This is a genomic window from Siphonobacter sp. SORGH_AS_0500, from assembly GCF_002838835.1.
Taxonomy (GTDB): domain Bacteria; phylum Bacteroidota; class Bacteroidia; order Cytophagales; family Spirosomataceae; genus Siphonobacter.
Map to the genome: position 1 here is coordinate 173,015 of NZ_NHPP01000003.1, position 212,361 is coordinate 385,375.

The window sequence follows — 212,361 nt, forward strand, 5'->3', positions numbered from 1 at the left end:
AAAAATGCTTTGATTGATGGCTGTACGTTTGATGTCGGAGATGACGGCATTTGCATCAAATCTGGTCGTGATGCCGAAGGTCGCAAGCGGGGAGTACCCACGGAACATGTGATTGTAAAAAATAGTACGGTTTTTCATGCTCATGGGGGCTTTGTGGTAGGTAGCGAAATGTCGGGAGGGGCCCGGAATCTGTACGTGTCTAACTGTAACTTCTTAGGAACGGACGTGGGGCTACGTTTAAACGGCCCGCGGTCGGGGAGGTATCGTGGAAGACGTCTATGTAGCGGGTATTCAGATGACGAACATTCCCGGTGAAGCTATTCTTTTTGACACGTATTACCTGGCGAAAGATCCGGTATTATTAACGGGTGAAAAGGCTGATCCACTGGCTATTCAACCTGAACCTTTGAACGAAGGAACGCCCCAATTTCGCAGATTTTATGTTCGAGATGTAGTCTGTAAAGGAGCCGAAACGGGCATTTTAATTCGCGGATTACCCGAAATGAATATTCAGGATATTTACATTGAAAACTCCGTAATTGAAAGTAATAGAGGGTTAGTCTGTATTGAAGGACAACGCATTACCCTGAAAAACGTGCAGCTATTAACGAAACAAACGCCCGTTTTGTACGTGCAAAATAGTCAGCATATTACCTTCGATAAAATGGGTTATAAACCTTCATCGGATCTGTTGTTAAAAGTTTCCGGGGAGCGTTCAAAAGACGTTGAGTTATTACATACCGATACTTCAAAAGCCAAAAAAGTAAGAGAAGGCAAGTAATACCCTTGGATAAGAAAATTCTGAATAAGAGACGCGATCAATCGCTTCTCCTTTTGTATGGAACGGTTTATTACGCATTAAATCAGCCACTATAATTACAGCAACTAACCTCTATCTAAGAAAATTATGGCACTCAATCCGAAAGAATTACGCTTTGTAAAAGCGAATGGGATTCCCTGGGAAACCGTAGGCGATGGACTCAGACGCAAGGTATTCACCTACGATGCAAACCTGATGATGACCATGGTAGCCTTTGAAATGGGAGCTGTGGGAAGCATGCACCAGCATCCCCATACGCAGGTGAGCTATGTAGAAAGCGGGGTGTTTGAAATTACCATTGGTGAAGAAGTAAAGGTCTTGCATAAGGGTGACGCCTATTACATTCCACCGAATATTCTGCACGGAGCAGTCTGTCGGGAACCGGGTGTTCTAGTGGATGTTTTTACGCCCATGCGGGAAGATTTTATTGAATGAAAAGGTAACCTAACCAGTTACCTTTTTTATTATGCAGCCATAAGTTCATACGTTAGAATAATCATCTATTTTCGATAAAAATCGCTTCTAAACCATTTGCAATGAGATCTATTTTAATTCATTACGGCGTCTACTCGCTGGCTTTGAATATGATGGCTTGTCAAACCCACCCCAAAGCCAGTGAGGCAAGTCAGGATTCAACGAAAGCTTTACCCAAACCTCTGATCACTGAGCTTTATACGGCTGATCCTTCGGCTCATGTTTTTGAGGGAAAAATTTACATTTATCCTTCGCATGACATTGAAACCGGAGCAAAACAGGATGAAGACGGAGGGCATTTTGGAATGAAAGATTACCACGTGTTTTCGCTGGATAGTGTAGGAGGAAAAGTAACCGATCACGGCGTGGCTCTGGATATTAAAGACATTCCCTGGGCGGGGCGGCAACTTTGGGCTCCCGACGCGGCTTTTGTCAACGGAACGTATTACCTCTATTTCCCGGTAAAAGACAAGCAGGATGTATTTCGAATGGGCGTAGCTACAAGTCCTTCGCCCAGTGGTCCCTTCAAGCCCGAGGCTAAGCCGATGGAGGGAACGTATAGTATTGATCCTGCTGTTTTTACGGATGATGACGGCCAGGCTTACCTGTATTGGGGCGGCATCTCGGGAGGGCAGTTGCAACGCTGGCGAACGGGAACATATGATGCAAAAGGCACCGAACCTGGAAAGGATGAAGCGGCGTTGAGTCCGAAAGTGGGTCGGTTAACGAAAGACTTTTTGAAGCTGGACGAGAAAGGGCGGGACGCTCAGATTGTGGATGATGCGGGTAACCCTTTGAAAGCAGGAGACCACGACCGTCGTTTCTTCGAAGGGGTCTGGATGCACAAATACAAGGGGCAGTATTACCTGAGTTATTCCACGGGCGATACGCACTTTCTGGCCTATGCCGTAGGTTCTTCGCCCTATGGTCCGTTTACGTATAAAGGCACGTTTATGAACCCCGTAAAAGGCTGGACTACGCATCATTCCATTGTTGAATTTAAAGGCAAGTGGTACCTTTTTTACCACGACTCAGAGTTATCGGGTAAAACGCATCTGCGAAACATTAAAGTCCGGGAAATCAAACACACCGCTGATGGAGGGCTCGAAATGATTGAGCCTTATCAGTAAACAGAAAAGGGTTACGAATCTGTTTTCGTAACCCTTTTCGTAAAGATCCTGTATTTCGATTATTTAGGTAATAAAGCCGTTACCTGCTCTACGAATTCGTCGCTGTTATAATTAGCCATCCCTTCGTTTCTGTAAACGATTTTACCTTCGGAGTCAATCAGAAAAGTAACCGGAATAGCCTGCGTTTCAAACTGCTTGGGTAAGTTACCCGTTGGAGCATAAACCGGGAAGGTAAAGCCTTCTTTTTCATGAAATCGCGGGCAGCCTGGATGTCTTCGTCTACGGTTAGCATCACGAATTCAACGGGTTTCCCCTGCATTTTCTTATAGAGCTTTTCAATGTCTGGTAACTCCGCCCGGCAGGGAGGACACCACGTAGCCCATACGTTCATGAAAACTACTTTCCCTTTCAGATTACTCAGGTTAGTGGTTTTACCGTCCAGCGTTTGCAGGGGGAAATCGCCCGCTTCGGCGGTAGTTTTTACGGAATCAGCAGAAGCAGTTGTTTCGGCAGTATCGGTTTTTGACTTACTCTGGCAACTGGTTTGAACATACGAAAGTCCCGTGAGGCACAGGATGGTAAGGATTACGGATGCCGTACGTTTCCCGAATTTCATGAAGTGTTGTTTTATTTATACCAGGTTTTTAGCGAAACATCTTTTGAATGTTCCTGAGCATAGCTCAATAATGCTGCAATATAAGGGATGTTTTTAACTCCTTATTCATGATCAGACACGGAGTTTACCAGCTCACTTTTAGGTTTTTGGGTTAACTTACCCACCGTAAGCCCCTGAACAATAAGCGAGAATACGACAACGAAGTAGGTAATGGCCTGAAATAAATCGCTATTGAGGTGTTCGTCAATGGAAAGGGCCAGAGCCACGGATACCCCGCCTCGAAGTCCTCCCCAGAGCAGAATAATCATAGACTGACGATCCAGTTTTTCACGGAAAGGAATAATCGCCGAAGGCACCGCGATGGAAATCAGTCGGCCCAGTAATACAACAACAATACTAATCAGCCCAATTTCCCAGTATTTACCCAGATCGGGGATCAACAAGAGTTCAAAACCAATGAGCAGGAACAGACAAGCGTTCATGATTTCATCAATCAGCTCCCAGAATTTTTCCAGATAATCCTGGGTAACTTCCGACATGGCCTGCGTTTTTCCGTAGTTACCTACCACCAGGCCAGCGGCTACCATCACTAGCGGACCCGAGATGTGCATGGCTTGAGCCAGGAGGTAACCTCCCATCACAATAGCCAGCGTAATCATGACGGAAACTTTGTAGTCGTCGATTCTTTTGATGGCTTTAGAACCGATAAAGCCCAGCACCAGGCCTACGGCCAAACCACCTATCGCTTCTTTCACTAATAATAAGGAAATCGTACTTAAAGAAAAGTTGGTTTCGCCTTCCCGGGCCATTTCCAGCAGCGTCAGGAAAACGACTACAGCTACGCCATCATTAAATAAAGATTCGCCCGCAATTTTGGTTTCCAGTGATTTAGGAACGTCGGCTGCTTTCAGGATACCCAGCACGGCAATGGGATCAGTGGGAGAAATCAAAGCTCCAAACACCAGGCATTGTACAAAGGGAATGCCCATATTCAACCAATTGAGGGCCAGGTACATAAGTCCGCCCACCAGTAAGGTAGAGAGGACAACGCTAATCGTGGAGAAGACAATGACGTATCGTTTTTCTTCCCGTAAATCATTAATGTGAATATGGATGGCTCCGGCGAAGAGCAGGAAGTTTAGCATTGCTCCCATGAGGATTTCCTCAAGGTTGGCACCTTTAATAAAGCGGGCAGCATTATCGAATAAATGCGGCCAAAAACGGCCCACGCTTACCAGAAACAGCGATGAAACCAGAGCCATAACCATGATCCCAATCGTAGCGGGGAGTTTGAGATACCTTAAGTTGAGATAGGCAAATATGGCAGAGACAACGATAAGTACAGAGAAGGTGTAATAGAGTTCCATAGGGTGATGAGTTGATACACAGCTTACTAAAAAACAACGCCTGGGTAGTAGAGTTGTTTTAAAGTCGGTTTAAGTTTTGCGGAATTTCCTATTAGAAAATTTTAATGTGCTGCTTTGTTCTTTCGGATTTGCAATTCCAAATCGTCAATCAGTTCCCCGGGTTGTCACCCGGGGCCACTCGTAATCAAATCCCGCTGGGGTTATGAGGTAAGTTGAATAGGGTCTGCTCTCTGCTCATCCGCCCTGGTTGGTGTCCTCACCAACCAGTATGCTTTTAGTAATAGCTGGAGATGACATCAGCTAAGGCGGGAGGATTTGTAATTTCAAATCATCAACCAGTTCCCCGGGTTGTCCCCGGGGCTATTCATAATTAAACCCCGCTGGAGTTACGAGGTAGGTTGAACAGAGGCTGCTCTTTCGGATTTGTAATCCGAAAGCCATCTGTCAGGGATTTGTAATCCCAAATTTTAATGGAACAGCTATGCCTTCGTTAACCCAAGGCTATCTACATTAAATCTCGCTAGATTACTAAGCCAGAATCACTTCTTATGGCCGATTAATAAAAAATTCGTATTCAAACGAAGATATTCCTGCTTAGTCTGTAATAGAATGGGCTTTTTACTGTCGCGTTTTTAACGGTTTCCTGTATCTTTGCCCCCCGAATTACGTTTTCTAAACATTCGATTTTTCGAAAGACCTTTTATGGCCGAACAACAAGAACCCGCTGGCTCGCTCAAGGACATCATCGCCCATGCCAAGGAGTACGGCTTTGTTTTCCCTTCTTCAGAAATTTACGACGGATTACAAGCTGTGTATGACTACGGTCAATACGGCGTTGAACTAAAAAATAACCTGAAATCGCTGTGGTGGAAAGCCATGACGATGCTGAATGATAATGTGGTAGGGATTGATGCCGCCATTTTTATGCATCCCCTTACCTGGAAAGCTTCTGGTCACGTTGATTCCTTTAACGATCCGATGATCGACAATAAGGATTCAAAAAAACGCTATCGGGCCGACCAGTTACTCGAAGCAAAAGCCGAAGAGTATGCCAACAACGGTCATACCGAACGTGGAGATGCTTTATTACACCAAATGGGCCGTCTGCTCGACGCAGGTGATCTGGAAGGTGTACGGGAGCTGATTATTTCAGAAGGAATCAAGTGCCCCATTTCTGGAACGGACAACTGGACGGAAGTACGTCAGTTTAACCTGATGTTCTCGACTCAGGTAGGTGCCGTGTCGGACGATGCCAGCCTGATTTACCTGCGTCCCGAAACGGCTCAGGGGATCTTTGTTAACTTCCTGAATGTTCAGAAAACGGGCCGGATGAAAGTTCCTTTCGGTATCGCCCAAATTGGTAAGGCGTTCCGAAACGAAATCGTAGCCCGTCAGTTCATTTTCCGGATGCGTGAATTTGAACAGATGGAAATGCAATTCTTCTGCCGCCCTGGTACCGAGATGGAATGGTACGACAAGTGGAAAGAAACCCGCATGAAGTTCCACCAGGCTATCGGAATTCCAGCGGATAAACTGCGTTACAAACCCCACGATAAGCTGGCTCACTACGCCAACGCTGCCGTGGATATTGAATACAAGTTTCCCTTCGGTTTCCGCGAAATGGAAGGAATTCACTCGCGTACCGATTTCGACTTAAGCAGTCACCAGGAGCTTTCCCGCAAGAAGCAGCAGTACTTCGATAACGACCTGAACGAAGAAGGTAAGCCTTATGGCAATTACATTCCTTACGTGGTTGAAACATCCGTAGGAGCGGACCGTCTGTTCCTAGCGGTGTTGAGTAATGCTTATACGGAAGAAACGTCGGAAGACGGAAAGTCTCGCACGTATCTGAAATTCCACCCTGCTATCGCTCCGATCAAGGCTGCCATTCTGCCCATCGTGAAGAAAGATGGGTTGCCTGACAAAGCTCGTGAAATCCAGAATGCCTTAAAATACGATTTCAACGTATTCTACGAAGAACGTGACAGTATCGGAAAACGCTATACCCGTCAGGATTTGATCGGAACGCCTTTCTGTATTGCCGTTGACTACCAGACGCTGGAAGACAACACGGTAACCATTCGTCACCGGGACACGACAGAACAGCAACGCGTAGCTATTTCTGAATTGAAGAGCATCATCGGCCATGCCGTTTCACCTGAACGCGTGTTCGAAAAATTATAATCGTACCATTTGAATAAGGGGTATTGGCTGGTAACGGTCAATACCCTTTCTGTTGTTTATGATCAAAACTCAGCGAGAATCTGCCCATTCAGCCGATGCTACTTTATTAATCGGGGAAGCCGTGCAGGAGTTAAGGCGGCGTTACCCCGGCTTTGAAGCCAATGAATATACAGCCAGCGAAGCCGATCAGATGGGAGCCGCTTTTGCTATTGCCCGTCTGGATGGAGTACCCGTAGGCTGTGGAGCTTTACGTCCCTTTGAAACGGCGAACTCGGTCGAGATCAAGCGAATGTTTGTTCGGGATGCCTACCGTCGGCAAGGGATCTCCAGGCAAATTCTGGCTTTTCTGGAGCAAACGGCCCGGGAGTTAGGGTATCAAAAGATCGTGCTGGAAACGGGTACCAAGCAGCCTGAAGCCATCCAACTGTACCACGTATCGGGTTATCATCGGATTCCCAATTTTGGCGAGATTACGGACGAAACCATCTGTGTATGCTTCGCCAAGGAGCTGTAGCAAATGCTTAACTGTGGTATAACTTTTTCTGGGCAAGCCAAATAGAAAAAGCCGCCTCATTTTGAGGAAATCTCAGGTTAAAATGAGAAAAATTATACAAAAATAAAAAAAGTTATATCTCAATCGACGCTTTAGAAGTGGCTTGTTAACTAGCTGGTTTCTAGTAAATAAAATATTTTACAAAAAATCTTTCGGTGAATTTGAGGCTTAAAATAGCCTTAAAGCCGCCGAAAGATTTTTTTTATTCTAGCCTTTGTGGGCTATCTTTATGAACCTCGTTGTGACAACTAACCGAATTTTATGCTAAGAAAAGTTCTTCTGGCAGGTATTTTTACTTGCTTCCTGAATGTATCTTTTGCTCAACAAGCGGCCAGTAATCAGGTTCAAGCTACCCGAGTCGAAGGTTTTACCAACAAAGTACTTGATTTCGCCGAACAGCATCTTCACATTCGCTATCGGTCCGGCGGAACTACCAAAGGTGGTTTTGATTGTAGCGGTTTCGTTCGCTTTTGCTTCAAAAACTTTGGTATGTTATTACCCCACTCCAGTGCCTCCATGGGTTCCATGGGCCACGCCGTAGGAGTGGACGAGTGCCGTCCCGGAGATCTGATCTTCTTTAAAGGAAGTAATTCACGAAGCCGTAACATCGGTCATGTAGGTATTATTTCTGAAGTGAAGGATGGTAAAATCAAATTCATTCATTCTGCTTACAATGGTGGTGTACGTTTTGACTGGCTCGATCAGGAAAGATATTACCAAAACCGTTTTGCGGGCATTCGCCGGGTGGTAGGTGTGTTAGATTTATTACCCGATCAGTCCTAGTATTCATTTGATTTCAAATGCAAAAAGAAGAGGCCCCGATGAGTCGGAGCCTCTTCTTTTTTACACGAGGGGTATTCATCAGGTCAAACTTTCAAACCTAATCCAACCCCTTATTAACTAGGCATTTTCAAACTGACGCAGGAAACGAACGTCGTTTTCTGAATAAAGGCGTAAATCACGAACCCGGTATTTCAGGTTAGCAATTCGTTCGATACCCATGCCAAAAGCAAAGCCTGTGTATTTATTCGAGTCAATACCGCAGTTATCCAGCACGTTAGGATCAATCATTCCGCAACCCAGAATTTCTACCCAGCCGGTGTGCTTACACATGGAGCAGCCTTCGCCCTTACAGATCGTACAGGAAATATCCATTTCTGCACTAGGCTCGGTGAAGGGGAAGTAAGAGGGACGGAAACGTACCTTGAACTCCTGACCAAATAGCTCCCGTGTGAACTGGTACAGGGTATCTTTCAAATCTTTGAAACTTACGTTTTCGTCAATATAAAGTCCTTCCACCTGATGGAAAAAGCAGTGAGCACGGGCTGAAATCGCTTCATTACGGTACACTCGACCGGGCATGATGCTTCGCAGCGGAGGTTTCTGGTTCTGCATCAGACGAATTTGTACGTTAGACGTGTGCGTACGCAACAAAATATCCTTACCGTGGCCTTTCTTCTCAATGAAAAACGTATCCTGCATTTCGCGGGCTGGGTGGTTTTCGGGGAAATTCAGAGCGGTGAAGTTGTACCAGTCTTCTTCAATTTCGGGTCCATCCGAAACATTAAAGCCCAGGCGAGCAAAAATTTCGACGATACGCTGACGAATTAAACTCAGCGGATGCTGACTGCCGGTTTCGTTCGGAATCGTAGGTAAGGTTAAATCAACATCAGGAGCAACCTGCTGGCTTTGCGAATTTTCGAGCTGATCCTGAGCAGTTTGAAATTTATCCTGAGCTAGATTTTTCAATCCATTCAATTCCTGTCCCATGGCTTTACGCTCTTCCACCGGAACATTTTTCAGTAACTCGAACAGGCCGGCCACGGCACCTTTACGGCCTACATAGGCAATCCGGAATTCTTCTAGCTGTTCTTTCGTGGTAATGGTATAGTCAGCAATCTGCTGACGAACTTCATTGACTTGCTCTATCATGACACAAAAATAATGCAATTGCTCGGGCGAACGGATGTGATCTTTTGTTTTTCGCCGTGATTACGTAAAAATACGTGTTTGAACAAATTTGAAGGAGAATTGTTTGGATCGAATTGCTCATTTTTTCATATTTGTCTTAAGTAATTTTATACTTCAACCTTCAATCGATTATGTACAGTAACCCTGCATTAGGTGCAGCCTCACAAAAATGGGCTGTTCCCGACGGTACTATTCCCGTCTTTGATCGTCGTATTCAGTATGTACCTGTTGATGAAATCATCATGATTGAGGGCGACGGTAACTACACCAACTTTTCCTGCACCAACGGTCGGCGTATTATGGTTTCCAAAACCCTCCGCGACTATGAAAAACTATTAGGTGAGAATTCCCCATTTTTCCGAATACATAAATCCTATCTAATTAATAGGCGGTTTGTGCAGCGATATGATGTACGCGGAGAAGATTGCGTATGGCTCAAAACAGGACATATTCTGTCTATTGCCCGTCGCCGCAAACATGAATTCGATCAGTTCATGCGTCAGCATGCACGTAGAAATTAAGTCTTACTTTTTTATTGATTAGGTGCATTCCCATAGCGGCGAACGCCTGATTTGCCGTTATCCTAACCCAAGAAAAACGTCCGTCCGATTCCCGAGCTTTTCTTTGGGTAGGCAATGACTTGGTTGGCTCTAAAAGACCTTGATTCCCAGCGTTACCTGCCAGTTTTTAGATTTTTGCTTGAATGGGTCGCTACCATTTGGCGTTTCAATGTTCACAAAGCGTACGTTTGAAATGCTGTCTTCATAACGAACATCCAGCGAGAAATTACCAATGTCAACTCCACCGCCCAGCTGATAACCCCAGGCTGCCTGTTTGAAGGTGTCGTTAATACTGCCGCTGGTATATTTGGTAATGGCATCCTTGATGCTTTCGTTGGATCCAATCATGAATGAGGCTACCGGACCCGCATTTACCCGCAATGGTCCTAGGCGTAGCCCTACCAGTAAGGGAACGTCGATGTTCTCCGTTTTTACCTTCACCTCCATTGGTGTACCCGTGGGGTTACCATTCGCATCGATTACCTGAACCATGTACGAACCACCTTTGCCCGAGTAAAGAGCTTCCGGCTGAATGTACAGGGTACGTCCAAAACGCATCCACACGCCACCTACGAACCCGGTACGGGTATTCAGGCTTTCTTTCAGATTTTCACGAAGCGTAGAACCCTGGTATCGTCCATTTGCTATAAAGTTACCCGTTTTGAGTTGGGAAAGGTTAGCTCCAGCCTTGATTCCTAGCTGAAACCAGGGCCTGTCGTTTTGAGCAAAGGTTGAAGCTGCCGACAGGACTAGGAAGCAGCAGAGTAAAAAGTACTTTTTCATGGTTATAATAAGGAATAAGTTGAAGAACTTTTATAAAACGCTATTCCAGTGGTATTTTGTTATGCATGAACTCTTGAAACGAAAAGTATTTTTTTGATATATACGTATTGTTGAGTAAATTACTTGGTAGCAGCCTCTGAAACGGCTGTTTGTATTGTTTTATGGCAAAAGTTAAAACTTCATATTTCTGTCAGAATTGTGGGTATCAGGCGGCTAAATGGCTGGGACGTTGCCCGGCCTGTGGCGAGTGGAATACCATGGTGGAGGAGATCGTTCAGAAAGCTGAACCCGAGAAAGGCCGCTGGCGACCCGCTTCTTCAGGACCCGTTATTGCGTCTAAACCGAAGGCAATTTCCGAAATTAATTACAGCGAACAACCCCGTTTACTAACGCCCGATGCGGAATTAAATCGCGTACTCGGGGGTGGAATTGTGCCGGGGTCATTGGTATTAATTGGCGGAGAGCCGGGTATTGGTAAATCCACGTTGATGTTACAGATTGCCCTGAACCTGCCCGGTATCCGCGTATTGTATGTGTCGGGTGAAGAGTCGGATCAGCAGATCAAGATGCGAGCCGAACGGCTGGGGAATAATTCTAACGATTGCTTCATTTTAACGGAGACGTCAACGCAGAATATCTTCAAACAGATTGAAAACTTCGAGCCGGATATTCTAGTGATAGATTCCATCCAGACCTTACAATCCAATCTGGTCGAATCGGGAGCGGGAAGTGTTTCGCAAGTGCGGGAATGTACGGCTGAGTTAATGAAATTCGCGAAAGAATCGGGCACGCCGGTATTCATGATTGGTCATATTACCAAGGACGGAAATCTGGCCGGACCGAAAGTGCTGGAACACATGGTAGATACCGTCCTCCAGTTTGAAGGCGACCGCCACCTGGCCTATCGAATTTTACGAACAACGAAAAACCGTTTTGGAAGTACCTCAGAATTAGGAATCTACGAAATGCAGGGGACCGGTTTGCGAGAAGTAAGCAATCCATCCGAAATTCTGATTTCACAGCGGGAAGATGCCTTAAGCGGTATTACCATTGGTACGATGCTGGAAGGTAATCGCACCTTACTTATTGAGATTCAGTCCCTCGTATCCATTGCTACCTACGGAACGCCGCAACGGAGCAGCACGGGTTTTGATGCCAAACGGCTTAATATGTTACTGGCCGTGCTGGAGAAAAGGGGTGGGTTCCGCCTCGGTGCCCAGGATGTGTTCCTGAACATTGCGGGTGGTCTGAAAGTAGAAGATCCGGCGATTGACCTGGCCGTATGTGCCTCGCTGGTTTCATCTTACGAAGATATATCCATTCCACCTTCGGTTTGTTTTGCGGCGGAAGTCGGCCTGGGAGGAGAAGTTAGGGCGGTTAATCGCATTGAAAACCGTATTGCGGAAGCTCAAAAATTAGGCTTCAAAGAAATCTGGATTTCCCGATATAATGCGAAAGGATTGGATCTGGATCAATACAAAATCAAGGTTCGGACAGCCTCCAAGCTCGATGAAGTTTTCATTTCATTATTGCGTTGAGTAAAACATTGCCCGTTTTCGGAATAGCACGTTTTTTGAAGCTAACCTATGTAGCGTAATAAAGCGAATAGACAAAGGCTTCATCTAAATCTGCACACGTATGAAAACGATAATATGCCTGTTTCTCAATACAATAGCCTGGTCTGGTTTTGCTCAGGACCTGGTGGCTGACACGGTTAGGCAAACCCTGAAAGCCAGAGTGGTAGAAGAATACGTAAGCGTAGATAACGCGGCAACAGCAACCGTCACTGAACGGCGGGTACGCCTGGTTAATAAAACGAGTCCGAAGGTAGAAACCAGAGGAAATGTAATTAATAAAAACGAACGAATCCCTGATTCACTTCGCATCCTGAAGCCTAATCCCAAAGCCCAGTCCAGGCCTGTAGATACTTTCATGCGATACAAACAGGATTGGACGGATCAGATTACGATGCAGGTTGACGAATTAAATCAGGAAATTCAGATGTTGCAGAATGCGGGAAGTAATCGTTCAGGAAGACTCCAGCAATTAACCCAGCTTCGAACGAAATCACTAGAAGTGCAGGCTGTTCTGGAAAAAGCCAATACTGAATTACAGTTGCAGAAGGCTATCGAAAAAGCAAAACCCGTCATCAGCCAAGGTAGACGATTTTTATCGGCAGGCTAGGTATAATGAATGGGAGAGTTTTTCGTTCTTTACTGGCTCAAAGCACAAGGAGTCCGCTTAACTATTGTAAACTCCTTTAAACCCAAAAAGAGCGATAAATTCGCGAACGTCGTTATTTTTGAACAAGCATAACGCACGTTTAACTAATTCTTGACCATGTCTAAATTTCGCATGTTCGCTGCTGCGGCAGCCGTTGTTTTTACCATCAACGCTCAAGCTCAGAGTATTGATGAGATCGTAAACAAGCACATTGAAGCCCGGGGTGGAGCTGAAAAACTGAAAGGCATCAAGACGCTGGTCATTGAAAACTCAATGACGATGCAGGGAATGGAAATTCCAATGAAGCAGATGATCGCAACGGGTCGTGGCTTGCGGATGGAAATTTCTGTGATGGGTAACGAAATGATTACGGCCATCGACGGTACTAAAGGCTGGGCTATTCGTCCGGCTATGATGGGTGGAACGGGAGAGCCCGAAGACCTGCCAGCCGATCAGATCAAAAGCTCAACCAGCCAGCTTGATCCCGCCGGACCGCTGTTTAATTACAAAGAAAAAGGCACCAAAGTAGAACTGGTAGGCAAAGAACCCGTTGATAAGAAGGAAAACTACCACCTGAAAGTGACAACTAAAGAAGGAACGCTGGTAGATTACTTCCTCGACGCAAATACTTTCCTGTTGACCAAGCAAGTGGCCAGCCTCAATATGCAGGGTCAGGACGTACGTCAGGAAATGAATTTTTCTGATTACAAGGAAGTATCGGGAATCAAATTCCCTCATACGATGGAAACAGCTTCGCCCATGGGTGGAGATATGACAGTTACCACTAACAAGATTACTGTCAATGGCCCAATCGATGAGAAAATCTTCGTGAAGCCTACTAAATAAAAAATTCAGTATAAGAAAAACTCCCACAGCCCTGTGGGAGTTTTTTTTTGCCCATCCGTGAGCAATAGGCTGGCATTCTTTTCTAGAGATATATCAAGGATCTTTGCTTTTGCGTTACTTACGTTCAAAACCTTCCCTGTTTATGAAAAAATATTGGTGGTCAATCTTCCTGGCAGGCCTGCCGTTGGCCAGCTTTGCTCAAAATTTCAATGGCTTTGCCCACAGTACTTCTGCTGGTATTCATAATGTTTACACGAATCCGGCCTTAATTGCCGGGTCTAAGTATAAGCTTCATATCAATTTGTTTGCAGGAAATGCAAACGTCTATAATAACTACGCCGAGTGGGTAGGTCCTTATAAACTTAATCGCCTCATTTTTGGAGGAATTCCTCAGCAATACCTTCGCTCGGATGGCCGTCCAGCTTTGCAACCTGAATATTTTCGGGAAAACCTGGACGGAAAACCTAAAAACGGAACGGGTACCGCCGAAATTCGCGGGCCGGGCTTATTAGTTGCTCTCGGGCCTAAACACAGCATTGCCCTCACCACTCGGGCCCGAGCTTCTGCCCAGGCGTTTGGGGTATCCGAAAACTTGCTTTCCCTCGTTCGGCAGGGCTTCGATTTTGCTACACTCTGGAATATCGCCAATGTCGATAACAAATTTTCCATCAATGGAAATATCTATGGCGAAGTAGCCTTGACTTACGGGGCAACCATGATCGAAGCGGGACCTCATACCCTGAAGGGGGGGATCACCGCCAAAAAATTGTAGGGTTTTATTCCGCTCACGTTCGAAACCGGGATTTGAAGTACCGAGTCATAGAAGATCCCGAACGGCCCGGAAAAGGACTCTTCGTCATGGATAACTTCGACGCTGATTTTGGATATACTTTACAGGAACCGATTAATGACGGCGTAGGCTTACGGAAGTTTCTAGGTCAGAAAATGCCTGGTTCGGGCTGGGGTTTCGATCTGGGTTTTGCTTATGAGTATAATGCAGAGGAAGACGAGTCGGGCCGGTATAACTTACGACTTTCGGCTTCTGTCATGGATGTTGGGACCGTTCGTTACGAAGACCCTTCCCAGATCAGGGGATATACTATTCTAAGATCTAATAAGACGATACGTCAGGAGGATTTTGATAATGTCAAAGGAAGCGATGAGCTGGTTCGGTTGATTGAGTCGAAAATGGAATTGCAACCCAGTGAAGCTAAAACCAGTTTTGTGACGGGATTACCCATGGCTCTGAATACCAATGCTGATTTGCGACTGAGCGAAGAGATTTTCGTGAATGTTTCTTATATTAAAGACCTGCGTTCAGTGAATGCATTATCCGCCCGTCAGCCTACTGTTTTTTCGGTAACGCCACGCTGGGAATCAGCTTCGGGCCTGGAAATTGCCGTACCTTTGAACTGGATGTTTAATACGTTCTCTCCGGGCATAGCCATGCGATTAGGGCCTATTTTTGCCGGAACAGATAACATGGTTGGCTTATTCAGCAATAGCCGCAGAATTGCCCCCCGGGGAATGGATGTCTACGCCGGATTAAGTGTGCCCTTATTTAAAAGAAAACCCAGATATTAAGCTATTTACTGATGAAAGTTGGAATCGTATTTTCGGGGGGAGCAGTGAGGGGATTTGCTCATTTGGGCATTATGAAAGCGTTACATGAAATGGGGATTTTCCCCGAACATATTTCTGGCGTTAGTGCTGGTTCGATTGTGGGAGCCTTTGCTGCCTGTAAAGTAGATGCTGAAGAGGCCTATGACCTGATTGAGCGAAGCAATTATAAAAGTTACCTGAAGCTGGCCTTTAGCCGCATGGGATTTCTGAAACTGGATAAAGTCGAGGATTTACTTCAGCAACATTTGCCCAAAACCTTCGAAGAGTTAGCCTTGCCTTTGACGGTGAATGCCACAGATCTGACGACAGGAGAGGAGGTTTTCTTTGGTTCAGGTCCGCTGATTCGACCGATTACGGCCTCCTGCTGCTTGCCGGGTTTATTCGAACCAGTAACGATTAATCAGCGACAGTTGATTGATGGCGGTGTGTTGAACCACATGCCCTACGAGCCTCTGGAAAGTCATTGCGATGTACTGATCGGATGCCATTGCAATCCTGTTGGGTATCTGGATACGCCGATTACTTCCATGAAATCCGTATTAATGCGGAGCTTGTATCTGGCAACGGCGAAAGCCAGCCATCTGAAAGCTCAGCGATTTGATGTCTTCATCGAGCCCCCACAATTACAGAATTTCAATGTATTCGACACCAAAAAATCCCGCGATATTTTCAGGATTGGCTATGAATACACGCTACAAATGGCCCCACAACTAGAGAAGCTGCGAGAGCAGATTAGCTGTTGATTCAATTATAATATACCCTTTCGTGTTTAAACTATAAAGACCTTTTCAGCTACACTGAATCATCTTTAATAGTTTTTATTAAATAGAAAAAGGCCCCTAAGCTTTAAAACTTAGGGGCCTTTTCGATGAATTAAATTAATACCCTGGATTTTGAACCAATGATGTATTGGTATCTATCTCTCTCTGAGGAATAGGTAGTACAAGCCGGGCGTCATTGTAAAGGATCGAAGAACTAATGTTACGGCGAGTTCTGCGAAGGTCGTGTAGGTATTCTCCTTCAAAAATAAGCTCCAGCTTACGTTCTTTCAGGATATCACTGCGAGTAATACTGGTTAACGCTGCTAAACCTGCTCTGCTACGAATTCGGTTGATATCCTCAAGTGGAGTAGCACCTACCTGCGTATTGAGCATGAAGTTTGCCTCTGCTCTGGTCAGATACATTTCAGCTAATCTAACCTGCGTAACGTTGGCGTATTGATCCTGATATTTTGCTGTGAAAATCCGACCAATGCCATCCTGAATAAAGAAATTGCCTCGCACTTTATCACCATAAGCGGCATACTCATTCAGTAATTTAGCCTGAATACGTACATCATTACGTCCTCCGTTAGCACTGGAGCCATAATAAGTTAACAGGCTGTTAGTTCCGTCCTGAATGGTAATGAGCGTTGAAAAGATAGACTCAGAACTGGGAACTCCTCTACGATTTTTGTAATCATTGAAGACTTTCGAATAATCAGCTTCTAAAGAATACAGGCCCGAAGCAATAACACGGTTAGCTGCATCACGAGCGGCTGCATAGTTACCTTGCATCAGATAAACTCTCGAAAGAATAGCAGCGGCAGCAGCGGCATTGGCACCGTTGGCAGTAACGGGGCCATTTTTTAAATCAGCTTCTGCTTTAGTTAAGTCAGCAATGATCTGCGTATATACGGCAGAAACAGAATTCCGAGGCACAGAGTTAGCTTCTGTAATGGGAGCTTTCGTTGCCGTTAATACTAAGGGTACACCAGGGTTAACCGTATTATCGCCATCACCCCAAGCCTTAGCAAACAACCGTACAAGGTTGAAGTAAGAAAGCCCACGAATGAAGAGAACTTCTCCTTCGGCTGCGGCACGTTGAGCGTCTGTATCCAGTTTGCCCAGATTTTCCAGAACGTTGTTCGTTCGGTTAATGGTGCTATAACCGTTTCTCCAGGTTAGACTGATTTGCGAGTTAGTAGCAATCATTGTCTTCCGCCAGAATTGCTGATGAGTGGCAAAGGTTCCGGCAAAACGAACGTCGCCGTCATCGGCTAATAAATCAGCGATATACTGAACGGCTCCAGAGCCAAATTCAGTACTTCCATATCCATCATAGCATCCTACCACAGCACCAAGGACGTCGCTGGAGGTTTGTAGTGCTTTATCTTCATCTACCGACTGAACAGGATCAACATTGAGTCGGTCACCGCATCCCCAGACCATAAATCCGGTGAGCATAGCCGCTGTTAATTGTAAAAAACTATGTCTTTTCATAAGAATGTCTTAGAATAAAAAGTTGGATGTACGGTTGTGGATCAGAACTTGATGTTAATACCGCCTAAGAAAGTTTTTGCTTGAGGAGGGGTGTAGAAGTCATAACCCTGAGCAACACTGCTAACGATATCATCGGCATTAACTTCTGGATCCCATCCGGTGTATTTGGTCCAGGTAAGTAAGTTTTGACCTGTCAGGTATACGCGAATGCCTTTTAATTTAAGACGATTAACTACCGTCTGAGGTAAGTTATAACCTAAAGTGACGGTCCGTAACCGTAAGTAAGAACCATCCTGAATGTAACGACTAGAAGGGTTATTGCCATTGGAATAGAACAGACGGGCTTCAGGAACTTTGGTGTTCGTATTGGTTGAAGTCCAGGCATTCATCTGGTCGGCAGTCTGGTTATCTTCATAAATACCGTTTGCGGATGAATACTGACCTACACCATAGAAGTTGATTTTGTTACCGGCAACGCCGTTTAAGAACACGCTTAGGTCAATTCCTTTGTAGGAGAACGTATTATTTAAACCACCCGTTAGTTTAGGAATAGCATTACCAACCACCACGCGTTGAGCCTGCGAATAAACATTTGTCGTCGAGCGATCAATAGTACCGTCAGCGTTTGCCGCATTTTTGTAATACAGGGCATCGCCATTGGTAGGGTCAACTCCGGCGTATTCAACCGTAAAGAAGGTACCAATAGGCTGTCCTTCTACGGCACGGCTCATAGAAGATATACCTGCTTCTACAATCTGCTTCTGAATGTTGGTGATTTTGTTTCGGTTGGTTGCAAGATTCAGACTGGTAGACCATTGGAAGGCACCTACAAAGTTTTGCGAGTTAATAACCAGCTCAAAACCTTTATTTTCCAGACTACCTACGTTGCGAGTTTGAGTATAAAATCCAGTAGTGCCCGGAACGTTTACGTTTAATAAAAGATCGGAAGTCTTTTTGACGTAATAGTCAAATTCTCCATTGATACGGTTATTGAGGAAACCAAAATCCAACCCAAAATCAGCCTGCGTAGTTGTTTCCCATTTCAAATTAGGGTTAGCTAACTGAATAGGAGCCTGCCCTCCTGTTCCTGCATAGTTTGCGGAGCTGTAAAGACCCAAAGAAGGGAAGTTTCCAATCTCGGCATTCCCCGTCAAGCCGTAACTACCACGGAGTTTCAGGAAGCTGATAGCTGTATTCGTATTTGACTTGAGGAATGATTCTTCAGAAATTACCCAACCCGCAGAGACCGCTGGGAAAAATCCATACTTCGAATTTTTACCGAAACGAGAAGAACCATCAATCCGGCCACTGGCAGAAAGTAAATAGCGATCATTGAACTTATAGTTCGCCCGTAAGAAATAAGACAAGAATCGGAAATTGGTAGTAGAAGAGCTACCGCCTGAGATCGTACCCGCATTTTCAATGGAACGGTAGGCATCACTAGGGAAGTTAATCGCAGAAACCGAATTCGCTTTTGTTGCTGAGTTTTGATACGACATACCTACTGTTGCACTAAGCGTATGCAGATCAAAAGACTTATCAAAATTGAAATAGTTGTTTGTGTTGTAATTGATAACCCCGGTGTAAAGGTTATCACCAGTACCATTCTGCTGTCCTGTCAAACGGATGGTTTTGGAATTAAAATAACGTTCTTCTTGCTGAGATAAGACGTCAATACCTAGCTCAGACCGGAATTTTAAAGATGGTAAGATATTAATCTGACCATAGACGTTCGAAAGGTTTCTGATAACCTCCTGGTTCTGGATGATGTTTCCTAAGTTAATTAAGGGGTTATAATAGTTAGGCACATCTGTATTACCCGGAGGAGTACCCGTGGGTAACCCTGTGGTGGGATCATAAGCGGGAGACAAGGGCGTAAGAGCTGCCGCCTGGATGGGGTTATTGAATTGACGGTCACCAGACAAACGCTTGTTTAAGGTATGAGCCAAACTCATGTTCATCCCGATACTAAGAATATTTGATACCTTATGATCCAGATTAATGCGACCAGTAATACGCTCAAAATTGTTTCCAATGATAATACCCGTTTGATTCAGATATTGACCAGAAATATAGAACGAAGTCTTTTCATTACCACCACTAAAGGTCAGGTCAGCTTGCTGAGAACCAGCATTTTTCCGGAAGGCTTCATCCTGCCAGTTAGTGCCCGTGGCTAAGTCGCTTGATTGGACAAAACGAGTGTAGTCTGCTCCTGAATTAAGAGCCTCATTAACCCCGTTGTTATAACGCCCTAATGAATAGGATTCAAAAAATGATTCCATGTAGGCAGTAGAAGAACCAGGGTCCGAGGGATCTATGTCATCTAAACGATCCGCATTCCCCGCCGCCATTCGATAAAAATCTACATACTGCTTGGGACTCAAGAAGGGTACTTTACGCGTTGGATTACTAACGCCAAACTGATAGTTGAAAGAAATGTTGGTTTTGCCCACATTCCCTCTTTTGGTTGTGATCAAAACTACGCCGTTTGCCGCACGCGAACCGTAAATAGCCGCCGCCGATGCATCTTTTAATACTTCTACTGATTCTACGTCGTTGAAGTTAATATCAGCTAAAGGGTTTGTTGCTCCACCAAAGCTGCTTTGGTCAGTAGAGGTAACCGGAATTCCATCAATTACGTATAAAGGTTGACTGCTGGCACTAAGCGAAGAAGCCCCACGTACTCTTACCTGAATTCCCTGACCTAACTTGCCACTGCCCTGGTTGATAACAACCCCAGCAGCCCGGCCCTGTAAGGCAGATTCGATACTTACAGCAGGAATGTTAGTAATATCACTGCCTTTGATTTTGGCAATATTACCCGTTACCTCTCTCTTAATCTGCGAACCAAAACCCGTTACCACGACTTCAGAAAGTTGCTGATTGTCGGTACCTAACTCTACGTTGATAACGGTCTGGTTACCCACCACTACTTCTTTGCGGCTCATGCCCACAAAACTGAAGACCAGGGTAGCATTGGGAGATACTGAAATACGGTATTCACCGTCGGCATTAGAGTTTACTCCTTGGCTGGATCCTTTGACCTGAACGCTTACGCCAACTAATGCTGTACCGTCTTCGGAAGAAGTTACTTTTCCGGTCACAACATGATCCTGAGCAATTGTACTATAACCGCTCAGTAATATGCCTAAAAAGGCACATAGAAGTAACAGTTTTCTCATGTGATATAAATTGATTTTAGTAAGGGCACATAAAAGTACTAATAAAATCGGAAATGGAATAGAGTGGACTTTTGTCTAGGTAGGGAATATAAATATATAACTCATGAAGAAGTTATTTATAATATTTTAAGAAAATAAGATATTATGCTAAATAATTTGGTGGGGGTACTCTAAGAAAAAGTGTCTTTTATATTTGAAAATTAATATTTTAATAAAAACAAGAGCAGATATGGTCTAGCTTCACGGACATCCTGCCGCTCGTTGAATTATTTCAAGAAATACGGTGTTATTGAAAATGTTATATTTATCCAATAAAATGTGATTGAAAAGTAAAACTCTCCAAGTCTTTTTCTGAGCAAACTTTTTAATGATTCTACGTAAACTCCTGTACATTATATCAAACTTCTGACGGCAGATTTGTACTTTTGATATTCATTCGGGGCGGTGCGAAGGGCCGTCCGTTTCTTTCTTATGCTTTCCATCACGAATCTAAGTTTCTATTTTGGCAGTCGGGCATTATACGACGAGGCCTCTCTTCATATTAAACCCAAAGATCGGATCGGCCTGATTGGGGCGAACGGAACGGGAAAATCCACGCTTCTGCGACTAATCGTAGGAGAGTATACGCCCGACGGAGGAACTATCTCCAAGTCTGGGGATTGTACGATTGGTTTCTTAAATCAGGATTTGTTGAGTTATGAATCCAAGGAATCCATCCTGATCGTAGCCATGCAGGCGTTTGAGCGGGAAATGGTTCTGCAAAAGAAAATCGACGAGGTTCTTCACGAAATGGAAACGAACTATCGCGATGAGCTGATTGACAAACTAGCCAACTACCAGGAAGAATTCGAAGCGTTGGATGGCTACACCATTCAGTCGAAAGCCGAAGAAATTCTTGAAGGGCTAGGCTTTAAAACTGAAGACCTCAATACTCCTCTGGAACGCTTCTCCGGGGGTTGGCGAATGCGGGTGATGCTGGCGAAATTGCTCCTGCAAAAACCAAGCTTGTTGCTTTTAGATGAGCCTACCAACCACTTGGACTTACCGAGTATTGAGTGGGTAGAAAACTACGTTCGTAACTACGAAGGAGCGGTAATGATCGTTTCCCACGACCGGTTCTTTCTGGATAACTGCGTAAACGCTATCGTGGAAGTAACGGGCGGTAAATTGAATTTTTACCCCGGCAATTATTCGTTCTTCATTGAAGAAAAGGCTTTACGAAACGAAATCCAGAAGGGAGCTTACGAAAACCAGCAGGCGAAAATTCGCCAGACCGAGCGTTTTATTGAACGTTTCAAAGCCAAAGCCAGTAAGGCTCGTCAGGTGCAAAGCCGCGTGAAGTCCCTTGAGAAAATGGATTTCGTGGATGACGTAATTGACGAAACGGCTCGGGTAAACTTCAAGTTTACGCTGGCGACTCAGCCCGGGAAGAATATTTTCGAGTTACAGGATGTATCAAAAGCGTATGGCGAAAAACGAATTCTGACGGATACGAATAGTTTCATTTCGCGTGGAGATAAAATCGCTCTGATTGGAGCCAACGGAAAGGGTAAGTCTACTTTACTGCGAATCATTGCCGGAACGGAACCCATCGAGGGGAAACGGCAATTGGGGCACAACGTGGCCTTTGCGTTTTACGCTCAGCACCAGTTGGAGTCGCTGAACATTGATAATACGCTGATTGAAGAACTTCGGGAAATGGGGACGGATAAGACGGAAGCTCAGTTACGAAGCATTCTGGGCTGTTTCCTGTTTTCGAACGACGATGTGTTCAAGAAGATTAAAGTACTTTCCGGGGGCGAAAAATCGCGGGTAGCTCTGGCGAAAATGTTACTTTCGGAAGCCAACTTCCTGTTATTAGATGAGCCCACTAACCACCTGGACATGATCTCGGTGAACATTCTGATTCAGGCTCTGCAACAATACGAAGGAACGTATGTCATTGTTTCTCACGACCGTTTCTTCGTTTCGGAAGTAGCGACTAAAATCTGGTACATCGAAGATGAACAGATCAAGGAATACCCCGGTACGTATGATGAGTATGTAAACTGGCAGGAAGAACGCGAAGCAAATCGTAAGGAATCAGCTCCGGTGAAAACGGAGAAACCAGCGGAAGTGAAGCCTGCCAAGCCTCAAACCTCTGCTTCGGATGCCGAGCGAAAGCAGTGGCAGCAGAAACTGAAAAAGGTGCAGCAGCAGGTAGAAGAACTGGAAAAGAAAGTAAGTACGCTGGAAGCTAAAAAGGCCGATGCGGAAGCTCAACTGGCCGATCCTAAGATTTACAGCGACACTCAACAGTTTACAAAAATTCAGCAGTCTTACGAAGACATCAAGAAGCAACTGTCTCAGGCGAACGATGCCTGGGAAGAGGCGATGATGGAAGTAGAAAGTCTGGAAAAAATGATTTAGAGTCGAATCATTAGTTATAGAATGCCTGGTTAGGTTGTAAAATATTGACTATCAATTGATCAACTACTTATCCTTGAAAACGCTGATGAAACTTTTGCCTGACATTGGTTTCGTCAGCGTTTTTTATTCACCCTATAAAGCCTGTTATGAAAGTGCTAACCCCGTTCATACTTGCCATTGGCCTTATTTTTCTGGTTAATCAGCTCATTGCTCAGGTAATCGAAACGCGTCGCCAGAGCGGTACGATTTCGTATGAAGATTTTATCTACGATGAATCCATTAAAACGCCGCTGGTGTACCCTACGGGTGGCGTAAGTAGTAATGATATTTTACAACCGCCCGTGCTGGACCTGAATCAGGGTGGAACGATGCGGCTGGAATTCGACTGGCTCGGCAAGGAGCAGCCTCAATTCCGGGCTAAAATTCTGCATTGTAATGCCGACTGGAAGCCGTCCGCTCTGAACGACGTAGAGTTTTTGCCGGATTTCAATGAATTCCCGATTTATGACGTCAAAATTGCTCAGGGAACCAAGGTGGGCTATGCTCATTACTGGCTGGAGTTACCGAGGGTGAAAGTCAGTGGTAACTTCGTAGTAGTGGTTTACAAAGGCCATCGGGAGTCGGATGTTGTATTTACGCGTCGGTTTATGGCCTTTAACCAGCAAATCATAGCGGCTGGGAGAATTAGTTTTGCTCAGGATATTCCCCTCCGCAATAGTCATCAGCAACTCGATTTTTCCGTGAAATATGGGAATTACCCGGTCCTCAACCCCAAGCAGGATTTATACGTAGTGTTGCGGCAGAATTATCGCTGGGACCGCACCATCGCTGGTTTGAAGCCTTATATGGTGCAGGAATTTGACCGGATGCTGGAATATCGGTTTTTTAACAATGAAAATGTCTTTCCGGGAAGTAACGAGTTTCGGGTTTTTGATATTCGCAGCCGCCAGATCAAAGGCATCGGCGTAGCCAAGCTGGATTTTACGCCTAATTACAATGCTGTTTATTTGTTCCCGGACGATTTGCAGGCGGGTAAAAGTTACCTGCAACAAAACGACCTGGACGGGCAATTCGCCATTTCCACCCGTGATGATTTCGGCGATCCGGATTATTTCCCGGTAACCTTTACGCTGCGTTCCGAACCCTGGGAGGGTGGGAAAACACCTTATGTGGTGGGTGGTTTTAATTTCTTTGAGTTAAGGAAAGAAAATCAGATGCACTATGAGCAGGCCGCCGCAGGGTATCAGGCCACCATTCTGTGCAAACAGGGCGTGTATAACTACATGTACGCTTTGCCCAGTGCAGATGGTAAAAAGGCGGATGAACAGCCCATTGAAGGCTCGTATTCCGTAACTCAAAATACGTACGAAATCTTTATCTATCATCGGGCTCCCGGTAGTCGGGCCGATCAACTGGTAGGCTATCAGGTGATTCATAATTAAATGGAGTGATCTCTTCCGACACTACGAAAAAGAGCGACCTGATCGGGTCGCTCTTTTTCGTTATGAACTTAACTTAGAGAGGCTGCTTATACGTTGAAACGGAAGTGCATGATGTCACCATCCTGAACCACGTATTCTTTGCCTTCAACCGCCATTTTGCCCGCTTCTTTGATGGCAGGCTCCGTTTTATACTGATTGTAATCGCTCAGTTTGATTACCTCAGCCCGGATGAAACCACGCTCGAAGTCCGAGTGAATAACCCCGGCAGCCTGAGGAGCTTTCCAGCCCCGTTGGATGGTCCAGGCCCGTACTTCTTTTACGCCAGCGGTGAAGTAAGTAATCAGGTTCAATAAGCTGTAAGAAGCCTTGATTAACTGACTCAGACCAGACTCCTGCAAACCGTATTCTTCCAGAAACATCTGGCGTTCTTCCAGATCTTCAATTTCGGCAATTTGGGCTTCAATGGCCGCACAGATCACGATAACCTCTGCTTTTTCTTCGGCAACGGCGGCTTTCAGTTGTTCCACAAATTCGTTGGAACCTTCCGTCAGGCTCGTTTCATCGACGTTGGCAACGTAGATAACGGGCTTAATCGTTAATAAGTGCAGATCTGCAACGGCACCTTTCTCTTCTTCTGAAACTTCAACCGTACGAGCTGATTTACCCTGCTCCAGCGTTTTCTTGAAACGGTATAATACCTCAACTTCCGCTTTGGCTTTGGCATCACCACCCGTGCGAGCGGCTTTCTCAATGCGTTGCAGCTTCCGATCTACGGCTTCCAAATCTTTCAGTTGAAGCTCATAATCGATGATTTCTTTATCAGAAATGGGGTTAACCCGGCCTTCTACGTGAACGATGTTATCATCTTCAAAGCAACGAACCACGTGAATGATGGCATCAACTTCCCGAATGTTCGCTAGGAATTTATTACCCAGACCTGCACCCTGACTAGCTCCTTTAACCAGCCCGGCAATGTCCACAAACTCAATGATCGTTGGGATTACTTTCTGGGGATTAACCAGTTTTTCCAGATCTTTCAAACGTTCGTCGGGCACTTCTACCACCCCAACGTTAGGTTCAATCGTACAGAAAGGATAATTAGCCGCTTCGGCTTTGGCACTTGATATAGCACTAAATAACGTTGACTTTCCGACGTTCGGCAAGCCCACGATTCCACATTGCAAACCCATGGTTGGCGAAAGATATTGATTTAAAAATCAGTGATAATCAGTTCGACTGACTCGATTGAAAACAAAACTAGTTTGAATAGCGTACGAATCAGAACCGCAAAGGTACAACTATAAACCAACAAAAAAGCCTTCGCCACGGCAAAGGCTTTCTCAAGATCTTCACAATCAGATAAAACTGTTAGGGGTATCAGTTAATCATAAGGGAACGATTGTGGTTAATCCCATTTCAGATCGCTACGATATTCATCATCTTCTTCACGAGCAGCGAATTGAGAGAAATCGAATTCAGGCATCAGTTCCGTCTTCACATGGTCCACGGCATTTTTGAGAGCATCAACAAACTTGTCAAAATCTTCCTTGTACAGGAACATCTTGTGTTTCTCGTAAGCAAAACCATCTCCCTGAGGGTAACGACGACTTTCAGTAATAGTAATGTAGTAATCGTTGGCACGGGTGGATTTCACGTCGAAGAAGTAAGTCCGCTTGCCAGCCTTTACACGTTTCGAGTAGAGTTCTTCTCGTTCTTTTTCAGCCACAATTTTGGAAGTTTATGGTTTGATCGCTCGTAAAAATAGAAAGAAAGCCTTTGGACGCAAAAAAAACGTAGAAAATAAGGGACTGTTTTCTAAAAACGATAGAATATGTAAGTATGAGTATTAAAATGAAAAGGACAGCTTGAGTAAAATATGTATCTAACGAATAAATTTAAAACCTTTTTCTTATTCAAAAGTTAATTTTAGTGCACAGGCATTGAACAGAAGAATTATTGGCTAAATCCTTCACGCCCAATATACTATTAAAGCAAGCAAATGTCAATCGTCAACCTCTTAGAAACGTATAACTTTTTGAACAATCTTTTGTGTAAAAATGAGAAAATTATTTCCGTTTTAAAAATAGGTGTTACCTTTGTGCATGAACTCTACTCAGTTCATGGCAATTCGCCCAAAGTGCTCCCGCCGCTGCTGAAGCATAACGTTAGTTCTTTGAACCACAAAACGAACTGCCTATGAATAGCTGGACACGTAGAGCAGTAACAGCATTGTTACTGAACCTAAGTATTTTACCCTGTATTGCTCAGGCTCATTATTCGGTATATTACACTAAATATCCCCCAGTAAAAAAACCGCTGGGAAAAGAATATAAAGGGCGAGCTACTTACTACGGCAAACAATACTTTGGTAGAGTCACTGCCAGTGGAGAACGATTAAAAAATGGTACCTGTGCTCATAAGACACTACCATACGGCTCCATGATCGAAGTGACAAATCTCAAAAATGGCCGCAAAACCATTGTCAGAGTAATTGACCGTGGGCCATTTGGAAAGAATCGCGATATTGATCTTTCCTATGATGCCGCCCGAAAATTGGGCATGACCCAAGATGGCATCGTTAAAGTAAACCTTAGGGTCGTTGGTACAAACGGAGTAGTTTTATTACGACCCAAACACTATCTTCTCGAAGATAACTCCACGATTACCGCCAGAGCGGACATGGCAGCACGAGAGTAGATTAATTACAAGGGAGGTACAGAAAGTGTACCAATTTAATGTTTCAGCGGCAGCTTTTTTTAACCGCAATTTTCGTTAGTGAATAGAGATAAAAGGTTCAGTCTCTTGAAACTTCCCGAAAATTGCGGTTTCTTTTTGACCTTTCCGAAAGAATTTTCCTGCCTTGTCTCAAAACTTTCCCGCGTTTTTCCGTTATTAAATATTGGAAATGCATTCGTTTTCACTCTAAACCCACCGCATGGCTCTGGACCTGACAAAAGCTCGCGAATACGGTAATATCGAATTTCTGGCCCGACAAATGGTTGAAGGGTTTATCACTGGTTTGCATAAATCTCCTTTCCACGGTTTTTCAGTGGAGTTCGCCGAGCACCGCCTGTACAATACCGGCGAGAGCACGCGTCACGTGGACTGGAAAGTGTTTGGGAAGACGGATCGACTCTATACGAAACGCTACGAAGAAGAGACGAACCTGCGTTGTCATTTACTGATTGATACGTCGTCTTCAATGTATTACCCAGAGCCTTCGCATGGGAAAATTACCTTCAGTATTCTGGCAGCGGCGGCTTTATCTTACTTACTACAAAAGCAACGCGACGCGGTATCACTGACGACTTTCTCAGATGCCGTAGAATTACAGTTGCCCACCCGATCTACCGCTTCGCACATTCATAAGATTTTTGTGAGTCTGCAACAGCTACTACAGCAGCCGAAACCGAACCGAAAATCGGCTGTTGCGGAAGTGATTCACCAGATTGCCGAACAGGTACATCGTCGTTCGCTGGTTATTATTTTCAGCGATATGTTCGATGATATTGAAAACGCAGATAAAATCTTCGCGGCGTTACAACACCTCAAGCATAACCGCCACGAGGTGCTTCTCTTCCACGTAACCGATCGGAAAACGGAGGAGGAATTTGATTTTGAGGAGCGTCCGTATGAGTTTATTGATTTGGAAAGTGGCGAGAAAGTTCGGGTGCAGCCCGGACAGGTGAAAGACTATTACCGGACGGCCATTCAGAAATTTTATTACGAACTGCGGATGAAATGTAACCAGTATAAAATCGACTTCATCGAAGCAGATATTTCGCAGGGTTTTGACCCCATTCTTTCGTCTTATTTAGTAAAGCGGTCAAAAATGCGTTAACCGCGTGTGTGATACACCGCTCCTGATTCGTAATTCGTCTGAACCATGATTAAAAAATTAGTACCCCTTTTCCTGCTGGCGTCCCTGTCGAGTTACGCTCAAAAGCCTTCTTCTCCGCAGAAACCAGGCATGGTATCGTATACCTATCGGCACAGTTTTGCAAAAGACGTTGCCGCTACGCTGGATACGATCAAGGCTTTTGGCATTACAGACATGGAATTCTCGAACCTCTTTGGTCGTAAGGCTCAAGATATCCGCCAGTTACTGGATGAACGAAAAATGCAATGCTCTTCCTTTGGGGTGAGCTACGACGATTTTCTGAACAAAACCGATGAAGTAGCCCAGAATGCGAAAGCTCTGGGAGCTAAATACGTGCGGGTAGCCTGGATTCCTCATAATGGTCCCTTTACGCTGGCAATGGCGGAAGAAACCGTTGCGAATTTTAATCGGGTAGGGAAGTTGTTGAAAGAAAACCACGGCCTGACCTTCTGTTACCACAATCACGGCTTTGAATTTGAACCTTACGAAAACGGTACACTCTTCGATTACATCGTTCAGAAAACGGACCCCAAGTACGTAAGTTTCGAGATGGATATTCTCTGGACGTTTTTTCCCGGACATGATCCTGTGGCTATTCTGGAAAAATACGGCAAACGTTTCAAGCTTATGCACCTGAAAGATTTGAAAAAGGGAGTAAAGGGTAACTTATCCGGTGGAACGCCCGTGGAAAATGATGTGGCCTTAGGAACGGGCCAATTGAATTTACCCGCCATTATGAAAGCAGCCAAGAAATCATCGGCCATTGAACATTATTACATCGAAGACGAAAGTCCGAATGTAAATAAGCAGGTGCCTCAGACTATCGCTTACTTAAAGAAACTATAAGCGGAGCACGAAAATGAGAAAAGGCTGGCCGATTTTTCGGCCAGCCTTTTCTTGTCTGTCTAAAAATGACATTTAAAATCATAACTAATCTCCGATGCAAGAATCCATCTCGTTCCTGCGATAAGGAAGGTAGGATGCAAAAGCTTTTCAAGTTAGTCAAGCTCTTTGTTTCGTACTATATTTCTTTGCTTCAGACGGCCAGAGGCCTACTACTAATGGGTCACTCGGCAGAGCCGAGCGACTGCGGTGAGTATAAATCTTAAACAACCTTTATAATACGAAAGAAAAAATATAAACAACTAACAACCGCAGCGGCGGCCGCTAATAACGAACAACCTACTTCTTACCCGGCTGGCTAAGCAAAAACTCAAAGTATTTATCCAGTTCATCGACGGGGAAACGACGGGCTAAGATCTTCTTGTCTTTATCCAGCACGTAAATGGTTGGCGTAGCCTGGGCGTCGAATGTATTAAGATAATCTGTGTAATGAACGGTTTTGCCCTGAGCGTCTTTATGAACGTCGATTACGTTAATAAAATCCTGAGTTTTAAACTCGTGAATGAACTTCTTCCATTCATTCACATCGCGACGTAAATCTGTAGCGTAAATTTTTACACCTTTGCTTTTATACTTCTCATAAAACTTTTTCAGATTCGGCGTTGATTCCCGGCAGTGACTACAATCGTCTGCGTAAATCACCAGAACCGTATAATTTGCTTTTACGTCATACAGATTCAGGGGCTTACCCAGGGTGTCGGTTTGATACATGTTCGGGATTTTGTTACCAGTCAGCAAAGGTTTAAGAATCTTGATTCGATTTTTAAAATTACTTACCGTGCTGGAGTCCCAAAGTACTGGTTCACCGACGTAATACTTCTCGCCCATGTGCACGAAAAGAGCTTCGGTGCCTAACACCCGTGATTGCTCGTACTTGCTGGTAATGCGATACGCCACATAACGACGCATTTCGTTCCCCTTCGCCCGTGACATTAAGAAATCGGCCTCTTTAATGAGTGAATCGGGAAGCTGATGCACGAGGTTATCAAAGTAATAATCTAGTTTTTGCTGGAGGAATGGTGTGCGTAACAAACGTTCATCGGTTAAATCAACCCCGTCGAAGTAATGTTTTTTATAATAACGATAGGCAAAAGTAGAGTCAGTTTTCCCGTTAGGTAACTTGGGAGCGGTAGGGACTTCAGGTTCTCCGGCGGCTTTGAATAACTGAGCAGTAAACGAACCCGCATGTTCACGGATGAATTTTTTACGATAATCCAGTAATTCTTTTTGAATAGCCTTTACCTGCTCGGCCGCCTTCGGGTCGGTCTGAGCCTGGGGGCGTAACTGTTGCAGGGCTGCCATTCGGGCTTTCATCTGGTTATTCATCTCGTAGAAAAGCGTGTTTTCCATCGAGCCCGTTACCTTCATGTTCTTGGGCGGATTTCCTTCGGCCACACTTTCCTTATCGGTGAACAACTCAAATTGCTGATCGGCGTCAACAATGACATCAAACAGCCGCCACTGACTGATGGAAATCACGTAGAGGCCTTCGGGTAATTTTTTGGTTCCGGTGAATGTAATAGTTCCCTCAGCATCGGCTTTGGCCGTATCCTGAACGAAAAACTGCCCGTTCCCCAGGCCTGTGTAATAGGCCAGATAACAGGTGCTGTCCTGTAACCCTTTGATGTGTGCGGTAATCTTGTAGCCTGACTGGGCCGAGAGCGTATAACTGAAGAAAGTCAGCAGGATGAGGGAGAAAACGTAACGCATAGAGTAAAAGAAATGGATAGCCAAAGGTAAGGGTTAATCGAATAAAGTTGCGGACCTTTGCTAAGGAAGCCCTTTTTCCTACAACGAAAACCTTCATAATCTATGTTCTTTATACTCTCTAAAATTTTCTTTTACTTATTAATGCCCATCAGCTTTCTGTTCTACGGACTGGTGATGGCTGTGTCAACTCAATCACCCCGACGCAGAAAACGGGCGGTGATTGCTACCCTGATTGGCTTGTATGTGATGAGTAATGGCTTTTTTGTAAATCAGGTTTTACGTATGTGGGAGTATGCTCCAAGAACGATGGGGCCTCAGGAAAAATACGATTTGGCGGTGGTACTAACGGGAGGCATTGCCGACAAGAAAGGTGACCAGATGTTTTTTGGAAATTCCGCCGATCGGATTCTTCAGCCTCTGTTTTTATACAAAGAAGGGAAGGTCAAAAAAATTCTCATTTCTGGTGGTTCGGGCTCAGTCTCCGCTCAGGCGGATTCGGCTTCGGAAGGTAGGGCTGCCGCGTACTTACTGGAAGTGGCAGGTGTGCCGAAAGCAGATATTATGCTAGAAGGAACCTCACGTAACACGCGAGAAAACGCCGTTAATACTGCGAAGTTATTACGGGGGACGAAGCAGAAAATCGTTTTAGTCACCTCTGCCTATCACATGCGGAGGGCCGTAGGCTGCTTCGAAAAAGTTAATCTCAAGATAAGCCCTTACCCAACGGATTTTTACGCAAGTGACAAGTTATATACGCTGGATCAATTACTGATTCCGAAAGAGTATAACCTGTATTGCCTCTATCGGGTTGTGCACGAAATGCTGGGCTATGTCGTGTATTCGGTGTTGGGTTATGCGTAATGCAGCTCCAAGAAAGATCAAAAAGAGCTGGTAGGAAACCCTGCCAGCTCTTTTTGATCTTAAGAAAGAATGTGAACCATTCGGAGCAGATCGTCAGAGATGGGCTTATCCTTGGTAATACATTCAATGAAAGGCGTATAAACCAGACGGTTATTGACTACGCCTGTCATTACGTTTTTCTGTCCACGTAGTAAGCCTTCAATGGCTCCCAGACCTAAACGGCTGGCCAGGATACGATCCTGAGCCGAAGGAACACCACCCCGCTGAATGTGACCCAGCGTAGTCACGCGAATGTCTACTTCAACGTCGATGCTTTTCTTGATTTTTTCGGCGATTTCGGTCGCACGACCTTCCTTTTCACCTTCAGCTACCACAACGATAGAAGAAGATTTTTTCTTTACAAAACCTTGTTTCAGCGTTTTAATAACCGCAGAAACGGGTTCAGAATGATCTTCGGGAACCACTACAAACTCGGCTCCGCCGCCAATACCTGACTGAATCGCGATATAACCCGAGTCACGACCCATTACTTCGATGAAGAAAACGCGATCATGAGAATCAGCCGTATCACGAATTTTATCGATGGCATCGAGGGAGGTATTTACCGCTGTATCGTAACCAATGGTATAATCCGTTCCGTATAAATCATTATCGATAGTACCGGGAGCACCTACCGTAGGGATTTTGAATTCGTTAAAGAAAATCTCTGCTCCGGTGAAGGTTCCATTGCCACCAATGGCTACTAAACCTTCAATACCCAGTGCTTTAAGATTATTATAAGCCTCCTGACGGCCTTCTGGCGTCATAAAGCGACGAGAGCGTGCCGATTTCAGAATAGTACCGCCTCGTTGAATTATATTAGAGACATCGCGGGATGTCATAGGGTAGATATCGCCTTCGATCATGCCGCTGTACCCCCGACGAATACCAAAAACTTCTACTTTATGGTACATTGCTCCCCGGACTACCGCCCGGATACAGGCGTTCATGCCTGGAGCATCTCCTCCGGAGGTAAACACTGCAATACGCTTCATATTTGTGGTCAAGCCCGTGTTTAATTATTGGTTGTAAATGGGATTTTGGAAAATTTTCACTAGGTTCCCTCTAAACTTTCTGCAAATTTACAGCTTCTTTCAGTCTATTGGTTTAGTGAAGTTTAAAAAACCGGGAGTTCATGGTAATTTAATAAGAAACAAACTTTTTTTGCTGAATTCTAAGTACCTATAAACAAGTTTATCAGGTCTTTTCAACAAATCCACCTAAATGATCGTTCTTAAATAAATCCAATAAAATCTTTTGCCTTTTACCCGAAGCTCAAGCCAAAGTGATAGGGTCTGTGCGTATGAAACGAGTCCTTCCCATTATTTTAATACTTTTCAGTATCACCTCAGGTGAACGGGTGCAAGCCCAGTTTTTACTCGGTCAGAGTAGCAGTAATTACGCCGGCGTGCATGGTGTTTACCTTAATCCGGCTACGGCTGCTGACTCTCGTTATAAGGTTCAGATTCACCTAGCGGGTTTTGAAACGTACTTCTACAATAATTATCTGGTATGGCAGGCTCCTTATTCGCCCTTTCAGATGATGACCAATACCGTACCTTCTAAATACCGGGGACCAAATAACGGCATTATTTTCAGGGATCAGGAATATTTGCGGGAGAAGTTAAACGGAAGAGACAAGCACGTTCGGGCTGGGGCCGAAATTCGGGGCTCTGGTGTGCTATTTACGATTAACAACAAAAATGCAATCTCCATCAACTCTCGCCTGAGGGTAGGAGCTGCCGCCACGAACGTTTCTGAATCCGTAGCAAGGCTTTTGAAAAACGGAACGGTCGTCAGTGGTCGAATTGAACCTGAGGATTTTGGAGCTCATTTACATGCAAATACCAATGCTCTGGTTGAACTTTCGGGAACCTATGCCCGGGTGCTGCTGGATGATGAGGAAGAGTTTATCAAAGTAGGCATTACCGCCAAACGTCTGATCAGTTTACAGCAATCCCACATTCATGGTCAGAATATTAACTATCAGTACATCACCGATCCCAGCGTACCTAATGGAGCCTACGTTCGGCTGAACAATCTCTCGGCTCAGTATGGAATGACGAACGAAGGAGCCTATAGTAATGCCAGTTTTAGTCCCGCCTGGTTATTAGGAAATGCCTCGGCGGGCAGTGGCTGGGGAGCAGATCTGGGTTTCGTATATGAATACCGTCCGGATGTTCGAAAGTATTCCTACCGTGAAAAAGGGCAAATGCTGAAGGATAATAGCAAGAATAAATACCTGTATCGGGTGAGTGTTTCCCTGCTGGACATTGGCCGGGTTTCGTATAAAAACCCCAACTATGTAGAAGCTTATGATTTACAAAGGTCAGGGCTGATTCTGAATGAAAGCAACTTTCGCCAATCGCCGGGCTTACCAGGAGTCATGGATGGGTTAAATCAAACTTTGAGGTCATCGCCTGAGGATCAGGTTTCTGTTTACCGAACGCTGCTACCAACCCGTTTGCAGGCCAGCGTGGACTATCTGGTAAAGGACAAGGTTTATGTAAATGCAATGGTTATACAAGGATTTGTTTCGAACAGGAATGTAAACTTTACGATGCCGTCTCTACTGGCGGTTACGCCTCGATATGAAGCCAAATGGTTTGAAGTAGCCGTACCGTTTTCATTAACCGACAACTACAGCCGAGTAGCAATGGGGATTGGGGCGAGAGCCGGAATTTTGTATGTGGGTTCTGATAACATCCTCCCTACGTTCAATATTGGTAACCCCAAAGGCATGGAATTTCACTTCGGCCTACAGATTCCGATTTACCGGAAACCGCCAGAATCACAATTGAAGTGTTACCCTGAGACCGAGAAGAGAGGAATTTTTGGTTTCTGAAGAAGAAAAGGAGATAAACGAAAGAGCCGACTGATTTCTCAGCCGGCTCTTTTGTTGGGTGATGCATGTGATTAACCCTTCACCATGCCAATGCCCGTCAGGAGTAAGCCTGAGCCGAGTAACATAAAAAAGGCCGGAGCCAGCCAGGTTGCCAAAGGAGCATCCACTCGAGCCTGACCCGGATTTTGAAGCGAATACCGAATGGGTAAACTGCGGCCTTTGATATTGGTGCTGGTTACCCGAAGAGCATAGCTTTTTCCATCCACTTCATAGACAATCCGGTCTTCTTCAACCAGCCCTAATACGCGGGCGGTGTTTTTCATCCAGTCCCGACGTTTATTCAAAATCGTCCAGCCAATCATGAAGGCCATGCCTCCGAGAATAATAATGATAACTCCAAAAACAACCATGGTCGGGTAAAAAAGGAGAGGGGTGCTCTCCTTTTGATTTAAAGAATATATTGACTCAAATCGCGGTTTTGCACCAGTCCGGCCAGCCGTTGATCGACCAGTTCTTTCGTAACTACTACCTGAGCATTGGGACCAATCTGGTCGGGAATGTCAAATAATACATCATTTAACAACTGACTTACTACGGTCTGTAATCGGCGGGCACCGATGTTTTCTACTTCGGTATTAAGCTGAAAGGCGACTTCCGCCAGAGCCTGAAGCGATTCGTCATTGAAGGTTAATCCTACGCCTTCGGCCCGAAGCATAGCTTCATACTGACGGGTTAAGGCATTGCGGGGTTCCTGTAAAATCCGAACAAAATCGGCCTGCGTTAGGGGCTGTAATTCTACGCGGATCGGGAAACGACCCTGAAGCTCAGGGATAAGATCGCTGGGCTTTGAAACGTGGAAGGCACCGGCGGCAATAAACAGGATGTGATCCGTGTGAATAACCCCGTACTTCGTATTGACGGTGGAACCTTCTACGATGGGTAATAAATCCCGTTGCACCCCTTCGCGGGAAACGTCCGGCCCGGAGCCGCCACTTTTGGCCGCTACTTTATCAATTTCATCAATGAAAATAATTCCCAGATTTTCTGCTTTGCGAATGGCTTCGTCCTTCACTTCATCCATGTCGATGAGTTTGGCGGCTTCTTCGTCCAGCAGAATTCGCTTGGCTTCGCCAATGGTTACCTTGCGTTTCTTCCGCTGCTTGGGCATCATGCCGGAAATCATCTCCTGAATGTTCATCATGGAGTTATCGTCAATCGGGCCGCCCATGACGCCAATGTTCGGTGAAGCACTTTGCTGTACGTCAATGTCGATCTTGCGTTCATCAATCTCGCCGGATCTGATTTTTTCCCGAAAACGTTCCCGCGTCCGTTCGTTCAGTTCGGCGTCTGACGCATTTTCAATGTTTTCGGAAGTAATAGAAGCCGAATGTGGATGAAAACCCGCGGGTTGTTTCACCGAAGGAATGAGGGCATCCAGAATGACTTCTTCCACAGCCTGAGCCGCCCGCTCTTTCACGGATTCTTTCTTGGCGGCCCGAACCATATGAATGGCTTGCTCTACGAGGTCGCGAACCATGCTTTCAACATCGCGGCCTACATACCCTACTTCGGTAAATTTGGACGCTTCCACTTTCGTGAAAGGAGCATCAGCCAGTTGAGCCAGACGACGAGCAATTTCGGTCTTACCGCAACCCGTGGGTCCAATCATCAGAATATTGTTCGGCATGATCTCCCGTTGCATTTCTGCCGGAGCGTTCATGCGTCTCCAGCGATTTCGCAGGGCAATGGCTACGTTCTTTTTCGCTTCGTGTTGTCCAATAATGTATTTATCCAATTCCGCTACAATCTGGCGGGGCGTAAGAGCTTCGAGATTTTTTGACATTCCAATGCTGTTTTCTTTCCATGAGTCCAGGGCAAAGCCTGACTCTTTCACATACTCACTTTTACTTACAAATATTATTCTAGCAACCTGGATACCTCACTATTTTTGTTTAAATGGTCAAAATTTTGAGGATTTACTTGATGAAGATTTATTGGTAAACAACTGAATAATAGTTTGTTATGTTTGTTTGATGGCCTCTTTCAATAACTTTTTTAAAGTAAGTAAATTCAAACTGTAAATCGGAAAATTTGTCAGGAAAAGCCTGGAGAACCGTTACTCTCAAGTAGAAAAGCACGGGCGAGCGAAACGCGTATGAGGAATAACTCTGAAATAACGGAAGTACCTTCTTCGTTAGAGCTTAGATCGGCTTTTGGGTGTTCAAATTAAATTTTATAAAGTTTGAACTTTCCACTTGCCAAATCCTTTAAAAACTACAAATTTTGTAAAGGAAATTGACTGATTCCGAGAATTTTTCGGGGAAATATGCAAGAAGTTAAAAGAGGAATCATACAAGGGGTAGTAGTGCTGGTGGCCCTTGTATATCTGGCGAAGTTATTTTACTTACAAGTGGTGGACGAGGGGTACTCGGAAGCTGCCGTGAATAATGCAATTGAGAAGGTAGTACAGATCCCGTATCGTGGTCAAATCTATGATCGTAAGGGTAATCTGATTGTGTATAACACCCCTACCTATGATTTATACATCACACCTAAGAAAGCCCGTATACCAGATACGCTTCGGTTATGTAATCTGCTGGGTGTTACGAAAATGCAGTTTGATAGCATGTATTCGGTGGCTCGGACGTATTCCAAGTTCAAGCCGTCTTTATTCATGCGTCAATTATCGGTAGAAGACTTTGCCCGCATTCAGGATGCGATGGTAGACTACCCCGGCTTTACCTTTGAAACCAGTGCTTTCCGAACGTATAATACTTCCACTATGGCTAATGCCCTGGGGTATGTAGCGGAGGTAAGTCCTAAATTACTGGAAGACCAGGAAGAAAAAGGTGAGAGTTACTACCGTCAGGGGGATTACATCGGTCAGAGTGGACTGGAGCGTTATTACGAAGAAACCCTGCGGGGGCAACGCGGCATGAAGTACATCATGAAGGATGTACACGGTGTTGTGAAAGGGCCCTGGAAGGGGGGAAGTGCGGATATTTCGCCCATCGCCGGAAAAAACCTCTATACTTCCATCGATCTGGATTTACAGCAATACGCGGATAGTTTATTTCAGAATAAATCAGGAAGTCTGGTTGCGATTGAGCCCAATACGGGAGAGATTCTGGCTATGGTTTCCTCGCCTTCGTACGACCCTAAATTGTTGTCAGGACGTAACTATTCGAAGAATTACGCCAAGCTGGCTTTGAATCCCTTTAATCCCTTGTTAAACCGGGCTTTACAGGGAACGTATCGTCCGGGGTCAACTTTTAAGACCATTGAGACACTGGTCGGATTACAGGATGGGGCCATTAGCCCCAGTACGGTATTAGGTCACTCCGGCATTCGGATGAACTGCCACTGTGGAGCAAGTTCGAGTAACTTGCACCGGGCCATTCAGCTTTCCTGTAACCCGTATTTTTATCACGTATTTCGTCGGATTATCTACAACAACGACGAAAAAGACGTTTACAAAAAATCGAAAGTGGGCTTAACCCGCTGGCATGATCGGGTTGCAAAATTTGGAATCGGTCAGAAGCTGGGGGTAGATTTACCTTACGAAAAAACGGGCTTATTACCCGACGTTGATTATTACAACAAGCGAAACAAAGGGGAGAATAACTGGAAATTTTCCAATATTTATTCCGTAGGGATTGGGGAAGGTGAGTTGCTGGTTACCCCCACTAAACTGGCCAATGTAGCGGCTATTATTGCCAATCGGGGCTGGTATATTACCCCTCACCTGGTGCGGGCCGTTGGTTCTCCGAAAAACGATCCACTCCCGCAATACCGGGAAAAACATTCAGTGGACATCGACACCCGGCACTTCGAGACGCTGATTGCAGGCATGTCAGACGCGGTGCGGAACGGTACGGTGATGCGGGCGGCAGTGATTCCTGATCTTGAAATCTGTGGAAAGACGGGTACTTCTCAAAACCGCCCCGGTCAGGATGATAACTCGGTTTTTATTTGTTTTGCCCCTCGGAATAACCCCAAGATTGCTATCGCGGCTATCGTCGATTATGGCCGGTGGGGAGGGACAACTTCTGCTCCCATTGCCATGATGGTAGCCGAGAAGTATATCAAAGGCACGGTAACGCATAAAGGCCTGGAACGGGAAATGATGAATAAGTATTTGTTACGTTTACCCGAACCGTCAAAAAAGAAAAAGTTGCTGGCAAAGCCTGAAGCAGGGAAGCAAACGCTCATCGTGCAAAACGGTAAAGTAATTGCCATTCCGGCAACCCCCAAGGCACTACCGAATTTCTCAGTTAACGATTTCCTGTCCGATTTATATTGATCGCCGCAGGTACTTCACTGATTCTAATACCCTACGAAATTGGCTTCTCGCGAGAATAGCATTTTAAATCGAATTGACTGGGTTACAATAGCCCTGTACCTGGCTTGCGTGGTAATCGGCTGGCTGAATATCTATGCCGCTGTATATAACCCCGAGCAACCCATAAGTATCTTTAATTTTGAGACAAACTCAGGTAAGCAATTGGTCTTTGCGGGTTTTTCGGTATTACTTATTATCGCCATTCTGGTGATTGACTACCGATTCTGGGAGACGTTTGCTTTTTATATCTACGGCTTTATTCTCTTATTACTCGTTGGCGTTCTGGTTCTGGGGGCTGATATTAAAGGTTCGCACTCGTGGTTTAGAATTGGGCCGGTTGGCTTTCAGCCGGCGGAGGTTGCCAAGATGCTACTGCCCTGGCCATTGCCAAGTATCTGAGCACGCCGGGAACGAATTTAGCCAAGTTTAAGGATCAGTTTACGGTGGCGATTTTCATGTTAATTCCCATTCTGCTGATTCTGTTATCGAGAGAAACGGGACAAACGCTGGTGATTGTTGGGCTGGTATTGATGCTGTATCGGGAAGGGTTACCGGGCATTTACCCCTCCATTATTATCGTTTCAGCGACCTTACTGATTCTGGCTCTTACAGTCGATACCCTGACTATCGCCATTGTTCTTGCAGTCATTGCTGGTATGGTCTTATTCTTTATGCCCCGGTATGAGCGAACTCGGAAGACGTATGTTACCATAGGACTTATTTATGTGGGTTGTCTGGTTGTGGTCTGGGCTACCGACTTCTTCATCCATAATGTTCTCGCTCCGCACCAGCGTTCACGGATAGAGGTATTAATTGATCCCAACAGCCATAAACGGGGGGCGGGCTGGAACGTCATTCAGTCAAAAATTGCGATTGGTTCGGGGGGCGTTTTTGGCAAAGGCTTCCTGCAAGGCACACAAACGAAGTTTGATTTCGTGCCCGAACAAAGTACGGACTTTATTTTCTGTACGGTAGGGGAAGAACACGGATTTTTCGGGAGTCTCGTGGTCATTGGCTTGTTAATAGCTTTAATTCTTCGTTTAATATTTCTCGCTGAACGACAGCGAATTAAGTTCGCCCGAGTGTATGGATATGGGGTAGTATCCATCTTCTTTTTTCACTTTCTGGTTAACATAGGCATGACGATTGGACTCATGCCTGTGATCGGTATTCCGCTGCCCTTTTTTAGTTATGGAGGTTCGGGGTTATGGTCGTTTACCATCCTGCTTTTCATCTTTTTAAAACTCGACTCCCAGCGTTCACTGATTATGTCTCGGGTTTAGAGGCTTGCCGTCAGAACTTTTATGGAGCCTTTCAGCCCAAAGGAATATTCAGCTATAGAGGATCTTTGTATAATGGCATGTACAATCCGTTATACCTATGGTAATCCTTCAAACTCAACAACTTGAATTTTATTTTCGAAAAGATCAGCCCATCGTCCGGAGTATTGATCTCCAGGTGCCGCAAGGATCCATATTTGGATTTTTAGGACCCAATGGAGCTGGTAAAACCACCTCTATCCGGCTGATACTAGGACTATTGCAGGCAAAATCTGGTACGGTTGAAATCTTCGGACAGGAGTTGGGATCCAACCGAAGTGCCTTATTTCAGAAAATAGGTTCCCTCATCGAATCGCCCTCCCTTTACCTGCACCTGACGGGTAAACAAAATCTTGAAATTGCCCGACACTATACGCAGAAGCCCGCATCCAGAATTAACGAAGTACTGGCAATGGTGGGGCTGGAGCACGCGGCTACTAAAAAAGCCGGGGCCTATTCGCTCGGAATGAAACAGCGGCTGGGGCTGGCCATGGCCTTACTTCATCAGCCTGAGTTAGTGATTCTGGATGAACCTACCAATGGCCTCGACCCGGGCGGAATCATTGAAATGCGGGAGCTGATTAAACAGTTGAATCGGGATTTAGGAATTACATTCTTCGTGTCAAGTCACCTGCTGGCGGAGGTCGAGCGGATGTGTACGCACGTAGGAATTATTCATCAGGGTAATCTGCTTTTTCAGGGAAGTATTCAGGAGCTTCAAAGGGCTCAGGCACAGCAGCGAATGATTTATATTGATACCAATAATCACGAACAGGCTCAGTCAATTTTGTCGGAACTGAAACCTCAGCTAGTGGCAGGTAAGTTAACCGTTCCTTTTGAAAGTAAAGCTCAGGTCGCGGCTCTTAATCATTCACTAGTAACGGCTGGAATCGATGTGTACGAACTAAACATTCAGGGAGCTGACCTAGAAGAAATGTTCCTGAATATTATCCGCTGATTATCAATCTTTCACCTTCACAAAACGATGTTATTAAGTTATATACCTGCTTCCTTTCGGATTGAAATCCTGAAAACGCGAAATACTTCGGCCCTATGGCTAACCTTTATTGGATCACTTTTTGCTCCAGCAATTCTCTTTATCGGATACTTGTCCAAACCTGAAATTGGTTACGCTGGGGCGAAAATAAACGCCTGGGATTTATTCATCGGGCGTTGCTGGCAGGCTGAAATTGCGGTGTTTATCCCTTTTTACGCGGTACTTATGAACAGCTTGATTGTCAATATCGAGCATCGTTCCAACACCTGGAAGTATGTATTCACGCAACCATTCCCAAAAAGTTCCGTCTGGGTTGGGAAGATACTCCTCATCCAAAGCTTGATTCTCCTGCATTTTCTGGTTTTTAATAGCTTAACGCTGGTAGCCGGAGGGATTTTAGCTCTCATAGATTCTAACTATGGTTTTGCGAATCATATACCCAGCTTTGATATCATTTTGAAATTTATTGTTAAAACCTTTATTGCCACCCTGGGTGTTTCAGGCATTCATTACTGGCTGGCTACCCGTATCAAAAATATCATTGTGCCTATTGGTATTGCCCTGATGGGTATCGTATTATCCAGTGTGTTAATAATGCAGCAATGGAAATACGTGGACTGGTTCCCGTATGCATTTCCCTTGTTATCCTCTATGAGAAAGTCCAACGATTTTCTGGTTCTTCACGAATGGGTTAGTCTGGGATATTTCATCGTTTTAAATGTATTGGGCTACCTAGATATTTCCCGACGTAATATGGGGTAATACTCAGGTTTGATAAAGCTCGCCGTGATTAGTGATCAAACTAGTCACGGCGATTTTTATTTACTACCCAAATGGATTAGAGACGGAAGGAAGTGTATCCGGGAATCAGTATTGACCAAATAAAAAGTAGGACTTAAGAGTGAATAAAAAAGAATATCGGCTTGGATAATACTTTACAGATCATGTAATTTTAGCGGCTATTTTAACATCCCCCTTCTTAAAGTATGTCTAGTTCCAGCTCTCTGACGACGAGCACCACCCGTTCCGCATATACCATCATTCTGGTGGCGGCCCTGGGGTATTTTGTCGATGTATATGACCTGATTCTGTTTGGAGTCATCCGTAACCCCAGTTTATTAGATTTAGGAGTTCCTGAAAATCAGTTACTTGCTCAGGGCACTACGCTCTTTAACTGGCAGATGGCTGGTATGCTGCTGGGCGGAATTTTTTGGGGTGTTATTGGAGACAAGAAAGGCCGAAAGTCGGTTCTGTTTGGCTCTATTTTAATGTATTCGCTGGCCAATGCGATCAATGGATTAATCAGCGATCTTACCATTTATGCCGTCTTACGCTTTATTGCCGGGGTTGGGCTAGCCGGTGAACTGGGAGCAGGAATCACCCTGATTAATGAAACCATGCCGAAAGAAAAACGGGGGTATGGTACGCTGATTGTGGCGGGTTTTGGAGCTTCAGGAGCCGTTTTTGCCGCTCTATTACCCGAATTTATTCCGAACTGGCGAATCCTCTATTTCATTGGCGGTGGCTTGGGACTGGCTCTATTAACCCTGCGAATTGGAACCTACGAATCCGGTTTATTCGAAAAAGCGGAGCATAGTAACGTCAAGAAAGGCGATTTTCTGAGTTTGTTTACCGATCAGAAACGCTTTAAAAAGTACCTGGCCTGTATCTTCATCGGTATTCCAATCTGGTATGTTATTTCAGTATTAGTCCTTTCTGCACCAGAATTGGTAAAAGCGTTAGGCATTCAGCACATTCGTCCCAACCTGACCATTGCGTATCTCTACGCCGGACTTTCCATCGGTGATCTGGTTGTAGGGTTAATCAGTCAGCAGATTCGGAGCCGTAAAAAAGCCATTTACCTTTACCTGTCTTCGCTGACGGTGTTGGTGGTGTATTATATGTATTCGCAAGGACTTTCCTCGCAGGAGTTTTACTGGCTCTGCTTCGTGTTGGGCTTTTTTGCCGGGTACTGGGCCATGTTCGTGACGATGTCTTCGGAGCAATTTGGCACTAACCTTCGGGCAACGGTAACCACTACTATCCCCAACTTCGTTCGCGGAGCCGTTATTCCTATTAGTTTGTTATTCAAGAGCTTTATTCCTTCGTTGGGCCTGATTGGTTCGGCTTTGACGGTTGGTCTGGTTTGCCTGGGACTGGCCTTCCTTTCCAACTGGAGCGTTGAAGAGACGTTTGGCAAAGAGCTGGATTACCTGGAATAAATGAGTTGCGAAACGAACTCAACCGACCGACGATCTGCCCAACACAGGCCGTCGGTCGTTTTTTCATAAAAGCCACAGTGACCGCCCATCTGAGGCGTTTCCAGCCAGAGGTAATCCGATTTTCGGGCTAAGGCTTCCGGCGAACAACTCGGCGAAAGAATGGGGTCATTCTGAGCATTTAATAACAACGTTGGAACCTGAATGTGTTCGACAAAAGGCAGGGCAGAGGTGGCTTCCGCGTAATTTTTCCAGCCTAACAAAGGGGAAACGTATTCGTTCGTGAAGTCGTCGAGCGTACGGTACCGGGCAAATTCGGCGTATTGCGTTGGGGGTATTAAATGCTGACGGGTAGCCATGAATTTCCGAAGCTTCCGCATAAAATACCATTCATAAAACGTCCCCCGACACACCGCCATGCTACCCGCCATATCGGTTGGGGTAGAAATGGCCACCATTGCCTCAATAGCCTTGGGGAGAGCAGCCCCCAGTTCGCCAGCGTATTTCAGGATCTGATTACCCCCTTTACTATAGCCTACCAGAATCAGGAAGGTGTAACCTCGCGTTAAAGCATAGCTTATGATTTCTTTTAATTCATCCGTGCTGCCGTGAGTAGTTATCTTTTCCAGTCGGTTGCAGGTGCCACCCAAGCCCCGATGATTCCAGGCCAAAGTGTCATAACCTGCCAGATTAAAGGACTTAACACCGCCCAGCACATAGTGACGGGTAGTATTTCCGAGGTAACCGTGTGAAATAATTGCTAATGGCCTTTTGGTGCTGGAAATCAGTGTGTTATCTAGGTGATCTCCGGTAGCATAACTCCAGTCTAAATCAAGAAAATCACCATCCGTTAATTCTAAACGTTCACGTACATACGTTACCCCCTGCACCCGTCTGAACGTGCTGGGATAAATCGTCGACAAATGTGGATTTCTGAATCCCTTGGGGGCTTTATAGGAAGAATGAGTAATTAAAGGCATCGAGTAAAGATACGGCGACCGAAAAGCTTACCTGTGCATTGTTTTCAAAAAAAGTAAGATAAAATTTTTCTCTTGTCAGAATGAAGTATAGGTTTAAAGTGTAGTTTAGATGAACCAAATAATAATTAAGTGTTGGCATAGTCCTTTCACCTATTACCTATCAGAAACTTTTGTAGTAGTTTCGTTTCACTATTGAATATTTGCCTGCCAACATGACAGGTCTTTGCTATATGAATAAAAAGAAGCCCAGTTCACTCACCAACCTACAACTAGTCGAAATGTCTGAATTTGACAGCATGGAGATGATTCCTCTGTCAGCTGGCGATTTTGATGAAAATGATGATCCTGCGGATTATGCCGAACAGTTACCCATATTGCCCATTCGCAATATTGTGCTGTTTCCAGGGATGGTGATTCCGGTAACGGTCGGGCGTCAGAAGTCTATCCGTCTGGTAAAGAAGCAATACAAAGCTAAAAATAAGGTAGTGGGCGTGGTTGCTATGGCTAACCCGCAAAAGGAAGAACCTACACCGGAAGATCTTTACCGCGTAGGAACGCTCGCCCAGATTCTGAAAATGATTGTGTTGCCCGATGGGAACGTTACGATCATTGTGCAGGGGAAAAAACGCTTCCAGATTCAGGAATTCCTGAAAGAAGAGCCTCATTTTCTGGCTCAGGTAAATTACATCGACGACAATTTTCCAGCAAAACCGAATCGAGAAGCCAAAGCTCTCATTCAGTCGTTGCGGGATGCCGCTCATAAGTCGTTAAATCTGAATCCTGAAATTCCAAGAGAAGCTCAGATCGCTCTGGACAACATTGAGTCGAATAACTTCCTCATTCATTTCCTTTCTGCCAATACCAACGCCGATCAGCCTGAAAAACAGGGGCTGCTGGAAACGTTTGATTCCGTAGAGCAGGCCACAAAATTGCTGGCCGTAATGCTGAAGGATATTCAGTTACTGGAAATGAAGCGGGAAATTCAGACCAAAGCCAGCAGCGAAATTGATCAGCAACAGCGGGATTATTACATCCGTCAGCAAATCAAGGTGCTTCAGGAAGAGTTGGGGATTGATTCGCCCGAGCAGGAAATTGATGCTCTTCAGGCCAAAGCGGCTCAGAAAAAATGGAGTAAAGAGGTAAATGACCAATTCCAGAAAGAAATCAGTAAGCTACGCCGGACGAACCCCATGTCGCCGGAGTATCCGATTGGGATGAACTATCTGGAATTGATGGTTGATTTACCCTGGAATGATTATACCAAAGATTTCTTTGATCTGAAAAAAGCCCAGAAAATCCTCGATCAGGATCACTTCGGGCTGGAGAAAATTAAGGAACGGATTATTGAATACCTGGCTGTACTGAAAATGAAGGGGAATATGAAAGCCCCGATTTTGTGTCTCTACGGTCCTCCGGGGGTAGGTAAAACATCCCTGGGCCGTTCCATTGCGAAAGCTCTGGGACGCAAGTACGTTCGAATGGCTCTGGGTGGCGTGCATGACGAATCGGAAATTCGGGGTCACCGGAAAACCTACATTGGTGCGATGCCCGGTAAGGTGATTCAGAACATTCGTAAATCAAAATCTTCCAATCCCGTATTTATTCTGGATGAGATAGATAAGGTATCGAGCGATTTCCGGGGTGATCCTTCTTCGGCATTGCTGGAAGTACTTGATCCTGAACAGAACGGTAGCTTTCAGGATAATTACCTAGAAGTAGAGTACGATCTATCGAAAGTACTTTTCATTGCTACTGCTAACTCGCTGGAACCCATTCAGCCCGCCCTTCGGGATCGGATGGAGATCATTGAGTTGACGGGCTATACGATGGAAGAGAAAGTACAGATTGCTAAAAAATACCTGGTTCCTAAACAGAAACAGGAGCACGGTCTGGAAGGAAAAATGCTGAATTTCACGGATGCGGCCATTCAGAAAGTAATCGAAGGCTACACGCGTGAATCGGGCGTTCGTTCGCTGGAACAGAAGATTGGTTCCATCGTTCGGAAGATTACCAAAGCCATTGCTCTGGAAGAGGAGTATCCCAAGACACTGCGTACGGAAGACGTGGTAAAGTTATTGGGAGCCGAATTTTTCGATAAAGACGAATACGATAATAACGATACCGCCGGAGTGGTAACGGGTCTGGCCTGGACTAGCGTAGGAGGTGAAATCCTCTTCGTGGAATCTAGCCTGAACCGGGGTCGTGGTACGCTTACCCTGTCAGGACAATTGGGTGATGTAATGAAAGAGTCTGCTATTACTGCTCTGAGTTACATCAAGGCCCACGCCGACGAGTTGAATATTGACCACCGTTTATTCGAACACTACAACCTGCACGTACACGTACCTGCCGGGGCGGTGCCGAAAGATGGACCTTCTGCCGGGGTTACGATGATTACGTCGATGGTTTCAGTCTTTACGCAACGGAAAGTCAAATCTAACCTGGCCATGACGGGAGAGGTTACACTTCGGGGTAAAGTATTGCCCGTAGGCGGTATCAAGGAGAAAATTCTGGCGGCGAAGCGAGCAGGTATTAAGGAGATTATTCTTTGCAAGAAAAACCGCAAAGACATCGAAGAGATTAACCCTTCGTACGTTCAGGATCTGGTTTTCCATTATGTAGACCGCGTAGAAGAAGTACTGGAGGCGGCCTTACTGGAAGAAAAAGTGGATCGTCCGATCAAGTTCGTTTTCCCTGATGAGAAAGAAAAACCAGCTGATACGGCCACTCCTGAAGTTGTCGTGTTGAATTAATAAAAGCTGAGTAAAACAAAAGCGATGGATTCCGAAGAGTCCATCGCTTTTGTTTTACTAAATACGTGTGGTATGGGTTATAAAACAGAAGTTTGTTTCTTCATAAAACTCTTTACCGCAGTGTCTTTGTCGCGGATGAGTAGCTTTCCAAAAGTCGCTTTCTTCGTAATCGACGAAGAAAGACTAGCCACTCCTGCCGCCTGCCGGCCTCCTGTAGTGGTACCGTACAAGGCTGCATTCAGTAAAGTTTCCTGCGTATTTCCTAAGGCATACAGATTAAAAGGCTCTGAAAGGGAGGTATTAGGCGTAAAACCAGCCGTATAATCGGATGCCCCGAGACTATTATATACCTTCACGATAATGGGCTGTAAGGCGAATGAATATTTACCTGTATCGTCGGTTAAAGTGGTAGAGCCTACGTTTTTCCCATAAGTGGTTTCTCCAATCAGATTAACCGTCATGTAGGGCTTGAGCCCATTGATAACCAGCTCACTGGCAGAGGCCGTCCACTCCGAAGTTAAAATCGTAACCTTACTAATCTGATTACCAACATTGTTGGGTTCATTCGTAAAATAGGCGTTGAAAGCGTCGCTGCCATATTGTTGCTGGAGGTACTGATTCATCTGGCTGTTATACTCTTCTTTATAGAAAATCTGCGAAGCTCCGCTGTACTTCACAATCAGACTCGCCAAAGTAGTAGCCGTCGCACCTGAACCGCCGGGGTTATACCGCAAGTCCAGAATTAATTCCTGAACGCCCGCCGATTTAAAATCTCCAAAAATCTGACGCAGGTGATTGTCGTAGGCATTGCTGGAAGAGTTATTCGGGCTGGAAACAAACTGGTTATAGACCAGATACCCCACCTTCTTTCCATTAACCGTATAGGTGGAATCCAAAAACACCGGATCTTCCTGAAAAGTCGTGGCGGTTACGGCCAGTATCGTGCTGGTATCCTCGATGGTGTTACTGGTACTGACGGTTCCCAGGGTAAACGAGTAAGAAGTGGTTGACCCGTACAGTAACGACTCATAGTTGGTAGTGGTAAGGGTGGTGCCGTTAACTTTCGTGAAAACGTCGCCGCGTTTGAAGCCCGCCGCCGCTGCCGGAGAACCTTTCAGCACATATAATACCTGTCCAACGATATTTACCCGAGCATTATCGCGATAGAACAATCGAAATTGCATGCCCGTGGTGAGGCTTTCGCCATTCAAAGCCGCTTCCAGCGTTGCTGCGTCCGAGGAGAAATAAGAGAAGCGATCTCCATCGGGATTGGAGGTGGCATTGTAAGTGTTTAGTAAAGAGGTGAAATACGATTCTGGCTCCAGCGTCTGGTCAGTATTAGCTTCGCTGGGGAGCTTGTCGGCCCAGAAATAGTAACTCGCCATTTGTTCATAAATCCACTGATTACCGGCTACATGCTCCTTTGAGTTAGTGTCGGGAGTGGCATCTTCGGTATTTTTTTTACAGGCAAAAAGGCCCATTCCAAGGCACAGAGCTAATAATAGGGGAGCAGTTCTTCTTTTCACGGTTTTCGTTGGAATGATTTAACAGCCCATACGCCGATTCACGCGAAGGCGTTGAGGTCGCCTACGGCTTAGGGATTGAAAGGAAACTTTTGGCGATGGGAACCCTAAAATTCGCTACGTACTCAATCCGATGGACTGGTACGTTTCTTTCGCTGAAAGAGTGAAAGCATAAGAGGAAGCCATACCAGTACCTTATCTTTTTCTACCATTTAAAATGTAATACAATGGATTTAAAGTTGACTGAAAAAGTAGCTTTGGTGACGGGCTCAACGGCGGGCATTGGGCTGGCAATTGCTCAGGGATTAGCTCGGGAAGGAGCAACCGTGTACGTAAATGGCCGAACGCAGGAGCGGGTCGAAGAAGCGATCTCAACGATCAAAGCCACTATTCCAGACGCGAAACTGAAAGGTGTTACCGCTGATTTTTCCAAAGTAAAGGAGGTGAATGCTCTGCTGGAAGAAGTCCCGGAAGTAGATATCCTGATTAATAATGTCGGCATATTCGGACAAAAACCGTTCGCAGAAATTACCGATGAAGAATGGATGAACTATTACGAAGTCAATGTGCTGAGTGGTGTTCGACTGTCCCGATATTATTTCCCTAAAATGCTGGCTCAGAATTGGGGCCGCATTATATTTCTTTCCAGCGAATCGGCCATTCAAATACCGGAAGACATGATTCAGTACGGGATGACAAAAACAGCTATGCTGGCGATTAGCCGAGGTTTGGCGGAGTTAACCAAGGGAACGGAGGTGACCGTTAATGCCGTTTTGCCCGGACCGACCTGGTCGGAAGGCAATGAAAAGGGGGTCAAACAAACCGCGGAGAAAGAGAACATTACCGTTGAGGAAGCTCAGCAGGAATTTTTTAAAAAAGACCGTCCTACGTCATTGTTACAACGCTTCGCAACGACCGAAGAAGTGGCCAATCTAGTTACGTATGTGTCGAGTCCTTTGTCATCGGCAACTAATGGGGCGGCTTTGCGGGTAGATGGCGGAGTCGTTAAATCTGCTTTTTAAAAAGATGCTTATGGAACCAGAATTGCTGTATTTCAAAGACGACGGCGTGATTCCTAATAACAAACTCCCCGTAGTTATTTATCGAAAAGTAACCGAAGAAACCGGGAATAGAGCCGCTCAATGGCTCGAAGATCGTTTTGCCAGTCATGATTGGACCAACTCGTGGAGGAATGGCGTGTATCCCTTTCATCATTACCATAGCACTTCGCACGAAGTTCTGGGTATTTATTCAGGCCAGGCTCAACTGCAATTGGGGGGCGAAAAAGGCCAGGTATTAAGCGTACAAGCGGGAGATGTACTGATTCTTCCGGCGGGAACAGGCCATAAAAAGATAGAAGCCAGTACCGATTTCGGAGTGGTAGGAGCGTATCCGCAAGGGAAAGACTGGGATTTACTGAAGGGAGAAAAAGGCGAACGACCTCAAGCAGATCAAAACATAGCTGCACTTGAGTTACCTGTCAAAGACCCTGTTTACGGAGACTGGCGTATTACTCCCTGGCAAAAATGAATAAAAAGGAGCTTTTACCCTGGGTTGGATGAGTAAAAGCTCCTTTAGTCTTAATAAAATTGAAGGTTGAATAGTTTCTATTAATTAGATTTCCGCCGGTTAATCGTTAACGTGAGTTGGTAGACGGAGCCGAGTTTCAAATCTATTTTCAGAATAGGCAGAATGTATGGAAAATAGATTTGAAAAACGCAGGATTCATATGCATGCAATGATGAGTTGGCACTAGTTACTACGTATTAAGGTTGAAGGTGACCAATAGACCGTATTCGGGACTTCTGTTGTGAATAGTTTTACAAATGTATAAGGGGATAATAATTGAGTGATTATGCTTAGATAAATGGTAAGTTTATTACTCTAAAAGGTTTGTATTGCTCTATGATCTGTAACAAATACTTTATAATAATATGATATTTATATACATTTAATGTTTGTACACGTATGGTATGGCTGGTTATTAATACTACTACTCACAAAAAAAGGCAGAGTCTTGCTTGTCTCTTTTTTGTGAGTAGCTGGAATAGGTTAGGGTTTACCTCCTACGGATGATCCGCCCGTACCTTCCATCGTATTGGTAAGGGTAGCCAACTTCGTACTTAAACTTTGAATGGCTTTGATGTGACGGGCTTCTAGCTCAGGCAAATTAGCCGTTGATTTAAGGGAAGCTTCGTAAAGCAGAGCGGGTAACATCCAGGAAGCATAGCCGCTGTACGGATCCGAAGAAGCGTATAAGGAGCGGTACCAAGGACCAAAAGCCATGCCTTTTTTATCAATGAAGGATTGTTCTAATTGCTGCATGACCTTGTTAAGTTCAGCAACTTTATCCTTACGTCCGGCTGCCAGGTAATGTTGCCGAGCTGCCTCCGCCGCTTCAGCATTTTTTTTCAATTCAGTCACGGCAGAAAGAATAGGATCAATCGTATAAGTTGGCGAATAAGCTTTGATGGCTTTTTCAGCAGCTTTCAGGTGCGTGGTTAAATCACTGGCATATCGAACGAGGTCATAGGGTAATACATCTGAATTGGCCAGTCGTAAGGCCATGGTCCCTACAACCTGCTCCACCATTGGGCCCATTTTGTAAGTCGAGTCCACGAACTTATGATAGAAGAATAAATCATCATAAGAAGAGTGGTAAAGCGTTGGACCGCCCACGCCCGCACTCAGCGAAGGCACCCCTACGTGCATGTAAGGGCCAATGTGGTCGGAGCCACCCCCTAGATTACCAATGATGGGTTCGTTGGCTGCCAATGCCGGAGCAGAAGAGGCAATGCCTACCGTGCTGCCGCCTTTGGGCGTGCCCTGAGCCATCCAGTGCTGATATACTGTTTTATTAGAGTCTGGGTAATCGACGGATTTGGCAGCTTCAATTACCAGCTTTTTAAGAGAAGGCGAAGCACTTGCTCCGAAAACCTTACCCGATACTGCTGCATCGAAGTTCATGTAAGCGACGGCTTTCTGCGTCAGTTCATCTCGGAATTGTTCCGCCCATTCCGCCGAACCAATGACTCCAAATTCTTCAGCATCCCAGTGAGCCACCTTGATGGTGCGGCGGGGTTTTTGTCCGTTTTTCGCCAGCTTTCCTAAAGATTCTGTCAGGCCCAAAAGCATCGCTGTTCCGCTATTGGGATCCGTAGAACCGTAAGCCCAGGCATCGTAATGGCAACCCGCAATGATCCATTCGTCGGGATAATCGGTGCCCGTGAGCGTTCCTACCACTTCGTAAATTCGGGTAATGGCAATATCTTGTTTTACTTTCAAACGCACTTTCAAATCCGCTCCCCCTTCCAGGCGATACGTAAAAGGTAAGCCGCCCTGCCAGCCGCCGGGAACGGCTTTGACTCCCTTCATTTGCTTCATGATTTCCAGAGCTGAAGCATAAGGAATGGGAGTGACGGGTATTTTATGCAGATCAACATCTTTAGGGTCCAGGCGTTTAACCTTTACTTTCCCATCTATCGGTAAGGCTGGTTCGAAGGGAGTGAGGGGATCGCCGGTGTAGTTCACCGTTAGTAACGAACCCCGTTGAATCACGCTTTCACTGGGCTGAGGGCCTTCGGGGAAGGTTAATCCTTTCATGTAGCCATTATCGGCGGGGTCCGTGTAAATGATGACTCCGGCTGCACCGTGGAGTTGGGCAAACTGAGCTTTATAGCCCCGGAAATTTCCGCCGTAACGAGCCAGAACAATCTTGCCTTTGACGGAAATGCCCAGGTCTTTGAGCTTTTCAAAATCTTCTTTCCGACCATAATTGGCGTATACTACTTCCGCAGTAACATCACCCGAACCGGAGTAGGCATTCCAGCCGGGCATTAGTCGCGGATCGGCGGCGTATTTATCTTCGGGGAAAAGATATTCTCTGATATTCAGTGGCTGACGAATCGGAGTCACTACTTCTACTGCTACGTCTCCCGGACCTTTTGGTAAGTAAATATCATGCGGATAAATGTCTACCTGCCAGCCTGCTTTCCGCATGGTTTCGGCGATGTAATCCCGAACTTTTTCGTTCTCGGGTGTTCCGGCCACGTGCGGAGTGCTAGTCAGCATTTCCAGGTGTTTGCGATAGGCAGCTGAAGACTGTAGCTTTTTGAACTCCGCTTCCATTTTAAGTTCGGTGGCTTCGCGGGCGGGGGTAAATCCCGTTAAGGTCTGAGCCTGAACCAGCCCCGTAACACCAAAGGCCAGGAGAGGTAATAGTAGATTTTTCATTGGAAAGAGAGATCAGGAGATCAAGGGAATAGTAAAATAACTAATCAGTCGGATGAATAATTATCCGTATAAAATTAGGTGTATGAATTGGAATCTGAAAGAAAAGTTTGGCAATGTGCGAATAGAAGGAATATAGAATGGCAACTGGTAATGAACTTTTGCCAGAGAAGCTAAGGCATTTCATTTACTGAGGAGCCAGCCAGTTGAAGGGAGCCATAGGAATATTGCGAAGAATCCAGAAAAGACAAACCAGCGTCAGTAAACCTGCAATGACCTTGGGGTTTCGGTACGCTTGGGGTAAGGTTTCAAATCCTAAACCGAGGAGGTGCGTTCGGATACTTAGTACGAATCCAAGGCTGAGGTAAGGGATCATCAGTAGCAGCAAAGCATTAAATCGGAATGCCTCCCGAAAGTTACCGTGTAGTAATTGATGCAACGCTCGCTGAGCTCCGCATCCGGGACAGTGAAGACCTGTATATTTATAGAAGAGGCAGGGCGGAAAGAATGCGTGCTCTACCGGGTTAAATTCATAATAGAGAAAAATGACGGCTACCAGAATAGCCGCCATTATCCAGTAAATAAAAAGTCGTAAAGTAGAAACCATGGATTAGTAAGTGCTGGGAACGCCACCACTCTTGAGGGTACTTGATATAAGTGCTCCGTAGAAAATCACGAAACCTAGCCATAATACCACGCCAACGGCCAGCGGAACGAGTGTCCAGAGTTTTGCCTGACGGGCATCACTGTCTGCACCTGCATAATCACCCAGATTATACTTGGTTTCAACCCGGGCTGCATAAACTACCCCTACAACGCCTAGGTAATTGCAGCAGAAAAGAGTAACCAAAATTGCCGGAACCAGCCAGTTATAGGGCTTGGGTGGTGTGTTGAAAGAGGAATCGGTTGGGAAAGGTGGTACAGTACTCATAGAAGGTTAGGAGATTTAGGTTGAGACACGGTTTATTAGTGAAAAATGAACCGCTTGATTTGAGAAATTAACTTTTGCAATATGTAATAAAGTTTTGAAAACTAAGCGGATAGGTGAATTAATTAATGGTTCGCAATAAAAAATTGAGGTATTATACAACAACCCCGAAAAGACAACCCCGGAGGGGTTGAATAGAAGTTGAGGTAAAAATCGAAACCGTTTATTTTGATGTAATTCCTATATTAATCCTCGGATTATCATCCGGGGTTACTCGTATTCAACCCCTCTGGGGTTATTGTCATACTGAGTAAAAACTGAAAACAGACCACCGAAAACAGTAAATGAAAAAAAACCGCCCTGAAAACAGAGCGGTTCAGACATATAGAGCAGAGGTTGATTAAGCAAGAGTATCGAACGCTTCTCCAAACGCCTTCATTTCGTCGAGCGTACCCATGGAGACGCGGCACCAGTGTTGGCCAGCGAATTCCCAGTTTCGAATGGCAACCCCTTTCTGAGCCATTTTTTCAACGAACGATTTACCGTCCGATTTGAGTGGGAAAAGCACGAAGTTGGAAGACGAAGGCAGGTATTCATACCCTTTGTCTTTCAGGACTTTATACAGATATTCTTTCGATTCTTTGCACTTGGCTTTGGAGTAAGTAATAAAATCCTCATCCAGGTAGCTGGCGATGGCTCCCTTCATGGACGTAGCTGAAATGCTGCCGCCGCCCGTGCAATATTTATTAATTTCTCTCAACGTTTCGGGCTGCCCAATAAGGTAACCAATGCGTAGTCCTGCAAAACCATGAACTTTTGAGAAAGTGCGGGCGATGAGGACATTATGGCCTTTGCGAACCAGTTCCATCATGCTGCTGGCTTTGGGGTCAGCGGCGTAGTCCATGTAAGCTTCGTCGATGAAGAGGGGTTTTTTCTTAGCCATATCTTCACAAAAAGCCGACATTTTAGAAGCATCTTCCAGCACACCCGTCGGGTTATTCGGATTGCAGAGATAAACCAGTGAAGTTTTACTGTCCACAGCCGCCGCCATTCCGTTGAAATCGTAAGTAAAGTCTTTGGTAACAGGGACTTTCTTGAACGTATTCCCCAGATCAGAAGCGGCCCGCAGTAATTGCATATACGTTGGGTCGCCGCCGACGATATTGGTGCCCGAACCGCCTTTGATCGTGTAATAAATCCCCGAAGCCATCAGTAACTCACCCGAGCCAGCCCCAAGCATGACGTGTGCTTCCGTAACGCCGTTTTCCTTGGCAATCATTTTACGGAAGGCCATCGCCGCTTCGTGCTGGTACATCCAGCCGCTGGAAACGGCATCGGCAATAGCTTTCTGAGCTTTTTGAGAAGGACCGTAAGGGTTTTCGTTTTTATTCAGACGAGCCTTCACAGCCATGCCTGCCAGGTGAGGCAAGCCGACTTCCGCTGCTTCGGCGGGTCGCCAGAAATCAGGTACGGTGGCTCCGGCAATAGCTAAAGCCCCGGATTTAAGCCAGTTACGACGGTTCATGGATGCATAAGTTTAGACGTGTATGTTAGATTGATGTATTTTACTTGACCTGAACGGCTGACAGACGTGTAAAGGCCTGCCCTTTGTATTCGCCCTTCCAGCTAATAGCCGCCCGATTACCCGAAGCCGGAGTCGAAATGCCCAGTTGAGCCCAGGTCATTGCAAAGGTTACAATACCTTTACTATCCGTCGTTGCTTCGCCAATCTGGGTGCCATTGCGAAGGGTTAATTTGACAGGTAAATTGGCTACCGGAATGGAATCAATGCCTTTAGTATGATCCAGAATATTCGTCTTGTCCAGCTCCAGAATTCGGGCGGTTAGCGTGGTAGCTTTGGTACCGTCCAGTGTTACCGTAGGTTCGGTGGCAAAATCCATTTGGTAAGGGGCTCCCATTACCTGAACCAGTACGGGCGAAACTACCCGGGGAACAAAGGGATCTTCCGCTTTTTGACAAGCCGTTATGAAACCAAAACCAATCAGGAAGGTGAGGGGAGTGAAGAATTTTTTCATGAAATCTGTCGCTTAAGCTTCATTGCTGAGATTAATACCTGCTGAAAAGTTGTTTACTTTTCAGCCCACCAGAGTTTGGTTTTGAAGTCATCGGCACCGCCGTTGAGGGCAATACCTGCTTTCATGTTCACACCATTGAGAGAAGCCTCCGAGCCAGGGTACGTCAGGCGAGTGGGTAAGACACCATCATTCGCAAAAACTGAACGAGGATCTTTGGCGGGGAAAACGGGCAAGCCCGTCCGACGCCATTCTACCCAGGCTTCTACGCCATTGGCAAAGAGACTAATCCATTTTTGCTCCATAATTTTTTCGCGAGTAACTGTTCCCACCGTCGTGAAATAGCTGGCGGGCGTAGTTAAGCCGTATTGGGCCATGGAGGCGTTCACGCCTTTCTCGAAGTAATCTTTTGCTGTCGCTGTTCCTCCATCAATGTCACCGTCGATGGCCGCTTCTGCCAGAATAAAGTTAAGTTCGGCCAGCGTCATCACTACTTCTGGAGCATCGGCTTTGGTGAACGTGGTTCCAATTTTAGCCGCTGTAGAAAGGTAAGTCGTTGCGATGGCATCGGGTAAGCCATTAGGAACGCCCTGCCAGACATTACCCTGCTGGGTACCGTAAACATCGAGCCGGGGGTCATTCAGGGAAACTAACTTATCAACCAGCGTTTTCGATAAATTCCAGTCGGTCCGGCTCCCCCAAATCATGGTTTCATTCCATTCGTTATTGGAAGGGCGGGATGTGGTGGTTTTTAAAGTCGCATTATCGTCATTACTGGTAAAAATGGGGTACGTCGTAGGATCAGCCAGAATTTCCTTCATAATGGCCCGGGAGGCGGCAGGTTTCTTAGCCGCCTGACGATTCGCTAACCGCAACCGTAGGGAGTTGGCAAATTTCTTCCACTTCAGAATGCTTCCACTGTAAACAATATCCCCCGAAATAGCCGGGCCCGTAACCGAAAGCTTTTCATTTGCCGTTTTCAAATCCGCGAGCATTTGCGTGTAAATCTCTTCCTGCGAATCGTACTTAGGTGTTAAAATTGGGGAGTCAGTGCCGCCTTTGAGAGCTTCGGAATAAGGGATGGCTCCAAACGTATCCGTTAATAAAGAGAAAACCCAGGTTCGCATCACCAAAGCCACGCCGTAGTAATTCGTATGAGGCTGGCTGCCATTTTCGGCGGTGATCGTTAAAATTCGCTGAAAATTCAACTGCGAATCATTGAAGAACGACTGCCAGTTGTTGAGCATCAGGGCCTGCGAAGCTTCGTAGTTATCGCCTTCATTGGAATAAATATTCCGGCCCAGGTGTTGAATCCATAACTCAGCCGCATCCAGATTCAGTCGTTCAAAACGGGTACTAGTGCCCCAATAGCGATCAATGGATTTCTCCAGACCGTAGGTTAATAGATACTGGGGTGAAATAGTAGTAGGACTGTTGGGGTCTTTGTTAATGTTATCAAATCGACTCGTACAAGCGGAAGAGATCAGGGCCATTCCGGCTGCTAGGGTTATATTTTTCAGTGAAAGTAGCTTCATTTTTCAGTGATTATCGGTGATTAATCATCAAGCGAGTTACGGATGATCCGCTCGTTAGAATCCAAGACTGAGGTTAAAGCCCATACTTCTGGAAGAGGGCAGTTCACCATAACCAAAGCCCTGGGCATTACCGCCATTGGCATCAATTTCAGGATCAGCGTGGGGGTGATTTCGGAATAACATCGCCACATTGCGACCCACCACGGAGAGGCGGGCGGACTGCAAGCGAAGCCGTTTGATAATTGCCGAAGGAATCTGATACCCGAAAGAAACCTCCCGAAGCTTGACATAGGAAGCGTCAAAAATGGCGGCTTCGTGATAGTTACGGGGGTTGTTATAGCCATAATACTGATTGGCTGCCACGATGGTTGAGTTGGGGGTAAAGGTGTAGCCGCCGTCTGCTCCGCGAATGGCACTAACGCCCTGACCAATCACGCCTTCTTCCCGACCTATCGCAGTTTCCGCATACTGACCCGTCCAGCGGGCGTTGGCCGTTCCTTCATCGTACATATCGCCGCCGATTTTAGCATCAATCAGTGCGGAGAGAATAAATCCTTTGAAGGAGAACGTATTTGAGAAACCGCCCGTCCATTTAGGCTGAACATTACCAAGGATTTTCTGCGTTGTTGAGCGGACAGGTAAGCCATTATTCAGCACCAACTGCCCGGTATACTGACCGCTGGGATCATAATAAGCTGCTGAAGGGTCAGAGCTTTGTACACGTTCAAACCCATAGCCATATAGGGTGCCATAAGACTGCCCGGCCCGTGCTTCCAGCGTTAAACCTCTTCTTTCGTTGATAACCAGGTTATTAAGGACGCCTGGCAATAACTCAATCACCATGTTACGGTTACGGGCAAAGTTCAGACTCACGTCCCAGGAAAAGCCGTTCTTGAGTTTCAGCGGCGTTCCGGTAATACTGATTTCTATACCCCGGTTTCGCATTTTACCAATGTTCTGAATGGCCTCGTTGTAACCCGTTGCTTTTGATAACTGAACGGGAATGATCTGATCTTTTGTAGTTTGAGAGTAGTACGTTACATCCAGACCCAGACGTCCCCGGAAGAAACGGGCTTCCAGACCGGCTTCCTGACCCGTTGTGATTTCAGGTTTCAGAAGGTTATTGGGCTTACGGGTGGGTTCAAAAAACTCGGGTAAGGAGCCGTTCCAGGACGTAGCTGGTGTGAAACTTGGCATCAGGCGATAGGGATCGGTGTCGTTACCTACCTGAGCCAGACTACCCCGAACTTTCAGGAACGAAAGCACGCCATTCTTCAGCGAAGGCACCATGTCGGAAACTACCGCACTTAAAGCCGCCGAAGGATAGAAGTAACTGCGATTACTGGCGGGCAGTGTAGAAGACCAGTCATTCCGGGCGGTAAGATCCAGGAAGAGCATGTTTTGCCAGCCGAGGTTCACGGCTCCAAATACCGACTGACTTTCTTTTCGCTCAATACGGCTGGCAGCCGTGTTTTGAGTGGCGATGGAATTGGCCAGGTTATACACCCTGTCCACGACCAACTGACCCACGTTTGTATAATTTCGTTTGTAATAATTCGTCCGTAAAAGAGCTCCCGCCGTAGCGTTCAGCGAAAAAGCTTCGGTAATGTCTTTTTTGTAGGTAAAAATGACATCGGTATTATTCTCTTGGCGGCGAATAACTTCCTCCGAGTAGGCTCCGTATACACGTGTACCGTTTCGAACGCGTTCGAAATTACCGACGTTAATAGCGGTTTGTGTCCACAAATCCGTACCGGAACGAAGCATCACACTCAGGTCGGGAAGAATTTTGTAAGTCATCGCCATATTGCCCACTAACCGATCTTTGGTGTCGCTGCTGGGTAACATTTCCTGAATGTAATAAGGGTTCGTGAAGAAGGTATGCTGCCAGTTGGGTGGGTTACCGTCGCCCGCTTTTTGGATATGGACGCTGGTATAATCCCGCCAGTTGCGAATCTTATTCCAGTCGGTCTGGCGGTGTGACCAAATAAATTCCTGGCCACCCGAGTAACCCCGGTTGCCAGAGCCGCTTTGAATGTATTCCGCAGAAAGTGATACGTTAAGTTTTGGGGTGAAGTTATAATTGGTATTGAGTTTGTAATTATTCCGGTGATAATCATTGTAATACATTATGCCCTTCTGATCCAGCCGCCCTAAGCCCAGCCGGAAGCTGCCTTTGTCATTACCGCCCGAAATCGCAATATTATTTGACCAGGTACTTCCGGTTTGCCAGAAGTCCTGATAGTTATGAGGCATGGGGACCAAAGGAGCTACGTCCGTGCCCGTCCACCACTGGCGAACCAGTCGACCGTCCATCGGAGCACCCCAGCTTTCATCGGTGCCTTCCGTTCCGGTCAATGGAGCATAAGGGCCATAGGCAGCCCGGTACTGGGCAATCTCATTCGGATCGGTAATGGCACCGCTCCAGCCGTCGTGGTACCAGGTACGGTAGCCGTTGCCGCCGCCGTAGGTATTCTGGAAGTTTGGAGAAATCCAGGGACGTTCGACGGTGTAGTTCGTGTTTACTTCTATACCAATACCCTGTTGCCCTGAGCCATCTTTCGTTGTGACCAGAATAACGCCATTCGCTGCTCGTGAGCCGTATAAGGCAGAGGCCGAAGGGCCTTTCAAAACCGAAATATCCTTGATGTTCTCCGGGTTAATATCCGCAATGCCACCGCCCAGGCGTTTGCTGAAACTTTGTTCAATCGGAACGCCGTCCACAACGATCAGTGGCTGGTTGTTATTGGTAATTGAAGAAGCTCCCCGAATCTGAATCGTTGAACCCGAGCCCGGCCCGGTGCCAGATTGTATGCGTAACCCCGCCACTTTTCCCGAAAGGGCATTGGCCACGTTTGCAGGACGAACCTCGGCTACGGCTTTTCCGCTGAGGCTCTGCTGGGCGTAGCCCAGAGCTTTTTTCTCCCGTTGAATCCCTAATGCCGTTACTACTACTTCCGTTAACTGCCCCGCTTCTGGTTTCAGATACACCTCAAGTGAGGTTTGGGTGGTGATGGTTACTTCCTGTTTGATGTAACCAATGAAAGAAACGATCAGAGTGGCTCCACCGGCGGGAATCGTCAGTTTAAATTGTCCATCGCTGTCAGTGGTAGTGCCTATCGTAGTACCCTTGATGGATACGGACGTACCGGGTAGCCCCAGCTTGTCATCATCCGAATATACTTTTCCGCTAAGAATCTGACTCTGAGCCGAAACCGTAAAAGACCAGCCCATCAACAAGGCCAGAAGCCATAGTAGATTTTTCTTCATAAATAATTTTGGTCAAGCGTGATAAATGGGAGATTCAACCATTTGTAGTTGAACAAAAAGAATACACGGGTGTACAGAAAAGGCAGGTAAATCAAGGCCCACTGCCGCTGGAAAGGATGTAGCGTCAGAACCTAAAACTTGGGATAAAAGAGGTATTGCATGAGTAGATGTTCCGAGTAGTGCGTTAGTTATAGTGGAAAAAAACGATTGCGGAAACAAATTTCATACGTACGGCCACAGGTCAGGGAAAGGGCCGCAATCTTTCCGATTGACCTGTGGAACCGTAACGTAAACTGCGTGATCATGTTTCCGGAAAACATGTCACTCAGTGTCAGAGCGTAACAAGCGGCGTGTTACGTTACTTCATTAGTAAAGTATAAGTCAATTTCTATACTAGTCAGGTAACCACACTAACGCATAGGTTATACGTTAGTTGATTCACGAAGTAAATAAATCCGTCATCAACTGATTTCTTTCCTTCCTGACTAAAGCAAGCTCTCCATAGTGCGGCCAGGCAAACTTACTTCAGAAGAGAGTTCTAATTCTTGAACTATTTATAGGTACAACGTTATATGTATTTTTTATAAAAACCAAATTATGAAGTTTATTTTTTATGTAAAACGGGACAATATTTTGCTAAATATGATTTTTACGGAATTTAATTATAATCACAGGTAAATAATTTATGGTAATAATTATATGAATGGCAAAAAGGAGGTTTTGAATGCGAGAATGAATGATTACAAAGAAAATTGAATATTTTAAAGTTAATTATACTAAATAGGTCCAGAATCAGTTATAGTATATAGCTGAATTTAAGGCAATTACCATGCGTAATAAAGAATGCTCGGAATAATAATTTGGCAGTTCAGTCAATCCGAGCCATTTTTGTGCTGCTTACCGAAACCCCCATATTTGGCATGAAACTACCAGTATTGAAGATTTCGGCTCTGTTGAGTTGTATGACTTTTTGCAAAGCAAAAGCTCAGGGTGTGGCGGAGATAACGGGCCTGGCGTCAATTTATCACTCAAAGTTTGAAGGTAAGAAAACCGCCGCGGGCGAGCTCTTTAACCAGTCTTTCCTAACCGCCGCCCACAAAACCTTACCGTTTAATTCGCTCATTGAAGTCATTAATCCCGATAACAAAAAATCGATTATTGTTCGGATCAATGATCGAGGGCCTTACAGGCATCATCGTTTGATTGACCTATCGGAAACAGGGGCCAGATTGCTTGGGTTTCTGGGAAAAGGTGTTGGCGAGGTGACCATCCGTATTTTACGCCTGGGCGGAGCTACCACTCCTAAGGCTCTGCCTGATCTCGAACCTGAAGCTAACTATTTTGCGGCTGATTCGCTCATCAGACGCATGAGCAGCGTTCGGATTCAACGTTAGGCAAACATTCTTCAGAAAGGTTCGTTGGTATTATAGAGAGGAATATTTTTTTATTCCCATTCCCACTTTGTACCTTTAAATGACGAATAGAATTAATCATAACGAGTATGGACGAGACGCTTCATCCACTTTCCTGGCTTTCGGGCTTAGTTTGGGGCAAACCTGAAGAGGATCTGCCCGCCCAGGAAGCGACCATCTATCTGTATCGAGTAGGGGAGAAAAAAGCTTTTTTCCGTCGTTTTAAGATTTGGATTAATGGTAAGTACATCGGTAAACTGGACAACTGGGGCAGTATGGCCCTAAAACTGGAACCGGGTACGGTGCATATCGAGACAGCCCTGAGCGGCTTAACCATTGTGCCAAGATTACGTGAACAGGTAACCCTGGATGTAGAGCCCGGTTGCGAGTATTTTGTGGAAGGCAATCATCGATCCGGTATGCTCAGAGGTTCTTTAGGACTAAGTGAAGTGACTGAACCGACCTTTCGCAAGTATGCAAATTACCTCAAGAAAGTCGGTTGGCGAAAGATATAAGCAAGACGATTGTGTAGAAAGCCCTGAATTTAGTCAGGGCTTTTTTTGTGATTAAAAAATGCCCTGAATCGAGTATAAAGCCGTTTTAGGGTTCTTTCCTGATTATGAAACGTTCAGTTATGATGCTGGGAGCGGCCCTGGGCCTGACTCAGTTGGGACAGGCTCAGACGGGGAGTCCGCAGGAGCCGGTTCGTTATGTGGGTGGAGTAACCGTAGATCCCAGTCTGCACGAAGGCCGACTTCGGTATGCCATCGGCACCGAAAATCGACAAACCATGCGGGCTAACCGCACCCATCCCGAAGAATCCGATGGTTACGGCTGGACGTATAACCATGCTTCAAACCTCTGTTACTGGAACAATACCTTTTTTCAGCAATACCTCAGTAACCCCGTAGACGAGCATGTGGCTCCGGGACAAACGCTTCTGATGACCTCCAGCGATGGTCGCCACTGGAATAAGCCACAGGTAGTTTTTCCGCCCTATCAGGCTCCGAAAGGTGTAGAAATTCCTAAGGGTTACAAAGGCTACATGATGCATCAGCGGATGGGCTTTTACGTTGCCCCCGATGGACGTTTATTAGTGTTGGCTTTTTACGGTCACACGGAAGATCCCTTCGGAAAAGGCGGCATTGGCCGGGTGGTACGGGAAGTCTATAAAGACGGTTCTTTCGGCCCGATTTACTTCATCCGTTACACGAGCCACGCTGACTGGAATGAGTCAAACACAAGTTATCCCTTCTATAAAAAATCGACGGATGCGGGTTTTGTCAAAGCATGCGACGATCTGCTGAAAGATCAGTTAATGACTTTTCAGTGGTATGACGAGGATCATGGACTGGATGGTTTTTATGGAGGAAAGGAAGCCGGACAAGCTTTGTCCTATTACCACCGCAAAGACGGGAAAGTAGTGGCTCTCTGGAAAAAATCATTAACGGCTCTTTCTTCCGATGAAGGAAAAACCTTCTCCAAACCCGTAAAAGTACCGACTCTGCTTATGTCAGGGGGGAAACAATGGGGACAGAAAACGGACGATGGTCGTTATGCCATCAGTTATAACCCCATTGAACAGACGCAGTATCGTTTCCCACTGGTGGTGATTACGGGTGACGATGGAATCATTTTCGATGATATGTTACTGGTGCAGGGGGAGTTACCCGTCCGTCGGTTTACGGGTCGCTGGAAAGATTTTGGGCCCTGCTACATGCGGGGCATTGAGGAAGGCAATGGTAACCCGCCGGGAAATGATATGTGGCTGAGCTACAGCATGAATAAAGAAGATATCTGGATCAGCCGGATTCCAACGCCCGTTACTTACGCAGTGAAAGGGACCATTAAAGATCACTTTGACCAGTTGGAACTGGATGGGGCGGTGCCAAACTGGAACATCTATGCTCCGAAGTGGGCTCCGGTATCAGTAGCGAAGACGCCCGGAAAATCGGGTAAAAGTCTGTTACTGGAAGACAAGGACTTGTACGATTATGCCCGGGCCATTCGGGTATTCGAAGAAGGCACGCATCTAACGACGAAACTAAAAGTATACGCAGACCCCAGTAATACCGGGGTGTTGGAAATTGATCTGACGGATCAGTACGGCAATCGTCCCGTTCGCATTCGGTTTAACGAAAAAAATCAGATCATCGCCACCGACGGCAGTACCGAGAAAGTGCTACAGGAATACCAGAAAGGGCAGTGGTATGACCTGGAAGTACAAACCCTGGCGACGTTGAAGGGCCATTTTTCGGTAAAAATCAATGGAAAAATCGTGCTTGCAAAAGCTCAGCTAGCGGAGGCAGTGAAATCCATTGAACGTCTATCGCTTCGAACGGGAGCCTACCGAAATTTACCCAATCGGCAAACGCCCAATGAAACTAACGATCCGCCGTTACCCAATGCAGATATTCCCACGTCACCCACACGGTTTTATATTGATGAAGTAGTGATTGGGAAACCGTAGGATAGGGTGCGAACTACTGGTGCCGAATTCCAATCCTGTACCATTGAAAATAAAGCATTTTTACACTTGTCGAATGGAGTAAACAAAAAAGGATAATTGCAGACGATGCAATTATCCTTTTTTGTTGGTTAGGATTGGGTAACTATTAATGGTTTACCAGTTTCATCGACCCTTCGCTGTATCGCTCACCCGTATTAGGGTATTGTTTGAGGAGCGTTTCGATGCGTTGTAAATCTTCGGCGGAAAGCTGTACTTCGGAAGCTGCAATGTTTTCTTCGAGATAGCTAATCCGTTTGGTGCCGGGAATAGGTATGATATCCTCGCCCTGAGCTAATACCCAGGCTAGAGCTAGCTGCGTGCCTTTCAACCCTTTCTCGGCAGCGAGTTGCTGTAAACCTTCGGCCAACTTGCGGTTATTGTCCAGATATTCTGCCTGATAACGAGGGATGGAACGACGAAAATCGTCTGGAGCGAGCTGATCGGCTTGGGTAATGTTATCAAATAGGCCCCGGGCCAGTGGCGAGTAGGGAACCAGTGTAATGCCCAGTTCACGAATGGTTGGTAAAATTTCCGTTTCCAAATCTCTACTTAGGAGCGAGTATTCGGATTGCAGGGCAGTGATGGGATGTACCTGATGGGCCTTGCGGATGGATGCCGCTGAAGCCTCCGAAAGACCAATGTAACGTACCTTACCCGCTTGCACCAAATCTGCCATGGCACCTACCGTTTCCTCAATGGGTACGTTCGGGTCCACGCGGTGGGCATAGTATAAATCGATGGTATCAATCTTCAGACGTTTCAGACTCGCTTCTACGGCAGTTTTTACCCACTCAGGCGATCCATCAAAATAGGTTCCTGCTGCGGCACTGCTGCGGGCGATTCCGTCTTTAAAGCGAAAACCAAACTTGGTAGCGATGAAAATCTGATCGCGGTGCGAAGTCAACAGTTTTGATAGCAACTCTTCGTTAGCTCCATTGCCGTACATGTCAGCCGTATCCCAGAAATTGATACCCCTTTCAAGGGCTCGCTCCAGGGTAGCGATGCTTTGCTGTTCATCGGTAGGGCCGTAGGCGAAGCTCATCCCCATACAGCCTAGTCCAATTGCGGATAGTTTTTCTCCGGTGTTTCCTAAAGCTCTGTAATCCATGACTTATGTGTTTTGTAGTGACTGCGGCAAAAGTAGAGCGGATTACAGCGGGAGAAAAACAAGATTCAAACGAAAAATTATAAAATTCAAACACAGCCCATTCGAACTTCCCGGGGTGTTTTTCCCGTAGCTTTCTTGTAAAAATTATTGAAGTAGCTGGCATATTCGAAACCCAGTGAACTGGCAATTTCGGCTACGGACCAGTCGCTGTGGGTGAGCAGTTCGTTGGCTTCCACGATGATTCGGGAGGCAATATGTTCGGTCGTGGTTTTGCCTGTTATTTCACGAACGGCCCGGTTCAGGTGATTGGTGTGAACAGAAAGCTGGCGGGCAAAATCCGTAGCCGAGCGTAACTGAAGCTGGTTTTGCATGGAGTCGATGGGAAACTGTCGTTCCAGTAATTCCAGAAAAAGGGACGTAATGCGGGAAGAAGCATTCAGCGGTGGCTCGTAGTCATTCACAGGCTGCATTTTCAGAGCCTGATGTACAATAAGGTGAAGATAACTACGCAACACATCCTGTTTAAAGGGATACGTTGACTGATTTTCAGCCATCATCTTTCGAAAAAGCTCCGAAATTTCGTTGACGACCGATTCCTCGGGGAAATATATATGCTGGCCGTCCAACTGAAACATGGGCAATTCCGTCAGAAGTTCGTCCCGCTGATGAACGAAAGCCTTATTGAAAATACAGAACCACCCTTCCTGTTCCTGCGATAAGGGTTGCCACAGATAAGGAATCAGCGGATTGGAAAACAGCAAAGCCGGACGGTCAATATTAATGGTACGGTTGGCGTATTCCAGTCGACCTTCTCCAATAATGAGTGTAACCTTATAGTAATCCCGCCGGGAGTAGGGATGCATGCCCTGGCAACTAGCCCGTTCGAATAAATTGATGTGCGAACGTTCGGCAGAAACTTGCTCCTGAGTGGTATAATTAATTCGCTCGTAGAAGCTCGATAAATCTTCTCTTTTCATGGAGGTAAAAGTATAAAATTCAAAGGAGTGTGCAAGTCAGCGTTTACTGGTGTAAGGTGTCATTTTAATAATCTCTATAAAATAAAGCAGTGTCCTTATTACGGAAAAGGACAGCCTATATTAGAGGTGATACTACTCATATAAATTATAAGATGATGGGCTAGCATCTGGTACAGGATAGAATCCTGCACCAGAATGGTAGTAATCGAAAATAATGGATGGATAAAAGTGACATAATTTAGATTATAAAGTCTACTAAATCTATATACTTTATAATTTAAATTGTTAGTTTTGTGCCGGACCTTTCAAAAGCCATTCATGAAGCCACGAATTATACCTTATTGTTGAGCACACTCTGAAATCATTGCTGAGCCTTCAGCCTTTTCCTTATTTCATCCCAATCATCATCTGTCCTTACGACGTTTCATTCTCTTATGAGAGCTATTGCTACAACTATACTTCTAACCGTCAGTTAGTATTGACGTTTTTTTCTTCCCAAGCTCAGGAACAGCCCATTATTAACGCCACCGTCTCGGGTACTGTTCTGGATGCCACTTCGGGCGAGCCTTAGTAGGAGCTACGGTCATTATCAAAGGCACCACCAATGGAGCCAGCACCGACGGGAATGGTCAGTTTAATTTAAGAACCGGCCAAAAATTACCTTTCACACTGATCGTATCCTTCATTGGTTATACTCAGAAAGAAATAGTCGTTCGAGATCGGCAGGTGACCATTTCCCTCGAACAGGCAGCGAATAAACTCGAAGACGTGATTATTTCGTCTCGCCGTCGGCAGGAATCGGCTCAGGAAGTGCCTATCCCCATTTCGGTCATTCGTGGATCTACTGCAGAAGACGCGGGAGCTTTTAACGTAAACCGTCTGAAAGAGCTGGTGCCTACGGTACAGTTATACGTATCCAATGCTCGTAATACTACGCTAAACATCCGGGGTTTAGGTTCTACCTACGGCTTAACAAACGATGGTATTGACCCCGGCGTGGGCTTCTATGTAGACGGAGTATACTATGCTCGTCCGGCGGCCACGGCTCTGGATTTCATTGATATTGACCGTATTGAAGTATTACGCGGCCCTCAAGGAACGCTGTTTGGCAAAAATACTACGGCGGGTGCCTTTAACATTACCACTCGCGGAGCCAGCTTCACGCCCGGAGCTAATGCCGAATTAAGCTACGGTAACTACGGTTTCGTACAAGCTAAAGCCTCTTTAACGGGGCCACTGAGTAAGAAACTGGCCGCTCGTTTATCGTTTACCGGAACGCAGCGGAATGGCTTATTTTACAACGTACATACGCAACTTCCCATCAACGACATCAATAACATTGGCGTTCGTGGCCAGTTTTTATACACGCCGACGGATAACGTAAAAATTACGCTGATTGGTGACATTTCGGATCAAAAACCCAATGGATACGGCTGGCCTGTAGCGGGTGTTGTTCCGACAAAACGGGCGGCTTATCGTCAGTTCAATAACATCATTGCTGATCTGGGTTATACCTTACCTTACAAGAGTGCCTTTGAACGTAAAGTGGACCTTGATACGCCTTCCAAAGCAGACAACCAGTTAGGGGGCGTTTCGGTCAATGCGGATATTAAAATCGGAAACGGAACGCTGACCTCTACTACGGCCTGGCGTTACTGGAAGTGGGTTCCTCTGAACGACCGCGATTACATCGGTCTGCCCGTGTTTACAATTTCTTCGGGTAACTCAGCCCATGATCAGTGGTCGCAGGAGATTCGCTATTCGGGTAAAATTTCACCGAAACTGAGTGGCGTAGTAGGGTTATTCGGCCTGTGGCAGGATCTGAAATCCGATCCCGTACAGACGGAAGAGGCAGGTTCGGCTCAGTGGCGGTTTGCCCAAAGCACCACCAGTGCCCTCTGGAAAACACCCGGTCTGTTTGATAACTTCGGTATCCGTACAACAAACCGCATTCGTAGCACCAGCTTAGCCGTATTTGCCCAGGCCGACTGGTCTATTACCGATAAGTTACACCTGCAACCCGGCGTTCGGTACAACTACGATAAAAAAGTAGTGGATTATAACCGTGTGACTTATGGTGGTCTGCAAACGACGGATGCTGCTCTGTTGGCTCTGAAACGTCTGGTATATACCGATCAGGCCTTTAACACCGATTACGATCAGGGTAATTTCTCAGGTCAGATTTCCTTGCAGTATAAAGCCAATAGTAAGTTTAATGCATATGCCACTTATTCCATTGGTTATAAGCCTATTGGCGTAAACGTGGGTGGCCTGCCAACGGCTAATGGTCAGACATTGATTGAACTGGCCAACGTAAAGCCCGAATACGTAGATCATAAGGAATTTGGAGTAAAAACGAAGCCTTCATTAAACTCCATTCTGAACCTGACCTTCTATCGTTCGGACATCCGCGATTTCCAGACGCAAGTCCAAACACCGGAGCCAGGGGTAAACCGGGGGTATCTGGCGAATGCCGAGCGAGTTCGTGTGCAGGGTGCGGAACTGGACGGAAGCATCCGTTTCACGAAATTGAATCTGAATGCTGCTTTAGCGTATACGGATGGTAAATACCTGAAATTCACGAATGCTCCCGTGCCACTGGAAGAAGTGGGCGGAGCTCAGGCCTTCAAGGACATTTCGGGTGGAGTGTTACCGGGCATCTCAAAATGGTCGGGATCAGTAGGGGGTGAGACCCATACGAATGGTACATTCCTTGGCCTGAAGGGTAACTACTTCCTGGGCATCGACGTATTCTATCGTTCGAAATTCTCGTCGAGTCCTTCGCCTTCGGAATACCTGAACATTGACGGGTATTCGCTGACCAATGGCCGTTTAGGCTTCCGCGGTTCTAATGGATTGTCGTTCTTTGCCTGGGCTCGCAACGTATTCAATAAGAACTACTACGAAATGTTACTAGCCGCTCCCGGTAGCTACGGCCAATACGCTGGCATCGTAGGTGATCAACGGATGTATGGGGTAACGATTCGGTATACGTATTAAAGAATTGAGTTTAGGGTAATAAAAAAGGTAATCGTAGCTGGCTGCGATTACCTTTTTTGTTGGGAACTGGTCTCACTTAAAACGATGGATAGACTTTAGTCTATAACTGATGACTTTGCAAACGGCAATTCTAAATGATATTTTGCCTAACATTTGGAGGAGAGTAGGCTTGCTCACTATAGGCATTATAGTTTTGAAGTTTCGCTATTAACTAATAGCCTTTCTTCAGTCATAATTTTTAGGGCTATTAGGGTGACTGATTGGCCATCAAATAAAGAGCCTGGTAACATTATTAATCGCTTCTTGATTTTTCCCTGATCATCTTTAAATAATACTTCGAATCTAGAACGTGTTAAACCAATAATCGCTCTCTTAAATTTTATGTTTACAATACTACTTCGATCGATAATTGATGCAGTAGAGTTATTTAAACTTATTATTATCCCATATATCAAATAAATTCCTATAATTCCAAAAAAATAAAAGGAACTAATTCATTCTTTAAATAATAAAAATAGGATTGATAGAGTGCTATGGCAGAAATTATACAGTAAATTAATAAATAACTGAAAATATTATTTTTAGTTATTTGTATATTTTTTATAACCCCATCTCGTGTAAGGATTATTTTATCTGGAAGAATATGGCAAAATCCAGTTTTGGTTTTAAATATTTTTTCTTTGCTCATTACGAAATTAGAATGATTAAATTGGATGGGTAAAATAAGCTAATATTAGGTGCTGTATGCATTAAGGTAACTGATATTATTAGAGAAGCATCACCAATAATTCATTCCGTAAACTTCTGGCTAGAGGCATGTTTATTACTTTGTCACTTGGCAGAGCTGATCGACTGCAAAGTAGCTGGGCATGGTAAACTGCTAGATTCTTTAACAAACTGTCATCTCAACCGAAGTGCGAGACTTTATTGGATAATACTATTGATCTTAGAGGGGAACAAATAATTTCTCTTCCCATCATTTATATACGTAAAATTAGATAAGGTTCTTCGCTCTGCTCAGGAATGACAGTCATGGGGGAAACTTAGGTCACAAATATCTTCTCGCTTCGTCGTTGGTATTTAGTAACGTCTCATCAATAACTTATCTCGTAGTCCATTGGCTAGAGGTGTAAAGCTATTTCGATACGCAGCAGAACCGAGTGAATGCGAATGGAAAATATTTGTCTTTAATAAACTGTCATTGCGAACGTAGCAAGAGATACTATTGGTAAATGGCTGAATATTAGGTAGTTAAGCAATTCACTGTCAAATAATATAAGTCCAGAATTGGGTAGATTCTTTTACTCGGGGTAGCCTAAGAAAGGTTGTTTATCTTTTGTTAGGGGTGGTTCTAGAAGCGTAAATAGCTAGGTACTTAATATGTTACGGGCAATGGTAAAAGGATAAAATCTATCAAGGGAGCTGATTTTGGGTTGTTTGATTTAATAATAGATCTGTCATGAAGGGCTTTACTATAGCAATTTATTACTTCTTAGGTGATTTGTTCCCTCAAACTATTTATAAAAATAACTTACTGACTAATAGCTGATGACTATCCTTATTCTTGAGTTTGTTAAGCTTTAGAAAGTTGTTTTCTATAAGACGAAGCCAATTACTATTGCAAAATAAGTGGCTTCGTCTTATAAAGTAGGTATGTTTCAATAACTATATCAGTCAATAAGTTTGGGTAGTAAAGTTTAACTTTTGATGTTATCCTGCTTTATATTACAAATAAAGCACTTGGAATTTTAAATAAGTTAACGATTTTATATTTTAACCATCCTTAAAGTGTATTTCCTTTGATTTATTATGACGTTCATTAAATAATAACCAGGCCTTAGTGTTGATAAATCGTTTATTGAAATTGCTGGTAATGTTATTTCATTTATTTTTTTATAGTATACTTGTCTGCCATCCTGAGTAAATAGAGTTACGTTATTATCGTCCAGGCTTGTAGGGGCACGAGATAGTTCAATACTAATATTATCATTAAATGGGTTAGGGTAGGCTTTGATAGATATTGCCTCGTTATCAATCGCTGGATTTATGGATACCATATTTGAATAAGTAAATTTACCATCCATATCTACCTGCTTTAATCTATAATAAATTACTTTTTTATTATACCATGCCGTCTTTTTATCTAAATATGAATATTCTTCTTTCATAATACTATTGCCCGATCCATTAATTACATCAATAGTTTCAAAGTTTAAGGAATCGAATGAATATTGAATAAAAAATTTCTGTGTATTCTTTTCGTAAGTAGTGGCCCACTTTAATAAAACACCCTCTGAATTAAGTTGTGCATTGAAATAAAGCCAGCGTACAGGAAGAGGAGCCGGATTGTCGAATGTACGTTCCACCAACGGATTTGTCGTAATTTCTTCCTGTAAGGTTTGTATATCAATAGACTGGACGGGTTGTTTCTTAGAAGCGGCTATCACTGCCGCTACGCCTGCCGCCTGCCCCAGCATCATGAATACGGGTTCCATGCGAATAGATCCATAAGCAATATGGCTTGCTGAAAGACAAACGGGAACCAATAAATTCTGACATTCTTTCTGACGAGGTATAATTGATCGATACGAAATACCATACGGATTTTTTACGGCAATCTCTACATTCCCTTCGTTTTTTACCATTGTTTTCCCCCCCTTTACGTATACAATTCGTTGACAATTATGAGAATCCATTGTATAAGAACCTTGAGCAATCTCATCATTTACACTTACAGTACCCATACAGTTGGCTTCGGTCATGACATAGTCACTTACCATCCGTCGACTCTCCCTGACATAAAGTTGAGGGGTCCAATTGCCGTTGTCGGTGTACTCGTCTTTTGCATATCCCCATTGTTGCATCTGTTTTCGCAAATTGACGGGCACCCTTGAATCATTTGCAAAGAAGTATAAAAGCCCCTTTGTATAGGACTCATGAGCTGCTATTACCGCTTTTCTTTCTTCAATAGAGCCTTCCACGTAGTTGTAATTCATGCCAATCATATCCGTAGAAAATCCACCGAAATTGTTTAGATCCACTTTTTTATTAGGTAATACATTCCAGATGAAGTAATCATGAAGTGATGATTTCTCTGGCTGAACCGACATTAGTCGCACTAGTAGCTCATATTTACTAGCATCGTAATCTGAGGGTTGAGAGAAGGGAATAAAATTGGCAGAGTTATTGGTTAAACAGACCCTGAAATTATATGCCTGAATCTTATTATCAGCTGTACCATTTGCCGCCAAAGGTTTGTTACTTACTCCCCATATTAGGCCTGAAGAGGCTTCACCCGGAGTTTTATAAGGATCAATGTGGTCTGGAAGCTGGTGCCCACCTGTTATTTGTACTCCATTGTATTTTTCCTTATAGGTGGTATTTGCCTCTCGGCCGTATGTGTAACTTACTCCTGACTTTGCCATCAAATCGCCTTCGTAGCTACAGTCCATGAATACTGAAGCATTAATTTGTTGGGTTTTACTCGATACCAATACGTTCTGTACTGTAATGCTTTTTATGGTATTTCCTGATTTTATAACACTTTGCAAGCGATAATTTGTTTGAACGTGCAGGTCCTGCAAGTAATAAGAAAAGGCTTTTTTTGCAACCTTAGGCTCAAACGAAAATTGTGCTACTTTCTTACCATAAATAGCTCCAACCCTATTATAAAAATCTCTGGCTAGGCCTTGTATACTTTCAGTTTTGCCTACGTCAGTGGAACCAAGTCCTCCTGTCGTTAGACCTCCTAGGTGGGTAGTAGGTTCCACTAAAATGACTGATTTGCCTAGTTTCTGGGCCGTGTAGGCAGCAATAATACCAGCAGAGGTTCCTCCATACACACATACATCTACGTTAACTACGGGTAAACTTTGTGCTAGTATGGTTCCGTTTAAAGCAAGTAAAAAGAAAAGAACATGGCGGACAACTTTTGTGAAGAAACACATGTTTGTGATTAATTTATAAAATTCAGTTTTGGGAATTGTAAAGTTATGAATAGTTAACTCTAAATTTATATTAAGTAATTATTAAAATTACAGATTATAAATAGGTTTTTCATAGGTCTAACATTTACTTAGTAGAAGTACTAAATAACTGTTTTAGTACTACACATAAATTGAAGTAGGTAAATATACTTAACGTGCTTTATTAGATTCAAAAAAATATATTTTAAATCAATTTTAATATGACTATAGAGGCTATTTTGTTACTTTACTACCAATTTTTTGTGTAAAAATACTTAGTTAAAAGTGGGTCAAATAAGTCCTTAAATAATTATATTTTAGTTTCTAAAAATGGTTTGGTTGGATTGCTCTAATAGGTAGTATACTAATTATTCATCATTTGATGATAGTGTTTATTTAATGTTATGTATCAATAGGAAAAATAGATTAGGTAGATTTATTTTATTGCCTAAGTAATGGGATGATTGATTAGTGGTAAGATAATAGGTATGAATCTAAAGCTAACGAAGTGATTAGCTATTCGAAGTAAGCTGCATCGTTTGGCTGTGCATGACAGGCTGGGAAAGGTGTTCCTCTACCATTACTGCCGATTAGTGAAGTATTCCCGAAAAATTAGATAAGACAGGTCTTTTCGTGACCCATTAGGTATAGTATACACCTACTTGTTAGTTCGTCACTCAGCAGAACCGAGCAATTACGAAATCAAGGGAATTAAGTAGATGAGAGCACGAAAAGAAAAATAGGATTCATTGTAGCAACTCCCGCTCAGCTTACTCCAGTCTCCGTCAGTAACTCGCTCACGTACCGTTTATAAACCTTTCCAATTTTCAAACTTTTTCCGCTAACGGTGATGTTATCCGCTTCCAGCATCTCCACGTGTGAAGTATTAATCAGGTGCGAGCGACTGATGCGTACGAAGATCGGTTTGGGTAACCGCTCCTCGGCTTCCTTCATCGTCAGTCGGGTTACGTGCGTTTTTCGGGGTGTGACGACCTTTACATAATTTTCCAGACTTTCCAGATACCGGATTTCTTCGTAGGAAATCATCTGCTTTTCGCCGTCCACCGTACAGATGAACTCACCCAAATCCACTGGGGGTATTACTTTCGGCAGATTGGATTTCAGGGGAGCTGGAACAGCCAGCGTACTGCGATAAAAAGCGTAAATGCCAAAGCCTGCCAGGGTATGTACCCAGAAGCTGAGGATCGGGGGAAGCGGGTGGGTAACCTGAAATTGTAGCGTTAGAAAGCCATACATGCTTAGCGTGTTAAGGCTCATGATGAGCAGCGTCCAGCGTACATATTGGCGTTTGCGTTGCTGGAGGTAAAAACGTTCGAAGAGGACTCGGTTATGAAAAACCAGCCAGCCGTATAAGCCAGCAGAAAAAGGTAGGGTAGCAACTGATTCATGCCCGTTCGTTGCTGTAAGTAATACCGGTCTGACACGTAATGGACACCCAACAAAGCCAGCAGACCTAGCAGGTTACGAACGACGACTGAACGAAAGACTTTCTCCATGCAGGCAAGTTACAGCTGGTCTGGGTGGTTTGGAAGTAAATATTGACGAAAGAACTTGGTCACTAGCTAAATCATCTGGTCACAGAAAACAGGTAATCAGGAGAAAAGGACGGCAATTTAGGGCTTTCACTTTTAAAAGCTTTTCGATGCAGACTTTTCATTCCATTAACCTAATCATTCACATCTCTTTTGGTCTGGCCGCGATGGGACTCGGCGTAGTTGCCCTAAGGGCTCCTAAAAAGCGGGGGCCGCATACCCGGTTTGGCCGTTACTTTTTGTATGCCATCAGTGTAGTCGTGGGAACGGGATTAATGGGGGCAATTCTATTTCGAGCCAGTCCGTTTCTGGTCATGCTTACGCTGCTGGCGGGTTACGTGAGTTATGCCGGATGGCGGATCGTCAGGCTTCGCGAAAAGCGTAGTTCCACGCGTGATGTGGCTTGTGCATTACTGGCCTTTACTTCTGGATTATGTTTTCTAGGTATTGCCAAAGTCTCGGATTCAAGCTGGAATCCGTCCGTGATTTACTCCACCTTTGGAGCGTTATCGCTGGTGACTACTTACGATCTGGTCAAACATTACTGGTTGCATGAATCCCTGAAAGGCGGGTGGCTGTACGAACACATTTATAAAATGCTCTCGGCCTTTAGTGCCTTATTATCTGCCTTTGCGGGAAACGTGTTACCTCAATGTCAGCCCTATAGCCAGCTAGGCCCTTCGGTATTGGGAGTGGTGATGATGATCTGGTATATGCGTCAGGTAACCAGGTCACAAGGGAAGCCCGTCTGAAGTACGGATTCCCGTTCGTTCGCAACCGATGTCGCGAATGTCTTCTAAATCCTTACCTTCGGTCGTCTTTCATAAAAATTATCCTCCTGATGTCCATCGAACCCGTTTCTGCCGATAGCCTTAACGAATTAGTCAACCTAGTAGTAGCCCTATGGCCGGAATGCTCGTTTGAAGAGGAGCGGGAGAGTTACCAGCGTCTGCTTACGGCTACCGATGAAGTTTGTTACCTGGCGAAAGAAGGAACAAACTATTTCGGATTCATTCATCTGACACTCCGAACGGATTACGTGGAAGGAGCTTCGCACTCACCAGTGGCTTATGTAGAAGGCTTATACGTAAAACCGGAATTTCAGCACCAGGGCATCGGTCGGTACCTGATGCAGGCGGGAGAGGGCTGGGCTCGGGAAAAACACTGCCAGGAAATGGCTTCGGATACGGAACTGGACAATGCAGAAAGTCTGGCCTTCCACCAGAAGCTTGGTTTTGAAGAAGCGAACCGAATCGTATGTTTAATCAAAACGCTGTAAAAGAGAAATCCAATACCAAGAGTTGGATCAGCAAAGGGGATCATCTCCAAAGGCCAAGCATCAGCCCCAAAGCTATTTCGTGTAAGTGCGTGCGTAAGTGCTTGAGTACCCGGGTAAGATGATACTCAACGGCTTTTTCGCTCACCTGAAGTCGCTGGGCTATTTCAGGTATGGAAAGCTGTTCGAAACGACTGAGTCGAAAGACCTCCTGTGATTTCTCAGGCAATTCCCGAAGATTTCGTTCAATGGCTTCTGACAAATCCTGGAAATCCAGTAGTTCTTCCGTATCCCGGTCTTCCGTGGCCAGAAAGGACTGATAATAGCTAACAAACTTTTCGTGAACCTGCTCGGATTCAATCAGTCGGATGATTGAGAACTTAAGGGCGGTAAACAAATAACGTTTCAGCTCCTGAATCTGAACCGTTTCTCTGCGTTGCCAAAGACTGACAAAGAGATCCTGGACCAATTCCTCGGCAGTTTCTTTGGAACGTGTTTTCTGGTAAGCCGCTCGGTAGAGAGGCTTCCAGTACCGTTCGTAAATTTCAGAAAAAGCGGCTCGATTATTTTCTTGCAGAGCTTGCGATAATTCTGCATCACTCCAGCGATTCAGGGCTGCCAACGTACTAGTTGAAAAAGTTTACATACTTGATTATGACGTTAAATGTAAACTAAATATGCAAATAGTACTATAGTTTAAGAAGTTTAAGTAAATATTTCCATGCTTTGTGATGAAAAATACAGGCTTCCGGCAACTTATAAAATCGCCATTGCATAGGCTGAGTATAGCAGGTTTGTAAGGTTCTTACAGGTTTGACGTTTTAGCATTCAAGTTCTAAACTAACCCTAAAGTAAACCGTAGCTAAAGTCTTACAGCGATACCTGCACCATGGCGATGAGTTCACCCGCTCGGGAAAAGATCTGTTTGGTTACCGAGCTGTACAGCGGACGACTATTGTATTCGACCGTAATTTTAGCCTGATGACTGTCCAGTAGAAAAGCAGTACCAATGTTATAGTAGTGGCCCGGCTGCCGAAGAGCTTGCAAATCTTTGTAACTGTGAGCAACGTAAGGTTGAACACGCACGGCTGAGGTGAATTGTGGAAGAACAAAACCTAGCTGGGTGTAAGTAAGCGTACCCGTGCCGGATAGATACCGGGCATTGCCGGGGCCTTCTGCGGCTCGTTGTTCAGTAAAATTAGGATTCACTGTACCGGGATTCATGATACCTGAAGTGCGAATGTAGTTGGGCCCAAATTCGTACCGATACAGGCCGCCGTAAATCGACACGGCCATCCGTTTGGCCGGATCGCCAATGGGTCGATCCAAAAAGACATCCATCGCTAGCGTCAGTTCATTGTGTTTCCTGAAAACATTCGCTTCGGGTTGGGAGAGGGTTGCATTTTTATTATAGTAAAAGCCGAGTCCAATGTTGAAGACATTTTTGGAACCCAGATACGTACCGGGGAAAAAGGCCGTCAGCAAACTTTCTTTATCCTTAAACTGGTAATTAACGTAGCCTCCGTAAGCCGGTTTTCCATCCTGATTGTTATCAACGGCTGCCCCACCAACGCTGGGGGTCAGCGTAGTGGTGAAAGGTTTGTTGACATGAAAACGGTACGCTACATTCTTCCACATGCCCTTGGCAAAAATGCCTAACTGACGGCTGAACTGGTCAGAGACTTCAATATTGGGCCACTGGAAAATGGGTACGTCCAGCGTGAGACTGCTGGTGATACCCGGACTGGTCAGGCGACTGACGCCATTCCAGGCGTGCAACCCGGCTCCCATGGATAGTGAAAAGTCAGCCGGTTTTTTAGTAACCGGGTTTAGAGCGGGAACCACCACAAATTCACTGTAAGCATCCTGAAAGAAAAGCGGAGGTTTTTTACCTAAACCGTTGGCTCCGGTACCAGTGCCACCACCGCTGTTAAAAGACTGGTTGTTCATCCCAAACTGAATGACAAATAAATAACGCGGCGACATCTGTCCGATGACCCGAACCCGGGTACGGCGAAGGCTGATGTCCCAGACATGATTCTGCGGAATACCGTTAACGAGCGTTCCCGGATTGTTTTCAATGGAACGAACCCATACCTGACTCCACAGATTAAAGGCCAGGTACTTGGCTCCATCGGGGCTAAGTTTGATTTTCAGCCCTTCGTAGGGGGGAGTGACAGGACGAATGGATGGTTTCACGCGGGCTGTATCTTTGCCCGAAACAGCCTGAATGGGTCTCGACGAGTGAAGCGTATCCAGAGACACTACGGAATTCAAGGCCAGTTGAGCCATCCCCGTATATGCACTGAGAGTCAGTAGAAGAAGAAAAATGTATTTCATAATAATTATATTAAATGTTTGATAAATTATATTTTTAATTAGATAAAGCGATACGGAGACACGCTCGCCTGAGGTGCCAGCAACAAATGGCAGCAAAACGATTGGATTATCGTTAGGAAGGAATCTCGAAATAGTCTACCAGGTGGGAGGAGCCAATGTACAAGGGCGTACGCTGGTGGAATCGGTTAGGGATGATGTCTAGAATGGGCTGTTGTCCGTCAATGGCTTTACCTCCGGCTTGTTCGGCGAGAAAAGCCATGGGGTAACATTCATAAATCAATCGTAACTTTCCCTGAATATGGGTTTGCGTAGGGGGATACAGGTAAATGCCTCCTTTGATTAGATTTCGATGAAAATCAGCCACAAATGAACCGATGTAACGACTGCTGAATCGCTGCTCGTAAAATTCCTGAATCCGTTGCACCACAAAGGGTGGAAAATCCCGCTGGTTACTTTCATTACAGGAAAAAGTCTTGCTATAAGCCGGGAAAGTCAGGTTGGGGTGCGAAAGGATGTATTCCCCTAACGTAGGTTCATAGGTAAATCCATCGACTCCGCAACCGGTTGAATACACCAGCATCGTGGAAGAGCCATAGAGAATATACCCTGCGGCTACCTGCTGCCGACCGCCTTGCAGAAAGTCCTCGACGGTGGGCGAAGTACCCAGCGGCGAAACCCGTCGATAGACCGAGAAGATTGTACCAATGGCTACGTTTGCATCAATGTTGGAGGAACCATCCAGGGGGTCCATCGCGATAACGTATTTCCCTTCCGGGTTACCCGTGTCTATAATACCAGCTTCTTCTTCCGAAATGATACCACATACTTCGCCGCCGTTGACGAGTGCCCGGATGAAACGAACGTGAGCGATCCAGTCCAGCTTTTGCTGAATTTCTCCCTGAATGTTATCGGTAGCCGTATCTCCCGTAATATCAGCCAGACCAAAACGATTGATTTCACGATTAATGATTTTACCAGCCAGGGCAATATCTCGCAGTACCTGGGATAAATCTCCGGTGGCAGACGGAAACGTTTTCTGTTTTCGGAGAATAAACCGATCCAGGGTGATGCCTACGGAAGGTACGGTTACAGCAGCTTGCATACAACTATTGTTAAGTTTTGGGTGAAAGTCAATACCGTTCTATTTGTTCAACACCACTGCCGAAGGACGGGTGGGCGTGTCAGACGCAACCGTGGATGCCTTTTCAGGAACAAGCCCAAACGCCCGGTTCATTTGCTCACGGTCCAGAGCTTTTTCGTGATTAGCGATCCAGATGGTGGCTACGCCATTACCAATAAAGTTGGTAATACTGCGGGCTTCTGACATGAAGCGGTCCACCCCAAGCAAGAGAGCCAGTCCCTCAATGGGGATCACTTTTACCGCCGTCAGCGTAGAAGCCAGTACAACAAATCCACTTCCGGTTACCCCGGCGGCTCCTTTGGAAGTAACCATAAGAATACCGATGATCGTGAGGAGTTGAGTCAGGCTTAAGTCAACGTTGAACACCTGAGCCAGGAACAGGGTCGCCATCGACAGGTAAATCGTGGTACCGTCAAGGTTGAATGAATAACCCGCAGGCACGACCAGCCCTACCACGGGTTTGGCACAGCCCATTCTTTCCAGTTTTTCCATTAATGAGGGTAAGGCAGATTCCGACGAGGAGGTCCCCAGTACGATTAGCAATTCCGCCCGGATATACCGGAGAAAATCCACGATTCGGATATCACACGAACGTAAAATCATACCCAGCACACCGAAGATAAACAAGGCCATCGTGGTATAAACCGTACCCATCAGTTTGGCTAAAGGAAAGAGGGTTTCCAATCCGTACTTGCCAATCGTATAGGCCATTCCACCGAAGGCTCCAATGGGGGCCAGTAACATGACTTTATGCAGTCCTTTAAAAACAACTTTAGACACCCGATTCATTCCAGCTACAATCACGTCCTTGGAACGTAACTGACTGAACAGAACGCCCGCCAGAATCGCTACAATCAATACTTGCAGCGTTACGTTATCCTGGAGAAAATGGAGCCAGCTAAAGTCCGCACTTTTCTGGGTGTATTTCGAAATATCCCCACCTTTGACCTGATTGGTCACCACGCCATGACCCGGCTTGATGACATTTGCAATCACTACGCCGATCACTAGAGCCAGGGTAGTAACTACTTCAAAATACAGTAAGGCTTTGGCTCCTACTTTGCCTACTTTTTTCAGGTCACCCATGCTGACGATGCCGAGGGTAATCGTCAGGAAAATAATAGGGTTAATGAAGAGTTTGACGGTACTAATAAAAAGGCCACTGAATACCTCACTAAGGGTAATGCCAATGCTTAACTCTTGCCCCATGAATCGGCCCTTGAGCGGTTCATCGAGTACTTTCAGCAAGGCCCATTCCGGTTTGAAATGACCCAGAAGTATACCCGCCGTAATGGCCGTTAAAACCCAGAATGTCAAATTACTGAACCACTTTTTCATAGTATTAAGGATTAGAATTGAAAAGCTTGCGACCAGTCGCCACGGCGTGCGAAGACGTAGAATTAATCAAGGATGGGCCCTGCCAGAGTAATGGCCGGAGTAGCATCCGATTGGTATTGCTGATAGTTTTCCTGGAAAGCCTGGGCTAACAGACGGGCCTGATGATCGTAGGCAATCGGGTCGGACCAGTTTTCTCGGGGATTCAAAAGTTCGGACGGAACATGGGGGCATTCGAGCGGAATGGACAGATGAAAAGGAGCGAAAGACTGAAAGACTACCTGATCCAGCTCGCCCTGCATCGCTGCCGTAATCATGGCTCGGGTATAGCGGAGTTTAATCCGTTCGCCAACCCCGTACGAGCCACCTACCCAGCCGGTATTAATCAGCCAGACATTGACCTGATTTTGCTGTAATTTTTCCCCCAGCAACGTAGCATAACGGGAAGGATGCAGTGGGAGGAAAGCCGCCCCAAAGCAGGCCGAAAATGTAGGTTGCGGTTCTTTCACACCGACTTCGGTTCCGGCCAGTTTGGAAGTAAATCCTGAAATAAAATAATACATCGCCTGTTCGGTCGTCAGGCGTGAAATCGGCGGGAGTACCCCAAAGGCATCCGCCGTAAGAAAGAAGATGTGCTGGGGCGAGTTTCCGACGGAAGGAATGAGGGCATTGTCAATAAAAGGCAACGGGTAGGCGGTACGGGTGTTATCCGTCACGGAATTATCCTCGTAATTGACCTCCTTCGTTCCCGGAAAAAAGCGGGTGTTTTCGAGAATAGAATTTTCCCGGATGGCTCCAAAAATTTCCGGTTCTTTTTCCTGCGTCAGATCAATGACTTTGGCGTAGCAGCCGCCCTCGATATTGAATACCTTCTCCTTGGCCCAGCCATGCTCATCGTCCCCGATTAACTGACGATTGGGGTCTGCCGAAAGCGTTGTTTTTCCCGTGCCTGACAAGCCAAAAAATAGAGCCGTGTCTCCTTTCTCTCCCACATTGGCAGAGCAGTGCATGGATAAGATGCCTTTCTGGGGAAGGGTATAATTCAGCACGGAGAAAATGCCCTTTTTCATCTCACCCGCGTAGCCCGTACCACCGATCAGGACGATTTTTCGGCTGAAATCAATGATGGTGAAATTGCCGCTACGGGTGCCGTGAACGGCGGGATCTGCTTTGAATTCGGGAATATTCAAAATGGTCCAGTCGGGTGAAAACTGGGCAATAGCCTTTTGATCCGGGCGAATGAACAGGTGGTGGCAGAAGAGGTTATGCCAGGCTTGCGTGGTAATGATGCAAACCGATACCTGTTCTTCGGCCAGTGCACAAGCCTGAGCGTAGCGAACATACACGGTTTTTTCGTCCAGAAACGTAAGCATATCCTGGTGTAAGGTCTCAAAATGCGATTCTTCCAAGGGATGATTAACGCTGCCCCACCAGACGGTTTCGGCGGTCATTTCATCCCGAACGATGTATTTATCTTTTGGCGAGCGACCCGTAAAAACACCCGTGTCACACATGAGGGCTTTGGTATTGGCTAGTACGCCTTCCCCGTTCAGCAGGGCTTTTTCGACCAATGCTTCTGCAGGTAAATTCAAATAAACTTTCGTCGTTTCTGGTAAGCCGGCTTGTTTCAGGACAAGACGATCCCGTTCGGCTATGGGCACAGCTGAAGCAAATTTCATAGATAGGATATGTTTAGTTGTGAAAGAGCAGCTAACCGGGCCGTTACCCGTCACTACTGTTGATGCATGTAAAGTTTTGTGTGTTAAAAATGACAGAAATGGAATGGGTTCAGTACCAAGGATTAAAATCTGTATACTACCTGAAGCTGACCGGAAGCTCCGTTCGCTGAAAACTGGCTTACATTTCTTGGATAAGGGGTTTGTCCATTAGAATAGGCCGCCTGATTGCTCAAAATGCGATCTGGATACGTATTCAGCAGGTTCAGGCCCATCAAACTAAACTGCCAGTGCTGGGTAGGAGTATATTCGATGGTGACATCAAACAACGTTTTTCCCCGAAAGGTCTGAGATTCATAAGGTTGGGTCAGCGGTTTGATCCAGCCCGTCACCGCTCCAATGTACGTCGCCCGCACCGACCCGCTCCAATGATGGTGTCGATACTCACCGGAAATAGTAAATTTTCCCCGGGGCTGAGCGGTTTCGATAAGCCCTCGGCCAATGGTATCAATCAGAGAAATAGCCGAAGCCGTACCTTTCTGAAAAGCAGCGGGCGTGGGTTTGATACGGGTGATCTGGGTTTGGTTATAGGAAAAAATAGCCGAGACTCGCAGGAAGGTATTTTTCTTACGGTTGTTGCTATACGTTAATTGTGCGTCGAGGCCTTTCGTTCGGGTGGACAACTGATTCGTAAATAACCGAACTTCCGTTAGTTCAGGAAACAACCGCTGGAGCGAGGCGATGGAAGCAACGAAAAGTCGGTCACTCAGGATGATCCGGTCACGAATAGAAATCTGATAGGCATCCAGGGCAAAAGTGAATGAGGGCTGTATTTCTCCCGCCACGCCCAGGGTATAATTCCAGGATTTTTCGGCTTGAATAGGAGGAAAGCCCAGTTCAGCCATTCGGGGATCCTGACTCGAAATCTGACGGGTGAGAGCAATGGATCCAGCCTGAACCGTAGACGTAACCAGCCGATTGAAATTCTGCTGTAAGGAGGGAGCCCGAAACCCCCGATTGATGGAACCTCGTACGGAAAGCCGGGAATTCATCCGATAACGAATGGAAGTCTTACCCGAGAGATTGCTGCCAAAATCGCTGTAGGACTCCAGCCGTAAAGCTATACTACCCAGGATTCGTTTCTTCCATTCGCCTTCTACATCGCCATACAAACCCAAGTTGGAACGGAACGCCCGTACTTCGTCGGCCCTGGCGATTCCAGGCCGACCACTTGCTCCGGGAGCTTTATTCATCAGTGGACCTTGTTCCGAAGCTGCCGCGTCTCCCGCCCGTAACTGAAATTCACTCCGCCGAAACTGACTCCCCAGAGCCACATTCCAGCTCGTGTTGGGGGCATGAAACAGCCGGGTTGCCGTTGCATCCACGAGGGTATGAGCAAAGTAACTTCGACCTACGTAAAAATCAGTGGGGGAAATCGCTCCCAGCGAAGGATTGCTGGTGTGATTGGCCCACAGGTCTAGTCGGTTGGAACCGTAACTACCGCTAAAATCCCATTGCCATCCCTGAGGGATCTGGCGACTCAGACCGATGACCTGTGAAAAATCGACGGTCCTGCCCGGTAACTCCGGCGTATAGCCATCCGGGTATAAGTCGGGGTTTGAATTGGCGTTGTCAGGGATGGCATTTCTGAAGAAACCATAAGCCACGATGTATTTGTTGGAATAGCTTCCGGTCTGATAAAAGGTCCAGTAATTATGAACCGGGTAACTAATTTTGTACAAACCCTGCACCGTGGTAGAGCCGTTACTGCCGTAGATTCCCACTCTGAAAGGCGGTTGCCAAACCCCTCGGTTCTGACGAATGCGGTTATCAGTGGTAGAGTCGCTGGCGTAAATACGCCCGGTATAAGCATCAGACCGATTAGTAACGCCAACGGATTGCACCTGTAAGCTCAGGGTCAGGTTACTACCCGCTTTTCCCAGCCCCGTTCCCCAGCGGAGGCCCGTTGTAAAGAAGGTCCCATCTCCTCGGCTGGTACTCCCTACGGAACTTCGAATTAACCCTCCCTGCGTTTCTTTTCGCAAAACCAGATTAATAATGCCCGCAATAGCGTCTGATCCGTACTGAGCTGCGGCTCCGTCCCGAAGAATCTCCACGCGTTCCAGAGCCAGGGTTGGGATGGCATTCAAGTCGGTTGTTACGGTACCCAATCCTACCGTCTGGTTAAGATTGATGCCGGAAAAAGGATGGCGGCGTTTGCCATCCACGAGAACCAGCACCTGATCGGGAGCAAGTCCGCGTAAGGTAATCGGGTCGGCATAATTGGCCACGCCGTTGATTCCCGTTTTCAGAGTCTGAACCGTAGGAGAAGTAAACTGTAACTGTTGAGCCAGTTCCAACTGACCTGTAGCCTGTAACTGATCTGAAGTGAGCACGTCTACGGGAACGGACCGATCCAGACGCAAGCGGGGGCTCGCGTAAGAACCCACAATCGCAATTTCAGGAAGAGCGACCGTCGTTTCCTGAAGAATGACCGTCGGCACCAGGCCGGGCTTTCCCATGATCTGCGTAGACTGATAACTTAGATGAGAAAACAGGAGGGTGGCGGGTTCAGAACCTGATAACTGGTAGGAACCGTCTGCCTGGGTGGTGGTGCCCTGCAAACTTCCCTTGATTCGTATAAAAGCATCGGAGATCGGCTCTCCTTTTGAGTTTTTGACCATTCCCCTAAAGAACGTTTCCTGTACTTGAGGAACGGAGTCCTGAGCCGTGAGAATAAGGTTCCCCCTGATGAGTTCGTAATGAATCGACAAAGGCCTGAATAAGCGATCCAGCACCAAACGTAACGGCTCCTGGTGGGCCCGTACAGAAACCTTTCGGCGTACGCCTATGGCATCAGGATTATATAGAAAACGGGCAGAGGTCAATTTTTCCATTTTCGTTAGTACGGTTTGGAGTGGCGTATCCTGCATACGCAGGCTAATCGATTCTTCTAACGGAGACTCTTGGGCATAAGTTAAGGTGCAGCTAAAGACAATAAGTATCAGGACCTGTTGAAAAACAGGCATTCTACAGCGTGTCCACGGGTACCAAAGCAACCTCAACGGTATCAGCGTAAATTAAAGTATAAAGTCTATTTCGGGGTTTTTATGGGGAAGTAGGACAGGGTCGTCCGTCAATAACTATAGTTTTTTGCTCGATGCGATACGACCATTTAAGGGTTTTACAGAGTAACTCCAGCTTTCCGTAGAAGGTAGAGTCTGCCAGGGTGCCTGAAAACGTACAACGTTCCAGAGGCGTCTTAGCCAAAAGAACCGGAATATGATAGGCTTTTTCTAACGAATCAATCACGGCTTTCACTGGAGCATTGGAAAAACTAAAACTCGAGGGCAGGGTAGTCTGAGGTTGCTCTACCAGCCCACTGACCCAGCGTTGCGTACGAAGGTTTACGACGACCTGTTGGTTAGGGGTCAATAAAACCGAAATGGGCTGAAGCTTGGCTTGTTGAGAAACCTGCACCCTTCCCGTCCGAACCTCTACCTGAAGCTGCTTTTCCGAACTTCTTACCCAGAAACTGGTGCCAAGTACCTCCGTAATGGTTCCTGAGGCGTACACCCGAAAGGGCCGCGAGGGATCTTTCGATACCTTGAAAAAGGCCTGACCTGCCAGCGAAACTTCCCGCCGATCCGAAGGAAAGGATTTGGAATACACCAGCGTAGCTCCAGGATTTACTTCAACCGTTGTTCCCTCGGAAAGTGATACGGTAACGGGCTTCGAGGACGTATTGGTATAGGTAACGGAATCATCCATGCTCCAGAAAATGCCCAGGCTAATCACGATAAAAAGCCCAGCGGCAGCAGAAACCCAGCGAGCCGTAGAGGTAAAAAGCCAGAGCGTTTTTTTTTCCTGCGTTCTCGTGTCAATGACTGCTTTCATCCGCTTCCGGGCGGCAGTTAGCTCTTCTTCGGAAAGCTCAAGGTCTGCCCCCATTTCCTCATACCATCGGTCAAGGCGACGATCTTCCTGAGGGCTTTGCTGGCCGTTCAGGTAGTTTCGGAGCAGGGTGCGGAATTCAACCAGATTCATAAGAGAAAAGGCATGCTTGCGTGTTCATAGTGTAAGTACGCTAACCCAGCCATTTACCCTAAATTGATTAATAAATTATTTGAATGTTTATATTCTACTTGAAGTATATTTAATAAATTCATGGAAAAATTATATATGTATTTTGGTATGAAGATAGATGTAAGATATTGTTGATTATTCCGTTTATCCTCTCGAATGTAGGGAGGGCTTATGTAATCCTTGCAGTCGCTCGGCTAGAACCGAGTGAGGATGTAATGTGGCCGATGTCAACAAGGAGGTTTTGTTGGGAAAGGTGTTGTCTAACTAGGCAGTGCTTCGCATCCTACCGGCCAGAGGTCTATAGCTAGGTAGTCACTCGGCAGGAGCCGAGCGACTGCGGGGACTGCAAGAGTATGGGTAATTTCTAAACTCTAAATAAGGTTTTGTGCTTTGCTCTGGCCAAAGTTAGCAAGCATAAGTTCGGGAAAGGGGTCTTGTTACTAGCTACTGATGGTTGTAGTTTTTATTCAGTTCCAAATAATTTTCCATTAAATGTATGAGTGCAACAAGTACAAAATGGTTTCATATCTTTTGCTTTTAGATCTGGATTTGATAATTGTAAAATATTATTATCATCAACAAACAAGCCAGAGAAATAGGACGATTCGCCAGTTCTTATGAAATCTCTTTTTTTATCTTCTATTAAGGCAACCATCCCATATATTGGTTCAACTTTATCCAGTCTAGCTTTGGCTTCACTAAAAATTTCGTCCCAGTTAGAGCCAACTTTTGATAATAAAAATCTATAAAGTGGAGTATAGTCTAACCCTCGTTCCTTTTTCCCAAACATTTTTCCTTTAGTTTGTTCTAAAGTTTCTCTTTTACTGTGTCGTGTATTTTTAAAATCTCCACCAATATAATGATCAACATTAAATGCTTTAGTGTTTACTTTTCTAAATAATTTAGGTTTTTCTTTGTTCATTTTCCGTTTTTACATTAAAATGAATACTTTATGAATTTCAATTATGGTTGTAGTTTAAAATTACCATACAATCATCCAATTAAACGCAACTCGGACATCTATACTCTCAAATATACATCTTTTCATGACATTCCCTTGTACAGCTCATACCACAAAGCACTCACGATTGAATATTTACCATATTAAAAATCTTAAATGCATTGAAAAAAAGGTGTTGTTTGATGAGATAATGTTTCGCATCCTACCGGCCAGAGGTCTATAGCTAGGTAGTCACTTGGCAGGAGCTGAGCGACTGCGGGAGCATCTTGCTCTCATGGTTTTGTAGAATTATTGTAACGAATAGGGTTTTATGTTTGAGCAGAAAATTGAAGGATAAAGGCTGATATGAGTACTGAGGTTCAATTGAAAACTACTGTTGAATCTTACAATTCAGCTCGTCTGATGCAAAACTCGTGTTAACGGTAGCTTATTGTTTCTCGTTTCTCAATTCTCTTAATAATTAGAAACGCAATCAATAAATTGGGAATCCAGCAGAGCCAAGCAACGATTTGGTAAGCGGATATAAAGTCATTAAATAAAATTACTAAAAGCGGAAGCCAAATTCTAAGAGTTACTGCTGCAAAACACAAAGCATAACTGTATAACATCATTTTTTCGTGATTAGCAATCATTCCTTTTTTAATCTGAAGAAATGCTGTCAGGGTTGTGTAAAACCATATAAAGCCTAAGCAAATAAACCCCAAAGATGTAAAAAGTCCGCCTGTTGCGTATAGGGCAATGTAAAGGCTTGTCAATGCACTTATTAATGCGGAGATTACATAAACGCTACCTATCTGTCTATGTATAGTTAAATTTCTTACTCTTATTTTTGTACTGAATTGTGTCCAACCGATAAGTAACGCAAGCCCTCCTGAAATGATGTGAATATAAAATGATAAGCTCCAAAAAATGTTCTTGAATAGCCCATTATCCTTTGTGTTAAGTAGTCCAAATTTTTTATCCAAGAATAAATATAGCGTTGGATACAGTCCAATAAGTATTGCCATTGTTGCAAATAATATCCAAAGGGCCTTTTTAGTCATTGTGTACGTCTGCTCGTTTAAATTACTGCTAACTATCTAATAGACGTAATACTTGCATCTATCTTTCAAATATATATCTTATGCATACCATTCATGTATATGCATAAGTATCAATTTTTTAGGTATTTAGAATATGCATTGCCTGAAAACGTGTCGAAAACAACACAAGAGACGTAATAGCTTGGTATTCCTCTAGCTGATGGTAGCAGGAATGTTTTCGTTTGGGAAAAGGTGTTGTCTGACGAGACAGTGTTTCCCATCCTATCAGCTAGAGGCCAGCTATTCACTTGACTGCAGGGAAAGCGTCTAAGAGGCTTTATTAATCAAGATGGCCTACCTCAACAAAACGAGTACCTACGCTGTTCTGGATTTGCAATCCAGAACCAGTCTGTTACGGATCTGTGATCCGTATGTGGGGATTATAAATCTCCAACAGATCGCTTTCGGATTGAAAATCCGAAAGAGCAGAGTATTACTCAAAAGGCAGCCTAACCGAAGGCTCGTATCAGTTACTTCTTTACCTTCTCAAACAAAAACTCCAGCCGCTCCGCATCGGGCAAAACCTCTGCTTTTACTTCCTTACCGAGATTGATAATCTTTTTATCCTGAGTGGTGTACAAGGGCCAGTTTGGCACGTTTTTTCCGTTGGGGTTTCCCGTCGTAATAAAATTCAGCCAATAGGTAGACATGATCCGGGCCAGATCGTGGTCTGCTGGCTGCCAGGGGCGATGGATGAAAGCAAGGTTATCATAGGCGTACGCGACTTCACCCGTATGAAAGGCTCCATACTTCGCATATTCGTCCGTTCCGGGTACTTTTCTGGTAAAGCGATACACGTACACGGGCTGGCCCTGCCGACTTTGAGCATTTGCCCAGGCGTAATTCTGTACGCCAAAAATTAAATCACGTGCCAGCTCATATTGGGATTTAGTAGCTTCTGTTTCGTTTGAGGCGGGGTAATGCCTGAGAAAGGCATTGCCCTCAGTACCGTATTGCTGATACAAGTAATGCTGGTAATCTTCTGCCTTTAGTAAGAGGCCTCGCAGGATACCTTCTTCTTCATTCCACCCGGTTAACAGCGAAACGGGGTTTTGCTGATGGGAAGCAAAAATCTGAGCGATCGGCTCGGGTAAGATGTACCCATCGAGAATAGGGCCGCGTAGGCCTGCATCCGTTTTTAGAATGGCTTCCGCTGGTTTCTTACGTAATTCTTCCAGCGATGCTGCTTCGAGCGAATGCATGAACTTGATACCGGCTTCTTCCGCCTGAGCCAGACTTGGATGAGGGGAGGTGAAGTTCGCTCCACTTTCGGCGATAGCCTGCTTAAAAAGGCCCTTTGCCTGTGGACTGGCTACTAGTGCATTGACGCTCATAGAACCCGCCGATTGTCCGGCGATGGTCACCCGGTCAGGATCGCCACCGAAGTTTCGGATGTTTCTCTGAACCCATTTTAGAGCGGCAATCTGATCCATTAATCCGTAATTCCCGGAAGCATGATTACCCGATTCCTGGGTCAGTTCGGGGTGAGCAAAGAAGCCGAAGTTTCCCACCCGGTAATTGATGCTGACGAAAATAATACCCTTTTTAGCCATCGCTTCGCCATCATAAATGGGCACGGCACTGCCACCACCCATGAATCCACCGCCATAAATCCAGACCAAAACCGGACGCTTTTCCTGGGCTGATTGGGCTCCCGTCCAGACGTTTAAATAGAGGCAATCTTCACGAATGGGTTGTTTAGGAATTAAAAATTCCTCGCTCCACATACTGAATGGGGCCGGAGAGGCCTGCATGGGACTGGGACCAAATTGCGTACATTTCCGAATGCCTTTCCAGGGAATCACGGCTTGCGGAGCTTTCCAGCGTAATGGACCAACGGGAGGAGCCGCGAAAGGGATGCCTTTGTATATACATATCTTTTCGTGCAGGCTTCCCAAAATCAAGCCGCCGTCCACTTTGACTGGAGCCGGGCCTTTGAAAGAACTTAAACCCAACAGGAGTAACAGATAAAGAAGTAAGAACTTTTTCATAGGAATAGAGGGATCAACAGCCAATCAATCACGGTTTATAAACCGAAAATAATTGAATTCAAAAGAAGCAAAAGGGAGGGTAAGGTAGGAAAGAAAAAAGAGCTAAACAACCGAAGTTATTTAGCTCTTGCCAGTAGTCCGTACGGGAATCGAACCCGTGTTTTATCCGTGAAAGGGATACGTCCTAACCCCTAGACGAACGGACCATTTTATGTTGTTAAGCGGCGATTTTGTTGTCGTTTCGTTTAACGTGGTGCAAATATAGAGGTTTTTTGAAAGCGAACGCAAGTGTTGGCCTGAAAAAAGATGATATTCTTTTAAAGTTTATTCGATTTATAGGTTTTGTCTAATAAAAATGAGTAGGGACGGCAGTTTTGAACAAAAAAAGGGAGAATCCCCCGTTAGGCAATTCTCCCGAATAAATTACTTGATTTGATAAGCCGCTACCGTGTTCCCATTGAACGTCGGAACGTAGATCACTCGCTTACTTTTATCAAAGCCAATGTCCGCACAGTTCTTTTTATCGGGACGGGTATCCAGTAATTGATCCAGCTTTCCATCGGCGGCGTGCCAATAATGTAAAACGCCTTCCCAGCGGGAAAGGAAAAAGTTTTTCCCGTCGGGTTCGATGCCATCGCCAGACGGCATTCCTTCGGCCAGTTTTTTTAACGTTTTATCGGGATTAACTTCAAAGAAATCGCCACCGCCTGCGGAAATAATGTACATTTTGTTTCCAACAAACTTAATGCCGTTCGGACGCTTTAGTTCGGGACTTTCCAGAAAAACGGAAGCAGTTTTGCCTTTTATTACATAGACCCGGTCGGAGCCCGAATCGGTTACATAAACTTCGCCGTTGGGAGCTACGTCAATGTCATTGAGGTTAACAGCTCCAGCCGGGGCAATTTTCTCTTTGATTTGGCCCGTTCGGACATCAATTACGGCTACTTCGGTAATGTCCGCTACGTATAATTTACCCTTGGAAATCCCCATACCTTTGGGGGCATTCAGTCCATCGGCCCATTTTAATGTCTGTACGGCTCCGTTGGCGGCCAGGGTCGAAATGAATCCCTTACCGTCAGCTTCCCAGGGTTTTCCGTCAATATTGCTCACATAAATGGAATTGGTTTTTGAATCAACCAGAACAGATTCTGGAGTGAGAAACTGATTGCTGTCGGTTTCCCAAAGCTTTTCGAGTCGGGTTTGTGCAGAGCTGGATAGAGCCAGTAATAAACCGCCTGCGGCCAGAAGATTTTTCATACGTAGAATGAATTAGGGTTGAAAAAGAAAGGCTGGAAAAGTTTCCTTCACCAGCCTTTCTGTGCGTATTACTAATCAGTCAAAAATTAAAGTTGAGGCTGTTCCGCAACTAGGGTTTCGTCCTGTTGGTGATCTGGTTTTTTGTTACGCATCATGAACCAAAGTACACCAAAAGCGATGATCAGAATGGCGGGGAAGATGGCCATATTGTCCAGTACTTCCTGACCAGCGGCCAGTTCCATTGCATCGCCAGTAAGGCCCCGAGCGGCAGCATTACGTTTTTCATCATCAATCCAGCCACCAATGATAGGTTGGAAAATGGAAGTCGAGAACATCCCCATACCGCCCATGATGGAAAGTCCGAAGGCTCCTGATTTGGGAATGTATTCAGCCACAAAACCAATCATGGTTGGCCAGAAATAACACACGCCAATCGCGAAAATTACGGCCGAAACGTACACCATCGTGCCGGTAGACTGGCTCATCAAGACAATACCAATCGTCGTGATTAAAGCGGAAGTCCACAGAACACCGGTTGGGTTCAGGTTATGCACCAGTGGGCCTGCGAAGTAACGTCCAACGGCCATTAAGCCCGTTACTAAAGCCAGAATCAATAGTGGGCTAGCTCCTGCTTTACCCAGGATAGGCTCTACCCACTGGGTAGTACCAAATTCTGAAATGGAAGTCAGAGCCATGCAAAGCAGCATGAAAATGTACAGCGGGCTTAGCATTGCCTTAATGTTCGTAACGTTCGATACGCCTTCTTCTGCTTTTGTTTCAGGGAAGGCCTGTCCCGCGAACAGGAGACCGTAAATCACCAAAGGAATGATAATAATTCCCATTTGTAATTGCCAGCCTAAGCTCGCTTCGGTCATGTATTTTGATACCAAACTACCAATCACAATACCACCGGGGAACCACATGTGGAGACGGTTCAGCATTTGTGTTTTCAGTTTGCCTTCATACATGTCAGCAACCAGGGGGTTACAAGCGGCTTCTACAGTACCATTACCTAAACCAACGAAGAAAGTAGAAAGCAATAAAGTCCAGAAACCGTCCGCGAAAATGGTGGAGATGATCCCAATCAGGTGAGTAACGAACGCTACCCAGATGATTTTACGGGGGCCAATGATGTTATATAAAGGACCACCAAAAATCATAGCGATGGGAAAACCCAGGAATGCCATCTGATTGACATAGCCCAGCTCTTTGGAGGTAAGATTAAATTCAGTACCTAACTGGGTAAGGACACCCGCCCGAATGGCGAAAATCATGGCGGTAGTAATAATCCCAAAACAGCTTGCAACTAATAAGCGGCTCCGGTTAATGGATTGGGTCATAGCTATTGAGGTTTAGAAATAGGGTTTATGGTGTTTGTAATGACGTAGTTAGCGTAATAAACGCTGGGAGGGTTATTAAATTTTTCGGCTAAAAAACGAAAATATATACATTTTAGCTAGAATTTATGGGGTTTATTCTTGAGCTAAAAAGGGGGGATGCGGCTGGAATGTATACTACTTTCTCCGGCTTATGTCGATTCTTCATTTGAAATCTGCAATTTCTTGTCAAACTTTGGCAGCCTTAATTTAGGCGGGGGACGGAATGTATTTTGCTTAAATACGTGGTTTTCTGAACATTTACGGATAAATCAGGTCTTGAAGAAAAAGGGTGTAGGCAATGCACAACCGACCCTATTCCGTCTTTCCATTAACTATTCATTACGTCTTAAAAACACCTCTAACCATGGCCAGAAAACTCAGAATGGGAATGATCGGTGGAAGCCTGGACGCTTTCATTGGCTCCGTTCACCGTCGGGGAGCTGCTTTAGATGGCGAAATTGAGCTGGTATGCGGAGCGTTCAGTTCAAATCCTGAAAAGTCAAAAGCAACGGGTGAAGCCCTTTATTTACCCGAAGATCGCGTATACGGAAGTTTTGAAGAAATGATTCTTCGCGAAAAAGAACTTCCTGAAGGCGAACGAATGGACTTCGTGTCGATTGTTACTCCCAACCACGCCCATTTCCCTCCCGCCAAAATGGCTCTTGAGAACGGGTTTCACGTTGTTTTGGAGAAGCCCATTACCCTAAACCGGGCCGAAGCCGAAGAGCTGAAAGCCATTTGGGAAAAAACGAATTTGGTCTTCTGCCTGACGCATAATTACACGTCTTATCCGATGGTGAAAGAAGCCCGCCATTTAGTTAAATCGGGAGCTATTGGTAAGATTCGCAAGGTAATTGTGGAATATCCGCAGGGCTGGCTGTACAAAATGGTTGAAAGCTCAGGTACGAATAAACAGGCCGATTGGCGGACTGATCCCGCTAGAAGTGGAGCGGCTGGTGGCGTAGGTGACATCGGAACGCACGCTGAAAATATGGCGGAGTATATTACAGGGTTAAAAATTACGGAGTTACTCGCTGACCTGACCACCTTTGTTGAAGGCCGTCGGCTGGACGACGATGCCAATATGTTACTTCATTTCGAGAACGGAGCGAAGGGAATTCTGCATAACAGTCAGATTTGCAATGGTGAGGAAAATGATCTGAACATCCGGATATACGGAGAACTTGGCGGACTGAAATGGCGACAAATGGAGCCAAACACACTGGTGTGGACGAATCAGGAAAAAGGATCAAGAATCATCCGTACGGGCGTAAATGCCGAATCGAGAGCGGCTCAGGTGCACACGCGTCAGCCAGCGGGTCACCCCGAGGGGTATGTAGAAACGTTCGCTAGCCTCTATCGGAACTTCGCTTTCGCCGTTCGGGCCAAAGAAGCTGGTCAGGAACCCGATCCTGATTATGATTTTCCGGGTATTGAGGAAGGTATTCGGGGCATGGCCTTCATTAACACTGCTTTAAAATCCAGCTCTAACGGAGCCGTCTGGACTAAATTTGAGTAGTTTGATAAGATTGGACATAGTTAGATAAAGTTTGATTAATGTTAGAAAAGGTTTGAAGAAGTTGGTAAACGTCTTCAAACCTTACTAATCTTGTAGATTAACTAATCTCAGATGCCGACAGCCCATCGTTTTGAAGAATTATTAGTTTGGAAAATAGCTCGCGAATTGTGACAGGATACTTATTCATACACGAACCGGGCAGATTTCAACCATGATTATACTTTAAAAAATTAGATTCGTGCGTCATCTGGTTCTGGAATGGATAATATTGCAGAAGGCTTTGAACGTGGTAGTCGAAAAGAGTTTATTCAGTTTTTAACTATTGCAAAAGGTTCTATTGGCGAAACTCGCTCACAGCTTTATCGGGCTTTTGATGCAAAGTATTTAACTACTGAAGCGTTTGAATCAGCCCAAAGCAAATGCTTGAATTTGGCTAAAATGCTTTATTCCTTCATCGAACATTTAAAGAAGTCGGAAATGAATGGAATTAGGTATAAAGTTCAGGAGGATAGGACTTCTTATGGAAATAATCAGACTTTGAATATTGAAAATCAGTTTTTTACTGAAGTATAAACGGATTCAAACCTTTTCAAATAATCAAACATTTTAACTCTTAATTAAACATTTTTAAACCTTCTCAATAGCTCATTTCACTGATGACAAAAATTAAAGTAGGCGTTGTTGGAACAGGATTTATTGGCCCCGCTCACATCGAAGCCTTACGCCGATTGCCTAACGTAGAAGTAGCTGCTCTCTGCGAAGTAACGTCTGAATTAGCCGCCGCCAAAGCTGCTCAGCTAGGTATTGCCCGTTCGTATACGTTTGATGAATTATTACAGCAGGAAGACATCCAGGTAGTACACATCTGTACCCCCAACTTTTTGCATTACTCGCAGTCTAAAGCTGCTTTGTTAGCGGGTAAGCATGTGGTTTGCGAGAAACCTCTGGCAAAAGATTTGCACGAAGCCGAAGAATTGGTAGAGTTAGCTGCTCAGACAGGTCTGGTGAATGCGGTGCACTTCAACCTGCGTTACTACCCTCTGGCTCGTCAGATGAAAGCCATGCAGGAAAAAGGTGAACTGGGTGAAGTCTATTCCATCATGGGTTCTTACCTGCAAGACTGGCTGTTCTACGAAACAGATTATAGCTGGCGTCTGGAGCCCGATAAGTCAGGAAACAGCCGGGCTATTGCGGACATCGGGTCTCACCTGATGGACATCATCGAGTACATCACCGGACTAAAAACGGTGGAAGTATTGGCTGACTTTAACATCATCCACAAAACGCGTAAGAAGCCTCTGAAGCCCGTTGAGACCTATTCAGGTAAAATGCTTCAGCCCGAAGATTACGCAGATATCGACATTACTACGGAAGATCACGCGAACGTTCTGTTGCGTTTCAATAACGGAAATCGTGGCGTAATTACGGTATCGCAAGTATCGGCTGGTCGTAAAAATCAGTTGAAACTGGAAATTGCTGGTTCGAAACAAACTTTTGCCTGGAATTCTGAAGCTCCTAACGAGTTATGGATTGGTAAGCGGGATGGCAATAACCAAGTATTGATGCGTGATCCTTCATTGGTTCACCCCGAAGTTCGTTCCATCATTACCTTCCCAGGTGGTCATAACGAAGGTTTTGCCGATACTTCCAAGCAAATGTTCAAAGAGGTATATGCAGCAGTAGAAGCCGGTAAAATGCCCGAAAATCCAACGTTCCCGACCTTCGCGGACGGCTACCGTGAGTTACTGATTTGCGAGAAAATCCTCGAATCAAATCAGAAACAAGCTTGGGTTCAGATCTAGTTTTGAATGATTGAAAGGATAGCTTTGTAAAAACATCGCTATCCTTTTTAGCTGAAATAAAATGATAGACTACCGATCTATAATAACCATAGAACCAGGAATACGGAGTGGAAAACCCTGTATTCGTGGGATGCGTATTACTGTAGGTGACGTATTGAGCTGGTTAGCTGCCGGAATGACTTTTGAAGAAATTCTGAATGATTATCCAGATCTTACCCAGGATGATATTCTGGCTGTGCTGGCGTTTGCAGCAGCAAAAGAGCAGCATAGCCATCGAATTGCTATATGAAATTACTATTCGATCAGAATATTTCTCACCGGATCATTGCCAAAATCAGTGCTGATTTTGCCGAAGCTACGCATGTCCGTGAAGTCGGACTGCGGGATGCAACGGATCGGGTAATTTGGGAATATGCCAAAGAATTCGATTATACGATCGTAACTAAGGATGATGATTTCGAGAAATTTCATTTGGTTTGGGGGGCTCCACCGAAAGTAGTTTGGTTAAAGATCGGCAACAGTCAAACCGATGAAATTGCTCGTATTTTAATACAACAAAAAGAGAGAATTCAGCACTTTATTACGAAAGAACTGGAAATAGGATTACTTGAAATATATCCTCTTACCATTATTCTATAACTAATCTTTAAACCATGAAAAGCTTAAAAGGTCCCGGAATATTTCTGGCTCAATTTATTGGTGATGCGGAGCCGTTTAACTCAATCGATAGTATTGCCAAATACATGGCAAATCTGGGCTACAAAGGAATTCAGGTTCCTTCAGGCGATCCCCGGATGATTGATTTAAAAACTGCCGCTGAGTCCAAAACGTATTGCGACGAGTATAAAGGCAAGCTGGCTGACATTGGTCTGGAAGTAACAGAACTCTCTACGCACTTACAGGGTCAGTTAGTAGCCGTTCACCCGGCTTATTCAACGATGTTCTCCGGCTTTGGGCCGAAAGAAGTAGCGAATGATCCGGCTGCCCAGCAGGCATGGGCTACAGAACAGTTAATCTGGTCGGCTAAAGCCAGTCAGAATCTGGGCCTTACTTCACACGTAACTTTCTCTGGAGCCTTATTATGGCCCTTTGTCTATCCTTGGCCTCAGCGTCCGGCTGGACTAGTGGACATGGCATTCACGGAATTGGCTAAACGCTGGACTCCAATTCTGAATGCGTTTGATGAAGCAGGCGTGAATGTAGGCTTTGAATTACACCCCGGTGAGGATTTACACGACGGAATTACTTTCGAAATGTTCCTCGAAAAAGTAAATAATCACCCACGGGCCGGTATTAACTATGACCCCAGCCACTTCCTGTTGCAACAACTGGATTACCTGCAATTCATCGACTTCTATCACGATCGCATTTATGCATTCCACGTAAAAGACGCTGAATTCAATCCTTCTGGCAAGCAAGGCGTATACGGTGGCTATCAGGGTTGGGTAGAGCGGGCAGGCCGCTTCCGTTCTTTAGGGGATGGTCAGGTAGATTTCAGTTCCATCTTCAGCAAAATGGCTCAGTATGACTATGATGGTTGGGCTGTTCTGGAGTGGGAGTGTGCCATCAAACACCCCGAGCAAGGTGCCGCTGAAGGAGCTCAGTTTATTACCGATCATATGATTCGTGTAACCGAACGGGCCTTCGACGATTTCGCTGGAACGGGGGCTGATGAAGCTTTCAATAAGAAGGTATTAGGTTTATAGTTCCACTACCAGTTTTGCGGCTGGTAGCGAAAATAAAAGAGCCTTTCTGACAGCATCAGAAAGGCTCTTTTTATAGTTAATTATAGCGTATCAGGCGTGTACTTTATTCTGCTCTACCCAGGCATTAATCCTGCCTAAAATATCTTCTGGTTTAATCGTATCCATATCTGCGTTTACACAAGTAAGAGATTCCGCTTTTTTACCAACCGGTCCCCAGCGACCAGCATCTTTGGTATGGATATCCGTGTATAAACCCAGCGTATAAATGCCCGAAGCGGCGGCGATGTGAACGGGGCCCGTACTACAGGCAATTAACCCATCAGCCTGACTGATAAACGTAATAAACTGGCTCAGCGGCATTTTACCACTAATGTCAGTTACCTCTTCCGCGTGCTGAGCAAGCCAGGGCTCCAGTTCTTCATGCTCCTTGGCTGACCCGCTGATAAAGATTTTGAATTTTGATTGATCAATTTGCCGGATGAGTTGGGAGTAGTTTTCCAAACTCCATTCCTTACTGTTTTTATGCGACTTGGGGTGGATAATCAGATTAAAGCGATCGTCTGATAATAAAGCTTTAAACTCTGGATTTAGAGGTTGGAAGCGAGTCAGTCCATAATAGTCCGTAACTTCATTCCAGGAAAGCTGCCGATAAATATCTAATCCTCTTAATAACTTCACATTTAACTGAGCTTCATGCAGACCAGAGTTTTTGCGACTTAAGGGGATCAGTTTGTTGCAAGTATACCAGAAAAAAAAACGATTCATGGTACCGATTCTTCGCTCAATACCCGCTTTTTTCAATTGCTTCGCCACCACATCCGAATCTTTCAAATGAACTGCTACATCAATCTTTTCCTTGGCTAGTAACTGGTTGATCTCTTCTGACGTTTTTCCCGTCCAGTCATCAAAATTCACGAAACCGTCAATATGCTCACTGGCCAGAGCAATGTCACGCGTATACGTTCTTCCTAAAACAGAAACTTTCGAATCGGGATATTTTTCCTTAATCAGACCGCAGACGGGCATAGCTAACACCATATCTCCTACGGCGTCAGTTCGGCAAACTAATATATGTTTATGGTTAAAAGTCTGGGATGATGGCATAAACGAAATAAATATGTATGGGTAATGAAAGAACGGTGCCTGATGCTCTTTCCGTTAACGAGTTTCCGTGGCGAAAATTTACAATGAGAAACGAAGAAGAAGGGCTGTAAAGATAGACTTCTTCGATTAAAGCTCATGGCGTAAGCCAGATAGTTTTTAAAACCAATTCAAAAAAGTGAGTTGGAAGTACCGGATTGCTACTATTGATTAATAAATAGATTTGCAAAACGACCAATTCCATTTTTGCCACTAGATTTGTTGACTATCATTTGCTTAGGGTAAGGCAATTTCGTGAAAACAAGTTTCCCTAAGTAAATAATTTTCAGTAAAACCGTACATTTCAACAAGTTAACCTCAGATTCATGAAAAAGACACTCATCGGTATTCTGTCGCTGGTTACAGTTACCTGTCTTGCCCAATCCCCCAATTCTCTTTCCAAAGCGGAAAAAAAAGCAGGTTTCAAATTACTTTTTGATGGCAAAACCACTAATGGCTGGCATAAATACAACGGTGAAGGCATCGGTACGGCCTGGAAAATAGAAGAAGGTGCCCTAAAACTGGATGCTGACGCCCGCAAAGGTGGAGCGACGGCTGGCGATATTGTTACCGACGGTGAATACAAGGATTTTGAACTGAAATACGATTCCAAAATTGCTGAAAACGGTAACAGCGGCGTGATGTTTCACGTTGTTGAAAGTGATAAATACAAATACCCCTGGTTGACAGGTCCCGAAATTCAGGTGATTGACAACGAACGTCACTCGGATAGCAAACTGGAAAGCCACCGGGCGGGTAGTTTATACGACCTGATTCCGGCTAATCCTCAAAACGCGAAACCAGCCGGACAATGGAATTCCATGCGGGTAGTGCTGGATCAGGGTAAATTCGTGATCTATCAAAACGACGTAAAAGTGGTAGAAACGGACATGAGCACGCCTCAGTTTACCGAGATGGTTGCAAAGTCTAAATTCAAAACCATGCCTGATTTTGCCAAGTTTGCAACGGGTCATTTTTGCCTTCAGGATCACGGAGATACGGTATGGTTCCGTAATATCAAAATCCGCGAAATTAAGCACTAAGATTTCAACCTTAGTAACAAAAAAGCCTTTTCAGCGAAAGTTGGAAAGGCTTTTTTATGCGACAGCAATACTTTAAGATTCTTAACGCATAAATCAAAACCTCAAAATAAACTCCTACGAAAGCTTGGTTATTTATTATATATAAAACGATTTTATCATATAAGTACACTTAATAAAGAATACATTTGCCCGTACCCCATTGGTCATGGAAAGTATATGTTGAATCATGCAGTACCCATTCAATCACAAGTACGCGTATGTATGAAGACCGAATATTACGAGCAGATCTGCGTGACAAAATTATAAGCGTAGATGAGGCCGCCTCGTTTATCAAAGATCAAATGGTGGTGGGAACCAGCGGCTTTACCAAGGCTGGAGACAGCAAAGCCGTATTACTGGCCTTAGCCCAGCGAGCGAAAACAGAACCTCTGAAAATCACTCTGATTACCGGGGCCTCACTGGGGCAGGATACCGACGCCGCCCTGGCGAACTCCCACGCATTGAATCGCCGGATGCCTTTTCAGGTAGATCCGGTATTACGAAAGAGTATTAACTCAGGGGAGGTTATGTTCATGGATCACCACTTGTGTGAGACCGTTGAGCTATTGCAAAACCAGCATTTACCTTCATTAGATATAGCCGTTATTGAGGCCGCCCGCATTGAAGAAGATGGCAGCATCGTGCCGACTACTTCGGTGGGAAACTCCGCTCACTTTGCGGCCCTGGCCGATAAAGTTATTGTAGAGGTTAACCTGTCAATGCCACTTTCGCTTTGCGGACTACACGATGTGTTTATGGCAGGCGTATATCCAGACCGTTCTATTATTCCCATTACCTCGCCGTCTTCCCGCGTGGGACGCACTTCCATTCCGGTTGATCCAGAGAAAATCGTGGGAATCGTTATAACCAGCGTCAAAGATAGCCCGGCCCAAATCGTACCACCCGATGAAAAGACGACGGCTATTGCTTCGCACTTACTGGAATTTTTCAATCGGGAAGTTAGGCAGGGGAGGCTTAAAAAATCATTACTACCCTTGCAGGCCGGCATTGGCAAAGTAGCAAATGCCGTGTTATCGGGCTTTATCAATAGTGATTTCGAGAATCTCACGATGTACTCAGAGGTGTTACAGGATAGTACATTTGAGTTAATGGACGCTGGAAAAATGATTTATGCATCGGCTTCGTCGATTACCGTTTCTGATGAATGGTATACGAAACTGATGAAGGATATTGATAAGTATCGTGATAAGATTGTGCTGCGTCCTCAGAATATCAGTAATGCTCCCGAGGTAATCCGTCGGATGGGCGTAATTGGTATTAACACGGCCATCGAGTTTGACATTTACGGAAACGTGAATTCTACGCACATCAGCGGTACCAAAATGATGAATGGCATCGGTGGTTCGGGAGACTTTGCCCGCAACGCCTTTCTGAGCATTTTCGTGACGCAGGCGGCTTCGAAGAATAATTCTATATCTCACGTATTACCCATGGTTTCGCATGTGGACCATACCGAACACGATGTAGATATACTGGTGACGGATCAGGGTTTGGCGGATTTACGGGGATTGGCTCCCAGAGAACGGGCGAAGGCCATTATTGCCAATTGCGTGCATCCTGACTATCGGGAAGAATTACAATCGTACTTTGATCGAGCTTGCGAACGCGGGGGGCACACGCCGCACGTACTGGAAGAAGCTTTTAGCTGGCATACCCGCTTATCAACAACCGGGACGATGAAGAAGGCTGGGATTTCAGCATGAGGACCTTCAAATGGAGAGACGCGACTTCATGGCGTCTGGCCGGGAGATGGAAATCAATGAAAGGTAAAAAAGCCACATGAATCCCTTTATTCTTCCAGCCAGATACAGAGAAGTGGAGAGCATTATTTTAGGACTGGGATAGGTTAGTAACAGAGAGTTACTAACCTATCCCAACGTTCGTCCCATTTTTACTGAAAATCTCGAACGTAGTGAGAAATGATAGATGAGACGATTAGGTAACTAACGTCTTCTCTGCGAATAACTCATTCCTAAAAACAGCAAATAAGCCACGGCTACAATACCCAAACCGCAGGCTTCGCGGGCTAATTCCTGATTAGGCGTTTTCATCGTTAAGCCTTCATTTTCGCTGAAGAAACCTTCCCAGGCGGTCATTTGTGTCCAGGAGCTAATAGCCCAGGCCGCTGACCAAATCAGTAGCACTAGTAAAAGCTCTTGATTAAACTTACCCTGAAAAGCCCGTAAGGCTGTGTAGGCAGCGATTAGGTAAATGGTACCCCAGAGCAAAGGATCGGGATCGTTGTATTGCCAGCCTGCAAACAGAATGAAAATGGGAACGAGTAGTAATGCGAAGTACTTCATACGAAATTATTTACAGAAAGTGTCAATTGCGTCGGCGGCTTCGGCATAGCCTAGTTTTTTAGATTGCTGAAAGCTCAGACAAGCGGCCTCCCGGTTTCCTACCAGATTTTGAGCCAGTCCCATGTTAAAAAAGGCCTGTGGAAATTCAGAACGCAGACCAACCGCCTGCTCATAATCGCGGATAGCGGAGGGGTAGTTTTTTTGTTCCAGATAGAGATTTCCTCGAACGAAATACGTCTCGGCGTTCTTAGGAGCCAACTGAACGGCTTTATCAAAATCAACCGTGGCTTTTTGGGGTAACTTCAATTCAGCATAAATAAAGCCACGGTTCAGATAAATCTCAGCCGAGTCGGGAGCAAGGGTAGTTGCTTTCGTTAAATCATGAATAGCCGCCTCAAAATCGCTTTGAGCCATGCGAAGTTTGGCACGATTGAAAAAAGGCAGGTATAAGGACGAATCCGCCTGAATAGCCTGATCGTAATCCATCATCGCGTTACTAAAATCTTTAAGCTGATAATGGGCGACGCCACGGGCATTGAGAGCCTCGGCATTCTTCGGATTAGCCTCTACGGCCTGGTTTAATTCCAGAATGGCTTCGTTTAATTTATTTTCCCGCAGTAATTTTCGCCCTTCTTCTAAATGTTTATTAGAAGAGTTACAGCTTGATATGCAAAGAGATAGACCTAAAATAAGGGCAGGTAGATGGAGCAGACGAAATTTTTTCATGCTGCAATTTACGCTTTGACTTGACATCGTGTCAAAATAAAACGATCTTTGCAGCGGCAAATCAGGCCAGCTCCTGTTGAATCCCCCAGGTCTTGACCGAAGCAAGGGTAGACGGTTGTAGCGGTTCGTGGTTTGCCATTTTTTATTTTATAGCCTTTCAGTTTTACTCTCCTTCATTTTTGGGTCTTGAAATGCTCCTTTTTCGCGAAGGTGAATATTCTTATTCTACGAGACTTTCTAAAATTTGCAATTATTTGGATCTTCATTCGAATGATCGAGGTATGAATGAATTTTTATACCTGTTATCTTGGACGAAGTGAGAGAACAGGGTGTAGAAAGGGATACATTTTAAGTACACCTAATGACCAGGTGAGTTCGCAAAGACAAGAAAGTCCCTTCACTCTGGATGACAGGCTTGCAGGGTAACGACACTTCGGATGGCCCGCTTCAACGAAGGACAAGCCTATACACTTCTTCCTGGTTTTATTCAAAATACCATCTTAGATAGTAAGCTCTTGTAACTGATGATACATTGTTTAGTGGTAGAACGCTAAAGAGCATCGATCACCTGCCGACCCATAAACTATCAACTACTTACAAAGAAAAAGCTTCGACCTGATGTCAGATCGAAGCTTTTTGTATGAAGTGATGGAGCGAGCGACTAGTTCCGGTATAGAACGGACTTCACCGCTGATACTACACGCTTAGGATTGGGTAATACCTCTTCAATCAGCGTAGGAGCGTAAGGCAGAGGTACATCGCGGCTGGTTACACGGGCGACGGGAGCGTCAAGGTAATCAAATGCGTACCGTTGCAGGTGATAGGCCACCTCCGAAGAAATAGAGGCCAGAGGAGCTGCTTCCTCAACGATCACACAACGATTCGTTTTCTTGAGGGATTTAACTACCGTACCGTAATCGATTGGACGAACAGAGCGTAAGTCGATTAACTCAACCGAAATACCTTCTTTCTCCAGTTCTTCAATCGCAGGCATTACGATGCGAGGAATTACTTTACCAAAGCTTACGATGGTAACGTCTTTTCCTTCTTTTTTTACATCAGCCACACCGATGGGGATGAGGTATTCTCCGTCGGGTACCTGACCTTTGTCACCGTACATTTGCTCCGATTCCATGAAAATCACGGGATCGTTATCGCGAATGGCTGATTTCAATAAACCTTTGGCATCGGCGGGGTTTGAGGGAATCACCACTTTCAAACCGGGTGTATTTGCGTACCAGCTTTCGAAGTTAGACGAGTGCTGAGCCGCTAACTGACCCGCGTTACCGGTGGGGCCACGAAATACGATAGGAGCGTTATATTGTCCGCCTGACATTTCGTAAATCTTAGCCGCTGAGTTGATCACCTGATCAATCGCTACTAATGAGAAGTTGAACGTCATGAACTCGATAATAGGACGCAGACCATTGGCGGCTGCACCCACACCGATTCCTGCAAAACCTAATTCGGCAATGGGAGTATCGATTACGCGTTCTGGTCCGAATTCATCCAGCATCCCTTGAGATACTTTGTACGCACCGTTGTATTCAGCAACTTCTTCGCCCATTAAAAAAACGCGGGGATCACGTCGCATTTCCTCGCTCATAGCTTCGCGAAGAGCCTCCCGAAATTGTAATTCTCTCATGTTCAGAGTTTCTGTCGTATGTCCAGCTTGAAAGTCTTCGTAAAGACCTTCAAAATTAGGCATGGATCAGCAATTGGCAAGCCTCAACTGCAATCATTTCCGATTTATGCCAATGTTTTTATGGGGAATAATTCATTATCAGCTTATTAAAAATACAGTGTCTTAGATAATTTATAAATCTAAGCTTAAAAAAGGATTATAAGCTCATTAAAAATGTAATTATTGTGCGATAAAATGATAAAAAACTTTTATTACGATTGTTTTTGTATTACTTTTAGAACGCTGCTAGGTAGGTAGTGGCGGATTACTATTGATTACGCGTAGCGAAGTTCCTGAAATCGGCTGCCTGATTTATAAAACTAGCTCCAGTACTCTCCCTCATTAAAACTAAAACATCTAAATCATCGGTATCCAACGAAATTTAGAGAAAGCACGTATTAACTATTAGTCGAGTTCATTAGTTAACCAGCGTTTGTATTGCTTAATGCCGAAAAGCGGGGAATTACTCTTGATGGCTTTGAAGGCATTCTATCAGGCATGATAAGGTCGCATCATACCCGGAATGACCAGCAAAAGCCTCATTGGCAGAGTTCAGTTTTAGTAGTCAAATCAGTTTAATCCGGAAAGATTATGACTTTGGAAGAATTTCTTCAGAGCGATGGGTGCGTTCTTATGCTGGTGTTTCAGCAATACAACCCCCAAGTGAGCCAATCAGAACGTGTGTTGGAAAGCTTTGTTAGTCAGCACCCCAGAGAAGCCCGTTTATTGCGAGTGGCTTGTGGAAGAGAAGATGAGTTATTTAAACGCTATAAGATTCAGTCGAACCCGACGGTATTGGGGCTTCGAAAAGGTCGCGAAATCTGGCGGCACGAAGGCCTCACCGACGCGGCGACCCTGGATCAGCTAGCTTCGCAACTGACAGGGAATTGTGCCTAGCCGCTCGAACTAGCTAAAGTTTGTCGTACTTTTGCAGTCTGAGAAATCATTAATGCATGGTACCCATTCGGTCAGTATTAGCAAAGCCCGTCGCGGCCTGGGTTATATCAAAGCGTCGTCAGTGGGAGTTAAAACCCGCTGAAACGCAGAATGTATGGTTTAAAAACTTACTGGATTCCGCCCGGAACACCGAGTTTGGGCGGAATCACTATTTTAAAGATATTCGAACCCCCGCCGATTTTTGTCAGGCTGTTCCCATTCGGGATTATGAAGGGCTAAAGCCTTACGTTGAGAAAGTTACCCACGGGGAAGAGGATATTCTATGGCCTGGAAAGCCTTATACTTCGCCAAAACTTCGGGCACTACTTCAGGGGTTAAATACATTCCCATCTCCAAAGAATCCATTGGATACCACATCTCCGGTGCCCGTGATGCTCTGCTGAGTTATATTCACGAAACAGGACGAGCCGAGTTTCTGGACAAAAAGCTGATTTTTCTTTCAGGAAGTCCGGAAATGACGATGAAAAATGGCGTTCACGTAGGACGGCTTTCGGGAATTTCCAATCACCACGTTCCGTCTTACCTCCGCACCAATCAGTTACCTAGCTGGGAAACCAACTGCATTGAAGATTGGGAAACCAAACTGGATCGTATTATTGACGAAACCATCCATCAACCCATGTCGCTGATTTCCGGCATTCCGCCCTGGGTGCAGATGTATTTTGACCGGATTCAAACTCGTACGGGGAAAAAAATCAAGGATGTTTTTCCTGATTTTCAGGTCTTCGTATATGGTGGCGTAAATTTCGAGCCCTATCGGGCGAAGTTATTCGATTCTGTTGGGAAGAAGGTAGACTCCATCGAGACCTACCCTGCTTCAGAAGGTTTTATCGCCTACCAGGATTCTCAGACGAATCCCGGCTTATTGATGCTTCTTAATCAGGGTATTTTCTACGAATTTGTTCCGGTAGAGGAATTCTATAATGAGAACCCCCGCCGGTTAACAATTGGCGAGGTAGAGTTGGGCAAGAATTACGTAGTCATTATGAATACCAATGCCGGACTTTGGGGGTACAACATTGGCGATACTGTGAAATTTGTTTCCAAAGATCCGTATCGCATTCTGGTAACGGGCCGGATCAAGCACTTCATTTCGGCCTTTGGCGAACACGTGATTGGAGAAGAAGTAGAGAAAGCCATGGCTTATGCCGTGAGTCGCCAGCCCGAAACGCAGGTGGTGGAATTTACAGTAGCTCCGCAGGTAACGCCCACCGAAGGGGGATTGCCTTATCACGAATGGCTGATTGAGTTTGCTAATCCTCCTCAAAACCCTGAACAGTTTCGGCAGGATTTGGATACGCAGTTAACCAAGCTCAATGTCTATTATGACGACTTGATTACGGGAAACATTTTACAGCCTTTAAAGATTAATAGTCTGCGTCAGGGAGCGTTCATTGACTTCATGAAGAGTCAGGGAAAACTTGGCGGACAAAATAAAGTACCTCGTTTGGCAAACGACCGTAAGATCGCCGACGAATTAGGCAGGTTTCACTAGTTGTCAGTTTTGAGTTTTGAGTTTTGAGTTTTGAGTTTTGAGTTTTCAGTTTTCAGTTTTCAGTTTTCAGTTTTCAGTTGGAAAGAGAAAACCCGCAAAGGTAGGGGAGAGGTTTGGAAATGAGAATACTAACCCCGGAGGGGTTCAATATGCATAGCCCCAGGCTGGATAGCCCCGGATGATAATCCGGGGTTTGTGTCACAAAACATAAAAACAAAAACCCGTAAAGGAAAACATAACCCCGGAGGGGTTCAATATCAATAGCTCTAGCCTGGATGGACCCAAGCTGGATAACCCCGGATGATAATCCGGGGAGAATGCCGGGGTTAGTTTTTTTAACCAAATCTAAAGCCACCAGAACAGGGGGTAAACCCGTCCCAGATTAGAACGAACGCAAAAGTAAGAACCTCCTGCCTTGGCTGGTGTCTTCACCAGCCAATTGTAAAAGGAAGTGGTTGGTGAAGACACCAACCACGGTGGGGAATACGAATAGCCCCGGGTGCAACCCGGGGTAAGGTACAAGTTAAATTACCCCGGTCTGGATGGATCTGGATGATAAAATACAATCAACCCAACGTTTCCCCCAGAGTAACTTTCCTGCCTTGCTGGTGTCCTAACCAGCCAATTGTAAAAGGAAGTGATTAGTGAAGACACCAACCACGGTGGGTTTAGGTGCGTAAGAACAAAAAACGCCAACAGAAAATACCAATAATTCCCCCATGCAGAAACGAAGTATTGCTATACTGGGCTCGACGGGCTCGATTGGAACACAGGCACTGGACGTGGTTCGGGCTAATCCCGAAGCCTTTCAGGTTGAAGTGTTATCCGCTCAGAATAATGCAACCTTATTAATAGAACAAGCGGTCGAATTTCGTCCGAATGTGGTGGTAATCGGTAATGAAGATGTATACGACAAGGTAAAATCGGCCCTTGATTCACTGGATATCAAAGTTTACTGCGGCATTGAAGCTCTGGCTAATGTGGTACAGATGGACACGATTGATCTGGTGCTAACATCAATGGTGGGATATGCTGGTTTGTTACCCACGCTGAAAGCGATTGAAGCGGGCAAATCCATCGCTCTGGCGAATAAAGAAACGCTGGTGGTGGCGGGAGAGCTGGTTACTGAAGCCGCTCGCCGAAAAGGCATCAATATCTACCCCGTCGACTCCGAGCATTCGGCTATTTTTCAATGTCTGGTAGGGGAGTTTCATAACCCGATCGAAAAAATTATCCTGACGGCTTCGGGCGGTCCTTTTCGTGGAAAAGACCGGGAGTTTTTGAAAACCGTTACCAAAGCTCAGGCTCTCAAACATCCGAACTGGGTAATGGGGGCGAAGATTACCATCGATTCCGCCAGTCTGATGAACAAAGGACTGGAAGTAATCGAAGCCAAATGGCTGTTTGGACTGGATACGCCGCAGATTGATGTAGTGGTACATCCGCAGAGTATCATTCATTCGCTTGTACAGTTTCAGGACGGTTCCATCAAAGCTCAGTTAGGCTTACCTGACATGCGATTACCGATTCAGTTTGCGATGGGTTATCCCAATCGAATGCCTTCTGATTTTCCCCGATTTAGTTTCTTTGACTACCCGACGCTAAGTTTCGAACAGCCTGATGCCGAGACGTTTCGAAATCTGGCTCTGGCTTACCAGGCCCTTGAACGCGGAGGGAATGCCTGCTGCATTCTGAACGCAGCCAATGAAATTGCCGTAGCTGAGTTTTTAAACGATCGGATTGGATTTCTGGAAATGTCGGACCTGATTGAAGACTGTATGAATCGAGTTTCCTTCGTGAAAAGTCCGACGTATGAAGACTACGTGCAAACGGACACGGAAACCCGCCGACTGGCTCAGGAGCTCATTAAATCACATTCCATTCATTAAGATATGTCCCGTTACGCTTTAGCTCTAGACCTCGTTGATGATCCACAATTGATCGCTGAATACGAAAAGTACCATGAAACCATCTGGCCGGAAATACACGAAAGCATTACCAGTCAGGGCATTACGAACATGGAAATTTATCGGGCGGGGAATCGTCTGTTTATGATCATGGAAGTGGATGAAATGTTTAGTTTCGAGAAAAAATCGGCTGCCGATTCGGCAAATCCGAAAGTGCAGGAGTGGGAACAGCTCATGTGGAAGTATCAGCAGGCAATTCCCGCTGCCAAGCCCGGTGAGAAGTGGGTAATTATGGATAAAATTTTTCAGTTGTAGATCAAGTTGGGAGATACCTATAAAACAATAGAGCAGCCCGCTGAAGGGTTATCTAAGGATAAAGGAAGTAAGTTTCTTGCCTACGCCTATCCTTTCACGGACGAAGAAGAGCTAAAAACCCGCATTGCCGAGTTAAAAGATTTACATCCCAAAGCCCGGCATCATTGCTGGGCTTATCGTTTAACGCCCGACCGCAGCATTTTTCGGGCCAATGACGATGGAGAACCGTCAGGATCAGCGGGTAAGCCAATCCTCAATACCTTATTGTCGAATGATGTTACGAATATTCTGGTCGTAGTCGTTCGTTACTTTGGCGGCACTCTGTTGGGGGTACCCGGACTTATTAATGCCTATAAAGCAGCTACCCAGGAAGCTTTAAATGCAGCGGAAGTGGTTGAAAAACAGGTTAAGCAAAAGTACGCTCTTCGATTTGATTATTTACAGATGAATGATGTGATGCGGGTAATGAAGGAAGAACCCGTAACCATTCTAAAGCAGGAATTCGATAATCAGTGCCTGATTGAGTTTACCATTCGGCTGTCTTTGTCCGAATCCGTGGCAGGCCGTTTGCAGAAAATAGAGGGTATAGAGCTGGAATCTATAGGATTGATTTAATATAACAATAAGTGGAAATAATTTACTTATTATGGGAAAAAGCTTAGGCGATTCTGTAGACGGTTTCCTACAATTGATTTGATAATTACTAATTTTTATATTGATCATCAGTGTTTTATAGAATTTGTAAGTTGGTTTTTGGTTTGGCACGTCATTTTCCTAGTATAGAATCGTAAACCAGATGTTTTAAAACGAAAAAGAAACACTTATTTATTCTGAGAAAATCCCTGAGGAATTTCAAAAGAGGCTAAATAAGGATTTTCGTCAAGCCATAGAAAGGTAATAACGTTTACAAGATGGTTTGAAAACTGGAGCCCCTGTATTGTTCACGAGTTACACAGGATTATATGTTCAACATAAGAAACTGTTAATTCGACTCCTGAGAGCAAAACAATGCAGAATGTATTTCCGGAAAATCAAGTTTCGAGCGTAATTGGAAAAGATGAGTAACGAATACGAGTACTCTTATTACTTTTCCAGACATTAGGTTTTTTCGAGAAGTGGCCAGTGTTAACTGACCACTTTTCCTTTTTATATATCAGTTTTGAATGAGAGAAGGAGTGAATGATAGAATAAATGAATAGCCTTTCCTGTTCAAATAAGAAAATAACAAAGACAACCCTAACATAGAGACGTGATTAATCGCGTCTGGCTTAGAAATAGAGATAGCTAAGGGTTAACCTTGCTTTTGGTTGGATTAATAGTCCCAAACTCATCTGTAGAGGATTGGTATATCATGGCCTAGGGTAGTGCTGCCAGCGAAAAGCTGGCAGCGGACACGTTGGAAAGTCTTGGTGCTTCAGATCTATAGCATTCATTTATAACTAACTGGAAAATAAAAAAGCCAGATCGTATTATATCGATCTGGCTTTTTTATAAGGGTTGCTCAACCCCAAACGAATAAATTATGACAGGGACTGGAATGTAATCCAGGCAGCTATGTAGGCAATGGCCGTCATATACGTAAATTGTACGGCAGGATAAAACCACGACTTGGTTTCGCGGTAAGTGGCTGCCAGCGTACTCATACACATCATGGCGAAAACGTAGAAGATCAATAACGAGAAAGCCACCGCAGGCGTAAAGCGTGGACCGCCCGTTTCGGGATTAATCTCCGTCCTCATTTTATTTTTTACTGTATCCGTATCATCGTCGCCGCCGAGACTATAAATCGTGGACATCGTTCCGACAAATACTTCACGAGCAGCGAAAGAGGTTAATAAAGCAATCCCAATTTTCCAGTCATACCCCAGTGGCCGAATGGCTGGTTCGATAAAGTGACCAAAGCGACCCGCGTACGAAGTTTCTAACTGAGCAGAGGCAATCGCATTCCCTAACTCTTCCTGACTTAAAGTCGGATTTTCTTTAATAACTTGCTGTTCAGCCTGTTCCATTGAATCGCCGGGGCCGTAGCTGGCTAATACCCAGAGAATAATCGAAATGGCGACAATCACTTTCCCAGCTTCCAGTACAAAGGCTTTTACGGCATTCCAAACGGCCATCACAACGTGATCAACTCGAGGTAACTGAAACACAGGCATCTCCATTATGAAAAAACTGCGTTCTTTCACTTTCATTAAATTCTTCATTACCCAGGCGGATAACAAAGCTGAAACGAAACCGAGCAGGTAAAGTAGCATCAAGGCAAGTCCTTGTAAATTGAAAATTCCTAAAATGGTTCGTTCAGGAATCACCAGGCCGATCATAATCGTAAAAATGGGCAGACGGGCAGAGCAACTCATTAATGGAGTAACCATGATGGTAATCAGCCGATCCTTCCAGCTCTGAATGGTTCGGCTACCCATAATAGCTGGTACGGCACAGGCTACGCTTGAGATTAAGGGCACAACGCTTCGGCCATTCAACCCGACTTTCCGCATGAGTTTATCCATCAAAACCATGACCCGAGCCATGTAGCCTGATTCTTCCAGTAAGGAAATGAAGGTAAAGAGGAAGGCGATTTGCGGAATGAACACCACCACGCCGCCAATGCCGGCCACGAGCCCATCGGTTAATAAGCTGGTTAATAAGCCTTCGGGTAAGTTTGATTTCAGCCACTCATTTAGCGAAGCCATGCCAGAATCAATCCAGTCCATCGGATATTCCGCTAATGAAAAAATGGACTGAAAGATCAGGAATAGAATGGCGAAGAAGCTGGCATAGCCCCAGATGGGGTGTAATAAAATTTTATCCAGTTTCTGGGTGAACGTTTCTTGGGGCTTGTCGTCTTTCTTGCGAATGGATTCATCCGCAATGGCTCCCAGAATTTTGTATCGATTAACCGTTTCTTTCGTCTGAAAATCAACTTGCTGAAAGCTATGCCGACGGTTAATGTCTACTAATAAGGTACGATTTTCGGAAGTCAGGAAGCGTAACTTTTCAATCTGGCCTGCCATGAGCATGGCTAGGTAATCGTTCGCAACTTTAAATTGGGATTTGATTTCCTGAATAAATTCTTTCGATACCGTATCCAATCGAAGCACAGGTTTGGGTAACTCCGAATGCTCGATCAACTCACCTTTAATGGCAAATTTTAGGTTCTCCAATCCTTCTTCTGACTTGGCATTAATCAGCACAACGGGAACGCCCAGTCGTTCTGAAAGTAGATCGGCATTAATGGTTAAACCGTGAGCTTCCGCCACATCAACCATGTTCAGAGCCAGGATGGTATGAAAACCCAGATCAGATACCTGACTAAATAATAACAAGTTACGCTTCAGGTTAGAAGCATCGGCAACCATGACTACTACTTCCGGGTAATCCTTGCTGGCGGGGTTCGCCAAAATATCAAGTACTACCTGCTCATCCAGCGATTTAGGATATAAGCTATACGTACCGGGTAAATCGATAACGTCAACTTCGGTAGTTTTGTCCAGACGCGTAACACCAATTTTACGATCGACGGTTACACCGGGAAAGTTTCCGGTTTTTTGTCGAAGGCCCGTTAGTGCATTAAAAAGCGAGGTCTTGCCGCAATTGGGGTTACCTACCAGAGCAATTTTGGGATTCTTATTCATTTACAATGGGTAATTCGAATGAAATCCGAAGGGTTTCGGAAGAACTAAACTATTGTAACTCAACAACAGACGCCTCATCCAGTCGTAGTGAAAGCGTATAATCGCCCACTTGCAGACAAATGGGGTCGCCGAGTGGAGCAATGGCCGTCAGACGAATTTCTGTGCCCGGGAGGCAACCCATTTCGAGTAACTTAAGAGCGAGATTAGGATCATGGAAACCGGCGATTACCCCTTTTTCTCCAAGCTTCAATTGCGATAAGTTCCGAGCAGCCATAGCACTTCGTTAATGAAAAACGTCTACTTGTTATTTATATTCATTCTAAAAGAATCTCAAAAGTAGGAAATAGTTCCTAACGTGAACCAGTTTTTTTGATAATTACGCATATAACGAAGCCTGATAAATAGATAACTATTTCTGATGCCAGCTATGAGTTTTCTAAAAAATAAAAACAACCAGCCGAATTGTGCTGTACCTTTGCGGGAAAGTACAGGAAGGTAAAAAGCCACCGGAAAAAGGAACCGGAGCGTACCAGTAATTAGTAAAGTATGCGGGAAGTTAATGCCCTGATAGCGAAAGAAGTACGTCTCGAATGGAGGCAGCGTCATGCCCTAAATGGGATGTTGTTATATCTGGTGAGTACGATTTTCGTGTGCTACCTGAGTTTTCGTTTGAAGGTGAATAAACTCGAACCCATTACCTGGAATACGCTCTTCTGGATTATTCAGCTTTTCACGGCGGTAAGTGCTATCGCCAAGAGTTTTACGCAGGAAAGAGCTGGTCGATTGTTATATTATTATACCCTGGCTAGTCCGGTAGGAGTGATCCTCTCCAAGATGATTTATAACACGGCTTTGATGCTGGGTTTGTCGCTGGTAGGATTTGGCGTATACGCTTTTGTGATGGGAAATCCCGTCGGCGATCTGGGAATGTATCTGGTGTCGATTGTGCTCGGTGCGATGGGTTTTGCCGGAACGCTGACCATGGTAGCAGGAATTGCCAGCAAAGCCGAAAACTCGCCTACACTGATGTCCGTGTTAAGCTTTCCCATTATCCTTCCCATGTTACTGATGTTGCTGAAACTTTCCAAAAATGCCCTGGATGGTCTGGACTGGAATTCCAGCAGCGACGAAATATTAACCCTACTGGCTCTGAATGGAATTGTCTGGATACTATCCCTGATTTTATTCCCGTTTATTTGGAAAAGCTGATTTTCAAGGAAATCTCTCTGCGAATAATCATTAGTTACGTTACTGAAACCAGTGTAGCTCTATCATCATCCCGAATGTTGGGAAACATTCAACAAACTGAATTTTTAATTAATTGCTTATCTAGATTGCTATGGCTTGGTGGAAATATGTATGTATGTTTTTGCTGTTTTACGTCTACACGGGAGGTTTGCTGTTACCCATACCGCACCAACCGATCCTCTACGAAACAGCCCGGAATTTATACTTCCACGTTCCTTTATGGTTTGCGATGATTCTGTTGCTGGTGTTATCGGTCTGGTACGCCATCAAATACCTTCGTAAGGGTAATATGGATGATGATCTTCAGTCGGTTGAGTTAGCGAACACAGGTCTGGTTTTTGGAATTTTAGGATTTATTACCGGAGCCATCTGGGGAAATTACACCTGGGGGAGTCCGTTACCGCAAGATCCCAAGTTATTATCGACCGAAATTGCCATGCTGATTTACCTGGCGTACTGGGTTTTACGAGGTTCTTTCCGCGACGATCAGCAGCGGGCTCGTATTTCGGCGGTGTATAACATCTTCGCCTTTGCCGCTTTCATTCCTCTGACTATCATTTTACCCCGTTTATCGACAAACTCGTTGCATCCTGGAAACGGTGGCAACCCCGGTTTTAAGATTTACGATTCTGATCATACCATGAAGTTCGTTTTTTATCCGGCGATCATCGGGATGATTCTATTAGGTTACTGGATTTCAACGCTTCGGATTCGTTACCGTCGTCTGAACGCCATTGTAGAAGAGAACTAAGCAAAATCATTGGTGAAGCCAGATTTGTGTTGTCTCTTTGTTTTTTACATCCACTCAGCTAAGCTGACCATTTTAAAAAGTTAAGGTTAGGAGACTTGATTTCCAGCCACTGAATACATGAAAAAAGCAGGATTATTTTTACTGTTAACTCTTCTCTCAGGCAACCTTTTTGCTCAACAGGACGTTGAAATGGCCGATACCATGCGTTCAAACGGCAAAATTTACGTTGTTGTAGCCGTAATTGCCGTTGTTTTGATCGGTTTGATCATTTACCTCCTGAATCTGGATCGGAAGCTGACCCGACTGGAAAAAGAAATTAAAAAGTAGTACCCCTGATTTACCAATAATTTCGAGCATCACGATGAAAAAAATACACCTCTTAGGTATCGCCGTTATTGCTGCGGCTATTTTCATTCTTCTTTCTACGGCGGGTGACGCCAGTACGTATGTTGATTTCGCAAAGGCTGAGGAGATGGCAAAAGGTGGTGACGACAGTAAAGTACACGTAGTAGGTAACCTTAAAAAGGACATGGCCGGAAAAATTCTGGACATGGAGTACAATCCTGCAGTGAATGCCAATCTATTAACGTTTTCGCTGGTAGATGATCTGGGAGTGGAGCGTAAAGTGATTTACCACGAGCCTAAACCACAGGACATCGAGAAATCGGAGAAAGTGGTTGTCGTAGGCCGTATGGAAAACGGAATCTTCGTTTGCGATCAGGTATTACTCAAATGCCCTTCGAAGTACAACGACGCCAAAGCCCCAACGGCAATGAAATAAATTGATGATTGAATAAGTGGGTTATTCCCTCATTCAATCATTCACGCATTCAATCATTGAATTATGCATTACTGGATTGGAAATACGGGTCACCTGGCTATCCTGACATCGTTCGTGACAGCACTGGTGGCGACGTTTGCCTACACGAAGGCATCACAAAATACGCTGGAGGCCAGCTCCTGGCAGCGATTTGCCCGGTATTCCTTCTACGCTCACGCCGCAGCCGTAGTTACCGTGGTAGCCAGTCTGTACTGGATTATCTACAATCACTATTACGAATATCACTACGCTTGGGATAACTCATCGCGTTCATTACCAGCATATTATGTAATTTCAAGTTTCTGGCAGGATCAGGAGGGAAGCTTCCTGCTCTGGATATTCTGGCTGGCGGTCATTGGAATTTCGCTGATTACTTATTTTAAAAGTAATAAACTCGAACAGAAGGTAAGATTTGAAGCTCCAACCATGGCTATTTTCGGTCTGGTACAGGCATTCCTTTGTTCGATGATTCTGGGTGTGGTGATTCCGGGCCTGGAAATGAAAATTGGTTCTTCGCCCTTTCTGTTGCTACGCGAAGCTCACCCGGAGTGGCCGGTTTGGGCCTTAAAACCCGAATTTATCCCCGAAGATGGGAATGGGCTAAACCCACTGCTCCAGAATCCCTGGATGGTTATTCACCCACCGACCTTGTTCCTGGGTTATGCCCTAACGCTGGTGCCTTTTGCTTTCTGTATTGCCGGTTTGTGGAGAAAAGAATACAAAAGCTGGATCAAGCCTGCCTTGCCCTGGACGGCTCTGGGAGCGTTGATTTTGGGTGTGGGTATCATGATGGGTGCTATCTGGGCGTATGAAACGCTAAACTTCGGCGGCTACTGGAACTGGGATCCCGTTGAAAACGGCATTTATGTACCCTGGTTAGTACTGGTAGCGGCTTTACACACGCTCATTATTTACCAAAACAATAAGAGTACCCTTAAGATTTCCAGCATTCTGGTGATTGCTCAGTTCATCCTCGTCTTATACGCGACATTTATGACGCGAAGCGGAATTCTGGGTAATGCCTCCGTGCACTCTTTTACAGATTTAGGACTTTCGGGTCAGTTGTTGATTTACCTGTTGACGTTTACGGTATTATCCATTGGGTTATTATCGTGGCGTTGGAAAGACATGCCGAGTTCAGACAAAGAAATCTCGACCTATAGCCGTGAGTTCTGGATTTTCTGCGGAGCAACGGTTATTTGTCTGGCAGCATTCCAGGTGATTACCACGACGTCTATTCCGGTTTACAATGCATTATTAGCCAACTTTGGTATTAAGTCAAACATCGCTTTACCCGCCGATCAGGTGAAGCACTATACGGACTTCCAGCTTTGGTTCTTCGTAGTCATCGTAATTCTGAATGCCATCGGACAATACTTCTGGTGGGGTAAAGTAAAGGTTGAAAAGACGGAACCTAAAGTCGAAGGGAACGTATTGGTTACTCGCGGAATGAGTTTCAACCTGGGTGCCTGGGAAGTATTCTCAACACCTCTGATGATCACGTTTGTCTTAACGGCAATTCTGATTGTAGCGATGCAGGTAGGTGCCTGGAACTGGATCTATCTGGTCTTATTACTAGCGGCTATTTTCTCGCTAGTAGTTAACTTTTCTACGATTCTAACGGTACTGAAAGGTAAATGGCAACTCTCTGGTGGAGCCGTTTCGCACATAGGCATTGCCTTAATGCTGATTGGCGTTCTGTTCTCTTCGGGGTATTCAAAGGTCGTTTCTCAGAATAGATCAGGACTGATTATTTTTAACGATAAAAAGGTTGATACCAAAGAAAACGTTGATAATCAGTTGCTATGGATGAATCAGCCACAACAGTTGGACAAATACCTGGTAACCTATAAAGGTCAGTTCCTGGAAGCACGGGAAGTGCCGGGTTATTTACCTAAATCTTGGGTAGAGTTGATAGAAAACGACTTCCATGCCGTAGCAAAACAGGACATCGTAAAAGATGGTAAAACCTATTACAAGAAAGGCGATACGCTGGCGGTTTTCCCTGAAAACACGTATTACGAAGTAGAATACCGTCAGCAGGATGGAAAGATTTTCAGTTTGTTTCCTCGCGTTCAGGTGAATCCAAGGATGGGAAATGCGGTTTCGCCTTCCATTCGTCATGAGTTAACCCGCGATGTCTACACGCACATTACGGATGCTCCGATGCCCAATCAGGAGAAACAATGGAGTGCCACGGAGACGCAAACCGTATCAGTAGGGGACACCCTGATTCTCAATGATTACGTAGCCATGTTCCGCGGTGTAGAACCCGTTCGTGAAGTGGATGGGGTAACGCTCGGTCCTCAGGACGCAGCCGTACAGGCGGACGTTGAAGTGTTTGATAAGAGCGGACGCAGTGTGGCAGTGAAGCCTATTTACTTCATTAAAGACCGCACCGTAGGATTGAAAGCGGCTACCAGTGATGAACTAGGGTTACGCTTACAGCTAGCTCAGATTGATCCTAAAACGGGTCAGTTTACCTTCAATATTAATACCTCTCAACGGGATTACATTGTCATGAAAGCTCTGGAAAAACCACATATTAACCTACTGTGGATTGGTACAGGATTGCTAGTGGTGGGGATGTTTCTGTCGACGGCTCGCCGTTTTAAGGAGAGCAAATAAGGAATACGCATGAAAGGGTTCACACTCAAAGAAATACTCTTACTATCGGCATCCGTAGGTTTCTGATGATCTGGGTGGGAGAAATCATCTCAGGTCGGGTCAACTGGCGGGATTCCTATTTCTGGCTTATGTTCTCGGTGGTAAGCTTGCTGGGGTTTCAGTACTACAAAAACCAGCGGGTGATGCGGGAGAAAAACCAGACGCCTCCGGCACCAGAGGTTAAGCCTCGTAAGAAAAAGTAATCAAAAGCCCTGTTCTGAGAACAGGGCTTTTTTATGACCCTACCTCCGTAGAGACGCGATTCATCCCGTCTGGGTAAAAGTCGATTTTATTAATAACAATTGATGAGAAAACCACTAGTACGAGATTCCAATCTCGTACCCAAAATAGGACCGATTTCTATCTGTTAACCCTGTGAAAGGCAGTTAAAAACTGCTGAATTATAAGTACGAGGTAGGAATCTCGCACCAGTGGGCTAGCAATCTTACATCAGTGGTAGGTTAAATCAATCTTACGGAAAACGGCAAACCGAAAACTGTAAACTAAAAAATGACTATTTTGCAGCAAACTTCTGCAGGCGACTGCCTGTGCTAACGGATGACTTCCCAGGAATTTCTCATCATTTTACTTTCCATGCTGGCCTCTGCCTTTTTTCGGGCATCGAAATGGCTTATGTGTCAGCAAATAAATTATACTTTGAGCTTCAGGCCAAACAAGGCATTGTCACCGGGCAGATCATCTCTGCTTTCCTGAAGCAGCCTTCCAAATTTATCGGCACCATGCTGATTGGAAACACGTTGGCTCTGGTGATTTACGGGATTTACATGGAGGGCTTCCTCCACCATGAGTTCGAAATCTGGCTTTCTCAGTTACCGGAATCTCTGAGTTTTCTGCATAACGATTTCGTTCAGATTATTCTGCCGTCTTTACTGGCAACAATCCTGATTCTGGCCGTTGCGGAGTTTACGCCCAAATCATTATTCCTGCTTAATCCTGATGTTTTTCTGGAAGTATTAGCCATTCCAATATGGCTGGTTTATTACCTGATGTATCCACTGGTATATGCCATTGTTTCGGCTTCCAAATGGTTTATTATTAATGTATTACGGTTAAAATATTCGGAAGTAAAACCCATTTTTGGCGTCACGGATTTATCGAATTACCTCGAGAATATTAACGTTCCCGAAGGCAAAAAAGAAGAAGTTGCCGACGTGGATACCAAGATTTTCAATAACGCTCTGGAGTTTCGGCAGGTAAAAGTGCGGGATTGTATGATTCCCCGGACGGAGATCGTTGCGATAGACATTGAAGAAGGCATGAAAGGCCTGAAAAAGATGCTTCAGGCCAGCGGACACTCAAAAATTCTGATTTACCGAGAATCCATTGAAGATGTCATTGGCTACTGTCACGGGCTGGCGATGTTCAAAAAACCGAAAGACATTGAAAGTATTCTGAATCCGATTCTGATTGTGCCGGAAGCCATGTCGGCTCAGGATTTGATGATCAAGTTTACGCAGGAGCGAAAAAGTGTTGCTCTCGTTGTCGATGAATTTGGGGGAACCTCGGGATTGGTTAGTCTGGAAGATATTATCGAACAGATCTTTGGCGATATTCAGGATGAATATGATGATTCGGAAGACTGGGTGGAAAAGAAAATCGATGACCGCACGTATCTGCTTTCGGCCCGTCATGAAATCGACTACCTGAACGATAAATACGCCTGGAATTTCCCCGAAGGTGATTATGATACGCTCGGCGGGTTGATCATTACCATCAATGAAGACTTACCCCAGCCCAACGAAGTCGTGGTGATGTATCCTTTTCAATTCCAGATTATGGAGATGAAAGATGCCCGAATCGATACCGTTAAACTTACCATCACCGGACCGATTCCCGAAGAACGAAAGCCTTCGAAAGAAATACGGCATTAAGGCTATCGCAGTCGCTCGGCTTTACCAAAAGACTGTGATAAACGAATATACTCCTATGTGCTTTGCCTCAGACGGCCAGGGGTCTACTGCCAGGTGATCACTCGGCAGAGCCGAGCGACTGCGGAACTCTACAGTAACCACAGAGAAAAGAGAAAAACACCATCACCTATCCACCGATACCGCTGGTTTTTTAGAAAAAAATCAGCGTCATAGCGGATGTGGAGTAAGGCCAGACACATCAGGATTTCTGTAAATGCAAACCGACGTTGATAAGGAAACAGATCGGTAAAATTGATGCTCAGGAATAGAATAAGAATGCTGGCTAGAATTAGGAAGTTGACAATGTTGGGTAAGCCATCCCGGAAGATGCTGGAAAAATTGGGTGAGGACAACTTACCTTCTTTCGTTTCCATCCAGGAGAATAACAGGAGGTTCTGAAAGGCGATCAGGCCAAAAATAACAGACAAGCTTTTATCCTGCCAGGAAATATCGGGTTGATTGGCAAAGGCCACTCCCCATACGCCGCCCGTGTAAACCAGAGCAGTAAGGGGCTCTTTCAGGAAGTACCATTTGCTTTTAGGGCCAAGGCGATTGACCATAAATAAATACAAGGCTACTACTCCGGCTAAAATCAAACCCCAGCGAATGAGCGAAAGGGGTAAAAAAGGAGTGATCGCTGCCGCCAATACTCCAGCGGCAATAGTAGCCTTCCACAAAAGGGCGGCATTTTGTAAGTGAAACTGGTGGCGAGGGGTGTTAGGGACTGGTTTTCTGCGAATATCCAGTAAACGGTCCAGCGTATAAATAAACCAGGTTGTCAGGCCCAGACTTGCTAAGGCCCAATAGTTAACTTCTCCTCTTCCGTCGGGTAATCTACTACCAGCAGCGGCACTTAAGACGGCACCGGCTACTATATCCAGGTTAAGCCAATGAATTCTTTGTAATACAGATCGTACTCCCACAACTAATACTTTTCAAAGCCCAAAAGTAGAAAGCTTTTTAGTCCAGAAAGTCGAAAAAGGGGAGATATGTTTTAATAAAATTCAAGAATAAGAACGGAGCTGTGTCGGAAGGGTTATTACTGACCACAAATTCAGACCACTCCGCTATGGGTAATCGATAAAATTGGATGGGTAAGCGTATGTAAGATAGAGCTGCAAACGACCGGGAGATTTACGTCGAGGATGATAACATCGCATTCATTTTGGTCGGCCTATAAAAGAAGCTAAGCGGAGATTGGAGCGGCCGCCGCTGCGGTTTGGAGTTTGGAGCGACCGTCGCTACGGTTTGGAGTTTGGAGTTTGGAGTTTGGAGTTTGGAGTTTGGAGTTTGGAGTTTGGAGTTTGGGAAGGAAAACCGGTAAAGGTAGGGGAAAGGTTTGGAAACGAGAATCATAACCCCGGAGGGGTTTAACATGGATAGCCCCAGGCTGGATAGCCCCGGGTAAAACCCGGGGTTGCATCGGGGTTACCTACTGGATGGACCTCTATGTTAATTCGGGGGTGGGATGTGTTCAGTTATTCTTAATGTTTATAAGCCAAAAAATCGCCCCTTACCCATACGCGATGAAGTCGCTTCTCCACGCAAGGTGTTGGTATGGGCTGTGCTGGAATTGCTAATTTAAAAGAGCAGAGCAATTCATTAAACTTCCACCTGAAGAGGAGCTTCCTTAACTTTTGATACCTCAATCAAATCACCGACTTTAATGCTTTGAGTAATACTTCCGGGAAGTAAGTTTTGGCCGAAGAGAATTTTATTATTCCAGCTTCGGTATTTACTCAGCGTTTTCAGCGGTTCTTTTCCTTTTTCAGCCGTTGTCTGATCAATTGTAGTTAATACACAGCGGGCACAGGGCTTTACTCCAAAAAAATCCTGCGGACCTACCTTAAATGCTGCCCAGGTATCTTCCTCATACGGATTTCCCCCCGTGAAAACCAGATTAGGCCGGAAGCGATTCATGGGAACGGGCGATTCCAGACGAGCGTTCAAATCATTGAGCGATTCCTGACCAATCAACAGAAAAGGATACCCATCCGAGAAACTGGTAATCTCTCCGTGAGAAGCATAGCGGGAGTCAACTTTCCGTTGGGTGCTTTCGGGCTGGAAAACCAAGCGGCAAGGTTGATCCAAGGCTTCACTAAACCAGCGATCCGCTTCCGCAGAAACAGAAAGGGCTTCCATAGTATCGTCCCAAACCTGAACCGTTAATGGTTCGGAGCTGTCATTCTTGAAAGGGATTAACAAAGGCAGGAGATTTTTCTGACGATGCGATACGAGTAAGGATTCCCCTTCAATTTTTACATCAATCAGGGCAAGATCAGGCAAACTCCGTTGAGTCATGAATTTACCATTTGCGTCTATCAACATCCAGCGGCGATCATATTTCAGCCCCCGGGAAGTCAGTTCCGTTTCCGTCAGGGAAATACCAGCGAGCGATTTAATAGGATAAATCCAGATTTCTGATAAAGTCAGGGGAGTGATTCTTGCTTCCATACACAAAACTATAATTTTATTAGAGGAAGATTTTAACGAAAGCAAAAGGATTGTAATAAATGTAGAAACGTTTAAATAACCTAGTTGAGCATAATAAACTGGATAACAGTCTAATAGGATATATTTTTTCGAAAAAAGACTATATCTTCGAAGGTTCTCTACAAGACTTTTAAGTGTTAATGAACGTTAAAGTCGAAATAAAAGTTAACAAGTATGTATATACATTAAATGTAGTTGAATATATTTGCAACGTATTTCAGTAACACCATGTCAATTGAAACGGAAATAAAACAACGAGCGGCATTTACCAGTCCTTTTCATAAGGTTATGGTAAACCTGATTTATACTAATAACTGGATAACTTCGAGAAACTCAGAAGATTTAAAACCGTTTGGATTAACCATTCAGCAGTTCAACGTATTACGTATTCTCCGTGGGCAACATCCAAATGCCATTACAGTGAACGCCATCATTGACCGGATGCTTGACAAAATGTCAAATGCCAGTCGGTTAGTAGATAAGCTTTTAGCTAAAGGCTTGGTTAGTCGCCTGGTTTGTCCGAATGATCGCCGTGCAGTGGATGTTCGGATTACCGACAAAGGCTTGGCTCTCCTGAGTGAGATTGACAAGGGTATGTCGGGTTGGGAAAGCGAAATTACGGGTCGACTGACGGTCGAAGAAGCCGAATTATTGAGCCATTTGCTGGATAAAATGCGTGGAAACTCCACCAGCACCGATTGCGATGGAAATGAAGTTGTTCCTGAACACGAGTCCGTTAACTAAAATTATTCTCCCAAATCAATTAATCAAAAATGAAAACAGTTAAATTCTTCGTTGCTGCTCTTGCAGCTGGTATGTTGTTCGTAAACGCTGCTAAAAAGCCTACGCCTGTTAAAGTAGATGTAGCAAAATCTTCAGTAATCTGGTTGGGTAAAAAAGTAACTGGAGAACACTCAGGAACGATTGCTCTGAAAGATGGCCAATTGATACTCGACGGAGGTAAACTGGTAGGTGGTAACTTCACAATGGACATGAAGACCCTGAAAGTTACGGACGTAAAAGACGAAAAAATGAACGCCAAACTGAAAGGTCACCTGGAAAATGATGATTTCTTCAGCGTAGCTACTCACCCTACTTCTACATTAAAAATTACAAAAGTTACTCCTAAAGGCGGTAACAACTACGAAGTAACGGGCGACCTGACCATCAAAGGAAAAACAAACCCAGTAACGTTCCCCGCAACGGTTGATCCTAAAACGGGTGTAGGTACCGCGAAAATCAAAATTGACCGTGCGAAATATGACATCCGTTACGGTTCAAAAAGCTTCTTCGATAACCTCGGAGACAAAGCCATCAATGATGATTTCGAACTGGACGTAAATCTGGCTACAACGAAATAATTAATTTGTGCTCATAGTACAAAATCCCCGGCGATTCGTTTCGCCGGGGATTTTTTGTAATGATAGAATGATATTGCTTTCAGGGATTGATGTTGGGGTAGAGACGCGATTTTATCGCGTCTAGCCGGGGAATGAAAATCATTTCAATCGTAGCCAAAACCGCCTCTACCCAGACGCGATGAAGTCGCGTCTCTACCTATAAAACTTCGTGTCCCGTTTTAAAACTTTCGGGAAGTTGAATAAACAACTAACAAATTAACAACCGCAACGGTGGCCGTTAACAACTAAACCTCATACAGTTCAATTGGCAGATCGTCTGGATCAGCAGGAAGGTAAAGCGGCGGTGGGTCCATTCGTCGATTCGGATGGGTTCGGTTTCTACACCCTGGTGCGTTAGCTTGGTAATAGCTGCTTCCAGATCCGTCACGGCAAAGGCTAAATGTCGTAAACCCTGAGCTTCGGGCCGACTGGGTCGGGCTGGCGGATTAGGGAAGGAGAATAATTCAATCTGATACAGACCATTAACGGCCAGATCAAGCTTATAGGAATTACGTTCCGCTCGATAGACTTCCCGCACAATTTCCAGTCCTAATACCTCCGTATAAAAATGCTTGGAACGTTCGTAATTGGAGCAGATAATGGCAACGTGATGAATGGACTGTAACATACAGGTAGGTAGAATAAAGGTTTGGTAGGGAGTTATTTCTTGGATTGTTTCATCCGACGAATGAGCTGACTCGAATACAGGAACTCTTCCAGTTCAGGCACTGTCGTATCCAGAATATTCTCGTTGGTTCCTTCCCAAAGTTTCACGCCCTTGTGCAGAAACTTAATATCCTCTCCAATGCCTAACACCGAGTTCATATCGTGGGTAATCACAATCGTCGTAATCTGATATTCATCCGTAATTTCCTGAATCAATTCATCGATTTTAACGCTGGTTAAAGGGTCCAGTCCGGAATTGGGTTCATCGCAGAATAAGTACTTGGGATTCATTACGATGGCTCGGGCAATACCTACGCGTTTCTTCATCCCACCCGAAATCTCGGAAGGCATCCGTTTGGCGGCGTTGTCTAGGCCCACCCGTTTCAAACAGAATTCAGCCCGTTCAGTTTTTTCTTCTTCTGACTGATCCGTCAACATATCCAGCGGGAACTTCACGTTTTCAAGCACGGTCTTCGAATCAAATAGAGCTCCACCCTGAAAAAGTACGCCCATTTCCCGGCGAATGTCCCGCTTGGTATCCGCATCTCCCGACCAGAAATCGCGGCCATTGTAAAGAACCTGACCACTTTCGGGTTTGATCAATCCCACAATACATTTCAGTAATACGGATTTCCCCGTACCCGAACCACCGATAATCAGGCTGGTATTACCGGGTTCAAACTTGCCTGAAATGCCATCCAGAACGACCCGACCATTAAATTCTTTGCGTATATCTTTTATCTCGATCATGACTATTATTTCTCCCTTCCCCGAACGATTCCATCATAATTGGAATCATCCAACGGAATGCATTCAAAAACTTAAAGCAGTAACTGAGCCAGTAAATAATCGGCCACCAGTACGGCAATACAACTATTAGTAACGGCGGTAGTGCTGGCTCTTCCTACTTCCAGTGCTCCTCCTTCGGTGTAATAGCCTCTGAAAGCCGAAATGGAGGTAATCAGGAAGGCAAAAACGACGGTTTTAATCAGAGCAAATGGTACGTTGAAAGGAATAAAGTCGGCCCGGATACCGTAGATGTAATCTTCCGGCGTGATGGCTCCCGTAAGCGTGCCGGCTACGTAACCTCCCCAAATGGAAAGAAAACCTGCCATGGTAATAAGCATGGGAAAGACCAATACAGCGGCAATGATCTTGGGCAATACCAGGTATGAAGCAGAGTTAAGGCCCATCACTTCGAGTGCATCAATCTGTTCTGAAATTCGCATGGTGCCCAAACCGCTGGCAATGTTAGAGCCTACTTTCCCGGCCAGAACGATACAAGTAATGGTAGGAGCAAGCTCTAGTAAGGTCATATCCCGAACGATCAATGAAATGACGTAATCCGGAATGAAGGGGCTGACGAGGTTATAGGCTGTTTGAACGCAGGTTACGGCTCCAATGAAGGTTGACACAATGGAGACAATAAAAATGGAATCGATGCCGATGGCAACGGCTTCTTCTAGTATTTGCTTTACGTATACGCTCACTTTCTCGCGGCGGGTGAAAAGCAAACTAATAAAGATGAAGTAACGCCCGAGTCGGGTAAGTAAATTCATGGCTGAAACGTAGCTAAAGTAAAGGGTAGAAATCAGGAATGGCGGCGAAGCACGGTTCCCAAATTTCAGGTTACTGATTTAATTAAAAAAACAAACCAACGCCCAATCGGGCACTGAGTGTTCCGGCAGTTTGCGTAAAGGCGGGCCGAGCTGTGTTTAAACTAACCGGGCCAAGCGTCGCCTGAATGGGAATATCATCGAAAACCGGACGCGAACGCAAACCATCCACATCGACGAACAGCTTAACTGTTGGTGTTAGTTCATAATGAAGACTTCCTCCGACTCCATACATTAAAGCCTGTGAACTGACTTGAGGGGTCGAAACCCGTAAATCGTACGTATTATTATCCAGCGGAAAAACGGCTCTGCCTTCGCCCACAATGCCGGGAAATTTCACGAAAAGGAGGCCCCCATTTAATCGCAGGTCAACGCGAAACCGGCATCCCAGCTCAAAAGTATAGTAAGGCGAAAGATAAGCCGAAGCAAATCTGAAATTTTCTGCCGTTGCCCGAAGTTCGCTAACCAGCGGAGCATAACCTGCTGGTAGATACCGATTCCTTAGGTATTCTGTCATTTGGGCTTGTTTAACCGAATGCGTCCAGTAGGTTCCGGTCAGGGCTATTCCGAAATGTGGCGAAAAGTCATGTCCAAGCGTCAATCCGTAGTTAGGGCCGATATTGACCAACTCGGCTAATTCCTGCGTATCAGAATCTTCGAACTTCCCATAAGGAATGCTTGGCCCCACGCCAACCTTCACGTAAAACGGAGTTTGAGCGTGTAGAAAGGTACCGATTAGGAGGAAACCCAAAAGCAGGGCGTATTTTCGCATGGGAATATAAATTTTTTACGAATTAAGCACCAGAACACCTGACTGTATGCGGTAAAGAAAAGGTTCTTTTTCTTTTTTTCGTATACGGAATTAATAATTTGCTGATAATGAGTGATTTGAAATCTGATAATGCCATGCACACTTCGGTAGGAAGTCATTTTGGAAGACCCTGGATTGTGGTAACGGGTGGAACCAAAGGAATTGGAAAAGCAATCATTCGACGATTTGTGAAGGATGGTTTTGATGCCATTACCGTAGCACGCAACGCGGAAGACCTGGAACAGTTCAAAAAAGAAACGGAGCAGGAGTTTCCCGGCAGTACCTTATTAACCTATACCGCAGACCTGGGGGAACGCTCCCAATTGGAAGCCTTCGTAGCCTACGTGAAAAGCCAGAATCGACCGCTGGAATTACTGGTGAATAACACTGGGCTTTTTCTGCCGGGCGAAATTCATCAGGAAGAAGAAGGAACCTTTGAATTCCTGATGAATGTAAACGTCGCCTCTGCTTACCACCTGACGCGGGCTTTGTTACCAAACATGCTGGAACGCCAGCGGGGGTATATTGTGAATGTTTGTTCAACGGCAAGTATTACGGCGTATACCAACGGAGGTTCTTACTGCATTTCCAAGTTTGCATTATTAGGGATGACCAAAGTACTACGGGAAGAGCTCAAAACGAAAGGCATTAAAGTAACTGCCGTATTACCCGGAGCCGTATACACCAACAGCTGGGCCGGGACAGACCTACCCGAAAGTCGCTTTATGCAACCTGAAGACGTAGCCGAATTACTCTGGACAAGTTACCACCTGTCACCTTCGGCAGTAGTAGAAGAAATCCTGATCCGCCCACAATTAGGGGATATTTGATGAGTGGTCAGTTTTCGGTTTGCCGTTTTCAATTGGGTTGGATTCCAATCAAACCTGTAATTTGACAGATCATGAGCTTAACGCTTTTGCGTATTGTAGAATTCCACTAGTGTGAAGCCGGATTGTAAATTTGTAATACGAGAGGTAATACTAGCTATACTTGACGAAACTCGTTGAGGGCCAATAATTCGTATTTACAGGATAGATATGCATTGAAAACAGACAATAGCAAACGGAAAACACAGTAATTCTCTTTCGAAAAGATTTGTTTTTAAAAAATTTTATTTTTTAATGAATGTAATGGGGATAAAAAGAATAAATTAAGAAAGAGAAACCTTATTTTCGCCCCAGTTTTCTGCAATTGTTTACCAAAACCTGTTTCCAATTTTCATGGCTGATAACCAGTACTTAGGCATAGACGTGGGCGGAACGAACGTCAAAATGGGCATCGTAGACGCAAACACGGGTAAAATTTCCAACTTTTACAGCCACGATACACTGAGTTGGCGGCAATCTGGCCACTTTGAAGAAAGGCTGGGGGATGCCATTTCGCTGCAATTACTTGATAATCCTTCTCTGACGAAAGTAGGTATTGGCCTGCCGGGAATGATTAATAATAAGCGTACTATACCCCTCGAGATTACAGCTATCCCTGAATTAAATAACGTTAAGTTGGTTGATTACCTGAGCGGTCGTTTTGCCGGGGTATCTTTCTATCTGGAAAATGACGCTAATGCGGCTGCGTTAGGCGAATTTTACTTTGGCGAAGAGAAAATCGACGAGAACTATATCTTCATTACCCTCGGAACGGGAGTAGGTGGAGCGGCTATTCTGAACCGTCGTGTATTCACGGGCGGGAACGGAAACGCTATGGAACCCGGTCATATTCCTTCCGTAAATGGGAAAGTGCTGGAGCGTAACATCGGTAAAAACGAGTTACTCAACCTGGCCAATGGCATGCGGAAAGACTACGCCGGAGCGACGCAATTACCCGGTGATGGCACGATCTCAACGACAGGTCTGGTAGCTGCGGCTGCAGCTGATGATGAACTGGCTCTGAAAATCTTCGAACGCGTAGGCGAAATTTTAGGAGATGGTCTGGCTTCATTGGTACGGATCCTGGACATTAACCTGATCCTGATCGGTGGTGGTTTATCGGCCTCTTTCGATTTCATTATGCCTGCTGTTTGGAAACAACTCAAATACTGGCTCACTCCTTATAACCTGGAAACCATGGAAATCAAACGGGCTACGCTCGGAAATGATGCCGGACTTCTGGGTGCTGCTTCACTGTGCTTCGACGTGCAGGACGGTGCCGGAGCTGAAGGATAAGCTGTTGAAGTTAAATTTCATCGTTGAAAAGCCCCTTTCTGGAAAGAACAGGGGCTTTTTTCGTAATCAATCATACGAGCCACTAACGTTCAAATCGTCTTTATCCAAAAGAAAACCAGAAAACCCAAGGGCAATTGCTCTATTTTGTGTTTTTTAGAGGATTAATTTGAATATAATGAAGTTTATTCGTTACGCCTGCTTGCTGCTGCTGCCGCTTTCTTCCCTGGCACAAACCAAGATCAATACGGCAAAACCCTGGGCGTACTGGTGGTGGATGGGGAGTGCGGTCACCGAAGAGGGAATCCGTAAAAACCTGAAAGACTACGCTGACGCGGGGTTGGGAGGTTTACACATCATTCCCATCTACGGAGTGAAGGGGTACGAGCAGCAATTCCTGCCCTTTCTGAGTCCATCATGGAATAAGGCTCTGGACATTACCTTGAAGGAAGCCGAAAAATTAGGGTTGGGCATTGACTTAAGCTTGGGGACGGGCTGGCCTTATGGGGGGCCCTGGGTAAGGGAAAGCGATGGGGCCCGGAAGTTTGACTTTCAGGGGGATAGCTTACTAAACTTACCCACGAAACAACAGGTAAAACGGGCGGCTCCCGGTGGCGAAGGACTCGTCGTTAACCCTTTCGACGAAACGGCCATTCGCAATTACCTGACTCATTTTGAGCAGAACCTTCTCAAAAACAACAAAGTACGTTCCTATTATAACGACTCGTACGAAGTATACGGGGCTACCTGGACCAATGATTTCTTACCTGAATTCAAACGTCGTAGAGGGTATGACTTTAATCCGGCGATTTTAAAACGAAAAGAGAATTTAACAGAGGAAGAACGCCAGCAGTGGGCCGATTACCATACGACTTTATCCGAACTGCTAAGGGATCGTTTTACTAGTTTATGGACGAAATGGTCGACGAAAAATGGAAAAATTACCCGCGATCAGGCCCACGGTTCTCCCGGAAATATCATTGATTTATACGCTCTGGCGGACATACCTGAAACGGAATACTTCGGTAGCAAACAGTATAAAATTCCTAACTACCGTTTAGACCCCGACTATGATTCTACCCGCTTTGGCGTTCCCGGAACCTTGACCATGCAGTTTGCTTCATCAGCGGCTCACCTGACGGGAAAAACGCTGGTATCTTCCGAAACCTCAACCTGGTTGGCTGAACATTTTCGGGTATCACTTTCGCAGATTAAACCCATTGTGGATGAGTTATTTACGGGCGGAGTTAATCACATCTTCTATCACGGCATACCCTATTCCCCACCCGAAGAAAAATGGCCCGGCTGGCTATTTTATGCTTCGACTAATTATAACCAGCAAAGCCATTTCTGGAAAGATTTACCGGAACTGAACCGATACATTACCGCAGGTCAGGAGCGATTACAGGCCGCCAAACCTGATGCCAGTGTATTGCTATACTTCCCGATTCAGGATGTTTGGCATGGTGTAGCAGCGGGCGAAGCTCCCTTTTTATTTGATGTTCATGCAAATTCCCGTCGCTGGCTGAATGATACGCCTTTTGGTGCTACAGCTTCCGAACTTCGGATGCACGGGTATCAGTCCGATTTTGTGTCGGATAGTCTGTTACATCGTTTTTCGGTGAAAAATGGAAAACTTGTTTCCGAGGCCGGAACGGTGTATCCCGCTCTGGTTATTCCAGAAACGAAATACATGCCGATTGAAACGCTAGCGAAGCTTCAGGAACTAAGTAAACAGGGAGCGAAAATTGTTTTTGTGAAGGCATTACCTGCTCAGGCCAGCGGTTACCACAACGGGCAAACGCGGAAACAGCAATGGACCGAGCTTTCCAAACTGTTACAACCACTCGTAGCGGCGGATTACCTGCAAAAGCTGAAAGCATGGAAGATTCGTCAGGAAAATATGGCTGAGCTGGGGCTTTCCTACATTCGGAAAAAAATGCAGAAGGGACCTTATACTTCGTTACTAATTTAGGGAATGAATTTCATCGGGGAACGTTGCGGTTAGCCAGTGCGGCTCGTTCCGTAGAGGTAACGGATCCCTTGAGAAATCGTCAGGGGTATGTTCCGGTAAGGGCTCAGGCGGATAGTACATCGGAAATTGAACTGGCTCTGGAACCCGGAGAGTCAGTATTTCTGCAAACTTTTGCTTCCATGCGAAAAGGAAAAGCTTGGCCAGAATATCCGCTGGCGAAAGATACGTTAAGCATTAAGGGCATCTGGAAAATTGATTTTCTGGAAGGTCAGCCGCAAATGCCGCCGCCATTGGCTACGTCCCGACTGGTTTCCTGGACGGAGCTGGACCATTCTGAAAGTGAGAGCTTTAGTGGAACGGGCCGCTATTCTATTCAATTCAAATTACCTGCTAACTGGGAACCGGGAGAAAATAGAGTATTGGATTTAGGTTCCGTCCGGGAAACGGCCACGGTTCGTCTGAATGGTCAGTTACTTGGCAAACTCTGGAGCTTGCCTTACCGAATTCAGATTCCTGCCCAGTTACTGAAAGCCCAGAATACGCTGGAAGTAGACGTAACCAATAGCTCGGCTAACCGAATTCGAAAATTGGATACGGATAAATTTCCCTGGCGGAAGTTCTACGATATCAACTTTATAAGCATTCAGTATAAGCCATTCGACGCTTCCAGATGGGAACTGGAACCTTCGGGCTTATTAGGGCCAGTGGTTATTTATAAATAGTTTTCAGTTTTCAGTTGGAAATAGAAAACCCATAAAGGTAGGGAAGAGGTTTGGAAATGGAAGTGATAACCCCGGAGGGGTTTAATATGAGTAGCCCCGGATGATAATCCGGGGTAACCAGTCTGGACATTTCTGCCACCCTGACTGGTGTCTTCACCAGCCCTTACTAAAAGCATAGAGGTTGGTGAGGACACCAATCAAGGCGTATAAGGTAGGGAAGAGGTTTGGAAATGGGAGGCATAACCCCGGAGGGGTTCAACATGGATAGCCCTGGATGTTAATCCGGGGTTTTTACGTTATCATCAAGTATTCATCCCCCCTGGCTGGTATCCCCACCAGCCATTACTAAATGCCTAGCGGTTGGTGAGGACACCAACCAAGGCGGAGAGGCTATCTAGCCCAGGACCATCCAGCCTGGAGCTCTTCCTATGCAACCCCGATGGGGTTATTTTTGGGATGGATAATCCCCGCATACAGACCATCGATCTGCGACAAATCGACTCCAGATGGCAAGTCTGGAATTGCAATGAAGCAAAGAATAGCGAAACTTAGTAACCTCTGTGCAAAAACGCTGAGTAGCTTTTGGGTGAATGCTACTTCCCAAAGAGATCATCCGCGTCAAATTTCACGGGTAATAAATCGGCAATGGATTCTGTAGCAATAATACCACCGCCGGGCTGGAGCATGAGCAATCGGATGGGTTCTTTCTGCCGATGTTCGTATTCCAGCATTGACTGCCGACAATTACCACAAGGGGAAACGGGCTGAAAAACAGACCCTTCGCCGGGGCGAGCCAATACCGCAATCGACTTGATTTTTATATCTGGATAATTCGCTCCAGCCCAGAAAATAGCCGAACGCTCTGCACAGGAACCCGATGGGAAAGCCGCATTTTCCTGGTTGTTAGCGGTGATAATGTTACCATCTTCCAGTAATAGAGCGGCTCCTACGTGGAAGTTTGAATAAGGAGCGTAAGATTTATAAGTCGCTTCTTTTGCTTGCTGAACCAACTTTTGCTCCGCTTCGGGAAGCTCATTTTCAGAAGAATAGGAAGTCAGATTTACCTGTAATTGCAATTTTTTCATAGACCATTTGTAAGGAGGGAAGAATATAACCTGATCTATCGAAAAAATGTTTCCTAAGAGAAGCTGTCTTTAAATAAAATACTCCTCTGGTGCGAGATTCCATCTCGTTCCTAAAACAAAGGCAGGTTCTCACCTGCCGTTATACCCCTGACCTTGTCATCCAGAGTGAAGGGAAGAACCTAATTGCCATCTCGAATTTACTTGAACCTGAGGGCCCTTTAGTAAACGTAAAAGTCGCCCCATCCGGCCTAAGTTCTCTTTCTGTGGTCGAGATGACAGCTTGAATAAGAAGCTTGTTACCTTGAGCAAAAGATAAAGGTCGACGATGAGACAATTGAACAGCCTTTTGGGTTGATACAAGAAGAACCTGCATGGCATTTATTCCCATGCAGGTTCTTCTTGTATCAAAAATATCAATTTTAAGCATTCGCCAGAATCTCGCCAAACTGAATGGCAAAGTGCGATTCATTATAAACACATTTGCCATCGCGAATCAGTAATACCTGTGGCGATTCGTGTTGTACTTCAAATTTTTCAGCAATAGCCTGCGAAATGGGACGATAGCGTAATAAGTCCAGGTAATAACTTTCAATGCCTTGACTGTCATCCCATTGACGTTCCAGTCGGGACTTGGCTGTGGCACTGATGGAGCAGGTTGTGCTGTGTTTATAAATGAGAACCGGATGATCAAAAGACGCTTGTGCAATCGTTTCTAATTGTTCCAGTTCAGTAATGGCTTGCCAGTTCATAGGAAATTAAGAATATAAAAAGATGTCTTTGAATAAGTCTGTATTCAACCTCGAACGTTCGAATACGCCGACAAAGTTCTATTTTTGGTGCGTAAAAAGTTTATTCCAGACCTTGTATTCTTTCTTTTATACTATTTCTGTCTTTTTTATGCAGTTGGGGTTTCGCCTGGCCGCTTTTTTTCATCCCAAAGCCCGGCTGTGGATTGAAGGACGAAAACAGCTTTGGCGTCAACTGGAGCATTACCAGCCGTCACCTCAAACCGCGTGGTTTCACTGTGCGTCAGTGGGAGAGTTTGAACAGGCCCGGCCCGTACTCGAGACGTTTCGGAAAGAAAACCCGGATTGGAAAATTGTTCTGACGTTTTTTTCACCCTCGGGTTATGAACTTCGGAAAAATTATAACCAGGCAGATTTAGTTTGTTACCTGCCACTGGATACCGCCAAAAATGCCCGACAATTTGTAGACATTATTCAACCCAAAATGGCCTTTTGGGTGAAATATGAGTTCTGGTATCATCACTTACATGAACTCAAAAAACGGAATGTTCCAGTCCTTCTATTTTCCGCCATTTTCCGTCCCGATCAAATTTTCTTCAAGTCGTACGGCGGTTTTTACCGAACGATTCTGAAATGCTTTTCGCATCTTTTCGTACAGAATGAAGAGTCGCTGAAATTACTCAAAAGCATTTCTATTACCAATGTTAGTTTATCGGGAGATACCCGTTTTGATCGCGTGGTGGAGATTGCCCGGGAGGCCAAAAGCTTTCCTGTTGTTGAGCAATTTTGTGGAGAGGCAAAGGTATTAGTCGGTGGGTCGGTCTGGCCGGAAGACTGGGAAACGATAGCTTATTGCATAAATGAATACGTTGGGAAACATACACTAAAGTATATTATAGCTCCGCACGAGATTGATATTCAACAAATAGAGCAATGGAGTAATGAAGTGTCCGTAAAATCCGTTCGGTATTCTCAGGCAACTTCCGAAGCCATTCAGCAGGCCGATTTGTTGTGGATTGATAACATTGGGATGTTGGCGAGCTTATACCGGTATGGGCATTTTGCCTTTGTGGGTGGGGCTTATAAAAATGGGTTACACAACATCGTAGAAGCCGCCGTTTGGGGTATGCCGCTGTTCTTTGGTGACAAGAAATACCGAAAGTTTCAGGAAGCTCACGATTTACTAGCTTTAGGTTCGGCTCATGCGGTAGCGGATGGTACGGAATTTACGAGGATATTTACAAACTTATTACAACAGCCTGATCTATACCAGCACGAAGCCGAAACCAGCCGAGCGTATGTATACAGCAAAATCGGAGCTACGGAGCAGATTATGCATAGTTTAAAAGTTTAACTAGGTTTGAAATTGGTTCGAGGAGGTTTGAATGGAGTTTGAAGTATGAATGGATTGTTTGAAAGTAGTTTAATAGTAGGTTTGAAGAAGTTTGAAGTTAGTTCGAGAAAGTTTAAATAGGGTTTGAAGTAGGAGTTAGGTAATTGTTTGATGAGGTTTGAACGGTTCGATAGTAATCTCAGACGTTTTCCATCAAACCTCCTCAGACCAGATCAAACTTACTTTATAGTCATGAAATAGATGTCAGAAAAAGGAATAGTCATACGATCAACGGGCTCCTGGTACGATGTACGGGATGAAGAAGGCCATGTTTGGCAGGCTCGATTGAAAGGAAAATTTAAGCTCAAAGGTCTGAAAACCTCCAATCCGTTGGCGGTGGGAGATCGGGTTAGGATGGACATTGAAAATGAGAATGAAAATACGGCCATCATTAACGAGATAGAAGATCGGGATAATTACATCGCCCGGGCATCGGTTCATAAAACCAGTCAGGCTCATTTGTTGGCTGCCAATGTCGATCAGGCCGTCTTGATTGTTACCCTTGATTTCCCACGCACGTCGCTTGGTTTTATTGATCGGTTTCTGGTCTCAGCAGAATCGTTCCGAATTCCGGTATTAATCGTCTTTAATAAGCAGGATATTTTCGATGAAGAAGGCCGCGATCAGCATCAGCCCATCATGGACATGTACGCTAATCTGGGGTATGGTACCTTGCGTACCTCGGCCTTGACGGGTGAAGGAATCGAGGAGTTAAAAGCTTTGTTGAAAGACAAAGTATCATTGATTTCCGGCCATTCGGGGGTGGGTAAATCAACGCTGGTAAATACCATCGCTCCCGATCTGGATTTACGCACCAGCGAAGTATCTACTTTCGCCAATAAAGGCGTGCACACCACGACTTTCGCCGAAATGTTTGAACTCGAATCGGGTACGTATCTGATTGATACACCGGGGATTAAAGAACTGGGGTTAATTGATATGGCTCCGTCTGAAATCAGTCATTACTTTCCAGAAATGCGGGAGTTACTCAATGAATGTAAATATCATAACTGCCTTCATGTGAATGAACCCGCCTGTGCGGTGCGGGATGCTGTAGAGGCTGAAACGATTGCTCTGAGCCGTTATCACAGTTATCTGGGAATGTTACAGGGCGATGATAACCGTCGATAAATCAATACGTTGTCCAAAAGAATTCGTAAGTAAACCATTAACTCATCACATCCATGCAGCCTTCCACGCCCAATCCCATGACTCGGTTTTTTGGGGCTTTTTTTACGATTTTAGGAACCATGATTATTCTTTTCGCCTGTGTTGCTTTTCTTAATGATGGGAAGACTACGCTGGGCTGGAAAATCTCCCAATGGGAATCGCTAGTGCCTTTTTTAGTAGGAACCGTGTTTCTCATTACGGGGGTTAACATGATGCGGAATTAAGTATAGATTGAATTGAATCAACGGGCAGAATTGAAAAGTTAGAGTTGACGTTTTCGAAAGAACAGCGTCTTTTAAAAATAATTACTTTGAAAAGGGAACAATCTTTTCAAAAAACGTATTGGAATTATGCAATGAAAATGCGTTACTTTTGCCATTTCTATCCGATAAATTCAATTTAGTAATACCAATATGAAGCTGCAGCCTGTCGACATTGTTACGGACATCTCTGGTGAAGAGTTTCGCGAAAAATATTTAAAAACCCATCGCCCGGTTATTCTGCGGGGTATCACCGAAAAGTGGCCTGCTTTTGAAAAGTGGCGTCTGGATTACTTCAAGACCCTGGCGGGAAATATCGAAGTACCTTTGTACGATAACTCCAAACCTACGCCGAGTTCGAAGCTGAATCAGCCTGACAAGGTGATGAAGTTTGGAGAATATCTGGACTTAATTGCTTCAGGACCAGTAGATTTGCGGATGTTCTTGTTCAATATTTTTGATCACATCCCTGATCTGTGTAATGACTTTACCTTCCCTGAACATCTCATGAAAGGCTTCCTCAAGAAGTATCCAATGATGTTCTTCGGTGGTGCCGGTTCAATCGTGTATTTGCACTACGATATGGACTTGTCGAATGTATTCCTGACGCAGTTTCACGGTAAAAAACGGGTAATCCTGTTTGATCAGAAATATTCGAAACACCTCTACCGGATGCCCTACGGTATCTTGAGTTACGTGGATCCCGAAAACCCTGATTACGAGAAACACCCGGCCATGCGTTATCTGGAAGGATACGATTGCATCATGGAACATGGGGATATGTTATACATTCCTTCCGGCGTGTGGCATTACATGAATTACCTGGAAGGGGGATATGCTCTGGCCGTTCGTGCCTTCGATCCCTCCATTTCAACGCGTGCAGAAGGGATCTTCAACATCACGGCCATGCGGACGTTCGATGATTTAATGAAGAAAAACTTCGGTAAACGCTGGTGGAATTATAAATCCCGTAAAGCAGAAGAATTTGCTAATCAAGTAGTTGTAGAAAATGGCGGCAAAGGTCGCATTCTCGAAACGGTATAAGTTTTAGTGATTGGATGTTAAAAAAACGGCTCTACTTGGATTTTCCAGTTAGGGCCGTTTTTTATGCAGAGCCGCGACTTCATCGCATCTGGCCGGGGAATGGGAATGAGTTAGAAGGTAACAAAACTGCCCTTTAGTCAGTGAAACGTAATAAAACCGCCTCCACCCAGACGCGATCAATCGCGTCTCTACAGGATTAGAAAATGGATTATCCTTTTAAGACACCTATTCCCACGCTGCAATTCAAACATTTGCGTTGGTTACAGTACGATTGCACCCATTCCAGAGCGGCCTGTGAATCGGCAGCATTCTGGCATTTCAAACCGTATTTTTTCCAGGTATCTATCCACGTATTCGTTTCTGAAGGTAGTTTTTCCAGTAATTCAATGGCTCGATCCAGAAAGGTAGGGTCGTCTTTGTAGTGGCTGAACGCGGTTAGTAAGGGAACAACGGCGTTAATAACCATCCGCTGAATAGTGTCTTTCCCGAGCTGAGTAATGCCCTGTTTCGTAGGTTTTTCGAAGGTGTAATGCGACTGCCAGTAGGCCGAAGGGCGGACTTGCCATTGCTTTTCGATGCTAAGAGTTTCATTGCAGCTAAGAATAAAGGAAAATAGAGGTAGGGGCTCAATGGCTAACTGAACGAGCTGAGCCATACGAACGGTAGGAAAACTGGCGGGTCGTAATCTTAAAAATTTCCACACTGATTTAGGAAGCGGTTCAATCTGATATTTCTTCATCAAAAAATGGGCTTCTTTTTGCAATTGAATCACGTAGGTATCGGTGGGATTTTCAGGAATCAATCCAGAGGCTCCAAACACCAAAGCTTCCATTTGAAAGGGCTGATTGCGGTGTTTGCGGAGAATTTTCAGGGGCACCAATCGAGTTAACCATTCCATCGGATCTGCGTTGAGCGAAGCTCCCATCGACCTTCCCAGCATTTGCCAACTCGTTTCTTCCCAATCATTTTGAGTTGATTCCAAAATTTGTTGCACCTTCTGTGATTTAACGGATAACCGCTCAATCAGCGTGCGATCCAGCATCATTCGTCGGGAGAGCTCGTTGGAGGAAGCAAACTGAGCTCCACAAGCCAGGGTTTCCTTTCCATCCATGAGCGAGCGATAACGCTGTAGCCAGGTTTCATCCGTACGATTTTGAAGAGCAAGCGTTGGAATTTCCGATCCATCCTTCCTGAAAATAGCCTGATCATGAATCCAGACGACATGAAGAATGACGTTTTCGTACGCTTCGTCGGTTTGGTGGGTATGTCTGATCCAGTCGGAAGATCGCCTGTGAATTTCCACGGTACCAGCCCATTTGATGCTATTGATAATCAATTGAGCATTCTGAAAATCGGGTCCAGCGTGGGTATGAGCTTGCCCCACTGATAGAATTTGCAGCTTTTCACCCGCACAGGTCTGTAAATCAGTACGATCAAATTTCTGAAATTGCCAGAGGTAATGAATGAAATCTTCGGTCATCTTAGGTGCGTTTGAACCGAAAATTACGTGATACCCTAAGAAGTAATCGTACCGAAAAATAAGTATTAACTACCAATTGATAAACCTGGATCGGTGGTTAATGTATGGTTATGGTGTACTCTCTACTAGTATGTCTCATTAGATTACTTCCCCGCAGTCGCTCGGCTCTAGCCGAGCTATGATGTAGTCTGGTAGGCCTCTGGCCGATGGCTGCAAGCTTGTTTTTGCTTGGGAAAGCTGTTTTGTAACTAATTATGAGTTTGCATTCTACCAGCTAGAGGCCTAGAGCTAGTTAGTCACTCGGCTAGAGCCAAGCGAATGCGGGAATCTCTTTCGATTACTTGTTGCTTCGGCTGAATGGCTGACAAATCGACCCTCTCGTATCCAGTTATCCAGTCCTTATTATTATAAATCTTTCTTAGACCAATTATAAATAGATCAGAATTGATAAATTTGTCCTGATTTGTAAAATCAGACCGAACGCAATGAGCTTTAAAAAATGGATAGGCTGGATACACCTTTATCTGGGGTTAGCCTCCGGTTTAGTGGTTTTTGTAGTGGCTATTACGGGTTGCATACTAGCCTTTGAACAGGAAATTAAGAATGTAACACAACCCTATCGATTCGTTGAGAAGCCTGCTCAGGCCGTTCCCTTAGCTCCTTTTGCTTTACGAACCATCGCCGAGAAAGCTCTACCTGGAAAAGCCGCCGATGGCGTATTGTATGGATTGCCCAATCGCAGTGCTGAAGTCGGTTTTTATAACTTCGATCCTGAATATTATTACGTCGTTTACATCAATCCGTATACGGGTAAAGTTCTGCACGTATGGAATGAAGACGACGATTTCTTCCACTTCATTTTACACGGCCATTATTACCTATGGTTGCCCGAGAAAATCGGCCAGCCCATTGTAGCTTCCGCAACCCTGATCTTTCTGGTATTAACCATTACCGGATTGATATTATGGTGGCCTAAAAACAAAAGTGCAGCCAAACAACGCTTCACCATTAAATGGAATGCTGCCTGGCGACGTAAAAACTACGATCTGCATAATGTGCTGGGTTTCTACGTTATGGCTCTGGGGATGGTCTTTGCCATTACGGGATTAGTCTGGGGTTTTCAGTGGTTTTCGCAGGGACTGTACACCGCCACGGGTGGGAAAGGGTCCGACGCGTATCTCATTCCTCCTTCTGATACCACGGCACTGGCCACTACGCCATTAATGGGTCGCGTCGACCAGATTTGGCGGGATTATAGCCTGAAGCATCCCAATCATCAGGGACTTAATATTTCCTTTCCAGAAGATAAGGTAAGCTCGATTTTCTCTTACGTAAATTACCGGGCTGGAACTTACTATAAAGTGGATTATCACTATTTTGATCAGCATTCAGGCAAAGAAATCGCGGCTACTGGTCCGTACAGCGGTAAGTACGCCGATGCCAATGTCGCTCAGTTACTCCGCCGGATGAATTACGATATTCACGTAGGAGCCATCTGGGGGTTACCCGGTAAGATTCTGGCCTTTTTTGCCAGTTTGATCTGTGCCAGCTTACCCATTACCGGAACGCTTCTCTGGTGGGGCAGACGTAACAAAAAGAAACCTCAGAGTAAAGCCACACGAGTCATGGCAAAGAAAACACCTGTGACGACGTAACGAATAGGAATTAATTGGATAGGGTAGCAGTCAAAAACTGTTACCCTTTTTTCATACTATTTAATAAGCATTGAGCGGGTAAGCCTTAAGAGGAGGAATAGACATCACCAATACAATCTTTATTCAAGAGGTTACTAAAGTCTGAATCTCAATGTTGTTGAATCGGTGAAAGGATTGCCAGACCTTTTTTCAACTGAAAGGTCTGGTTCAATGAATGGGTTTAGACAAGGATGAAGCAGGACAGTTTTAGAGAAAAGGCGTTAGCGGATACGGGCCGCACCTGTTATCTTTCGTCTCTTCTGTAGCTATTCCTTTACTTCGAAATGATTAACCGTCTGTACCTCTCTCTTTTTCTTCTCCTCACCGCATTAAGTTTCAAACCCGATTCCGGGCCTTCTGACGAACAGTTTAAAAATCCTTCTCAATCATACGGCATTCGTTGCTGGTGGTGGTGGCTGAATGGCAACGTAACCAAAGAAGCCATCACCCGTGATCTGGAAGAAATGAAAGCCAAGGGCTTCAGTGGAGCCTGTTTGTTTGATGCCGGTGGGCAAAATCAGCGGGATAATGCCGATGTACCTGAAGGCCCGATGTTCGGAACACCCGCCTGGCGAGAGTTATACCGTCATGCCGTAAAAGAGGCTAGTCGGTTGGGACTAACCCTAAGTTTGAGTATTCAAAGTGGCTGGAATCTGGGTGGCCCCGATATTACCCCCGAAGAAGCTACCAAACACCTAACCTGGTCCGAAACGAAAGTAAAAGGGCCCGGCAAGATTCGTCAGGAGTTACCCATGCCGAAAATCAAGGATGGCTATTACCGCGAAATTTCGGTAATGGCTTACCCCGCTAAAGCGAATCATAACCGCAAACCCATTAAAGATTTTAAGTTTAAAAATGCTTCCGAAGAGGTGGGTTGGTCGAATATTCCGGATACCCGGCCCTTATTAACCGACGAACCTGCGGTGCTCGGTGAAGAGGACGCTACGTTGAAAAATGTCATTACCCTGACGGATAAGGTAAAAAACGGCGTGCTGGAATGGGATGCTCCAGCGGGTGAGTGGACCATAATTCGGTTGGGGTACACGCCTTCAGAAGCCGAGGTTTCTACGTCGAGCGGCCAGTGGAAGGGCCGCGTGCTGGATCACATGAGTGAAAAACATTTCAATCGTTACTGGGATACGCACGTAGAACCCTTACTGAAAGAAATTGGCCCGGCGGCAGGCAAGACGGTTAAGTATCTACAGACCGATAGCTGGGAATTGGGTGGTATTAACTGGACGGAGGATTTCGCTGCAGAATTCAAAAAGTTTCGGGGGTATGAGATCACGCCTTACTTGCCGATTCTGGCGGGAAAAATTATAGAGAATCGGGAGGTAACGACCCGCTTCCTGGCGGATTTTCGTAAAACGGTCAGTGACTGTATCTCCGAACATCATTACGGGTTATTTGCCAAACGGGCGAGGGCCTTTGGAATGGGCATTCAGCCCGAGTCAGCCGGACCACACGCGGGTCCGTTTGATGGGTTGAAAAACTACGGACATAGCTCGCTGATGATGAGTGAATTCTGGGCTCCATCGCCGCACCGACCCACGCCTGAACGTCGCTTTTTTGTGAAACAGGCCGCCAGTGCCGCTCACATTTATAATGTACCGTTCGTTGGAGCGGAGTCGTTCACAACCATCGGTCCGCATTGGAATGATGTGATCTGGGCCTCGATGAAACCCAGTGCTGACCATGAGTTCTGCTCGGGACTGAACCTGATTTTCCTGCATACTTTTACCTGCTCGCCCCGCGAAATGGGATTGCCGGGTCAGGAATATTTTGCTGGAACGCACTTTAATCCGAACGTAACGTGGTGGAATGAATCCGGGGCTTTTGTAAAGTACCTGAGTCGGATTCAGTATATGGCTCAAAATAGCCGTTTTGTGGGCGATGTGTTGTATTACTATGGCGATCACGTGCCTAATATTGGCCGCCTGAAAGAAGACGATCCGGCGAAAGTATTACCCGGTTATGATTACGATCTGACCAATGAAGATCGGTTATTGGCATTATCCGTGAAAGACGGCCAGGTTACCTTTGAGCACGGTCAGCATTACCGCTTACTGGTAATTCCCGATCATGGAGTACTATCATTGAAAGCCCTTCGTAAGATTCACGAGTTAGTGAAAAATGGAGCGACCGTTCTGGGGCCCAAAACGACCCATACCGTGAGTCTGGAAAATTACCCCGCCAGTGAAACCGAAGTGAAAAAACTGGCGGACGAGTTATGGGGGGCGGCATCGACTTCTTCGGGTCAGCATACCTTCGGGAAAGGTCGGACAATCTGGGGAAAAACGGCTCGGGAAGTCTTGCAGGAGGATGGCATTCAGCCCGATTTTTCTGCTGATAAAAAGCTGGATTACATACATTACCAATGGGGTAAGGCGGATTGGTATTTCGTTTCAAGTCAACAGAAAGAAGCTCAGAAATCCGAAGTAGAATTTCGTATGACTGGCAAACAGCCTGAACTCTGGAATGCCGTAACGGGCGAAATTCGTCCGATTATGAATTTTCGTCAGGAGAAAGGGAGAACCATCATTCCGCTGGAATTTACGCCGAATGGCTCCTGGATTGTGTTATTCCGTACGCCCATTCCTGAAACCAAACAGGGTAATGCTGTTTCAAATTTCATTAGTTACCAGCCCGTAAAAACAATTGAAGGAACCTGGAACGTAAGCTTTAATCAGAAGTGGGGTAGTCCGGAAAAAGCAGCATTCAAAACCCTGACGAGCTGGACGAAACGGCCCGAAGAGGGTATTAAGTATTACTCAGGAAAGGCGACGTATCAGATTACGTTTGATAGCCCAACGCCCGCTAACCCTTACCTGGATTTGGGTGATGTGCAGGACGTAGGGGTGGCTCATGTGCGATTGAATGGCAAGGATCTCGGCGTACTTTGGTGCCCTCCGTATCGAATTTCGGTGAAGGGGTATCTCCGAGCCAAGAATAACATGCTGGAAATCGATGTCACAAACTCCTGGCGTAACCGACTGGTGGGGGACCGTGGCAAACCGCAAAGCCAGCGATTCACTCAAACCAATATCCTGATTCGCCCCGAGTGGGAGTTGCTGGAGAGCGGGTTACTCGGTCCGGTGCAAATTCTGAAGGGAGAGTAAAGGAGGGTGTTTTGCAAATCCATTATCCCGGATTGACATCCGGGGCTATTTATATTCAAGCCCGTTAGGCTTAACGAAAGACGATCACGGTTCCGGCAGTTAACCCGAAAATAGTTTAGGGTTAATAAAGAAACCCGTGGTCTTATCAATAATACTTCCGGCCAAGCCCGGAACTCTAAACTAGTAACCTATGCTTCGTCGATTTTTTCTTCGCCAGTTGGGCGGGGTGGGATTAGTCAGCACCTTGAATCCGTTGGAAACCTTAGCCAGTCCTGCCACAGCAGCTCCCACTTCTGATCGGGCGTACTGGCTTAGTATTTTGCAAAAACTGGCGGAACCCGTCTTAACGGCCCTGGCGGAAGATCAGCTGAAAGTTCGAATGCCGGTGGAATCGAAACCAGGTCAGGAAGCAGACCGCAAAAATTACTCCTATCTGGAAGCCGTCGGGCGTTTGTTAGCGGGCATAGGTCCCTGGTTAGAGCTGGATTCAGCCGAAGAAAAAGCCTTACGGCAAAAGTATTTTTCTTTGGCCCAGAAAGGGCTGGCAAATGCCGTCAATCCAAAGGCGAAAGATTACCTGAATTATACCAAGGGCGGTCAGCCGCTGGTGGATGCTGCCTTTCTGGCTCAGGGTTTAATCCGTTGTCCGAAGCTCTATCAAAGCTTGCCTACGGAAGTAAAAACACAGGTACTGACCGCCTTCAGACAAACCCGGCCGATTCAACCTTATTTTAGTAACTGGTTGTTATTCAGTGCTATGATCGAGGCATTTTTTGCTTTTATTGGAGAAGAGTACGACAAAATGCGACTGGATTATGCTCTGCGTCAGCACGAGCAGTGGTACAAAGGCGACGGTATTTTTGGAGACGGGCCGGACTTTCACTGGGATTATTACAACAGCTACGTAATCCAGCCTTTCATAGTGGATATCCTGCGAACCTTACCCGGTAACAGTTACGATTTCCTGAAAAAACGGATGGATAAAATCGCCCCACGTTACGCCGCTGTTCAAGAGCGATTGATTGCCACGGATGGGACTTTTCCCGTCATTGGACGTTCCATTTGTTACCGGGCCGGGGCTTTCCATCACCTGGCTAATACGGCTTTTCTAAAGCAGTTACCTCCTGAAATAATACCCGCTCAGGTTCGCACTGCGTTAACCGCTGTTCTGCATAAAACCCTCGACAACCCTAAAAATTACGACAGCAAAGGCTGGTTGTATATTGGCCTGAATGGTCATCAGCCCGATTTGGGTGAAGGATATATTTCTACCGGAAGTTTATACCTGACGGCAACGGCCTTATTGCCTTTAGGATTACCCGCCACCGATCCTTTCTGGGCTAATCCAGCGACTGACTGGACGAGTCGCCGCATTTGGGAAAAAGGCGAAAACCTGCCCACGGATCACGCCATTCATGCCTGATATAGGTAGAGATGCGACTGCATCGCATCTAGCTGGGAAATGCGAATCATTTGAATCGTAACAAAAGCCGCCTCTCCAAATCAGGACTGGCAAAGGTTTTTCTATGGAGATCTGAAACGAGCAACCCTATGAAACGTGCCTTTGATCTAAATGAAATGCTACCCCGCATTGAAAAAGCCATTGCCCCTTATCCCAAAGCTGCCATGTTTGAACTGGCCGAGCGGGGCTATAATACCCTGTTTGAGCAGCTCATTTCCTGTTTGATTTCCATCCGTACACTCGATGAAACGACGATTCCGCTTTCGTTAAAACTCTTTAATCGAGCCCGAACGCCGGAGCAGTTAGTAGCCATACCCTTTGAAGAACTGGCCGAAATGCTGGTGGGTAGTCAGTACCCCGGACAAAAGGCGGAGACGATGCGGGCCATTGCCCAAATTGCTATTACACAATACGGCGGTAAGTTACCTGCGAATTATGACCAGTTAACTGCCTTGAAAGGCGTCGGTCCCAAATGTGCCAATCTGGCTCTGGGCGTAGCCACGGGAGTCCCCGCTATTAGTGTGGATGTCCACGTACATCGCGTGGTGAATCGCTGGGGATTTGTAAAAACCACCACGCCCGAAAAAACGCTGAACGTACTTGAAAATAAAGTTCCTCAGAGTCAATGGATTGATATTAACCGCTTGCTGATGCCGTTCGGAAAACATATTTGTACGGGAACCTTACCCCGATGTTCCAAATGCCCGGTGCTGGAATTCTGTGAGCAGGTAGGGGTAACAAAACACAGGTAATAATGCTCGTTTCGGGCCGTAGAAACCCTTTCTTTGCATTCTTTAAAGGATGATGGAGTATGATCCCGATCTTTGGGTCTTCCTCCATCATAAGCCCCTTCCAGGGTTTTGTTTTACCATTAAACGAATGTAATGAAAAAACTGCTGGTGCTTGCCTGCCTGCTTTTTAGCGGGTTGACGCATGCTCAAACGAATTCTTATCCGCTTATTCCATACCCAGCGTCGCTCAAGCCCGGAGCCGGTTTTTTTGAAGTGAAGGCTTCAACCAGCCTGATTTTTCCGGCAGATGCTCCCTTAACCTCACAGGTTAGTCAACTGAAGTCGCTGTTAGGCATTAGCGGGAACGCGGCTGGTTCGGCTAATCGGATTATTTTAGGTTTTGATGCTTCATTAGGGAACGACGAAGCTTACTCGCTGGAAGTAAGTGCTTCAACCATTAAATTATTAGGTAAAACCCCAGTAGGTATAACCCGGGGTATTCAGACCCTACGTCAGTTACTGCCTGTTTCGGCTGGAGCGGCGAAACGAATTCCCTCGTTAGTCATTAAGGATCAGCCCGCGTATTCCTGGCGGGGTATGCACCTGGATGTGTCGCGGCACTTCTTTACCGTAGATTTCATCAAAAAATACATTGACCAACTGGCTTTCTATAAATTCAACAAGTTTCACTGGCACCTCACCGATGACCAGGGCTGGCGGATAGAGATCAAAAAATATCCTTTATTAACTCAGGAAGGAGCCTGGCGGACACTCAATAATCAGGATTCTTCGTGCATTGCCAAGTCAAAAGACAATCCAGATTTTATCATTGATCCCCGCTTCCTCAAAATGAAAGACGGGAAGCAGGTATACGGAGGGTATTATACGCAGGAACAAATTAAGGAGGTTGTAGCGTATGCAGCGGAACGCTCCATCGAGGTCATTCCTGAGATCGATATGCCCGGTCACATGATGGCGGCCATCAAGCAATATCCCTACCTGAGTTGTACGACGGATGCCAGTTGGGGAAAAACGTTTTCAACGCCCATCTGCCCCTGTAATGAACAGACGTATGAATTCGCTGAAAATGTGTTTAGTGAAGTATTTGACTTATTCCCAAGTAAATACGTGCACCTCGGAGCGGATGAAGTGGAAAAAACAACCTGGGCGAACTCGGAGGCTTGTAAAGAGTTGATGAAGAAAGAGGGCATCAAAAACGTGGAGGAATTGCAAAGTTACTTCATTCACCGCATGCAGAAATTCTTTACGTCCAAGGGTAAAAAACTCATTGGCTGGGATGAAATACTGGAAGGTGGCATTGATGCTTCGGCGACTTTAATGTACTGGCGTTCCTGGGTGAAAAAAGCTCCTTACGAAGCGGCTAAAAATTGGAATGAAATCATCATGACGCCCGTAAGTACGCTCTACTTTGATAGCCCTCCAGGCATTCAGTCTGTATCGAATGTGTATCATCTGGAGGTTATTCCCGAAGGCATTACGCCCGAGCAGAAGAAACTTTTCCTGGGTGCTCAGGCCAACCTCTGGACGGAATACGTTCCCACCGAAAGCCGGGCCGAATACCTCTACATGCCCCGCATGACAGCCCTCTCGGAAGTAGTCTGGACGAATAAGAAGAACTACGATTCATTTCAGAAACGCCTGTTGCAGCATTACCCGATGATGGAGAAAAGCAACATTCATTACCGCCTGCCTGACCTGACGGGTTTCACGGAAGAGAACGTTTTCGTAGACAAGGCGACGTTGACCATCAAAAAGCCGCTGGAAAGTTATACCATTCGCTATACCACGGATGGTTCGTTCCCGGAGAAAAATTCACCTGAACTGGGTAAAGGGTTGACAATTACGAAACCCCAAACCATTAAGCTGGCGGCTTTTACTTCGACGGGTTTACGCGGAGATATTTATACGTTGAAGTATCAGCAACAAGCTTATGCCAAGCCCGTGCCGGTAACGGGCAAAACGGCTGGTTTAAAAGGAAGTTTATATAAAAAAGCGTTCAGATCAACGAAGCTGATGCAGCGTGAGAAAGCGGACAGCACGTTTACGGTTCCGAATGTGGAGGTGCCCCAAACGGTAACCGCTCCAAGTTTCGGAATTCAGTTCCGGGGTTTGATTAACGTTCCTGAAACGGGCGTGTATAGCTTCTTTTATACCTGCGACGACGGCGGAATTCTCCGCATCGCTGATCGAATGGTAGTTGATAACGACGGTAACCATTTCCCTATCGAAAAAAGTGGGCAGGTAGCCTTAAGTAAAGGGGCTCATCCTTTCGAAGCTGACTTTATCGAAGGTGGGGGTGGTTTTACTCTCAAGCTGAAATACAGCCTCAATGGTTCAGAACCGAAGGACATTCCTGCTAGTTGGTTCATTCAGCAGTAAGAGTAGTAGAATATAAGACTTATTACAATAAAACCGTAACAAACATTACCGGTTTTATTGTAATAAGTCTTTCTGCTCTTTCGGATTTGCAATCCGAAAGTAATCTGTTTAGGATTTATAATCCCAAACAGATTACAGATAGATACAGAACAGTGTAGCATCTCTACATATATATCAACCATCTCTCTGTTTTCTTTACTAGTCACTTTTAGTGTAGAAAACATATTTCTAAATCTACCGTAGAGACGCCGATTTATCGCGTCTCACTCTCTTAGGTAAAACTGCTTCACTTTGGACAGATGAATAGGATTCGTCTGAATAAAAACAGTTTGATAGAGAAATAACACACGATGAATCGGCATCTCTACGTTTGTTCGCTCTTTCGGATTTGCAATCCGAAAGCGATTTGTTGGGGATCTATAATTCCATATACGGATTACAGATCCGTTATAGACTGGTTCTGGATTGCAAATCCAGAACAGCGTAGGAGCTGGATTATAACATTTATTTTAGAAGGTAATCATAACAAAGGTGTTCTATTAGGTAATAAGTATGATTGGGTTAATATTAAATTTTTAATTAATAAAAATACTGAAATAGTTGCAAATTAAAGTTATTGATATGCTTGTTTTACGCTTTAAGTTTAAATAAAAATTGATTAGTAAAGTATTGATTTATAGTTATATAGAAGCGTTTTATGAATTTTAATTAGATAATGTATTGTTTTGATAAAATTCAGAATACCTTCGCTTAAATCCATCTACTTATCTACTTAATAATTGTGCTTATGAAAAATTTAATTACCATTCTTTTCCTTCTTCCTTTCTTTACAGGAATAGCTCAATCCCCTAAACCCATTGCTTTTGAAGATCCCGCTTTTAACCAACAGTTTGCTAAACGGTCTATTCCTAAAGTGACGGGCCAGCTTATTCACGTTAGCAAAGAAGAGCTACAAAAGCTTACCATTCAATATGCAATTAGTAACCTTACGGGTCAGAAAATGAAAACGGCTCGTATCAATGCCGATGGTCGCTTTACTTTAGAATTAGAAAATCCGCTTCCTTATCAGCAGGTTTTTATAGGTATTGGTGATCTTTTTACTACTGGCATCTATGCTAATAGTGATCTTCATGTCACGTTTGATAAGAGTAAGAAAAAACTACCAACGTCCTCATTTCGCTCTTTTGCTGAAGGAATCACTTATACAGGAACGGATGCCTCTCTGAATAGCTATTGTCTTGAAGATTTATTTTTCAAGGTAGAACAAAAAATGCCTCTTGAAAAACGTTTAAGTCAACTCTCTGAATTAAAGTACCCTGATACTAAGAAGATTCTTTCTGTTTACAAACCTGTATTTGATTCACTAAAAACCATCCAGCAGGAATTTATACATGAGCATCCGTCTCCTTATAGCTGGATACTGGAACATGAACACCAATTAGGTTTCTATGCACAGATTTGCTTAAGTTCTAAAGATTATGTGATGGAGGATAGTCTTTTTAATAAGATTAGAGACTATAAGACGTATATATTGTCCGGTAATAGTAGATTCTTTTATCAATATCTGTGTGATTATATTCGTCATTACCCAGGTCCACAGATTATGGTTGGCTGGAAAGAAGTCGCTCATTTCCCTGATCTTACCCAGGTGGAACAGGCGGCCATTGATTCCTTACGAGCTACCCAGAATTATGCTAGGTCTCATCCCAGGACGCTTGAGTGGTATAAAGAAGTAAAACCCAGAATTTTGAAAGTGCTTAGCGAGCGGGAACTGCAGCGAAACATTCGCTTAGCCGACAGTCTTCTTACCCCCGTCAAGGCAGATATAATAAAATTATTATTTAATCAGGATAAGGACATCGAGGAGCAGAAAATAGCTTTACAGCAAATCGTTCCAAGTATGTCTACACCCTGGTGCCGAGCGATAGCTAAGAAAGAATACGCTCAAACGATAGCGAGGGTAGACCAGGTAAACCAGGCGTTGGCTGCTTCAGATCGTTCCTCTGCGACCTCAGATGCATTGGGTAAGGTCTTAGAGAAAACCAGCTTTGGAGCGACCCTCTACAAAGTATCGGGGGTGAGGGCTACGGACTTTCTGGCCAAACTCAAAAGCAGTTTTGCGGGGAAAGCCATCATATTGGATCGTTGGGCCACCTGGTGTGGACCCTGCCTGGAAGAGATGCCTCATAGCAAAAAACTTCAGCAGGAAGCTCAGGACTTACCCGTGGTATTTATCTATGCCTGTACAGCTAGTAGTTCAGATGAAGGAAAATGGAAGCGAAAAATTTTCGAATTAGAATTGCCGGGCATTCACTTCTTTATTGATGAGGCCTTGGATGCCGAGCTTGCCGCATACTTTTCGTTTACCGGGTATCCCGGTTATGCCTTTATTGACCAAAAAGGGACTTACAAACCCGGAGCTATTGAATGGATATCGTTAATAAAAGATAGAAGTGCCTTGGAAGAGATTCTCCGCTAATGTTTGAAGAGTAAAGGTATTTATTATTTCCGTGGCTGGTGTATTCACCAGCCACGTTTTGTTTGGGCAGAAAACACGTTTCTAAATCTACCGTAGAGACGTCGATTTATCGCGTCTCGCTCTCTTAGGCAAAACTGCTTCACTTTGGACAGATGAATAGGATTTGCCTGAATAAAAGTAGTTTGATAGTGAAATAACATACGATGAATCGGCATCTCTACGTTTGTTCGCTCTTTCGGATTTGTAATCTGAAAGTAGTCTGTTGGAGATTTATAATCCCACATACGGATCACAGATTCGTTACAGACTGGTTCTGGATTGCAAATCCAGAACAGCGTAGGTGTTTAGAGAATTGTCATTGTAGAAGGAGTAAGGGGGTACTGAGGCTGTTCGGATTATAATAAAGTAAAAACTAATGCCGTCAGCTCGAACGCGGAGTCATAACCTCCCTTTTAGTCACATGAACGTTTTCCTAAACCTAAGCACGTTTCTAACACCCATGAGATCCTTCGCTTCACTCGGAATAGCAGAGCAGGGGTTACGTCTTACATCGCGATGGGTACCATTATAACCCAAACCCTTTATTTACTCATTTTCTCTTCCTGTCATCTCGAACGCAGAGAGAGACCTTCTTTAGAAATGGGACGGTTTTAGTTTTACGGGTATTGCCCTAACTCTAAGCGGTACCTGACATTGGTAAATTCTGGATGGAAGGTCGAATTTTCCCAACGTTTGAAGAGACGTTAGTAACAAATTCATCACCCACGAAAATCAAACCGAGTCATCGGTTCCCAGTTCTTTCCTTCGTGCTTCAATAACCAGAGATGATTCAAAAGCATGGTTTCTGAAAAGGGACGGTCTTTGAAATAAGGCCAGGTCAGTTGGAATTTTTCTTCACTTAAATCACGGTAAGCAATCGTCAGATGAGGGGTGAAAGACGGGCGAAGCTGGGATTCTGACAAGAGTGAGTTTTCGACTGCATAAGCCATTAGCTCTGTATACTGCTGCTGCATGAGTTCCGTCTTTTCAACAGCTACGTAAATGACATGACTTTTCTTTCCTGAAAAATACCCAAATCCCTCCAGTCTGACAGACTCGGCTTGAAACGATTGAATGAGTCCTGCAAGGCCTTGCTCCACCATTGTCACATCTTGTTCAGGCAGTGTAAAAGGCGGAATATAAGTGATGTGAGGCAACACCCGCATACCGCGAACGCTGCCACAAGTTTCTGCTACGTGACGTTTATAAAACCAGACCTGTTGAGCTAGGTCTTCAGGAGGTAAGGCGGCTAGTAAATAGCGGACTGGTTCTGAATTCATGAGTTACGAATGGGATGATCGTCTGGCAATATAAATGAGCTTGCGATGAATCTGGCGATTTCATCTATTATAGATAGGCAAGTTGTTCCTTAAAGCGTATTTTGCATCGTTAGCTTCTTCATTAACCAAACATTCTTTTCCCCGCTGTATGAAACAATGGAGTACTTTTTTGGTGCCAGCACTGCTTTTCGGTAGTGTATATGCCCAGCAGAGGCCCGTAATGACAACGCAGGATTACGCTCGTGCCGAGCGTTTTCTGACGGCTACGCAACAGTACGTCGATCATGTGCCGGGACGTCCCACCTGGCTTTCGGGAGATCGTTTCTGGTACCGAAACCTGATTGCTCAGGGTAGCGAATTTATACTGGTCAATGCCGCGAAAGGAACGCGAACGCCCGCCTTCGATCAACAGAAACTGGCGGAAAGTCTTTCTGGTGTTACGAATACAAAGTACACGGCATGGATGTTACCCTTTCAGGAGTTTACGTATTCACCGGATGAAAAGTTTATCACGTTTTCTGCCCATGGAAAGTCCTGGAAATGTGATCTGAAATCGTATCAGATTACGGCTGATTCGACCCCGAAAAACCGGGCTGACCGTCGCAATGAAACGCTGTCTCCTGATGGAAAAAAGGCCGCTTTTATCAAAGATTATAACCTCTGGCTTCGGGACCTCAGCACTGGGCAACTAACCCAGCTTACTAAAGATGGCGTAAAGGATTTTGGCTACGCAACGGACAATGCGGGCTGGAAACATTCGGATCGGGCCATTGTAACGTGGTCACCTGACTCCAGAAAAATTGCTACCTTCCAGCAGGACGAGCGGACCGTGGGGGATATGTATCTGGCTACAACGAACGTAGGTCATCCCACGCTCGAAGCCTGGAAATATCCTTTGCCCGGCGATAGTGCCATTGCGATGATTCACCGGGTAATCATTGAGGTAGAAAATCCGAAAGTTATTCGATTGCAGGTGAGTCCAGACCCACATCGTTCGACCCTGGGTGATGACATTAGTCGGGGAGGAGAGCTGAACGATGTGCAATGGAGTGAAGACTGTTCTCAACTGGCGTTTGTGTCCACGTCTCGTGACCATAAGCAGGAAAAAGTACGAATTGCCGACGCGGTAACGGGTGCCGTTCGGGAGGTTTTCGGTGAAACCTCTGCCACGCAATTCGAATCGGGTCAAACGGCCATTAGCTGGAAGTACCTGCCGAAAACGAAAGAACTCATTTGGTATTCCGAACGCGATAACTGGGGCCATCTGTACCTCTACGATGCCACAACCGGGCAGCTTAAAAACCAGATTACCAAAGGAGATTGGGTCGTATTAAGCCTGACCGATGTGGATGAGAAAAACCGGACGATTTACTTTATGGCGGGTGGCAAGGAAACGGGTAATCCGTATTTTGCTCATTTCTACAAGGTAGGTTTTGATGGAAAAAATCTGGTTTCCTTAACTCCTGAGCCGGGTAATCACCAGATCTCACTTTCCCCGTCGGGTAATTACTTCAGCGACCTCTACGCTCAACCCGATGTTCCTTCCGTTCTGACGGTTCGAAACACCAGTGGCAAGTTGGTAGCCCAACTTGAAAAAACCGATGTAACCCGACTGAAAGCAGCGGGCTGGAAAGCTCCGATTCCGTTTTCAGCGAAAGCTCATGATGGCAAAACGGATGTCTACGGCTTGCTCTACACACCGACTCATCTGGACCCGAATAAGAAATATCCGGTGATTGACTACATCTACCCCGGTCCGCAGGGCGGTAGCGTGGGTAACTGGGGATTTGCGGCTTCCCGTCGGGATAACCAGGCCCTGGCTGAGTTAGGCTTTATTGTGGTGGAACTCGAAGGCACCAGTAACCCCAAACGTTCGAAGTCTTTCCACGACATGAGTTATGGAAACATGGCAGAAAATACCTTACCCGATCAGATTTCGGCTATCAAGCAACTCGCGTCAACTTATGCTTATATGGATACCAGCAAAGTCGGGATTTGGGGGCATTCGGGTGGTGGCTTTGCAACAGCCTGTGCCATGTTCATGTATCCTGATTTCTTTAAGGTAGGCATTTCAGAATCGGGGAACCATGATAATCGCAACTACGAAGACGACTGGGGCGAGCGATACATTGGTCTGGAAACCAAAGGTAAGGATGGCAAGTCAAACTACGAAAATCAGGCCAATCAGGTGCAAGCGAAGAACCTCAAGGGCAAGCTTATGCTGGCTCATGGTATGCTAGACGATAACGTACCACCATATAACACCCTGCTGGTGGTTGAAGCTCTGGAAAAAGCGAATAAAGATTATGATCTGGTGATTTTCCCCAATAGTCGTCATGGGTTTGGAGCGTATTCCAACTACATGATGCGTCGCCGCTGGGATTACTTTGTGCGGCATTTGCTGGGAGCCGAGCCTCCGAAAGAATATTTGATTAAAAGCGTGGCTGATCCGAGGAATGAGGTGAAGTAATGATTTATTAAAAAGTGGCTGGTGGAGACACCAGCCACTTTTTGTTTTATTACTAGACTAACCCAATCCATCGGTTGATAAAAATTACTTAGGTTAACTATTGCCCTTCACGTTTGCCTGTAAATCAATCTCAAACAGACAACAGTTAGGTTCGTCATGGTAATGACTGGGAAGGGTTGAGGTTTCTGTTAGTTTAAATATTCCTAGAAAATTAAATCCTGCGGAAGTATAATGCTCAATCAATTTTGTATTGTTTCCTAAGGTATCAAGGCGTACGAATCGTTTACCTGATTGTAACGCATATTCTTTAGCCCATTCAACAATTTTGTCAATATATCTGTTTCCTCGAAGGGTAGGATTATTACATATTCGGTGAATGTATATGGAATTATTCTGGTCTTTATTACCCCAAATTTCCTTATCTTCAAAAGTAATAGCCCAACTGCAAGCCATTACATTTTCAACTACAATTTTCCACTGCCGATCTTCCTTTATGCCATTTTCAATAAATGATTTATCAAATAAAGGCCACACTACCATTTTTCTTTGCATCTGAAGAATTCTTGCTGCTTCATGTAGTGACAAGATTTCATTAGTATCGGTCAGTAAGCATTTTTTTATTTCCATATTTTTATTTTTTTGATCTACGAATATGGAAGTTGGCTGGGAATTAGAAAATCCAGTTCTTGCTAATTGTATATTCTTGTATAAATTTATATGAGTTGTATTTTTTGTAGTTACTGGTAGGCAGTTACTCCGTAGAGACGTCGATTCATAGGCGTTTCTACGGGGTAACTAGCAATGGCTTGAGTTGGGAGGATGGACGCATTTACCTACCAGAAATGGTTAGTAGAGAATCAAAACCTCGCACTTCGATTTGCAATCCGAAAGTGCGAGGCTATAGATTTATAATCCCCACATACGGATCACAGATCCGTAACAGACTGGTTCTGGATTGCAAATCCAGAACAGCGTAGGTATTGAAATGGCAGGTTCAGTTAGCTATGATAACTTTCCTGCTAAATCATATCTTTACTTAAACGAGATTTACGATTTGGTAAGTGATTATCTTCATGGCAGAGAGAAGTCGAATCCAGAAGAAGAAAGTTTTAAGTGTTTGTACAAAATTGGATTTGCTCTTTTGAATTGTAAGGCGTCAAAAAGTTTGATGACCTCATAGGTAAAACAATAGAAACGGCGTATTCTAAATTTCCAAAATTCACACATGAACCAATTTTTGGATTGTTCCATATGCAACACCAGAGGCTGCTTTGATAGCGACAAGACCACCTGAGAAGAAGAAAAACCGCTAACATTGTATTGGCAATATGGTAGGGCGATGAATATATTCTCAGCTTTTTGTTTGCTAATTAGCTTCGGTTTTGGCAGACGAATAACTCCGAACAATAGAATAAACAATGAGCTTTTGTATCTTTAATCAGCAGCGGCACCGGGCAGACGGAACACAGAATACTGCCACATCGCCAATGCTTCAACGTTAGGCGTCATTATATGGAGACAGAACTAAATAAAATATTAGAATCATATCCAACGATTGTTAATTATACAGACATAATTGATTTCGACAATTTTGACGAAAGACTTTCAGCTGTTGACACTTTAGTTGTAAATACGATAGGAGTTTCAGAAGACATTATCGAGTTTATTCCATACAATGAACCGCCACTTAAAGAGGAAATTTATTGCTGGATATGGGCAATAAGACCCGATCTATCAAAAGACTTACTCAATCTTGATATCAACGAAGATTTTCGAATTCTTTTGAAATCCTATATGGACAATGACCTGAGCATGTTTTGGAATCATATGAGTTAACGCAATGATAGAAAACTATATACAATATGCTAGCGGTTATCAAAAAGATAATATTGATGAAACAGATATAGCAAAAGCTATTGCTGACATTCAACTAATGGATGACGAACACGGAGCATTTTGGGTTTCTGTTATAACCGATGACGAAAATGTGATTGAAGTGAATAAAGATTTAACACTTTCATTAATTTTCGGAGGACAGAAAATCAAACATCGGGTAAAAGATTGGAAGGAAGTTTCAGAATTTTATGGATTTTTATTGAATGAAAAATTCGATGAAATTGCTGCGAAAGTAAAATAACGAACGCCTAACATGGGTTTTGCGTCAGGCGGGCTGATGTGCAAAATTGAGACTGAGTTCTTCTAATTAACTTTAATAATAAATTGAAACTTTGTGCTTCGAAACCCGCCCGAACGCAAAGCGACCATCTAAGTAAAAATTTGACAACTGAAACAAACAATCAATTTAACAAATGACCATATGGACAAGGTAATAACTTACGACTTTACAGACCTAAGAAAAGAAATTAATGACAGTATTGTAGAGTATAATAAATATGGTGTTTGGGAGGGTTTATCTATAACAGTACAACTATTTTAGCTATAGTTATGACATCTTTAGCAGCATTGCTGCCAATAGACATATTCTACCTAAAAATAATATCAGGCATTGCAGCAATGTTAGTTGCAATTGACCGAGCATTAAATTGGGGAGCACGGTGGATTTATCACAGACAAATGCGACACGAATACCTAATTATTCTAGCGGAAATTTCCTTCTATGGAAATATGCCAGAAAATTTTAATAAAGAAGAAAAAAAGCTCATTATATGGAAATCTACACGGAATTATATAACACTAGAATAAAAGAGGTTTCAATGCCAGGAGTAAAGGCGGGATAAAAAACGAATCTCGATGCAAGGAAAATCATCAGCCACTAACAAGGGTTTGCCAATAGCGGGGCTGAAGTTCTTCGACTGAGTATTTGTGCAAGGTTCAACATTAGTAATTCTATTGAACTTTTGTGCTAAAAATCCCCGCCTTCGGCAAGCCCCGAACCGTTGTCTGCAAGTTTTAACGACCATCAAAATGAAACAAATTTTTACTGTAATAACATTACTACTTTTTCTCGGACGAATTTCATTTGGACAATCTAAGTTTAAAAAGGAGAAAGTTATTTGGGTAGCTTTTGACTGGGCTGACCCTGATTACAAAGATGTAATGCTCATTACCTCAAGGCTCGACACACTCGACTATTTTTTTCGTTGGCAACTTGACACGGGCAGTCCTTACACTTATCTTGAAGGTGGAACTTTTAAAAAAATCACTAATAAGTTTCCATATTTAGCTGACAAAATAAAACGCGTGGACACAGTTTGCAATGGTAACTGGTATAAGATATTTACACCACCTTTCAAATTTGAAAAACAAATTTTGCCATCTATAATTTTAAAAAATGATAAAATTGGTGGAGGTTTTTCACAAGACTTACTTGATAAATACAAAGGGTTTAGTATTGGGACAATTGGTGTTGACATTTTTAAAGACAAAGTGTTAATTCTTGACTTTAAAAATAAAAAATTGGTTACTGCGATAATTTAACAAAGGGATTTTACAAACAAAAAATAAGCTCTTCCCCATTTCAATTTTATAAAAACAGAATTATTTTGCCAGTGCAAATCGGAAATGAAAAAATAAATTTCATGTATGACTGCGGTGCAAGTATGTTTACTCTGAACGCAACTCCTAAATATTCAAAGTCGTTTGCACCCAAGCAACTGACAGATACACTCTATAATATCAACAACGGAGAATCTGGCACGGTTTATAACGCAGTAGGTGGCAAGACAGACAAGCAAGTAAAAATTTTAGGGAACACATATAAGAACATGACTGTTTATTTGGAGAAAGGAGAATCAGACATATTTGAAGAGGCAAAAGTAGCAGGTGCTATTGGGAATAAACTTTTCCTTGACCACATAGTAATAATTGACTTTAGGACAAAAAGGTTTAGCCTTGTGGACTAAACCTGCAGGCAACATTGGGTTTTATGCAAGTTGGGCATGACTAGCAAACATCAACGAATTGCAAATCCAGGCTGTGGTTCGGGCTGGACGAATAAATCTCAACTTTAGTTCTTAAATTCAACTTTATATTTTCAATCGGCAGCGGTTGTCGGCTGACAGATTGCTAATTCCCAACCTGCATAAAGCCCTGCTCGTTAGCGGTCAGCTTAGGAACAGACAATACAAAAAGAAATGGGACTAAAAATTAGCACAATTGCAGCGATTCCAGAGAATGTAGAAAGAAATTACTATCTCTATATTCTTGACTATTACAATTGGGATGAACCGATTAGTAAGGCATTGCGTGACAGTTTAGTTTTGACAAGATTGCAAAATTCGCTGCAGAAAATGAGTCTGTAGCTATACAAGGAATTCCTGAAAGTCATTTCTATTCCGAACTTATGTCTTGGGAATCTGTGAACGGAATTGATCCGAAAGAACTTCTTCCTGCTTTGATGATTACAACAATTCACCCGAAATACTTTTTAGAGGAAAAAGACAATCAATCAATCGGAGGGAAAATTCCAGAGGACAAATTAGTATTTATTGAAATTGCCAAGGTTTGTAAGACACCTCAAGACGTAATCAAACTGATTGAAAAGGTGTTTAAAGACATTAAAGACAAAAAAGAAATAAAAGACTTTAAGGTGAAAAAGGAGTTGAAAGGTAGTATCGGAAAAATATTGAACGACACAATAATTCTTGAACCGAACATTGCGGGAACTCGGAGTAAACATAAACAACATATTTAAGTTTCTTGGAAAAAAATAAAGACATACTGACAAAAAGCCGAACCGCTAACATCGTATTGTCATTAGTGGGGCTGACAGTTTTAAACTCAACATTTGTAATTCTATGGTCATTTGTGCAAATATTCGGCTGACGTTTTTCAAATGCCCCACCATCGCCAATAAGTAAACCGTCGTGTGCTATTCAAAAGGACAACCAATTAACATAGACAATGGCTAACATTTACATCTCTTATCAACACACTAACGCTGAAATTGTAAAAAGAATTTCAGAAGAACTTATCAATAGAGGTCACAAGATATTGCTTGATGATAGTGTTTTAAAAGTTGGGCAAGACTGGCGAAAAGTACTGTTAGATTCATTGAAAAATGCCGACGGTGTTTTAGTTCTTATAACTGAACAAAGTTTAAAATCTAATTATGTAGTTAGTGAAGTAGGAACTGCAAGGGCATATGTGGCTGAAAGTGCAAATAAAAAATTCATTATACCAATAATATATGGCGAAATACCAATTCCAAATTTCATTGACGATTTATACTGCATAAGATTATCGGACAATAGCTTTCTAGAAACGATTGATAAAATTGATGCTTCAATATCTGGCTTCTTAGGACGAAAAGAAGCCGAAAAAGAAAACAAAATCATAGAAAAGAAAGATGTTGAAACTAAAGCATCTGACTTCATAAAAGACTCAACTTCTGCTTTAATAAAACGAGAGTGGAATAACAAAATCGTCGCTTATATCTGTTACATAATTGGAATTGGGACTCTGATTTACGGTATCAATATTGGAATTACTGGATTTAAAAATTTCCCTGAGATCCAAGCCCTACTAGACAAGCACCCTAATCAAGTATGGGGAATTTACATATTAGTGGTTCTAAAAAGCATAATTGTAATTGGGTTACTTATAGCTGCTTCAAAATATGTATTTACTCTTGGAAAATCATTTATGCACGAGTCACTTAGAAATGCGGACCGTATTCATGCAATTTCTTTTGGTGAGTTCTATTTAAAGGCTTATGGTGACAAGGTTGGGACACATACTGAGATTAAAGAGATATTTCAGGAATGGAATATAGACAAACCATCTGCATTTTCTAATATTGACACAAGCTCGTATGACCCAAAATTTTCAGATAACTTAGTTGAAATAATTAAGACTTTAAGTAGCAAAGTAAAAAGTTCAGACTAAACAGCACATAACAAAAGGTTTTGTCCAATTGGGGCATGACGTTGAAGCAATCATCAGCAGTGCATATCCAAGCTTTGGTTTCGGCGGACGTAAGTCTGTTGGATACCAGTTCTAAAATTCGGCTAATAGTTATAAATTTAGCTTCAGTTCCGGGCAGACAGTAAGTAAATTCCCCAACTGCACAAAGCCTCGAACGTTGCAGGCAACCAATAACAAAATCGGTTTTCAATTCATGGCAGACAAAATTAGTGGCCTATAATTGTTGGACATTTTTTGCTGATCGACAGAAGAATATTACAAATAACCTCATAAAATCTTATTCGCAATATGGAAGACAATCAAAAAGAGTTTTTATTAAAGGAGTATGACAAACTTAATAACGAGGTTTCCAAACTTTTAGAAGAGACACGGACAAGGGAAAAATATTCCCTAACAGTTATTGCAGTGATTGCTGCGTGGATTTTCACAGAAATTATAAAATTCCCAAAGGACGTTAATATTTCAAGAAATAATTTAATTCCTCTTTTAAAGATATTGAGTTGGATACCTGTTGTAATTACATTTTTATACGGTATTAGTGTTCTCCTTATTTACAAAAACATTAAATGGATTGGCGAATATCTTTTTGAAATAGAAAAGAAATTTATCGACGGTTTGGAATATAAGAAGGATAAAGTATTCGGTTGGGAAAACTATTTTAATGACAAAAACAGAAAGAGTTATTTTGTAAACTGGTCGTGGGTGTTTTGGATTTTACAAATTGCAATTTCGGTTGCAATTATCATTAAAACATATTACACTTCCGCTTGACAAACTTTGGCTACTCTGCTCTTTCGAATTTGAAATCCGAAAGCCATCTGTTAAGGATTTGTAATCCGCCACTTCTAACAACTTTTAACACTCTCCTTAACAACTATTAACATTCTGATTTTTAATGGCTTAAAGTAGAGTTATACTTTCGGTGCTTTTAGGAAGCCTTTCTAAAACCGATCAGATTAACTCCTCTTTATGAAAAACTTTTTACGAACAAACACCCTGCTTGGGTGGCTGGTATTTAGCGTTGCCCTTCTTACGTATGCCCTTACCGTAGAACCTACGGCCAGTTTCTGGGATTGCGGCGAATTCATTTCCTGTGCCTTTCGGCTACAGGTGCCGCACCCGCCCGGAGCCCCCATTTTCCTGATGCTTGGACGATTATTTTCCTTACTGGCGGGGAATGACGTCACGCAGGTAGCCTACTGGATTAATATGGTTTCGGTAGTAGCCAGTGCCTTTACCATTCTCTTCATGTTCTGGACGATTACGCTGCTGGGACGGAAGATCGTTGGAAAAACGGCTGAAAATCTGACTACCAGCGAAGCCTTGGGTATTTTTGGAGCAGGCGTGGTAGGAGCATTAGTGTATACCTTCAGTGATACCTTCTGGTTCTCCGCTGTTGAAACGGAAGTGTATGCCTTATCCTCTTTCCTGACCGCTCTGGTCTTTTGGGCCATGCTTCGCTGGGAGTTAATTCAGGACGAAGCCACCGCCAACCGCTGGCTCATTCTGGTGGCTTACCTTACCGGTATCTCCATTGGCATTCACTTGGTTAATCTGGTCATTATCCCGGCTTTAGCTCTGATGTATTATTACCGCAAAAAGCCCAATCAATCCTTTTTTCAAAGCATTTTGGCGATGATTGCCGGAGTACTCGTGCTGGGACTGATTAATGGAGGCTTATTATCCGGCCTCAGTGCGGTGATGTTTGCGATGGATCGCTTCCTGGTGAACTCCGTGGGACTGCCTTTTAATTCCGGCGTTTGGTTAATGGTCATCCTGTTTTTGGGAATCTTGGGCTATGGCATTTACTTCACGCAAAAGCGACAGAAATCCCTGCTCAGTACGGCCCTGTTATCCGTACTTTTTATTATGATTGGCTATGGTTCGTACACGTCGATTGTGATTCGCTCCAATTACCACCCACCGATCAACGAAAACGATCCTTCAAATCTCATTAACTACCTACATTACCTCAATCGGGATCAGTACGGAAGTCGCTCATTGTTGTACGGGCCACAGTTTACGGCTCGGGTAACGGATTTTAAACGCGGAACGCCGCAGTACAAACAGGACGGGAATCGCTATAAAATCTACGATTACGAACCCGCTTACGTTTGGGAAAAAGATCAACTGACGTTTCTGCCTCGCTTAGGTTCAAACCAACCCGGCCATGATGATGCCTACGCGGCTTCGCTGGGCTTACCCAAAGACCCGACTGACCCGTCTCGTTACGTCAAACCCACCTTCGCTCAAAACCTTCAGTACATGTTCAGTCACCAGATGGGCTTTATGTACATGCGATATTTTCTATGGAATTTCGTGGGCCGTGAAAGTGATGTCATCTGGGCTGACTGGTATCCGCGACTGGGAAAAATCGCAGACTTACCCGAAAGCATCCGAACCAATAAAGGGCATGATAACTTTTATTACCTGCCGCTGATTTTGGGTATACTGGGTTTTGGTATCCAGTTTATGAAACGGGAAAAAGACGGGTTAGTTCTTGCCGTGGCCTTCCTGATGACGGGTCTGGCCCTGGTCTTTTTTCTGAACGCTCCACCCATTGAACCACGTGAACGGGATTACATCTACGCGGGTTCGTTTTACTTTTTTGCTCTGTGGGCGGGATTGGGCGTATTGGCTCTGCAAAATCTGTTACAGAAAATAGCCCGAAAACCAATGCTGGCCGCTTCGCTGGCGGGAGGTTTAGCGTTAACTGTGCCTATGTTAATGGGGGCGAAAAGCTGGGACAATCACGACCGTTCCCATCGTTATGCGGCGGCTGATTTTGCTCGTAATTTGCTGAACTCCTGTGCTCCCAATGCCATTTTATTTACGGGGGGAGATACCGATACTTTTCCCCTTTGGTACGTGCAGGAAGTCGAAGGTTTTCGGAAGGATGTTCGGGTGTGTTGTCTGTCGCTGTTAGGTACGGAATGGTACATTCAGCAAATGAAGGAAAAAGCCGATGGTTCGGAGCCTTTGCCCATTTCACTGGAAATGGATAACTACCGCAAAGGCATTAACGACCAGATTATGTTTGCGGAAAATCCGAACGTAAAAGCGGGTATTGATCTGGTGGAATACCTGAAGCTGGTCAAAGAAAATAATCCAGCTATTCAGGTAGAGACGAGTATCGGCTCGCTGAATGTGTTACCCTCGCGAATTTTTTCATTGAAGCTGGATCGGGATACCATTCAAAAGTCAGGCGTGATTGCCAAGGGCATGGAACCTTTCTTCACCGAAGATCGCATGACCTGGGATTTCGGCACGAGCGACCTTATCAAAGATCGACTCATCCAGCTTGATATTATCGCTCAAAATCAGTTTAAACGGCCCGTTTACTTTGCCTCAACGCTGGCTTCGGCTAATTACCTGGGCCTGAAAGAATACATGCAGATTGAAGGATACGCATACCGGCTGATGCCGTTTAAAGTGTCGGGTGCTACCGACGGCTTTGTGAATACGGACCTCATGTACGATAAGATGATGAATAAAATGTCGTGGCGGGAAATGAATAACCCTGACGTTTATTACGATGATACCATTCGCGGGGCTCCGGTGGTTTCGGCCCGACTCGCTTTTTACCGCCTGTCAACCCAACTCATTCAGGAAGGCAAGCTGGACACGGCCAAAGCGGCCCTTAATCGTTGTCTGGAAGTAATGCCTGATCGTTCGCTTCCCTACGATCAGGTTTCCGTGAGCTTCATTGGGCCGCTGATGGCGGTGGGAGAGCAATCTAAAGCCCTGCAAATGGCTCAGACGATTATGCGGCGTTGCGACGAAAACCTAAATTATTACTACGCCACTCGCGGCGACCGGGAAGACATACGGATGAATCTTTTTCAAATGAATCGGGTCGTACAGCAATTGCAGGAAGCCAAACAGGAAAAGCTGGCGAAAACCTACGAAAGTCAGTTTGAAAAACAATATCAGCGATTTGAAAATCGCTTTGTGGAATCAGAATAATACCCTGTAGAGACGTCGATTTCCTCGTTTTCGTGGCTGGTGAAGACACCAGCCACTTTTGTTGTTAACAGCTATTAGAAGAGTAAATTTCTGTAGTTAACGATGTTTCATCTTGAGAGTAAGTGAAACAAATAATCCATTTAAAGTCATGGTCAAAAATGACTATTATAGTATCTCCTGATTGCGAAGCTTTATCGTATTCGAAATAATTGATAATAAATTTAAACCAGTCACTTTCTAAATTTAGTAAACCAATACCAGCATATTCATTTACAGCCTGATCTATTACATTGATTTTAAACCAAATCGGTTTTTTAATAATAACTTTATTAGTTATAAACATAAAACAATTAGATAGGCTATTTCTTAAGTTTTCTATATCAGATAGATCAGTCTTTATTTTCTTCGAATACAGTTTAAGACCTATTTTTTCTAATGCAATACCGCAGTCATCACTGATGTGATTTGTTAATATGTAATTCTCATATTTTTCAAATAATTTTTCCACTCTCATCATTTTTTTATTACGAATACTTTTGCTAAGTAACTATTTAGTGAAAAGGTATCGATATCTCCGTTTCTGTGGCTGGTGTCCTCACCAGCACGGGCGTCGATCGCGTCTCATCCTCTCTGCGGCTAAAATGGCTCGGCCTTGACAAACAAATTAATGGGCGAGACAGAAACAGTTTGACTGAGAAACAAGACGAGATCAATAGGATTATTTCCCCGAAACTGGAATCCACTGAGCCGATAAATTCGGCGTTTTCATGTCTTTGTCAAGCGGATACATGGGGCGTTGAATGTGTTTATAGGGGAGGCGATACAAATCCTGATCGACGCCCCCGGGTGTTAAGGCCATGATCCAGTCTTTTTGCATGTTATATAACTCTGGCTCCAGGTAACCGATTTTCACCACCACTATGTCTGCTTCGCGGGGCTTGAGTCCGAGGCGTTCGAAGTCCTTTTCCTTGTGGTAAGGTTTCCGTTTCTGGGTGACAATCACATGAACGCTGCCCACCTTGACTACCACTTCCACCACGCCATCCCGGTCGCCTTCTACGATGGATTCAATCGTTCCTTTCAAAGGAACGGGTTTAGCAAAACGATGATCCACAATGGCTCCGGCGGTGCTTTCAATGGTTCCACCCACACCAATCGCCTGAGCCTTTTTCACAAATTCTGGATCAGGAATCGAAGCATAGATTAATGCGGGCCCATCGGCTTTCTGAAACTCAGGACGTTTGAGAATTTCGGTAATCGTCCAGGTTACATCACCCGCGGCTCCTGCCGTGGGGTTATCGCCTGTGTCGCTGATAAAAAAGGGTTTCTTCTTACTCACAATGGCTTTGTTCAGGACTTCGTCCAGCTTACCCACGGGAGCAACGAAATCAAATTTTGAGCGAACATCCCAAAAGTGTTTAGCCAGCTTTTCAGCCGATGTAGCCACTTTTTCTTTGTCGTCGCCGACTACCATCACCACCCCGTGATTTCGCGGAGCATCGGCCCAGGCATAACTAATCCAGATGCCTGCGTCCACAATGCCTGCGTTGTTATCGGCAATGGGCGTTACTTCGGCATACAGGCTTTTGCCCGGTTCAATACGCGTGCTGGTTTGCTCGCCGGGCAACAGAATCGGAACCGGAATCCAGGCTTTGTAAGCCGGTTTGCCTTTCCCACTTTTCAGGCGATCCAGTAAATGCTGCACGGCCCGTTCCTTGGTTTGCATGGCATCTTCGTGCGGAGCCATACGGTAACAGGTCATTAAATCCGTATTTTGAGCCAGCCGTTTGGTTACGCAACCGTGCAAGTCCATCGAAGTGGATACTAGGGTTTTGTAACCGACCACCTGCCGGATTCGGGTAATGAGATCGCCCTCGGGATCGTTGAGGCCCTGTACGCTCATGGCTCCGTGAATGTCCAGGTAAAGACCGTCGTAAGGAGCATTTTTCTTCAATAAATCCAGCATTTTCGTGACCAAAGACTCGTAGGCTTCCCTCGTAGCGGCACCACCGGGAATGGATTTCCCAACCAGCGAAGGAAACCACTGAGCCTGTTTTCTCAAAGGGGACTCATCCTTCATGAAAGGGTAGGAGGTAAACACCTGATCGCCGGTTTTGGCATGGAAGGCCTCTTCATGGGTAACGGCGGGAGAAAAAGTGCTGGACTCAATGCCGAGGCCCGCAATAGCGACGCGAGGGAGATTGTTTTGAGCGGAACCGAAGTGCAAAGCTGCGAACCAGCAGGTAAGGCTTAAGAGGAAGTGTTTTTTCATAGCTACAAGATAGAAAAAACAGGCGTTTTTCAGTCATGCAAAACCGAGGGGCTCGCCGACATAAAAAAAGGCTGATACAGATTCTTCAAAAAATCCATATCAGCCTGACTAATTAAACTTTATACTTACTGAAGATTGGCGTCTTCTTTACTAGTAAACGTATCTCCCTGGTTAATGTCGCCCGTTTTTAAGCCTTTCTTGAACCAGTACACCCGCTGGGCGGAAGTGCCGTGTGTGAAAGCGTCGGGAACGACTTGCCCTTGGGTTTCCTGTTGAATTTTATCGTCACCAATGGCATTTGCCGCCCGAATGGCCGATTCAATATCTTTCTCATCCAAAGCCACGCTTTGCCCCTGAGCCCGATTGGCCCAAACCCCTGCGAAGAAATCCGCCTGCAATTCAAGCCTAACCGAAAGTTTATTGTATTCCTTTTCACTGAGGCGTTGCCGCATGGCATCTACCTTGTCAGTGATGCCCATCTGATGCTGCACGTGGTGACCAATCTCATGGGCAATGACATAAGCCATGGCAAATTCACCGGGAGCCTTGAATTGCTGAGCGAGTTCGTCATAAAAGGAAAGGTCGATGTATACCTTCTCATCAGCCGGACAGTAAAACGGGCCCATGGCATTTTGAGCCGTTCCGCAACCCGAGGAAGTAACCCCGCGATACATGACCAATACCGGTTTTTGATACTGAGAATTTTGTTCAGCGAAAATCTGGGTCCAGGCATCCTCAGTACTGGCTAATACCTTTCGTGTAAACTGAGCTGCGGCATCGTCGGCCTGCTGGTTTACAGGAGCTTGCTCCGTGGCGTTTTGAGTCGTTAAAATACTCGAAGGATCTCCACCTAATAGAGTAACAATCAGGGCAATAACAATGGTGCCGATACCGCCACCGACAATCAGACCGCCCCGGCCACTGCCCCGACGATCATCGACGTTATCGCTTTCGCGACCACCTAACCAACGCATAGATTGAAGTTTTAAAGTTGAACGCTGTGAAAATATAAATTTTGATGCCAGAAACAGGAATTTCCTCCCGAAACATTTGTAATAAACACAGGCAAGAGGGCGGTAGGGATAATTCTACTAAACCTAGGAGAAAGGTTGGAAGCATGGCCTAACTGCTAGTTCAGACTTTGCTCGATTGAATAGAAACTTAAATTTCAGGGGAATTAAGTACATAATACTGTCGTATTTAAGTATAAATAATCAAATAAAGTTGCTTAATTATACGCATGTTTATATAATTCTTCGTAGTTGTATGGTTACATAACCCTTTCTTAATTGATTGATAGAATAATTCATACGTCAACCTAACCCGTATCAATCTATGACAACCTCAACTTCCTTCCCAACCTTATCAGATCGTGAAAAAGATATCATTTCTCTGCTTTCACTTGGATTAGACAGCCAGGCTATTGCTGACCGGCTCTTTATTAGTAAAAACACAGTCGATACGCATCGAAGGAATATCAAAGCAAAGCTGGGACTTACGGGTAAGAAAAATGCTTTGGCGTTGTATGCAATAAGGCACAGCAATATAGAGAATAAGTAACCTAATTATGGGCTAAAATACTTGTTGGCGGGTATTGTTATTTATGAATGACACATGAATCTTTGCCTTATCAATCTATCGGCCGACGGAGTGATATTACTAAAACACTCACTTTAAGCTTTTAAAAATGAAAAAGATTTTAACTTCATTATTCCTATGTGGAATGATTACTACTATTTCTTCAGGACATACCAGTGTTAATTCTGGCCGATTAGCCTGTAGATTTACTTACCATGTGTATTGTGGTAGTGAGTACATAGGTGGATCTACAGCCATTGCAGAGACTTGTGCACGTGCACGTGAATTAGCTAAAATAGGAGTAAGCCAAGCTCCTTGTTAATGTATTTAAATCTCCTCTGAAAGGAGGAGATTTATTATTTATTCTATGAAAAAGATCTTAATTATAATTATTTATTTGCTTGTATTTAGCAAAAGTAATGGTCAGAATGTCGTTGCGAAAGTTTTGTATAGACAACAGGAAATTCCCAAGCAAAATGCAGCGGCTAAAAGGGATGTGGATTGTATCCTCTTATTTAATTCTTCCCAGAGCTTATACTACGAGGCCTCTAAAAATAGAGTTCCTAATCTAAAATCAGGTGCAAATGATAATGTCGAGAATGTTGAGTTTGATTCTGGAAATGATGGTTTAGTATTTTTTAATTATCAAGATTATCAATCAAAAAAGTTGTCATCTAATGAAGCTATTTTTTCAAGGAAATACTTTGTACAAGAAAAAATAGTAGTTCCTAAATGGGTAATTACGAAAGAGTATAAAAAAATAGGGTCTTTCAAGTGCCAGAAAGCTAAGGCTTTTTACCGAAACAGAAATTATATGGCCTGGTTTACTACTGAAATTCCGAGTCTGGCTGGCCCCTGGAAACTGCAGGGATTACCCGGTTTGATACTCGAAGCTGAATCAGAAGATGGAGAAGTGAAATTCCTTTTCGAATCTTTGATATTCAATCCTAAAAACGAAAAGATTGCCATCCTCAAAACTTATGGGAAACCAATGACGCTGGCTGATTTCGTAGAAATTAGAAAAAAAGTACTTCGAGATACAAAAAAATCATTTGAAAGTAAGATGACTCAGTTTGGTGGCGGGTATGAATTCAATGTAAATACATTTTCTAAAGAAAACTTTCTTAGCCAATGACGCTACGATTCCTGATTTTGGGCTTGTGTTTGATGGCTTTTTTACAGGAAACTTTCGGTCAACATAAAGAACTTACTTTTAGTATTCAGGGAAAAGTGACAAATTCCTCCAGCCAACCTTTGGCTGGAGGGATACTTATTATTTCCAAGGCAGACTCAAGCATTGTAAGTTATGCCACTACGGATGAGAAAGGGGAGTATACTCTTGAATTAGAGGCCGATACTTCTCATTACCTATTAACGGTGAATAACCTGGGTTATATCAGCCAGAGTAGATGGATTATGGCCCGAAGTCAAACGCAGCATTTTCAATTGGAGCAAGAGCCTACACAGCTCCGTCAGGTTACGGTGAAAGGGGATCTTTTGCCCATTCGGGTGAATGAAGATACTACATCATTTTCTGTTCAGAAATTTGCCGATGGAACCGAGCGGGTGGTAGAAGATATTCTTAAAAAACTGCCCGGTGTACGGGTGGACGATAAGGGCGGAATCTCGTTTAAGGGAAAGCCCATCGACAAAATTTTGCTGGAAGGAGACGAATTTTTTGCGAAAAATTATCGGATCCTTTCTAAAAACCTATCTGCTGATTTACTGGATAAAGTCGAGGCGATTGAAAATGCTTCCAACACGCCTTTACTGAAAGGAATTGAACGGTCGGATAAAACGGTTCTGAATTTAAAGTTGAAGGAAGATCGTCGTAAAACCGCTTTTGGAACGGCTGATCTGGCCGCTGGGCTTACCCGTCGGTATGAAGGTCGGACCACTCTTTTTTCGCTGGTAGATCGGCTGAAACTGGGTGTTATTGGGTCGGCTAACAATACGGGGAAAAACCCGGTGCCGGAGCTAAACTATGACTTGGGTAATGAAAACCCGAACGCTTCCGATGGGCAGAATCAGCATCCGAGTAGACCTTTTTTACAGGCCCAGCCCATTGCCGTTCCGGGCATTTCTGCAGAGCGGTTTAACCAGAATCGGGTTTGGCTGGGAGCGGTTAATCTAAATCTTAACATTACCTCAAAGCTGAAGGTAAAGGCCTTTACTTATCAGTTAAGCGATCGAAATACGCAGCAAATCAGTAACCGTTACGAATATTTACTGGAAGGAAAGTCATTGGTGGTTAGTGATACCCAACGACTCGAAATTCGACCCTCCCTGCGGGTAAGTCAGGTTGCCTTGGAGTATACTCCCAACCAAACAACCTTACTCAAATGGCGGGGGAACTGGCAGGGCCAGCGGGATGGATCTTCCTATCAAATTGCCTCTCATAACCCTGATTTTTCCGAGAAGCTTCAGCAATGGATGTCGACTCGTCAGAAGGGTATTCAGCAAGAGTTGGGTTATATTCATCGCTTTCCCCGGAACCGGGCTTTAACGCTGGATGCTTATTACCAGCATCAAAATCGGCCCCAGCAACTGTTGGTAGAATCGGGGAGGTTTCGCTCACTTTTCCCAACTACTGAAGGAAACGTGACTCAACGGATTAGTAATGAGGTTCAAACCTACGGTGTACAGACCCGGTGGATGGGTGTTTTCCCCAGCAAACAGAAGTATGCACTTTTAGGAAAAGGGGTTTATCTGAGCGAAGGTTTGACTTCAGGATTAAATACGGAGGCTGGTTCAGTGACTGATTCATTGTATAGGAATCAACTGAACTACCAGAAGTGGCAGGGGTCGCTGGAAGCTAATACCGCGATTCCGCTGGGACGGTTGGATTTTTACGCAGGAATTTCTTTGAACTTTGTTCAGTTAAAGGAGCAATCCCTTGGTTTGCGTGCGAAGTTTGTGTTCCTGAATCCGATGATCGGATTTACCTACCGCATTAATCAGGAAAATAAACTCAGGGCTTATTACAGTCGCAACCAGAGCCAGCCGAATGCAATGGATTTGATTAATGGGTATGTCCTGACCAATTACCGGGCCTTTCAGCGGGGGTATGCCGGGCTTAATCGCCCTCAGTCAGATGTATTTACATTCAGTTATTCCAACTCAGACTGGCTCCGGCAGTTTTCCATGCACACCAGTGTCACGTACCTTTCGGAAAAGTCTCCTTCTATAAGTCAGGTTCTTGTCAATGATCAGTTTACGTTCATGGGGCAAGTGCCTTCACCCGCCCGTAATGAATCGTATGAGCTGGCTTCTGACCTGAGCAAATACCTGTCAGCCCTGGAAATTAATAGCACGCTTCAGCTAAATGCGGGTTGGAATTCCTACCAAAGTGCTCTGAACTCAGCCCTGATTTCCAAAGGTGCAATTCGTTCGCTGGGAGGAAAACTAACCCTGCGAACGGCTTTTGATGGTATCGTTAATTTTGAAGTGGGGTATGAAGACCACTGGTCGGATGTTCAGGAATTAGGAATTTCACTGGGATATAATCGTTTGAGAAAACCGATAGCGGGAATCAAAATGACGCCTTCGAAAAGCTGGTATTTCATTACGACTTCCGAATGGACTGATCTGCGGAATAATACCTCTCAAAACCAGTTTTACTTCCTCGATGCTCTGGTTCGTTTTACCCCTTTGAGAAAACGGGTCGTATATGAACTCTCCGGAAAGAATTTATTAGGCAGCCCAACGGCTACGTATAGTCAGCTAAGTAACTTTTTAATCAGCCAGTCTACCTATCAGTTAGTTGCAAGATATATTCTGGCAAGGGTAGAATTTAATTTCTAATCCTAACTAAAAAACCACGGTAATGCTACCGTGGTTTGTAAACGAACAATAATCCTTATGGCTTATTTCGGTAACGTAATCCGAATGTTCCGAAACTCAATCGGTCCGTGGTCGCCTTGCAGGTAAATGGGGCCGGGTTCGCCTTCTTTGCTGTCGATAGCACCGCCAGTAATGCCCGGAATCGTGGTGTCGCAAATAATCGTCTTGCCATTCAAAGCTACGGTTACCCGGCGTCCTACCAACGTAATATCGTAACTCTGCCATTCGTCGGCGTTATTGTCGGGAAGCTCGTTGGGGGTTAGAAAACCGTACACGGCACCCAGCATATCTATTTGCGGTTCCATGCCTTTACTGTCTACAATTTGTACTTCATACCGTCCCCGCAGGTAAACGCCGCTGTTGCTACCTTTTGGATACTTGAATTCAATGTGCAGTTTAAAGTCAGAAAAAGCCTGATCGGTCTGGATGTTGGAGCCTGATTTGGGACTTTTCAAAACGCCATTTTCCACGACCCACTGATTCGTTTCGCCCATGGCGTGCCATCCTTTGAGGTCTTTGCCATTGAATAGCTCAGTGGTTTTTCCCCAGGTAACCGATTTGGTTTGAGCCAGCGAAGGAGCACGGACGCCCGTCCAGGTTAAGGTTTTTCCGTTGGGGCTTACCATGGTTCCGGTAAGTTTGTCGCCTTCCAGCATGCCATTCACCACTAAATCCTGGTCGGCTCTTTCCCACTGTGGAGGAATGGAGAAACTAATCTTGCCATCCGTAAAATTGACTTTCGAAATGGGGCGGGCACTGCCGCTACTCCCCACAAAGCGGCCCACAAGCGTGCTATGACCCGAGTGCGTTACTTCCAGCCAGGAAGGTAGGGTTTTGCCTTCGGCCTGCACCGAAAGGTCCCAGCGGCCTTCGAGCGAGCTGGCGGTAGGAGCAGGCTTTTGATCGTCAGCGAAAGTCATAAAACTTACCAGGCCGAAGGCGGCGGTAAGTAAGGTACATGTGCGTAGGGTAGAGGAAAGCATAGTGATCTGAAATGTATGAGGTATAAACGTCCAAATCTAGTCAATACACCACTGGCAAAAAAGCCTGGCAGAATAATCTTTAAAAGGTATATTGCTCACCCGTTAGTCTGGTATTAACCCCACTTTCAGCTATGAAAAAGTCAGTATTCCTATTTTTTCTATTGATTTCCTGTAATTGTTTTGCTCAGGTAGATACATTAAAAAATAATTACCTGAGAATTCAACCATCGCAGGTGTTACTCCGGGAATTGGCTCTGGAATATGAACAACCAGTCACAAAAAGATTAACTATTGGACTAGGAGTCGGCTATCGATTTCCGAAGAGAGGTCAACCATCAGAGATTGGAGAGTTAATTAGTATGATGGCCGCCGATTATCGTTTTCGAAACGTGGTTAATCCTCCTTATCATGGACTTAGATTGTCTATTGCCCCCCGTTATTACTTAAATCCTCGTAAAACACTTTTTATTTCAGCGGAGCTTTTTGTGAGATACTGGTGGTTCAATAACGTACCATCCGATTATCACAAAACGACTAATAGTTATGGAAGTATAAAAAGCGAGCACATGGACGTAAGGGGAGGAAAACTACTGATCGGATATAATAGTCCATTACTATCCTTGCCTAATGGACATAAATTATACTATACGCCTTTCGGAGGTTTCGGACTTCGATCAAAAGAATACCTATACATAACCCAGTATAACAATATAAGCACAAGCAGATTCGAAAAAGAATCCGGGAAAATCATAACTCCCAGTATTCATATGGGAATATTCCTTGCGTATACTTTGAGTAAGTAATGGAATTTTTTGCGTTAAAATTCTGACTGTTAGATTATTAAGTAATATTTTTTGTTTCACCCGGAGTGAATTCAGAGAAGGAACGTACGAGCCGATCCTACCGCAGTCGCTCGGCTCTAGCCGAGTGACCACCTGGTTGAAGGCCTCTGGCCGTCTGACTCAAAAAAGCCAAGGTAATTAAATGCTGATTTTACCCCCATGTATTTCAATACTATCGGCCAGAGGCCTATTGCTATTACGTCACTCGGCAGAGCCGAGCGATTGCGGGGGGAGTTATTGGTTTGTCGATAAAAGGTTTTTACGTATTAAATAAGTCATTACAACTGAATCTTTTTTATCACTAAAAACAATAAGATTATCTTTCTCTTTAGTGAAAGGATGACGCCTTATTATTCCAAATTTATAAGTCCGTTCTTTCGAAAATATGGATTTTTTATACGATATGTAGATAGTGTCATTAATAAAAGAATACTCACCAATATCTTCAGTTATTCCAAAACAGACACTTTTGGACTTAGTTAAACCGCTATCCTTTAGAGTAATTGTGTCGGTACAGTTTGCAACTCCTTCATAAGTGGCGACTAATACATCAACGCCTTCATATTTACTAAAATCGATAACTCCTTCAGGAAAAATAAAAGTCAGAAAAAGTAAGGGAAACATAATTTCAATGACTTGAATTCTGATTTTGTTATGAAATCGTTCGCTAATTGATTTATAAATCTGAATAAATAAGTTTACAACTAAAACAACATAAGATATGACTAAAGATAAAAATACAGGTAGAAAAAATACGTTCAATCTGCCTGACCAGAAGTAAGAAGTATGGACAATAAAAAAATAAAGAATAGTAAACAGTAGTAGACGTTTGGGCATGGCTCTGCAATGAGATTAAAGGTAGTTAAAGCTTTCATCTACTAGATGGTTAAAATTGCGGGATTCTTATGAAATCTCGCAATTCCTCCCTTTAGGACTTAATGCTAACCTTCTCCGGCGTTGGGTATTCCAGCAATTTAGAAAAGTCTACTTTCCAGAAATCTAAATCCAGCAGACGGCCTTGTGTGTCTTTGGTAAGGGTAATTACGACGGGCGTTTCGTCAGATCCGTATAGTCTACCTGAATCAGATCGCCATCGTACGCATTAGGGTCGCCGCCTAGTGAAATGCTACCCATTTTCCCCCCCTCGTATTCATCTACCAGTTCGTTGAAGGGATAATCTTCGCGTTTCATATTCAATTGTTCCAGCAGGTAATGAATCAGGGTTCGTTCGTTTTCGCGGATGGGTCTTAATTGGCTCATGAGTACGTTGCAATAGAATAGATAAACTCAAACTTACGGGAAGTAGGGGAGGAGTGCGAATTTTTCTTTCTGAAAAAGCTAAGATCGTACAATCAATGGTCAAGTTCAGGGAAGATAGCCCTTGATAAGTGCCCTGTGAAATCCAGGATGATTCCCCGGTTTATCCCCCAGGGTTTTGCGTTTATCGAGATGCGGGCTGATAACCTGACTAAAGGTTTGGCCACCAGCTATGATCAGATTTGATGAAGGATTAGTTATTTTAGAAAATGAAACGATAGCATTTATTACCAACAATTCACTACTTTACCTCACCATTAACCAAGTAAAACCAACAACGGTAAACTAGTTCATGAAGGCCCTTATTACCGCCCTGTTTCTATTTTTTAGCGTTACGCCGAGTTTTGCTCAACTCAGCGAATATCAACCTTTTATCGCTCAGTCTAACGAATACCTGATCCTGCGGAAATGGAAAGAAGGTTCGACGGAAAAATACTGGGCGGTGCATCCGAAAACCTTGCAAACGATGGTTTTGGAAAACGTTACTGTCAAGCCAATGGATAAAAACGAAGCCCGGGGCTGGGTAGGTCGAACGCCTTATGGCCGGGCTTTGTATACAGAACAAACGAGGGCTGGAGCTTTGCAGGATGCAGGGTTAACCCGAACGCAACCCAACGAGAAAGGCTTTAGCCTGACAATGGACTTATGCCCCTCGCACAAACCTCTGACACGAACCGTTTTTGAAGATTTGATAGCGGCTTTCGAACCCGAAGAAAAGCCCGTACCGATCACAATTACCATCACGGGTTTATGGATGCAGAGCCATGCGGATGATTTGCAATGGCTGAAAAATCTGGAAAAACGTGGGGATTTACGAATAACCTGGGTTAATCATTCCTTTCATCACCAGTACGATCCGAAGTTGCCGCTGACTCGTAATTTCCTGCTATCCAAAGGTACCAATATGGCGAGTGAGGTACTACTCAACGAACAGGCCATGATTCAGAACGGATTGCTGCCTTCCATCTTTTTTCGTTTTCCCGGCCTGATTTCTGATCAATCAATTTTTGATGATGTCCTTAATATGGGATTATTACCCCTGGGTAGTGACGCCTGGCTGGCGAAAGGGCAGAAGGTGCAACCGGGCAGCATTGTATTAATTCACCCCAATGGAAATGAACCCGTAGGCATCGCTGATTTCATTAAGTTAATCAAAACCAACGCCAGTTCTATCAGAAAAAAAGACTGGCTGTTGTACGATTTACCAGCCAGTCTTTCCCAAAATTAATCGACACTCAGAGCGTACACCGCGAAAGAGGCCAGCCAGTGCTCGCCGCCATAGTTACCTCCAGCTACCTGAGGTAAGGTTTTGCTGAGGTGTTCCTGAGCACTCGCCAGTAACTTCTTCCGGCGTTTGTCTTTCTCGGGTAAAGCCGAGGCAATGCCTTTCATGCACCAGGCCCGACTTAACGCTAGCCCATCCAGATGGACGATGGAATAATCTGTTCGGTCGCTTACGAAAGGTAACTTCATGACATTATCCAGTCCTTCGGCGGGCATGTATTGATTGAACCAGGTCAGAAATTCTTTCGGTGAAAGGACCCGACGCATCAAGTCGCACACTTCCAGCGAAGGCGAAAGGAAATCCGTTCCGTCGGGCTCCTGGATGGCCGGAGCGTTTTTATTGGCGAGGTAATAATCCTTACTGCGTTGAATAATTAAGGCCTCAAACTCGGTATCTTTCACCGAACGGGCGTAATCCAGAGCAAAAACCAAACCAAACGCCGTGTTGGGGTGAACACCCGTACGGTTGGGATAGGTTTGTTTGGGGAGGAAGTTTTTCCATAAGGTAAGAATCTTGGCCGTTAAGGGCTTCAGATTTTGGTGCCATTGTTTTGCCTGTGGATCATTCCAAGCCTGTAACTCTTCGTCCAGTTTCAGCAACCAGGCCCAACCGTACGTCCGCTCAAAACCTTTGGCAATTTTGTATTTATCAAAATAAGCGGCTTCGGCCTGCAATTTTTCGGCTTGAAAGCTGGTATTCAGTACCTCACGAATGGCCTTTTGCTCGTTTAGGTTTGGGTACATTTTCAATAATCGCACCAGCATCCAGTGACCGTGAACAGACGAATGCCAATCCAGACAGCCATAAAACGAAGGGTGTAACTGCTGAGGTGTCAGGCTCATGTCCGCCTCAAACTCATAGGTATGGTTCGGTTTGTTTGGTAATACCTGCGTAATGCAATGCAGAGGTAACTGAGCCAGGTGAGACGCTCCGGCTTCGGTTAACTTCATGGCAGTGCTATCAAACAAAACCGTCTGGGCCGAAAGCTGGTAACTAAGCAAACCCAAAGCAAGGAGGGTAAATTTTTTCATAGGAGTGTATACACGGTTAAGGATCAATGACACCATTACAACAAACGTAGAGACGCGATTCATCGCGTCTGGGTAAGAGGCTGTGCTTGTTACTTTTAAATTACTGCCATCTTTAACTAGACGCGATTAGTCGCGTCTCTACGGAAAAAGAAAAAAGCTCAACCCGGAAGAGTTGAGCTGGTAAGTATTAAGCCCAGTCAATACCCTTACGTAACCATTGCAGGGTTCTTTCTTCGGCACTACCTGGCTCAGGATGATGATCGTACTCCCAGCGAGCCAGTGGCGGTAAACTCATTAATATGGACTCCGTTCGACCGTTGGTTTCCAGACCAAACTTGGTACCCCGATCGTGAACGAGGTTAAATTCAACGTAACGTCCCCGGCGTAACAACTGCCAGTCGCGTTGAGCTTCGGTATAGGCTTCGTCTTTATGCTTTGCCATGAAGCTCGTATAAATTGGAGCAAATGATTCGCCGATGGCTTTCGTAAACTCGAATAAATGCTCTTTCGACTGCGTTTCGGAGGGCTTCAGGTAATCATAAAAAATACCCCCGATGCCCCGCGTTTCGTCCCGGTGAGGAGAGAAGAAGTAATCATCCGCCCAGGTTTTGAACTTGGGGTAATAGTCTGGCGAAAAGCGATCGCAGGCTGACTTTAACTGTTGATGAAACCAGCGGGCATCTTCTTCAACGACGTAATGAGGCGTTAAATCAATACCGCCGCCAAACCAGCAGGTGCCTGTAGACAATTCAAAATACCGAACATTCATGTGAATAATCGGTACGTTTGGATTTACCGGGTGCTGAACGATGGACACGCCCGTGGCAAAAAATTCGGTCCCTTCCTCTACTCCCAGCGAAGCCCGCATCTTGGGATGAATTTCTCCCGATACGGCTGAAAAACCGACTCCCCCTTTTTCCAGAACAGCACCATCGGCAATGACCCGGGAGCGACCGCCGCCGCCGCCGGGGCGTTCCCAGAGGTCTTCCCGGAACCTGGCGAGGCCATCGGCTTTCTCTAGTTCCTGGCAAATGTGGTCCTGTAATCCTTTAAAATACTCGGAAATTTCCTGTTTATCTATAACGGCCATGCCGGAATTTGTCTTTAAAGATTCAATGAATCGGGTCGTATATCGATAGTGGGAGGTGCGAACAGATCTTCCAGTGAATCGTTTTCAAAATAATTAGTAGTATCACTCTGAATCGGAGCGTAATAAGACTGACAGGATTTGTATTCTTTCGAAATCGACAGATTCATTTCTTCCGCCGTTGGGAAAGGCTTCAGTGTGTAGGCTCCCGAGTTCAGCATTCGTAACATGAAGTCCTTATAAATCGGAAGTGCGGTTTGAGCTCCTTCGCCGCGTCGACCCTTGAAGTGAATACTTCGGTCATCACCTCCCACCCAGACTCCGGTCACCAGATCAGAGGTTACTCCCATGAACCAGCCGTCGGAATAATTGGAAGTAGTTCCGGTTTTTCCACCAAAGGAATCATATAACGTCTGGCGGGAAACGCCTTTAGGACTGAATTGCCAGAGGAGGCGAGAAGAGGTTCCTCCACCTGAAACGCCACCCTGAAGCATGTTTCGCAACAAGAAAGCTGATTCTGGACGAATGACCTGCGTCCGGTTTTTTACAGCCATATCCTTGAAATCGGCAATGATTTCACCATCACGACCTTCAATTCGAAGAATCAATTGAGGTTCAATGCGATAACCACCGTTAATAAAGGCTGAATAGGCTTCTACCATTTCATAAAGCGAAACGTCTTCCGATCCTAGTCCGACGGAAGGAACAGCCTGAATTCGGCTCTTGATGCCTAATTTATGAGCGTATTGAGAAACGGTGTCTGGGGTTACCAGATCCGTTACCTGAGCCGCTACGGAGTTGATGGAACGAGCCATTGCTTCGCGTAAGGTCATCTCACGGTAAGTGAAGTAACCTTCCGCATTTTGCGGAGACCAGCGTTTCTTCTCCCCGTTTTCTTCGTATTCTTTAGTGAAGGGCTGATCCCTCACGGTATAACAAGGGCTCAAGTCACGTGGGCCATCGATAGCGGCACAATACATAATGGGCTTAAACGTAGAACCCGGCTGACGCTTGGCCTGACGAACGTGATCGTACTTGAAATAATTATAGTCCAGTCCACCAACCCAGGCTTTGATGTAACCCGTTTGAGGGTCCATCGCCATCATACCGGCCTGAAGCATCCGCTTGTAATAACCCAGCGAATCCATGGAAGTAAACTCTTCCTGACGGCGGGTAATCTGAGGGTCACCTTCTTTGGCCTTATCATTCCAGGCAAACACACGAACGGGGTGTTTAACCTTGGTCAGGTAATAACGGATCGAATCCGGCTGTCCGGGGAAACGTTTCGCTAAAGCTTTATAGGCTTCGGTACGTTTCATGGCCGAATCCAGGAAGTTCGGAATCTCCTGACCGTTCTCGTAAATCCAGGGATTACGCGAGCCCAAGTGATTCTTAAATTCCCGTTGCGTCTGCCGCATATTTCCCACCAGAGCTTTAATGGCATCCGCCTGCATCCGGGAGTCGATGGTGGTATAAATCTTCAAACCATCGGTGTATAAATCAATACGCTCGTCATTGCTTTCCGCCCATTTGGCAACGGCTTCGGCAATGTATTTTTTGAAGTAACCTTCGTAACCAATGGCTTCTTCTTCCTGAAGAGCTTTCTCGCGATCAGTTCTCACGCCTAAATCCAGACGGGCGATGGAGTCGGCCTGGGGTTCCGTGAGGTAACCGTACTTAGCCATCTGGGCTAATACCACATTCCGGCGTTCTTTGGACCGCTCGGGATTGATGTAGGGATTATAGGTAGTAGTAGCTTTCTGTAAACCAACCAGAACGGCTCCTTCCTGTACGCTTAATTCCTGGGGCTGTTTCCCAAAATAAACCCGTGACGCGGTCCGAATACCGTAGGTGTTGGAACCAAAATCTACGGTATTGAAATACATCAGCAAAATTTCATCTTTTGAATATTGCCGCTCCAGCTTCAGGGCCGTTAGCCACTCTTTGGATTTAATCACAAAAAGCCCTACTACTGGAATAGAGCCTAGTAAGCCTTTACGGGCGATTCCCGTTTTCTTGCGGATTTTGAATAAGTTTTTGGCTACCTGCTGGGTAATGGTTGAGCCACCACCGCGTTGGTTGCCGGTAATGACTCCAAAAGCCACCCGACCCATCGCAGGCCAGTCAATGCCACCGTGTTCGTAAAAACGGGCATCCTCGGTAGCAATCAGAGCTTCAACCGTATGTTTGGGAAGTTCCTCAAAATTGCGGACGGGCGTCCGGTTTTCAGTGAAAAAACGACCCAGCGGTTTTCCGTCAGCCGTATAAATCTCGGAAGCTACAGCTAGGTTTGGGTTCGCCAATTCTTCTGTACTAGGCGTTTCCCCGGTGAGGTACAGAAAGTTCGTTTCCAGTACGAACCAGTAGGCTAGTAATAAAACGAATAGATTCAGGCCAAAGCCAACAATTCGGCCGGGCCAGGGGTGCTTCCGGCGAAAGGCCCGGTAAGGGGCTCGAATGCGATGAAACCAGAAGTCAGAAACATTGGTCTCAACTCGAGTATAAGAGGTACCGAAAATTCGTACTAATGCCATACGAATCAGGCTCCAGAGCTTCGAAAAAGCCCAGACAAAGGGGAAAGTAATGATCTTCCAGAGCGTCCTGAAAAAGCCGCGAATTTTTTCCATGTGTGCGTAAAATTCCTGCCTAGCGGGCGGATGAGGGCGAAGTTAACACTTCCCGTCAAAAAGTAAGCCCTTCCGATATTAACTCGAAAGGGCTTCTTTTATTTTATCCAATCTTTATTGCTGATTTTCTTAGGCTTCAGCGGAATTACAAAATTCATCAAAAACCATTTCCAGGTGTTGAGCAATAATCTCAGCAGGACGACCTTCGATGTGGTGACGCTCTACGAAATGCACCAGCTCACCGTCTTTAAATAACGCAATAGCTGGTGAGCTTGGAGGATAAGGCAGCGTAAACTCACGAACCTTAGCTGTGGCTTCCATATCCACCCCTGCAAATACAGTATACAGACGGTCGGGTTTAGCCTGAGAGTTATTCACTGCATATTTTACTCCGGGGCGAGCCGTGCGGGCTGAACAGCCACAAACAGAATTGATGAAGACCAGCGTCGTTCCTTCTTCCGCTTCAGCCATGGCCTTATTTACATCTTCAGCCGAGTGTAATTCCTGGAAACCACCTTCAGTGATGTCCATACGCATGGGAAGTACGAGTTCAGCAGGGTACATTGACATTGCTTTATTTTTTTAGTTTTAAATAGTATAGTTGTTGGTTGTTTGTTGATGGTTGTTGGAATTTTACGAACAACGAATACCCATCAACGAACAACTAACAAAATTACATGAATCCTAGTTCGAGTTTCGCTACGTCGGACATCATATCCTGCGAGTAAGGAGGATCGAAGGTTAATTCCACGGAAACATCCGAAACCCCTTCAATCTCGCGAACTTTCTGCTCGGCTTCTCCCGGAATTTCACCCGCAGATGGGCAGGCGGGGGAGGTGAGCGTCATCAGTACGTATACGTTATTAACGGGAAAAATCTTGATGTCGTAAATCAGACCCAGTTCGTAAATGTCCACCGGAATTTCGGGATCATAAACGGTCTTCAGAGCCGCAACCACCTTTTCCCGTAATTCTTCTTCATTCATCTTTTTCGTTTGCAGTTTAGAGTTTTCTGTTTTCAGTTACTCATTTTCAGTAAGTTTTAACTGAAAACTGCAAACCGAAAACTGAAAACTAATTTAGTTCTTCAATGCACTGAAAGCCAGTGCGTAGGTTTTCATTTGTTTTAGCATCGAAGCCAGACCGTTGGAACGGGTTTGGGCTAAGTGTTGCTGAAGACCCACACGCTCCATAAAGTACAGATCAGCATTGATGATTTCTTCGGGGGTATGCCTGGAAAGAACTTTCACCAGCATCGAAATCAGACCTTTCACAATAATAGCGTCGGAGTCTGCGGTAAAAACAACTTTGTCGCCGTTAAGTTCAGCGTGTAACCAAACCCGACTCTGACAACCTTTAATGATGTGATCTTCAGTTCTGAACTGCTCTTCAAACGGAGCCAGTTTTTTCCCTAAATCAATGATGTATTCGTATTTCCCTTCCCAATCATCAAATAACTCAAACTCTTCGATGATCTCGTCCTGGGTTTCGTTAATAGTCATATTTTGTTGTTGGTTGTTAGTTAATAGTTGTTTGTAAAATCCAGTAACAAACAACCATCAACCAATAACTGAATTAAACCATGAGCTTCTTTACGCGGTGTAAGCCCGCTACTAATTTGTTGGTTGTTAGTTAACAGTTGTTTGAAAAACCAATAACAAACAACTATCAACCAATAACTAAATTAAGCCATGAGCTTTTTCACCCGGTGTAAACCCGCTACTAATTTGTCAATTTCTTCAATGGTATTGTAAAAAGCGAACGAAGCCCGTGTGGTTCCCAGAATACAGAAACGATCCATGACTGGTTGGGTGCAGTGGTGACCCGTTCGAACGGCAATGCCTTGCTGATCCAGGATGATACCGATGTCCTGATGATGAATACCCTCCAGAACGAAGGACAATACCGAGATTTTTTCTTTCGCCTGACCAATAATCCGAACACCCTCTATTTGACTTACCTGCTCTGTTGCATAGGTCAGTAAATGATTTTCATAAGCCGAAATAGTAGATTTACCGATGGAATTAATGTATTCCAGAGCGGTTTTCAGAGCAACTACGTCGGCAATGTTCGGGGTACCGGCTTCGAACTTATAAGGAAGATCATTGAAAGTCGTTTTCTCGAACGTTACTTCTTTAATCATTTCCCCGCCACCCATGTATGGAGGCATGGCTTCGAGTAAAGCCCGCTTGCCGTATAATGCACCGATGCCCGTAGGGCCGTAGAGTTTGTGAGCCGAGAAAGCATAAAAATCGACATCCAGATCCTGGACGTCAATTTCAAGGTGGCTGCTGGCCTGGGCTCCGTCTACTAATACCACCGCACCGACGGCGTGAGCCTTGGCAATGATTTCCTTAACGGGGTTCACCGTGCCCAATGAATTGGAAGCATGGTTCACCGCAACGATCTTCGTGCGGTCGGAAAGCATGGTATCGAACGTTTCCATATCCAGTTCTCCATTTTCGAGAACGGGAATCGCCCGAACGGTTAACCCTTTTTCACCCGCCAGCATTTGCCAGGGAACGATGTTGGAATGGTGCTCCAGCCCGGAAATAATGATTTCGTCACCTGCTTTCAGAAAGTGACGACCATACGTTTGAGCCACGAGATTAATCCCCATGGTGGTGCCGGAGGTAAAAATAATTTCTTCTGCCGAAGGAGCGTTCAGAAAATCACGAACGGCCCGACGGGACGCTTCAAAATCAGCCGTAGCTTTTTCAGCCAGCGTATGAATACCGCGGTGAATATTGGCATTATAGCCCCGATAATAATTCATCAGAGCCTCAATCACCGCGACGGGCTTTTGGGTCGTAGCGGCGTTATCAAAGTAAACCAGTTTGCGGCCGTTTACTTCCTGATCCAGAATGGGAAAATCAGCCCGGATGCGTTCAATATCAAAACTAACTGCGGAGGTTGTAGTCATCATACTGGGAATTGGTTGCTGATGCGTTTGGGGTTAAAGGTTTCGTGTTTTGAGTTAATTTTCCCAAGACCTCAAAACCACAGCGGCGAACGCTATGAATCCCCTACACTTAATCAAGATTCTTTACTTTACAGTTGGTTTGGAGTTAAGAACGCTTGGTAATGGCTTATAAAATTAACCCCAAACTCTAAACTCCACTAACCTAACTCTACTAATCAAGATTGCTTGAAAAGAGTTTCGAAAGGTGAAGATATTACCTGTAAGAGTCTATCTTTTTACTAGAGTAACCTATTTTCTAAAAAAATGACCGAAACGATTGGTGATTGGGATAAATCCATCGTTTCGGTCACAAGACAAAGGAATCAGGTGATTAGACTTCGCCTACTTTTTTAGCAATAGCGGATTCCAGATATTCCCGGATGGCTGGGATTTTGATTTTCTCCACTACATCTTCTGCAAAAGCCAGCATTAATAAAGCACGACCTTTGTCTTTAGGAATACCTCTGGACTGTAAATAGAATAACGCTTCTTCGTCCATCTGACCCGTCGTCGTTCCGTGTGAACATTTCACGTCGTCGGCGTAGATTTCCAGCTGAGGCTTGGTATTCATGGTGGCATCTGGAGAAGCCAGCACGTTTTTACAGCTCTGGTAGGCGTTGGTTTTCTGGGCATCCTCGCGAACGAAGATCTTACCGTTGAAAACACCCGTCGATTTATCAAACATGATGCCTTTGTACAACTCGTTTGAGTAGGAGTTAGGCATTGCGTGATCTACCAGGGTATGGTTATCAATGTGTTGTTTGCCATTAGGCAGGTACAGGCCCGTCAGGTGAGCTTCTACGTACTCTCCACCCATAACCAGATTCAGGTTATTACGAACCCAGCCCCCGTTGAGGGTTACGGTTGTATCGTAACTCAACGCTTTATCATTGTGGTGAACCTGAGTGGTGCCAATGTGGAAGGCTTTTTCTGATTCGTCCTGAACCTTGTAGTGATCGTAATTGGCTTCTTTGCCTAAAAAGGCTTCCGTAACGGTGTTCGTGAATGAAGCAAATTCTCCCAATGTTCGGAACGATTCAGCTACTTTCAGCGAAGCTCGCTCTTCCACGATAATCAGGTTACGCAGTTGAACTGCTACATTTTCGGTACGGGCATCAGAAATGAACCGCAGAATGATCGGAGCTTCTACAACTTTGCCTTTGGTCACGTGAATAAAAGCACCGTACTGAGCAAAAGCCGTATTCAGAGCCGTAAAAGCATCATTTGAATCGTCGGCATATTTGGCAAAGTGCTCTTCAACTAACGCGGGATATTTTTTATATCCTTCGGCAAAGGTCAGAATCTCCACTTCGTCAGCGGGCGACACGATGGTCGAAAGCTGGGGCTGATACTGACCGTTGATAAAGTAAAGTATATTTCCTGCCAGATTCGGGATTTCGAGGGAAGTCAGATGGTCGTGCGAGATCTCAGCCGAAGGAGTAATATTAAACTCCTGACTAACGAGATTTTTGACGTTCGAATACTTCCACTCTTCATGTCTGATCGTCGGAAAACCTAACTGCTCGAAACGCGACAGGGCGAGCCGGCGTCGCTGATGAAGCGAGCTACGGCTTTCACCGTTGAGTCGGGTTTCGTTGAGCTGAAATTCGGCGATCAACTGGGCTTTAAAATCAATCGGAGTAGTCATTACTATCGTTGAATGTAAAATTGAGAATGTTGAATGGAGAGTTCTCTCCACGGTCCATTCTTCATAATCAATTAAACCAGAGCGTCGACTTCCGCCTTGATCCAGTCGTAACCTTTTTCTTCCAGTTCGAGAGCCAGTTCTTTCGTACCGGATTTCACGATACGGCCTTTGTAAAGAACGTGAACGAAGTCAGGGACGATGTAATCCAGCAGACGCTGGTAGTGAGTTACTACGATGAACGAGCGTTCGCCATCGCGGAGGGTATTAACGCCTTCTGCCACGATACGCAGGGCATCGATATCCAGACCAGAGTCCGTTTCGTCCAGAATGCCTAGCTTGGGTTCAAGCATTGCCATCTGGAATACTTCATTGCGTTTTTTCTCACCGCCGGAAAAGCCTTCGTTCAGGGAACGGCTCAATAAAGACTGATCAATATTAACCAGCTTCATTTTTTCCTTCATGCGTTTCAGGAAGCTTACCGCATCGAGTGGCTCTTGACCCTGATATTTTCGGATCTCGTTCAGAGCCGTTTTCAAAAAGTTGGTAGTCGATACACCGGGAATCTCTACTGGATACTGGAATGCCAGAAAAATACCTTCCGCGGCCCGTTCTTCAGGAGCCAGTTCGAGCAAATCCTTGCCTTCAAAAAGTACGCTACCGCCCGTTACGTCGTAGTCTTCACGACCCGCCAAAACAGAAGCCAGGGTACTCTTACCCGAGCCGTTTGGGCCCATAATCGCGTGAACTTCACCGGGTTTCACTTCCAGATTGATGCCTTTCAGAATCTGCTTTTCCCCAATGGATGCCTGAAGGTTCTCTATTTTAAGCATAGCTGCTTTGTGTCAAGTAAGTGGTTCTAAACTGCAAAGGTACAGGTTCTCAGTTAAAAGAACGCTGTTTGTGAAAGGATAACTTGCTTTTGAAAAGATTGGTTCTCCTAAAATCAGGAAGTTACTGGTGGATAAAGAGAAAAATAGGGGGGGATTAAATGAAGATTTTTAGGGGGTATTCCTACAATAGAAGTATAACACCTCCGAGGCTATCCAGCCCGGGGAAAGGGGAACCCATACCATGATCTATCTGATAACCTTGATTTATTTTGTTCTCATAACCTCCATTTGCAGGACCCGTATGCAATGCGGGCCACTGACAGTCTTCCTCTGGGCTATCCAGCCCGGGGCTATCCATAGTTTAACCCCGCTGGGGTTTTGAATAAAGAAAAACAACACAGGTTTCGCCAAGTAACCGTGTTGCTTCGCGTATGATCCATTCAGAAGGGTGGCAACCGTTACCCAAAATCCCCTCAGCAGGCGAATTTTGGCCTTTTAAGAATGATCATCCCGAAAACTTTTTTCTGGGTTTAAAAGCAATAGGCCCATTTTTGGCAATTTGAGCTGGAAATGAAATTTTTCACTTTGCAGAAAGCGTTTAACTTGCGGCCAACCATGTATAGGGAGTCAAAGACGGTATCAACGAAAACCTAATAAACCGACGAGCAAATCTTGTCCTTAATCACCGCCTGATTCCCGTCCAAAAATGTAGTGTATGCAATCCATTTCAGTTTCGAGTGAAGTAGGAACCTTAAAACGCCTGCTCATTCACAGTCCAGATTCAGGATTAGGGAAGGTAGTCCCTTCCAAGGCTCAGGACTGGCTATTCGAAGACATTGTGCATCTGGATACGATGCGAAAAGACGAGTACGACTATTACGTTAAAATTCTTCTATACTTTCTCGATCCTGAGAAAATCAAGGGCAAACTTGCCGCTATTGATGCTGACCCCAAGCGATCCTTTTATAAGCCCGATCATCCTGAATATTTCAATTCCAGCAGAGTCATTGAATTTCAGAAACTGCTGGCCGATATCCTGGATAATGATCAGGTGAAAACCAAACTCATCGCGGCGATTTGTGCCGTTGAACACGAATGGTACACCACGCAGAATGAGTTGAGTGAGCTGTCTTCCGTGGAACTGGCCAAAACGCTGATTTCGGGAACGACACCCGCAGGCGAAATGCTTTTTGCTCCCGTACCAAATTTTATTTTTACGCGGGACATTGGCATTACCATCAATGACCATTTTCTGCTGAATAAACCGGCCAAACAGGCCCGCACGCGGGAAGCCTTACTAGCTCAATACATCTTTTATACGCACCCGGTTTTCGCCGATCTTCGCGGGAAAATTATTGAGTTACCCGACAATGAACTGTACTTTTTGTTACCCGATAACGAAAAGAATTACAACAAAACCACGCTGGAAGGCGGCGACGTAATGATCGTTGCACCAAATCACCTGGTCATTGGCGTTTCGGAACGGACGACGGTTTTTGCGGCTCAGCAGGCCATTAAAATTCTGTTTGAGAAGCACGTAGTCGATAAGATTACCGTCGTGAAAATTCCCTTCAAGCGGGATTATATGCACCTCGATACGGTTTGTACGCAGGTAAAGAAAAACGTCTGGGTGGTGTTAGGGTCCTTACTCAAGCAAGGCCGCCACGGCGAAGATCAGATTGATCCCACCATGAGTGGGCTGATTCCGCCTAAGTTAGATGATGACGTAAAAATTGTTCAGTTCTTTAAAGGAGAAACGGCTACCCGCGAGTTGGCTAGTCTGGAAGAGTTACTCATTCAAATCAGCGTTGAAGATTTAGGCTGCTCGCCGGAGGAGGTAAGGTTTATCTATTCGGGTAATAACGAATTCCCTTACGGGGCCCGTGAGCAATGGACGGACTCCTGCAACCTGCTGGCCTTGAAAGAAGGCGTAGTGATTGGGTACGATCGTAACGATAAAACCCTTGAAGCGTTCCGTCAGCAGGGATTTCGTACCGTTCGGGCGGCTGATTTATTACAGGAATTTGAGCAGGGCATTACTTCACCCGACACGCTGACGGATACCTTTATTATGTTACCCAGTGCCGAATTATCCCGGGCCCGGGGTGGTTCGCACTGTATGTCAATGCCTTTATTGCGTAGCTAGCACTTATTTAATACCATGAGAACGCAGTCCACAAGTAACCTATTAATGATCCGGCCCGTACGGTTTGGATTTAACGAACAAACCGCGTCTTCCAACGCTTTTCAGGATGTTCACGCGGCGGATGAAACCAAAGAAATTGCCCAGCAGAAAGCTCTCGAAGAGTTTGACGAAATGGTGCGTTTATTACATGCCAAAGGCGTAAACGTGCTGGTCATTGAGGATACGGTTGAACCCTACACGCCCGACTCCATTTTTCCGAATAACTGGGTGAGTTTCCATTTCAACGGAACGGTGATTACCTATCCGATGCAGGCGGAGAACCGTCGGCTAGAGCGACGGGAGGATATTCTGAAACAGATTGAAGAGCATTTTTACATCAATCGCCGGGTAGATTTAACGGCTTTTGAGAGCGAAGGCAAGTTTTTGGAAGGTACCGGATCGATGGTTCTGGATCGGAAATACAAGATTGCTTATGCCTGCCTTTCTCCTCGCACGAACGAAGAAGTTTTGGATGCTTTTGCCTTGCAGATGAACTACGAAGTGGTAAAATTCCACGCTATAGATGAGCTGGGTCGCCCCATTTACCATACCAACGTATTGATGTGCATTGGTGACATGTTCGCGGTCATTTGTCTGGATGCGATTCCCGATCCTGACGAGAAGTTTATCGTACGGAGTTCACTGGAAACATCCGGTCGGCAGATTATTGAAATTACACTGGATCAGATGAAGCATTTTGCGGGTAATATGCTCCAGATTCGCAATACGAAAGGAGAGCAGATTTTGATGATGTCGACGAAGGCCTATGAAAGCCTGACGCCCCGACAGATTGATTCGCTTGACGACTACTGCCAGATTTTACACACGGACCTGAGCATCATCGAAAGCAACGGTGGCGGTTCGGCTCGTTGCATGATTGCGGAGATTCACCTGCCGGTTAAATATTAAGGTAGAGACGCGACTTCATCGCGTCTGGGTAGAGGCGGGTTTGGGTACTTTTAAACTAATATTATTCCCAGACAAGAAGCCATAAATGGACGTCTCTACGTTTGAAAAACACTCACTAGTGCGAGATTCCCATCTTGCACTAGTGATATAAAGGCGGTTTTGGTTACCTTTTTATTATCGCCATTTCCCGGCAAAGACGCCATAAATGGACGTCTCTACAAAAACGGGAATCGAGGTATGATCGATTCCCGTTTTTTATTACTGAACTGTGGTGAAGGTCATTTTTGGCAATTTCAGGGCCTTTTCAATAACCTTAATCTCCAGATCCAGAATGCCCGCTTCTGATTTCAGATCAATCTTTTCGGGATCGTCGGTAGGTTTGTGATAATCCTCGTGACCGCCCGTGTGAAAGAATAAAACTGGAATGCCTTTCGCATAAAAAGCCGCATTATCCGAGCCGCCATTTCCGGCCCGATCCGTGAAATATTTGATGGAAGCCTCCTGGCCTTCAAAGATTCCCGGCCAGGCGTCACTGGTGCCTACACCACCCACGCCTACACCTCGCTCGGGATTGTAGCGACCAATCATGTCCATGCAGATCATGAAATTGAGTTGATCGAGGGGTACCGTAGGGTTATTCAGGAAGTAACGCGAACCCTGCAAGCCAAGCTCTTCAGCACCAAAAGCAATGAACAGAAAGTTATATTCTTCTTTTACCCCATTTTTCGAGAAATAACGAGCCAGTTCCAGCAAACCCGCCACACCAGAAGCATTATCATCCGCTCCGTTATGAATTTTACCTTCGGGGTTAGGTTCCAGCGAGCTGCCTTGCCGACCCATGCCGAGGTGATCGTAATGAGCACCGATGACAATGGTATTGGCCGCCCGATTATTGATAAAACCAATGACGTTCTTGGCTTTACGCAAGCTATCCGTTACCACTACTTTCTTCACTCGAGCCGTAAAAGGTTGCCAATACCCCTCTGACCCCATGGGTAATAAGCCCAGTTTTCGAAACTCTTTGGTAATGTACTGAGCGGCTTTATCATTTTCCTTGCTACCCGTTCCACGGCCTTTCATCTGATCTGAGGCCAAGGTTTTAATATGGGTTGAGATACGATCCGTCGAGGGAAGATAATCTTGTCCGAAGAGTGGACTGGAGGCTAGCAAACCCAGCAGTGCAATCAGTTTTTTCACAGAACAGAAGTGTTAATAATGGATTTCAAAAGTAAGGCTGTCCTGGCGGTGACTCCTTCTTTTTTTCATTTTGAAAAAGAAAACCTTTCAAAACGGAAAGCCATTGGTTACTAAAGAAAAGAGTAATGAATTGACTAATAACGTTTTATAAAATTTACTGCGGGCTGGCTGTTGTTTGGTAAGAGTAGAGGCAAATCAAAGTTAATTACGATGGAAGATTTGCAACTGGATTTATGGCATCTGCTGAAAACGCATCTTCCCGATTTCGAGAATGACTCGTGTCACCTGAGTGCCTATCGACTTACTACTCAACTATTAAAACTCACCCGGCATTATGCCGATACGCACGATTTCATCGCCGTTCGGCATTGTTTTCTGGTGGCCAATGATCTTTTAACCGAAGGTTCCAGCTCTACTCAGAACGCCGTATGTTCAGTTTACGTATACGGTCTGGAGAATCTTCTGTATACCCAATCCAACTCCCGTGAGGTATTACTTCGGCTCATGCCTTACGCTTTACACGAAGAATACCGCCGTCAGATTACGCATTCATTACCTTAAAATTATGGAAGACCAACCGTTTATAATAGAGGAAGCCTCCACCAAACACCTCGTTTGGGCCGAACAAATTTGTGAAGCCATGCGGGAAAGTGCCGTCGCTCGGGGTACGGGCATTGGTGATCGTTCGCCGGAAGATATTCGTCAGAAAATGCAGCAGCATCAGGCCTTAATCGCCGTAGACTCGCAGGGGCGTTGGGCGGGATTTTGTTTCTGGGAAATGTACGAAGAAGGAAAATTTGTTTCCAATTCCGGCCTGATTGTAGCTCCACAATTTCGGGGTAAAAAATTGGCCGAGTTATTGAAAACCAAACTGTTTGGGTATTGTCGCTCGCTTTTTCCTGAAGCCCGAATCTTCGGGATTACGACCGGAACCGCCGTAATGAAAGTAAATACGAAACTGGGTTTTCAGCCTGTTGCGTTCGATGAGCTAACTCATGACCCCGCCTTCTGGAAGGGTTGTCAGATTTGTAAAAATTACGACATCCTGACTCGCACCCAGGGACGTTATTGTTTGTGTACGGGAATGATTTTCGATCCTGAAAAACAACGAGTCGGCTAAGCGTGAGCCAGTTTAACGATATCCCGAACCTCTAATACCCGAGCAGGATAGCCCTTCAAAACGGAATTAATCATGGCCTGACCTAATTCGGCCAGTGTGCTTACGGAGTCTGGGAAAAACTTCCGCATGGCGGGATAAAGCCAGTTGATGAACGTATAGAGGCCAAGCGTATTTTTGAGCCCTGGTGTGGGTTTCATAAAACCCGGACGAAAAGCGTAGGTATTCTTGAAGGGCAACTTCGCCAGATCGTTTTCGGTCTGGCGTTTGACTTTGGCCCACATCAGCGAGCGATCCGTACCCGCCCCCGAAACATACGTAAAGACCAGATGCGGTGATTGCTGCACCAGCGTTTCCGCAAAGTGCATCGTTAAGTCGTAGGTAATTCGTCGATATTCCGGTTCTTTCATGCCTAGCGACGACACGCCAAGGCAAAAAAAGCAGGCATCGTAACCGCTCAACTGTGGAGCGATGGGAGCAAGGTTAAAAAAATCTGGATGAACGATCTCCTGCATTTTCGGATGACTGATGCCCGAAGGTTTTCGGTTAATAATCAAAACCTTCGTGACAGCTGGGTGAAGCAGGCATTCATGCAAAACTCCTTCGCCCACCATTCCGGTAGCTCCTGTAATGATAACTTTCATGTGGAGTAAGTTTACAAATTCCTAAAGAAGAACTTCAGGAATTTAAGTGATTACTTTAGGAAACTAACGACCTTTCGTGTATGCGGGTAAGTCCTGGATGTGCGGAATGTGGCCTACGCCGGGCAACTCCACGAGCTTACTGCCTTTGATTTGCTGCTGCGTACGCTTGCCCAGAGCCGGGTACTGTCCGTATTGACTCACAAGCTCTTTGGGAACGCGATTCTTTCCCACAATCGTTCGGTCTTCCTGACCGATGATTAATAACGTTGGCACACGGATGCGGTTGAATTCATAACAAACGGGTTGCTCATAAATCATCTGGTAGGTCAGAGCATTAACCCAGGCAATTTCTTTAAAGCGGGGATCTTTCAACGCCGAAGCTTGCACCTTTACCCATTCTTCATACTCGGGTTTCCATTGCGGGTAATAACTCTGCTGGTATTTTTTATAGGACTCGTAAGTGGCCGATAATTCATTGGTATATAATTCGTTCAGCGGAGCATAAGGCACCATGATTCGGTAATCTTCCAGACCAATCGGGTTTTCCAGAATGAGCTGATGCACTTTTTCAGGAAACATTAACGTAAAGCGAGTAGCCAGCATGCCACCCATGGAATGAGCAATCAGGGTTACCTTAGTAATATTCAGCGAATCCAGTAATCGTTTATTCGTACTCGCCAACGCATGAAAACTGTAATGCAAATCGGGATAACTGGATTTACCCCAACCGACCTGATCGGGAACAATAACACGGTAACCTTCCTGACTTAGAAAAGAAATCACTTCCCGCCAGTATATACCATTGAAGTTCTTTCCGTGAAAAAGCAGGGCCGTTTTTCCATTCGCTTTTCCTTGGGCCGGAATGTCCATGTAGGCCATGTCTACCGTTTTCTGTTCCTGATTAACGCGAAAAATATGGACGGGGTAGGGGTATTGAATTTCCTGAGCGTAACCCGAAACAACCAGCAAGGACAAAAAAATAGAGAGTAAGAAAGGGCTGATTTTCATAATAGAGGCAGATTCTAAGAGAACAGAGCAAAAAGAAATGTTCCAAGAGATGAAAATAAATCGGTAATTCACGAATTAATTAAACAAAGCATACGCCATTCGATTACCTACAATACTAACCACTCCGCCTGTGGAGACGGGTTGATTTAGTTTGAGGAGGTTAGCGTTAATTTGAAGTTTGATGGGGTTGGAAAGGACTGATCATTAGTTAATCAGACCTCATGTACATCCAGCTCTTAGGTTTTGCGGATGTAATTGTAACCACCGCAATGCTAGCAATTTAACCCGAAAGGAAGCCTTCAAACCAGTTCAAACCCATTAAACCTGCTGTCTTTATGAACCGAATAGTACTGATTGTTTTAACCCTTTGTTGCAGCTTTAGTTCCTGGGCCCAGCAGGCGTCGAAGGCCTTGCAAACCTGGAAGAATGACAAATATTCCATGTTCATTCACTTTGGGGCTTATTCGGCTTTGGGGGGTGTTTGGGAAGGAAAGCCCGTAACCCGGGGATATAGTGAACAAATTAGGGCCCATGCACCTGGCTTATACAGCGATACGTATGAAGGCGTGGTCCGAAACTTCGATCCTAAACTCTGGAATCCTGATTCAGTCGTAGCTCTGGCGAAAGCCGCGGGGATGCGTTCGGTGGTATTAACATCCAAGCACCATGATGGTTTTTGTATGTTTAAATCCGCTTTCACGAAGTTCAACATCGTGGATGCTACTCCGTATAAACGTGATATAGTGAAAGAGCTGGCCGAGGCCTGTGAACGCCAAGGCATGAAGTTTGGGCTTTATTACTCCATCATTGACTGGCATTTTCCGGCAGCTTATCCCATTTCCAGCAGTAACTCTGATCCCATTCCGGCGGCTCATCACGAGTACAACAAAAATCAGGTTCGTGAACTATTAACCCATTACGGACCTATCTCCGAGTTATGGTTTGACATGGGTTCGCAAACCCCGACTCAAAGCCAGGAACTGGCCGACTTAGTGCACGAACTACAGCCGGACTGTATGGTTAGTGGTCGCATTGGTAATGAGGCCGGGGATTTCTGCGTGATGGGAGATAATGAATACCCGAACTACAAAATCGCGACGCCCTGGCAAACGCCCGCTTCGATCTATGATGAAACCTGGGGGTATCGTTCCTGGCAGGAGCACGGCTCGGCGGATGATAAAGCTCGTGAAAAATTAGTGAGTTTACTGAAAGTAGTGAGTCGGGGCGGAAATTATCTGTTGAACATCGGGCCTCGTGGCGATGGAACCGTAGTAGAATTTGAGCGGGACGTATTACTGAAAATGGGGGATTGGCTCCGTCAAAATGGCGAGGCGGTGTATGGCACTAAGGCCGATCCCTTCCCGAATCCATTCAAGTGGGGTGAGGTAACGACGAAAGGACGTAAGCTGTATTTGTCGCTGCTGGGCATGCCCTCTGGCCGAACGATTACTCTGCCCGGAATTACGGGAAATTTGCAGATTATCCATGTACTCGGCAAACCCCGTGAGACAGCTTCTTTCAAACGCGTTGGTAACGATATTCAGATCATCTTACCCGCTGAAATCAAGTCGGTTAAAGATATTCCGGTAGTAGTGGTTGAGTTTAGCGATGACTTTAAGGTAGCTCCGGCTAATATTATTCAGGTGAATGCCATTCAGAAAAATCTGGTTTTATCCCATGCCAATGCTCAGCATGAGTACAGCATTGGCGGGGTAGATTACAACAGTTATTACCGAACTACGGTTAAGGAATCCTGGCGATTTGAAATTCCAAAAACTACTGCCGTTCATCCCCTGGTTGTTTTTTCGGATGAAGAAAAAGGAAAAAGCATTGATCTGGATGTAAATGGGGTACGTCGTTCCATCATTCTTGACGATGGTGAACCTTATCAGATGGCCAAAACCGGAAAGGTAACCTGGGGGCCGACGTATCTAAATCAGGCCAAAGGAACGGGCATTGGCTGGGGAAGTGTATTAACGATTGATCCATCCAAGGGCTGGCCCCTGCGGGAAGGTCCGACCTGGAAGGAAATTAACCGGAGTGAAGTACGTCAGCTTCCTGCCGAACCTTCACAAAGCTGGTTCGTACTACAGGAGTTAACTACCGACCGCCCTCAGAATTTGATGGTTGAAATTTTAAGCGGTGATGGTATCGGGGTTTGGCTGAACGGCGAGCAGCTTTTACTCCATAGCAACCGGGCCAAAACCGACTCTACCCGTGATCTGGTTTTACTTAAATTGAAAACAGGTTCCAATCAGTTACTGGTGAAACTTTATAATCGTTACCATGAGCAGGTACCGCTGTCCATTACCGATCAGGTACCACAGGTCATGTATCGGAAACGACTGGATCGGATTCCTCTGGAACTGAGTAATGACGTAAGCTGGCAATTGCACGACCCGTCTTCCCCGCACCAGGATCTGGAGTTACCAAACCTGTTTCTGGAGTGGAAATTGAAGTAGTTTTCCGTTTACGGTTTTCAGTTTTCAATTGCGTTGGTACCCAAAGAGGCCGGTTTCACCGGCTCTTTGGGTTAGAGAATACACAACCCCGGAAGTTTAATTATGAATAGCCCCGGATGATAATCCGGGGTAGCCTAATCTGGCTTTGGGTTAGAGGAAATAGAACCCTGGAGGGGTTTAATTATGGATAGCCCCGGATGATAATCCGGGGTGGCCTAATCTGGCTTTGTGTTAGAGGAAATAGAACCCTGGAGGGGTTTAATTATGAATAGCCCCGGATGATAATCCGGGGTGGCCTAGTCTGGCTTTGGGTTAGAGGAAATAGAACCCTGGAGGAGTTTAATTATGAATAGCCCCGGATGATAATCTGGGTTCCGTTCAGACCGGGGTTTCTGTAAATAAGACCAATCTAAATAACAATCTGGGGTAATGCGTTTGTTGTTACGAGATTCCCCGGGTTCCACCCGGGGCTATTCAGATTAAACCCCGGAGGGGTTATGATTATTATTAGAGGGTACTGAAAACCGTAAACTAAAAACTGAAAAACCAGACCCAGCCAATGAAGAACAATTGCAGCGGCATTCGGAGCCAAAGATACGCAAGGCCGGGGCCGTCGGTTGTGCCTTTTTGATAGTCGATACGATGAAAGGCCGCATAAATATTGGCTGGTAAAATCAGAATGAAAAACAGCATAAGCCACAAAGCAGTCAAGTGACGAAAGCTGGGAATCATCAAACCAATGGCCGCGGCTACTTCAATAACGCCCGTTACATAAACCAGCGGGACCCGATAGGGAACGAAAGGAGGTAACATCTCCGCCATGCCTTTCGGAAACATAAAATGTCCCAGTGCCGTAAAGAGGAGCATTACGCTCATGCCTACATTACCAGCAAAGCGAAGGTGCCATTCTCCCGAGGCCAGCCAGAGCACAAGTAACGTAAGCAACGTGACGATCAGTAAAACATACAAGGGCTTCATAAGCAACAGTTAGGATTATTCTCATTCATCCCGCCCCTTAAAAATAGTCCTTTCCTGCTTTTCTTCCGCGATTAATTGCCGATTCGTTCGCTCAAAAACCTTGAATAAAACAATCAGGTATGCAATTAAAAGGGGACCAATGACCAATCCCAGAATTCCGAAAAGTGGTACGCCCAATACCACGCCGGTCAGGGTAATAAGGGGGTGAACATCGCCCATCCGTTTAGCCAGAATGATGCGTAAGACGTTATCGACATTCGTTAACACAATCGCTCCTACCAACAAAATTCCAATGCCCCGGCCCGTATCACCCTGAGAGATGGCGATTAACCCGGCAGGTCCCCAGACAATAGGCGTTCCTAAAACGGGAATGAAGCTCAAAAAGAAAGTAACGGTTCCCCAGAAAGCAGCGTCGGGCGTGCCAAAAATCCAGAGGGTAATTCCTGTTAAAATCCCTTGAATCAGAGAAATCAGGCCCTGACCAAGGATGTTGGCATTCACCATGTTCTTCAAGCTTTCGCCTAGTTCCTGGTCGGTATTGGAGTCAAAGGGAAGGTAACGCTTCAGGCCATTGAGAAAACTTTCTTCCTGCGTAAACATGTAGTAAAGCGTAAAGAAGAGTAGGCCAAGAATAATCAATACGTCCAGCGTGCCTCCAATGATGCTGGGAAACTGCTGACTGGCCCAGCCAGCTCCCTGTTGAATCAGGGATTTTATACTGTTTTGATCAGTAATGGAAATCCCCGTCAGATCCTCAATTTTTTCTACCAGTTTCAGAATATCTTCATAATTCTGACTGTAATACCTCACCCGGTCGGCCAGTAACAAACTCAGCACCAGAAAGGGAATGATAATGACGATGATTGAAAAGAGTAATAAGCCTACGGAAACCCACGTACGGTTAAGCTTCTTTTTATTAACCAGATTAGTAAGCCAGGGACGAAAAATAACGTATAGGATGGCGGCTCCGAAGAAAGCCGTAATATACTGACGTAACCCGGCAATGATAAATCCTGAAATAACGATCAGACTAAAAATAAGCAGATAACGCTGCTGTTTGGGGGTATATATGGATGACATAAGGGGTAGAATTGAAGGAATAACGTTCGTGAATGGCCAGACGGGCAAAGCTTACCATTTTTAATGATAAGGGCAGTATGATTTCTTAAAAAACAATACCTGGTTTTAACTTAATACGATTCGGAAAGGGCAGGTTCATTTGAATAATCGTTACTTTGTCTTTACAAACGAGTTGATGGATGATTCGTTACCAGCGATACTAAATAGTTGATTATTTTTAGCGGCCGCCGCTACGGTTGTTAATGGATTGATATTCAGGTTTTACAACTGAACCATCTATCATTAAATAATGACAAGAACTTAAAGACACGCCGCAAGCAATTGTTAAATCACGATACCCTATGAGTTTTGAGAAAATTACCCTGGAAGTCACCAAGTTGGCCAAAGCTGCCGGGGAGTTCATGTTAGCCGAATTGAAGCATTTTGATTCTACCCGAATTGAGCATAAATATGGCGAGAACTTTAATCTGGTTTCCTACGTCGATAAAGAAACTGAAACGCGTCTGGTAGAAGGGTTATCGGGGCTGATTCCGGGTTCAGGATTCATTACCGAAGAAGGCACCGTAGAGCAGGCCAAAGATCAGGATCTGGTGTGGGTAATCGACCCGCTCGATGGCACGACTAACTTCCTGCACGCCTATCCGCAGTTTTGTACGAGTATTGGCTTATTACAGGGCGGTAAACCCGTAGCAGGCGTAATTTACGAGCCTTTCCGCGATGAAATGTACTATACCTGGAAAGGCGGCGGAGCCTGGATGAACAAGCAACAACTGGTGGTTTCGAAAGTAAGCGAAATTCGTCATAGCCTGCTGGCTTGTGGTTTCCCCAGTCGCCAGAATCAGAAAACGGATGCGTACATGGACATGATTCTGAAAATCACCCGCGAATCGCACGGGTTCCGTCGCATCGGTTCGGCGGCTCTGGATTTGGCTTATACCGCTCGGGGCTGGTTTGAAGGTTATTTTGAGTATAACATCAATAGTTGGGATATTGCGGCTGGGGTGTTACTGGTGGAAGAAGCAGGGGGTAAAGTAACCGATATGAAAGGCGGCGACAGTTACCTGGCCAACGGCGAAATCATCAGCTCGAACGGCCTGGTGCATGACGAGCTGGTTCGCATGATTCGGGAAAGTTTAGGAGAGTAATCGGGTTTGAAAAGGTTTGAATTCTGAGGTGTTTGAAGATTATTACCTTTTTCTGAACAAAAAGAATCCTTTTGAACGTTGTCTGGAAAATTAAGAAGACTATGGAAACCGCTATCATTATCCTTTTATTTCTGGGAGCTTTAGCCTACATGGGTAATCAGTTCAGAAAGCAGTTTAGCCTGCGAAAGTCGGGCGGTTGTGCGAAAGGCTGTGGTTCCTGTGGGGTTACTAAGTTTGAAGATATACACGTGGAGGCATTACCGAAGAAGTAAGGCTTCCCGATCATTACTACGAAACCCCGGCCTGCTGGTCGGGGTTTTTCTTTGACTTTATCGCTTCTGCATATGCTGAATCAATGTATGTAAAACGGAAGTTAATTGCTGTTCGACAGCCGCATCATTCCATCGCTTGCGAGCGTTGGAAATTAATACGCTGGTCTCTTCAGAAATCTGCGTTCCTAATACATTCAGAATAAACTGAAGTGATTCATGAGCTTTTTCACCCGAAGTTGAGGCTGTAATCAAAGCGGTTGGTTTTTCGGCCCATTCGCCCGATGAAAAACCGACCGTCCAGTCCAGTAGATTTTTGAGTGATCCGGGAATGCCGAATACGTATTCAGGCGTACAAATCAGAATACCATCGGCCTGTAATAACTGATTTCTGAAACGCTCAACCGACTCCGGTAATACTTGTAAATCAGGATTGAAAGCTGGAATCTGCTTTAATTCCTGATAACTATTCCAGGTAATGGTTGCCGGAATCTGAGTGGAGAGTTTCTCTAAAATCTGATTATTAACTGAAGCAGCACGTAAACTGCCAGAAATGGCAAGGATTTGGTGGGTATTTTTCATTCGAATAAAAGATAGGTAAGGGTAGAACCCCTTCTTTTCTGAAAAAGCTCACCAAAGCCTCACGAAATTCATTCCCACCTATATAACTGAAAGCGGCTTGGGATACCTTAACTTGCAAGCCAGAAAAGCAGCGATTGCATGAAAAAACTATTTCTTCTGGACGCGATGGCCCTGATTTACCGGGCACACTTCGCTTTCGCCAAAACTCCCCGTATTACCACCTCCGGCATGAACACCAGTGCCGTTTTTGGTTTTACAAATACCTTATTAGAAGTTATCCGTAAAGAAAATCCAACGCACCTGGGCGTTGCTTTTGATACTCCCAAACCCACCTTTCGGCACACGCGTTTTGAGGCTTATAAAGCTCAGCGTCAGCAACAGCCGGAAGATATTACCATTGCCATTCCTTACGTGAAGCGTTTGTGTGAAGCCCTTTGCATTCCGGTTCTGATTCTGGATGGGTACGAAGCAGATGACATCATCGGAACGCTGGCAAAAAAAGCTTCAGCCGTTGGCGATTTTGAGGTATTTATGATGACTCCCGACAAAGACTATGGTCAGTTAGTGGAGGAGCACGTAAAGCTTTACAAACCTGCCTTTATGGGTAAGGATGTCGAGATCATGGGTCCCAAAGAGGTTTGTGAACGCTGGGGCATTACCAATGTCGATCAGGTAGTTGACTTATTGGGCCTAATGGGCGATGCGGTTGATAACATTCCGGGCATTCCGGGCATTGGAGAAAAAACGGCGGTAAAGCTGATTGCCGAATATGGTTCCGTTGAAAACCTGATTGCGAACGTTGACCAGTTAAAAGGCAAGATGGCGGAAAATGTACGCACGTTTGCGGAGCAGGGCTTATTATCGAAAGAACTGGCGTTAATTGAGCAAAACGTTCCGATTGAGTTTGATGCGGAAGCTCTGAAAATCTGCGAACCCAATCGGGAAATGCTGTCAGCTTTACTGGACGAACTGGAATTCAGAACGCTTCGCAAACGGATGTTAGGCGATGAAACACCCGCTCCTGAGCCTGCTGCGAAAGCACCCAAAGCCAAAGCCCCCACGGCTCAGATGGATCTGTTTGGAGCCGCCCCCGTAACGGAAGTAGCAAGTGCGGAAGTCGCTACGCAATGGGAAACTTCCACCGTTCGCCGAACCGTTCACGATACGGTTCATGATTATCAGTTAATCGATACGCCCGAATTACGCCAGTCGCTGGCTCATTACCTGAATGTACAGGAGGCCATCTGCTTTGATACGGAGACCACCGATCTGTCAGCCATCGAAGCGAAATTAATCGGTATATCCTTTTCCTATCGCGTAGGGGAGGCGTTCTACGTCCCTGTTCCCACAAATCAGGAAGAGGCTCAGGCCATTGTAGAAGATTTTCGGTCGGTCTTTGAAAACGAAGCAGTCGAGAAAATTGCTCAGAATATCAAGTACGACTTGACCGTTCTGGCCAACTACGGCATTGAGGTAAAAGGAAAGCTCTATGATACGATGTTGGCCCATTACCTGATTGAGCCGGAAAAACGGCATGGTATGGACATTCTGGCCGAAACGTATCTGAATTATACACCCGTTGCCATTGAAGAACTGATTGGCAAAAAAGGCAAGAATCAGGGGAATATGCGGGACGTTGACTTGGAAAAAATCAAGGAATACGCCGCTGAGGATGCAGATATTACCCTGCAACTGAAGGAAGTATTAAACCCCATGCTCAAACAGAATCAGAAACTGGTTTCGCTATTTGAAGAAGTGGAAATGCCGCTGGCCCGGGTGCTGTCTGAGGTAGAATCGGAAGGGGTTCGGCTGGATTTAAACTTCCTGAGCGAGCTTTCCCATCAACTCGATACCGACCTTCGGGACACGCAGCAAAAAACCTGGGAGCTGGCCGGACAAGAGTTTAATATTTCCTCCCCGAAGCAATTAGGAGAAATTCTATTCGAAAAATTACACCTTGACCCCAAAGCGAAAAAGACCAAAACGGGTCAATACATGACGGGGGAAGATGTCCTGCTAAGTCTGGAGTCCAAGCATGAAATTGTACGTAAGATTCTGGATTTCCGTGAGTTGCAGAAATTAAAATCCACTTACGTCGATGCTTTGCCGGCTCTTATTTCTCCCAAAACGGGACGGCTACACACCAGTTTTAATCAGGCCGTGACGGCTACGGGACGGCTTTCTTCCACGAATCCAAACTTGCAGAACATTCCGATTCGGACGGAAAGAGGTCGGGAAATTCGAAAAGCCTTTATTCCCCGCGATGCCGATCACGTTATTCTCTCTGCCGATTATTCGCAGATTGAGTTACGCATCATGGCGGCTTTCTCGGGCGACGCCAGCATGACCGAAGCCTTTAACAAAGGACTGGACGTTCACCGGGCCACAGCCAGTAAGGTATTCCATGTGCCGCTGGAAGAGGTTACCTCAGACATGCGGCGGAAAGCCAAAACGGTAAACTTCGGTATTATTTACGGCGTGTCAGCCTTTGGACTTTCACAGCAGGTAGAGGTATCTCGGACGGAAGCTAAAGAACTGATCGATAACTATTTCCGTGAATTTCCGGCGGTTAAGGAATACATGGATGAAAGCATCAGTAAAGTTCGTGAAACGGGCTTTGCCGAAACCATTTTAGGTCGTCGCCGTTATTTACCAAACATTAACTCCGGTAATCAGACGGATCGGGGGTATGCCGAGCGTAACGCCATTAATGCTCCCATTCAGGGTTCGGCTGCGGACATTATGAAGGTCGCCATGGTGAAAGTGCAGGATTTTATCCGAAAAGAAAAACTGAAATCCCGCATGATTCTCACCGTGCATGACGAATTGGTTTTCGACGCACATGTAAGCGAACTAGAGTACCTCCGGGAAAGGGTTAATGATTTGATGGTTCATGCCTTACCGTTATCTGTGAAAATGGAAACAGGCATGGGCGTTGGACAAAATTGGCTGGAAGCCCACTAACCCATTCAATAAGCGGGCTCAACCAAACGTTAAAGACCTGAAAGGTTGGTCGTCAATCGACTGTCTTATGAGGTTTTTAACTGAATAGAGTAGCCTTAAAGCTATTTCAAAGCTTTTTACGTACATACTAAACTCAAACCCCGGAAAGGAAGTCTTTTCAGTTCGCTAGCGATTGATCTCCAATCCCCCACAAACGAAACAAAAAATTAGATGAAAAATAGCTTAATGTTCCTGGCTTTATCAGCCGCTTTAGTTTTTGGTTGCAAGAAGGATAACGAAACGGATTCGTCAGCAACAGTAAAAGCAAATCTTACCAAAAGCTGGCAAGCTCAAAAAGTGGAGGGGAAAACTCCAGCGGGAATCACGCTTAATGTGTACACTAAAGGAAGTACTACTAATTTAATTGATGCTTTAGGTACATTTTACGTAACATTCAAAAGCGACGGTAAGTTTGAAAGAAGCTCATTAGACCCAAGCTCTACACAACCTGAAACAGGAACGTGGACATTAGGTTCTGACAACAAAACGATTACCATGGTTACTTCGACTGGAGCGACCTTGACTTACGTAGCAGATCCTGTGACAGCTAATAGTGCTACATTCAAATACAATATTAACGTAACAAATCCTACCGGAATTGATGCATTAATTGTGGCAAGAGCACAAGCTTTTGGGCAATCGTTACCAGCAGGTTCTTACCTGAATTTCTACGTTGTTCCTAAGTAATTATCTTAGATTTTATGGGAAAGGCTGCAAACGGAAGTTTGTGGCCTTTTTTAGTTAGAATAACTTCATTTGCATGCCATCCTTACGGAATTGAGTAATGTCATAGGGAGGCATTACCCGTTGGGCCATGTACCTATGCAGCGAAATGCGATGTAATTGTCGAATATGCTCAGCTATTTTTCCTTCCCCCATCATCCGAACATTCCAGCGACTGTCATTCAACTGTCCGCCGTGACAATCCCGAATTTGATTTAATACTTTTTCGGCCCGGTCGGGAAAGGTTTTATGAATCCAGTCTTCAAATAACTCAGCAATGGCTCCGTTTAGTCGCACGATGGTATAACCCGCCGTCAAAGCTCCGGCCTGAGCAGCAGCTTCCAGAATTTTAGGAATCTCCTGATCGTTCAACCCCGGAATAATCGGGGCCGACATAACGCCAACGGGCACACCTGCCGCGGTTAACTGCTCGATTACCTGCAAACGTTTGTGAGCCGTTACCGTTCTGGGTTCCATCGCCTGCCGCAGATTTTCGTTGAGGCTGGTAATGGAAATGTAGACGTGAACCAGCCGATGAGCGGCCAGCTCGCTTAACAAATCAATATCCCTTAGAATGAGGGCATTTTTGGTAATCATTCCCACCGGATTTCGATACTTCAGGAACACCTTCAGCAAACTTCGGGTTAACTCGAATTTCTTTTCGGCGGGTTGGTAACAATCCGTATTTCCTGATAACTCAATGGGGGCGGGTTCCCAGCTTTTCCTGAGAAACTGTTCTTCCAGCAACTGTGCCGCATTTTTCTTCACCATGATTTTTGTCTCAAAATCAAGTCCGGCTGAAAAGCCCCAGTATTCGTGCGAGTTACGGGCATAACAATAAATGCAGCCGTGCTCACAACCCTGATAGGGATTGATGGATTTGCCGATGGGTAAGTCAGGGCTCGAAAACGTACTGATGATTTTCTTTGGCGTTTCGGTAAAAAATTGCGTTTGCGGCGAAGGCTGTATTTCCTCATTCGGTTCTGCTTCCAAACGCTGTTTCAAAAATCGATTGGCCGTATTGAGCTGAGCTCCGCGACCTTTGAGGTAATCATTCATACCCATGGCTGTAAATTTTGATCAAATGTATATAAAAACAGATCAAAAAATCAGTTATGTAGACAAAATGATTGTTTTATGTAGTTATTGAATAAAAAAAATAGCGACTAATCAGTCGCTATCCAGAACTTCGTATCAAGGTAATTAGAGGTTTAATCGCAATTAAGCATCCATTTGATGCCGTATTTATCCGTCAGGGTTCCGAATTTCGAACCCCAGAAGGTATCCTGTAAAGGCATCGTCACACGCCCACCCTGAGACAAGCCTTTGAAAATTCGCTTGATCTCTTCCTGCGAACCACAGGTGATATTCAGAGTAACCATATTGCCTGAATGAACCGATTTGTGCTGTACGTCATCTGCCGCCATCAGTTCGAGTGAATGATTTTTTAACCGCGAATGCATGATTTTCGATCTAACATCATCCGGGATAGGCATCGGCGAGTTTTCGTAAGTCATACAATCAAATTCACCACCGAAGCATTGCTTATAGAAAGTCATCGCTTCCAGGCAATTACCGCCAAACATTAGATAAGCTTTGATTTGTGCCATAGCTCAATAAATAGAAGTAGAGGAACAGGTAACCGATGACAATGATAAGTATAATTTATAATTATTGAAATTATTATTTGTAATTTATTTATAATAACAAAATAAAGGCTGGTGTTCCCACCAGCCTTTATTTTTGATAACCGCTTGGTAGAGCAGAGTGACTGCCAAGATTGGCTTACTGCGGTTTGAGGATTTTGGCCAGGTCGAGGATGTTATCGACGTTGGTTTTGCGGAAGATATTTTTCTTGACGGTGCTGATGGTGGGAGCCTTGCGATTCATGAGCTCGGCAATTTTGGAAATGCTCATGCCCTTCAACAGGTAGTCGGCGACGGTGTTTTCCATGCGGCTGAGGATGACGGTTTTTTTAGTGGGGTCAGCAAGCCGGGTCAAGAGCAGGTCATAGACCAGGTCGGTATTGATGTAGAGCTGGTTGCTTTGGAGCTGCCGGAGGCAGGCCTCCAGGTCGGTGGGGGTAAAAGTCTCGGGCAGGTAGCCCTGGATTCGTCCGTGAAAAAAGGGGAGCAGCGAGCTGATGGGATTACGGTAGCCGTACATGACCACTTTACAGGATTTGTTGTGGAGGCGAAAGGAGTCCAGGGGCAGGGAGATCTGCTGATCGGAGCAGGCATGGGCACTAAACAAGAGCAGGTCCAAAGGAGTATCGCTTCGTTTTTCTTCGAGCTCGGCCCAGTCGCTGGCTTCGAGCACGGAGTGGGCCTCCCTTTCCAGAGCCTGTTTCAGGCCGCTGGTGAACATGGGCCGGTTGTCGAGGATGGCAATGGTGAGGGGAGGCAGGAGAGAGGAATAGCCAGGCATGATGAAAAAAATAAGTAGGGTTGGGGATGAGCAATCAATCGTTGGGTGAGTAGAGCCTAGCAATCAGGCAAGGCCCTTTTAAACGTGAGACAATGTTCCAGCATTTTTTTAGAAGGGAATAGGGATAAAATTGCCTAACTAGTACTACAATCTTGTCTAGGTTTAAAAAATGGGGTTTTAATGAAAGTTTGATAGCAAGCGGGGCGGGGGTTTAAAGAAAAATAGATAAACAGGCTACGGTTTGGCTTCTTAGCGGGCTGGGGGTGAAACGCCATTGCTAGCGAAAAGGGGTTTTGAGTGAACCAAGCCCGCAAAAAGAGCCTCGCCGATACGACGAGGCTCTGGATACTGGAAAGGTGAAAAAACTAGACAAAAATCTAAGGATCTCTTTGCTTTCCCCTAGCGGGCAATGAGTACTTTATGAGTATGAGCCGAGCCGTCGGAGAGCGACAGCTTGAGCAGGTAGACGCCGCTGGGATAGGCCGTGACCTTCAATCCCTCGGGGCTCCACTCCGGGGCCGAGTAGAGGACTCGGCCCTGCCCATTGATGAGCTCGACTTTACTAACTCTACTTGGCTCGACTCCGCCGAGTTGGAGGCGGTCGGTAGCCGGGTTAGGGTAGACCAAAGACCTCGCCATGAGTTTGTCGAATTCAACGCTAACCGTCCGACTGAAAGCGAAGGTCTGATCCAGATCAATCATCTTGAGTCGGTAGTAGTTGATACCCGGGGCCGGTTGAGCGTGGGTAAAGGCGTAGTACTTCATTGAAGTACTGCCTCCGGCGGCTTTGACTTGACCCAGGGTCAGCCAACGTTCGGCATCGGTGCTGGTTTGAATCTCGAAGCGGTCGGTATTCGTTTCCACCGAAGAAGCCCAGGTAAGCTGAGCGACCGTGTTGACCGCTTTAGCCTGGAAGCTGACCAGGGTTACGGGCAGGGACGCATCAGTAAAGGGCACGGTCACGGTTTTGGGATCGGAGGCCACGCCGGCATTATCGATGACGGCATAGTCAAAGGTGGTCTGGGTCGCCCCCGGATCAGCGGGATCGACACTTAGCTTGGAGGGATCGAAGTTAGGGATGCTGGTGGTAGCAGCGATGGCAGAGACATCGTTAACGGAGCTCACGCGTAGGGAACCGTTGCTCAGGGTCTGGTTGGTACTGGCGATCGCGTTGCCGTTGTAGTAGAGCGTACCACCCGTGGCGGAATAGAGAATCACACTCCGCCCCGTCAGGTTCGAGGCATAGCCAGCTGGGGCGTCTTCGCGGTCTTGACCGGTGAAGAGCGAGCTAGCCAGAGCGGCCTGAAGGGTGCCGCCGGGATTGGGCGAGCTATCGGCGGTGGCGTTTTGGACCAGGGGCTTGCTGTTGATCCCGAAGGTGAGGGTAGTGACATTACCCGAGGGGTTGACGGCGATCACACCGGGCAGGGTATTGGTGGCTTCTACGCCGGAGCCGGCGGCGTTGTTCGTGCCGTAGTTTTCGCGGGTGTTGAGGTAGGGCATGGTTCCCCCATTGGGCAGGGAGGCCGCTGGAGCGTTATCTCCGGGGTTGGCCGCCGAAGCATTACTCAGCACGACTTTGTAAGCGGTGTTGAGGGCACCGCTGAGGGTATAGGCACCGGTGCTGGCGTTAACGGAGGCTTTGTCAACGACTAGATCGGCGGCATTGACCAGGTAAACGGTGAGGGAGGAAGAACCCAGGTTGGAGCCCATCTCGCCGGTGTCGATGAGGCCATTGCCATTACCATCCGAGAAAACCGTTCCTGATATGGTGATGGTGTTGCACACACTGTATTCCAGCGGCTGGTCACTGACATCCACGCAGGAACCCGTCACTGAGGAGATATTGCTACCCGGAGCCATCGCCGGAGCCGTACCGCTGTAGTTGACCACGTAGATTTTGAAGTTCCCTCCGGTAGTACCGACGTTCAGGGGGCTGTTTACGTTATTATCCAGGATTTGGCCGCTGCCATCGGTCTTTACGTATCGCGTGGTATAGCCGCTAGTGGTAGTGTTACCTGCCACGCTAAAACTGATTTGCGAATTAGGACTCACGCAAGGGGTACACACGCTAAACTCCAGCGGGGTGCTGCTCACGGCTGTACACGACCCGCCAATGGCATTGATATTCGTGCCCGGCGTTAGCGTGGGAGCCGTGCCGCTGGTGTTGTAGTTGACGGCATATACCTTGAAGGTACCCGACTGATTCGGAGCATTAACCGAGGTACCACTCACCTGTTGAATGATGTTACCGCTGGCATCCGTTAATACGTGGGTGGTGGTATAACCGGAAGCGGTGTTGTTGCCCGCTACATTGAAATTGATAGCCGTGCCGGGACTTACACAGGGACTTGCCACCGTAAATGTAACGGGGCTACTACTGGTAGCGACACAGGTGCCACCAATGGCACCGATGTTGGTGCCCTGCGTAAGGGTAGGAGCGGTGCCGGAGTTGTCGTAATTGACGGTGTACACCCGGTAGGTGCCCGATTGGTTAGGGGCGGTTACGGAGACGGGGCTAGTACCAGACACCTGCTGAATAATGTTGCCGCTGTTATCGGTCAACACGTGGGTGGTGGTAAAGCCAGTAGCAGTATTGTTGCCAGTGGTACTAACTGTGAAGGTTTGGCCGGGGGTATATTGGGCATAACTCCCCAGCACAAACAGACTCAGTAGTAGGGTCATCAACACGCTTCGACTCCCGTAAGCCCATGGTTTAGCGTAGTTCATACCTAATTGCTTTTGGGATTTGGAAATCGATTGAATTACTGGCGTGTAATTGTACCCGCGTTGGCCGCACAATCCGAAAGCGTGACCGGACCAGACGGGCCAGAGGCTGCACCCCCATTGAAGGCGACCGTAAAGTTAGTATACGTACCGGCCGGCAGGTTTGGAATAGTAACCTTACCCGTGCCATCGCTGGAACCTGAATAGGTAGCCGTCGTGTTATCGGGTCTGGTATAGGTGACTGTTACGGGCGTGTTGGCCGGGTAGGATGAACCGGAAGGGGGGCTCAGGCTCACGCTGCCATCCGTACCACCCGGTGTGGTGGGGTTCGTACCTGTTGGTACAGGTGTGGCCGGTGGCGCAACCAGGGTGACCGGGTTGGACGGGTTGGACGCGGGACTACCATTGACTGATACAACAAACCCTGGATATGTACCTACAGGCAAATTGGGAATGGTAATCTTGCCTGTGCCATCGGTATTGCCCGTAAAGGTAGCAGTGGTGTTGTCAGGCTTGGTATACGTAACCGTTACAGGCGTGTTGGCGGGATAGGAACCCGTGGCGGCACTCAGGCTGACACTACCCGTACCAGTCGGTGTGGTGGGATTCGTGCCGGTAGCTACGGGCGTAACCGTTGATACTGCCGTCATTGAAAAATTATCAAACAGGTAGTAACCAATATAACTCACATTTGAGCCATAAGAAGTATAACTCCCCGTTAATGGCCCCTCTTGCAATTGCCCTACGGTCATGTACTCTTCCGTACCATCAGCCGTATAATTGAGCGTTACAGGCACCCAGGCATCACGGCTTGCCGTCCCATACACACTCGTATTGCTCGCTGGTATCAGAGCCCTATGATTGGCATTCCAGGAACTATATAGTCCGCCCTGGCCTACAGTCCCCCCAACATCAACTGTTGAAGTATTTGCATTAGTAGGGAGCACGTCGGAAAAGCAAAGGCCTAAATATCCCTGATCACTGGGTTCTAATTCTGCATTAACGGCTGAACCAGGATAATACATATAAGGATGTCTTACATAAAATGAGATGGCGTAGGTAACACCCTCAGTTAGCTTGGAGGTAAGCTTGTGACTAAAATATTCTTTCGAGTTCTTTGAGCCGTAATGAGCACCATTATTAGGATTACGATCCACCATTCCAACAAGACTTCCTACATAGGCACTCCCTTGCTGAGCAGTAACGCCCATATAGGTAGTATATCCAACGTACCGGTAATCTGGGTCTGAGCTAGTTGGCTGTAGCCAGTCTTTTGCCTTGGTTATGCTTGCGTTTGTACCACTAGGATAATTTCCAGGGGTGGTCAGAGTTTCAAAACTCCCATTGGTTATACTCTGGGCAAATGTTTGCGTTGTAGCCAATACGAGCAACATCGCAGCCAAACCGTATTTCAATTGTTGTATGATTTTTTTCATCGTGTTTTTGTGTTTAAATGCATTCATTATACGGTGATCAGGTGGGTTATGCCA

The 212,361-nt window shown here is 45.1% G+C and carries 172 protein-coding genes, 1 tRNA gene and 4 pseudogenes (1 of these 177 running past the window's edge); 95 read left to right on the forward strand and 82 right to left on the reverse strand.

Going from position 1 to position 212,361, the window contains the following annotated elements:
• From BWI96_RS04495 to BWI96_RS04505, 4 genes are all read left to right on the forward strand, one after another.
• Positions 1–315, forward strand: partial view of a glycosyl hydrolase family 28 protein gene (locus BWI96_RS04495; protein ID WP_369804064.1) — the 3' portion only. It extends 1,515 nt beyond the left edge of the window; only the last 315 of its 1,830 coding nucleotides appear in the window; its start codon lies off the left edge, out of view; its stop codon occupies positions 313–315.
• Positions 266–781: a hypothetical protein gene (locus BWI96_RS23130; protein ID WP_369804065.1), complete on the forward strand. Its 516-nt coding sequence runs from the start codon at positions 266–268 to the stop codon at positions 779–781. The genes BWI96_RS04495 and BWI96_RS23130 overlap by 50 nt, the downstream gene beginning before the upstream one ends.
• Positions 782–907: 126 nt before the next feature.
• The gene (locus BWI96_RS04500) at positions 908–1,255 is read left to right on the forward strand and encodes a cupin domain-containing protein (protein ID WP_106635495.1); all 348 of its coding nucleotides are present in this window, start codon (positions 908–910) and stop codon (positions 1,253–1,255) included.
• Positions 1,256–1,356: 101 nt separating this feature from the next.
• Entirely contained in the window at positions 1,357–2,424 is a 1,068-nt protein-coding gene (locus BWI96_RS04505; protein WP_106635496.1) for a glycoside hydrolase family 43 protein, read from the forward strand.
• A gap of 157 nt (positions 2,425–2,581) precedes the next feature.
• Here the strand turns inward: BWI96_RS04505 and BWI96_RS04510 are convergent, their stop codons facing one another.
• Both BWI96_RS04510 and BWI96_RS04515 read right to left on the reverse strand, forming a co-directional pair.
• Positions 2,582–3,040, reverse strand: a complete 459-nt coding sequence (locus BWI96_RS04510; RefSeq protein ID WP_106635497.1) for a TlpA disulfide reductase family protein — start codon at positions 3,038–3,040, stop codon at positions 2,582–2,584.
• A 101-nt stretch (positions 3,041–3,141) separates the two neighbouring features.
• Positions 3,142–4,407 carry a sodium:proton antiporter gene (locus BWI96_RS04515; RefSeq protein ID WP_106635498.1) on the reverse strand — a complete coding sequence of 422 codons (1,266 nt, stop codon included), beginning with the start codon at positions 4,405–4,407 and terminating at the stop codon, positions 3,142–3,144.
• Between the two features lie 702 nt (positions 4,408–5,109).
• Between BWI96_RS04515 and BWI96_RS04520 the strand changes: the two genes are divergently transcribed.
• The 3 genes from BWI96_RS04520 to BWI96_RS04530 all read left to right on the forward strand — a co-directional run bounded on the left by BWI96_RS04520 (position 5,110) and on the right by BWI96_RS04530 (position 7,927).
• Positions 5,110–6,591, forward strand: coding sequence for a glycine--tRNA ligase (locus BWI96_RS04520; RefSeq protein WP_106635499.1), 1,482 nt, complete (start codon positions 5,110–5,112; stop codon positions 6,589–6,591).
• Positions 6,592–6,649: 58 nt separating this feature from the next.
• A complete protein-coding gene (locus BWI96_RS04525) occupies positions 6,650–7,105 on the forward strand; it encodes a GNAT family N-acetyltransferase (protein WP_106635500.1) in 456 nt (151 codons plus the stop codon).
• A 300-nt stretch (positions 7,106–7,405) separates the two neighbouring features.
• Entirely contained in the window at positions 7,406–7,927 is a 522-nt protein-coding gene (locus tag BWI96_RS04530; protein ID WP_106635501.1) for a C40 family peptidase, read from the forward strand.
• Positions 7,928–8,044: 117 nt separating this feature from the next.
• On the opposite strand, the gene pheS is transcribed toward BWI96_RS04530, so the two are convergent.
• Positions 8,045–9,076, reverse strand: a complete 1,032-nt coding sequence (gene pheS, locus BWI96_RS04535) for a phenylalanine--tRNA ligase subunit alpha (protein ID WP_106635502.1) — start codon at positions 9,074–9,076, stop codon at positions 8,045–8,047.
• 170 nt (positions 9,077–9,246) lie between these two features.
• Here pheS and BWI96_RS04540 point away from each other — a divergent pair, with 170 nt between their 5' ends.
• A complete protein-coding gene (locus BWI96_RS04540) occupies positions 9,247–9,636 on the forward strand; it encodes a LytTR family DNA-binding domain-containing protein (RefSeq protein ID WP_106635503.1) in 390 nt (129 codons plus the stop codon).
• A gap of 129 nt (positions 9,637–9,765) precedes the next feature.
• Here BWI96_RS04540 and BWI96_RS04545 read toward each other — a convergent pair whose 3' ends face one another.
• Entirely contained in the window at positions 9,766–10,458 is a 693-nt protein-coding gene (locus BWI96_RS04545; protein ID WP_106635504.1) for a porin family protein, read from the reverse strand.
• Between the two features lie 161 nt (positions 10,459–10,619).
• Here BWI96_RS04545 and radA point away from each other — a divergent pair, with 161 nt between their 5' ends.
• The 5 genes and pseudogenes from radA to BWI96_RS04575 all read left to right on the forward strand — a co-directional run bounded on the left by radA (position 10,620) and on the right by BWI96_RS04575 (position 15,893).
• On the forward strand, positions 10,620–11,996 hold the full coding sequence (gene radA / locus BWI96_RS04550; protein ID WP_106635505.1) for a DNA repair protein RadA: 1,377 nt from the start codon (positions 10,620–10,622) through the stop codon (positions 11,994–11,996).
• Positions 11,997–12,096: 100 nt separating this feature from the next.
• Positions 12,097–12,642: a hypothetical protein gene (locus BWI96_RS04555; RefSeq protein ID WP_106635506.1), complete on the forward strand. Its 546-nt coding sequence runs from the start codon at positions 12,097–12,099 to the stop codon at positions 12,640–12,642.
• Positions 12,643–12,798: 156 nt separating this feature from the next.
• Entirely contained in the window at positions 12,799–13,527 is a 729-nt protein-coding gene (locus BWI96_RS04560; RefSeq protein WP_106635507.1) for an outer membrane lipoprotein-sorting protein, read from the forward strand.
• Between the two features lie 142 nt (positions 13,528–13,669).
• Positions 13,670–15,111, forward strand: a pseudogene (locus BWI96_RS22145) (DUF5723 family protein).
• An 11-nt stretch (positions 15,112–15,122) separates the two neighbouring features.
• Positions 15,123–15,893, forward strand: a complete 771-nt coding sequence (locus BWI96_RS04575) for a patatin-like phospholipase family protein (protein WP_106635510.1) — start codon at positions 15,123–15,125, stop codon at positions 15,891–15,893.
• A 135-nt stretch (positions 15,894–16,028) separates the two neighbouring features.
• Here the strand turns inward: BWI96_RS04575 and BWI96_RS04580 are convergent, their stop codons facing one another.
• Together BWI96_RS04580 and BWI96_RS04585 are read right to left on the reverse strand one after the other, a co-directional pair.
• Positions 16,029–17,411, reverse strand: coding sequence for a RagB/SusD family nutrient uptake outer membrane protein (locus tag BWI96_RS04580; RefSeq protein WP_106635511.1), 1,383 nt, complete (start codon positions 17,409–17,411; stop codon positions 16,029–16,031).
• 41 nt (positions 17,412–17,452) lie between these two features.
• Positions 17,453–20,593, reverse strand: coding sequence for a TonB-dependent receptor (locus BWI96_RS04585; RefSeq protein WP_106635512.1), 3,141 nt, complete (start codon positions 20,591–20,593; stop codon positions 17,453–17,455).
• Positions 20,594–21,064: 471 nt separating this feature from the next.
• On the opposite strand from BWI96_RS04585, the gene BWI96_RS04590 reads away from it, so the two are divergent.
• Positions 21,065–23,002, forward strand: coding sequence for an ABC-F family ATP-binding cassette domain-containing protein (locus tag BWI96_RS04590; protein ID WP_106635513.1), 1,938 nt, complete (start codon positions 21,065–21,067; stop codon positions 23,000–23,002).
• 146 nt (positions 23,003–23,148) lie between these two features.
• Positions 23,149–24,444: a DUF5103 domain-containing protein gene (locus tag BWI96_RS04595; protein WP_106635514.1), complete on the forward strand. Its 1,296-nt coding sequence runs from the start codon at positions 23,149–23,151 to the stop codon at positions 24,442–24,444.
• Positions 24,445–24,530: 86 nt separating this feature from the next.
• Here BWI96_RS04595 and ychF read toward each other — a convergent pair whose 3' ends face one another.
• Positions 24,531–25,634 (reverse strand): redox-regulated ATPase YchF, encoded by a 1,104-nt coding sequence (ychF, locus tag BWI96_RS04600; RefSeq protein ID WP_106635515.1) that lies wholly within the window; start codon positions 25,632–25,634, stop codon positions 24,531–24,533.
• A gap of 215 nt (positions 25,635–25,849) precedes the next feature.
• Complete coding sequence (locus BWI96_RS04605) at positions 25,850–26,170, reverse strand: DUF3276 family protein (RefSeq protein WP_106635516.1); 321 nt, start codon at positions 26,168–26,170, stop codon at positions 25,850–25,852.
• A gap of 470 nt (positions 26,171–26,640) precedes the next feature.
• On the opposite strand from BWI96_RS04605, the gene BWI96_RS04610 reads away from it, so the two are divergent.
• The 3 genes from BWI96_RS04610 to BWI96_RS04620 all read left to right on the forward strand — a co-directional run bounded on the left by BWI96_RS04610 (position 26,641) and on the right by BWI96_RS04620 (position 29,170).
• On the forward strand, positions 26,641–27,141 hold the full coding sequence (locus tag BWI96_RS04610; RefSeq protein WP_106635517.1) for a septal ring lytic transglycosylase RlpA family protein: 501 nt from the start codon (positions 26,641–26,643) through the stop codon (positions 27,139–27,141).
• Between the two features lie 238 nt (positions 27,142–27,379).
• Entirely contained in the window at positions 27,380–28,285 is a 906-nt protein-coding gene (locus tag BWI96_RS04615; protein ID WP_106635518.1) for a DUF58 domain-containing protein, read from the forward strand.
• Positions 28,286–28,330: 45 nt separating this feature from the next.
• Complete coding sequence (locus BWI96_RS04620) at positions 28,331–29,170, forward strand: sugar phosphate isomerase/epimerase (protein WP_106635519.1); 840 nt, start codon at positions 28,331–28,333, stop codon at positions 29,168–29,170.
• A 336-nt stretch (positions 29,171–29,506) separates the two neighbouring features.
• On the opposite strand, the gene BWI96_RS04625 is transcribed toward BWI96_RS04620, so the two are convergent.
• Positions 29,507–30,937: a TlpA family protein disulfide reductase gene (locus BWI96_RS04625; protein ID WP_106635520.1), complete on the reverse strand. Its 1,431-nt coding sequence runs from the start codon at positions 30,935–30,937 to the stop codon at positions 29,507–29,509.
• A 102-nt stretch (positions 30,938–31,039) separates the two neighbouring features.
• Between BWI96_RS04625 and BWI96_RS04630 the strand changes: the two genes are divergently transcribed.
• The gene (locus BWI96_RS04630) at positions 31,040–31,798 is read left to right on the forward strand and encodes a YdcF family protein (protein ID WP_106635521.1); all 759 of its coding nucleotides are present in this window, start codon (positions 31,040–31,042) and stop codon (positions 31,796–31,798) included.
• A 59-nt stretch (positions 31,799–31,857) separates the two neighbouring features.
• On the opposite strand, the gene pfkA is transcribed toward BWI96_RS04630, so the two are convergent.
• Positions 31,858–32,832: a 6-phosphofructokinase gene (pfkA, locus tag BWI96_RS04635; protein WP_106635522.1), complete on the reverse strand. Its 975-nt coding sequence runs from the start codon at positions 32,830–32,832 to the stop codon at positions 31,858–31,860.
• Between the two features lie 308 nt (positions 32,833–33,140).
• Here pfkA and BWI96_RS04640 point away from each other — a divergent pair, with 308 nt between their 5' ends.
• Positions 33,141–34,682 carry a DUF5723 family protein gene (locus tag BWI96_RS04640; protein WP_106635523.1) on the forward strand — a complete coding sequence of 514 codons (1,542 nt, stop codon included), beginning with the start codon at positions 33,141–33,143 and terminating at the stop codon, positions 34,680–34,682.
• A 71-nt stretch (positions 34,683–34,753) separates the two neighbouring features.
• Here BWI96_RS04640 and BWI96_RS04645 read toward each other — a convergent pair whose 3' ends face one another.
• Positions 34,754–35,092: a DUF3592 domain-containing protein gene (locus BWI96_RS04645; RefSeq protein WP_106635524.1), complete on the reverse strand. Its 339-nt coding sequence runs from the start codon at positions 35,090–35,092 to the stop codon at positions 34,754–34,756.
• Positions 35,093–35,130: 38 nt separating this feature from the next.
• Entirely contained in the window at positions 35,131–36,525 is a 1,395-nt protein-coding gene (hslU, locus tag BWI96_RS04650) for an ATP-dependent protease ATPase subunit HslU (protein WP_106635662.1), read from the reverse strand.
• Between the two features lie 483 nt (positions 36,526–37,008).
• Between hslU and mrdA the strand changes: the two genes are divergently transcribed.
• The 6 genes from mrdA to BWI96_RS04675 all read left to right on the forward strand — a co-directional run bounded on the left by mrdA (position 37,009) and on the right by BWI96_RS04675 (position 43,562).
• On the forward strand, positions 37,009–38,985 hold the full coding sequence (gene mrdA, locus BWI96_RS04655; protein ID WP_106635525.1) for a penicillin-binding protein 2: 1,977 nt from the start codon (positions 37,009–37,011) through the stop codon (positions 38,983–38,985).
• A 39-nt stretch (positions 38,986–39,024) separates the two neighbouring features.
• Positions 39,025–39,423, forward strand: a complete 399-nt coding sequence (locus BWI96_RS23135) for an FtsW/RodA/SpoVE family cell cycle protein (RefSeq protein WP_369804067.1) — start codon at positions 39,025–39,027, stop codon at positions 39,421–39,423.
• Positions 39,420–40,307, forward strand: coding sequence for a rod shape-determining protein RodA (rodA, locus tag BWI96_RS04660; RefSeq protein ID WP_369804070.1), 888 nt, complete (start codon positions 39,420–39,422; stop codon positions 40,305–40,307). Before BWI96_RS23135 ends, rodA begins: the two co-directional genes overlap by 4 nt.
• Positions 40,308–40,404: 97 nt before the next feature.
• Positions 40,405–41,301: an ABC transporter ATP-binding protein gene (locus BWI96_RS04665; protein ID WP_106635526.1), complete on the forward strand. Its 897-nt coding sequence runs from the start codon at positions 40,405–40,407 to the stop codon at positions 41,299–41,301.
• Positions 41,302–41,328: 27 nt separating this feature from the next.
• Positions 41,329–42,102, forward strand: coding sequence for an ABC transporter permease (locus BWI96_RS04670; RefSeq protein WP_106635527.1), 774 nt, complete (start codon positions 41,329–41,331; stop codon positions 42,100–42,102).
• Between the two features lie 224 nt (positions 42,103–42,326).
• Positions 42,327–43,562: an MFS transporter gene (locus BWI96_RS04675; RefSeq protein WP_106635528.1), complete on the forward strand. Its 1,236-nt coding sequence runs from the start codon at positions 42,327–42,329 to the stop codon at positions 43,560–43,562.
• Here BWI96_RS04675 and BWI96_RS04680 read toward each other — a convergent pair.
• Entirely contained in the window at positions 43,550–44,539 is a 990-nt protein-coding gene (locus BWI96_RS04680) for a YheT family hydrolase (protein ID WP_106635529.1), read from the reverse strand. The two genes, BWI96_RS04675 and BWI96_RS04680, sit on opposite strands and share 13 nt — an antisense overlap.
• 278 nt (positions 44,540–44,817) lie before the next feature.
• Between BWI96_RS04680 and lon the strand changes: the two genes are divergently transcribed.
• On the forward strand, positions 44,818–47,292 hold the full coding sequence (gene lon / locus BWI96_RS04685) for an endopeptidase La (RefSeq protein ID WP_369804068.1): 2,475 nt from the start codon (positions 44,818–44,820) through the stop codon (positions 47,290–47,292).
• A 77-nt stretch (positions 47,293–47,369) separates the two neighbouring features.
• On the opposite strand, the gene BWI96_RS04690 is transcribed toward lon, so the two are convergent.
• Positions 47,370–48,818, reverse strand: coding sequence for a S41 family peptidase (locus BWI96_RS04690; RefSeq protein ID WP_232793576.1), 1,449 nt, complete (start codon positions 48,816–48,818; stop codon positions 47,370–47,372).
• Between the two features lie 224 nt (positions 48,819–49,042).
• On the opposite strand from BWI96_RS04690, the gene BWI96_RS04695 reads away from it, so the two are divergent.
• Both BWI96_RS04695 and BWI96_RS04700 read left to right on the forward strand, forming a co-directional pair.
• Positions 49,043–49,837 (forward strand): SDR family NAD(P)-dependent oxidoreductase, encoded by a 795-nt coding sequence (locus BWI96_RS04695; RefSeq protein WP_106635532.1) that lies wholly within the window; start codon positions 49,043–49,045, stop codon positions 49,835–49,837.
• Between the two features lie 10 nt (positions 49,838–49,847).
• Positions 49,848–50,345 (forward strand): cupin domain-containing protein, encoded by a 498-nt coding sequence (locus BWI96_RS04700; RefSeq protein WP_232793577.1) that lies wholly within the window; start codon positions 49,848–49,850, stop codon positions 50,343–50,345.
• A gap of 522 nt (positions 50,346–50,867) precedes the next feature.
• On the opposite strand, the gene BWI96_RS04705 is transcribed toward BWI96_RS04700, so the two are convergent.
• The 7 genes from BWI96_RS04705 to BWI96_RS04735 all read right to left on the reverse strand — a co-directional run bounded on the left by BWI96_RS04705 (position 50,868) and on the right by BWI96_RS04735 (position 60,811).
• Positions 50,868–53,048 carry a M28 family peptidase gene (locus BWI96_RS04705; protein WP_106635534.1) on the reverse strand — a complete coding sequence of 727 codons (2,181 nt, stop codon included), beginning with the start codon at positions 53,046–53,048 and terminating at the stop codon, positions 50,868–50,870.
• A 184-nt stretch (positions 53,049–53,232) separates the two neighbouring features.
• Positions 53,233–53,652 (reverse strand): DUF2752 domain-containing protein, encoded by a 420-nt coding sequence (locus BWI96_RS04710; protein WP_106635535.1) that lies wholly within the window; start codon positions 53,650–53,652, stop codon positions 53,233–53,235.
• 3 nt (positions 53,653–53,655) lie between these two features.
• Positions 53,656–53,976 (reverse strand): CD225/dispanin family protein, encoded by a 321-nt coding sequence (locus BWI96_RS04715; protein WP_106635536.1) that lies wholly within the window; start codon positions 53,974–53,976, stop codon positions 53,656–53,658.
• A gap of 397 nt (positions 53,977–54,373) precedes the next feature.
• On the reverse strand, positions 54,374–55,498 hold the full coding sequence (locus BWI96_RS04720; protein WP_106635537.1) for a histidinol-phosphate transaminase: 1,125 nt from the start codon (positions 55,496–55,498) through the stop codon (positions 54,374–54,376).
• 40 nt (positions 55,499–55,538) lie between these two features.
• Positions 55,539–56,009, reverse strand: coding sequence for a hypothetical protein (locus BWI96_RS04725; RefSeq protein ID WP_106635538.1), 471 nt, complete (start codon positions 56,007–56,009; stop codon positions 55,539–55,541).
• A gap of 53 nt (positions 56,010–56,062) precedes the next feature.
• On the reverse strand, positions 56,063–57,541 hold the full coding sequence (locus tag BWI96_RS04730; RefSeq protein WP_106635539.1) for a SusD/RagB family nutrient-binding outer membrane lipoprotein: 1,479 nt from the start codon (positions 57,539–57,541) through the stop codon (positions 56,063–56,065).
• Between the two features lie 54 nt (positions 57,542–57,595).
• Positions 57,596–60,811 carry a SusC/RagA family TonB-linked outer membrane protein gene (locus tag BWI96_RS04735; RefSeq protein WP_106635540.1) on the reverse strand — a complete coding sequence of 1,072 codons (3,216 nt, stop codon included), beginning with the start codon at positions 60,809–60,811 and terminating at the stop codon, positions 57,596–57,598.
• 920 nt (positions 60,812–61,731) lie between these two features.
• Between BWI96_RS04735 and BWI96_RS04740 the strand changes: the two genes are divergently transcribed.
• The 3 genes from BWI96_RS04740 to BWI96_RS04750 all read left to right on the forward strand — a co-directional run bounded on the left by BWI96_RS04740 (position 61,732) and on the right by BWI96_RS04750 (position 64,693).
• On the forward strand, positions 61,732–62,205 hold the full coding sequence (locus tag BWI96_RS04740; RefSeq protein WP_106635663.1) for a septal ring lytic transglycosylase RlpA family protein: 474 nt from the start codon (positions 61,732–61,734) through the stop codon (positions 62,203–62,205).
• 107 nt (positions 62,206–62,312) lie between these two features.
• Positions 62,313–62,738, forward strand: a complete 426-nt coding sequence (locus BWI96_RS04745; RefSeq protein WP_106635541.1) for a DUF2846 domain-containing protein — start codon at positions 62,313–62,315, stop codon at positions 62,736–62,738.
• 104 nt (positions 62,739–62,842) lie between these two features.
• On the forward strand, positions 62,843–64,693 hold the full coding sequence (locus BWI96_RS04750; protein ID WP_106635542.1) for a hypothetical protein: 1,851 nt from the start codon (positions 62,843–62,845) through the stop codon (positions 64,691–64,693).
• A gap of 145 nt (positions 64,694–64,838) precedes the next feature.
• Here BWI96_RS04750 and BWI96_RS04755 read toward each other — a convergent pair whose 3' ends face one another.
• Entirely contained in the window at positions 64,839–65,840 is a 1,002-nt protein-coding gene (locus BWI96_RS04755) for an aldo/keto reductase (protein ID WP_106635543.1), read from the reverse strand.
• Positions 65,841–65,926: 86 nt separating this feature from the next.
• The gene (locus BWI96_RS04760; protein ID WP_106635544.1) at positions 65,927–66,817 is read right to left on the reverse strand and encodes an AraC family transcriptional regulator; all 891 of its coding nucleotides are present in this window, start codon (positions 66,815–66,817) and stop codon (positions 65,927–65,929) included.
• A 478-nt stretch (positions 66,818–67,295) separates the two neighbouring features.
• Between BWI96_RS04760 and BWI96_RS04770 the strand changes: the two are divergent.
• Positions 67,296–69,817 (forward strand): annotated as a pseudogene (locus BWI96_RS04770) (TonB-dependent receptor).
• 1,766 nt (positions 69,818–71,583) lie between these two features.
• On the opposite strand, the gene BWI96_RS04775 reads toward BWI96_RS04770, so the two are convergent.
• From BWI96_RS04775 to BWI96_RS04785, 3 genes are all read right to left on the reverse strand, one after another.
• Positions 71,584–73,764 (reverse strand): FAD-dependent oxidoreductase, encoded by a 2,181-nt coding sequence (locus BWI96_RS04775; protein ID WP_106635547.1) that lies wholly within the window; start codon positions 73,762–73,764, stop codon positions 71,584–71,586.
• Positions 73,765–74,547: 783 nt separating this feature from the next.
• On the reverse strand, positions 74,548–75,060 hold the full coding sequence (locus BWI96_RS04780) for a LytTR family DNA-binding domain-containing protein (protein ID WP_106635548.1): 513 nt from the start codon (positions 75,058–75,060) through the stop codon (positions 74,548–74,550).
• Entirely contained in the window at positions 75,057–75,299 is a 243-nt protein-coding gene (locus BWI96_RS04785) for a hypothetical protein (RefSeq protein ID WP_106635549.1), read from the reverse strand. Before BWI96_RS04785 ends, BWI96_RS04780 begins: the two co-directional genes overlap by 4 nt.
• 146 nt (positions 75,300–75,445) lie before the next feature.
• On the opposite strand from BWI96_RS04785, the gene BWI96_RS04790 reads away from it, so the two are divergent.
• Together BWI96_RS04790 and aac(6') are read left to right on the forward strand one after the other, a co-directional pair.
• Positions 75,446–76,087 carry a hypothetical protein gene (locus BWI96_RS04790; protein ID WP_106635550.1) on the forward strand — a complete coding sequence of 214 codons (642 nt, stop codon included), beginning with the start codon at positions 75,446–75,448 and terminating at the stop codon, positions 76,085–76,087.
• Positions 76,088–76,176: 89 nt separating this feature from the next.
• The gene (gene aac(6'), locus BWI96_RS04795; RefSeq protein WP_106635551.1) at positions 76,177–76,614 is read left to right on the forward strand and encodes an aminoglycoside 6'-N-acetyltransferase; all 438 of its coding nucleotides are present in this window, start codon (positions 76,177–76,179) and stop codon (positions 76,612–76,614) included.
• 40 nt (positions 76,615–76,654) lie between these two features.
• Here aac(6') and BWI96_RS04800 read toward each other — a convergent pair whose 3' ends face one another.
• From BWI96_RS04800 to BWI96_RS04860, 13 genes are all read right to left on the reverse strand, one after another.
• Complete coding sequence (locus BWI96_RS04800; protein ID WP_106635552.1) at positions 76,655–77,233, reverse strand: RNA polymerase sigma-70 factor; 579 nt, start codon at positions 77,231–77,233, stop codon at positions 76,655–76,657.
• Positions 77,234–77,481: 248 nt separating this feature from the next.
• Positions 77,482–78,951 (reverse strand): porin, encoded by a 1,470-nt coding sequence (locus BWI96_RS04805; protein ID WP_106635553.1) that lies wholly within the window; start codon positions 78,949–78,951, stop codon positions 77,482–77,484.
• A gap of 112 nt (positions 78,952–79,063) precedes the next feature.
• Complete coding sequence (gene fbp, locus BWI96_RS04810; protein ID WP_106635554.1) at positions 79,064–80,053, reverse strand: class 1 fructose-bisphosphatase; 990 nt, start codon at positions 80,051–80,053, stop codon at positions 79,064–79,066.
• A 39-nt stretch (positions 80,054–80,092) separates the two neighbouring features.
• Positions 80,093–81,430: a cation:dicarboxylate symporter family transporter gene (locus BWI96_RS04815; RefSeq protein WP_106635555.1), complete on the reverse strand. Its 1,338-nt coding sequence runs from the start codon at positions 81,428–81,430 to the stop codon at positions 80,093–80,095.
• A gap of 62 nt (positions 81,431–81,492) precedes the next feature.
• Entirely contained in the window at positions 81,493–83,106 is a 1,614-nt protein-coding gene (gene pckA, locus BWI96_RS04820) for a phosphoenolpyruvate carboxykinase (ATP) (protein WP_106635556.1), read from the reverse strand.
• A 122-nt stretch (positions 83,107–83,228) separates the two neighbouring features.
• Positions 83,229–86,000 carry a TonB-dependent receptor domain-containing protein gene (locus tag BWI96_RS04825; RefSeq protein ID WP_198555142.1) on the reverse strand — a complete coding sequence of 924 codons (2,772 nt, stop codon included), beginning with the start codon at positions 85,998–86,000 and terminating at the stop codon, positions 83,229–83,231.
• A gap of 211 nt (positions 86,001–86,211) precedes the next feature.
• Positions 86,212–87,150, reverse strand: coding sequence for a FecR family protein (locus BWI96_RS04830; protein WP_106635558.1), 939 nt, complete (start codon positions 87,148–87,150; stop codon positions 86,212–86,214).
• Between the two features lie 502 nt (positions 87,151–87,652).
• A complete protein-coding gene (locus BWI96_RS04835; protein ID WP_106635559.1) occupies positions 87,653–88,111 on the reverse strand; it encodes a hypothetical protein in 459 nt (152 codons plus the stop codon).
• Positions 88,112–88,566: 455 nt separating this feature from the next.
• Entirely contained in the window at positions 88,567–89,193 is a 627-nt protein-coding gene (locus BWI96_RS04840) for a DUF2306 domain-containing protein (RefSeq protein WP_106635560.1), read from the reverse strand.
• Between the two features lie 509 nt (positions 89,194–89,702).
• Positions 89,703–91,223, reverse strand: coding sequence for a carboxylesterase/lipase family protein (locus BWI96_RS04845; protein ID WP_106635561.1), 1,521 nt, complete (start codon positions 91,221–91,223; stop codon positions 89,703–89,705).
• A gap of 134 nt (positions 91,224–91,357) precedes the next feature.
• A tRNA-Glu gene (locus BWI96_RS04850) sits at positions 91,358–91,429 on the reverse strand.
• Between the two features lie 217 nt (positions 91,430–91,646).
• On the reverse strand, positions 91,647–92,480 hold the full coding sequence (locus tag BWI96_RS04855; RefSeq protein WP_106635562.1) for an SMP-30/gluconolactonase/LRE family protein: 834 nt from the start codon (positions 92,478–92,480) through the stop codon (positions 91,647–91,649).
• 86 nt (positions 92,481–92,566) lie between these two features.
• Positions 92,567–93,820 (reverse strand): sugar MFS transporter, encoded by a 1,254-nt coding sequence (locus BWI96_RS04860; protein ID WP_106635563.1) that lies wholly within the window; start codon positions 93,818–93,820, stop codon positions 92,567–92,569.
• A gap of 403 nt (positions 93,821–94,223) precedes the next feature.
• On the opposite strand from BWI96_RS04860, the gene BWI96_RS04865 reads away from it, so the two are divergent.
• The 6 genes from BWI96_RS04865 (at position 94,224) to BWI96_RS04890 (ending at position 98,886) form a co-directional block, all read left to right on the forward strand.
• On the forward strand, positions 94,224–95,378 hold the full coding sequence (locus BWI96_RS04865; protein ID WP_232793578.1) for a Gfo/Idh/MocA family protein: 1,155 nt from the start codon (positions 94,224–94,226) through the stop codon (positions 95,376–95,378).
• 258 nt (positions 95,379–95,636) lie between these two features.
• On the forward strand, positions 95,637–95,951 hold the full coding sequence (locus BWI96_RS04870; RefSeq protein WP_198555143.1) for a four helix bundle protein: 315 nt from the start codon (positions 95,637–95,639) through the stop codon (positions 95,949–95,951).
• An 83-nt stretch (positions 95,952–96,034) separates the two neighbouring features.
• Complete coding sequence (locus tag BWI96_RS04875) at positions 96,035–97,180, forward strand: Gfo/Idh/MocA family protein (RefSeq protein ID WP_106635565.1); 1,146 nt, start codon at positions 96,035–96,037, stop codon at positions 97,178–97,180.
• A gap of 64 nt (positions 97,181–97,244) precedes the next feature.
• Complete coding sequence (locus BWI96_RS04880) at positions 97,245–97,469, forward strand: DUF433 domain-containing protein (protein ID WP_106635664.1); 225 nt, start codon at positions 97,245–97,247, stop codon at positions 97,467–97,469.
• Positions 97,466–97,819 carry a DUF5615 family PIN-like protein gene (locus BWI96_RS04885; RefSeq protein WP_106635566.1) on the forward strand — a complete coding sequence of 118 codons (354 nt, stop codon included), beginning with the start codon at positions 97,466–97,468 and terminating at the stop codon, positions 97,817–97,819. The genes BWI96_RS04880 and BWI96_RS04885 overlap by 4 nt, the downstream gene beginning before the upstream one ends.
• A 14-nt stretch (positions 97,820–97,833) precedes the next feature.
• Positions 97,834–98,886, forward strand: a complete 1,053-nt coding sequence (locus BWI96_RS04890) for a sugar phosphate isomerase/epimerase (protein WP_106635567.1) — start codon at positions 97,834–97,836, stop codon at positions 98,884–98,886.
• Positions 98,887–98,976: 90 nt separating this feature from the next.
• Here the strand turns inward: BWI96_RS04890 and BWI96_RS04895 are convergent, their stop codons facing one another.
• The gene (locus BWI96_RS04895) at positions 98,977–99,924 is read right to left on the reverse strand and encodes a glycosyltransferase family 9 protein (RefSeq protein ID WP_157830216.1); all 948 of its coding nucleotides are present in this window, start codon (positions 99,922–99,924) and stop codon (positions 98,977–98,979) included.
• Positions 99,925–100,352: 428 nt separating this feature from the next.
• Between BWI96_RS04895 and BWI96_RS04900 the strand changes: the two genes are divergently transcribed.
• Together BWI96_RS04900 and BWI96_RS04905 are read left to right on the forward strand one after the other, a co-directional pair.
• Positions 100,353–101,069, forward strand: a complete 717-nt coding sequence (locus BWI96_RS04900) for a DUF1080 domain-containing protein (RefSeq protein ID WP_106635569.1) — start codon at positions 100,353–100,355, stop codon at positions 101,067–101,069.
• 257 nt (positions 101,070–101,326) lie between these two features.
• Entirely contained in the window at positions 101,327–102,832 is a 1,506-nt protein-coding gene (locus BWI96_RS04905) for a succinate CoA transferase (RefSeq protein ID WP_106635570.1), read from the forward strand.
• Between the two features lie 240 nt (positions 102,833–103,072).
• Here BWI96_RS04905 and BWI96_RS04910 read toward each other — a convergent pair whose 3' ends face one another.
• From BWI96_RS04910 to BWI96_RS04920, 3 genes are all read right to left on the reverse strand, one after another.
• Positions 103,073–103,432, reverse strand: a complete 360-nt coding sequence (locus BWI96_RS04910) for a transmembrane 220 family protein (protein ID WP_106635571.1) — start codon at positions 103,430–103,432, stop codon at positions 103,073–103,075.
• Positions 103,433–103,438: 6 nt separating this feature from the next.
• A complete protein-coding gene (locus tag BWI96_RS04915; RefSeq protein ID WP_106635572.1) occupies positions 103,439–104,158 on the reverse strand; it encodes a tetratricopeptide repeat protein in 720 nt (239 codons plus the stop codon).
• A gap of 661 nt (positions 104,159–104,819) precedes the next feature.
• On the reverse strand, positions 104,820–105,866 hold the full coding sequence (locus BWI96_RS04920) for a pyruvate dehydrogenase complex E1 component subunit beta (RefSeq protein ID WP_106635573.1): 1,047 nt from the start codon (positions 105,864–105,866) through the stop codon (positions 104,820–104,822).
• A 567-nt stretch (positions 105,867–106,433) separates the two neighbouring features.
• Between BWI96_RS04920 and BWI96_RS04925 the strand changes: the two genes are divergently transcribed.
• The 5 genes and pseudogenes from BWI96_RS04925 (at position 106,434) to BWI96_RS04945 (ending at position 111,131) form a co-directional block, all read left to right on the forward strand.
• Entirely contained in the window at positions 106,434–106,739 is a 306-nt protein-coding gene (locus BWI96_RS04925; protein ID WP_106635574.1) for a co-chaperone YbbN, read from the forward strand.
• Between the two features lie 56 nt (positions 106,740–106,795).
• Positions 106,796–108,294 (forward strand): annotated as a pseudogene (locus BWI96_RS04930) (GH3 auxin-responsive promoter family protein).
• 719 nt (positions 108,295–109,013) lie between these two features.
• Positions 109,014–110,183 (forward strand): 1-deoxy-D-xylulose-5-phosphate reductoisomerase, encoded by a 1,170-nt coding sequence (locus tag BWI96_RS04935; protein ID WP_106635575.1) that lies wholly within the window; start codon positions 109,014–109,016, stop codon positions 110,181–110,183.
• 3 nt (positions 110,184–110,186) lie between these two features.
• Positions 110,187–110,516 (forward strand): L-rhamnose mutarotase, encoded by a 330-nt coding sequence (locus BWI96_RS04940; RefSeq protein ID WP_106635576.1) that lies wholly within the window; start codon positions 110,187–110,189, stop codon positions 110,514–110,516.
• 6 nt (positions 110,517–110,522) lie between these two features.
• Positions 110,523–111,131, forward strand: coding sequence for a YigZ family protein (locus BWI96_RS04945; RefSeq protein WP_369804069.1), 609 nt, complete (start codon positions 110,523–110,525; stop codon positions 111,129–111,131).
• 905 nt (positions 111,132–112,036) lie between these two features.
• On the opposite strand, the gene feoB is transcribed toward BWI96_RS04945, so the two are convergent.
• Positions 112,037–114,148, reverse strand: coding sequence for a ferrous iron transport protein B (gene feoB, locus BWI96_RS04950; RefSeq protein WP_106635578.1), 2,112 nt, complete (start codon positions 114,146–114,148; stop codon positions 112,037–112,039).
• 49 nt (positions 114,149–114,197) lie between these two features.
• The gene (locus BWI96_RS04955; RefSeq protein ID WP_106635579.1) at positions 114,198–114,422 is read right to left on the reverse strand and encodes a FeoA family protein; all 225 of its coding nucleotides are present in this window, start codon (positions 114,420–114,422) and stop codon (positions 114,198–114,200) included.
• A gap of 272 nt (positions 114,423–114,694) precedes the next feature.
• Here BWI96_RS04955 and BWI96_RS04960 point away from each other — a divergent pair, with 272 nt between their 5' ends.
• The 7 genes from BWI96_RS04960 (at position 114,695) to BWI96_RS04985 (ending at position 121,526) form a co-directional block, all read left to right on the forward strand.
• Positions 114,695–115,357 carry a heme exporter protein CcmB gene (locus tag BWI96_RS04960; RefSeq protein WP_106635580.1) on the forward strand — a complete coding sequence of 221 codons (663 nt, stop codon included), beginning with the start codon at positions 114,695–114,697 and terminating at the stop codon, positions 115,355–115,357.
• 130 nt (positions 115,358–115,487) lie between these two features.
• A complete protein-coding gene (ccsA, locus tag BWI96_RS04965) occupies positions 115,488–116,147 on the forward strand; it encodes a cytochrome c biogenesis protein CcsA (protein ID WP_307142619.1) in 660 nt (219 codons plus the stop codon).
• Between the two features lie 117 nt (positions 116,148–116,264).
• Positions 116,265–116,474 carry a CcmD family protein gene (locus BWI96_RS04970; protein ID WP_106635582.1) on the forward strand — a complete coding sequence of 70 codons (210 nt, stop codon included), beginning with the start codon at positions 116,265–116,267 and terminating at the stop codon, positions 116,472–116,474.
• Positions 116,475–116,508: 34 nt separating this feature from the next.
• Entirely contained in the window at positions 116,509–116,928 is a 420-nt protein-coding gene (locus BWI96_RS04975; protein WP_106635583.1) for a cytochrome c maturation protein CcmE, read from the forward strand.
• Positions 116,929–116,991: 63 nt separating this feature from the next.
• Entirely contained in the window at positions 116,992–119,595 is a 2,604-nt protein-coding gene (gene ccsA / locus BWI96_RS04980; protein ID WP_232793580.1) for a cytochrome c biogenesis protein CcsA, read from the forward strand.
• A gap of 65 nt (positions 119,596–119,660) precedes the next feature.
• Complete coding sequence (locus tag BWI96_RS21435) at positions 119,661–119,837, forward strand: hypothetical protein (RefSeq protein ID WP_157830217.1); 177 nt, start codon at positions 119,661–119,663, stop codon at positions 119,835–119,837.
• A 423-nt stretch (positions 119,838–120,260) separates the two neighbouring features.
• Complete coding sequence (locus tag BWI96_RS04985; RefSeq protein WP_106635665.1) at positions 120,261–121,526, forward strand: hemolysin family protein; 1,266 nt, start codon at positions 120,261–120,263, stop codon at positions 121,524–121,526.
• A 128-nt stretch (positions 121,527–121,654) separates the two neighbouring features.
• Here BWI96_RS04985 and BWI96_RS04990 read toward each other — a convergent pair whose 3' ends face one another.
• Both BWI96_RS04990 and BWI96_RS05000 read right to left on the reverse strand, forming a co-directional pair.
• Entirely contained in the window at positions 121,655–122,488 is an 834-nt protein-coding gene (locus BWI96_RS04990) for a hypothetical protein (protein WP_106635585.1), read from the reverse strand.
• A gap of 679 nt (positions 122,489–123,167) precedes the next feature.
• The gene (locus BWI96_RS05000; protein WP_106635587.1) at positions 123,168–124,019 is read right to left on the reverse strand and encodes an MOSC domain-containing protein; all 852 of its coding nucleotides are present in this window, start codon (positions 124,017–124,019) and stop codon (positions 123,168–123,170) included.
• Positions 124,020–124,286: 267 nt separating this feature from the next.
• On the opposite strand from BWI96_RS05000, the gene BWI96_RS05005 reads away from it, so the two are divergent.
• The gene (locus BWI96_RS05005; protein WP_106635588.1) at positions 124,287–124,802 is read left to right on the forward strand and encodes a MarR family winged helix-turn-helix transcriptional regulator; all 516 of its coding nucleotides are present in this window, start codon (positions 124,287–124,289) and stop codon (positions 124,800–124,802) included.
• Positions 124,803–124,831: 29 nt separating this feature from the next.
• The gene (locus BWI96_RS05010) at positions 124,832–125,419 is read left to right on the forward strand and encodes a YceI family protein (RefSeq protein ID WP_106635589.1); all 588 of its coding nucleotides are present in this window, start codon (positions 124,832–124,834) and stop codon (positions 125,417–125,419) included.
• A 284-nt stretch (positions 125,420–125,703) separates the two neighbouring features.
• Here the strand turns inward: BWI96_RS05010 and BWI96_RS05015 are convergent.
• The 4 genes and pseudogenes from BWI96_RS05015 to BWI96_RS05030 form a co-directional block, all read right to left on the reverse strand.
• Positions 125,704–126,086, reverse strand: a pseudogene (locus tag BWI96_RS05015) (VOC family protein).
• Between the two features lie 32 nt (positions 126,087–126,118).
• Entirely contained in the window at positions 126,119–126,874 is a 756-nt protein-coding gene (locus tag BWI96_RS05020; protein WP_106635590.1) for an ABC transporter ATP-binding protein, read from the reverse strand.
• Positions 126,875–126,945: 71 nt separating this feature from the next.
• Positions 126,946–127,683, reverse strand: coding sequence for an ABC transporter permease (locus BWI96_RS05025; protein WP_106635591.1), 738 nt, complete (start codon positions 127,681–127,683; stop codon positions 126,946–126,948).
• Positions 127,684–127,765: 82 nt separating this feature from the next.
• Positions 127,766–128,512: a hypothetical protein gene (locus BWI96_RS05030; protein ID WP_106635592.1), complete on the reverse strand. Its 747-nt coding sequence runs from the start codon at positions 128,510–128,512 to the stop codon at positions 127,766–127,768.
• 107 nt (positions 128,513–128,619) lie between these two features.
• Between BWI96_RS05030 and BWI96_RS05035 the strand changes: the two genes are divergently transcribed.
• The 4 genes from BWI96_RS05035 (at position 128,620) to BWI96_RS05050 (ending at position 133,407) form a co-directional block, all read left to right on the forward strand.
• Positions 128,620–129,381, forward strand: coding sequence for an SDR family oxidoreductase (locus tag BWI96_RS05035; protein ID WP_232793581.1), 762 nt, complete (start codon positions 128,620–128,622; stop codon positions 129,379–129,381).
• A gap of 390 nt (positions 129,382–129,771) precedes the next feature.
• Positions 129,772–130,713 (forward strand): ROK family protein, encoded by a 942-nt coding sequence (locus BWI96_RS05040; protein WP_106635593.1) that lies wholly within the window; start codon positions 129,772–129,774, stop codon positions 130,711–130,713.
• Between the two features lie 175 nt (positions 130,714–130,888).
• Positions 130,889–132,685: a glycosyl hydrolase gene (locus BWI96_RS05045; protein WP_106635594.1), complete on the forward strand. Its 1,797-nt coding sequence runs from the start codon at positions 130,889–130,891 to the stop codon at positions 132,683–132,685.
• A gap of 23 nt (positions 132,686–132,708) precedes the next feature.
• The gene (locus tag BWI96_RS05050; RefSeq protein ID WP_106635595.1) at positions 132,709–133,407 is read left to right on the forward strand and encodes a glycosylhydrolase-like jelly roll fold domain-containing protein; all 699 of its coding nucleotides are present in this window, start codon (positions 132,709–132,711) and stop codon (positions 133,405–133,407) included.
• 593 nt (positions 133,408–134,000) lie between these two features.
• Here the strand turns inward: BWI96_RS05050 and BWI96_RS05055 are convergent.
• Both BWI96_RS05055 and ytxJ read right to left on the reverse strand, forming a co-directional pair.
• Positions 134,001–134,492 carry a cytidine deaminase gene (locus BWI96_RS05055; protein WP_106635596.1) on the reverse strand — a complete coding sequence of 164 codons (492 nt, stop codon included), beginning with the start codon at positions 134,490–134,492 and terminating at the stop codon, positions 134,001–134,003.
• A 419-nt stretch (positions 134,493–134,911) separates the two neighbouring features.
• Complete coding sequence (gene ytxJ, locus BWI96_RS05065; RefSeq protein ID WP_106635598.1) at positions 134,912–135,241, reverse strand: bacillithiol system redox-active protein YtxJ; 330 nt, start codon at positions 135,239–135,241, stop codon at positions 134,912–134,914.
• Positions 135,242–135,389: 148 nt separating this feature from the next.
• Between ytxJ and BWI96_RS05070 the strand changes: the two genes are divergently transcribed.
• From BWI96_RS05070 to BWI96_RS05085, 4 genes are all read left to right on the forward strand, one after another.
• Entirely contained in the window at positions 135,390–136,592 is a 1,203-nt protein-coding gene (locus BWI96_RS05070; RefSeq protein WP_106635667.1) for a 3-deoxy-D-manno-octulosonic acid transferase, read from the forward strand.
• Positions 136,593–136,832: 240 nt separating this feature from the next.
• Positions 136,833–137,762 (forward strand): ribosome small subunit-dependent GTPase A, encoded by a 930-nt coding sequence (gene rsgA, locus BWI96_RS05075; protein WP_106635599.1) that lies wholly within the window; start codon positions 136,833–136,835, stop codon positions 137,760–137,762.
• A gap of 53 nt (positions 137,763–137,815) precedes the next feature.
• Entirely contained in the window at positions 137,816–138,025 is a 210-nt protein-coding gene (locus tag BWI96_RS05080) for a hypothetical protein (protein WP_198555145.1), read from the forward strand.
• 189 nt (positions 138,026–138,214) lie between these two features.
• Positions 138,215–139,105, forward strand: coding sequence for a cupin-like domain-containing protein (locus tag BWI96_RS05085; protein WP_106635600.1), 891 nt, complete (start codon positions 138,215–138,217; stop codon positions 139,103–139,105).
• A gap of 208 nt (positions 139,106–139,313) precedes the next feature.
• Here BWI96_RS05085 and BWI96_RS05090 read toward each other — a convergent pair whose 3' ends face one another.
• Positions 139,314–140,585 carry a DUF2851 family protein gene (locus BWI96_RS05090; RefSeq protein ID WP_106635601.1) on the reverse strand — a complete coding sequence of 424 codons (1,272 nt, stop codon included), beginning with the start codon at positions 140,583–140,585 and terminating at the stop codon, positions 139,314–139,316.
• A gap of 485 nt (positions 140,586–141,070) precedes the next feature.
• Here BWI96_RS05090 and BWI96_RS05095 point away from each other — a divergent pair, with 485 nt between their 5' ends.
• The 6 genes from BWI96_RS05095 (at position 141,071) to BWI96_RS05120 (ending at position 152,470) form a co-directional block, all read left to right on the forward strand.
• Positions 141,071–142,240, forward strand: coding sequence for a PepSY domain-containing protein (locus tag BWI96_RS05095; protein ID WP_106635602.1), 1,170 nt, complete (start codon positions 141,071–141,073; stop codon positions 142,238–142,240).
• Positions 142,241–142,563: 323 nt separating this feature from the next.
• Positions 142,564–145,398 (forward strand): glycosyl hydrolase, encoded by a 2,835-nt coding sequence (locus BWI96_RS05100; protein WP_106635603.1) that lies wholly within the window; start codon positions 142,564–142,566, stop codon positions 145,396–145,398.
• A 190-nt stretch (positions 145,399–145,588) separates the two neighbouring features.
• Entirely contained in the window at positions 145,589–146,821 is a 1,233-nt protein-coding gene (locus tag BWI96_RS05105) for a DUF2264 domain-containing protein (protein WP_106635604.1), read from the forward strand.
• A 128-nt stretch (positions 146,822–146,949) separates the two neighbouring features.
• On the forward strand, positions 146,950–147,612 hold the full coding sequence (gene nth, locus BWI96_RS05110; protein WP_106635605.1) for an endonuclease III: 663 nt from the start codon (positions 146,950–146,952) through the stop codon (positions 147,610–147,612).
• Between the two features lie 132 nt (positions 147,613–147,744).
• Positions 147,745–149,991: a family 20 glycosylhydrolase gene (locus BWI96_RS05115; protein WP_106635606.1), complete on the forward strand. Its 2,247-nt coding sequence runs from the start codon at positions 147,745–147,747 to the stop codon at positions 149,989–149,991.
• A gap of 787 nt (positions 149,992–150,778) precedes the next feature.
• Complete coding sequence (locus tag BWI96_RS05120; RefSeq protein ID WP_106635607.1) at positions 150,779–152,470, forward strand: TlpA disulfide reductase family protein; 1,692 nt, start codon at positions 150,779–150,781, stop codon at positions 152,468–152,470.
• A gap of 758 nt (positions 152,471–153,228) precedes the next feature.
• On the opposite strand, the gene BWI96_RS05125 is transcribed toward BWI96_RS05120, so the two are convergent.
• Positions 153,229–153,789, reverse strand: coding sequence for a 2'-5' RNA ligase family protein (locus BWI96_RS05125; protein WP_106635608.1), 561 nt, complete (start codon positions 153,787–153,789; stop codon positions 153,229–153,231).
• A gap of 148 nt (positions 153,790–153,937) precedes the next feature.
• On the opposite strand from BWI96_RS05125, the gene BWI96_RS05130 reads away from it, so the two are divergent.
• Positions 153,938–156,259: a S9 family peptidase gene (locus tag BWI96_RS05130; RefSeq protein WP_106635609.1), complete on the forward strand. Its 2,322-nt coding sequence runs from the start codon at positions 153,938–153,940 to the stop codon at positions 156,257–156,259.
• Positions 156,260–156,352: 93 nt separating this feature from the next.
• Here the strand turns inward: BWI96_RS05130 and BWI96_RS05135 are convergent, their stop codons facing one another.
• On the reverse strand, positions 156,353–156,886 hold the full coding sequence (locus tag BWI96_RS05135) for a GNAT family N-acetyltransferase (protein WP_106635610.1): 534 nt from the start codon (positions 156,884–156,886) through the stop codon (positions 156,353–156,355).
• Positions 156,887–157,771: 885 nt separating this feature from the next.
• Between BWI96_RS05135 and BWI96_RS05140 the strand changes: the two genes are divergently transcribed.
• From BWI96_RS05140 to BWI96_RS05180, 9 genes are all read left to right on the forward strand, one after another.
• The gene (locus BWI96_RS05140; RefSeq protein ID WP_106635611.1) at positions 157,772–158,095 is read left to right on the forward strand and encodes a hypothetical protein; all 324 of its coding nucleotides are present in this window, start codon (positions 157,772–157,774) and stop codon (positions 158,093–158,095) included.
• Positions 158,096–158,099: 4 nt separating this feature from the next.
• On the forward strand, positions 158,100–158,396 hold the full coding sequence (locus tag BWI96_RS05145) for a hypothetical protein (RefSeq protein WP_106635612.1): 297 nt from the start codon (positions 158,100–158,102) through the stop codon (positions 158,394–158,396).
• A 308-nt stretch (positions 158,397–158,704) separates the two neighbouring features.
• Entirely contained in the window at positions 158,705–158,962 is a 258-nt protein-coding gene (locus BWI96_RS05150; RefSeq protein WP_106635613.1) for a hypothetical protein, read from the forward strand.
• 222 nt (positions 158,963–159,184) lie between these two features.
• On the forward strand, positions 159,185–159,697 hold the full coding sequence (locus BWI96_RS05155; RefSeq protein ID WP_106635614.1) for a hypothetical protein: 513 nt from the start codon (positions 159,185–159,187) through the stop codon (positions 159,695–159,697).
• 65 nt (positions 159,698–159,762) lie between these two features.
• Positions 159,763–160,122, forward strand: a complete 360-nt coding sequence (locus tag BWI96_RS05160; RefSeq protein ID WP_157830218.1) for a hypothetical protein — start codon at positions 159,763–159,765, stop codon at positions 160,120–160,122.
• Positions 160,123–160,562: 440 nt separating this feature from the next.
• Entirely contained in the window at positions 160,563–160,913 is a 351-nt protein-coding gene (locus BWI96_RS21825; protein ID WP_198555146.1) for a hypothetical protein, read from the forward strand.
• 209 nt (positions 160,914–161,122) lie between these two features.
• On the forward strand, positions 161,123–162,106 hold the full coding sequence (locus BWI96_RS05170; protein ID WP_106635616.1) for a toll/interleukin-1 receptor domain-containing protein: 984 nt from the start codon (positions 161,123–161,125) through the stop codon (positions 162,104–162,106).
• Between the two features lie 327 nt (positions 162,107–162,433).
• On the forward strand, positions 162,434–162,916 hold the full coding sequence (locus BWI96_RS05175) for a hypothetical protein (RefSeq protein WP_106635617.1): 483 nt from the start codon (positions 162,434–162,436) through the stop codon (positions 162,914–162,916).
• Positions 162,917–163,114: 198 nt separating this feature from the next.
• A complete protein-coding gene (locus BWI96_RS05180) occupies positions 163,115–166,111 on the forward strand; it encodes a DUF2723 domain-containing protein (RefSeq protein WP_106635618.1) in 2,997 nt (998 codons plus the stop codon).
• 64 nt (positions 166,112–166,175) lie between these two features.
• Here the strand turns inward: BWI96_RS05180 and BWI96_RS05185 are convergent, their stop codons facing one another.
• From BWI96_RS05185 to BWI96_RS05195, 3 genes are all read right to left on the reverse strand, one after another.
• Positions 166,176–166,628 (reverse strand): hypothetical protein, encoded by a 453-nt coding sequence (locus BWI96_RS05185; protein WP_106635619.1) that lies wholly within the window; start codon positions 166,626–166,628, stop codon positions 166,176–166,178.
• Between the two features lie 201 nt (positions 166,629–166,829).
• Positions 166,830–168,383, reverse strand: a complete 1,554-nt coding sequence (locus BWI96_RS05190) for a M81 family metallopeptidase (protein ID WP_106635620.1) — start codon at positions 168,381–168,383, stop codon at positions 166,830–166,832.
• 125 nt (positions 168,384–168,508) lie between these two features.
• Positions 168,509–169,357, reverse strand: coding sequence for a neutral zinc metallopeptidase (locus tag BWI96_RS05195; RefSeq protein WP_106635621.1), 849 nt, complete (start codon positions 169,355–169,357; stop codon positions 168,509–168,511).
• 361 nt (positions 169,358–169,718) lie between these two features.
• On the opposite strand from BWI96_RS05195, the gene BWI96_RS05200 reads away from it, so the two are divergent.
• The 3 genes from BWI96_RS05200 to BWI96_RS05210 all read left to right on the forward strand — a co-directional run bounded on the left by BWI96_RS05200 (position 169,719) and on the right by BWI96_RS05210 (position 173,765).
• Positions 169,719–169,943: a response regulator transcription factor gene (locus tag BWI96_RS05200; RefSeq protein WP_106635622.1), complete on the forward strand. Its 225-nt coding sequence runs from the start codon at positions 169,719–169,721 to the stop codon at positions 169,941–169,943.
• 385 nt (positions 169,944–170,328) lie between these two features.
• Positions 170,329–171,096 (forward strand): GLPGLI family protein, encoded by a 768-nt coding sequence (locus tag BWI96_RS05205; protein ID WP_106635623.1) that lies wholly within the window; start codon positions 170,329–170,331, stop codon positions 171,094–171,096.
• Positions 171,093–173,765 (forward strand): carboxypeptidase-like regulatory domain-containing protein, encoded by a 2,673-nt coding sequence (locus BWI96_RS05210; protein WP_106635624.1) that lies wholly within the window; start codon positions 171,093–171,095, stop codon positions 173,763–173,765. The genes BWI96_RS05205 and BWI96_RS05210 overlap by 4 nt, the downstream gene beginning before the upstream one ends.
• 62 nt (positions 173,766–173,827) lie before the next feature.
• Here the strand turns inward: BWI96_RS05210 and BWI96_RS05215 are convergent, their stop codons facing one another.
• Positions 173,828–174,787: a DUF1080 domain-containing protein gene (locus BWI96_RS05215; RefSeq protein ID WP_106635625.1), complete on the reverse strand. Its 960-nt coding sequence runs from the start codon at positions 174,785–174,787 to the stop codon at positions 173,828–173,830.
• 131 nt (positions 174,788–174,918) lie between these two features.
• On the opposite strand from BWI96_RS05215, the gene BWI96_RS05220 reads away from it, so the two are divergent.
• The gene (locus BWI96_RS05220; protein ID WP_106635626.1) at positions 174,919–175,590 is read left to right on the forward strand and encodes a hypothetical protein; all 672 of its coding nucleotides are present in this window, start codon (positions 174,919–174,921) and stop codon (positions 175,588–175,590) included.
• Positions 175,591–175,863: 273 nt separating this feature from the next.
• Here BWI96_RS05220 and BWI96_RS05225 read toward each other — a convergent pair whose 3' ends face one another.
• On the reverse strand, positions 175,864–176,466 hold the full coding sequence (locus BWI96_RS05225; protein ID WP_106635627.1) for a hypothetical protein: 603 nt from the start codon (positions 176,464–176,466) through the stop codon (positions 175,864–175,866).
• Between the two features lie 204 nt (positions 176,467–176,670).
• On the reverse strand, positions 176,671–176,889 hold the full coding sequence (locus tag BWI96_RS05230) for a hypothetical protein (RefSeq protein ID WP_232793582.1): 219 nt from the start codon (positions 176,887–176,889) through the stop codon (positions 176,671–176,673).
• A 349-nt stretch (positions 176,890–177,238) separates the two neighbouring features.
• Between BWI96_RS05230 and BWI96_RS05235 the strand changes: the two genes are divergently transcribed.
• The gene (locus BWI96_RS05235) at positions 177,239–178,174 is read left to right on the forward strand and encodes a polysaccharide deacetylase (RefSeq protein WP_106635628.1); all 936 of its coding nucleotides are present in this window, start codon (positions 177,239–177,241) and stop codon (positions 178,172–178,174) included.
• Here BWI96_RS05235 and BWI96_RS05240 read toward each other — a convergent pair.
• From BWI96_RS05240 to sufC, 9 genes are all read right to left on the reverse strand, one after another.
• Complete coding sequence (locus BWI96_RS05240; protein ID WP_106635629.1) at positions 178,171–179,262, reverse strand: DUF2891 domain-containing protein; 1,092 nt, start codon at positions 179,260–179,262, stop codon at positions 178,171–178,173. The two genes, BWI96_RS05235 and BWI96_RS05240, sit on opposite strands and share 4 nt — an antisense overlap.
• Positions 179,263–179,449: 187 nt before the next feature.
• Positions 179,450–180,352 carry an oxygen-dependent coproporphyrinogen oxidase gene (gene hemF / locus BWI96_RS05245; protein WP_106635630.1) on the reverse strand — a complete coding sequence of 301 codons (903 nt, stop codon included), beginning with the start codon at positions 180,350–180,352 and terminating at the stop codon, positions 179,450–179,452.
• Positions 180,353–180,366: 14 nt separating this feature from the next.
• Positions 180,367–182,976: a penicillin-binding protein 1A gene (locus BWI96_RS05250; RefSeq protein WP_106635631.1), complete on the reverse strand. Its 2,610-nt coding sequence runs from the start codon at positions 182,974–182,976 to the stop codon at positions 180,367–180,369.
• A 129-nt stretch (positions 182,977–183,105) separates the two neighbouring features.
• Positions 183,106–183,540, reverse strand: a complete 435-nt coding sequence (locus tag BWI96_RS05255) for a BrxA/BrxB family bacilliredoxin (RefSeq protein WP_106635632.1) — start codon at positions 183,538–183,540, stop codon at positions 183,106–183,108.
• Positions 183,541–183,649: 109 nt separating this feature from the next.
• Entirely contained in the window at positions 183,650–183,961 is a 312-nt protein-coding gene (locus BWI96_RS05260) for an SUF system Fe-S cluster assembly protein (protein ID WP_106635633.1), read from the reverse strand.
• 93 nt (positions 183,962–184,054) lie between these two features.
• Positions 184,055–184,477: a SufE family protein gene (locus BWI96_RS05265; RefSeq protein WP_106635634.1), complete on the reverse strand. Its 423-nt coding sequence runs from the start codon at positions 184,475–184,477 to the stop codon at positions 184,055–184,057.
• A gap of 182 nt (positions 184,478–184,659) precedes the next feature.
• Complete coding sequence (locus BWI96_RS05270) at positions 184,660–185,898, reverse strand: SufS family cysteine desulfurase (protein ID WP_369804071.1); 1,239 nt, start codon at positions 185,896–185,898, stop codon at positions 184,660–184,662.
• Between the two features lie 370 nt (positions 185,899–186,268).
• Positions 186,269–187,585 carry a Fe-S cluster assembly protein SufD gene (gene sufD, locus BWI96_RS05275; protein ID WP_106635636.1) on the reverse strand — a complete coding sequence of 439 codons (1,317 nt, stop codon included), beginning with the start codon at positions 187,583–187,585 and terminating at the stop codon, positions 186,269–186,271.
• Positions 187,586–187,656: 71 nt separating this feature from the next.
• Positions 187,657–188,415, reverse strand: coding sequence for a Fe-S cluster assembly ATPase SufC (gene sufC / locus BWI96_RS05280; protein ID WP_106635637.1), 759 nt, complete (start codon positions 188,413–188,415; stop codon positions 187,657–187,659).
• Positions 188,416–189,130: 715 nt separating this feature from the next.
• Here sufC and BWI96_RS05285 point away from each other — a divergent pair.
• Positions 189,131–190,561 carry an arginine deiminase family protein gene (locus BWI96_RS05285; RefSeq protein WP_106635638.1) on the forward strand — a complete coding sequence of 477 codons (1,431 nt, stop codon included), beginning with the start codon at positions 189,131–189,133 and terminating at the stop codon, positions 190,559–190,561.
• Between the two features lie 15 nt (positions 190,562–190,576).
• Positions 190,577–191,509: a citrulline utilization hydrolase CtlX gene (ctlX, locus tag BWI96_RS05290; RefSeq protein ID WP_106635639.1), complete on the forward strand. Its 933-nt coding sequence runs from the start codon at positions 190,577–190,579 to the stop codon at positions 191,507–191,509.
• A gap of 258 nt (positions 191,510–191,767) precedes the next feature.
• Here ctlX and BWI96_RS05295 read toward each other — a convergent pair whose 3' ends face one another.
• Positions 191,768–192,706 carry a M20/M25/M40 family metallo-hydrolase gene (locus BWI96_RS05295; protein WP_232793583.1) on the reverse strand — a complete coding sequence of 313 codons (939 nt, stop codon included), beginning with the start codon at positions 192,704–192,706 and terminating at the stop codon, positions 191,768–191,770.
• A gap of 210 nt (positions 192,707–192,916) precedes the next feature.
• Here BWI96_RS05295 and BWI96_RS05300 point away from each other — a divergent pair, with 210 nt between their 5' ends.
• Both BWI96_RS05300 and BWI96_RS05305 read left to right on the forward strand, forming a co-directional pair.
• The gene (locus BWI96_RS05300; protein ID WP_106635640.1) at positions 192,917–193,267 is read left to right on the forward strand and encodes a hypothetical protein; all 351 of its coding nucleotides are present in this window, start codon (positions 192,917–192,919) and stop codon (positions 193,265–193,267) included.
• Positions 193,268–193,271: 4 nt separating this feature from the next.
• Positions 193,272–193,826, forward strand: coding sequence for a GNAT family N-acetyltransferase (locus BWI96_RS05305; RefSeq protein ID WP_106635641.1), 555 nt, complete (start codon positions 193,272–193,274; stop codon positions 193,824–193,826).
• Here the strand turns inward: BWI96_RS05305 and BWI96_RS05310 are convergent.
• Together BWI96_RS05310 and BWI96_RS05315 are read right to left on the reverse strand one after the other, a co-directional pair.
• Entirely contained in the window at positions 193,823–194,467 is a 645-nt protein-coding gene (locus BWI96_RS05310; RefSeq protein ID WP_106635642.1) for an epimerase, read from the reverse strand. The two genes, BWI96_RS05305 and BWI96_RS05310, sit on opposite strands and share 4 nt — an antisense overlap.
• A gap of 63 nt (positions 194,468–194,530) precedes the next feature.
• Positions 194,531–195,475, reverse strand: coding sequence for an alpha/beta fold hydrolase (locus BWI96_RS05315; protein WP_106635643.1), 945 nt, complete (start codon positions 195,473–195,475; stop codon positions 194,531–194,533).
• Positions 195,476–195,810: 335 nt separating this feature from the next.
• On the opposite strand from BWI96_RS05315, the gene BWI96_RS05320 reads away from it, so the two are divergent.
• The gene (locus tag BWI96_RS05320) at positions 195,811–197,937 is read left to right on the forward strand and encodes an alpha-L-fucosidase (RefSeq protein WP_106635644.1); all 2,127 of its coding nucleotides are present in this window, start codon (positions 195,811–195,813) and stop codon (positions 197,935–197,937) included.
• 531 nt (positions 197,938–198,468) lie between these two features.
• On the opposite strand, the gene BWI96_RS05325 is transcribed toward BWI96_RS05320, so the two are convergent.
• Both BWI96_RS05325 and BWI96_RS05330 read right to left on the reverse strand, forming a co-directional pair.
• A complete protein-coding gene (locus tag BWI96_RS05325) occupies positions 198,469–198,915 on the reverse strand; it encodes a DoxX family protein (protein WP_106635645.1) in 447 nt (148 codons plus the stop codon).
• Positions 198,916–198,936: 21 nt separating this feature from the next.
• Positions 198,937–199,995, reverse strand: coding sequence for an AI-2E family transporter (locus tag BWI96_RS05330; RefSeq protein ID WP_106635646.1), 1,059 nt, complete (start codon positions 199,993–199,995; stop codon positions 198,937–198,939).
• A 341-nt stretch (positions 199,996–200,336) separates the two neighbouring features.
• On the opposite strand from BWI96_RS05330, the gene BWI96_RS05335 reads away from it, so the two are divergent.
• Positions 200,337–201,140, forward strand: coding sequence for an inositol monophosphatase family protein (locus BWI96_RS05335; protein ID WP_106635647.1), 804 nt, complete (start codon positions 200,337–200,339; stop codon positions 201,138–201,140).
• Positions 201,141–201,241: 101 nt separating this feature from the next.
• Positions 201,242–201,412 (forward strand): FeoB-associated Cys-rich membrane protein, encoded by a 171-nt coding sequence (locus BWI96_RS05340; protein ID WP_106635670.1) that lies wholly within the window; start codon positions 201,242–201,244, stop codon positions 201,410–201,412.
• A gap of 57 nt (positions 201,413–201,469) precedes the next feature.
• Here BWI96_RS05340 and BWI96_RS05345 read toward each other — a convergent pair whose 3' ends face one another.
• Entirely contained in the window at positions 201,470–201,991 is a 522-nt protein-coding gene (locus tag BWI96_RS05345) for an NADPH-dependent FMN reductase (protein WP_106635648.1), read from the reverse strand.
• A gap of 138 nt (positions 201,992–202,129) precedes the next feature.
• Between BWI96_RS05345 and polA the strand changes: the two genes are divergently transcribed.
• Complete coding sequence (gene polA / locus BWI96_RS05350; RefSeq protein ID WP_106635649.1) at positions 202,130–204,955, forward strand: DNA polymerase I; 2,826 nt, start codon at positions 202,130–202,132, stop codon at positions 204,953–204,955.
• A gap of 210 nt (positions 204,956–205,165) precedes the next feature.
• Positions 205,166–205,681: a hypothetical protein gene (locus tag BWI96_RS05355; protein ID WP_157830220.1), complete on the forward strand. Its 516-nt coding sequence runs from the start codon at positions 205,166–205,168 to the stop codon at positions 205,679–205,681.
• A gap of 54 nt (positions 205,682–205,735) precedes the next feature.
• Here the strand turns inward: BWI96_RS05355 and BWI96_RS05360 are convergent, their stop codons facing one another.
• The 5 genes from BWI96_RS05360 to BWI96_RS05380 form a co-directional block, all read right to left on the reverse strand.
• Positions 205,736–206,776, reverse strand: coding sequence for a PA0069 family radical SAM protein (locus tag BWI96_RS05360; protein WP_106635671.1), 1,041 nt, complete (start codon positions 206,774–206,776; stop codon positions 205,736–205,738).
• Between the two features lie 152 nt (positions 206,777–206,928).
• Positions 206,929–207,327: a VOC family protein gene (locus BWI96_RS05365; RefSeq protein WP_106635651.1), complete on the reverse strand. Its 399-nt coding sequence runs from the start codon at positions 207,325–207,327 to the stop codon at positions 206,929–206,931.
• 175 nt (positions 207,328–207,502) lie between these two features.
• Positions 207,503–208,144 carry a LuxR C-terminal-related transcriptional regulator gene (locus BWI96_RS05370; RefSeq protein ID WP_106635652.1) on the reverse strand — a complete coding sequence of 214 codons (642 nt, stop codon included), beginning with the start codon at positions 208,142–208,144 and terminating at the stop codon, positions 207,503–207,505.
• A gap of 399 nt (positions 208,145–208,543) precedes the next feature.
• Complete coding sequence (locus tag BWI96_RS05375) at positions 208,544–210,874, reverse strand: T9SS type A sorting domain-containing protein (RefSeq protein ID WP_106635653.1); 2,331 nt, start codon at positions 210,872–210,874, stop codon at positions 208,544–208,546.
• Positions 210,875–210,909: 35 nt separating this feature from the next.
• Positions 210,910–212,307 (reverse strand): hypothetical protein, encoded by a 1,398-nt coding sequence (locus BWI96_RS05380; protein WP_106635654.1) that lies wholly within the window; start codon positions 212,305–212,307, stop codon positions 210,910–210,912.
• Positions 212,308–212,361 lie beyond the last annotated feature (54 nt).

What these genes read in the sequence shown, in the direction of transcription:
- BWI96_RS04500 (WP_106635495.1), top strand. Translation starts at nt 908, where the DNA reads ATGGCACTCAATCCGAAAGAATTACGCTTTGTAAAAGCGAATGGGATT.
- BWI96_RS04505 (WP_106635496.1), top strand. Translation starts at nt 1,357, where the DNA reads ATGAGATCTATTTTAATTCATTACGGCGTCTACTCGCTGGCTTTGAAT.
- BWI96_RS04510 (WP_106635497.1), bottom strand. Translation starts at nt 3,040, where the DNA reads ATGAAATTCGGGAAACGTACGGCATCCGTAATCCTTACCATCCTGTGC.
- BWI96_RS04515 (WP_106635498.1), bottom strand. Translation starts at nt 4,407, where the DNA reads ATGGAACTCTATTACACCTTCTCTGTACTTATCGTTGTCTCTGCCATA.
- BWI96_RS04520 (WP_106635499.1), top strand. Translation starts at nt 5,110, where the DNA reads ATGGCCGAACAACAAGAACCCGCTGGCTCGCTCAAGGACATCATCGCC.
- BWI96_RS04525 (WP_106635500.1), top strand. Translation starts at nt 6,650, where the DNA reads ATGATCAAAACTCAGCGAGAATCTGCCCATTCAGCCGATGCTACTTTA.
- BWI96_RS04530 (WP_106635501.1), top strand. Translation starts at nt 7,406, where the DNA reads ATGCTAAGAAAAGTTCTTCTGGCAGGTATTTTTACTTGCTTCCTGAAT.
- pheS (WP_106635502.1), bottom strand. Translation starts at nt 9,076, where the DNA reads ATGATAGAGCAAGTCAATGAAGTTCGTCAGCAGATTGCTGACTATACC.
- BWI96_RS04540 (WP_106635503.1), top strand. Translation starts at nt 9,247, where the DNA reads ATGTACAGTAACCCTGCATTAGGTGCAGCCTCACAAAAATGGGCTGTT.
- BWI96_RS04545 (WP_106635504.1), bottom strand. Translation starts at nt 10,458, where the DNA reads ATGAAAAAGTACTTTTTACTCTGCTGCTTCCTAGTCCTGTCGGCAGCT.
- radA (WP_106635505.1), top strand. Translation starts at nt 10,620, where the DNA reads ATGGCAAAAGTTAAAACTTCATATTTCTGTCAGAATTGTGGGTATCAG.
- BWI96_RS04555 (WP_106635506.1), top strand. Translation starts at nt 12,097, where the DNA reads ATGAAAACGATAATATGCCTGTTTCTCAATACAATAGCCTGGTCTGGT.
- BWI96_RS04560 (WP_106635507.1), top strand. Translation starts at nt 12,799, where the DNA reads ATGTCTAAATTTCGCATGTTCGCTGCTGCGGCAGCCGTTGTTTTTACC.
- BWI96_RS04575 (WP_106635510.1), top strand. Translation starts at nt 15,123, where the DNA reads ATGAAAGTTGGAATCGTATTTTCGGGGGGAGCAGTGAGGGGATTTGCT.
- BWI96_RS04580 (WP_106635511.1), bottom strand. Translation starts at nt 17,411, where the DNA reads ATGAAAAGACATAGTTTTTTACAATTAACAGCGGCTATGCTCACCGGA.
- BWI96_RS04585 (WP_106635512.1), bottom strand. Translation starts at nt 20,593, where the DNA reads ATGAGAAAACTGTTACTTCTATGTGCCTTTTTAGGCATATTACTGAGC.
- BWI96_RS04590 (WP_106635513.1), top strand. Translation starts at nt 21,065, where the DNA reads ATGCTTTCCATCACGAATCTAAGTTTCTATTTTGGCAGTCGGGCATTA.
- BWI96_RS04595 (WP_106635514.1), top strand. Translation starts at nt 23,149, where the DNA reads ATGAAAGTGCTAACCCCGTTCATACTTGCCATTGGCCTTATTTTTCTG.
- ychF (WP_106635515.1), bottom strand. Translation starts at nt 25,634, where the DNA reads ATGGGTTTGCAATGTGGAATCGTGGGCTTGCCGAACGTCGGAAAGTCA.
- BWI96_RS04610 (WP_106635517.1), top strand. Translation starts at nt 26,641, where the DNA reads ATGAATAGCTGGACACGTAGAGCAGTAACAGCATTGTTACTGAACCTA.
- BWI96_RS04615 (WP_106635518.1), top strand. Translation starts at nt 27,380, where the DNA reads ATGGCTCTGGACCTGACAAAAGCTCGCGAATACGGTAATATCGAATTT.
- BWI96_RS04620 (WP_106635519.1), top strand. Translation starts at nt 28,331, where the DNA reads ATGATTAAAAAATTAGTACCCCTTTTCCTGCTGGCGTCCCTGTCGAGT.
- BWI96_RS04625 (WP_106635520.1), bottom strand. Translation starts at nt 30,937, where the DNA reads ATGCGTTACGTTTTCTCCCTCATCCTGCTGACTTTCTTCAGTTATACG.
- BWI96_RS04630 (WP_106635521.1), top strand. Translation starts at nt 31,040, where the DNA reads ATGTTCTTTATACTCTCTAAAATTTTCTTTTACTTATTAATGCCCATC.
- pfkA (WP_106635522.1), bottom strand. Translation starts at nt 32,832, where the DNA reads ATGAAGCGTATTGCAGTGTTTACCTCCGGAGGAGATGCTCCAGGCATG.
- BWI96_RS04640 (WP_106635523.1), top strand. Translation starts at nt 33,141, where the DNA reads ATGAAACGAGTCCTTCCCATTATTTTAATACTTTTCAGTATCACCTCA.
- BWI96_RS04645 (WP_106635524.1), bottom strand. Translation starts at nt 35,092, where the DNA reads ATGGTTGTTTTTGGAGTTATCATTATTATTCTCGGAGGCATGGCCTTC.
- hslU (WP_106635662.1), bottom strand. Translation starts at nt 36,525, where the DNA reads ATGTCAAAAAATCTCGAAGCTCTTACGCCCCGCCAGATTGTAGCGGAA.
- mrdA (WP_106635525.1), top strand. Translation starts at nt 37,009, where the DNA reads ATGCAAGAAGTTAAAAGAGGAATCATACAAGGGGTAGTAGTGCTGGTG.
- BWI96_RS04665 (WP_106635526.1), top strand. Translation starts at nt 40,405, where the DNA reads ATGGTAATCCTTCAAACTCAACAACTTGAATTTTATTTTCGAAAAGAT.
- BWI96_RS04670 (WP_106635527.1), top strand. Translation starts at nt 41,329, where the DNA reads ATGTTATTAAGTTATATACCTGCTTCCTTTCGGATTGAAATCCTGAAA.
- BWI96_RS04675 (WP_106635528.1), top strand. Translation starts at nt 42,327, where the DNA reads ATGTCTAGTTCCAGCTCTCTGACGACGAGCACCACCCGTTCCGCATAT.
- BWI96_RS04680 (WP_106635529.1), bottom strand. Translation starts at nt 44,539, where the DNA reads ATGCCTTTAATTACTCATTCTTCCTATAAAGCCCCCAAGGGATTCAGA.
- lon (WP_369804068.1), top strand. Translation starts at nt 44,818, where the DNA reads ATGTCTGAATTTGACAGCATGGAGATGATTCCTCTGTCAGCTGGCGAT.
- BWI96_RS04695 (WP_106635532.1), top strand. Translation starts at nt 49,043, where the DNA reads ATGGATTTAAAGTTGACTGAAAAAGTAGCTTTGGTGACGGGCTCAACG.
- BWI96_RS04700 (WP_232793577.1), top strand. Translation starts at nt 49,848, where the DNA reads ATGGAACCAGAATTGCTGTATTTCAAAGACGACGGCGTGATTCCTAAT.
- BWI96_RS04705 (WP_106635534.1), bottom strand. Translation starts at nt 53,048, where the DNA reads ATGAAAAATCTACTATTACCTCTCCTGGCCTTTGGTGTTACGGGGCTG.
- BWI96_RS04710 (WP_106635535.1), bottom strand. Translation starts at nt 53,652, where the DNA reads ATGGTTTCTACTTTACGACTTTTTATTTACTGGATAATGGCGGCTATT.
- BWI96_RS04715 (WP_106635536.1), bottom strand. Translation starts at nt 53,976, where the DNA reads ATGAGTACTGTACCACCTTTCCCAACCGATTCCTCTTTCAACACACCA.
- BWI96_RS04720 (WP_106635537.1), bottom strand. Translation starts at nt 55,498, where the DNA reads ATGAACCGTCGTAACTGGCTTAAATCCGGGGCTTTAGCTATTGCCGGA.
- BWI96_RS04725 (WP_106635538.1), bottom strand. Translation starts at nt 56,009, where the DNA reads ATGAAAAAATTCTTCACTCCCCTCACCTTCCTGATTGGTTTTGGTTTC.
- BWI96_RS04730 (WP_106635539.1), bottom strand. Translation starts at nt 57,541, where the DNA reads ATGAAGCTACTTTCACTGAAAAATATAACCCTAGCAGCCGGAATGGCC.
- BWI96_RS04735 (WP_106635540.1), bottom strand. Translation starts at nt 60,811, where the DNA reads ATGAAGAAAAATCTACTATGGCTTCTGGCCTTGTTGATGGGCTGGTCT.
- BWI96_RS04740 (WP_106635663.1), top strand. Translation starts at nt 61,732, where the DNA reads ATGAAACTACCAGTATTGAAGATTTCGGCTCTGTTGAGTTGTATGACT.
- BWI96_RS04745 (WP_106635541.1), top strand. Translation starts at nt 62,313, where the DNA reads ATGGACGAGACGCTTCATCCACTTTCCTGGCTTTCGGGCTTAGTTTGG.
- BWI96_RS04750 (WP_106635542.1), top strand. Translation starts at nt 62,843, where the DNA reads ATGAAACGTTCAGTTATGATGCTGGGAGCGGCCCTGGGCCTGACTCAG.
- BWI96_RS04755 (WP_106635543.1), bottom strand. Translation starts at nt 65,840, where the DNA reads ATGGATTACAGAGCTTTAGGAAACACCGGAGAAAAACTATCCGCAATT.
- BWI96_RS04760 (WP_106635544.1), bottom strand. Translation starts at nt 66,817, where the DNA reads ATGAAAAGAGAAGATTTATCGAGCTTCTACGAGCGAATTAATTATACC.
- BWI96_RS04775 (WP_106635547.1), bottom strand. Translation starts at nt 73,764, where the DNA reads ATGTGTTTCTTCACAAAAGTTGTCCGCCATGTTCTTTTCTTTTTACTT.
- BWI96_RS04780 (WP_106635548.1), bottom strand. Translation starts at nt 75,060, where the DNA reads ATGAGCCTTAACACGCTAAGCATGTATGGCTTTCTAACGCTACAATTT.
- BWI96_RS04785 (WP_106635549.1), bottom strand. Translation starts at nt 75,299, where the DNA reads ATGGAGAAAGTCTTTCGTTCAGTCGTCGTTCGTAACCTGCTAGGTCTG.
- BWI96_RS04790 (WP_106635550.1), top strand. Translation starts at nt 75,446, where the DNA reads ATGCAGACTTTTCATTCCATTAACCTAATCATTCACATCTCTTTTGGT.
- BWI96_RS04805 (WP_106635553.1), bottom strand. Translation starts at nt 78,951, where the DNA reads ATGAAATACATTTTTCTTCTTCTACTGACTCTCAGTGCATATACGGGG.
- fbp (WP_106635554.1), bottom strand. Translation starts at nt 80,053, where the DNA reads ATGCAAGCTGCTGTAACCGTACCTTCCGTAGGCATCACCCTGGATCGG.
- BWI96_RS04815 (WP_106635555.1), bottom strand. Translation starts at nt 81,430, where the DNA reads ATGAAAAAGTGGTTCAGTAATTTGACATTCTGGGTTTTAACGGCCATT.
- pckA (WP_106635556.1), bottom strand. Translation starts at nt 83,106, where the DNA reads ATGAAATTTGCTTCAGCTGTGCCCATAGCCGAACGGGATCGTCTTGTC.
- BWI96_RS04825 (WP_198555142.1), bottom strand. Translation starts at nt 86,000, where the DNA reads ATGGAAAAATTGACCTCTGCCCGTTTTCTATATAATCCTGATGCCATA.
- BWI96_RS04830 (WP_106635558.1), bottom strand. Translation starts at nt 87,150, where the DNA reads ATGAATCTGGTTGAATTCCGCACCCTGCTCCGAAACTACCTGAACGGC.
- BWI96_RS04835 (WP_106635559.1), bottom strand. Translation starts at nt 88,111, where the DNA reads ATGAACAAAGAAAAACCTAAATTATTTAGAAAAGTAAACACTAAAGCA.
- BWI96_RS04840 (WP_106635560.1), bottom strand. Translation starts at nt 89,193, where the DNA reads ATGACTAAAAAGGCCCTTTGGATATTATTTGCAACAATGGCAATACTT.
- BWI96_RS04845 (WP_106635561.1), bottom strand. Translation starts at nt 91,223, where the DNA reads ATGAAAAAGTTCTTACTTCTTTATCTGTTACTCCTGTTGGGTTTAAGT.
- BWI96_RS04855 (WP_106635562.1), bottom strand. Translation starts at nt 92,480, where the DNA reads ATGAAAAATCTTCTGGCCGCAGGCGGTTTATTACTGGCTCTATCCAGC.
- BWI96_RS04860 (WP_106635563.1), bottom strand. Translation starts at nt 93,820, where the DNA reads ATGACCCAATCCATTAACCGGAGCCGCTTATTAGTTGCAAGCTGTTTT.
- BWI96_RS04865 (WP_232793578.1), top strand. Translation starts at nt 94,224, where the DNA reads ATGGCCAGAAAACTCAGAATGGGAATGATCGGTGGAAGCCTGGACGCT.
- BWI96_RS04870 (WP_198555143.1), top strand. Translation starts at nt 95,637, where the DNA reads ATGGATAATATTGCAGAAGGCTTTGAACGTGGTAGTCGAAAAGAGTTT.
- BWI96_RS04875 (WP_106635565.1), top strand. Translation starts at nt 96,035, where the DNA reads ATGACAAAAATTAAAGTAGGCGTTGTTGGAACAGGATTTATTGGCCCC.
- BWI96_RS04885 (WP_106635566.1), top strand. Translation starts at nt 97,466, where the DNA reads ATGAAATTACTATTCGATCAGAATATTTCTCACCGGATCATTGCCAAA.
- BWI96_RS04890 (WP_106635567.1), top strand. Translation starts at nt 97,834, where the DNA reads ATGAAAAGCTTAAAAGGTCCCGGAATATTTCTGGCTCAATTTATTGGT.
- BWI96_RS04895 (WP_157830216.1), bottom strand. Translation starts at nt 99,924, where the DNA reads ATGGTGTTAGCTATGCCCGTCTGCGGTCTGATTAAGGAAAAATATCCC.
- BWI96_RS04900 (WP_106635569.1), top strand. Translation starts at nt 100,353, where the DNA reads ATGAAAAAGACACTCATCGGTATTCTGTCGCTGGTTACAGTTACCTGT.
- BWI96_RS04905 (WP_106635570.1), top strand. Translation starts at nt 101,327, where the DNA reads ATGTATGAAGACCGAATATTACGAGCAGATCTGCGTGACAAAATTATA.
- BWI96_RS04910 (WP_106635571.1), bottom strand. Translation starts at nt 103,432, where the DNA reads ATGAAGTACTTCGCATTACTACTCGTTCCCATTTTCATTCTGTTTGCA.
- BWI96_RS04915 (WP_106635572.1), bottom strand. Translation starts at nt 104,158, where the DNA reads ATGAAAAAATTTCGTCTGCTCCATCTACCTGCCCTTATTTTAGGTCTA.
- BWI96_RS04920 (WP_106635573.1), bottom strand. Translation starts at nt 105,866, where the DNA reads ATGCCTAATTTTGAAGGTCTTTACGAAGACTTTCAAGCTGGACATACG.
- BWI96_RS04925 (WP_106635574.1), top strand. Translation starts at nt 106,434, where the DNA reads ATGACTTTGGAAGAATTTCTTCAGAGCGATGGGTGCGTTCTTATGCTG.
- BWI96_RS04935 (WP_106635575.1), top strand. Translation starts at nt 109,014, where the DNA reads ATGCAGAAACGAAGTATTGCTATACTGGGCTCGACGGGCTCGATTGGA.
- BWI96_RS04940 (WP_106635576.1), top strand. Translation starts at nt 110,187, where the DNA reads ATGTCCCGTTACGCTTTAGCTCTAGACCTCGTTGATGATCCACAATTG.
- feoB (WP_106635578.1), bottom strand. Translation starts at nt 114,148, where the DNA reads ATGAATAAGAATCCCAAAATTGCTCTGGTAGGTAACCCCAATTGCGGC.
- BWI96_RS04955 (WP_106635579.1), bottom strand. Translation starts at nt 114,422, where the DNA reads ATGGCTGCTCGGAACTTATCGCAATTGAAGCTTGGAGAAAAAGGGGTA.
- BWI96_RS04960 (WP_106635580.1), top strand. Translation starts at nt 114,695, where the DNA reads ATGCGGGAAGTTAATGCCCTGATAGCGAAAGAAGTACGTCTCGAATGG.
- ccsA (WP_307142619.1), top strand. Translation starts at nt 115,488, where the DNA reads ATGGCTTGGTGGAAATATGTATGTATGTTTTTGCTGTTTTACGTCTAC.
- BWI96_RS04970 (WP_106635582.1), top strand. Translation starts at nt 116,265, where the DNA reads ATGAAAAAAGCAGGATTATTTTTACTGTTAACTCTTCTCTCAGGCAAC.
- BWI96_RS04975 (WP_106635583.1), top strand. Translation starts at nt 116,509, where the DNA reads ATGAAAAAAATACACCTCTTAGGTATCGCCGTTATTGCTGCGGCTATT.
- ccsA (WP_232793580.1), top strand. Translation starts at nt 116,992, where the DNA reads ATGCATTACTGGATTGGAAATACGGGTCACCTGGCTATCCTGACATCG.
- BWI96_RS21435 (WP_157830217.1), top strand. Translation starts at nt 119,661, where the DNA reads ATGATCTGGGTGGGAGAAATCATCTCAGGTCGGGTCAACTGGCGGGAT.
- BWI96_RS04985 (WP_106635665.1), top strand. Translation starts at nt 120,261, where the DNA reads ATGGCTTATGTGTCAGCAAATAAATTATACTTTGAGCTTCAGGCCAAA.
- BWI96_RS05000 (WP_106635587.1), bottom strand. Translation starts at nt 124,019, where the DNA reads ATGGAAGCAAGAATCACTCCCCTGACTTTATCAGAAATCTGGATTTAT.
- BWI96_RS05005 (WP_106635588.1), top strand. Translation starts at nt 124,287, where the DNA reads ATGTCAATTGAAACGGAAATAAAACAACGAGCGGCATTTACCAGTCCT.
- BWI96_RS05010 (WP_106635589.1), top strand. Translation starts at nt 124,832, where the DNA reads ATGAAAACAGTTAAATTCTTCGTTGCTGCTCTTGCAGCTGGTATGTTG.
- BWI96_RS05020 (WP_106635590.1), bottom strand. Translation starts at nt 126,874, where the DNA reads ATGATCGAGATAAAAGATATACGCAAAGAATTTAATGGTCGGGTCGTT.
- BWI96_RS05025 (WP_106635591.1), bottom strand. Translation starts at nt 127,683, where the DNA reads ATGAATTTACTTACCCGACTCGGGCGTTACTTCATCTTTATTAGTTTG.
- BWI96_RS05030 (WP_106635592.1), bottom strand. Translation starts at nt 128,512, where the DNA reads ATGCGAAAATACGCCCTGCTTTTGGGTTTCCTCCTAATCGGTACCTTT.
- BWI96_RS05035 (WP_232793581.1), top strand. Translation starts at nt 128,620, where the DNA reads ATGAGTGATTTGAAATCTGATAATGCCATGCACACTTCGGTAGGAAGT.
- BWI96_RS05040 (WP_106635593.1), top strand. Translation starts at nt 129,772, where the DNA reads ATGGCTGATAACCAGTACTTAGGCATAGACGTGGGCGGAACGAACGTC.
- BWI96_RS05045 (WP_106635594.1), top strand. Translation starts at nt 130,889, where the DNA reads ATGAAGTTTATTCGTTACGCCTGCTTGCTGCTGCTGCCGCTTTCTTCC.
- BWI96_RS05055 (WP_106635596.1), bottom strand. Translation starts at nt 134,492, where the DNA reads ATGAAAAAATTGCAATTACAGGTAAATCTGACTTCCTATTCTTCTGAA.
- ytxJ (WP_106635598.1), bottom strand. Translation starts at nt 135,241, where the DNA reads ATGAACTGGCAAGCCATTACTGAACTGGAACAATTAGAAACGATTGCA.
- BWI96_RS05070 (WP_106635667.1), top strand. Translation starts at nt 135,390, where the DNA reads ATGCAGTTGGGGTTTCGCCTGGCCGCTTTTTTTCATCCCAAAGCCCGG.
- rsgA (WP_106635599.1), top strand. Translation starts at nt 136,833, where the DNA reads ATGTCAGAAAAAGGAATAGTCATACGATCAACGGGCTCCTGGTACGAT.
- BWI96_RS05080 (WP_198555145.1), top strand. Translation starts at nt 137,816, where the DNA reads ATGCAGCCTTCCACGCCCAATCCCATGACTCGGTTTTTTGGGGCTTTT.
- BWI96_RS05085 (WP_106635600.1), top strand. Translation starts at nt 138,215, where the DNA reads ATGAAGCTGCAGCCTGTCGACATTGTTACGGACATCTCTGGTGAAGAG.
- BWI96_RS05090 (WP_106635601.1), bottom strand. Translation starts at nt 140,585, where the DNA reads ATGACCGAAGATTTCATTCATTACCTCTGGCAATTTCAGAAATTTGAT.
- BWI96_RS05095 (WP_106635602.1), top strand. Translation starts at nt 141,071, where the DNA reads ATGAGCTTTAAAAAATGGATAGGCTGGATACACCTTTATCTGGGGTTA.
- BWI96_RS05100 (WP_106635603.1), top strand. Translation starts at nt 142,564, where the DNA reads ATGATTAACCGTCTGTACCTCTCTCTTTTTCTTCTCCTCACCGCATTA.
- BWI96_RS05105 (WP_106635604.1), top strand. Translation starts at nt 145,589, where the DNA reads ATGCTTCGTCGATTTTTTCTTCGCCAGTTGGGCGGGGTGGGATTAGTC.
- nth (WP_106635605.1), top strand. Translation starts at nt 146,950, where the DNA reads ATGAAACGTGCCTTTGATCTAAATGAAATGCTACCCCGCATTGAAAAA.
- BWI96_RS05115 (WP_106635606.1), top strand. Translation starts at nt 147,745, where the DNA reads ATGAAAAAACTGCTGGTGCTTGCCTGCCTGCTTTTTAGCGGGTTGACG.
- BWI96_RS05120 (WP_106635607.1), top strand. Translation starts at nt 150,779, where the DNA reads ATGAAAAATTTAATTACCATTCTTTTCCTTCTTCCTTTCTTTACAGGA.
- BWI96_RS05125 (WP_106635608.1), bottom strand. Translation starts at nt 153,789, where the DNA reads ATGAATTCAGAACCAGTCCGCTATTTACTAGCCGCCTTACCTCCTGAA.
- BWI96_RS05130 (WP_106635609.1), top strand. Translation starts at nt 153,938, where the DNA reads ATGAAACAATGGAGTACTTTTTTGGTGCCAGCACTGCTTTTCGGTAGT.
- BWI96_RS05135 (WP_106635610.1), bottom strand. Translation starts at nt 156,886, where the DNA reads ATGGAAATAAAAAAATGCTTACTGACCGATACTAATGAAATCTTGTCA.
- BWI96_RS05140 (WP_106635611.1), top strand. Translation starts at nt 157,772, where the DNA reads ATGGAGACAGAACTAAATAAAATATTAGAATCATATCCAACGATTGTT.
- BWI96_RS05145 (WP_106635612.1), top strand. Translation starts at nt 158,100, where the DNA reads ATGATAGAAAACTATATACAATATGCTAGCGGTTATCAAAAAGATAAT.
- BWI96_RS05150 (WP_106635613.1), top strand. Translation starts at nt 158,705, where the DNA reads ATGACATCTTTAGCAGCATTGCTGCCAATAGACATATTCTACCTAAAA.
- BWI96_RS05155 (WP_106635614.1), top strand. Translation starts at nt 159,185, where the DNA reads ATGAAACAAATTTTTACTGTAATAACATTACTACTTTTTCTCGGACGA.
- BWI96_RS21825 (WP_198555146.1), top strand. Translation starts at nt 160,563, where the DNA reads ATGTCTTGGGAATCTGTGAACGGAATTGATCCGAAAGAACTTCTTCCT.
- BWI96_RS05170 (WP_106635616.1), top strand. Translation starts at nt 161,123, where the DNA reads ATGGCTAACATTTACATCTCTTATCAACACACTAACGCTGAAATTGTA.
- BWI96_RS05175 (WP_106635617.1), top strand. Translation starts at nt 162,434, where the DNA reads ATGGAAGACAATCAAAAAGAGTTTTTATTAAAGGAGTATGACAAACTT.
- BWI96_RS05180 (WP_106635618.1), top strand. Translation starts at nt 163,115, where the DNA reads ATGAAAAACTTTTTACGAACAAACACCCTGCTTGGGTGGCTGGTATTT.
- BWI96_RS05185 (WP_106635619.1), bottom strand. Translation starts at nt 166,628, where the DNA reads ATGATGAGAGTGGAAAAATTATTTGAAAAATATGAGAATTACATATTA.
- BWI96_RS05190 (WP_106635620.1), bottom strand. Translation starts at nt 168,383, where the DNA reads ATGAAAAAACACTTCCTCTTAAGCCTTACCTGCTGGTTCGCAGCTTTG.
- BWI96_RS05195 (WP_106635621.1), bottom strand. Translation starts at nt 169,357, where the DNA reads ATGCGTTGGTTAGGTGGTCGCGAAAGCGATAACGTCGATGATCGTCGG.
- BWI96_RS05200 (WP_106635622.1), top strand. Translation starts at nt 169,719, where the DNA reads ATGACAACCTCAACTTCCTTCCCAACCTTATCAGATCGTGAAAAAGAT.
- BWI96_RS05205 (WP_106635623.1), top strand. Translation starts at nt 170,329, where the DNA reads ATGAAAAAGATCTTAATTATAATTATTTATTTGCTTGTATTTAGCAAA.
- BWI96_RS05210 (WP_106635624.1), top strand. Translation starts at nt 171,093, where the DNA reads ATGACGCTACGATTCCTGATTTTGGGCTTGTGTTTGATGGCTTTTTTA.
- BWI96_RS05215 (WP_106635625.1), bottom strand. Translation starts at nt 174,787, where the DNA reads ATGCTTTCCTCTACCCTACGCACATGTACCTTACTTACCGCCGCCTTC.
- BWI96_RS05220 (WP_106635626.1), top strand. Translation starts at nt 174,919, where the DNA reads ATGAAAAAGTCAGTATTCCTATTTTTTCTATTGATTTCCTGTAATTGT.
- BWI96_RS05225 (WP_106635627.1), bottom strand. Translation starts at nt 176,466, where the DNA reads ATGCCCAAACGTCTACTACTGTTTACTATTCTTTATTTTTTTATTGTC.
- BWI96_RS05230 (WP_232793582.1), bottom strand. Translation starts at nt 176,889, where the DNA reads ATGAGCCAATTAAGACCCATCCGCGAAAACGAACGAACCCTGATTCAT.
- BWI96_RS05235 (WP_106635628.1), top strand. Translation starts at nt 177,239, where the DNA reads ATGAAGGCCCTTATTACCGCCCTGTTTCTATTTTTTAGCGTTACGCCG.
- BWI96_RS05240 (WP_106635629.1), bottom strand. Translation starts at nt 179,262, where the DNA reads ATGAAAAAATTTACCCTCCTTGCTTTGGGTTTGCTTAGTTACCAGCTT.
- hemF (WP_106635630.1), bottom strand. Translation starts at nt 180,352, where the DNA reads ATGGCCGTTATAGATAAACAGGAAATTTCCGAGTATTTTAAAGGATTA.
- BWI96_RS05250 (WP_106635631.1), bottom strand. Translation starts at nt 182,976, where the DNA reads ATGGAAAAAATTCGCGGCTTTTTCAGGACGCTCTGGAAGATCATTACT.
- BWI96_RS05255 (WP_106635632.1), bottom strand. Translation starts at nt 183,540, where the DNA reads ATGTACCCTGCTGAACTCGTACTTCCCATGCGTATGGACATCACTGAA.
- BWI96_RS05260 (WP_106635633.1), bottom strand. Translation starts at nt 183,961, where the DNA reads ATGAATGAAGAAGAATTACGGGAAAAGGTGGTTGCGGCTCTGAAGACC.
- BWI96_RS05265 (WP_106635634.1), bottom strand. Translation starts at nt 184,477, where the DNA reads ATGACTATTAACGAAACCCAGGACGAGATCATCGAAGAGTTTGAGTTA.
- BWI96_RS05270 (WP_369804071.1), bottom strand. Translation starts at nt 185,898, where the DNA reads ATGACTACAACCTCCGCAGTTAGTTTTGATATTGAACGCATCCGGGCT.
- sufD (WP_106635636.1), bottom strand. Translation starts at nt 187,585, where the DNA reads ATGACTACTCCGATTGATTTTAAAGCCCAGTTGATCGCCGAATTTCAG.
- sufC (WP_106635637.1), bottom strand. Translation starts at nt 188,415, where the DNA reads ATGCTTAAAATAGAGAACCTTCAGGCATCCATTGGGGAAAAGCAGATT.
- BWI96_RS05285 (WP_106635638.1), top strand. Translation starts at nt 189,131, where the DNA reads ATGCAATCCATTTCAGTTTCGAGTGAAGTAGGAACCTTAAAACGCCTG.
- ctlX (WP_106635639.1), top strand. Translation starts at nt 190,577, where the DNA reads ATGAGAACGCAGTCCACAAGTAACCTATTAATGATCCGGCCCGTACGG.
- BWI96_RS05300 (WP_106635640.1), top strand. Translation starts at nt 192,917, where the DNA reads ATGGAAGATTTGCAACTGGATTTATGGCATCTGCTGAAAACGCATCTT.
- BWI96_RS05305 (WP_106635641.1), top strand. Translation starts at nt 193,272, where the DNA reads ATGGAAGACCAACCGTTTATAATAGAGGAAGCCTCCACCAAACACCTC.
- BWI96_RS05310 (WP_106635642.1), bottom strand. Translation starts at nt 194,467, where the DNA reads ATGAAAGTTATCATTACAGGAGCTACCGGAATGGTGGGCGAAGGAGTT.
- BWI96_RS05315 (WP_106635643.1), bottom strand. Translation starts at nt 195,475, where the DNA reads ATGAAAATCAGCCCTTTCTTACTCTCTATTTTTTTGTCCTTGCTGGTT.
- BWI96_RS05320 (WP_106635644.1), top strand. Translation starts at nt 195,811, where the DNA reads ATGAACCGAATAGTACTGATTGTTTTAACCCTTTGTTGCAGCTTTAGT.
- BWI96_RS05325 (WP_106635645.1), bottom strand. Translation starts at nt 198,915, where the DNA reads ATGAAGCCCTTGTATGTTTTACTGATCGTCACGTTGCTTACGTTACTT.
- BWI96_RS05330 (WP_106635646.1), bottom strand. Translation starts at nt 199,995, where the DNA reads ATGTCATCCATATATACCCCCAAACAGCAGCGTTATCTGCTTATTTTT.
- BWI96_RS05335 (WP_106635647.1), top strand. Translation starts at nt 200,337, where the DNA reads ATGAGTTTTGAGAAAATTACCCTGGAAGTCACCAAGTTGGCCAAAGCT.
- BWI96_RS05340 (WP_106635670.1), top strand. Translation starts at nt 201,242, where the DNA reads ATGGAAACCGCTATCATTATCCTTTTATTTCTGGGAGCTTTAGCCTAC.
- BWI96_RS05345 (WP_106635648.1), bottom strand. Translation starts at nt 201,991, where the DNA reads ATGAAAAATACCCACCAAATCCTTGCCATTTCTGGCAGTTTACGTGCT.
- polA (WP_106635649.1), top strand. Translation starts at nt 202,130, where the DNA reads ATGAAAAAACTATTTCTTCTGGACGCGATGGCCCTGATTTACCGGGCA.
- BWI96_RS05355 (WP_157830220.1), top strand. Translation starts at nt 205,166, where the DNA reads ATGAAAAATAGCTTAATGTTCCTGGCTTTATCAGCCGCTTTAGTTTTT.
- BWI96_RS05360 (WP_106635671.1), bottom strand. Translation starts at nt 206,776, where the DNA reads ATGAATGATTACCTCAAAGGTCGCGGAGCTCAGCTCAATACGGCCAAT.
- BWI96_RS05365 (WP_106635651.1), bottom strand. Translation starts at nt 207,327, where the DNA reads ATGGCACAAATCAAAGCTTATCTAATGTTTGGCGGTAATTGCCTGGAA.
- BWI96_RS05370 (WP_106635652.1), bottom strand. Translation starts at nt 208,144, where the DNA reads ATGCCTGGCTATTCCTCTCTCCTGCCTCCCCTCACCATTGCCATCCTC.
- BWI96_RS05375 (WP_106635653.1), bottom strand. Translation starts at nt 210,874, where the DNA reads ATGAACTACGCTAAACCATGGGCTTACGGGAGTCGAAGCGTGTTGATG.
- BWI96_RS05380 (WP_106635654.1), bottom strand. Translation starts at nt 212,307, where the DNA reads ATGAAAAAAATCATACAACAATTGAAATACGGTTTGGCTGCGATGTTG.